Source organism: Azospirillum sp. B510 (genome assembly GCF_000010725.1).
GTDB classification, from domain to species: Bacteria; Pseudomonadota; Alphaproteobacteria; order Azospirillales; family Azospirillaceae; genus Azospirillum; species Azospirillum lipoferum_B.
In genome coordinates, this window is sequence record NC_013854.1 from 2,789,495 (window position 1) to 3,015,422 (window position 225,928).

Annotated in this window: 212 protein-coding genes, 3 tRNA genes, 1 other RNA gene and 1 pseudogene; 84 read left to right on the forward strand and 133 right to left on the reverse strand. The window is 67.8% G+C overall.

Annotated features, from left to right (window positions below; genetic code table 11):
• Window positions 1-106 precede the first annotated feature (106 nt).
• A complete protein-coding gene (locus AZL_RS13035) occupies window positions 107-748 on the reverse strand; it encodes a DedA family protein (RefSeq protein ID WP_012975011.1) in 642 nt (213 codons plus the stop codon).
• 164 nt (window positions 749-912) lie between these two features.
• On the opposite strand from AZL_RS13035, the gene AZL_RS13040 reads away from it, so the two are divergent.
• Window positions 913-1,584, forward strand: coding sequence for an NnrU family protein (locus AZL_RS13040; RefSeq protein ID WP_012975012.1), 672 nt, complete (start codon window positions 913-915; stop codon window positions 1,582-1,584).
• A 92-nt stretch (window positions 1,585-1,676) separates the two neighbouring features.
• Window positions 1,677-2,114, forward strand: a complete 438-nt coding sequence (locus tag AZL_RS13045) for a CBS domain-containing protein (protein WP_042443121.1) — start codon at window positions 1,677-1,679, stop codon at window positions 2,112-2,114.
• 57 nt (window positions 2,115-2,171) lie between these two features.
• Here AZL_RS13045 and AZL_RS13050 read toward each other — a convergent pair whose 3' ends face one another.
• The 3 genes from AZL_RS13050 to AZL_RS13060 form a co-directional block, all read right to left on the reverse strand.
• On the reverse strand, window positions 2,172-2,909 hold the full coding sequence (locus tag AZL_RS13050; RefSeq protein ID WP_012975014.1) for a cold-shock protein: 738 nt from the start codon (window positions 2,907-2,909) through the stop codon (window positions 2,172-2,174).
• A 161-nt stretch (window positions 2,910-3,070) separates the two neighbouring features.
• Entirely contained in the window at window positions 3,071-3,256 is a 186-nt protein-coding gene (locus AZL_RS13055) for a hypothetical protein (RefSeq protein ID WP_042443122.1), read from the reverse strand.
• Window positions 3,257-3,329: 73 nt separating this feature from the next.
• On the reverse strand, window positions 3,330-3,971 hold the full coding sequence (locus AZL_RS13060; RefSeq protein ID WP_012975015.1) for a hypothetical protein: 642 nt from the start codon (window positions 3,969-3,971) through the stop codon (window positions 3,330-3,332).
• A gap of 195 nt (window positions 3,972-4,166) precedes the next feature.
• On the opposite strand from AZL_RS13060, the gene AZL_RS13065 reads away from it, so the two are divergent.
• Window positions 4,167-5,090: a solute carrier family 35 transporter gene (locus AZL_RS13065; protein WP_052293667.1), complete on the forward strand. Its 924-nt coding sequence runs from the start codon at window positions 4,167-4,169 to the stop codon at window positions 5,088-5,090.
• Between the two features lie 51 nt (window positions 5,091-5,141).
• On the opposite strand, the gene AZL_RS13070 is transcribed toward AZL_RS13065, so the two are convergent.
• From AZL_RS13070 to AZL_RS13100, 7 genes are all read right to left on the reverse strand, one after another.
• Window positions 5,142-7,793: a hybrid sensor histidine kinase/response regulator gene (locus AZL_RS13070; protein ID WP_247894215.1), complete on the reverse strand. Its 2,652-nt coding sequence runs from the start codon at window positions 7,791-7,793 to the stop codon at window positions 5,142-5,144.
• Window positions 7,794-7,978: 185 nt separating this feature from the next.
• The gene (gene maiA, locus AZL_RS13075) at window positions 7,979-8,629 is read right to left on the reverse strand and encodes a maleylacetoacetate isomerase (protein ID WP_012975018.1); all 651 of its coding nucleotides are present in this window, start codon (window positions 8,627-8,629) and stop codon (window positions 7,979-7,981) included.
• 29 nt (window positions 8,630-8,658) lie between these two features.
• Window positions 8,659-9,363, reverse strand: coding sequence for an ABC transporter ATP-binding protein (locus tag AZL_RS13080; RefSeq protein WP_012975019.1), 705 nt, complete (start codon window positions 9,361-9,363; stop codon window positions 8,659-8,661).
• A gap of 12 nt (window positions 9,364-9,375) precedes the next feature.
• Complete coding sequence (locus tag AZL_RS13085) at window positions 9,376-10,200, reverse strand: ABC transporter ATP-binding protein (RefSeq protein WP_012975020.1); 825 nt, start codon at window positions 10,198-10,200, stop codon at window positions 9,376-9,378.
• Window positions 10,197-11,144, reverse strand: a complete 948-nt coding sequence (locus AZL_RS13090) for a branched-chain amino acid ABC transporter permease (protein ID WP_012975021.1) — start codon at window positions 11,142-11,144, stop codon at window positions 10,197-10,199. Before AZL_RS13090 ends, AZL_RS13085 begins: the two co-directional genes overlap by 4 nt.
• Before the next feature lie 14 nt (window positions 11,145-11,158).
• Entirely contained in the window at window positions 11,159-12,034 is an 876-nt protein-coding gene (locus tag AZL_RS13095; protein ID WP_012975022.1) for a branched-chain amino acid ABC transporter permease, read from the reverse strand.
• 77 nt (window positions 12,035-12,111) lie between these two features.
• Complete coding sequence (locus AZL_RS13100) at window positions 12,112-13,278, reverse strand: ABC transporter substrate-binding protein (protein WP_012975023.1); 1,167 nt, start codon at window positions 13,276-13,278, stop codon at window positions 12,112-12,114.
• 450 nt (window positions 13,279-13,728) lie between these two features.
• Here AZL_RS13100 and paaX point away from each other — a divergent pair, with 450 nt between their 5' ends.
• From paaX to AZL_RS13115, 3 genes are all read left to right on the forward strand, one after another.
• Window positions 13,729-14,673, forward strand: a complete 945-nt coding sequence (gene paaX / locus AZL_RS13105; protein ID WP_012975024.1) for a phenylacetic acid degradation operon negative regulatory protein PaaX — start codon at window positions 13,729-13,731, stop codon at window positions 14,671-14,673.
• 253 nt (window positions 14,674-14,926) lie between these two features.
• On the forward strand, window positions 14,927-15,955 hold the full coding sequence (locus tag AZL_RS13110) for a hypothetical protein (protein WP_012975025.1): 1,029 nt from the start codon (window positions 14,927-14,929) through the stop codon (window positions 15,953-15,955).
• A gap of 105 nt (window positions 15,956-16,060) precedes the next feature.
• Window positions 16,061-17,113, forward strand: coding sequence for a 2Fe-2S iron-sulfur cluster-binding protein (locus tag AZL_RS13115; RefSeq protein ID WP_012975026.1), 1,053 nt, complete (start codon window positions 16,061-16,063; stop codon window positions 17,111-17,113).
• 28 nt (window positions 17,114-17,141) lie between these two features.
• Here the strand turns inward: AZL_RS13115 and AZL_RS13120 are convergent, their stop codons facing one another.
• The 3 genes from AZL_RS13120 to AZL_RS13130 form a co-directional block, all read right to left on the reverse strand.
• On the reverse strand, window positions 17,142-19,226 hold the full coding sequence (locus AZL_RS13120) for a methyl-accepting chemotaxis protein (protein WP_012975027.1): 2,085 nt from the start codon (window positions 19,224-19,226) through the stop codon (window positions 17,142-17,144).
• A 247-nt stretch (window positions 19,227-19,473) separates the two neighbouring features.
• Window positions 19,474-20,490 carry a fumarylacetoacetate hydrolase family protein gene (locus tag AZL_RS13125; protein ID WP_012975028.1) on the reverse strand — a complete coding sequence of 339 codons (1,017 nt, stop codon included), beginning with the start codon at window positions 20,488-20,490 and terminating at the stop codon, window positions 19,474-19,476.
• A 65-nt stretch (window positions 20,491-20,555) separates the two neighbouring features.
• On the reverse strand, window positions 20,556-21,680 hold the full coding sequence (locus tag AZL_RS13130) for a homogentisate 1,2-dioxygenase (RefSeq protein WP_012975029.1): 1,125 nt from the start codon (window positions 21,678-21,680) through the stop codon (window positions 20,556-20,558).
• 186 nt (window positions 21,681-21,866) lie between these two features.
• Between AZL_RS13130 and AZL_RS13135 the strand changes: the two genes are divergently transcribed.
• On the forward strand, window positions 21,867-22,412 hold the full coding sequence (locus tag AZL_RS13135; protein WP_012975030.1) for a MarR family winged helix-turn-helix transcriptional regulator: 546 nt from the start codon (window positions 21,867-21,869) through the stop codon (window positions 22,410-22,412).
• Between the two features lie 7 nt (window positions 22,413-22,419).
• Here AZL_RS13135 and AZL_RS13140 read toward each other — a convergent pair whose 3' ends face one another.
• Complete coding sequence (locus AZL_RS13140; protein ID WP_042443123.1) at window positions 22,420-23,058, reverse strand: transferase hexapeptide repeat family protein; 639 nt, start codon at window positions 23,056-23,058, stop codon at window positions 22,420-22,422.
• 263 nt (window positions 23,059-23,321) lie between these two features.
• Here AZL_RS13140 and AZL_RS13145 point away from each other — a divergent pair, with 263 nt between their 5' ends.
• The 3 genes from AZL_RS13145 to AZL_RS13155 all read left to right on the forward strand — a co-directional run bounded on the left by AZL_RS13145 (window position 23,322) and on the right by AZL_RS13155 (window position 26,743).
• A complete protein-coding gene (locus AZL_RS13145; RefSeq protein WP_012975032.1) occupies window positions 23,322-24,977 on the forward strand; it encodes an FAD-dependent oxidoreductase in 1,656 nt (551 codons plus the stop codon).
• A 23-nt stretch (window positions 24,978-25,000) separates the two neighbouring features.
• Window positions 25,001-25,204 carry a DUF2783 domain-containing protein gene (locus AZL_RS13150; protein ID WP_012975033.1) on the forward strand — a complete coding sequence of 68 codons (204 nt, stop codon included), beginning with the start codon at window positions 25,001-25,003 and terminating at the stop codon, window positions 25,202-25,204.
• A 90-nt stretch (window positions 25,205-25,294) separates the two neighbouring features.
• Window positions 25,295-26,743 carry a CocE/NonD family hydrolase gene (locus AZL_RS13155; RefSeq protein ID WP_012975034.1) on the forward strand — a complete coding sequence of 483 codons (1,449 nt, stop codon included), beginning with the start codon at window positions 25,295-25,297 and terminating at the stop codon, window positions 26,741-26,743.
• An 84-nt stretch (window positions 26,744-26,827) separates the two neighbouring features.
• On the opposite strand, the gene infC is transcribed toward AZL_RS13155, so the two are convergent.
• From infC to AZL_RS13180, 5 genes are all read right to left on the reverse strand, one after another.
• A complete protein-coding gene (gene infC, locus AZL_RS13160) occupies window positions 26,828-27,391 on the reverse strand; it encodes a translation initiation factor IF-3 (RefSeq protein WP_012975035.1) in 564 nt (187 codons plus the stop codon).
• Window positions 27,392-27,439: 48 nt separating this feature from the next.
• Entirely contained in the window at window positions 27,440-29,404 is a 1,965-nt protein-coding gene (gene thrS / locus AZL_RS13165) for a threonine--tRNA ligase (protein WP_042443124.1), read from the reverse strand.
• A gap of 133 nt (window positions 29,405-29,537) precedes the next feature.
• Entirely contained in the window at window positions 29,538-30,851 is a 1,314-nt protein-coding gene (locus tag AZL_RS13170) for an EAL domain-containing protein (RefSeq protein WP_148219315.1), read from the reverse strand.
• Between the two features lie 143 nt (window positions 30,852-30,994).
• Window positions 30,995-32,068, reverse strand: a complete 1,074-nt coding sequence (locus AZL_RS13175; RefSeq protein WP_012975038.1) for a quinone-dependent dihydroorotate dehydrogenase — start codon at window positions 32,066-32,068, stop codon at window positions 30,995-30,997.
• Window positions 32,065-32,439 (reverse strand): DUF952 domain-containing protein, encoded by a 375-nt coding sequence (locus AZL_RS13180; RefSeq protein ID WP_012975039.1) that lies wholly within the window; start codon window positions 32,437-32,439, stop codon window positions 32,065-32,067. Before AZL_RS13180 ends, AZL_RS13175 begins: the two co-directional genes overlap by 4 nt.
• Before the next feature lie 342 nt (window positions 32,440-32,781).
• Between AZL_RS13180 and AZL_RS13185 the strand changes: the two genes are divergently transcribed.
• A complete protein-coding gene (locus AZL_RS13185) occupies window positions 32,782-33,000 on the forward strand; it encodes a hypothetical protein (protein ID WP_042443126.1) in 219 nt (72 codons plus the stop codon).
• 32 nt (window positions 33,001-33,032) lie between these two features.
• Here AZL_RS13185 and AZL_RS13190 read toward each other — a convergent pair whose 3' ends face one another.
• The 10 genes from AZL_RS13190 to AZL_RS13235 form a co-directional block, all read right to left on the reverse strand.
• A complete protein-coding gene (locus AZL_RS13190; RefSeq protein ID WP_012975040.1) occupies window positions 33,033-33,353 on the reverse strand; it encodes a hypothetical protein in 321 nt (106 codons plus the stop codon).
• Between the two features lie 85 nt (window positions 33,354-33,438).
• A complete protein-coding gene (terL, locus tag AZL_RS13195) occupies window positions 33,439-34,953 on the reverse strand; it encodes a phage terminase large subunit (protein ID WP_012975041.1) in 1,515 nt (504 codons plus the stop codon).
• Window positions 34,953-36,944, reverse strand: a complete 1,992-nt coding sequence (locus AZL_RS13200) for a glycosyl hydrolase family 28-related protein (RefSeq protein WP_247894216.1) — start codon at window positions 36,942-36,944, stop codon at window positions 34,953-34,955. Before AZL_RS13200 ends, terL begins: the two co-directional genes overlap by 1 nt.
• A 134-nt stretch (window positions 36,945-37,078) precedes the next feature.
• A complete protein-coding gene (locus AZL_RS33410) occupies window positions 37,079-38,086 on the reverse strand; it encodes a hypothetical protein (protein WP_052293668.1) in 1,008 nt (335 codons plus the stop codon).
• Window positions 38,086-39,981, reverse strand: coding sequence for a hypothetical protein (locus tag AZL_RS13210; RefSeq protein ID WP_042443130.1), 1,896 nt, complete (start codon window positions 39,979-39,981; stop codon window positions 38,086-38,088). The genes AZL_RS33410 and AZL_RS13210 overlap by 1 nt, the downstream gene beginning before the upstream one ends.
• A 13-nt stretch (window positions 39,982-39,994) precedes the next feature.
• Complete coding sequence (locus tag AZL_RS13215) at window positions 39,995-40,564, reverse strand: hypothetical protein (protein WP_012975045.1); 570 nt, start codon at window positions 40,562-40,564, stop codon at window positions 39,995-39,997.
• Window positions 40,565-40,593: 29 nt separating this feature from the next.
• Complete coding sequence (locus tag AZL_RS13220) at window positions 40,594-40,866, reverse strand: hypothetical protein (RefSeq protein ID WP_012975046.1); 273 nt, start codon at window positions 40,864-40,866, stop codon at window positions 40,594-40,596.
• A 114-nt stretch (window positions 40,867-40,980) separates the two neighbouring features.
• Window positions 40,981-41,799: a phage capsid protein gene (locus tag AZL_RS13225; protein ID WP_012975047.1), complete on the reverse strand. Its 819-nt coding sequence runs from the start codon at window positions 41,797-41,799 to the stop codon at window positions 40,981-40,983.
• A gap of 319 nt (window positions 41,800-42,118) precedes the next feature.
• On the reverse strand, window positions 42,119-42,343 hold the full coding sequence (locus AZL_RS13230; RefSeq protein WP_042443132.1) for a hypothetical protein: 225 nt from the start codon (window positions 42,341-42,343) through the stop codon (window positions 42,119-42,121).
• Window positions 42,340-42,786: a Fur family transcriptional regulator gene (locus AZL_RS13235; protein WP_012975048.1), complete on the reverse strand. Its 447-nt coding sequence runs from the start codon at window positions 42,784-42,786 to the stop codon at window positions 42,340-42,342. The genes AZL_RS13230 and AZL_RS13235 overlap by 4 nt, the downstream gene beginning before the upstream one ends.
• 143 nt (window positions 42,787-42,929) lie before the next feature.
• Here AZL_RS13235 and AZL_RS13240 point away from each other — a divergent pair, with 143 nt between their 5' ends.
• Complete coding sequence (locus tag AZL_RS13240; protein WP_012975049.1) at window positions 42,930-43,472, forward strand: superoxide dismutase family protein; 543 nt, start codon at window positions 42,930-42,932, stop codon at window positions 43,470-43,472.
• Window positions 43,473-43,792: 320 nt separating this feature from the next.
• On the forward strand, window positions 43,793-45,310 hold the full coding sequence (locus AZL_RS13245) for a DEAD/DEAH box helicase (protein WP_042443134.1): 1,518 nt from the start codon (window positions 43,793-43,795) through the stop codon (window positions 45,308-45,310).
• 94 nt (window positions 45,311-45,404) lie between these two features.
• Here the strand turns inward: AZL_RS13245 and gstA are convergent, their stop codons facing one another.
• From gstA to AZL_RS13280, 7 genes are all read right to left on the reverse strand, one after another.
• Window positions 45,405-46,019 (reverse strand): glutathione transferase GstA, encoded by a 615-nt coding sequence (gstA, locus tag AZL_RS13250; RefSeq protein WP_012975051.1) that lies wholly within the window; start codon window positions 46,017-46,019, stop codon window positions 45,405-45,407.
• A gap of 81 nt (window positions 46,020-46,100) precedes the next feature.
• Window positions 46,101-46,925, reverse strand: a complete 825-nt coding sequence (locus AZL_RS13255) for an acyl-ACP desaturase (protein ID WP_012975052.1) — start codon at window positions 46,923-46,925, stop codon at window positions 46,101-46,103.
• Window positions 46,926-47,198: 273 nt separating this feature from the next.
• On the reverse strand, window positions 47,199-47,615 hold the full coding sequence (locus AZL_RS13260) for a F0F1 ATP synthase subunit epsilon (RefSeq protein WP_012975053.1): 417 nt from the start codon (window positions 47,613-47,615) through the stop codon (window positions 47,199-47,201).
• A 146-nt stretch (window positions 47,616-47,761) separates the two neighbouring features.
• Window positions 47,762-49,183 carry a F0F1 ATP synthase subunit beta gene (atpD, locus tag AZL_RS13265; RefSeq protein ID WP_012975054.1) on the reverse strand — a complete coding sequence of 474 codons (1,422 nt, stop codon included), beginning with the start codon at window positions 49,181-49,183 and terminating at the stop codon, window positions 47,762-47,764.
• 86 nt (window positions 49,184-49,269) lie between these two features.
• A complete protein-coding gene (locus AZL_RS13270; protein WP_012975055.1) occupies window positions 49,270-50,154 on the reverse strand; it encodes a F0F1 ATP synthase subunit gamma in 885 nt (294 codons plus the stop codon).
• A gap of 87 nt (window positions 50,155-50,241) precedes the next feature.
• Entirely contained in the window at window positions 50,242-51,771 is a 1,530-nt protein-coding gene (atpA, locus tag AZL_RS13275; protein ID WP_012975056.1) for a F0F1 ATP synthase subunit alpha, read from the reverse strand.
• Window positions 51,771-52,340, reverse strand: coding sequence for a F0F1 ATP synthase subunit delta (locus AZL_RS13280; protein ID WP_012975057.1), 570 nt, complete (start codon window positions 52,338-52,340; stop codon window positions 51,771-51,773). The genes atpA and AZL_RS13280 overlap by 1 nt, the downstream gene beginning before the upstream one ends.
• A 406-nt stretch (window positions 52,341-52,746) precedes the next feature.
• Here AZL_RS13280 and AZL_RS13285 point away from each other — a divergent pair, with 406 nt between their 5' ends.
• A complete protein-coding gene (locus AZL_RS13285; protein WP_042443137.1) occupies window positions 52,747-53,139 on the forward strand; it encodes a hypothetical protein in 393 nt (130 codons plus the stop codon).
• Between the two features lie 117 nt (window positions 53,140-53,256).
• Here the strand turns inward: AZL_RS13285 and AZL_RS13290 are convergent, their stop codons facing one another.
• Together AZL_RS13290 and AZL_RS13295 are read right to left on the reverse strand one after the other, a co-directional pair.
• A complete protein-coding gene (locus AZL_RS13290; RefSeq protein WP_148219316.1) occupies window positions 53,257-53,772 on the reverse strand; it encodes a cache domain-containing protein in 516 nt (171 codons plus the stop codon).
• A gap of 193 nt (window positions 53,773-53,965) precedes the next feature.
• On the reverse strand, window positions 53,966-56,284 hold the full coding sequence (locus tag AZL_RS13295; RefSeq protein ID WP_247894217.1) for a primosomal protein N': 2,319 nt from the start codon (window positions 56,282-56,284) through the stop codon (window positions 53,966-53,968).
• Between the two features lie 105 nt (window positions 56,285-56,389).
• Between AZL_RS13295 and fsa the strand changes: the two genes are divergently transcribed.
• Window positions 56,390-57,046, forward strand: a complete 657-nt coding sequence (gene fsa / locus AZL_RS13300; protein ID WP_012975060.1) for a fructose-6-phosphate aldolase — start codon at window positions 56,390-56,392, stop codon at window positions 57,044-57,046.
• A gap of 17 nt (window positions 57,047-57,063) precedes the next feature.
• Window positions 57,064-57,783, forward strand: a complete 720-nt coding sequence (locus tag AZL_RS13305; protein WP_012975061.1) for a DUF484 family protein — start codon at window positions 57,064-57,066, stop codon at window positions 57,781-57,783.
• Between the two features lie 22 nt (window positions 57,784-57,805).
• Here AZL_RS13305 and AZL_RS35490 read toward each other — a convergent pair whose 3' ends face one another.
• Window positions 57,806-58,471, reverse strand: coding sequence for a hypothetical protein (locus tag AZL_RS35490; RefSeq protein ID WP_148219317.1), 666 nt, complete (start codon window positions 58,469-58,471; stop codon window positions 57,806-57,808).
• A 63-nt stretch (window positions 58,472-58,534) separates the two neighbouring features.
• Here AZL_RS35490 and AZL_RS13310 point away from each other — a divergent pair, with 63 nt between their 5' ends.
• Window positions 58,535-59,500 carry a tyrosine recombinase XerC gene (locus tag AZL_RS13310; protein ID WP_012975062.1) on the forward strand — a complete coding sequence of 322 codons (966 nt, stop codon included), beginning with the start codon at window positions 58,535-58,537 and terminating at the stop codon, window positions 59,498-59,500.
• A gap of 298 nt (window positions 59,501-59,798) precedes the next feature.
• A complete protein-coding gene (locus AZL_RS13315) occupies window positions 59,799-61,979 on the forward strand; it encodes a methyl-accepting chemotaxis protein (protein WP_012975063.1) in 2,181 nt (726 codons plus the stop codon).
• An 86-nt stretch (window positions 61,980-62,065) separates the two neighbouring features.
• Here the strand turns inward: AZL_RS13315 and lpdA are convergent, their stop codons facing one another.
• Window positions 62,066-63,463 (reverse strand): dihydrolipoyl dehydrogenase, encoded by a 1,398-nt coding sequence (gene lpdA, locus AZL_RS13320; RefSeq protein ID WP_042443139.1) that lies wholly within the window; start codon window positions 63,461-63,463, stop codon window positions 62,066-62,068.
• Window positions 63,464-63,726: 263 nt separating this feature from the next.
• Here lpdA and AZL_RS13325 point away from each other — a divergent pair, with 263 nt between their 5' ends.
• Window positions 63,727-63,885, forward strand: coding sequence for an entericidin A/B family lipoprotein (locus AZL_RS13325; RefSeq protein ID WP_042443141.1), 159 nt, complete (start codon window positions 63,727-63,729; stop codon window positions 63,883-63,885).
• A gap of 151 nt (window positions 63,886-64,036) precedes the next feature.
• Here AZL_RS13325 and AZL_RS13330 read toward each other — a convergent pair whose 3' ends face one another.
• From AZL_RS13330 to rfaE1, 3 genes are all read right to left on the reverse strand, one after another.
• Window positions 64,037-64,804 (reverse strand): YkgJ family cysteine cluster protein, encoded by a 768-nt coding sequence (locus tag AZL_RS13330; RefSeq protein WP_012975065.1) that lies wholly within the window; start codon window positions 64,802-64,804, stop codon window positions 64,037-64,039.
• Window positions 64,805-64,814: 10 nt separating this feature from the next.
• Window positions 64,815-65,288 carry a YchJ family protein gene (locus AZL_RS13335; protein WP_012975066.1) on the reverse strand — a complete coding sequence of 158 codons (474 nt, stop codon included), beginning with the start codon at window positions 65,286-65,288 and terminating at the stop codon, window positions 64,815-64,817.
• 103 nt (window positions 65,289-65,391) lie between these two features.
• Entirely contained in the window at window positions 65,392-66,837 is a 1,446-nt protein-coding gene (rfaE1, locus tag AZL_RS13340; RefSeq protein WP_012975067.1) for a D-glycero-beta-D-manno-heptose-7-phosphate kinase, read from the reverse strand.
• A gap of 229 nt (window positions 66,838-67,066) precedes the next feature.
• Between rfaE1 and AZL_RS13345 the strand changes: the two genes are divergently transcribed.
• Both AZL_RS13345 and AZL_RS13350 read left to right on the forward strand, forming a co-directional pair.
• A complete protein-coding gene (locus AZL_RS13345; protein WP_042443143.1) occupies window positions 67,067-68,536 on the forward strand; it encodes a sensor histidine kinase in 1,470 nt (489 codons plus the stop codon).
• Window positions 68,537-68,689: 153 nt separating this feature from the next.
• Entirely contained in the window at window positions 68,690-68,878 is a 189-nt protein-coding gene (locus tag AZL_RS13350; protein ID WP_012975069.1) for a hypothetical protein, read from the forward strand.
• Window positions 68,879-68,994: 116 nt separating this feature from the next.
• Here AZL_RS13350 and AZL_RS13355 read toward each other — a convergent pair whose 3' ends face one another.
• Both AZL_RS13355 and AZL_RS13360 read right to left on the reverse strand, forming a co-directional pair.
• On the reverse strand, window positions 68,995-69,618 hold the full coding sequence (locus AZL_RS13355; RefSeq protein ID WP_012975070.1) for a ParA family protein: 624 nt from the start codon (window positions 69,616-69,618) through the stop codon (window positions 68,995-68,997).
• Window positions 69,619-69,629: 11 nt separating this feature from the next.
• The gene (locus tag AZL_RS13360) at window positions 69,630-71,231 is read right to left on the reverse strand and encodes a CYTH and CHAD domain-containing protein (RefSeq protein WP_042443145.1); all 1,602 of its coding nucleotides are present in this window, start codon (window positions 71,229-71,231) and stop codon (window positions 69,630-69,632) included.
• Window positions 71,232-71,533: 302 nt separating this feature from the next.
• Here AZL_RS13360 and pgk point away from each other — a divergent pair, with 302 nt between their 5' ends.
• Window positions 71,534-72,727, forward strand: coding sequence for a phosphoglycerate kinase (pgk, locus tag AZL_RS13365; protein WP_012975072.1), 1,194 nt, complete (start codon window positions 71,534-71,536; stop codon window positions 72,725-72,727).
• An 84-nt stretch (window positions 72,728-72,811) separates the two neighbouring features.
• On the opposite strand, the gene AZL_RS13370 is transcribed toward pgk, so the two are convergent.
• Complete coding sequence (locus AZL_RS13370) at window positions 72,812-73,990, reverse strand: AAA family ATPase (RefSeq protein WP_012975073.1); 1,179 nt, start codon at window positions 73,988-73,990, stop codon at window positions 72,812-72,814.
• Between the two features lie 150 nt (window positions 73,991-74,140).
• Here AZL_RS13370 and ffs point away from each other — a divergent pair.
• The 4 genes from ffs (at window position 74,141) to recR (ending at window position 77,360) form a co-directional block, all read left to right on the forward strand.
• An RNA gene (gene ffs / locus AZL_RS33470) (signal recognition particle sRNA small type) lies at window positions 74,141-74,238 on the forward strand.
• 104 nt (window positions 74,239-74,342) lie between these two features.
• On the forward strand, window positions 74,343-76,253 hold the full coding sequence (locus AZL_RS13375; protein ID WP_012975074.1) for a DNA polymerase III subunit gamma/tau: 1,911 nt from the start codon (window positions 74,343-74,345) through the stop codon (window positions 76,251-76,253).
• Between the two features lie 3 nt (window positions 76,254-76,256).
• Window positions 76,257-76,580 carry a YbaB/EbfC family nucleoid-associated protein gene (locus tag AZL_RS13380; protein ID WP_012975075.1) on the forward strand — a complete coding sequence of 108 codons (324 nt, stop codon included), beginning with the start codon at window positions 76,257-76,259 and terminating at the stop codon, window positions 76,578-76,580.
• 186 nt (window positions 76,581-76,766) lie between these two features.
• Entirely contained in the window at window positions 76,767-77,360 is a 594-nt protein-coding gene (recR, locus tag AZL_RS13385; RefSeq protein WP_012975076.1) for a recombination mediator RecR, read from the forward strand.
• Between the two features lie 18 nt (window positions 77,361-77,378).
• Here recR and gluQRS read toward each other — a convergent pair whose 3' ends face one another.
• Window positions 77,379-78,239, reverse strand: a complete 861-nt coding sequence (gluQRS, locus tag AZL_RS13390; RefSeq protein WP_012975077.1) for a tRNA glutamyl-Q(34) synthetase GluQRS — start codon at window positions 78,237-78,239, stop codon at window positions 77,379-77,381.
• A gap of 47 nt (window positions 78,240-78,286) precedes the next feature.
• A complete protein-coding gene (locus AZL_RS36590; RefSeq protein ID WP_014248815.1) occupies window positions 78,287-78,454 on the reverse strand; it encodes a hypothetical protein in 168 nt (55 codons plus the stop codon).
• A gap of 409 nt (window positions 78,455-78,863) precedes the next feature.
• Here AZL_RS36590 and AZL_RS13395 point away from each other — a divergent pair, with 409 nt between their 5' ends.
• Together AZL_RS13395 and AZL_RS33415 are read left to right on the forward strand one after the other, a co-directional pair.
• Window positions 78,864-79,427 carry an HNH endonuclease gene (locus AZL_RS13395; RefSeq protein ID WP_012975078.1) on the forward strand — a complete coding sequence of 188 codons (564 nt, stop codon included), beginning with the start codon at window positions 78,864-78,866 and terminating at the stop codon, window positions 79,425-79,427.
• Between the two features lie 285 nt (window positions 79,428-79,712).
• Complete coding sequence (locus tag AZL_RS33415; protein ID WP_012975079.1) at window positions 79,713-81,251, forward strand: metallophosphoesterase; 1,539 nt, start codon at window positions 79,713-79,715, stop codon at window positions 81,249-81,251.
• A 75-nt stretch (window positions 81,252-81,326) separates the two neighbouring features.
• Here AZL_RS33415 and AZL_RS13405 read toward each other — a convergent pair whose 3' ends face one another.
• Both AZL_RS13405 and AZL_RS13410 read right to left on the reverse strand, forming a co-directional pair.
• Window positions 81,327-81,911, reverse strand: a complete 585-nt coding sequence (locus AZL_RS13405) for a demethoxyubiquinone hydroxylase family protein (RefSeq protein WP_012975080.1) — start codon at window positions 81,909-81,911, stop codon at window positions 81,327-81,329.
• A complete protein-coding gene (locus tag AZL_RS13410; RefSeq protein WP_042443148.1) occupies window positions 81,908-82,444 on the reverse strand; it encodes a disulfide bond formation protein B in 537 nt (178 codons plus the stop codon). Before AZL_RS13410 ends, AZL_RS13405 begins: the two co-directional genes overlap by 4 nt.
• A 207-nt stretch (window positions 82,445-82,651) precedes the next feature.
• Between AZL_RS13410 and AZL_RS13415 the strand changes: the two genes are divergently transcribed.
• Window positions 82,652-82,736: transfer RNA gene (locus AZL_RS13415), tRNA-Leu, on the forward strand.
• Between the two features lie 32 nt (window positions 82,737-82,768).
• Here AZL_RS13415 and AZL_RS13420 read toward each other — a convergent pair.
• Window positions 82,769-83,122, reverse strand: coding sequence for a carboxymuconolactone decarboxylase family protein (locus AZL_RS13420; RefSeq protein ID WP_012975082.1), 354 nt, complete (start codon window positions 83,120-83,122; stop codon window positions 82,769-82,771).
• Window positions 83,123-83,940: 818 nt separating this feature from the next.
• Between AZL_RS13420 and AZL_RS13425 the strand changes: the two genes are divergently transcribed.
• The 5 genes from AZL_RS13425 to istB all read left to right on the forward strand — a co-directional run bounded on the left by AZL_RS13425 (window position 83,941) and on the right by istB (window position 88,665).
• Window positions 83,941-85,191, forward strand: coding sequence for a tyrosine-type recombinase/integrase (locus AZL_RS13425; protein WP_042443826.1), 1,251 nt, complete (start codon window positions 83,941-83,943; stop codon window positions 85,189-85,191).
• 106 nt (window positions 85,192-85,297) lie between these two features.
• On the forward strand, window positions 85,298-85,747 hold the full coding sequence (locus AZL_RS13430; protein WP_012975084.1) for a helix-turn-helix domain-containing protein: 450 nt from the start codon (window positions 85,298-85,300) through the stop codon (window positions 85,745-85,747).
• A gap of 70 nt (window positions 85,748-85,817) precedes the next feature.
• The gene (locus tag AZL_RS13435; protein ID WP_247894218.1) at window positions 85,818-86,291 is read left to right on the forward strand and encodes a PIN domain-containing protein; all 474 of its coding nucleotides are present in this window, start codon (window positions 85,818-85,820) and stop codon (window positions 86,289-86,291) included.
• Between the two features lie 93 nt (window positions 86,292-86,384).
• Window positions 86,385-87,899: an IS21-like element ISAzs2 family transposase gene (gene istA / locus AZL_RS13440; protein WP_012972683.1), complete on the forward strand. Its 1,515-nt coding sequence runs from the start codon at window positions 86,385-86,387 to the stop codon at window positions 87,897-87,899.
• 10 nt (window positions 87,900-87,909) lie between these two features.
• A complete protein-coding gene (istB, locus tag AZL_RS13445; RefSeq protein ID WP_012972684.1) occupies window positions 87,910-88,665 on the forward strand; it encodes an IS21-like element ISAzs2 family helper ATPase IstB in 756 nt (251 codons plus the stop codon).
• A 301-nt stretch (window positions 88,666-88,966) separates the two neighbouring features.
• On the opposite strand, the gene AZL_RS34235 is transcribed toward istB, so the two are convergent.
• Window positions 88,967-90,063, reverse strand: a protein-coding gene (locus AZL_RS34235; RefSeq protein ID WP_148219284.1) for an IS630-like element ISAzs14 family transposase whose coding sequence is annotated in 2 segments (ribosomal slippage) — window positions 88,967-89,547 and window positions 89,547-90,063 — 1,098 coding nt in all. Because the reading frame shifts where the segments join, the coding sequence is not laid out codon by codon here.
• 125 nt (window positions 90,064-90,188) lie between these two features.
• Here AZL_RS34235 and AZL_RS35500 point away from each other — a divergent pair.
• Complete coding sequence (locus AZL_RS35500; RefSeq protein ID WP_158305976.1) at window positions 90,189-90,542, forward strand: hypothetical protein; 354 nt, start codon at window positions 90,189-90,191, stop codon at window positions 90,540-90,542.
• Window positions 90,543-90,740: 198 nt separating this feature from the next.
• On the opposite strand, the gene AZL_RS13460 is transcribed toward AZL_RS35500, so the two are convergent.
• Window positions 90,741-90,825: transfer RNA gene (locus tag AZL_RS13460), tRNA-Leu, on the reverse strand.
• Between the two features lie 245 nt (window positions 90,826-91,070).
• Between AZL_RS13460 and AZL_RS36595 the strand changes: the two genes are divergently transcribed.
• Window positions 91,071-91,244 (forward strand): hypothetical protein, encoded by a 174-nt coding sequence (locus tag AZL_RS36595; protein WP_173380482.1) that lies wholly within the window; start codon window positions 91,071-91,073, stop codon window positions 91,242-91,244.
• A gap of 36 nt (window positions 91,245-91,280) precedes the next feature.
• On the opposite strand, the gene AZL_RS13465 is transcribed toward AZL_RS36595, so the two are convergent.
• Window positions 91,281-91,526: a hypothetical protein gene (locus AZL_RS13465; protein ID WP_012975088.1), complete on the reverse strand. Its 246-nt coding sequence runs from the start codon at window positions 91,524-91,526 to the stop codon at window positions 91,281-91,283.
• Between the two features lie 109 nt (window positions 91,527-91,635).
• A complete protein-coding gene (locus tag AZL_RS13470; RefSeq protein ID WP_012975089.1) occupies window positions 91,636-92,406 on the reverse strand; it encodes a competence/damage-inducible protein A in 771 nt (256 codons plus the stop codon).
• Window positions 92,407-92,472: 66 nt separating this feature from the next.
• Between AZL_RS13470 and sfsA the strand changes: the two genes are divergently transcribed.
• The gene (gene sfsA / locus AZL_RS13475; RefSeq protein WP_012975090.1) at window positions 92,473-93,231 is read left to right on the forward strand and encodes a DNA/RNA nuclease SfsA; all 759 of its coding nucleotides are present in this window, start codon (window positions 92,473-92,475) and stop codon (window positions 93,229-93,231) included.
• A gap of 56 nt (window positions 93,232-93,287) precedes the next feature.
• Entirely contained in the window at window positions 93,288-94,097 is an 810-nt protein-coding gene (map, locus tag AZL_RS13480; protein WP_012975091.1) for a type I methionyl aminopeptidase, read from the forward strand.
• 317 nt (window positions 94,098-94,414) lie between these two features.
• Here map and AZL_RS36315 read toward each other — a convergent pair whose 3' ends face one another.
• The 26 genes from AZL_RS36315 to AZL_RS13610 all read right to left on the reverse strand — a co-directional run bounded on the left by AZL_RS36315 (window position 94,415) and on the right by AZL_RS13610 (window position 123,393).
• Entirely contained in the window at window positions 94,415-94,579 is a 165-nt protein-coding gene (locus tag AZL_RS36315; protein WP_012975092.1) for a hypothetical protein, read from the reverse strand.
• Window positions 94,580-94,591: 12 nt separating this feature from the next.
• On the reverse strand, window positions 94,592-95,032 hold the full coding sequence (locus AZL_RS13485) for a cell wall hydrolase (RefSeq protein WP_012975093.1): 441 nt from the start codon (window positions 95,030-95,032) through the stop codon (window positions 94,592-94,594).
• Window positions 95,033-95,040: 8 nt separating this feature from the next.
• Window positions 95,041-95,334, reverse strand: coding sequence for a hypothetical protein (locus tag AZL_RS13490; protein WP_042443150.1), 294 nt, complete (start codon window positions 95,332-95,334; stop codon window positions 95,041-95,043).
• Between the two features lie 49 nt (window positions 95,335-95,383).
• The gene (locus AZL_RS13495; protein WP_158305977.1) at window positions 95,384-95,872 is read right to left on the reverse strand and encodes a DUF4376 domain-containing protein; all 489 of its coding nucleotides are present in this window, start codon (window positions 95,870-95,872) and stop codon (window positions 95,384-95,386) included.
• Between the two features lie 732 nt (window positions 95,873-96,604).
• Window positions 96,605-98,236, reverse strand: a complete 1,632-nt coding sequence (locus AZL_RS33420) for a hypothetical protein (RefSeq protein ID WP_012975095.1) — start codon at window positions 98,234-98,236, stop codon at window positions 96,605-96,607.
• Complete coding sequence (locus AZL_RS13505) at window positions 98,233-101,220, reverse strand: hypothetical protein (protein WP_012975096.1); 2,988 nt, start codon at window positions 101,218-101,220, stop codon at window positions 98,233-98,235. Before AZL_RS13505 ends, AZL_RS33420 begins: the two co-directional genes overlap by 4 nt.
• On the reverse strand, window positions 101,220-104,009 hold the full coding sequence (locus AZL_RS33425) for a hypothetical protein (protein ID WP_052293669.1): 2,790 nt from the start codon (window positions 104,007-104,009) through the stop codon (window positions 101,220-101,222). Before AZL_RS33425 ends, AZL_RS13505 begins: the two co-directional genes overlap by 1 nt.
• Window positions 104,010-104,011: 2 nt before the next feature.
• Window positions 104,012-106,159, reverse strand: a complete 2,148-nt coding sequence (locus AZL_RS13520) for a hypothetical protein (protein WP_012975098.1) — start codon at window positions 106,157-106,159, stop codon at window positions 104,012-104,014.
• The gene (locus AZL_RS13525; protein WP_012975099.1) at window positions 106,159-107,952 is read right to left on the reverse strand and encodes a hypothetical protein; all 1,794 of its coding nucleotides are present in this window, start codon (window positions 107,950-107,952) and stop codon (window positions 106,159-106,161) included. Before AZL_RS13525 ends, AZL_RS13520 begins: the two co-directional genes overlap by 1 nt.
• Window positions 107,943-108,419 carry a GNAT family N-acetyltransferase gene (locus AZL_RS36950; protein ID WP_052293670.1) on the reverse strand — a complete coding sequence of 159 codons (477 nt, stop codon included), beginning with the start codon at window positions 108,417-108,419 and terminating at the stop codon, window positions 107,943-107,945. Before AZL_RS36950 ends, AZL_RS13525 begins: the two co-directional genes overlap by 10 nt.
• Window position 108,420: 1 nt before the next feature.
• On the reverse strand, window positions 108,421-110,418 hold the full coding sequence (locus AZL_RS13535; RefSeq protein WP_012975100.1) for a hypothetical protein: 1,998 nt from the start codon (window positions 110,416-110,418) through the stop codon (window positions 108,421-108,423).
• A complete protein-coding gene (locus AZL_RS13540) occupies window positions 110,415-110,978 on the reverse strand; it encodes a hypothetical protein (protein WP_012975101.1) in 564 nt (187 codons plus the stop codon). The genes AZL_RS13535 and AZL_RS13540 overlap by 4 nt, the downstream gene beginning before the upstream one ends.
• A 7-nt stretch (window positions 110,979-110,985) precedes the next feature.
• Window positions 110,986-111,414 (reverse strand): hypothetical protein, encoded by a 429-nt coding sequence (locus AZL_RS13545; protein WP_012975102.1) that lies wholly within the window; start codon window positions 111,412-111,414, stop codon window positions 110,986-110,988.
• A gap of 15 nt (window positions 111,415-111,429) precedes the next feature.
• On the reverse strand, window positions 111,430-112,323 hold the full coding sequence (locus AZL_RS13550; RefSeq protein ID WP_012975103.1) for a phage capsid protein: 894 nt from the start codon (window positions 112,321-112,323) through the stop codon (window positions 111,430-111,432).
• Between the two features lie 158 nt (window positions 112,324-112,481).
• Entirely contained in the window at window positions 112,482-113,345 is an 864-nt protein-coding gene (locus AZL_RS13555; protein ID WP_012975104.1) for a hypothetical protein, read from the reverse strand.
• Complete coding sequence (locus tag AZL_RS13560; RefSeq protein WP_012975105.1) at window positions 113,332-113,634, reverse strand: hypothetical protein; 303 nt, start codon at window positions 113,632-113,634, stop codon at window positions 113,332-113,334. Before AZL_RS13560 ends, AZL_RS13555 begins: the two co-directional genes overlap by 14 nt.
• Window positions 113,634-115,241: a portal protein gene (locus AZL_RS13565; protein WP_012975106.1), complete on the reverse strand. Its 1,608-nt coding sequence runs from the start codon at window positions 115,239-115,241 to the stop codon at window positions 113,634-113,636. Before AZL_RS13565 ends, AZL_RS13560 begins: the two co-directional genes overlap by 1 nt.
• A 3-nt stretch (window positions 115,242-115,244) precedes the next feature.
• Entirely contained in the window at window positions 115,245-116,264 is a 1,020-nt protein-coding gene (locus tag AZL_RS33435; RefSeq protein WP_012975107.1) for a hypothetical protein, read from the reverse strand.
• Window positions 116,265-116,267: 3 nt separating this feature from the next.
• A complete protein-coding gene (locus AZL_RS13575; RefSeq protein ID WP_012975108.1) occupies window positions 116,268-117,704 on the reverse strand; it encodes a hypothetical protein in 1,437 nt (478 codons plus the stop codon).
• Window positions 117,701-118,348, reverse strand: coding sequence for a hypothetical protein (locus AZL_RS13580; RefSeq protein WP_148219319.1), 648 nt, complete (start codon window positions 118,346-118,348; stop codon window positions 117,701-117,703). The genes AZL_RS13575 and AZL_RS13580 overlap by 4 nt, the downstream gene beginning before the upstream one ends.
• Before the next feature lie 414 nt (window positions 118,349-118,762).
• On the reverse strand, window positions 118,763-120,679 hold the full coding sequence (locus tag AZL_RS13585) for a hypothetical protein (protein WP_042443161.1): 1,917 nt from the start codon (window positions 120,677-120,679) through the stop codon (window positions 118,763-118,765).
• Window positions 120,679-121,803 carry a DUF7146 domain-containing protein gene (locus tag AZL_RS33440; RefSeq protein WP_012975111.1) on the reverse strand — a complete coding sequence of 375 codons (1,125 nt, stop codon included), beginning with the start codon at window positions 121,801-121,803 and terminating at the stop codon, window positions 120,679-120,681. The genes AZL_RS13585 and AZL_RS33440 overlap by 1 nt, the downstream gene beginning before the upstream one ends.
• Before the next feature lie 100 nt (window positions 121,804-121,903).
• Window positions 121,904-122,347 (reverse strand): hypothetical protein, encoded by a 444-nt coding sequence (locus tag AZL_RS13595; protein WP_148219320.1) that lies wholly within the window; start codon window positions 122,345-122,347, stop codon window positions 121,904-121,906.
• On the reverse strand, window positions 122,344-122,658 hold the full coding sequence (locus AZL_RS13600) for a hypothetical protein (protein WP_042443165.1): 315 nt from the start codon (window positions 122,656-122,658) through the stop codon (window positions 122,344-122,346). The genes AZL_RS13595 and AZL_RS13600 overlap by 4 nt, the downstream gene beginning before the upstream one ends.
• Entirely contained in the window at window positions 122,655-123,152 is a 498-nt protein-coding gene (locus AZL_RS13605) for a hypothetical protein (RefSeq protein ID WP_012975112.1), read from the reverse strand. The genes AZL_RS13600 and AZL_RS13605 overlap by 4 nt, the downstream gene beginning before the upstream one ends.
• A complete protein-coding gene (locus tag AZL_RS13610; protein ID WP_042443167.1) occupies window positions 123,145-123,393 on the reverse strand; it encodes a hypothetical protein in 249 nt (82 codons plus the stop codon). The genes AZL_RS13605 and AZL_RS13610 overlap by 8 nt, the downstream gene beginning before the upstream one ends.
• A gap of 86 nt (window positions 123,394-123,479) precedes the next feature.
• Between AZL_RS13610 and AZL_RS13615 the strand changes: the two genes are divergently transcribed.
• On the forward strand, window positions 123,480-123,728 hold the full coding sequence (locus AZL_RS13615) for a hypothetical protein (protein ID WP_042443170.1): 249 nt from the start codon (window positions 123,480-123,482) through the stop codon (window positions 123,726-123,728).
• Here AZL_RS13615 and AZL_RS35510 read toward each other — a convergent pair.
• Together AZL_RS35510 and AZL_RS34240 are read right to left on the reverse strand one after the other, a co-directional pair.
• Window positions 123,715-123,924 (reverse strand): hypothetical protein, encoded by a 210-nt coding sequence (locus AZL_RS35510; RefSeq protein ID WP_148219321.1) that lies wholly within the window; start codon window positions 123,922-123,924, stop codon window positions 123,715-123,717. The two genes, AZL_RS13615 and AZL_RS35510, sit on opposite strands and share 14 nt — an antisense overlap.
• 22 nt (window positions 123,925-123,946) lie before the next feature.
• On the reverse strand, window positions 123,947-124,219 hold the full coding sequence (locus AZL_RS34240) for a helix-turn-helix domain-containing protein (protein WP_086935365.1): 273 nt from the start codon (window positions 124,217-124,219) through the stop codon (window positions 123,947-123,949).
• 93 nt (window positions 124,220-124,312) lie between these two features.
• On the opposite strand from AZL_RS34240, the gene AZL_RS13620 reads away from it, so the two are divergent.
• Window positions 124,313-124,720, forward strand: coding sequence for a helix-turn-helix domain-containing protein (locus AZL_RS13620; protein ID WP_012975113.1), 408 nt, complete (start codon window positions 124,313-124,315; stop codon window positions 124,718-124,720).
• 638 nt (window positions 124,721-125,358) lie between these two features.
• Here the strand turns inward: AZL_RS13620 and AZL_RS35515 are convergent.
• Window positions 125,359-125,640, reverse strand: a complete 282-nt coding sequence (locus AZL_RS35515; protein ID WP_148219322.1) for a hypothetical protein — start codon at window positions 125,638-125,640, stop codon at window positions 125,359-125,361.
• Window positions 125,641-125,878: 238 nt separating this feature from the next.
• Between AZL_RS35515 and AZL_RS13625 the strand changes: the two genes are divergently transcribed.
• From AZL_RS13625 to AZL_RS13645, 6 genes are read left to right on the forward strand one after another with little or no spacing between them, the layout of a single operon-like run.
• The gene (locus AZL_RS13625) at window positions 125,879-126,250 is read left to right on the forward strand and encodes a LexA family protein (RefSeq protein ID WP_042443172.1); all 372 of its coding nucleotides are present in this window, start codon (window positions 125,879-125,881) and stop codon (window positions 126,248-126,250) included.
• Window positions 126,244-126,375: a hypothetical protein gene (locus AZL_RS37410; RefSeq protein ID WP_256373223.1), complete on the forward strand. Its 132-nt coding sequence runs from the start codon at window positions 126,244-126,246 to the stop codon at window positions 126,373-126,375. Before AZL_RS13625 ends, AZL_RS37410 begins: the two co-directional genes overlap by 7 nt.
• Entirely contained in the window at window positions 126,363-126,656 is a 294-nt protein-coding gene (locus AZL_RS13630; protein ID WP_012975114.1) for a helix-turn-helix transcriptional regulator, read from the forward strand. Before AZL_RS37410 ends, AZL_RS13630 begins: the two co-directional genes overlap by 13 nt.
• A gap of 9 nt (window positions 126,657-126,665) precedes the next feature.
• Window positions 126,666-128,753, forward strand: a complete 2,088-nt coding sequence (locus AZL_RS33445) for a ParB/RepB/Spo0J family partition protein (protein ID WP_012975115.1) — start codon at window positions 126,666-126,668, stop codon at window positions 128,751-128,753.
• Window positions 128,754-128,774: 21 nt separating this feature from the next.
• Window positions 128,775-129,062, forward strand: coding sequence for a hypothetical protein (locus AZL_RS36320; protein WP_042443174.1), 288 nt, complete (start codon window positions 128,775-128,777; stop codon window positions 129,060-129,062).
• Between the two features lie 38 nt (window positions 129,063-129,100).
• Entirely contained in the window at window positions 129,101-130,279 is a 1,179-nt protein-coding gene (locus tag AZL_RS13645; RefSeq protein ID WP_158305978.1) for a tyrosine-type recombinase/integrase, read from the forward strand.
• 91 nt (window positions 130,280-130,370) lie between these two features.
• Here AZL_RS13645 and AZL_RS13650 read toward each other — a convergent pair.
• From AZL_RS13650 to AZL_RS13675, 6 genes are all read right to left on the reverse strand, one after another.
• Window positions 130,371-130,445: transfer RNA gene (locus AZL_RS13650), tRNA-Thr, on the reverse strand.
• A gap of 103 nt (window positions 130,446-130,548) precedes the next feature.
• Window positions 130,549-132,471 carry a DNA helicase RecQ gene (gene recQ / locus AZL_RS13655; protein ID WP_012975117.1) on the reverse strand — a complete coding sequence of 641 codons (1,923 nt, stop codon included), beginning with the start codon at window positions 132,469-132,471 and terminating at the stop codon, window positions 130,549-130,551.
• A gap of 401 nt (window positions 132,472-132,872) precedes the next feature.
• Window positions 132,873-133,316: a (deoxy)nucleoside triphosphate pyrophosphohydrolase gene (locus tag AZL_RS13660; protein WP_012975118.1), complete on the reverse strand. Its 444-nt coding sequence runs from the start codon at window positions 133,314-133,316 to the stop codon at window positions 132,873-132,875.
• Complete coding sequence (locus tag AZL_RS33450) at window positions 133,313-133,897, reverse strand: GNAT family N-acetyltransferase (protein WP_012975119.1); 585 nt, start codon at window positions 133,895-133,897, stop codon at window positions 133,313-133,315. Before AZL_RS33450 ends, AZL_RS13660 begins: the two co-directional genes overlap by 4 nt.
• 21 nt (window positions 133,898-133,918) lie before the next feature.
• The gene (gene argJ, locus AZL_RS13670; RefSeq protein WP_012975120.1) at window positions 133,919-135,157 is read right to left on the reverse strand and encodes a bifunctional glutamate N-acetyltransferase/amino-acid acetyltransferase ArgJ; all 1,239 of its coding nucleotides are present in this window, start codon (window positions 135,155-135,157) and stop codon (window positions 133,919-133,921) included.
• 139 nt (window positions 135,158-135,296) lie between these two features.
• A complete protein-coding gene (locus tag AZL_RS13675) occupies window positions 135,297-136,238 on the reverse strand; it encodes a peptidylprolyl isomerase (protein WP_042443176.1) in 942 nt (313 codons plus the stop codon).
• Window positions 136,239-136,643: 405 nt separating this feature from the next.
• Between AZL_RS13675 and secA the strand changes: the two genes are divergently transcribed.
• The 3 genes from secA (at window position 136,644) to AZL_RS33455 (ending at window position 143,033) form a co-directional block, all read left to right on the forward strand.
• A complete protein-coding gene (gene secA, locus AZL_RS13680) occupies window positions 136,644-139,379 on the forward strand; it encodes a preprotein translocase subunit SecA (RefSeq protein ID WP_012975122.1) in 2,736 nt (911 codons plus the stop codon).
• Window positions 139,380-139,464: 85 nt separating this feature from the next.
• Window positions 139,465-139,932: a large conductance mechanosensitive channel protein MscL gene (mscL, locus tag AZL_RS13685; RefSeq protein WP_012975123.1), complete on the forward strand. Its 468-nt coding sequence runs from the start codon at window positions 139,465-139,467 to the stop codon at window positions 139,930-139,932.
• 461 nt (window positions 139,933-140,393) lie between these two features.
• The gene (locus AZL_RS33455; protein ID WP_012975124.1) at window positions 140,394-143,033 is read left to right on the forward strand and encodes an EAL domain-containing protein; all 2,640 of its coding nucleotides are present in this window, start codon (window positions 140,394-140,396) and stop codon (window positions 143,031-143,033) included.
• A gap of 12 nt (window positions 143,034-143,045) precedes the next feature.
• Here AZL_RS33455 and AZL_RS13695 read toward each other — a convergent pair whose 3' ends face one another.
• The 3 genes from AZL_RS13695 to AZL_RS13705 all read right to left on the reverse strand — a co-directional run bounded on the left by AZL_RS13695 (window position 143,046) and on the right by AZL_RS13705 (window position 144,238).
• Window positions 143,046-143,528 (reverse strand): SRPBCC family protein, encoded by a 483-nt coding sequence (locus tag AZL_RS13695; protein WP_012975125.1) that lies wholly within the window; start codon window positions 143,526-143,528, stop codon window positions 143,046-143,048.
• The gene (locus tag AZL_RS13700; protein WP_247894219.1) at window positions 143,525-143,845 is read right to left on the reverse strand and encodes an ArsR/SmtB family transcription factor; all 321 of its coding nucleotides are present in this window, start codon (window positions 143,843-143,845) and stop codon (window positions 143,525-143,527) included. Before AZL_RS13700 ends, AZL_RS13695 begins: the two co-directional genes overlap by 4 nt.
• A 69-nt stretch (window positions 143,846-143,914) precedes the next feature.
• Window positions 143,915-144,238: a DMT family transporter gene (locus AZL_RS13705; RefSeq protein WP_012975127.1), complete on the reverse strand. Its 324-nt coding sequence runs from the start codon at window positions 144,236-144,238 to the stop codon at window positions 143,915-143,917.
• A 205-nt stretch (window positions 144,239-144,443) separates the two neighbouring features.
• On the opposite strand from AZL_RS13705, the gene AZL_RS13710 reads away from it, so the two are divergent.
• From AZL_RS13710 to AZL_RS13730, 5 genes are all read left to right on the forward strand, one after another.
• Complete coding sequence (locus AZL_RS13710) at window positions 144,444-146,012, forward strand: lysine--tRNA ligase (RefSeq protein ID WP_012975128.1); 1,569 nt, start codon at window positions 144,444-144,446, stop codon at window positions 146,010-146,012.
• Between the two features lie 170 nt (window positions 146,013-146,182).
• Window positions 146,183-146,434, forward strand: a complete 252-nt coding sequence (locus tag AZL_RS13715) for a type II toxin-antitoxin system ParD family antitoxin (protein ID WP_012975129.1) — start codon at window positions 146,183-146,185, stop codon at window positions 146,432-146,434.
• Between the two features lie 3 nt (window positions 146,435-146,437).
• Window positions 146,438-146,803, forward strand: a complete 366-nt coding sequence (locus AZL_RS13720; RefSeq protein ID WP_042443179.1) for a type II toxin-antitoxin system RelE/ParE family toxin — start codon at window positions 146,438-146,440, stop codon at window positions 146,801-146,803.
• A 564-nt stretch (window positions 146,804-147,367) separates the two neighbouring features.
• Entirely contained in the window at window positions 147,368-148,264 is an 897-nt protein-coding gene (locus tag AZL_RS13725) for a hypothetical protein (RefSeq protein ID WP_012975131.1), read from the forward strand.
• A 246-nt stretch (window positions 148,265-148,510) separates the two neighbouring features.
• Window positions 148,511-149,617, forward strand: coding sequence for a DUF2336 domain-containing protein (locus AZL_RS13730; RefSeq protein WP_247894220.1), 1,107 nt, complete (start codon window positions 148,511-148,513; stop codon window positions 149,615-149,617).
• 15 nt (window positions 149,618-149,632) lie between these two features.
• Here the strand turns inward: AZL_RS13730 and AZL_RS13735 are convergent, their stop codons facing one another.
• Complete coding sequence (locus tag AZL_RS13735; RefSeq protein ID WP_012975133.1) at window positions 149,633-150,121, reverse strand: hypothetical protein; 489 nt, start codon at window positions 150,119-150,121, stop codon at window positions 149,633-149,635.
• A gap of 294 nt (window positions 150,122-150,415) precedes the next feature.
• Here AZL_RS13735 and mdh point away from each other — a divergent pair, with 294 nt between their 5' ends.
• The 5 genes from mdh (at window position 150,416) to odhB (ending at window position 158,069) form a co-directional block, all read left to right on the forward strand.
• A complete protein-coding gene (gene mdh, locus AZL_RS13740; protein WP_012975134.1) occupies window positions 150,416-151,384 on the forward strand; it encodes a malate dehydrogenase in 969 nt (322 codons plus the stop codon).
• 131 nt (window positions 151,385-151,515) lie between these two features.
• Window positions 151,516-152,712, forward strand: a complete 1,197-nt coding sequence (gene sucC, locus AZL_RS13745; protein WP_012975135.1) for an ADP-forming succinate--CoA ligase subunit beta — start codon at window positions 151,516-151,518, stop codon at window positions 152,710-152,712.
• A 1-nt stretch (window position 152,713) separates the two neighbouring features.
• A complete protein-coding gene (sucD, locus tag AZL_RS13750; protein WP_012975136.1) occupies window positions 152,714-153,589 on the forward strand; it encodes a succinate--CoA ligase subunit alpha in 876 nt (291 codons plus the stop codon).
• 246 nt (window positions 153,590-153,835) lie between these two features.
• Window positions 153,836-156,787: a 2-oxoglutarate dehydrogenase E1 component gene (locus tag AZL_RS13755; protein WP_012975137.1), complete on the forward strand. Its 2,952-nt coding sequence runs from the start codon at window positions 153,836-153,838 to the stop codon at window positions 156,785-156,787.
• A 40-nt stretch (window positions 156,788-156,827) separates the two neighbouring features.
• On the forward strand, window positions 156,828-158,069 hold the full coding sequence (gene odhB / locus AZL_RS13760; protein WP_012975138.1) for a 2-oxoglutarate dehydrogenase complex dihydrolipoyllysine-residue succinyltransferase: 1,242 nt from the start codon (window positions 156,828-156,830) through the stop codon (window positions 158,067-158,069).
• Window positions 158,070-158,267: 198 nt separating this feature from the next.
• Here the strand turns inward: odhB and AZL_RS13765 are convergent, their stop codons facing one another.
• Window positions 158,268-158,939 carry a YopT-type cysteine protease domain-containing protein gene (locus tag AZL_RS13765; RefSeq protein WP_158305979.1) on the reverse strand — a complete coding sequence of 224 codons (672 nt, stop codon included), beginning with the start codon at window positions 158,937-158,939 and terminating at the stop codon, window positions 158,268-158,270.
• 214 nt (window positions 158,940-159,153) lie between these two features.
• Here AZL_RS13765 and AZL_RS34245 point away from each other — a divergent pair.
• The 3 genes and pseudogenes from AZL_RS34245 to frc all read left to right on the forward strand — a co-directional run bounded on the left by AZL_RS34245 (window position 159,154) and on the right by frc (window position 161,915).
• Window positions 159,154-159,842, forward strand: a pseudogene (locus AZL_RS34245) (IS5 family transposase).
• A gap of 236 nt (window positions 159,843-160,078) precedes the next feature.
• On the forward strand, window positions 160,079-160,534 hold the full coding sequence (locus AZL_RS13780) for a PAS domain-containing protein (RefSeq protein ID WP_012975140.1): 456 nt from the start codon (window positions 160,079-160,081) through the stop codon (window positions 160,532-160,534).
• Window positions 160,535-160,664: 130 nt separating this feature from the next.
• Window positions 160,665-161,915, forward strand: a complete 1,251-nt coding sequence (gene frc, locus AZL_RS13785; RefSeq protein ID WP_012975141.1) for a formyl-CoA transferase — start codon at window positions 160,665-160,667, stop codon at window positions 161,913-161,915.
• Window positions 161,916-162,031: 116 nt separating this feature from the next.
• Here the strand turns inward: frc and AZL_RS13790 are convergent, their stop codons facing one another.
• Window positions 162,032-162,256, reverse strand: coding sequence for a hypothetical protein (locus AZL_RS13790; protein WP_012975142.1), 225 nt, complete (start codon window positions 162,254-162,256; stop codon window positions 162,032-162,034).
• A 140-nt stretch (window positions 162,257-162,396) separates the two neighbouring features.
• Window positions 162,397-162,813 carry an HRDC domain-containing protein gene (locus tag AZL_RS13795; protein WP_012975143.1) on the reverse strand — a complete coding sequence of 139 codons (417 nt, stop codon included), beginning with the start codon at window positions 162,811-162,813 and terminating at the stop codon, window positions 162,397-162,399.
• Between the two features lie 159 nt (window positions 162,814-162,972).
• On the opposite strand from AZL_RS13795, the gene AZL_RS13800 reads away from it, so the two are divergent.
• Window positions 162,973-163,185, forward strand: coding sequence for a hypothetical protein (locus AZL_RS13800; protein WP_042443184.1), 213 nt, complete (start codon window positions 162,973-162,975; stop codon window positions 163,183-163,185).
• A gap of 74 nt (window positions 163,186-163,259) precedes the next feature.
• On the opposite strand, the gene AZL_RS13805 is transcribed toward AZL_RS13800, so the two are convergent.
• A complete protein-coding gene (locus AZL_RS13805) occupies window positions 163,260-163,733 on the reverse strand; it encodes a ferritin-like domain-containing protein (protein WP_042443185.1) in 474 nt (157 codons plus the stop codon).
• A gap of 177 nt (window positions 163,734-163,910) precedes the next feature.
• Here AZL_RS13805 and hrpB point away from each other — a divergent pair, with 177 nt between their 5' ends.
• Window positions 163,911-166,502 carry an ATP-dependent helicase HrpB gene (gene hrpB / locus AZL_RS13810; RefSeq protein ID WP_012975145.1) on the forward strand — a complete coding sequence of 864 codons (2,592 nt, stop codon included), beginning with the start codon at window positions 163,911-163,913 and terminating at the stop codon, window positions 166,500-166,502.
• 75 nt (window positions 166,503-166,577) lie between these two features.
• Here hrpB and AZL_RS13815 read toward each other — a convergent pair whose 3' ends face one another.
• Both AZL_RS13815 and AZL_RS13820 read right to left on the reverse strand, forming a co-directional pair.
• Window positions 166,578-167,879 (reverse strand): NAD(P)/FAD-dependent oxidoreductase, encoded by a 1,302-nt coding sequence (locus tag AZL_RS13815; protein WP_042443188.1) that lies wholly within the window; start codon window positions 167,877-167,879, stop codon window positions 166,578-166,580.
• Window positions 167,876-168,502: a TetR/AcrR family transcriptional regulator gene (locus AZL_RS13820; RefSeq protein WP_042443190.1), complete on the reverse strand. Its 627-nt coding sequence runs from the start codon at window positions 168,500-168,502 to the stop codon at window positions 167,876-167,878. Before AZL_RS13820 ends, AZL_RS13815 begins: the two co-directional genes overlap by 4 nt.
• Before the next feature lie 281 nt (window positions 168,503-168,783).
• Here AZL_RS13820 and lepA point away from each other — a divergent pair, with 281 nt between their 5' ends.
• From lepA to AZL_RS36690, 3 genes are all read left to right on the forward strand, one after another.
• Complete coding sequence (gene lepA, locus AZL_RS13825; protein ID WP_012975148.1) at window positions 168,784-170,586, forward strand: translation elongation factor 4; 1,803 nt, start codon at window positions 168,784-168,786, stop codon at window positions 170,584-170,586.
• Window positions 170,587-170,741: 155 nt separating this feature from the next.
• Complete coding sequence (locus tag AZL_RS13830; RefSeq protein ID WP_042443193.1) at window positions 170,742-171,080, forward strand: hypothetical protein; 339 nt, start codon at window positions 170,742-170,744, stop codon at window positions 171,078-171,080.
• Window positions 171,081-171,232: 152 nt separating this feature from the next.
• Window positions 171,233-171,781 carry a PRC-barrel domain-containing protein gene (locus tag AZL_RS36690; RefSeq protein ID WP_042443194.1) on the forward strand — a complete coding sequence of 183 codons (549 nt, stop codon included), beginning with the start codon at window positions 171,233-171,235 and terminating at the stop codon, window positions 171,779-171,781.
• A gap of 49 nt (window positions 171,782-171,830) precedes the next feature.
• On the opposite strand, the gene AZL_RS13840 is transcribed toward AZL_RS36690, so the two are convergent.
• Together AZL_RS13840 and AZL_RS13845 are read right to left on the reverse strand one after the other, a co-directional pair.
• Complete coding sequence (locus tag AZL_RS13840) at window positions 171,831-172,919, reverse strand: asparaginase (protein ID WP_012975150.1); 1,089 nt, start codon at window positions 172,917-172,919, stop codon at window positions 171,831-171,833.
• Window positions 172,920-172,970: 51 nt separating this feature from the next.
• Entirely contained in the window at window positions 172,971-173,219 is a 249-nt protein-coding gene (locus AZL_RS13845) for a hypothetical protein (protein ID WP_042443196.1), read from the reverse strand.
• Window positions 173,220-173,392: 173 nt separating this feature from the next.
• Here AZL_RS13845 and AZL_RS36955 point away from each other — a divergent pair, with 173 nt between their 5' ends.
• Window positions 173,393-175,252 carry a LysR substrate-binding domain-containing protein gene (locus AZL_RS36955; RefSeq protein ID WP_012975152.1) on the forward strand — a complete coding sequence of 620 codons (1,860 nt, stop codon included), beginning with the start codon at window positions 173,393-173,395 and terminating at the stop codon, window positions 175,250-175,252.
• Window positions 175,253-175,331: 79 nt separating this feature from the next.
• Window positions 175,332-177,125 (forward strand): DUF3369 domain-containing protein, encoded by a 1,794-nt coding sequence (locus tag AZL_RS13860; protein ID WP_012975153.1) that lies wholly within the window; start codon window positions 175,332-175,334, stop codon window positions 177,123-177,125.
• A gap of 42 nt (window positions 177,126-177,167) precedes the next feature.
• On the opposite strand, the gene AZL_RS13865 is transcribed toward AZL_RS13860, so the two are convergent.
• From AZL_RS13865 to rpmI, 5 genes are all read right to left on the reverse strand, one after another.
• The gene (locus tag AZL_RS13865; RefSeq protein WP_012975154.1) at window positions 177,168-177,581 is read right to left on the reverse strand and encodes a response regulator; all 414 of its coding nucleotides are present in this window, start codon (window positions 177,579-177,581) and stop codon (window positions 177,168-177,170) included.
• A gap of 360 nt (window positions 177,582-177,941) precedes the next feature.
• Window positions 177,942-180,353 carry a phenylalanine--tRNA ligase subunit beta gene (gene pheT / locus AZL_RS13870; protein ID WP_012975155.1) on the reverse strand — a complete coding sequence of 804 codons (2,412 nt, stop codon included), beginning with the start codon at window positions 180,351-180,353 and terminating at the stop codon, window positions 177,942-177,944.
• A gap of 113 nt (window positions 180,354-180,466) precedes the next feature.
• Complete coding sequence (gene pheS / locus AZL_RS13875) at window positions 180,467-181,534, reverse strand: phenylalanine--tRNA ligase subunit alpha (RefSeq protein WP_012975156.1); 1,068 nt, start codon at window positions 181,532-181,534, stop codon at window positions 180,467-180,469.
• Window positions 181,535-181,670: 136 nt separating this feature from the next.
• Window positions 181,671-182,042, reverse strand: coding sequence for a 50S ribosomal protein L20 (rplT, locus tag AZL_RS13880; protein WP_012975157.1), 372 nt, complete (start codon window positions 182,040-182,042; stop codon window positions 181,671-181,673).
• A gap of 35 nt (window positions 182,043-182,077) precedes the next feature.
• On the reverse strand, window positions 182,078-182,278 hold the full coding sequence (rpmI, locus tag AZL_RS13885; RefSeq protein WP_012975158.1) for a 50S ribosomal protein L35: 201 nt from the start codon (window positions 182,276-182,278) through the stop codon (window positions 182,078-182,080).
• 286 nt (window positions 182,279-182,564) lie between these two features.
• Between rpmI and AZL_RS13890 the strand changes: the two genes are divergently transcribed.
• Together AZL_RS13890 and ubiB are read left to right on the forward strand one after the other, a co-directional pair.
• Window positions 182,565-183,341, forward strand: coding sequence for a class I SAM-dependent methyltransferase (locus tag AZL_RS13890; protein WP_042443851.1), 777 nt, complete (start codon window positions 182,565-182,567; stop codon window positions 183,339-183,341).
• Between the two features lie 6 nt (window positions 183,342-183,347).
• Window positions 183,348-184,886 carry a 2-polyprenylphenol 6-hydroxylase gene (gene ubiB / locus AZL_RS13895; protein WP_012975160.1) on the forward strand — a complete coding sequence of 513 codons (1,539 nt, stop codon included), beginning with the start codon at window positions 183,348-183,350 and terminating at the stop codon, window positions 184,884-184,886.
• Between the two features lie 19 nt (window positions 184,887-184,905).
• Here ubiB and AZL_RS13900 read toward each other — a convergent pair whose 3' ends face one another.
• A complete protein-coding gene (locus AZL_RS13900) occupies window positions 184,906-185,832 on the reverse strand; it encodes a 2-hydroxyacid dehydrogenase (RefSeq protein ID WP_012975161.1) in 927 nt (308 codons plus the stop codon).
• An 87-nt stretch (window positions 185,833-185,919) separates the two neighbouring features.
• Here AZL_RS13900 and AZL_RS13905 point away from each other — a divergent pair, with 87 nt between their 5' ends.
• Entirely contained in the window at window positions 185,920-186,639 is a 720-nt protein-coding gene (locus AZL_RS13905) for a pseudouridine synthase (protein ID WP_042443854.1), read from the forward strand.
• Here AZL_RS13905 and AZL_RS13910 read toward each other — a convergent pair.
• The 7 genes from AZL_RS13910 to AZL_RS13940 form a co-directional block, all read right to left on the reverse strand.
• The gene (locus AZL_RS13910; RefSeq protein ID WP_012975163.1) at window positions 186,581-188,416 is read right to left on the reverse strand and encodes an acyl-CoA dehydrogenase family protein; all 1,836 of its coding nucleotides are present in this window, start codon (window positions 188,414-188,416) and stop codon (window positions 186,581-186,583) included. The two genes, AZL_RS13905 and AZL_RS13910, sit on opposite strands and share 59 nt — an antisense overlap.
• 37 nt (window positions 188,417-188,453) lie before the next feature.
• A complete protein-coding gene (locus tag AZL_RS13915) occupies window positions 188,454-189,395 on the reverse strand; it encodes an electron transfer flavoprotein subunit alpha/FixB family protein (RefSeq protein WP_012975164.1) in 942 nt (313 codons plus the stop codon).
• A gap of 57 nt (window positions 189,396-189,452) precedes the next feature.
• Window positions 189,453-190,202, reverse strand: a complete 750-nt coding sequence (locus AZL_RS13920; protein WP_012975165.1) for an electron transfer flavoprotein subunit beta/FixA family protein — start codon at window positions 190,200-190,202, stop codon at window positions 189,453-189,455.
• A gap of 176 nt (window positions 190,203-190,378) precedes the next feature.
• Window positions 190,379-192,034, reverse strand: a complete 1,656-nt coding sequence (locus AZL_RS13925; RefSeq protein WP_012975166.1) for an acyl-CoA synthetase — start codon at window positions 192,032-192,034, stop codon at window positions 190,379-190,381.
• A gap of 164 nt (window positions 192,035-192,198) precedes the next feature.
• The gene (locus AZL_RS13930) at window positions 192,199-192,921 is read right to left on the reverse strand and encodes a response regulator transcription factor (protein ID WP_012975167.1); all 723 of its coding nucleotides are present in this window, start codon (window positions 192,919-192,921) and stop codon (window positions 192,199-192,201) included.
• 64 nt (window positions 192,922-192,985) lie between these two features.
• On the reverse strand, window positions 192,986-195,775 hold the full coding sequence (locus AZL_RS37515) for a cache domain-containing protein (RefSeq protein ID WP_012975168.1): 2,790 nt from the start codon (window positions 195,773-195,775) through the stop codon (window positions 192,986-192,988).
• 135 nt (window positions 195,776-195,910) lie between these two features.
• Window positions 195,911-197,305 (reverse strand): inorganic phosphate transporter, encoded by a 1,395-nt coding sequence (locus AZL_RS13940; RefSeq protein WP_247894221.1) that lies wholly within the window; start codon window positions 197,303-197,305, stop codon window positions 195,911-195,913.
• 402 nt (window positions 197,306-197,707) lie between these two features.
• Between AZL_RS13940 and AZL_RS13945 the strand changes: the two genes are divergently transcribed.
• The gene (locus tag AZL_RS13945; RefSeq protein WP_012975170.1) at window positions 197,708-198,202 is read left to right on the forward strand and encodes a sodium:solute symporter family transporter; all 495 of its coding nucleotides are present in this window, start codon (window positions 197,708-197,710) and stop codon (window positions 198,200-198,202) included.
• Window positions 198,203-198,260: 58 nt separating this feature from the next.
• Here AZL_RS13945 and AZL_RS13950 read toward each other — a convergent pair whose 3' ends face one another.
• Window positions 198,261-198,482, reverse strand: coding sequence for a hypothetical protein (locus tag AZL_RS13950; RefSeq protein ID WP_012975171.1), 222 nt, complete (start codon window positions 198,480-198,482; stop codon window positions 198,261-198,263).
• A 36-nt stretch (window positions 198,483-198,518) separates the two neighbouring features.
• A complete protein-coding gene (locus tag AZL_RS13955; RefSeq protein ID WP_247894222.1) occupies window positions 198,519-200,588 on the reverse strand; it encodes a sensor histidine kinase in 2,070 nt (689 codons plus the stop codon).
• 337 nt (window positions 200,589-200,925) lie between these two features.
• On the opposite strand from AZL_RS13955, the gene AZL_RS13960 reads away from it, so the two are divergent.
• Entirely contained in the window at window positions 200,926-201,168 is a 243-nt protein-coding gene (locus tag AZL_RS13960) for a hypothetical protein (RefSeq protein ID WP_148219326.1), read from the forward strand.
• The gene (locus AZL_RS13965) at window positions 201,165-201,422 is read left to right on the forward strand and encodes a hypothetical protein (protein WP_052293674.1); all 258 of its coding nucleotides are present in this window, start codon (window positions 201,165-201,167) and stop codon (window positions 201,420-201,422) included. The genes AZL_RS13960 and AZL_RS13965 overlap by 4 nt, the downstream gene beginning before the upstream one ends.
• 13 nt (window positions 201,423-201,435) lie before the next feature.
• Here the strand turns inward: AZL_RS13965 and irrA are convergent, their stop codons facing one another.
• The 3 genes from irrA to AZL_RS13980 form a co-directional block, all read right to left on the reverse strand.
• Window positions 201,436-201,858 carry an iron response transcriptional regulator IrrA gene (gene irrA / locus AZL_RS13970; protein WP_042443859.1) on the reverse strand — a complete coding sequence of 141 codons (423 nt, stop codon included), beginning with the start codon at window positions 201,856-201,858 and terminating at the stop codon, window positions 201,436-201,438.
• A 232-nt stretch (window positions 201,859-202,090) separates the two neighbouring features.
• Window positions 202,091-203,488 (reverse strand): NAD(P)H-dependent flavin oxidoreductase, encoded by a 1,398-nt coding sequence (locus AZL_RS13975; protein ID WP_012975175.1) that lies wholly within the window; start codon window positions 203,486-203,488, stop codon window positions 202,091-202,093.
• A 253-nt stretch (window positions 203,489-203,741) separates the two neighbouring features.
• Window positions 203,742-204,485 carry a glycerophosphoryl diester phosphodiesterase gene (locus AZL_RS13980; RefSeq protein WP_012975176.1) on the reverse strand — a complete coding sequence of 248 codons (744 nt, stop codon included), beginning with the start codon at window positions 204,483-204,485 and terminating at the stop codon, window positions 203,742-203,744.
• A gap of 66 nt (window positions 204,486-204,551) precedes the next feature.
• On the opposite strand from AZL_RS13980, the gene AZL_RS13985 reads away from it, so the two are divergent.
• Window positions 204,552-205,589, forward strand: coding sequence for a lysine-2,3-aminomutase-like protein (locus AZL_RS13985; RefSeq protein ID WP_012975177.1), 1,038 nt, complete (start codon window positions 204,552-204,554; stop codon window positions 205,587-205,589).
• 10 nt (window positions 205,590-205,599) lie between these two features.
• Here the strand turns inward: AZL_RS13985 and AZL_RS13990 are convergent, their stop codons facing one another.
• From AZL_RS13990 to AZL_RS14010, 5 genes are all read right to left on the reverse strand, one after another.
• The gene (locus AZL_RS13990) at window positions 205,600-206,127 is read right to left on the reverse strand and encodes a tryptophan-rich sensory protein (RefSeq protein WP_012975178.1); all 528 of its coding nucleotides are present in this window, start codon (window positions 206,125-206,127) and stop codon (window positions 205,600-205,602) included.
• 49 nt (window positions 206,128-206,176) lie between these two features.
• Window positions 206,177-207,202: a DNA polymerase III subunit delta gene (gene holA, locus AZL_RS13995; RefSeq protein WP_012975179.1), complete on the reverse strand. Its 1,026-nt coding sequence runs from the start codon at window positions 207,200-207,202 to the stop codon at window positions 206,177-206,179.
• A gap of 18 nt (window positions 207,203-207,220) precedes the next feature.
• A complete protein-coding gene (lptE, locus tag AZL_RS14000; RefSeq protein WP_042443202.1) occupies window positions 207,221-207,727 on the reverse strand; it encodes an LPS assembly lipoprotein LptE in 507 nt (168 codons plus the stop codon).
• Window positions 207,728-207,809: 82 nt separating this feature from the next.
• Complete coding sequence (gene leuS, locus AZL_RS14005) at window positions 207,810-210,380, reverse strand: leucine--tRNA ligase (protein ID WP_012975181.1); 2,571 nt, start codon at window positions 210,378-210,380, stop codon at window positions 207,810-207,812.
• A 91-nt stretch (window positions 210,381-210,471) separates the two neighbouring features.
• Complete coding sequence (locus AZL_RS14010; RefSeq protein ID WP_012975182.1) at window positions 210,472-211,008, reverse strand: DUF3576 domain-containing protein; 537 nt, start codon at window positions 211,006-211,008, stop codon at window positions 210,472-210,474.
• 334 nt (window positions 211,009-211,342) lie between these two features.
• On the opposite strand from AZL_RS14010, the gene AZL_RS14015 reads away from it, so the two are divergent.
• Window positions 211,343-212,509 (forward strand): porin, encoded by a 1,167-nt coding sequence (locus AZL_RS14015; RefSeq protein WP_012975183.1) that lies wholly within the window; start codon window positions 211,343-211,345, stop codon window positions 212,507-212,509.
• Window positions 212,510-212,836: 327 nt separating this feature from the next.
• Entirely contained in the window at window positions 212,837-213,991 is a 1,155-nt protein-coding gene (locus tag AZL_RS14020) for a porin (protein WP_012975184.1), read from the forward strand.
• A 151-nt stretch (window positions 213,992-214,142) separates the two neighbouring features.
• Here the strand turns inward: AZL_RS14020 and AZL_RS14025 are convergent, their stop codons facing one another.
• Complete coding sequence (locus AZL_RS14025) at window positions 214,143-214,748, reverse strand: hypothetical protein (protein ID WP_012975185.1); 606 nt, start codon at window positions 214,746-214,748, stop codon at window positions 214,143-214,145.
• A 183-nt stretch (window positions 214,749-214,931) separates the two neighbouring features.
• Here AZL_RS14025 and AZL_RS14030 point away from each other — a divergent pair, with 183 nt between their 5' ends.
• Window positions 214,932-215,681: a YggS family pyridoxal phosphate-dependent enzyme gene (locus AZL_RS14030; RefSeq protein WP_148219327.1), complete on the forward strand. Its 750-nt coding sequence runs from the start codon at window positions 214,932-214,934 to the stop codon at window positions 215,679-215,681.
• A gap of 36 nt (window positions 215,682-215,717) precedes the next feature.
• Here the strand turns inward: AZL_RS14030 and AZL_RS14035 are convergent, their stop codons facing one another.
• The 3 genes from AZL_RS14035 to ribA form a co-directional block, all read right to left on the reverse strand.
• Window positions 215,718-216,260 (reverse strand): L,D-transpeptidase family protein, encoded by a 543-nt coding sequence (locus AZL_RS14035; protein ID WP_012975187.1) that lies wholly within the window; start codon window positions 216,258-216,260, stop codon window positions 215,718-215,720.
• Window positions 216,257-217,261 carry a hypothetical protein gene (locus tag AZL_RS14040; RefSeq protein ID WP_012975188.1) on the reverse strand — a complete coding sequence of 335 codons (1,005 nt, stop codon included), beginning with the start codon at window positions 217,259-217,261 and terminating at the stop codon, window positions 216,257-216,259. The genes AZL_RS14035 and AZL_RS14040 overlap by 4 nt, the downstream gene beginning before the upstream one ends.
• Window positions 217,262-217,472: 211 nt before the next feature.
• Window positions 217,473-218,732 carry a GTP cyclohydrolase II gene (gene ribA / locus AZL_RS14045; protein WP_371304216.1) on the reverse strand — a complete coding sequence of 420 codons (1,260 nt, stop codon included), beginning with the start codon at window positions 218,730-218,732 and terminating at the stop codon, window positions 217,473-217,475.
• A gap of 290 nt (window positions 218,733-219,022) precedes the next feature.
• On the opposite strand from ribA, the gene AZL_RS14050 reads away from it, so the two are divergent.
• A complete protein-coding gene (locus AZL_RS14050) occupies window positions 219,023-219,553 on the forward strand; it encodes a glycosyl transferase (RefSeq protein ID WP_247894223.1) in 531 nt (176 codons plus the stop codon).
• A 116-nt stretch (window positions 219,554-219,669) separates the two neighbouring features.
• Complete coding sequence (locus tag AZL_RS14055; protein ID WP_012975191.1) at window positions 219,670-220,404, forward strand: response regulator transcription factor; 735 nt, start codon at window positions 219,670-219,672, stop codon at window positions 220,402-220,404.
• Between the two features lie 9 nt (window positions 220,405-220,413).
• Here the strand turns inward: AZL_RS14055 and AZL_RS14060 are convergent, their stop codons facing one another.
• On the reverse strand, window positions 220,414-221,205 hold the full coding sequence (locus tag AZL_RS14060) for a hypothetical protein (RefSeq protein ID WP_012975192.1): 792 nt from the start codon (window positions 221,203-221,205) through the stop codon (window positions 220,414-220,416).
• A 249-nt stretch (window positions 221,206-221,454) separates the two neighbouring features.
• Between AZL_RS14060 and AZL_RS14065 the strand changes: the two genes are divergently transcribed.
• Both AZL_RS14065 and AZL_RS14070 read left to right on the forward strand, forming a co-directional pair.
• Complete coding sequence (locus AZL_RS14065) at window positions 221,455-222,342, forward strand: MBL fold metallo-hydrolase (protein ID WP_012975193.1); 888 nt, start codon at window positions 221,455-221,457, stop codon at window positions 222,340-222,342.
• A 205-nt stretch (window positions 222,343-222,547) separates the two neighbouring features.
• Entirely contained in the window at window positions 222,548-223,387 is an 840-nt protein-coding gene (locus tag AZL_RS14070; RefSeq protein ID WP_247894224.1) for a YcbK family protein, read from the forward strand.
• A 53-nt stretch (window positions 223,388-223,440) separates the two neighbouring features.
• Here AZL_RS14070 and xth read toward each other — a convergent pair whose 3' ends face one another.
• Together xth and AZL_RS14080 are read right to left on the reverse strand one after the other, a co-directional pair.
• Window positions 223,441-224,235, reverse strand: a complete 795-nt coding sequence (xth, locus tag AZL_RS14075; protein ID WP_012975195.1) for an exodeoxyribonuclease III — start codon at window positions 224,233-224,235, stop codon at window positions 223,441-223,443.
• 10 nt (window positions 224,236-224,245) lie between these two features.
• Entirely contained in the window at window positions 224,246-224,929 is a 684-nt protein-coding gene (locus AZL_RS14080) for a fumarylacetoacetate hydrolase family protein (protein ID WP_012975196.1), read from the reverse strand.
• A gap of 437 nt (window positions 224,930-225,366) precedes the next feature.
• Between AZL_RS14080 and AZL_RS14085 the strand changes: the two genes are divergently transcribed.
• On the forward strand, window positions 225,367-225,861 hold the full coding sequence (locus AZL_RS14085) for a MarR family winged helix-turn-helix transcriptional regulator (protein WP_247894225.1): 495 nt from the start codon (window positions 225,367-225,369) through the stop codon (window positions 225,859-225,861).
• Window positions 225,862-225,928: the final 67 nt, after the last annotated feature.

The window sequence follows — 225,928 nt, forward strand, 5'->3', positions numbered from 1 at the left end:
GCGCTTTTTTGCGGAAAACGGACGGCGCGTCAGCGCGTCTCCGCCACCCGGCCCCCGTCGGAGATGACGATCTCGACCCGGCGGTTCTGCTGGCGGCCGGCGTCGCTCAACCGCCCTCCGGCGAAACTCCCGCCCGGCGGTTGTCGCGGCGGTTGCCGCGGCGGTGGCGGGCCAGCCGCAGCGCATAGGCCGCCAGCAGGACGACGAACAGCGCCAGCGCCCCCGGCACCATCCAGTCGGCGATCCAGGGAAAGCCGACCCGCACCAGATAGCCGGCGCAGGCCAGCACCAGCGACCATAGCGAGGCCCCGATGGCGGCATAGACCAGGAACACCCCCATCGGCAGCCCGCAGGCCCCGGCGGGAACCGAGATCAGCGTGCGCAATCCCGGCAGCGGCTGGCACAGCAGCACGGCGACGCCACCACGCCGGGCGAACCAGCCGGTGGCGCGGTGGACCTGCTCCGGCTTCACCGTCAGCCAGTGGCCGTGGCGGCGCAAGGCGGACTCGAAGCGCTCGCGCCCCATCCAGCGGGCCGGGACATACCACGCCAGCTCTCCCACGGCGGAGCCGAGCCCGGCGGCAAGCGCCACCAGCAGCAGATTGAACTCCCCCGTCGCCGCCCCCATGCCGGCCAGCGGGACCACCGTCTCCGCCGGCACCGGCGGAGCCACGCGGGCGAGGATCAGCATCAGAAAGATGCCGAGATAGCCGAACTGCTGAACGATCTGGATGATCCACTCGGTCATCGCGGGCCATGAAGGTTGGGGGGAGGGTTGCGGGAGAGGCGGGCCTCCTCCCCGTGAACCGCCGGAGCCTCGCCGGCGTTCCCCGTCTCCCGTCTTCTTGACCGCGCCCGCTCTTGACCCCGATCAAGGCGCGGGTCGTTCGTCCACGGTTGACTGTATTCATCATGACCGCATCCCTAGCACTTGCCGCCGCCCTGCTGTTCCTCAGCCACGCCCTGCCATCCTGGCCGGGACTGCGGCCCGCGCTGATCGCCCGGCTCGGCCGCGGCGGCTTCGTGGCGATCCACTCCATCGGCTCGCTGGCGGCGCTGACCCTGTTCGTGCTGGCCTACCGCGCCGCCGACGGCGGGGAGGTGGTGTTCACCCCCGCCGGCTGGGCGGCTCCGCTGGTGGCGCTGGTGATGCCCGTCGTCTTCCTGCTGCTGGTCGCCCGCGTCACCACCCGCTTCGGCGGCCAGAGCGAGCCCAACCCGCCGCGCGGCATCTACCGCCTGACCCGCGCGCCGGGCAGTCTGGCGCTGCTGCTGTGGGCCCTGGCCCATCTCAACGCCACCGGCGACGGGCGCCGGGTCCTGCTGTTCGGCACCATGGCGGCCATCGCCCTGTTCGCGCTGGTGAAGAACGAGATCCTGCTTGGCCGCGGTTCAGCCGGGCGGGCCTTCCGGGCGGAGACCTCGCTGGTGCCGCTGGCCGGGCCGCAGGGTTGGCGCGGGGCCGGACGGGGGCTGGTGGAGATGGGACCGGCGCGTCTGGCCGGCGGGCTGGCCGCCTATGCCGGCATGCTGATGCTGCACCCCCTGCTGTTCGGGGTGGATCCCCTCTACTGGGTAGGTTGAGCGCGGCGGCGGAGCGGCGCATCTGTTGAAGACCGCAGGGGATGAGCATCCTTCGCCGCCGCCCCATCGCCACCGCTCCAGGAAGCCCCCGCATGAAAATCCGCGAGATCATGACCCGCGACGTGCAGACGGTCCGTCCCGACGACAGCATCCGCCGGGCGGCGCAACTGATGGACCAGTTGAATGTCGGCATCCTGCCCGTCTGCGACGGGCGCGATCTGGTCGGCGTGGTGACGGACCGCGACATCACCATCCGGGCGATTTCCGCCGGAAAGCAGCCCGACCGCTGCAAGGTGGCGGAGGTGATGACCGCCAACCCGCGCTATTGCTATGAGGATGATCCGGTCGGCAGCGTGACCGAACTGATGGCCGGTCAGCAGATCCGGCGGGTGCCGGTGGTGGACCGCAACGACCGGCTGACCGGCATCGTCTCGCTGGGCGACCTCGCCGGCAATGCCAAGAACGACCGCGCGGTGCAGGACGCGCTGGAGCGGATCTCCTCCCCCTCCCAGCCGGACCGGCCGGTCTGAACCGGCCGCCTGCACCCCCAACCGCCGCCCGCCCGTCAGGCGGCGGTTGGGGCGCGATCACTCGACCTTGAGGCTGACCGCCTCCATGCCCTTTTCGGTCTGGCGGACGGTCATGCGCACGCGCTGCCCGTCATCCAGGCCGCGCAAACCGGCGCTTTCCAGCGCACGGGCCGGAATGAAGACGTCGCGCCCGCCGTCATCGGGCTGCGCGAAGCCGTAGCCCTTGCCGCCGTTGAACCACTTCACCGTTCCGCCCATCTCGCTGGTCGGCCCGTCCGCCTGCGGCCGGCGAGGGCCGCGATCCTGGTAGCCGCCCCGATCCTGACCCCGGCCCTGGTCCCCCCGGCCCTGGCCCCGGTCCTGGAACCCCCGGCCCTGGAAGCCGCCACGGTCGCCGGCATTGCGGTCACGCGGACCGCCGAAGCCACGGTCGCCACCACGGTCGCCAAACCCCCGATCCCCCCCACGATCACCAAAGCCACGGTCACCAAAGCCACGGTCACGCGCCTGCGGGCGGGCCGGAACGGCGGTGGACAGATCGACGGAGTGCAGGACGCTGACCTGCTGGCCCTTGCGGTCCTCGACGATGTCGACGACGACGGTGGCGCCGTCCGGCAGGGTGGTATGACCGGCGGGCACGACGATCGAGGCCGGCAGAAGGGCGTCCTTGCCGCTGTCGCCGACCTTGACGAAGCCGTAGCCGCGTTCGGGATTGAACCATTTCACGGTGGCCGTCACCTGGGTGGCGACGACGTTGGGCTGGCGATAGACGTGGCTGCGGGGCTGATTGTGCATGGGAAACCCGAACTCCGGCAAACAGAAGCGGCGCCCATGCCGGTCCATCTGCGGACCGACGGACGCCAACCCCTGACTCATCGCCCGTCCGGACGCTCTTGGCAAGTCGGGACCGCTCCGAATAGGCCGGACGGGCGACGAATCCCGCCGATGGAGGCCGCTCACCCCATCAGACGGTCCATCAGACGGTCGGGCAGCGGCGGCGGTTCGCGCGGGGGAACGGGAATGGGGACGGGCGGTTCCCCCAGCGGCGGGCGCGACGGGTCGCCCGGCACCGGCAACGGCTCGTCGGGGATGGTCGGTTCGCGCGGCGGGGACGGCGGATAGGGACCAAGACTGAAAGCCATACAGTGCTCCTCGAATTCGCATTGCGTGCCGCAATCTTCCGGGCATGTCGAAACCGGTACGCACCCGCCGGCCTCAGCCGCCATGACCGCCGGGCGCCGTGCGTGACAGGCGCCGGGCATCGTCCAGGCTGGTCATGCAACGGGTCTCGTCACCGTCGCGGGCGGCGCCGCGGGCGGCGGTGACCAGCGATTCCAGCTGTGCGTTCCGCGCCGCCTGCCCCATCAGCCCGTCACCCCCGCCGGAACCGCCCGGTCCGCTGTCGGGCGCCGCCCGCGAACCGGCCTGCGGGCCGACCGCGGGGGCGGTGGGCATGGTGCTGCCGATGGAGGGCGGTGCGATCACCGACCGGTCATCGACGGCGGGCGGCGCCACCATGCCGCCGGACTGGGCCAGCCGCTCGCTGTCGGGACCCTGGGCGCCACGGCCGCCGCTGCCCGACCCCGGCTCGTCGCGTGGCGTGGAGCCGGACAGGCCGGGGGGGCCGGGAACGGCGACCGGCGGCGGCGCGGTCGACAGGCCGAGATCGGCGGCGAACCGCTCCACCATCGCGGCGCAGCCCTCCTGTGCCGCCTGGACCGTACCGGTTTGAGCCGCCCCGGTTTGAGCCGCCGCCGGCTGGCTGACGAAAAGTCCGGCGGCGAGGGCGAGCGCCGCCGGGCCGGGCCTTGGGAACCCGGATCTTGGGAACCCGGATCTTGGAACCTCCGTGCGCATCGGTCGCGTCCTCCTCGGATCGGCTGAGCCGTTGGATGGCGGGCTTCGACCACTTCAACGGCGGGGCATGGGGGACGGTTCCGGCGGACGGGCGGAAGATCGGCCCGGCCATGCATCTTGCTCATTTCGCAGGCAGCGGGCGGGGACTGTAGAGTGCGCCTCCCCCTCCTCGAACCGACGGTCCAAAGGTCCATCATGATCGCCAACATGGCCGCGCTGGGCGCGGCGCTGTGCTGGGCCGCCGGCGGCCTGATCGCCATCGGTCCGGTGCGGGCGCTCGGCTCCATCGCCTTCAACCGCGTGCGCCTGACCATCGTCGCCACCGCCCTGCTGATCGCCACCACGCTGATGGGGGGCTGGCAGACGCTGGATGCCGGCGCCGCGCTGACCCTGGCGCTGTCGGGACTGCTGGGGATCGTCGTCGGCGACATGGCGCTGTTCTGGTCGCTCAGCCGGCTGGGGCCGCGCCGCAACGTGGTGATCTACGCCGCCAACGCGCCGCTGACCGCCCTGCTCGCCTATGCCCTGCTGGGAGAGGCGCTGGGTCCTTGGACCGTGCTCGGCGTGGCGCTGGTCACGCTGGGGGTGATGCTGGCGGTGGCGCTGCGCTCGGGTTCCACCCACAGCTGGGAGGCGATCCAGGGCAACCTGCTGGCCGGCGTCTCGGTCTGCCTGCTGGCGGCGGTCGGACAGGCCACCGGGTCGATCATCGCCAAGCCGGTGATGGCGGCGGGAGCCGATCCCATCGCCTCGGCCGCCGTGCGGGTCACCACGGCGGCGCTGATGTTCACCGGCATCGGCGCTCTGTCGGCTCTGCGTGGCGGTGCCGCGACGGTGGAGGGCCGCAGCTTGCTGGGCGGGCTGCTGCCGCGCGGCCTGACGCCGAAGCTTGTCCTCCAGATCGCCGGCAACGGGCTGCTGGGCGTCGGGCTGGGGATGACGCTGCTGCTGATCGGGCTGGCCCATGGCAATGCCGGGGTGGTCGCCACCCTGTCGGCCCTCAGCCCGGTGCTGATCCTGCCGATGATGTGGCTGCTGACCGGCCAGCGCCCGGCCTTGGGCGCCTGGGCCGGCGCCGCGGTCGCGGTGGCCGGCGTCGCCCTGATCGTCAACCGGTGATCCCCGGCCGCTGATCCCCGGCTGGCGATCCCCGGCCGGCAAGGTGCCGCCTCAGCGCGCCGTCTCCACCACCACGCCCAGGGTGGGCAGCGCCGCCCGCACCGCGGCGGAGGCGCGGTTGACGGCCTCGCGCAGCTCGGCCTTCAGCATCGGCATGTCCGGCCGTTCCTGTTCGCAGGCATGCTGCACCTTGCGGGCGGTGCGCGACAGCTCCTGAAGGCCGAGATTGCCGGCCAGCGACACCATGGCATGGGCGTCGGTCGCGGCGGCCTGCGCCGAGCCCGCCTCGCTGATGCGGTCGACGCGCAGGGCCAGTTCGGTCAGCGTGCCATGGACGAAGCGGGGCAGAATATCGGCGCCCAGCGTGTCGGCCAGCGTGTCCAGCGCCGCGCGGTTCAGCACCGGCATGGCGTCCGGCTCGGCGGCCGGGCCGGCCGACACCACCGCCGCGTCACCGCCGTCGGGCCGGCCGCCATCGGGGCGCCCATCATCGGACTGCCCATCATTGGACCGCCCGGCATCGCCCTCGACGTCATTCCCAGCCCCGGCATCAAGCCAGCGCTCGACCGCGGACAGCAGCGTGTCGCGTTCGATCGGCTTGGTGACATGGTCGTTCATGCCGACATCCAGGCACAGTTGCAGCTGTTCGGTCAGCGCGTTGGCGGTCAGCGCGATGATCGGCACCGCCCCCTTGCGTCCGCCGAGCTGACGGATGGCCGCGGTCGCCTGCAAGCCGTCCATCCGCGGCATCTGCATGTCCATCAGGACGAGATCGAAGGCACCCTTGCGCATCGCCTCGACCGCCAGGACGCCGTCCTCCGCCACCTCGACCGTATGGCCGGCCTTGCAGAGGATGGAGGAGGTGACGATCTGGTTCATCGGCACATCCTCGGCCAGCAGGATGCGGGCGCCGCGCGCCGGGGCGGCCCGCCCGCGCTCGGCCCCCGCTCCCGAGGCCACCAGTCCGGGGGACGCGGCGACCGGCAGCGGCAGTTCGAACCAGAAGGTGCTGCCGACGCCCGGACTGCTCTGCACGCCGATATGCCCGCGCATCAGCTCGACAAGTTGCTTGGAGATGATGAGGCCGAGCCCGGTACCACCATAGCGCCGGGTGGTGGAGCGGTCGCCCTGGCTGAAACGCTGGAACAGATTGGCCTGATCGGCCGGCGGGATGCCGGGGCCGGTGTCGCTGACGGAGAAACGCAGCAGGACCGGCGCCCCCTCGCCTCCGCCCTCCCCCGGCCCCGTCAGCAGCCCGACCGACACCAGCACCGACCCGCGTTCGGTGAATTTCACCGCGTTGCCGACGAGGTTCAGCAGGATCTGGCGGATGCGGGCCTCGTCGCCATGGACGAAACGCGGCACGCTGCCGGCCAGCGACAGTTGCAGCAAAAGCCCCTTCTGCGAGGCGGCATTGCTCATCAGGTCGCGGCAGTCGCGGAGCAGCCGGTGCAGGTCGAAGGCGCGCTCCTCCAGTTCCAGCTTGCCGGCCTCGATCTTCGAGTAATCCAGGATGTCGCCAATGATCGCCAGCAGTCCGCGCCCGGCTTCGCGCTGGAGCGCCACATACTGGCGCTGCTCCGGCGTCAGCTCGGTCGCCAGCAGCAGGTCGGCGAAGCCGATGACGCCGTTCAGCGGCGTGCGGATCTCGTGGCTCATCGAGGCGAGGAATTCCGACTTCACCCGGGTGGCGGCCTCCGCCTCCGCCCGGGCGGCCGACAATTCCCCCTCATAGCGCTTGCGCTCGGTCACGTCGCGGACGACGCCGATCACCACGAAACCGCCGTCGGAGCCCACCGCCGGGCGCATGCTGGATTCGACCCATAGGTAATGGCCGTCGCGGTGCCGCAGCCGGTGGGTGAAGGTGACGGTGGGCGATCCCGATTTCAGCCCGGCGAAGGCCAGCGCGGCGGCGTCCAGGTCGTCCGGGTGCAGAAGATTGGCCGGGGAATGGCCGACAATCTCCGCCGGGTCGTGCCCCAGGATGTCGCGCACCGACGGCGACAGGTAGCGCACCGACCCGTCGGCCTTCAGTTCCAGGATCATGTCGGTGGCGTTGTCGGCCAGCAGGCGATAGCGCGCCTCGCTCTCCCCCAGCCGCCGCTCGGAATCATGGTGGCGCTGCTCGCGCAGCAGCAGGCCGCCCAGGAACAGGGTGCCGACCGGAATGATCGCCAGCAGAGCCGGCGCCGTGCGCTCGGCCACCTCCCGCGCCAGTTCCAGGGAGGGCAGCAGCAGCAGGGTGGACATCGACACCAGCGCCAGCAGCAGCCCGAAACACAGCAACGGCACCGCGCCCAGCGGCTGGCCGCGCCGCCGCGTCCAGATGGCGAAACCGATGCCGGTCAGAAAGGACAGCAGCGCGTTGGCGACCCCGGCCGCCGTCCCCGCTCCGCCGAGATGGAGCCGGTAGCCGGCGACCGCGACGGCGGTGATGGCGGCGGACAGCGGACCACCGAACAGGGCGCTCAGTCCGATCAGCGGCCCCCGCGCGTCGATGAAGATTCCCGGTCCGATATGGATCGGGTGGATCATCGAGAAGATGGCGGTCAGCGCCATCGTCACACCGAAGACGAGTTGCCGGGTCAGCAGGCCGAAACCGTCCGACCGGCGGATCAGGAAGGTGTAGGCGAGGACGACGAAGGCGCTCGCCGCGATGTTCTCGGCAAGGTCGTACGCGATCGAAGAGAAGTTGCCCCACATCGTCCGGCCGCCGTCCCCGCACCATCCCCCCATCTCTATACCACGGAAGGATGTCGCGAAACCGCTAACGCCGACGGAAATGATGTGACTTGCCCGCGATATTTTCACCAGAGATAAGCCGGCGGCAAGCCGGACAGGGTTTTGACGGGATAGCCGGTTCGTCCGCCGTCAGGGCTCGTCCGCCGTCAGGGTTCGGCATCCGGCTGGCGGTCCGGCTCGGCGGCGGCGAAGGCGGGCAGGTCGCGACAGGCCCCGTCGATTCGCCGCAGGGTGGGATAGCCCTCCAGCGGACAGCCCATCCGGCGGGCGTTGAACATCTGCGGAACCAGCAGGATGTCGGCCAGACCGGGGACATCGCCATGGCAGAAGCGCCCGGTGCGCCGATCACCGGCCAGCCGCGCCTCCAGCGCCGTCAGCCCGGCGGCGATCCAATGGCCGTACCAGCCATCCACCTCCCGCTGGCTGTGGCCCAGGGTCTTCAGATGGGCCAGCACCCGCAGATTGTTCAGCGGGTGGATGTCGCAGGCCACCGCCAGCGCCAGCGCCCGCACGCGCGCGCGGCCCGGCGCGTCGGCCGGCAGCAGCGGTGGCGTCGGATGGGTCTCGTCCAGATATTCGATGATGGCGAGCGACTGGGTCAACACCTGGTGCCCGTCCGGCCCGTCGATCTCCAGCGCCGGCACCAGATGTTCCGGGTTGAGGTCGGCATAGGGCGGCTTCGATTGCTCGCCCCGGCGCAGATGGACGAAGGCCTGCTCCGGCGCCAAGCCCTTCAGGTTGAGGGCGATGCGCACACGATAGGCGGCGGAGGAACGGAAGTAGGTATGAAGCTTCACGGGTGAACATCCGTCAGTTCGATGGCGCGTCAAAGCCCCAGATAAGCCTGCCGCACCCGTTCGTTGCTCAACAGCGCGGCGCCACTGTCGCTCAGCACGATCTCGCCGGTCTCAATCACATAGCCGCGGTCGGCGATGGCGAGTGCCGCATGGGCGTTCTGCTCCACCAGCAGGATGGTGGTGCCCTCACGCCTCAGCCGCTGCACCGCGTCGAAGATCTCCGCCACCAGCAGTGGCGCCAGCCCCATGCTGGGCTCGTCGAGCAGCAGCAGGCGCGGCTTCGCCATCAGGGCGCGGCCCAGTGCCACGATCTGCTGCTGGCCGCCCGACAGGGTGCCGGCGGGCTGGTCGCGCTTGATCCTCAGCACCGGGAACATCTCGTAAAGCCGCTCGATGTCGTCATCGGGCCTGCCGCTGCCCCGGCGGTAGGCGCCGAGGCGGAGATTGTCCTCCACGCTCTGCGGCCCGAACAGCTGCCGGCCCTCCGGCACCTGCACCACCCCCTCGGCGACGCGGCGCGACGCCTTCATCCGGGTGATGTCGCGGCCGTCGAAGGTGATGCGGCCGCTGCTGGCGGGGTGGACGCCCGACAGGGTGCGCAGAAGCGTTGTCTTGCCGGCGCCGTTGGCGCCGACCAGCGCCACCAGCTCGCCCTCCCGCACGGTCAGGCTGGCCGATCTCAGCGCGTGGATGCGGCCGTAATGGCTGTTGAGGCCCTCGATCTCCAGAAGCATGGGAGGCCCTCCTTACGGTGCGGCGCCGAGATAGGCGGCGATGACATCGGGATTGGCCGCCACCTCCTGCGGCGTGCCCTCGGCCAGCAGGCGGCCCTGGTTCAGCGCGGTGATCCGATGCGAGATGCCCATCACCATCTTCATGTCATGCTCCACCAGCACGATGGTGACGCCGGTCGCCGCCACGCTCTTGATCACCTCGTCGATCTCGCGGCTTTCGGTGGCGTTCAGCCCGGCGGCCGGCTCGTCGAGCAGGAGCAGTTTCGGCTCCGACGCCAGCGCGCGGGCGATCTCCAGCCGCTTCAGCGCGCCGTAGGGCATGGAGGCGGCGTCGGCATCGATGTATCTCGCCAGCCCGACCTGGCTCATCAGCAGCACCGCCCGGTCCTTCGCCTCGCGGTCCTTGCGCGCCAGCGAGGGGAAACGGAACAGCGCCGGCAGCAGCCGGGTGTCCAGGTGCAGATGCCGCCCGACCATGACGTTCTCCAGCGCCGTCATGTTGAAGAAGATCTGCAAATTCTGGAAGGTGCGCGACATGCCGCGCGCCGCCAGCCGGTAGGGCGCCATGCCCGACATGTCCGCCCCGTCGAACAGCACCCGGCCGCCCGACGGCTTGTAGACGCCGGTCACCAGGTTGAACAGGGTGGTCTTGCCCGCCCCGTTCGGCCCGATGATCGAATGGATGTCGCCGGCGGCGATGGTGAAGCTGAGGTCACCGATGGCGAGCACGCCGCCGAACTCGCGGCTGAGATGTTCCACCGTCAGGATCGGCGGGCCGACGCGGCGGGCCTGCGCCGTGATGTCGGGGGAAAGCTCAGTGGTCGCCAGCATCTTCATGCCCGCCTCCGCGCCGGGATCAGCGCCGCCAGGGTGGGAAGCAGGCCCTTGGGCATGAACACCATCGTCGCCATCAGGATGCCGCCCAGCACGATCTGCTGGTAGTCCTGGAACACGGTCAGCGCCTGCGGCAGCAGCGTCAGCACCACGGCCCCCACGACGGCGCCGAAGGTGGAGGCCATGCCGCCGAACACCACCATGGTCACCAGCTCGATCGACTTGAAGAAGTCGGCCTTGGCCGGGGTGATCAGGCCGGTGTAATGGGCGAACAGGCTGCCCGCCACGCTGGCGAACACCGCCGACAGCACGAAGACCAGCACCTTGAAGCGGGCGGTGTCGACGCCGACCACCTCGGCCGCCACCTCCGACCCATGGACGGCGCGCAAGGCCCGGCCCATCGGGCTGTCGATCAGGTTCAAGGACAGCCAGACCACGCCGACCAGCAGCAGGCCGACCACCCAGTACCAGACCTTTTCGCCATAGAGTTCGACGCCGAAGATCCTGAACGGCTCGACCATCATGCCGTCGGGACCGCCGGTCAGGCCGCTTTCGGTGCGCAGCACGATCGACACGATGATGCCGATGCCGAGCGTCGCCATGGCGAGGTAATGGCCCTTCAGCCGCAGGATCGGCTTGGCGACCAGGAAGGCCAGCAGCCCGACGAAGACCGCGCCGGCCAGCAGCGCCAGAACCGGCGGCCAGCCATAGCTGCCGACCAGCACGCCCGAGGCGTAAGCGCCGATGCCGAAGAAGCCGGCATGGCCCAGGCTGATCTGGCCGGCATAGCCGATCAGCAAATTCAGCCCGACGCAGACGACGGCGTTGAAGCCGGCGAGGATGGCGATGTCGAGATAGAAGTTGTTGGGCAGGAAGGCCGGCAGGACCGCGATCACCGCGGCCAGCGCCAACAGCCCGGTCAGCCGCCCGTGAAGGAGTGCGTTCATCGTCTTGAAGGTCCTTACACCCGTTCGGTGCCGCGCTTGCCGAACAGCCCGTTCGGCATGAAGAGAAGGACGGCCAGGATGATGACGAAGGCCACCGCGTCCTTGTAGGCCGAGGAGATGTAGCCGGCGCCCAGCGCCTCGGCGACGCCGACGATCAGCCCGCCGGCCACCGCACCCGGCCCATGGCCGAGCCCGCCCAGCACCGCGGCGGTGAAGCCCTTCAGCCCCAGCATGATGCCCATCTCGGTGTAGGAGAAGGTGATGGGGGCGACCACGGCACCACCGACCGCCCCCAGCGCCGCCGACAGCGCGAAGGAGGCCAGCACCACCCGCTTGACGTCGATGCCGACCAGCTGCGCCGCCAGCCGGTTGTGCGAGGTGGCGAGGATCGCCTTGCCGGTCAGCGTCTTCGCGAAGAACAGGCCGATGGCGACGATCAGCACGCCGGCGGTGCCCACCACCCACAGCGACTGCGGCTGCATCGAGGCGCCGAGGAATTGGATCGGCGTCTCGCCGGAAAAGGCGTCGAGCCGCTTGAAATCCTTGCCCCAGACCAGCTCGGCGACGCCGCGCAGGAAGATCGAGGCGCCGATGGTGATGATGATCAGGGTGACGGTCGAGGCGTCGCGGGCGCGCTCCACCGCGAATTTCGCCACGAGCACGCCGACCAGCATGGCGCCGCCGCAGCCGATCAGGATCGCCAGCGGCAGCGGCACGCCCGACGCCGTCAGGGTGGCCGAGGCCATGCCGCCGATCATGATGAACTCGCCCTGGGCGAAGTTGATGACGTGGCTGGCGTTGTAGATGATCGAGAAGCCGAGCCCGGCCAGCGCATAGATCGCGCCGATGGTCAGCCCCGACAGCAGATATTGCAGCAGTTCCGCGAACATCGTTGGGTTCCTGCGATCCTATCCCGCGCACAATTCCCCCTCTCCCCAGGGGTGAGAGGGAATCAGGGCTGCGCGCGTCACTTCACCAGCGACCAGTCGCCCTGGCGGACCTCCACCATGTGGAAGGCGTCCAGCGTCAGGCCCATATGGTCCTTGGCGGTCATGGTCACGGTGCCGCCGGTGCCGACATGGCCCGTGGTCTGTTCGATGGCGTCGCGCAGCTTGGCCTTGTCGGTGCCGCCGGCCCGCTTCACCGCGTCCAGCGCGATCATCAGCCCGTCATAGGCATGGCCGGCGAAGGTCGAGACCTCGCTGTTGAAGCTGTCCTCGTAGACCTTGGTGAACTCGGTCACGACCTTCTTCTGCGGATCGCCGTCCGGCAGCTGGGCGGCGACGACCAGACCGGCGGCCGGCAGGCGCACCCCCTCGGCGGCGCCACCGGCCAGCCGGATATACTCCTTCGACGCGACGCCATGCGACTGGTAGAGCGGCAGGGCGATGCCGAGCTGGCGGTAGTTCTTGGTCACCACCGCCGGCCCCTGCCCCAGCCCGAACACCAGCACCGCCTGCGCCGCGGCGTTGTTCCTGATCTTGGTCAGCTGCGGCGTGACGTCGGTGTCCTTGGCGCCATAGGTCTCGTCGGCCACCAGCTCGATCCCGCGCTCCTTGGCGACGGCCAGCGTCTGCTCGCGGCCCGACTTGCCGAAGCCGGAATCCTCCGACAGCAAAGCCAGCTTGGTGAAACCGCGCGTCTTCATGTCCTCCATCACCTTTTCCGCCGCCATGCGGTCGGTGTGCGGGGTCTTGAACACCCATTTCCTCACCGGCTCGACGATCACCACGGCGCCGGCCAGCGAGATGAAGGGCACGCCGGCCCGTTCCACCAGCGGCACCGCCGCCATGGTCGCCGCCGTCGTCGTGCCGCCGACGATCACGTCGACGCCGTCGCTCTCGATCAGCCGCTTGGTGAAGGAGGCGGCCTTGTCGGCGGCACCGCCATCGTCATAGATGGTCAGCCTTACGGCCCGTCCATCGACGCCGCCCGCCTTGTTGATGCGGTCGGCATAGAGCTCCAGCACCTTCTTCTCCGGATCGCCGAGGAAGGAGGCCGGGCCGGTGGCCGAAACGATGGCGCCGACCTTGATCGGATCGGCGGCCTGCGCGGCGCCGGACAGCGGCCCGGACAGCGCCGTCACGGCGGCGATGGCGGAAAAGGCGATGGTGGCGAGCAGGCGTCTGCGCATGATGTCCTCCCCAATGCCGCCCGCCTTGCCACCGGACCGGACGGTCGCCCGGTCCCGGTGCGGCGGGATGATTTGCCTCACATAATGTTTCAAACGAAATTATTTCGGAAGAAAAATTTCGGGCGGCCTGACCATAATTGAAGTCCGGATGGCGCCGTCCTCGTCTCCCGCACGCCGTCCTCCGCCCACAACGGCAAAACAGCCGCGATCTTATGGGGACCTTCTCCTTTTTGTGACACACATTTATCTATTTATAGGACGTTAGTGTATCACGTTATTGATTGTCAAACGGAATGTCCGGCCCTCCGCGCATCGGCCGGCGCCGGCGCGCGTCATGGCACTGGCCGAACCCGCCCGAGGTTTCGTATACAACTCCGTCGCGCCGCTCCGACCGACTCCGCCCGCATCGGAACCGTATCGAAACCATCTCGCCAAGGACGCCCCCGCCTCATGGCCCGCCCGCGCCGCCCCGAAGACCTTGCCGCCCACTTGACCGAGACGATCGCGCCGCGGGCGAAGTCGCTGATCATCACCGTCTATGGCGACGCGGTCCTGCCGCACGGCGGATCGCTGTGGCTGGGAAGCCTGATCGAGCTGACGGGCCTGTTCGGCATGAGCGAGCGGATCGTCCGCACCTCGGTCTTCCGGCTGTGCAAGGACGACTGGCTGACCAACACCCAGATCGGCCGGCGCAGCTTCTACCGCGTCACCGACAGCGGCAAGGAACGCTTCGCCACCGCCGAACGGCGGATCTACGCGCCCTTGGCCCGCGAATGGGACCGCGGCTGGGATCTGCTGATGCTGCCGCCCAACGCGCTGGATGCCGAGACGCGCGACGCCCTGCGGCGGGAGCTGACCTGGCAGGGTTTCGGCGCGGCGTCGGCCACCGTCTATGCCCACCCCAACTGCGACGAGGCGGCGATGCACCGCACGCTGGCGGAGTTGGGGGTGGCCGACCGGATCGTCCACATGAAGGCCAGCCTGGACCGCGCGGAGGGCTTCGGCGCGCTGCGCGATCTGGTGCGCGGCTGTTGGGACATCGATCAGTTGGAGCGGGATTACACGGCTTTCCTGGATCACTTCCGTCCGGTCTGGGCGACGGTCGACGGCGCCGACGCGCTTGATCCCGCCACTTGCTTCGTCCTGCGCACGCTGATGATCCATGATTTCCGCCGCATCCTGCTGCGCGACCCCATGCTGCCGCCCGACCTGCTGCCGGCCGACTGGCCGGGGCAGGAGGCCCGGATGTTGACCCGCAATCTCTACCGCCGCCTCGCCGGGGCGTCGGAATCCTTCCTGATGCGGGCGGCGACCACCGCCAACGGCCCGCTGCCCGACGCGCAGCCGGCCTTCCATGGCCGCTTCGGCGGGCTGGAGAGCGTCACCACCGGGTGAGCCCGGACACCGGCCGCGTAAATCCGATACGATTTCCACGCCGATTATCGATCAGACGAGCGAATTGATCTGGATCAATTCGACGTTTCCGCACGCCTTTCCTTCTGATTCAATCGGTTCCCGGCGCTTTTCCCACCGATTGATGTGATACAGATATGATTGATTGATATGATTTTTCGTGTCATATAAAGACCATAGGGCGCCGATGGAAATGTGAGCGCCCGCGGAATGCCCGCCCGGAGGAAACGCCCCCATGTCCAAGGACTACACCCCCATCGCCAACAGCATGGACCTGCCCCCCGCCACGCCGCAGCCGAACGTCTATCCGCTGTCCTGGGTGTCGCAGACCAGGAAGCTGGAGGAGGTCTATGCCGCCGCCCAGCGCGAGACCTGGGATCCGGCCAAGCTGCCCTGGGACAGCTTCGACGTGTCGCGCTACAGCTGGGAGGAGCGGGAGGCCATCGCCTATTGGTGGACCATCCTGTCGGTGTTCGACGCCTCCGCCCCGCCGGTCTTCGCCCATGCGCTGATCAAGACCTACGAGGTGCATGAGGAGGATCCGGTCCGCCGCTGCTTCTTCTCCGTCACCCGCGACGAACAGAATCACGAGCAGATGTGCGGGCTGGCCATCACCAAACTGCTGGAGGCCACCAGCCCGCTGACCCACGAGCCGCGGACCGACCTCGGCCGCCGGCTCCAGAGGAACGCCCACTGGCTCTATTACAATGGCGGGCGCTATTGGGACGGCTACAAGAAGGCGGTCCCGAAATATTCGCTGGCGGTGCTGTTCAGCTCCTTCCTGATGGGCGAGATCGCGGCGGCGACCATCTTCCACCAGATGGCGGCCGGCTGCACCGAGCCGGTGTTCAAGGAGGCCTTCCGCAACATCGGCCGCGACGAGGGCCGCCACATGGCGATCTGCATGTCGGTGATGGAGCGCGACTATCCCCATCTGGCGCTGGAGGACCGGTCGATCATCACCAAACAGATCCGCGCCGGCTACCTGTTCCTGTCGGCCGTGCTGTTCGAGCCGCCGCCCCAGTTCTGGGATCTGCCCGACGACTTCATCGCCACCCAGCGCGAGGCCGAGGCGATCGCCCGCGGCGCCGGTTTCCACATCCCCGATTACGAGGCGAAGAAGGAGAACTGGCGCAACGCCATGCTGAACCTGAAGGGCGTGCTCGACCGCTACGGCATCCCCTTCCCGGCGATCCCCGAGGTCGGCATCACCGGCGAGGAGGTGCGCGACGTCGACATGGACGAGATCATTCCGGTGTTCTGAGACGCCGGCCCGACCTCTCCCGCCTGCCCCTCCCTCCCCCTTTTCGAAGGTCAGGGAGGGGCCATCACGCCCCCACGTTCCCAATCCCGCCCAAGGATCCCCCCGGTGAGCCGCATCCGCCTCCATCCCTCCGGCCGCACGGTCGAGTGCCGTGACGGCGAGACCGTCCTGTCGGCGCTGGAACAGGCCGGCTACGCCCTGCCCAACAACTGCCGCGCCGGCGCCTGCGGCGAATGCAAGGTCAAGGTTCTCAACGGCCGGTTCGACCAGGGCATGGTTCTGGACATGGCGCTGTCCCAGGCGGAGCGGAAGGACGGCTATGGCCTGATGTGCATGGCCAAGCCGATCTCCGACGAGCTGGTGATCGAATACGGCACCGCCGACGCCCAGCCCAAGCTGTTCCCGCCGCGCGAGAATGTGCCGTTCATCGTCACCGACCGCATCCCGCGCACGCCCCGCATCGTCGAGCTGCGGCTGCGTCCGCTGGGCCAGCCGCTGCGCTACTGGCCCGGGCAGTATGTGATGCTGGGCGACACCGCCGCCGGCGCGCCGCCGCGCTGCTATTCCATCGCCCACGCGCCCCGCCCCGACGGCGAGATCGCGTTGCAGGTGACCCGCGTCGAGGGCGGCCCGACCAGTGGCTGGATCCACGAGCGGCTCGCCGTCGGCGACATGGTCAGGCTGTCCGGCCCCTACGGCACCTTCATCGGCGATCCGTCGGTCGACAGCCCGGTGCTGTGCATGGCGGCCGGCTCCGGCATCGCCCCCATCCTGGCGCTGACCGACGCGGCGCTGCGCCGGGGCTACCGCCCGCCGGTGACGCTGCTGGTCTCCGCCCGCACCCGGACCGACCTGTACGAGCTGGGCCTGCTCGGCTACTGGCAGGCCAAATACCGCAACTTCAAGGTCAAGGTGACCCTGACGCGGGAGGAGGCCGCAGGCCACCTGTCGGGCCGCATCCCGGCCATCCTGCCCGGCCTGTTCCCCGACCTGTCGGAGCATGCCGTCTTCACCGCCGGCAGCCCGGCCTTCGTCGAGGCCTGCGTCGCCGCGGCCCGCGCGCTCGGCGCCCGCGACGGGCGGATCCACAGCGAGGGCTATGTCTCGCAGCACATCCCGGAGACGCTGCCCGCCGACCGGCTGCTGGCGGTGGGGTGAGCGGCCGCGCTCCCCCCGGAACGCCGTTTTACGCCTTGCGGACCCCGGCGATGAAGCCGTCGATCTCGCGGGTGAGATCCTTCGACTGACCCGCCAGCGCGCCAGCGGCGGCCAGCAGCTGATCGGCCGCCGCGCCGGTTTCGCCGGCACCGGCCCGGATGTTGCCCATGGCGCCGCTGACCTCCTGCGCCCCGTTGGCCGCCTGGATCACGCTGCGGGCGATCTCCTGGGTCGCCGCCGTCTGCTGGTCCACCGCGGCGGCGATGCCCGAGGCGATGCGGCTGACCTGGGCGATGGTCTCGCTGATGCCATGGACGGCGGTCACCGCCTCCTGGGTGGCGTCGCGGATGCCCTTGATCTGGCCGACGATGTCCTCGGTCGCCTTGGCGGTCTGGTTGGCGAGCCCCTTCACCTCCGACGCCACGACGGCGAAGCCCTTGCCGGCCTCGCCCGCGCGGGCGGCTTCGATCGTGGCGTTCAGCGCCAGCAGATTGGTCTGGCCGGCGATGGAGTTGATCAACTCCACCACGGCGCCGATCCGCTCGGCGCTCTCCGCCAGCACGCCGACCGCCTCGTCGGCCCGCTTGACGTCGCCGACGGCGGCGTCGGCGATGCGGGCGGACTCCGCCACCTGCCGGCCGATGTCCTGGACCGAGGCGGACAGCTCCTCCGTCGCGGCGGCGGCTGTCTGCACATTGTCGGCGGCGGCGCTGGCGGAGGAGGCGACCTGCTCCGAGCGGCCAAGGCTCTGGTCGGCGATGCCGGTCAGGGCGCGGGCGGTCGATTCGAGCTGCTGCGCCGCCGACGCCAGCCCGCCGGTCAATCCACCGATCCGGCTCTCGAAACCGGCCTGCAAGTCGGCCAGGGCGGCGGCGCGGGCCTCCCTGGCCCGCCAATCGGCCTTCTGCTGGCGGTCCAGCTCGCGGGCGCGGACCAGCCCCTCCTTGAACACCTCGACCGCGCGGGCCATGCCGCCGGCCTCGTCGTCGCGGTCGGCCCCCGGCACCGCGGTCTCGAGATCGCCGGCGGCCAGCCGGTCCATGGCGCCGGTCAGCGCCGTCACCGGGCGGGCGATGCCGTCGCCGACCTTCCACGCCACCAGACAGCCAAGCGCGACACAGCCCAGGCTGACCAGCACCGTCAGCAGCGTCAGCCGGTTGGCGTCGGCCATCACGCTGGCTTCCGGCGCCGCCACCAGGAAGGCCCAGGGCCGGTTCCCGTCGGAGAAACGCACCGGCGCCAGCCGCAGATAATGGGGGGCGCCGGCCAAGGTCACGATGCCGTCATAGGGCCGCCCCTCGGCGACGGCGCGGCGGGCCGCCTCCGGCAGATCGTCGGCCGCCTTCGACAGCTTGCCGGCGTCGGGATGGGCGACATAGAGGCCGGACCCGGTCAGCACCGCGGCGAAGCCGTCGCCATAGGGCTTGACCGAACGGACCAGATCGGTCAGCCCGGTCAAGGCCATGTCGATTCCGGCGACGCCGATCACTGCCGCGCCCCCAGCCGCCCCATCCATCACCGGCGCCGCGGCGCTGGTCATCAGCCGCTTGGTGAAATCGTCGAGATAGGGTTCGGTCAGCACCGGCTTGCGCGCCGCGGCGGCGGCCTTGTAATAATCCTTCTCCTTCACCTCGGAGAAAGGCAGGCCGTCGCTGCCGTCGGCCTGCACCCCCTTGTCACCCGGCAGCCACAGCAGGCTCATCCGGCCGGTTCCGGGCAGGCCGAGGATCTCGGTGGCGCGGTCATGATCGATGAAGGCGGCGTCCCTGCCGTCGAACCCGTCGTCGGCCATGTCCACCCACACCCCGGCATAGAGCGGATTGGCTTCGGCGACGCGGCTCAGATAGCGGTTCACCGTTTCACGGCGCGGGCTTCCGGTGGAGCGCTCGACCTCCACCAGCGCCGCCGTGGCGCGGGCGGCATCCAGGGCGGCCGACAGGTCGGCGGCGACCTGCGCGCCATGGCGGTCCGCCATCTCGGCGGCCAGGGCCAGCGCGGCCTTGTGCCCGGCGTCGCGCGACAGGGTGAGCGAAACCGCCGTCACCGCGGCGGCCCCCGCCGCCAGAACCGCCGCCACGCCGATGATGATCTTCGTCCTGAACCGAGCCTTCATGCCGCACGCCTTCGTCCGGTCCGCCAAATCTCCGATGATGAGCGAAAAGGCGGCGCCAAATAGGGGTAAAGAGCGGCACCTTATAATCGATAATGATCGAAAGGCACGCCAATTCCGAGGACTGCGCGGCGGACGGCTCAACCGGGGAAGGGGGCCAGACCAAGGAACCGTATCGGCGCCCCCTGCCCGGTTATCTTACTGCATCCGCGAAAAACTTGGCGGCGACACCAAGACTCCGCCCCCTCGCCTATGCCCCCTCATGGCGCACCAGATTCTGGTCGATGGCGCCGAACACGCTGGCGCCGGCCTCGTCGAACAGCTCGATCCGCACGCGGTCGCCGAAGCGCAGGAAGGGGGTCCTCGGCGCGCCATGCTCGATGGTCTCGATCATCCGCAGCTCGGCGATGCAGGAGTAGCCGACGCCGCCGGCCGCCACCGGCTTGCCGGGACCGCCGTCCAGCTTGTTCGACACCGTGCCCGACCCGACGATGCTGCCGGCCGCCAGATGGCGGGTCCTGGCGGCATGGGCGATCAGCGTCGGGAAGTCGAAGGTCATGTCCACCCCGGCATCCGGACAGCCGAAGGGCTCGCCGTTCAGCGTCGTCACCAGCGGACGGTGCAGCCGGCCGCCGTCCCAGGCGCCGCCCAGCTCGTCCGGCGTCACCGCGACGGGGGAGAAGCTGGAGGCCGGCTTGGACTGGAAGAAGCCGAAGCCCTTGCCGAGTTCCGCCGGAATCAGATTGCGCAAGCTGACGTCGTTGACCAGCATCAGCAGCCGGATATGGCCGCGCGCCGCCTCGGCCGAGACGCCCATCGGCACGTCGCCGGTGACGACGGCGATCTCCGCCTCGAAATCGACGCCCCACTCCTCGGTCATCGCCGGGATCGGCTCCATCGGCGCCAGGAAGCCGTCGGAACAACCCTGATACATCAGCGGGTCGGTCCAGAAGCTGGGCGGCATCTCCGCCCCGCGCGCCTTGCGCACCAGCTCCACATGGTTGACGTAGGCCGAACCGTCCGCCCATTGGTAGGCGCGCGGCAGCGGCGAGGCCGCCGCAGCCGGGTCGAAGGGCTGGCCGCCGGCCGGATCGGCGTTCAGCGTGCGATAGGCCTCCTCCAGCCTCGGCGCCAGCGCCGTCCAGTCATCCAGCGCCGCTTGCAGGGTGCGCGCGATCTCCGGCACCGGGACGGCGCGGGTCAGATCGCGCGACACCACCACCAGGGTGCCGTCGCGCCCGCCCGCCTTCAAACTCGCCAGCTTCATCGGGTCTCTTTCCTTCCTGTGAGATCAGCCCTCGGCGGCCTTGCCCCCGCTTTCGGGGTGGCCGCTCATTTCGCCTTCCAGCTGTCGGCGTAGCCGCCCCATTCGACGCCCTCCATCGCGGGATAGACATCCAGCGGATCGCGGGTGTCGATCATCACCGCCACCTCGTCGGTCTCCTTGCGCTCGAACCTCTGCGCCACCTCGTAGGCCTTCGGGTGCGGCCCGTGCGGAAAGCCGGAGGGATGGTAGGTCACCATCCCCGGATGGATGTTGTCGCGCGAGAAGAACTGGCCGCGGTGGTAGAACAGCACCTCGTCGAAATCCTCGTTGGAGTGGTAGTAGGGCAGCTTCAGCGCCTCCGGATCCGACTCGATCGGCCGCGGCACGAAGGTGCAGACGATGAAGCGGCCGGCGATCCAGGTGCTGTGCGCCGAGGGCGGCAGATGGTAGCGGTGGCTCATCAGCGGCCGGATGTCGCGCCAGTTCAGCCGCACCGGCGCCAGATCGCCGTGCCAACCCACCGCGTCCAGCGGGTTGAACGGATAGGTCATGGCGCAGAGCCGCCCGCGCTTCCTCACCCGGACCAGGGTCTCGCGCTCGTGCTTCTGCGCCTGGAAGGCGTCGTCGAGAGCGGGGACGTCGAGCACCGCCGGGTCGAAGATGGCGTGGGTGCCGACGAGCCCCTTGTGCGGCAGCTTGTAGGCGTCGCCGGTGGCTTCCACCATCAGCACCGTCACCGGCTCGTCCGTCTCCAGCCGCCAGCAGCTGTTGCGCGGCAGCACGATATAGTCGCCCTCGCGCACCTCCAGATGGCCATAGTCGCAGAACAGGTGGCCGCCGCCCTGGTGGAAGAACAGCAGATCGTCGCCGTCGGCATTGCGGACGAGATGGTCCATTTTGCCGCTGAAGCGCCACAGACGGACCTGGGTCGCCGCATTGCCCATCAGGGCCGGCGCCTCCAAGGGGCAGTCCGGCATGGGGTCGAGGTGGTTCAGATCGAAGGCGCGCGGGCGCAGCGGACCGTCGAAGCTGGTCCAGCCGGTCGGCGGGTGGGCATGGTGCATCTGGGTCGCCGGGCCGAAAAAGCCCTCGCGTCCCAGTTCGCGCTCGTAGGTGCCGGCGGGAAGCCGGACATGGGCCTGGCGCGACGCCGTGCCCTCGATTTTCGGGAATGAAATCCAGTTCTTCATGGCGCTTCCCCCCTTTTCGCTTCCGCCGGTTGACCTTGCCGGCCGGTTTCATCGGTGGATTTCATCGGCTCCGCGGCCGGGCCGGTTCGTTGCCGCCATTTTAGTTTCGTTTGAAACTGTTGCAAGCCCCAAATTCCGGCGCAGGATGGAGCGATCCGCAGCCCTCGACACAGACGACCTCCGCCGATGCCGCCCGCCCGCCGTTCCCGCTCCGCCCCATCGAAATCCGCAGCCGCGCCGGAGGAGTTGCCGACGCTGCACCTGACGCGCTTCCTGCCCTACCGGCTGTCGGTTCTGGCCAACACGATCAGCCACACGCTGGCCAAGCTGTACGAGAAGCGGTTCGGCATCACGATCCCGGAATGGCGGATCATCGCCATCCTCGGCAGCGGCGAGACGATGAGCGCCGGCGAGATCGCGCAGCGCACCGCGATGGACAAGGTGCAGGTCAGCCGCGCCATCAGCCGCATGCTCGATTCGAGCCTGATCCTGCGCGAATCGGGCGACACCGACCGGCGCAAGGCCCTGCTGACCCTGACGCCCAAGGCGCTGGCGATCTACGCGGAGATCGTGCCGATGGCGCTGGCCTATGAATCCCAGGTGACCGACGCCCTGTCCATCGACGAGCGGGCGCAACTCGACGCGCTTCTGGCGAGGCTGCTGGCCCGCGCCGACCAGTTGGCCGCCCGCCCGGCGCCGGTCATGTCCAAAGTGGAAACGACCGAGGAATAGGAGGCGCTCAGCCTCCCTTCACCTTGTGCAGCGGCTGGCCGGTGCCGGCATCGACCCGGCCACGGCCGGGCTCCTCCGCCTCCAGGGCCGCGCAGGCGACCATGGTGGCGAGCGAACGGCGGGCGAGCCGCTGGTATTCCCCCGTCCCTTCCGTCTTCCAGGCGATCTCGTCGGGGCGCAGTTCGCGCAAGATTTTCCCCGGCAGGCCGGCGACCAGCATGCGCGGCGGCACGACGAAGCCCGCCTTGATGAAGGCCATGGCGGCGATGACCGACTCCTCGCCGATCTCCGCCCCGTCCATCACCACCACATTCATGCCGACCAGCGCGTTGCGGCGGACGACGCAGCCATGCAACACCGCGCCATGGCCGACATGCCCATCCTCCTCGATGACGGCGTCATGGCCGGGAAAGGCGTGGAGCGTGCAATTGTCCTGCACGTTGCTGCCGCGCCGCAGGATGATCCGGCCGAAATCGCCGCGCAGGCTGGCGCAGGGGCCGACATAGCAGCCCGGCCCGACCACCACGTCGCCAATCAGCACGGCAGAGGGATGGACGAAGGCGGTCGGGTCGATGACGGGGATCACCCCGTCGATGGCGTAGACGGTCGGGCGCGGCAAGGTCGGAGCGGTGACGGAAGCGGACATGGTCGGGCGGTCCTCGGAGTGTTCTTGGATGTTTCCGGTCGGATTTTCGCCGCAGGCTACACCGCGGCACCCTGTGCGCGACACTGATTTTCCGCGACAATGACCGTCCCGCCGCGCCGATCCGAACCGGATCGCCTGAGCGCTTGATTGGTATCAAATGAAACTATATGGTTGGCGACCATAATGGTTCAACGCAAACCGGTCCGCCACGCACCCCCGCTGCCAAGGCGTCCGATCAAGGTTTCCCGGGGAGGAAACGCTCAATGCACGCGACCTTCGACTATCCGAAATACCGCTTCGTCCCATCGCAGGAGCAGCGCACCGGCACCGTCCGGCGCCATCCGGTGGTGATCATCGGCGCCGGCCCGGTCGGGCTGACCGCGGCGCTCGACTTCGCGCGCAAGGGCGTGCCGGTGGTGGTGCTCGACGCCGAGGATACCGTCAGCGTCGGCAGCCGCGCCGTCTGCTATGCCAAGCGGGCGCTGGAGGTGTGGGACCGGCTGGGTGTCGGCCGGCGCATGATCGACAAGGGGGTCGTGTGGAAGATCGGCAAGGTCTTCAACGGCGACCGCATGGTGTACCAGTTCGACCTGCTGCCGGAACCGGACCACAAGATCCCGGCCTTCATCAACCTCCAGCAATATTACCTGGAGGATTTCCTGGTCACCGAAGCCTTGGACAGCGCGCTGATCGACCTGCGCTGGCTCTCCCGCGTCGTCTCCGCCCGGCGGGAGGACGACCATGTGGCGCTTCAGGTGGAGACGCCCGACGGCGTCCATGCGGTCGAGGCCGATTGGGTCATCGCCTGCGACGGCGCCAAATCGTCGGTGCGCAAGATGCTGGGGCTGGACTTCCAGGGCGAGGTGTTCAAGGATCGCTTCCTGATCGCCGACGTGGTGATGAAGGCCGATTTCCCGGCGGAGCGCTGGTTCTGGTTCGACCCGCCCTTCCACCGCCGGCAGTCGGCGCTGCTGCACATGCAGCCCGACAATGTCTGGCGCCTGGATTTCCAGCTCGGCTGGGACGCCGACCCCGAGGAGGAGAGGAAACCGGAGCGCGTCATCCCCCGCGTCCAGGCGATGCTGGGCGCCGACACGCCGTTCGAACTGGAATGGGTGTCGGTCTACACCTTCCAGTGCCGGCGGCTGGAGCGGTTCCGCCATGGCCGCATCCTGTTCGCCGGCGATTCGGCGCATCAGGTCTCGCCCTTCGGCGCCCGCGGCGCCAACAGCGGCGTGCCCGACGCCGACAATCTGGTGTGGAAGCTGGCGCTGGTGCTGGACGGCAAGGCGCCGGACTCGCTGCTGGACAGCTATGACGCGGAACGGGTGGCGGCGGCGAGGGAGAACATCCTGAACTCCACCCGCTCCACCGACTTCATCACGCCCAAGAGCGAGATGAGCCGCGTCTTCCGCGACGCCGTGCTGGAACTGGCGGCGGACCATCCCTTCGCCCGCTCGCTGGTCAATTCCGGCCGGCTGTCCACCCCGACCACCTACAATGACAGCCCGCTGAACACGCCGGACGGCGACGCCTTCGCCGGCGGGATGGTGCCGGGGGCGCCGGCCACCGACGCGCCGGTCGAACGTGACGGCCAGCCGGGCTGGCTGATGGAGGCGCTGGATGGGCGCTTCGTCGTGCTCTATGCCGCCGGGGACGGGCCGGTCCCGGCCGAGGTGGCGGACACGCTGGACCGCCTGGCCGCCGGACCGCTGCCGCTGGCCTGGCACGCCGTGACCACGCGACGCCGCGGCATCGCCGGCGCGCTGGTGGACAGCGCCGGCCGCTTGCGCGAACGCTACGACCTGACGCCCGGCAGCGTCTATCTGATCCGCCCCGACCAGCATGTCGCCGCGCGCTGGCGCCGCTTCGACGCCGCCGCCCTGTCCGCCGCGCTCGACCGCGCGACCGGTCGCTGACCCCCGATTTCCGGAGCCCCACCATGGCCGACCTGATCACCGCGCGGCGATTCGCCAACCCGGACGACGTCTACCAGCTTCTGATCGACAGCCACCGCGACCTGTCCCCCGACCAGAGCGCGCGCCTGAACGCCAAGCTGATCCTGCTGCTCGCCAACCATATCGGCGATGCGGCGGTCCTGGCCGAGGCGCTGCGGCTGGCGCGGCAGGGGGTGGAGCGGGAGTAGGGAACGCCCCCAATCCCTGCCCCGCTGACGCCAAGCCCGAGATGGCGTACAAAGGCGCATAACCCGTCCCTCGCGGAGACCGCGCCCGCCATGCCGCCTGCCCTGCCGTCCGCCCCAGCGTCCGTCGCGACTTTGCGCCGCCTGTTCCTCCCGCTGTTCATGCTGCTGTGCGGCGGCCCCGCCCTGGCGACCTCCGCCCTGGCCGAAGGCCTGACGCAGACGGCGCTGTCGATCCCGGCCCGCTTCCCCGACGGCAGCGCGGCGACGCTGGAGGCGACGCTGCTGCGGCCCGACGGTCCCGGCCGCTATCCCATCGCCATCCTCAGCCACGGCACGCCGCGCGATCCGGCGGACCGGGCGCAGATGACGCCGCTACGCTATCTGCCGGAAGCGCGCGAGTTCGCCCGGCGCGGCTGGGCGGTGGTGACGGTGATGCGGCGCGGCTATGGCGGGTCGGACGGCCCCTATAGCGAGACGACCGGCTCCTGCAACAATCCCGACTATCTGCGCTCCGCCCGCCAGAGCGCCGAGGACCTGCGCCAGGCCATCCGCTATGTGGCGGAACAGCCCTATGCCGACGCCAGCCGCATCCTGGCGGTCGGGGTGTCGGCCGGCGGGCTGGCCAGCGTCGCGCTCGGCGCCGATGCGCCGCCGGGCCTGAAGGCGGTCATCAGCTTCGCCGGCGGCCGCGGCTCCATCGCCGACAACGAGGTCTGCCAGGAGAACCGGCTGATCGCCGCCTTCGGCACGCTGGGCCGCAGCTCGCGCGTGCCCAGCCTGTGGATCTATGCCGAGAACGACCTGTTCTTCGGCCCCGCCCTCGCCAGGCGCCTGTGGGAGGCCTTCACCCAGGAGGGCGGACGGGCCGAGTTCATCGCCGCCCCGCCCAACGGCAAGGACGGCCATGGCTTCTTCAGCGCCGCCATCCCGCAATGGACGCCGATGGTGGACAGCTTCCTGGCGCAAAACGGGCTGGTCCTGCGCGGCACGCCGATCGCGCTGTCGCTGCCGGCGCTGCCGCCGCCGCCCGAACTGTCCGCCGCCAACCGGGCCAAGTTCCCCGCCTATGTCGAGGCCGGCGCCAACAAGGCCTTCGCCGTGTCGCCCGACGGCGCCTATGGCTGGAAGTCCGGCATGCGCAGCCTGGACGAGGCGCAGAAGGGCGCGCTGGAGAACTGCTCCTCCCACACCCAGAAGGGCTGCCGCATCGCCTATCTCAACGACCGCCCGGCCGGGGCCGCCGCGGATATGACCACCACAAGCGCGCCCGCCTTCGCCGCACCGGCGGAGGGGCCGCGCGGCAGCCGCGGCGGGCTGGAACCGCCGGCGGAACTGTCGGCATCCGGACGCGACAAGTTCGGCGCCTATGTGACCGCACCGGGGCGCAAGGCCTTCGCCGTGTCGCAGGACGGCGCCTTCGGCTGGAAATCCGGCATGTCCAGCGAGGATGCCGCCCGCCGCGGCGCGCTCGACAATTGCGCCAAATTCACCAGCCACACCTGCTATGTCGTGATCGTCGACGACCGGTCGCTGCGGTGAGGACGGACATCCGCTGAACGAAAAAGGCCCGTCCGCGATGCCGGACGGGCCTTTTTTTCCATACTCGCAGACCGGACCAGCGCGTCAGCGCGGGGCCAGCACCATGATCATCTGGCGGCCTTCGAGCTTCGGCATCTGCTCGACCTTCGCCAGCTCGTCCAACGCGTCGCGGACGCGGACCAGCACATTCATACCCAGATCCTGATGCGCCATCTCGCGGCCGCGGAAGCGCATGGTCACCTTGACCTTGTCACCTTCCTCAAGGAAACGGCGCGCCGCGCGCATCTTCACGTCATAGTCGTTGTCATCGATGTTCGGCCGGAGCTTGATCTCCTTGACCTCGATGATCTTCTGCTTCTTGCGGGCCTCGTTCGCCTTCTTCTGCGCCTCGTACTTGAACTTGCCATAGTCGAGGATTTTGCAGACGGGCGGTTCGGCCTGGGGAGCGACCTCGACAAGGTCGAGGCCGGCATCCTCGGCGGCCAGCAGAGCATCGCGCAACGACACCACCCCGATCATCTCGCCGTCGGCACCGACGAGACGAACGGAACGAGCCGAGATCTCCCGGTTAACCCGCGGTCCATCGCGGGTCGGGGCGGCTTCGGACGGGATCCTGGCTATGGACGCTTCTCCATGATCTGAAACCACGCGGAAACCGGCCGTCCAGAGGAGCGGCCGGCGGCGTCGCGCGGTCGGTTAAAACGGCGAATCGGCCACCAGACCGCCGGCCGGCGATTTGGCGTCCTCGATCAGTTTAGCCACGGCATCGTCAAGGGCAAGAATTTCCTGATCCTTGCCGCCCAGCACGCGCAGCGCGACCGTCCGCTCCTCCGCCTCGCGCTTTCCGACGACCAGCATCAACGGGACCTTCTGGAGGCTGTGCTCGCGCACCTTCAGATTGATCTTTTCGTTGCGGGTGTCGAGTTCGACGCGCAGACCCTTGCGCTTCAACAGCTTGGCGACCTCGACGGCATAATCGTCGGCCTCGCTGGTGATGGTGGCCACGGTCACCTGGACCGGCGACAGCCACAGCGGGAACTTGCCGGCGTAATGCTCGATCAGCATGCCGATGAAGCGTTCCATCGAGCCCAGGATCGCCCGGTGCAGCATGATCGGCCGGTGGCGCGCGCCATCCTCGCCGATATAGCTGGCATCGAGTCGTTCCGGCAGGTTGGGGTCATACTGCAAGGTGCCGCACTGCCAGGTGCGGCCGATGGCGTCGGTCAGGTGGAATTCCACCTTCGGGCCGTAGAAGGCGCCCTCGCCCGGCAGTTCCTCATACTCCAGCCCGGCGTCGCGCAGCGCCTGGGCCAGCGCGCCCTCGGCACGGTCCCACAGCTCGTCGGCACCGGTGCGGACATCCGGGCGCAGCGCCAGCTTCACCGAGATCTGGTCGAATCCCAGATCCTTGTAGACGCCGAGTTGCAGCTTGAAATACTCGGCCGCCTCGCTCTGCACCTGATCCTCGGTGCAGAAGATGTGGGCGTCGTCCTGGGTGAAGGCGCGCACGCGCATGATGCCGTGCAGCGCGCCCGACGGCTCGTTGCGGTGGCAGGCGCCGAACTCCGCCATGCGGATCGGCAGGTCGCGGTAGGAGCGCAGGCCGTTGCGGAAGATCTGGACATGGCCGGGGCAGTTCATCGGCTTGATGCCCAGCAGCTTCTCGCCGCCGTCGGCCTCCACCTTGAACATGTTGTCGCCATACATGTCCCAGTGGCCGGACGCCTTGAACAGCGAGCTGTCGATCAGCTGCGGCGTCTTCACCTCGACATAGTCGGCGGCCTTCAGCTTGGTGCGGATGTAGGTCTCCAGCGTCCGGTAGAGCGTCCAGCCTTTCGGATGCCAGAACACCGAGCCGACCGCCTCCTCCTGGACATGGAACAGGTCGAGTTCCTTGCCCAGCTTGCGGTGGTCGCGCTTCTCCGCCTCCTCGATCTGGTGCAGATAGGCCTTCAGCTCCTTCTCGTCGCGCCAGGCGGTGCCGTAGATGCGCTGGAGCATCGGGTTGCGGCTGTCGCCGCGCCAGTAGGCGCCGGCCACCTTCATCAGCTTGAAGCCCTGGCCGACCTTGCCGGTGGTCATGGCGTGCGGACCGCGGCACAGATCCAGCCAGTCGCCCTGGCGGTAGACCGACACCGGCTCGCCCTGCGGGATCGTCTCGATCAGCTCGGCCTTGTAATGCTCGCCGAGCTTCTTGAAATAGGCGATGGCCTCGTCGCGGTCCCAGACCTCGCGCAGGATCGGGATGTCGGCGGCGACCAGCTCGCGCATCTTCGCCTCGATCTTCTCCAGATCCTCGGGCGTGAACGGCTCGTCGCGCGCGAAGTCATAGTAGAAGCCGGTGGCGATCGACGGGCCGATCGTGACCTGCGTGCCGGGATAGAGCTTCTGCACCGCATCGGCCAGCACATGGGCGGCGTCGTGGCGGATGACCTCGAGAGCGTCGCCGTGGTTGCGCGTGACGATCTCGATCCTGGCGTTGGTGGTGACGGTGGTGGTGAGGTCCTTCACCGTGCCGTCGATCTTGACGGCAAGCGCATCTTTGGCCAGGCGCGAACCGATGGACTGGGCGATCTCAAGCCCGGTCACCGGCCGGTCGAACTCCCGCACGCTGCCGTCGGGCAGCGTGATGGCGATGTTGGACGTCACCGAAGTCACCATTTCACTAAGTGTTGGTCTCACCCGCATCGGGTGCCCGGACATCGCCGGGAACGCGAAATTTCCATCGCGGCATGGGGGAATGTCAAGCGCGGCTGCGGAAATCAAGGCACGCACGCCGCAAGCGTTTGCTCCCTCACTCCGGCTTGCGGCTCAGCCTCGGTTCGCCGAACAGGTAGCCCTGGCCGAAGTCGAAGCCGGTGTCGAGCACCTCGACCAGCTGGTTCTCGGTCTCGATCTTCTCGACGATCAGGTCGATTCCCTCGGCGACGCAGCGATGGCGCAGCTCGCGGACGCGCGCGGCGTTGGCGGAGTCGAGCACCAGGGCGCGGTCCAGCTTGATGCAGCGGAATTCGTGGCGCAGCAGCCGGTCGATGTCGATGGCGAGATCCGTCACCTGATCCATCGAGAAGCGGAAGCCCAGCCGCGCCAGCTGCGACAGGATGCCCATCGTCACCGCCCCGCCGGCGTTCAAGGCGTGCTGGCTCAGCTCGAACATCAGCTTGGGCACCAGGGCGTGGTTCTGCGCCATCATGTTCAGGAACTGGCGCATGAACTCCGCATCGGCCAGCGTCGCGGCGGAGATGTTGGCGAAGAAGCCGATGGCGTGCTGGCGCCGCTCCGTCTCGCGGATCAGCTGGACGCAGCGGACCAGCTGGAGATTGTCGATGGTGGCGATCAGCCCTTCGCGCGCGGCGATGTCGAGATAGCGGTCGGGCATGATCTGCTGCCCGTCGGCGGCCCGCACGCGGGAGAACACCTCGTAGAAGCGGTGTTTGCGCTGGGGCAGGCTGACGACGGGCTGGAGATAGACGTCGATGCGGTCGGCCTTCAGCGCGTCGCGCACCGCCTCCAGCACCGCGGCGTCATTCATCGGCATCGGCATGCGAGGCGGAGCGGGTGAAGCGGGTGAAGCGGAAGCGGGCGGCGGCACGGCCGGGTCGGGACGGCGCTCGGCGCTGGCGGCGGGCGGACGCGGGGCGCGACGCTCGGTCAGGCGGGCGACCAGCGATTGCAGCAGCTTCACCTCCTGCATCACCGCGTCATAGCGGGCGCCGCCATCGGCCCCGGCTCCCGGTTCGGCGGCAAGGCGCCGCTCCAGCAGATCGGCCAGTTCCTCCACCCGATCGTTCAGGCGGGCGACGCGGCGGGCCGCCTTGCGCTCGCGCTCCAGCCGCGTCGCCACCTCATGGACCAGCGCCCCGGCCAGCACCACCAGCGCGCCGGCCAGCCCGGCCACCAGCGGATCCCCCTCCGGACGCAGCGCCCACAGCGCCGCGGCGGTCGCCCCCCCGGCGATCAGGTAGGCCAGCGCATAGACGAGATGCGTCAGCAGGGTCATCGCGGAAACCGCGACGTCGTGGATGGGGCTGGCGGTGGAACGGGTGTTTCCAGGGCGGAGGCTTTCCGGACGAGGATCGGCGGTCAGGGCGTTCAGCGGGGCGTTCATGGGGATGCTGCCTCCGGCATCGGCATCACACGGAACCGGGCGGGCATCCCACAGCTTACCCCACTGTCGGGTCACCCGCTTGACGATCCGTTAATGCTACGTCCGCGCCCGCCCCATCCTGCGCAGCAGGGCTGCGCGGGGCGTCAGCGGTGATCCGCCCCCACCGCCTCGGCGACCGAGCGGAAGCCGTCGCGGCGCAGCAGCTCCGCCAGCTCGCGGCGGATGCGGTGGACCACCGCCGGCCCGGCATAGACCATCGCCGAATAGAGCTGGACCAGCGAGGCGCCGGCCCGGATCTTGGCATAGGCGTCGGCCCCCGTCGCCACGCCGCCGACCCCGACGATCGGCAGCTTGCCGCCGGTCAGCGCATAGATCTCGCGCAGGACGGAGGTGGAGGGCTCGAACAGCGGCGCGCCGGACAGGCCGCCGGCCTCGCCGCGCAGGGCCGCCGGGATGATGTCGGGCCGGGCGATGGTGGTGTTGGAGACGATCAGCCCGTCGATGCCGCTCTCCAGCGCCACCGCGGCGATGTCGCTCTTGTCCTCCACCGTCAGGTCGGGGGCGATCTTCAGCAGCAACGGCGGATCGCGGGTCAGGCCGCAGGACGCCCGCGCCTCCAGCACCCGCTCCAGCAGGGCGCGCAGCGGGTCGCGGCCCTGGAGCGCCCGAAGGCCCGGCGTGTTGGGGGAGGAGACGTTGACGACCAGGTAATCGGCCAGCGGCGCCAGCCGGCGCGCGCCGATCACGTAATCGTCGGCGGCGTCCGCCGTGTCCTTGTTCTTGCCCAGATTGGCGCCGACGATGCCCGGCGCCCGCCTGGCCTTTTCGCGGCGACGTTCCAGCCGGCGGGCGAAGGCCTCCAGCCCCTCGTTGTTGAAGCCCATGCGGTTGATGACCGCCCGCTGCTCGACCAGCCGGAACAGGCGGGGGCGCGGATTGCCGGGCTGGGGCCGCGGGGTGACGCTGCCGGGCTCGACGAAGCCGAACCCCAGATTCAGCGTGGCGTCGACCACCTCGGCGTTCTTGTCGAAGCCGGCGGCCAGCCCGACCGGGTTGGTGAAATCCAGCCCCCAGACGCGGCTGCGCAGCGCCGGCTCGTCCTTGCCGCGGGCCGGCGGGACCAGCCCGGTCTTCAGCGTCTTGATGGTCAGGCCATGGGCGGTCTCGGGGTCGAAACGGAACAGCAACGGCCCGGCAAGCGGATAGAGGTCGATCACGGAACGAGGTCCTGAAGGGTGAAGGGGAAGCCGGCGGGGAAGACATGGCGTCCGTCCGGCCCCAGCGGCAGCGGATCGGCGCGCAGCACGGCGGACAGCGGCAGCGGGCCATATTGGTGCGGGAACAGCTGCCCGCCGCGCGACGGCTCCCAGCGGAGCGCGGCACCCAGCCGGTCGGCATCGACCGTCAGCAGCAGCAGGCCGTCCTGCCCGGCGCGGTGCTTGGCGGCGCTCTCCACCACCTGCCCGGCGGTGGAGAAATGGATGAAGCCGTCCCGCGCATCCTGCGACGAACCGGGATAGCTGCCGGCCGGGCGGGCGGCGTCCCACTCGTCCGCGCGGCACATATGGTGGATGATGCGGTCGGTCATGATGGCCGGACACTAGCCCAAGGCACGGCCAGCGGCCAGACGCTTCGCCGCCGCAGGTCCCTGATGGAAGGTGTCCGGCATCGCGGAGCGCGGCGGAGACGATAACCCACAACGCAGGATCGACTCCCCGAATGCGAGTCCGCACGCGCAGCGCGTTGCATTTTGCAAAGCACACTCGAAATTATTCGGCATTTTGCGGGTATTTTTGAAGTTTGATCCCCCGTTCCGCCGCCGGAATCGGCACCTCGCCGGCGCAACCCCTGCGATTCCAAGGGCTCCGCCCACCATTGGAAATTGGCACCACTTTTGCTGTGACGGTCCCAAGTCAACGGAGGACCCGCCATGAACGCGATTTCCATGAGCCTGCTGAAGAAGAGCCAGCCCTGCGATGCGACCCTGGGCGCCTCGGTCACCGCCATGGGCGCGCTGTGCGAACCGGGCCAGACCGCGGTGCCGCTGAAGCCGAGCGCCACCATGCTGGCCGCCGGGGCGCGGGCCGGCGGCGTATCGGTCGAGGTCGCCTGGAAGATCTACCAGGCGATGATCCACCACGTCGACTGAACCGGCCCGCCCGTCACCATCGTCCTTCGCGGTCAGCGCCGTCCGCCCTCGAAGGGCATGAAGCCCGAATCGAGCTTGGTCTCGATCCGCAGCAGATGGTCGGTCAGGCGTTGTTCGACATCCTTGAGTGTCGCGAAGGAGACATAGGTCTTCGCGACCTCCAGCTTGTAGGCGGCAAGGCTCTCGCGCACCTGCGCCTGGGCCTCCTCCGCCCGGTCGCGCAACTCGTCCAGCGCGCTGTCGGCATCCCTGCGCACGCGCGCGATCAGCCAGAACAGCCCGCCCATCGCCGGCAGCTCGACGGCGGTGATCCACCAGGCGAGATCCAGCCCACTGCTCAGGGCGTCATGCATCGGGGTCTCCCGTTGTTGGGGTAAAAGGGGTATCGAAAAGAACGGGGTGCGGCGCGCAGAGGCGCCGTCCTTCCATGATGTCCACTCACGGCTCCCACTCCGCCGGGGCCACCACCATGCCCACCCCGCGCCAATCGGCGCGGCGCTCGGGTGCCGCGGCATCGCCCTCGAAGCGGAAGGGCTCGGCGGCGAGACAGCCGGCCACCGCGTCGAGCCCGTCATCGGGGCCGCGATAGCGGCCGTCCGGGCGCCAGTCACGCATCTCCCGGATGAAAGGCGTGTCCCACACCGAGCGGTGGGCCAGCAGACGGCGGTCGGCCAGCAGGGCGTTGAAGGCCTTGGCGATGCGCACCGCCTTCGGCGTGCGGCTGGCCGCGTCGATCACGCCGACATCCAGCCGGTCCTTCTTCAGCCGCTCGCGCAGCAGGCCGGGCAGGAAGCCGCCAAGGCCGTTGACCTCGACATGGATCGACGGCAGGTGATGGTCGGCCAGAAGGCGGGCGACCTGCCGGCATTGCTGGCCGGCCTCCGTCTCCTCCGCCTTGGGATCGACGGTCAGATACAGCACCCGGTGCAGATAGAGACGGTTGTCCGCCCCGCCGAACACCACGGCGACGACGCTGCCGTCGCCCTTGGCCCTGCCGTCCTCCGCCGGACGGGCGAAGGCCGGATCCCACCAGCAGCTGGCCGAGAGCAGCCGCACCCCGTCCAGCGTCAGCACCGCGCGGCCCCGCGCCTCGCGATACGCCAGTTCCGCGTCGTAGCGGACGAGCTTGCCGACATCGAGCACCATGTCGGTCGGGCTGACCGGACGCAGCAGCATCTGGCTGGTGAACTTGTTGGGTCCTGTCGATTTGCGGATGCGGGCGACATGCGCCTCGCCGAAGCGCTCCTTCCAGGCATAGCTGCGGTTGCCCCGCTCATCCTCGGTATAGACCGGCAGGACCAGCCGCTCGAAGCCGTCGAGGAAGGGCGGGCCGCCGTCGTCCGCCTCCTCGGCATAGAGGCTGTCCTGCGCGTGCGGGGTGCCGACATAGAGCTGCGCCCCGCCGGGGACCAGCACATAGTCCAGCTCCAGCAGACGCTCGCGCAATGCCGCGCGCTTCACCGCGGTGTCGGCGTTGCGCGGCACCTCGACATCGTCGCAGATCACCACGTCGGCGCGGCTGCCGGTGATGTTGCCGCCGATACCCGCCGCCGCCATCGACGGGTCGCGCAGCTCCATCGGCCGCAGCACGGTGAAGCGGTCGGCCGCCCACTGGTCGCGCTCTCTGGCCGGCGGCTTCAGGTCGCCGCAGCCGGGGTGGCGTTCGAGGATGCGCTTGACGTTGCGCACCATCTTCATCGCCAGCCGCATGTCGGCGGCCAGCACCAGCAGCCGGCGGTTGGGATCGCGCCGCAGCAGCCAGGCGGCGAACAGTCCGACCAGCGTCGATTTCCCCGACCCGCGGAAGGCCATCAGCAGCATGCGCCGGTTGTCGCCGGCCATGTGCCGCTCCAGCCAGCCGGCCATCCGCGCATGATGGGCCGGCGTCCTCAGCTCCACCATGTCGTTCCACCCCCTGACGAATCCGGTGAAGCTGTCATCCTCCCGGTCCATCATGGATTGCGCCCCAATATGTGCCAGCCGGCGCCGTTCGACATCGCCGTCACCGCGTGGCCCTGGCCGGTCAGCGGAATGGCCTCGCTGTCCGGGCCGCCGCCGCCCGGCTGGGTGACGGTGACGCGGTTGCCGCCGGTGTCGGACTTCTTGATGGTGACCGTCCGGCCGAGCGCATGCGGCGCCGAGGGGGCCGGCAGCCGCACCTCCACCGGTCCGCTCCAGGCGCTGACCAGATAGAGCTGCTGGTTCAGATCCGGCTCGAACAGGCCGGGGGTCTCGTGATAATGCGCGTTGCCCGGCGGGTTGTTGCCGGCGACGATCCACCAGCCCGCCCCGTTCGACAGCAGCGTGACGAAGTCGTAGCGGTTGCCGAGCGACAACGTCCGCCCGTCCGGCCCCGGCCCGCCGCCCTCGGTGATGGTGAGCCGGTTGGCCGAGGCGTCGGTCCGCTTGATCGTCACCGCATGGCCGTTGGCGTCCTCCGCCTTGGGCAGGCGCAGCTCCACCGCCCCGCCATAGGCGCTGGCCAGATAGACCGAACTGGTCAGGTCCAGCGCCATCACCCCGCCCTTGGCCGGTTCGACATATTCGGTGTCATAGCGCAGGGCCTCCACCACCAGTTCGGTGACGCGGCTGCGCTGAAGCCGGTTCTTCTCCGGATAGCCGGCATTGACCGCCGTGTATCGCCCGCCGGAACGGTCGAGGATCGCCGGCCCGGCGGCGGCGGAGAACAGGTTGACGATCGCCGTCTCGACCGACCCGGCATCGATCTGGAGATTCGGCAGGGCCCCCAGCGACTCGGCGTAGAAATTCACGATCAGCGTCTTGTCGGTGACGGCGCCGACGCGGAAACAGGCCTCCGCCTGCGGCCACAGGTTGGCCTCGCAGTCGAAGAAGGCGTTGTTGAAGCGACCCTGCTCGACGAAGAAGCCGCAGCCGGTCATCGGCGCCGACAGCGAATAGACCCGGACGGCATGGAAGCGGTTGGCGTTCGGCGTGTCGCCCGCCCCGCTCCGGGTCAGCCACACCCCGTGCCGCGACGGCCGCGCCACCAGCACGCGGGCGATGTTGTTCCAGTAGCAGGGCAGGTTCGGGTCGATGTAACCGTCGAAGACCAGCCCGACCTCCGGCTCCCACAGGGTCAGGTCGGTCAGGCTGTTCTGCACGCAGGGGCCGTCACGCCCGAACAGCCGCACCCCCGCCTTGCCCCGTTCCAGCCGCAGGCCCGACAGGGTGGCGTAGCCGTCCGGCAGATGGATCAGGTCGAAGCCGTTGGACACCCCCCGGATCACCGACCCCTGTCCCGCCCCATACAGCGTCCGCCCATGGCCGAGCGTCAGCGTGTTGGCGATGCGGTAGGTCCCCGGCGGCACGAACACCGCGCGGGCCGAGGTCAAGGCGGCTTGAAGGGCCAGCGTATCGTCGACCAGCCCGTCGCCGACCGCGCCGAAATCCCTGACGGAGACGAGGTCGGCCAGCTTGTCGCGCACCGGCCGGGCGGTGGCCCCGGCGCCCGGCGGCACATAGGTCGCCAGCGCCTCCTCGTCCACCGGCGGGCGGACGGTCGGGTTGCCGGCGCTGTCGAAGGCCAGCAGCTTGCCCCGGCGCAGCGCGCGGTCGGGCAACAGCGGCGAGGCCGGCAGGTCGCTGTCGGCATAGCGCAGCATCAGCTCCTGGTCGCCCGCCACCTGCTGGAGGGCGGCGGTCAGCCGGTCCAGCTCGCCATTGAGGGCGGCGGCCGGCAACGGGCCGCTGTCGCCGAAATCGCTGCGCCGCTCGATGGGCAGCCGGCGCCGCAGCAGGACGAGGGTTCCCTCCGCCGGCGCGGCGGCGAAGGTGACGGCCCCGCCGGCGCTGGCGCCGGCCCCGCTGACCGCATAGCCGGCGCTCTGAAGCGCCGCCCCCAGGAAGACCTGGAGATCCCCATCGGCGAAGATCGGGAACGGGTAGGTGAAGACCCGCTGCGCGCCGTCGGCAAGATATTGCACGCGCGGAGTTCCACGCGGGATGAGAAGCGACGAGGACATCGGGGGGCTCCAAAAGACAAGCGCCCTCTCCCGCCTCTCGCACGAACGCCGTCCGTGCTGACGGCTTCAGGCGGATCGGGCGGGGGAGCCATTCTTCAAAAGAATTTACTCATATATTCCAGCCGCTGGCGGTCGGCGAGTTGCGACAACTCCAGCAGGTTGCGGCGCCTGGCCTCGTCCAGCCCTTGCTGGATCGCGGCGCGCTTCAGCTGGTCGGTCGCCTGCGCGTCCTTGCGTTCGCTCTCGCTGGAATTGGTCAGCCCCAGCAGGATCGCCTCGCCGGAACCGTCCTGCGCCGTGACCCCACGCGCCCCCAACCCGGCGCGGGTCTTGCCGACCGCCTGGCGCAGAGCGGCCAGCCGGCGCTGCTCGGCGGCATCGGCGGCGGCGGTCAACTGGGCGAGCTGCGTCTGGGCGTCGCTCTCCCTGGCGCGGACGGCCTCGTCCTGGCTGGCGCGCAGCTGGGCCAGCGTCTGCTCCTGGGCGGAGCGGAAATCATCCATCTCCCTGGCCCGCGCCGCCGCCGCGGCGGCAGCGGCGGCCTCGTCCCTCTGACGCTGAAGCTCCTGCTCGCGTTGACGCAACTCGGCGTCATGCGCCCATTGGCGGGCCTGCGCCTCGGCCTCCAGCTGGGCCTGCTGCTGGCGGGCGGCGGCGGCGGCCTGGGCGTTTCGTTCGGCCGCGGTCGCCTCTTCACGGTACTTCTGCTCCAGCGCCGCCTGCTGCGCGGCGGCCTGGGCCGCGTCCTGCTGGCGCCTGTATTCCAGCTCGGCCGCCGCCCGCTCGGCGGCCTGCTGGGCGGCCGTCTGTTGCGCGGCCACCTGCGCCGCATCCTGCTGACGCCTGTACTCCAGTTCGGCCGCCGCCCGCTCGGCGGCCTGCTGGGCGGCGCTCTGTTGCGCGGCCACCTGCTCCGCGTCCCGCTGGCGCTTGTACTCCAGTTCGGCCGCCGCCTGTTGCGCCGCCTGCTGGGCGGCGGCCTGTTGGGCGGCGGCCTGTTGCGCCGCGGCGCCGGACTGGCCGGCATTGGCGTTGCGCACGGTGCCGATGACGGAGTTCGCCAGCGGCAGCGCCGTGCTCACGAGGGGAGTGATACCACCCATCAGTCGTTCACCTTCAATTCCATGGTTACGGACAGCAGCGTGAAAGGCAGCGGCGCGTCCTGCTCGATCCGCCACAGCGGCAGGTCGGTGTCATGACGCCAGCCGAGCGCCCGCAGCCGGCGGTCGCCGGACACACGCGGCGGCACCCCGCCGGGCGGTTGCGGTCCCAGCCGGTGAAGCGGAAGTTCCTGCAACCCGCGCCCCAGATCGACGCGCAGCGCCGCCGTCTCCTCCAGCCGGAAGGTGACGGCGACCAGCCGGACAAGGTCGGCGCCGGTCGCCTGCCCCAGCAGGTTGGGCGGCAGCGGCTCGATCCGGTGGCTGTAGGGTAGCCCGATCTCGACTTTGCGCGCCGGCGGGTCGAGCGTGACGCTGCCGGCCTGCACGGTGGCGGGCGGGCGGACCACCCCGTCGGCGACGATGGCGACGCTCCGCCCCTCCAGATGCGCCAACCCGCCCCAGACGGCGGTCGCGTCGACCCGTTCGGCGGTGATGGCGGCGTCGAGGTTCAGCCCGTCGTCGAAGCGCTCGATGGTCCAGAAGCCGCGCCGCTCCACCAGCGCATAGACCTCGTCCCCCACCGCGGCGACGGAGCGCACCGCCCCGTCGGTCTCCAGCAGGGTCCAGGCGGTGACATCCTCCGCCCGGTAGGCGGTGAGCGCCCCCAGCGTGCCGTCCTCCATCGCCACGAACAGCAGCCGGCGGTTCTGGTCGTAATCCTGGTCGCGCGGGCTCGCCACCAGATGGCGGGCCAGCAGGGCCAGATCGTTGGCCTGATAGGCGGCCTCGGTGTCGGTGAAGAGGAATTCGCGGATTTCGCGCCGGTTGCGCGGCACGAACAGCGTCGCCCCCTCCACGTCGCGCGGCGGGATGGCGCGGTCCATCGGCGAGCCGATCCGCGTCTGCCGCTTGACCTGCATGCTCTGTGGGGTCAGCGGGTCGCCGGTCACCATATATTCGGCGCCCGAGGTGAAGACCTGGAGATGCCGGCCGGAGAAGACGGCGCGCACCGCGTTCACCTGATCGGACAGGATGCCGAACTCGATGGCCTGATCGTCCAGCCCCTCGCCCAGGTCGAAGTTCCAGATCTGGGCCGAACGCGACAGCCACAGCCGGTTGGGCAGGTCGCGCGACCCGCCGATCACCAGCCGGTCCTGGTGGAAGGCCGCCGACACCGGCCAGCCGCGCAAGGCGGAGAAGGCCTGCTCCTCCCATTGGGGGGTCGGCTGGGTGTCGGCCAGCGTCTCCTTCACCGTGGCGTTGACCTGGGTGGCCGACACCACGCCGGTGACCAGCAGTTGCTTGCCCCTGATGCGGAGGCGGGTGCCGTCCTGGCGCGGATCGAACACCGGAGCCGACGCGGTGACGGTGATCGCCCCGCCCGTGCCGGACGGCGTCACCGTCACCGCCGGATCGCCGAAGCGGTGGAAGGGCGTGCGCACCAGCCCTCCCTCGACCGCGAAGGCCCACTCCGCCAGCGCCCATCCCCCGTCGTCGCCGCGCGTCAGCTTGCGCGGCGGCAGGTCGGGATGGCAGACCAGCAGCGTATCGGCGCTCTGCGTCCAGGTGATCTGCGCCAGTTGCGTCAACGTCCAGGGTGCGGCGACCGAGGCCAGCCGGCTCCCGCCTTGGAACACGTCGATCCGGCGGTCGGTGAAGACCAGCAGATAGGTCTGCTCGCTGTTGCGCTCGAACGCCACCAGCCGGCCGTCGCCGGGGGCCAGCGCGGTGAAGGCGAGGCCGGAGCGCCGCGTCACCCCGCCGGTCGGATCTATGAACAGGTTGCGCAGGGCCAGCGCGCCGTTGTCGTAGGCCTTGAGATCGCCGCGCCCGAGCAGACGGCGCGACACTTCGCCGGCGGTGAAGTTGGTCTTGACCTGATGCAGCCGCCCCATCACGCCCTCCCCTTCATGCTCTCGCGTCGATCAGGGTGAAGTCCTCGAAGCCGGGCTGGCTGTCCTGCTGGGCGTCGATCTGGCGGGCGCGGCGGAACTCGCTTTCGGCGAGCTGGGCCAGGAACTCCGCCCGCGTCGAGCTTTCCGTCAGCGGCAGGCAGAATTCGGCGGCGAGCCGGGCGATCAGCGCCTGATCGAAGAAGGCGGGGAACGCCTCCTCCGCCGGACGGCCGATGTAGGACAGGGTGACGGCGCCGGCATCGCAAAGCAGCCTGCGGCCGTCGATGCGGTAGGGCAGCCCCCGTCCCCGCCCGTTGCCGCCCGCCCCCAGCGCCCGCAGCAAATCGGCGGGAAGCTGGAAGGCGAAGGCGTAGTCGGCGACCGGCGGCTCGGCCAGCCGCGGCAGTGTCGCCTGGACGCTGGCGAAGCTCCAGGCGCTGGCCGACAGCAGGGCGTCGCGCGTCGGCCCATAGAGGGCGGCGGCCACCTCCGCCTCGGCCGATCCGTCGTCGAAGGAGGCGATGGCGGTGGCGCCGAGCTTGATCAGCGCCCGGCCGCACAGGCCGATGGCGGTCAGGGCCATGGAATGAATCTCCGATGCGGGGGGCCGGATCAGTCGCTGTTGGCGCCGCCGAACGGCGTCAGGTTGGCGACATCGACCGCCCCGCCGGCGCTGGCGGCGACCACCAGCATGCCGGCCTGCGGCGTGGCGCCGCCGACCGCGCAGTTCGCCAGCAGCATGTCGCCCACCCGCAGCAGGTCGGCGGCACCGTTGAAATAGCCGGCGGTGTCGACATCGGCCGCCGCATCGGCTGTGGTGTAATGCCAGAGCGTGAAGCCGTTCGCGTAGGCGAGCACGCTCAAATCCTTGGACGCATAGGCCATGGACGGGGAACTCCGGATTTTGTGGGGGTACCCCCTCTCCCCCCGGGGAGAGGGTCGGGGTGAGGGGGAGGCACAAGGAGGATTGGGTGGCGAGCAACGGCGTCGCGCGCCCGCTCAGCTCTCCAGGCAGCGCAGGGTCACGACGCCGCTGGTGTCGATCAGTGCCGCGCCCTGGCTCATCATGTTGTTGACGAAGTGGGCCGCGCGGTCGCCGTGCCACGTGATGTCGGTCTTCACATCGGCGCCGGCCGCATGGCCAACCGCGGTCTTGTGATACCAGTGGCAGAGCCGGACGCCACCGTTCAGCGTCAGGCCGGAATGCGGCAGCCACAGCGTGCCGAGCCAGCGCTTGGCCTGGGTGCCGCGCCAGGGCAGCTCGTCGGTGCCGACATAGTCGGATCTGGCGAACTCCTCGATGCCCAGCAGCTGGCTCCACTGCTTCCAGCCGACGACGGCATAGCGCTGGCCATCGTCCGGCACGTCGGCCTCGCCCATCATCTCGAAGGCGGTCAGGATCTTGGCCTTGGTCAGTCCGTCGGTGGCGGCGCCGGCATAGCTGACGGACTTGTCCAGCTCGGCGATCAGCAGCTCGTCGGTCTTGCGGCCCAGCGCGTAGGCGCCGGCATTGGCGATGATCTGGCGCTCGTCGATGTTGGTCTTCAGCTCGTCCAGCCGGTCGACCCAGTCGCCGGCATAGAAGTCGTACAGCGCGCATTCCACCGGCGTGTGGTCCAGGTTCATCACCGGAACCGCGCCGTGGCGCGACTTGGTGGAGGCGGCACCCTTGCCCACCTTCTGGAAGACGGTGGAGGCGCCCTGAACATTGTTCTTGCTGCGCACCGTGTTGCGCAGTTTGGAGCCCATGCGCTGATAGGCCTCGTGGACCTCGCGCTCGAACTGCTTGACGAAAGCCTGGGCGATGCTGGTCGACATGGGGAATTCTTCCTTTCGCGTTCCTGCGGAGTCCGCCGGAAGCCGGCGGGCGGGGTCGGTCCGCCACCCGGTTGTCGGGAGCGCGTGCATGACGCACGGCCGGCCGCGGGCGGAGCGCGAAAACGAAAAGGGCCGGCCGGACTTGGAAATGTCCGGCCGGCCCTTTCCGGACCGAAGCGAGGGGGAGACCCTGCTGCTGTCGGGCGCTGGGTCCGGGGGACGGACCTATCGCCTTGACAGGATTGGTTTTAGGATTTTATGCGGAACATATCAAGGATTATTTTCATAAATCATCCTTCGGACCACACCCCGCAGCCCTTCAGTGCCGAACCGGCCCCGCCACCCAATGGCTGACGATGGTCTCGGCCTGGGCCGGCGGGATTTCCGGATGGTGGTAGCGGTAGACGGTGACCGCCGCCTCCAGCGCATAGCGCTCGGGCTGGCCACAGCGGCACAGGCCGGAATAGCAGCGCCGCACCGCGTCGCGGCAGGCGATGGCCTCGCCGACCGGTTGGTCCGCCTCCGGGAACCGGGGATCGGTCATGCACGCTCCTCCTTGTCCCGGATGTCGTCACCGGCATCATCCAACGGCACGCCGTAGATCTCCAGCCGGTGGCCGACGATCTTGTAGCCGAGCTCGCGGGCGATCCGCTCCTTCATCGCCTCCAGCTCCGGGCTGGCGAATTCGATGATCCGGCCGGTGCGGGTGTCGATCAGGTGATGATGGTGATCGGCGGTCGCCTCCTCGTAGCGCGCGCGCCCGTCGCCCAGATCAACGCGCTCGATCACCTGCGCGTCCTCCAGCAGCCGCATGGTGCGGTAGACGGTGGCGATCGAGATGCGCGGGTCGATCCGCACGGCCCGGCGATGCACCTCCTCCACGTCGGGATGGTCATCCGCCTCCGACAACACCTGGGAAATGACGCGGCGCTGGCCGGTCATCTTCAGGCCCTTCTCCATGCACAACGCTTCCAGACGCGATGTCATAACCCCAACCCTGGTCTTTGCTTGCCGATGCCCCCATCATACTGAAAATCGTTCGCAATCCCAGAGCGGTTTCGCGGCGGCGCGAAGTCGCGACCCAACCGCCGGCGGACCATGCGCCGGCCATGACGGAGGACTGAACCGAGATGCCCCGTACGCTCCCCCTTCTGGTCGCCGGCCTCTGCCTGGCAAGCGCTCCCGCCATGGCCCAGCAGTCGCCCCCCACCCCGGCGCCAGCCCCGGCACCCGCAGCCCAGGCCGCCATCGCCGATGCGCAGGGCAAGCCGCTGGGCACGATCACCTTCACCAAATTCCCGCACGGCATCCTGGTGCATGGTCAGCTGGACGGGCTGCCGCCGGGCTGGCACGGCATCCACATCCATGAGAACGGCGCCTGCACCCCCGATTTCAAGGCGGCCGGCGGCCATTTCGGCGCCCAGGGCTCCCAGCACGGGCTGGAGGCGGCGCACATGCATTATGGCGAGCTTCCCAACATCTGGGCCAACGAGGCCGGCAAGGCCGGGTTCGAGGCGATCACCCACATGGTGACCCTGACCGACGGCGCCGATGGCCTGTTCAAGCCGGGCGGCACGGCGATCATCATCCATGCCCAGCCCGACGATTATCTGAGCCAGCCGGCCGGCAACTCCGGCGACCGCTTCGCCTGCGGCGTCATCAGGAAGCCGTAAGCTCCGGCGAACGGCACCGGGGCGCGGCCATATGCCGCGACCCCACGGCGGCGGCTCGCGCCCCCTTCTTTCCCGCCCGGCATCCGCTCCGTCAATGCGAATCGGGCGGCGCACCCCTGCCGCGCACCGAGTTTGCTTGCCAAATCAAGCCACCGGCCCTATCTGTCCGGGGTCGGACGGCGCCCGGCGCCGCGCAAGCCTGCGCAGGCACCTGATCGCCCGCCGCCCGACGGCTCCGCGCCAACCCGCCGCGGAGCGCGCAAGCCCGGCCGCTCCCTCCTGGCGCGGCCCCCATTCTGGTGACCAGGACCATCACTTCCATGACCGAATTTTCCGGCCTCGGCCTGATCGAGCCTCTGCTGCGCGCCGTCGCGGAAGAGGGCTACTCCACGGCCACGCCGATCCAGGCCGGCGCCATCCCGCTTCTGCTGGCCGGCCGCGACGTGCTCGGCCTCGCCCAGACCGGCACCGGCAAGACCGCCGCCTTCACCCTGCCGATCCTGCAACGGCTGTTCCAGAACAAGAAGCGCGTCGCCGCCAAGTCGCCCCGCGTGCTGATCCTGACGCCGACGCGCGAGCTGGCATTGCAGATCGGCGACAGCTTCACCACCTACGGCCGCCATCTGCCGATCCGCCGCACCGTCATCCATGGCGGCGTCGGCCAAAGCCCGCAGGTCGCCGCCATCGCCCGCGGCGTCGAGGTGCTGATCGCCACCCCCGGCCGCCTGCTCGACCTGATGGCGCAGAACCACGTCAACCTCGGCGCCATCGAGGTGTTCGTCCTCGACGAGGCCGACCGCATGCTCGACATGGGCTTCATCCGCGACGTGCGCAAGGTGGTGGCGGTGCTGCCGAAGGAGCGGCAGACCCTGCTGTTCTCCGCCACCATGCCCGACGCGGTGGTGGATCTCGCCAACAGCATCCTGACCGACGCCGAACGCATCGAGGTGACGCCGCAGTCGACCACGGTGGAGCGCATCAACCAGCGCGTCCTGTTCGTCGAGCGCGGCGACAAGCGCCGCCTGCTGGCCGATCTGCTCGAAGACGAGGCGATGGCCCGCACCATCGTCTTCGCCCGCACCAAGCATGGCGCCGACCGCATCGCCGACCATCTGAAGAAGGCCGGCATCACCGCCGACGCCATCCATGGCGACAAGTCGCAGTCGGCCCGCGTCCGCGCGCTGGAGAGCTTCCGCAACGGCGAGCTGCGGGCGCTGGTGGCGACCGACATCGCCGCGCGCGGCATCGACATCGACGGCATCAGCCACGTGATCAATTTCGACCTGCCGAACGAGCCGGAAAGCTACGTCCACCGCATCGGCCGCACCGCGCGGGCCGGCACCGACGGCAGCGCCGTGTCCTTCTGCGACCATGAAGAGGTTGGCTATCTGAAGGACATCGAGAAGACGATCCGCCAGCCGATCCCGGCCGACGCCAGCCACCCCTATCACGCGGCCGACGTGGCGCAAATCCACGCCTCGTCCAAGCCGCCGCCCCGTCCCAAGGCGCCGGGCAGCAACCGCAACCAGAACAACCGCAACCAGCAGCAGGGCCGCCCCGGAAACGCCGCCGGAAACGCCGCCCCGAAGGCGGCCGCTCCCAAGCCCGCTCCCGCCCAGACGAAGCCGGCGCAGACCGCCGCCAAGGCCCCGCAGAAGGCCGGCAAGCCGGCCGGTGGACAGCGCCCCGACGCCGCCCGCGGCGACCAGAACCGCCATGACCGCCGTCCGGCCCCGCATGCCGTATCGCACGGCAATGGCGGCGGCAAGCCGGCGCCGCGTGCCGCCGGCACCCCCGGCGGCAACACGCCGATGCGGCGCAAGCCCAGCGCCGCCTGATCCCGGCACAAGCGGGCAAAAGACGGTCTAAAAACGACAAGGCCCCGTCTCGCAAGGGACGGGGCCTTCTTTTCATCGGAACCGGCAGGCTTGTTCAGCCCTGGGCCTCCACGGCATGGGCCGCCTGAACCGCCGGACGGGCGGCGACGCGCTCGGCGAAGGCCACCAGATCAGGGAAGGGCGACAGATCGAAGCCGATGCGCGGCAGCCAGCTCAGCACCGTGTAGGCATAGGCGTCGGCGACGGTGAAGACATCGCCGGTCAGGTAGGGCTTGCCCTCCAGCTGCTGGTTGAGCACCGACAGCTTGCCCCCGAAAACCTTGGCGGCGAAGCCCTTGTAGGTCTCCGACACGACATCCTTCAGCATCGGGAACAGCGGGACGACGCCCTTGTGCAGCTCCGTGGCGATGAAGTTCAGCAGCTCCTGCATGCGGTAGCGCTCCATGCTTCCCGCTGCCGGAACAAGCCCGCTGCCCGGCGCCTTGTCGGCGACATACTGGACGATCACCGCCCCCTCGGTCAGGATACCGCCCTCATCAAGCGCCAGGGTCGGCACCTGCCCCTTCGGGTTCACCGCGCGGAAGTCGCTGCCGTCGGCCAGGGTCTTGGTGACGAGATCGACCTTGACCAGCTCGAACTCCAGACCGGCCTCGCGCAGCACGATGTGCGGCGCCAGCGAGCAGGCGCCCTGCTTGTAATAGAGCTTCATGTCTCCGAAACCCTCTTTGGTTGGTTGGCGACGCCATGGCTACCCCAAAAGGCGGTGGCGCCGCCAGCGTTCTGAAGGGCGTCAGACCGCCTGCGCCGCGAGCTTGCGGGCCTGGCGGTCCAGGAACCACCATGCCCCGCTCGACGCCATCTGGCAAAGCCGGCTGTGCGGCTTCAGGCCGCAGGCCTTGAACACCATGGCGATGGCGCGGTCGACATGCTTGCGGCGATAGCGACCGAAGGCCCGGCGCTTGTAGGCGGCGTTGTAGAGCTTGTGCTCGTAGACGGCGTCGGCCGGGGCATTGGCGGCGTAATAGGCATAGGCCAGCTCGTCATCCTCCGACTCGCCGATCCGCGACAGCGCCACCTTCAGGCGCTGGACCTTGCTCAGCCCCTCACGCTCCAGATATTTCTTGGTGTAGGTGTAGAAAATCTTGTAGTGGCGCAGTTCGTCGGCGGCGATGTTGCGGCAGATTTCCTTCAGCACCGGCTCCTCGGTCGAATCGCCGATCGCGGCGTAATAGGAGCTGGTGCCGGTCTCCACCATGCAGCGGGCGATCATCTCGCCGGTGCGCGAGCCGCGGACCGAGGCGTCCAGATCGATCGGCACCCGGTAGCCGGCGCGGAAGCGCTCCACCGCCGCCCGGAAATCGAAGGTCGGATCGACCAGCTCGGCCCAGCGCCCCAGCGCCTCGCCATGCTGGACCTCCTCGACCGCCCAGCCATGGGCGACCTCCTGGAACTCCGGATCGTCCTTGAAGATGTTGCACAGGTAGGCGGTGTAATCGTCGGCGTTGAACTCCACCAGAGCCGCCGCCTTGATCAGGGGTATCAGGTCGGGATCGACCCGGCCGGCATCAAAACGATCCCAGGGAAGCTCGTCGATCCGCCAATGCGCACGCGCCATGATCCGTTCCAACGCCTCTTCTTGGGCCGCCCCGTCGGCGGCCGTCTCAATTGATCGGGAAAGGGGTCCCGCCGGTCCTGTCCCCACCGGTGCCGTCGGGTACGGTGGGGTTCACGACCCAGGCCTTCGAATGTAGTCGCTCTTCGCCGCGATGCAACCAAGTCGCAACGCAAACGGGCGGCCTGGATGCCCAAGCCGCCCGTTTGACCGAAGGGATATATGCCGTCCGCCTGGGTTCCGGCAGTCGGCCGGGGGCCGCGCCGGCGCCCGCGCTCAATGAGCGGCGGTCTGGCTCAGCGCGTCCAGCTTGGCGCGCGCGACCGCCAGCTTGGACTCGGCGGCGGCGCGCTCGGCGTCCGACTTGCTGTCGTCCAGATCCTCGGACAGATCCTTGACTTGCTTCTCGACCGCGGCGCGGTCCAGGTCGGTCAGCGCCACCGCTTCCTCGGCCAGAACGGTGCAGCGGGCCTCGGTGACCTCGGCGAAGCCGCCGGCGACGAAGACGCGGTCGACCACGCGGTCGCCCTCATAGACGTCGATGACACCCGGACGCACGGTCGAGATCATCGGCGAATGGCCGGCGAGCACGCCGAAATCGCCTTCCGAACCCGGCACCACGACCATGTCCACGGGCTGCGACTTCAGCAGCTTTTCCGGCGAGACCAGCTCGAATTCGACTTTATCGGCCATGGGTTTCCTGGTGCCTCTTCATAGGAACCCCCTCCCCCGCTGACGGAGGGAGGGGGTGTGCTGATGTCGATTTCCGTCCGACCGTTCCGCGCGCCCTCTCGGGCGCGCTTGCGGCCGGGCCGGAAGGCCGCGATCCCCGGTGGGGATCAGGCGGCGGCCAGCTTCTTGGCCTTGGCGATCGCCTCGTCGATGGTGCCGACCATGTAGAAGGCGGCCTCCGGCAGGTGATCATAGTCGCCGTTCACGATGCCCTTGAAGCCCTTGATGGTCTCCTCCAGCGGGACCAGCACGCCCGGCGTGCCGGTGAACACCTCGGCGACGTGGAAGGGCTGCGACAGGAAGCGCTGGATCTTGCGGGCGCGGGCGACGACCAGCTTGTCCTCTTCCGACAGCTCGTCCATGCCCAGGATGGCGATGATGTCCTGCAGCGACTTGTAGGTCTGCAGAACCTTCTGGACCGAACGGGCGACCGAGTAATGCTCGTCACCGACGACGCGCGGGTCGAGGATGCGGCTGGTCGAGTCGAGCGGGTCGACGGCCGGGAAGATGGCCATTTCGGCGATCGAGCGCGACAGCACCGTGGTGGCGTCGAGGTGGGCGAAGGAGGCGGCCGGGGCCGGGTCGGTCAGATCGTCGGCGGGCACGTAGATGGCCTGCACCGAGGTGATCGAGCCCTTCTTGGTCGAGGTGATGCGCTCCTGGAGCGCGCCCATGTCGGTGCCCAGCGTCGGCTGGTAACCCACCGCCGACGGGATGCGGCCCAGCAGGGCCGACACTTCCGAACCGGCCTGGGTGAAGCGGAAGATGTTGTCGACGAAGAACAGCACGTCCTGGCCTTCCTCGTCGCGGAAATATTCCGCCAGCGTCAGGCCGCTCAGCGCGACGCGGGCGCGGGCGCCCGGCGGCTCGTTCATCTGGCCGTACACCAGGGCCACCTTGGAGCCCGGGCCGTCGAGCTTGATGACGCCCGACTCGATCATCTCGTGATAGAGGTCGTTGCCCTCGCGGGTACGCTCGCCCACGCCGGCGAACACCGACACGCCGCCGTGCGCCTTGGCGACGTTGTTGATCAGCTCCATGATCGTCACGGTCTTGCCGACGCCGGCGCCGCCGAACAGGCCGATCTTGCCGCCCTTGGCGTAGGGGGCCAGCAGGTCGATGACCTTGATGCCGGTGATCAGCACTTCGGCGTCCGTCGACTGGTCGACGAAGTCCGGGGCCTGGCGGTGGATCGGCAGCGAGCGGGCGGCGTTGACCGCGCCGCGCTCGTCGATCGGCTCGCCGATGACGTTGATGATGCGGCCCAGTGTCTCCGGGCCGACCGGCACGGCGATCGGGGCGCCGGTATCCGAGACTTCGGCGCCACGCACCAGACCGTCGGTGCTGTCCATGGCGATGGTGCGGACCGTGCTCTCGCCCAGGTGCTGCGCCACTTCCAGAACGAGGGTCTTGCCGTCGTTCTGGGTGTGCAGCGCGTTCAGGATCGCCGGCAGGTCGCCGTCGAACTGCACGTCCACGACGGCGCCCGTGACCTGCGTGATCTTGCCGACAGAATTGGTGGTGGCCATGGAGTAAAGCTCCCTAGGAACTCGGTAAGTGTCGGTATGCCGTCGCCGGCGCAAATGGGCTTGGCCCTACGGGTCGGATGCCGCCGTTACAGCGCCTCGGCACCGGAGATGATCTCGATCAGCTCCTTGGTGATGTAGGCCTGGCGTGTCCGGTTGTAGGTGATCGTCAGCTTGTTGATCATGTCGCCGGCGTTGCGCGTCGCGTTGTCCATCGCGGTCATCCGGGCGCCCTGTTCGGACGCGGCACTCTCCAGGAGGGCGCGGTAGATCTGGATGGACAGGTTGCGCGGCAGCAGTTCGGCGAGGATCTGCTCCTCGTCCGGCTCGAACTCATAGAGCGGCTTCACCTCGTCGGTGGCCGCGACCGCCTCGCCGGGGACGGCGAAGGGAATGAGCTGCTGAACCGTGACGATCTGCGAGATCGCCGACTTGAACTTGTTGAAGATGACCGAGCAGACGTCGAACTCGCCGGCGTCGAACATCGCCAGCACCTTCGTCGCCACCATGTCGGCGTCGCTGAAGCCGAGCCGGCGGCGGCCGACATCCTCGTAGCTCTCGACGATCAGCGAGGCGAACTCGCGGCGGAGCTGGTCGCGGCCCTTGCGGCCGACGGTCAGCAGCTTGACCGTCTTGCCCTCGCCCTGGAGGCGGGTGATCTGGCGCTTGGCCTCGCGGACGATGGAGCCGTTGAAGGCGCCGCACAGACCGCGGTCGGAGCTGATGACGACCAGCAGATGCACCTTGTCGGCGCCCGTCCCGGTCATCAGCTTCGGCCCGTTGCCGCTGTCCTGCACGTTGGCGGCCAGGGACGACAGCATCCGGCCCATACGCTCCGCGTAGGGACCGCTGGCTTCCGCCTGCTCCTGGGCGCGGCGCAGCTTGGAAGCCGCAACCATCTTCATGGCCGAGGTGATCTTGCGCGTCGACTGGACGCTCGCGATCCGGTTCTTTAGGTCCTTGAGGTTAGGCATGCCGGCCCTTCAATTCCGCTCGAGGTCGTTCCGTGACCGTCGTTTCAGGACGGTGGGGGGCGGTTTCCCGCCCCCGCGCGCGGTCGGTCAGGCGAAGACCTTGGCGAAGCCGTCGAGGAAAGCCTTCAGCTTCTCTTCGGTCGCCGAGGTGATCTGCTTGTCGGTGCGGATCGCCGCCAGGATATCGGCGCCCTTGGCGCGGATTTCCGACAGGAACTTGGCCTCGAAGCGGTTCACGTCCTCGACCTTGATGGCGTCCAGGTAGCCCTTCACGCCGGCGAAGATCGACACGACCTGCTCCTCGACCGGCAGCGGCTGGAACTGGCCCTGCTTCAGCAGCTCGGTCAGGCGGGCGCCGCGGGCCAGCAGGCGCTGGGTCGAGGCGTCGAGGTCCGAGGCGAACTGGGCGAAGGCGGCCATCTCACGGTACTGCGCGAGTTCCATCTTGATGGTGCCGGCGACCTGCTTCATCGCCTTGATCTGGGCGGCGGAGCCGACGCGGCTCACCGACAGGCCGACGTTGATGGCGGGGCGGATGCCCTTGTAGAACAGGCCGGTTTCCAGGAAGATCTGACCATCGGTGATCGAGATCACGTTGGTCGGGATGTAGGCGGACACGTCGCCGGCCTGGGTCTCGATGACCGGCAGGGCGGTCAGCGAGCCGTTGCCATGGGCGTCGCCCATCTTGGCGGCGCGTTCCAGCAGGCGGCTATGGAGATAGAACACGTCGCCCGGATAGGCTTCACGGCCCGGCGGACGGCGGAGCAGCAGCGACATCTGGCGGTAGGCGACGGCCTGCTTGGACAGATCGTCGTAAACGATCAGGGCGTGCATGCCGTTGTCGCGGAAGAACTCGCCCATCGTGCAGCCGGTGTACGGCGCCAGGAACTGGAGCGGAGCCGGCTCCGACGCGGTGGCGGCGACGACGATGGAGTATTCCATGGCGCCGGCGTCTTCCAGGGTCTTGACGATCTGGGCGACGGTGGAGCGCTTCTGGCCGACGGCGACATAGATGCAGTAGAGCTTCTTGCTCTCGTCGTCGCCCTGGTTGATCGGCTTCTGGTTCAGGAAGGTGTCGATGACGACGGCGGTCTTGCCGGTCTGGCGGTCACCGATGATCAGCTCGCGCTGGCCGCGCCCGATCGGAACCAGGCTGTCGACGGCCTTCAGGCCGGTCTGCATCGGCTCGTGCACCGACTTGCGCGGGATGATGCCGGGGGCCTTCACTTCCACGCGGGTGCGGGTCACGTCGACCAGCGGACCCTTGCCGTCGATCGGGTTGCCCAGGCCGTCCACGACGCGGCCCAGCAGGCCGCGGCCGACCGGAACGTCGACGATGGTGCCGGTGCGCTTGACGGTGTCGCCTTCCTTGATGCCGCGGTCGTCGCCGAAGATCACGATGCCGACATTGTCGGTCTCGAGGTTCAGCGCCATACCCTGCAGGCCACCCGGGAACTCGACCATCTCGCCGGCGCGGACGTTGTCCAGGCCGTGCACGCGGGCGACGCCGTCACCCACCGACAGGACCTGACCAACCTCGGCGACATCCGCCTCGGTCCCGAAATTCGCGATCTGCTGCTTGAGGATCGCAGAGATTTCTGCGGCGCGGATATCCATCAGACTGATCCCCCTGAGGCCTTCATGGCGAGTTGCAATTTGTTCAGCTTCGTTCGCACCGAGGTATCGACCATGCGCGAGCCGAACTTAACGATCATGCCGCCGATCAGCTCGGGATCGACGGAGGTGTTCACCAGCACCTTGGAACCGATGGACGCCTTCAGCGCGTCGATCACGGCGTCGCGCTGGGCATCGCTCAGCGGCTGGGCCGAGGTGACCTGGGCGGTGACCTCGCCGCGGCGCCGGGCCAGTTCGGCCAGGAAGCCCTCGATCATCCCGTCGATCGCGAACAGGCGGCGGTTGGCCGCCACCAGCCCGATGAAGCGCTTGGTCAGATCGGACGTGCCGGCGCTGTCCAGGACAGCGGCCATGGCCTTGCCCTGATCGGCGCGGCTGATGACGGGGCTGCGGACGAGGCGGCGGAGGTCGGCGCTCTCGGCCAGGATCTGCTTCAGCGTGGTCAGGTCGCTCGCGACCGTGTCCAACGCCTGGTTTTCGTCCGCAAGCTCGAACAGCGCGGTGGAGTAGCGCGCGGCGAGTTCGGATACGCCTGTTCCTTCGGATGCCACCTGATCCCTCGAATTGAGTTCGGTAGACGGTGAATTCGGCGACCTTATAGGGTGTCAACCCGAGGCACAAACACCCCGGCCGCGAAAGCGAGCGGTCCAATATCACAGGAATCGCGCCCACGCAACGGGGTCTGGACAATTTGGCTGCGGCGTTTTGAGCAACTGCGGAATCATTGGTCGCAACTGCGTTCGCCAATGACTCGGGAGCCGTTCGACTGGTCATACCGGCTGTGACTTCGATGTGGCCCTAATCCCCGTTTAATTCAAGGTTAACCAATCTGATCGCCAATCCGACCATGGGGCGGCCGGACCCGCGCCGGCGGCCGGTCAGCCCCTGATTTCCCGTCTTTTCTCCCGATCCTTCGCAAGCATCGAACCGGTCCGGACAACCAGGATTCCTTCCGCCATGACCATTCCGCCCACGACCGGCCCCCTTGCGACCGCCAGCGTGACCACCGGTGCCAAAGCCTCTCCCCAACCGGAAGAAGCCGCGCCGAACATCGTCCCGTTCTGCCGCGCCCGCCTGACGCCGGACGATCTCGACGCCTTCGCCGCGGTGGCCGAACCGAAGATTCGCGAGGGACATTGGGCCGGCGTGCTGCGCGAGTCGGGACGTACCCACGACCGGCTTCTGGTTCTGCTGCCCGAGGTCGACCGCCCGGTCTTCCGCTTCGAACGCGACGCCGGGGGCCGCTACAGCCTGTCCTTCCATGACCGCTCGGGCTGGTATGGCATCGGGACCGGCGACAGTGCCGCCGAATGCCTGTCGATCTGGCGTCCGCGCCGTCCGCGGAGGTAAGGATCGTCCTTGTGGCGGGCTCGGGCGCCCGGTCCCGCGCCTGATCGGTGGCGCTGGGAATTTCACCATGTGAAAAACTTCCGAACGGCACCCCGCCGCATCGGTCTTACAGGGTCCTCAACGATAGACCCCGACCGCCAGCATGTAGGGCTTGCCGTTCAGAACCAGACGGCGGGCATGCATCGTCTTGCGCGCGACTTGGCCCGTAAGCGGATCGATCCATTGATAGGTGACGTCGGTGCGGCCGTCGCGGGCCACCCCGTCCAGCGCCTCGCGGATGAAGGGCTTGCCGTCGACGTCGCGCAGGTCCGTGAGGTTCGACCCGTTCAGCGCCGTGCTCCAGCCATGGGCGATCATCACGCCCTTGTCGTCCAGCAGCATCGGGTAGAGGTCGCGATCGGTGAAAGCGCTATCATGGCCGGCAAAGGCTTCGACCGCCGCATCCGGACCGATCCGCTCCAGCAGCAGCTGGGCACGGTCGATCATCCCCATCGCCTCCGCATCGGTGCCACGGGTACGCGCCGGGGCACCGGCGGCGAAGGCGATGACCACCAGCAGCAGAAGGACCGGCAGCACGGTCAGCAGGGTTTGCCGCTGAACACGCAGACGGAGCTTTGAGATCATGCCGCTCATCAACCTGGACCTGTCCTCGAAAGTCCGGCTCCGGGACCGATGCTTCGATTCGGAACCAATCCAGCCGTGGTAGTACCATGCCCTCCCGCGCGCAATGGACCAAACGTCACAGGAGCCATGTCCAGCCGCGGCCCGGTCGTGGCAATTCGCCGCAGCCCCCCCGCCCACGCCGCGGCGGCCCGACGGCCGCCGGTTACAGGAAGCTGTAGGGATCGACGTCGATCTGCACGCGGACGGCCGGCGGGATCTCCACCCTGTCCAGCCATTCGGCGATCAGCGGCTGCACCTGGGTGCTGCGGGGCGCCTTCAGCAGCAGGCGGCGGCGGTGCCGTCCGCGCAGCAGGGCCAGCGGCGCCGGCGCCGGCCCCAGCACATGGACGGTCTCGCCGCGCGGGGCGGCGCGGCCCAGCGCCATCGCCACCCGCTCGACCAGAGTCGGATCCTCGCCCGACACGATCAGCGCCGCCAGCCGGCCGAAGGGCGGCATTCCGGCCTCCAGCCGCATCTCCGCCTCCAACTGGTAGAAGCCGTCGCGGTCGCCGGCGGCCAATGCCTGCATCACCGGATGTTCGGGCATGAAGGTCTGGAGCATCACCCGTCCCGGCCGCTCGCCGCGCCCGGCGCGGCCCGCCACCTGATGCAGCAGCTGGTAGGTGCGCTCCGCCGCCCGCAGGTCGCCGCCGTTCAGCCCGAGGTCGGCATCGACCACCCCGACCAGCGTCAGCATCGGGAAATGATGCCCCTTCGCCATCACCTGGGTGCCGATGATGATGTCCAGCTCATGCCGGCCGATGCTCTCCACCATCTCCTGGATGGCGCGCGGACCGTGCAGGGTGTCGGACGCCATGATGGCGGCGCGGGCGTCGGGGAACAGCTCCGCCACCTCCTCGGCGATGCGCTCGACGCCGGGACCGCAGGCGGCCATCGTGCCCTCCTCGCCGCACTCCGGGCAGGCCTGGGGCAAGGGCTGCTGCAAACCGCAATGGTGGCATTGCAGCTTGCGGGCGAGCCGGTGCTCGACCAGCCACGCCGTGCAGTTCGGGCATTGCATGCGGTGGCCGCAGGCGCGGCACAGCGTCAGCGGGGCATAGCCGCGGCGGTTCAGGAACAGCATCGCCTGCTCGCCGCCGGCCAGCGTGTCGGTCAGCGCCTTGCGCAGGCTGGGCGCAAGCCAGTGGCGGGCCGGGGGGCGGTCGCGCCGCAGGTCGACCAGTTCGACATCGGGCAGCACGGCGCCGCCATGGCGGGCCGGCAGTTCGATCCGGGCATAGCGCTGGCTGTCGGCGTTGACCTTGGTCTCCAGCGACGGGGTGGCGGAGACCAGCACGATCGGCAGCCCGCCCAGATGCGCCCGCGCCACCGCCATGTCGCGGGCGTGGTAGATCGCCCCCTCCTCCTGCTTGTAGGCGGAGTCGTGCTCCTCGTCGACGATGATGACGCCCAGGTCGGGATAGGGCAGGAACAGGGCGGAGCGCGCGCCCACCACCACCGGCACCTCGCCCTTCGACACCGCCCGCCAGGTGTCGCGGCGCTGCGCCCCGGTCAGCTCCGAATGCCATTCCGCCGGTGGCGCGCCGAAGCGGCGGGCGAAGCGGTCGAGCCATTGCGCCGACAGCGCGATCTCCGGCAGCAGGACCAGCGCCTGCTTGCCCTGCTCCAGCGCGGCGGAGATCGCCTCGTAATAGACCTCGGTCTTGCCCGAGCCGGTGACGCCGTCGAGCAGCACGGTGGAATAGCCCCCCGCCGCCACCCGCCCGCGCAGATCGCCGGCCGCCGCCCGCTGGTCGGGCGACAGGGCGGGTCCCGGCCGGCGGCAGTCCGGCCGGCCGAGCCGCGTCGGTTGCAGCATCACCGGCTCCAGCAGCCCGGCCTCCGCCAGCCCGCGCACCACGGTCACGCCGCAGCCGGCCTCGTCGGCCAGCTCGGCGGGCGTGCGGGGCGGGCCCCCGGAGAGGGTGTCTTCCAGCAGCGCCAGGACGCGCCTGCGCGGGTCGGTCATCTTGAATCCGGGCGGCGGCTCCGCATCATGCCGGCGCAGATAGGCCAGCATCGGCTTGGGCGGTTCCAGCGCCGCCGGCACGCTGACCGCCATGCGCAGGACGAAGCCCGGCGGCGTCATGGTGTAGGCGGCGACCCAATCGACGAAGCGGCGCCCCACCTCCGTCATCGCCGGCACGTCGAACCGGCGGACCACCGCCTTCAGCCGGCCGGCGTCCAGCATCCCGCCGCCCGGTCCCCAGACGACCCCGACCATCCGGCGCGGCCCCAGCGGCACTTCGACGAAGTCGCCGGGGACGAGATCCATCCCGTCCGGCACCCGGTAGTCGTAGGCCTCGCGCAGCGGCAGCGGCAGCAGCACGGCGACGCGGCGGTCGGCCCCGCCCTGCCGCGGCTTCGCCTGGACATCGACGGCGCCGGGCGCGGCGCCGCCATCGGGCCGCGCCGGATCATCGGTGTGCCCAAGAAGATCCCCCTGGAGACCCGGGGCGGAACTGGCGGAAATCGAACGCATCGGCTAGAGTGGCCTCATGTCCCGGGCACCGGGCGGGACGGCGCGGCGGGCAGCTTTCCGGCGCGGCCGGTTCCGGTCAACATCAGCAAGCATGGATCCTTCGTCATGAAGTTCTTCGTCGACACCGCCGACATCGCCGAGATCCGCGATCTGGCCGACACCGGCCTGCTGGACGGTGTTACCACCAACCCCTCCCTGATCGCCAAGTCCGGCCGCAAGTTCCTCGACCTCGTGGCCGAGATTTGCGACGTCGTCAACGGTCCGGTCAGCGCCGAGGTGGCGTCCACCGACTTCGAGACCATGCTCGCCGAGGCCCACAAGATCGCCAAGATCTCGCACCGCGTCGCGGTGAAGGTGCCGCTGACCCCGGCCGGCCTGAAGGTCTGCAAGATCATCTCGTCCGAAGGGACGATGGTCAACGTCACGCTGTGCTTCTCCCCCGCCCAGGCGATCCTGGCGGCCAAGGCCGGCGCCAGCTTCGTGTCGCCCTTCGTCGGCCGGCTGGACGACATCGGCCAGGACGGCATGGGCATCATCAAGGACATCTGCGAGATCTATAACAATTACGACGCCTTCAAGACCGAGGTGCTGGTCGCCTCGATCCGCAACCCGATGCACATCGTCAAGGCCGCCCGCCTGGGCGCCCATGTGGTGACCGCCCCGGCGTCGGTGCTGAAGCAGCTGTTCAACCACCCGCTGACCGACAAGGGTCTCGCCCAGTTCGTCGAGGACTGGAAGAAGACCGGCCAGTCGATCCTGTAAGGCGGGCCGACGCGATCATGGCCGACATGGGCCGCGAACCGGGCCAGACCCGCCAGAGGCCGGCGCTCTCTTCGGAGGATGTGCGCGCCTATCTGCGGAGCAACCCGGACTTCCTGGCCCAGAACGCCGATCTGGTCCACCATCTGACCCCGCCGTCGGTCGACCGCGGGCGCGGGGTGGTGGACCTCCAGGCCTTCATGGTCGACCGGCTGCGGGCCGAGGTCCGCAGCCTGAAGGACCAGCAGCGCGAGCTGATCGGCACCAGCCGCGCCAACCTGAACAGCCAGAACCGCATCCATGCCGCGGTGCTGTTCCTGCTCGACGCCCAGAGCTTCGAGCAGCTGATCCAGACCATCACCACCGACCTCGCGGTCCTGCTCGACCTCGACGTCGCCTGTCTGGTCATCGAATCCAACGGCGTCGACATCCCCCATGTCCACCGCTCCGGCGTGCGGGTGGTGGAGCCGGGCGCCATCGCCGAGCGGCTGGGCCGCGCCGACGTGGTGCTGAACACCGACATCCAGGGTGATCCCGAGATCTACGGCGCCGGCGCCGGCCTCGTCCGGTCGGAGGCGCTGATCCGCATCCAGGTCTCCAGCGAGACCCCCGACGGGCTGCTCGCCTTCGGCAGCCGCGAACCCGACACCTTCCACAACGGCCAGGGCACCGAACTGGTCGGCTTCCTCGCCCGCGTGATCGAGCGGGTGATCCGCGGCTGGCTGGAGCTGCCGGCGTGACTGAACAGAAAATTTCTTGAAATCACAAGGGAAACTTAAGAAATTTGTAAGTCACCACTCTTGGTTCGCTTCTTTCATTAGATCGGAGCGTGAGATAAGCGCTAGACTTTAGTTTTCTGTTGATTTCATTTCCATCTATCCCTCTTTTTTGACATTCCGCGAGCCAACGATTTAACACCGCCCATAAAGCGTCATCTAATCGCATATTACTCTCTTGATCGCATAAGCAGTAAGAACCAGGAAGTGATGGAATCCATGGATCAATATCCGATGACACAATACCCGTTGCGGTGGTCGAAATGACGTTATCACCAAGACGTCTCTGGCAGAATCTGTGCTTTAATCCATTGGATGAATTTTTAATAACTCGGAAACTTCTCCCAAACTCTGTATCTTCATCTAGGAACTGAGGTTCGTATTTTTCTTTAAAATTCTTCTCGCTAGGCATGTCTTCATCAGGCAATTCCAGAGTTTTCTCTATCCTCCTAATTTTCATTTTTAACCATGCATCGTAGTGATATAGCGTCTCAATAAAATGATAGCATGAGACACACGCATTGAATATTTTTCTAAAAGATTGATCCGCAAAGAAGTCCTCGCAATTCGGGATAACAACCTCGATTAACCAAACATCTGGAGTGACCATACGATCTGACGGGTAATCTGGAAGTTTCGGTGCTTTTGCCATCTTTCTACTCCTTAAACTCAGCACAAACCGACAATATCAACAATCTCTTAGCGGATCTTAGCCTTGCCGAACAAGAAAGATTCAGATATATATTTAGGCTTCTCCGCCAGGCCCGACGTCCAGGACGCGCTCGCCCACTGGCGGCGCTGGCTGGAGAGCGAGAAGGTGGTCTCCCGCCACACCCTGTCGGCCTACACCGCCGACGTGGCTGAGTTCCTGCGCTTCCTCACCGAATTCCACGGCGGTTCGCCGCCCTCGCTCAACGACCTGGGTGACCTGAAGGCGGCGGATTTCCGCGCCTGGATGTCCAGACTGGCGATGGACGGGCTGGTCGGGGCCAGCCGGGCGCGCAAGCTGGCGGCGGTGCGCAACCTGTTCCGCTGGATGGACCGCGGCGGCCGCCTGCACAATCCCGCCGTCGCCACCCTGGCGACGCCGAAGGTCAAGCGCCCGGCCCCGCGCCCGCTGACCGAGATCGACGCCGACCGCCTGCTGGAGGAGGCCGAGCGCGAACGCGAGGAACCCTGGATCGGCAAGCGCGACCGCGCCCTGTTCACCCTGCTCTATGGCTGCGGCCTGCGCATCTCCGAGGCGCTGGGGCTGGCGGCCAGGGACGCGCCGCTGGGCGACACGCTGCGCGTCACCGGCAAGGGACGCAAGGACCGCATGATCCCCATCCTGCCGGCGGTGACGGAGGCGGTGCGGGCCTATCTCGACTCCTGCCCCTTCACCCTGGCGCCCGACGGCCCGCTGTTCGTCGGCACCCGCGGCGGACGGCTGAACGCCAGCATCGCCCAGCACCAGATGCAGAAGCTGCGCGCCCTGATGGGAATGCCGGACAACGCAACCCCGCACGCCCTGCGGCATAGTTTCGCGACCCATCTTTTGGCGGACGGCGGCGACCTGCGCGCCATCCAGGATCTTCTCGGCCACGCCTCCCTCTCCACCACCCAGCGCTACACCGACGTGGAGAACGAGCAGCTGATGAACGTCTACCGCAACGCCCATCCCAGGGCGCGCAAGGGCTGACGCCAACCATTTGCGCACCCTGGGATAATCGGAACGGAACCCCGTCCATCGCCATCCGATGTCTCCCGGCAATTCGAGCCCAACCAGGAAAATGGCGATCATCGGATGACATAAAGTTATCTCTGTGATTTCCATTAATTCCCCCATGGGTCCGTTAGACCACCATCAAAAATTCGTCCGCTTAATACTTAAGACGCATATTCAGGTATGCGACCCTAATTTCTCGTTAAACACTCTTTAATTATGGAGATCGACAGTCTTCCCCAATGATACAGCCCAACGCTGGGGGGAATCCTTTATGCAAACAAAATCGATCCAATCGAAGATCGCCATGCTGTCGGGCTTGTGCCTGGCCGGGACCGTCGCCGTGCTCGTCGGCTTCGCGATCCTGTCGACGCGGTCGAGCAACGAGTTCGTCACCGGGAACGTCGAGCGGATCCTTGAGAGCAAGACGACGGAATCCCTACAGAACCTCGCGGCCACCCAGGCGGGCCTGCTGCGATCGGAGTTCGACACCGCCCTGAACGCCGCCCGGACGATGGCCGGCAGCTTCACCAGCCTCGCCGACGATTCAGCGCCCGGCCACATCCTGCCGGAACGGCGGCGCGAGGTGCTGAACGCCCTTCTTCTGTCGGTCCTGAAGCAGAACCCGCTGTTCAACGGCACCTATTCGGCCTGGGAGCCCGACGGGCTCGACGGCGCGGACACGGCGTTCCGCAACCGCCGGGAAACCGGCACCGACGCCACCGGCCGTTTCCTCCCCTATTGGAACCGGGACCAGAACGGCCGCATCGCCTTGCAGCCGCTGGTCGAGTATGACAGCCGCGACCGCCATCCCAACGGGGTGATGAAGGGCGGCTGGTACATCGGCCCGCAGGAGACCGGACGCGAAAGCGTGCTCGATCCGCTGCCCTACATCGTGCAGGGCAAGCAGGTCTATCTGGCGACCCTGTCGGTGCCGGTCGTCATCGGCGGCAAGTTCCGCGGCGTGGCCGGCGCCGACTTCAACCTCGATTTCGTTCAGCAGCTGTCGACCAAAGTCAGCGCCGCCGTCTTCAACGGCCGCAGCCAGGTCGTCATCGTCAGCAACATGGGCCTGATCGTCGCCCACAGCGCCCGGCCCGACCTGATCGGCCAGCCGATCTCCACCTTCGACAACGCCTGGCAGGCCGATCTGGCGAGCGTCCAGGCGGGCAAGCCGCATGTCGATGTCGACTCCTCCACCAACATGCTGCGCGCCTTCGCCCCCATCACGCTGGGCAACACCGAGAAGCCGTGGGCCGTGCTGGTCCAGGTGCCGAAGGACCTCGTGCTGGCCGACAGCCTGGCCCTGTCCACCGATCTGGGCGGGCGCGCCAACGCCAACATCCTGTGGCAGGTCGCCGTCGGCGCCCTGGTGGCGCTCGGCGCCGTCGCGGTGATGTGGATGGTCGCCGGCGGCATCGCCCGGCCGATCCGCGCCAGCGTCGCCTTCGCCGAAGGAATCGCCGCCGGCCGCTTCGACCAGACGCTCGACATCCGCCAGACCGACGAGGTCGGCGCCCTGGCCGAGGCCCTGCGCAAGATGATGGCCGACCTGAAGCGGATGATCGATCAGCGGGCGGAGGATCAGGCCAAGGCCGACGCCGAACGCCGCGCCGCCATGCTGCAACTGGCCGACAGCCTCGAAGCCCAGGTGATGAGCGTCGTCGACGGGGTCGACCGCGCCGCCCAGTCGATGACCGGCACCGCCCAGACCATGACCGCCACCGCGACCCAGACCAGCCAGCAGGCCGGCGTCGTCGCCAACGCCTCCCAGGACGCCAGCAGCAACGTGCAGACCGTCGCCAGCGCCACGGAGGAGCTGTCGGCCTCGATCCAGGAGATCGGCGAGCGCGTCAACCGTTCCGCCCAGATCGCCCGCGACGCGGTGGAGGCGGCGCAGCAGGCCAACGGGCAGGTTCTCAGCCTGACCGAGGCGGCGGAGAAGATCGGCACCGTGGTGCAGCTGATCCAGGACATCGCCAGCCAGACCAACCTGCTGGCGCTGAACGCGACCATCGAAGCCGCCCGCGCCGGCGAGGCCGGCAAGGGCTTCGCGGTGGTGGCACAGGAGGTGAAGAGCCTCGCCAGCCAGACCGCCCGCGCGACGGAGGACATCGCCGGCCATGTCGCCGGCATGCAGCGGGTCACCGGCGAGACCGCCAGCGCGATCAAGGACATCGGCGGCATCATCGCCCAGATCGACGAGATCTCCACCGCCATCGCCGCCGCGGTGGAGGAGCAGGGCTCGGCCACGGCGGAGATCGCCCGCAACGTGCAGCAGGCCGCCGGCGGCACCCAGGAGGTGACCAGGACCATCGCCGACGTCCGCAGCGCCGCCGTCGAAGCCGGTCACTCCGCAGAGAACGTCCTGTCGGTCTCCGGCCAGCTCGCCGGCGACGCCGGCCGCCTGCGCAGCGCGGTGAACGGCTTCCTGTCGACCATCCGCGCCGCCTGACCTTACGCACAGGCGCCGGAACGAAGAAGGCTCCCCCACCATCCGGTGGGGGAGCCTTCTTCCTTGGGATGCTTGCGGACCGTCGATCAGATGTGCAGCGCACGCCCATCCGCCGCCAGCGCCGCTTCCTTGACCGCTTCCGACAGGGTCGGGTGAGCGTGGCAGGTGCGGGCGACGTCTTCGGCCGACGCGCTGAACTCCATGGCCAGCACCAGCTCGCCGATCATCTCCGACACGTTCGGGCCGATCATGTGGACGCCCAGCACCTGGTCGGTGGCGGCATCCGACAGGATCTTGACGAAGCCATCGGTGTTGCCGCCGGCGCGGGCGCGGCCGTTGGCGGTGAAGGGGAACTTGCCGGTCTTGTAGGCGACGCCCGCGGCCTTCAGCTGCTCCTCGGTCTTGCCGACGGCGGCGACTTCCGGCCAAGTGTAGACGACGCCGGGGACGAGGTCGTGGTTGACGTGGCTCTTCTGGCCGGCGAGCTGCTCGGCCAGCGCCACGCCCTCCTCCTCGGCCTTGTGGGCCAGCATCGGGCCTTCGACCACGTCGCCGATGGCGTAGATGCCCGGCACGTTGGTCTGGAAATGGCCGTCGATCTTGACGCGGCCACGCTCCAGCTCGACGCCGACCGCCTCCAGGCCCAGCCCTTCGGTGTAGGGGCGGCGGCCGATGGCGACCAGCACGGTGTCGGCCTCGATGGTCTGCGCCTCGCCGCCGGCGGCGGGCTCGACCGTCAGGGTCACGCCGGCCTCGGTGACGGCGGCGCCGGTCACCTTGGTGCTCAGCTTGAAGTCCATGCCCTGCTTGGCGAAGATACGCTGGGCCTGCTTCGACAGTTCGCCGTCCATGGTCGGCAGCACGCGGTCGAGATACTCGACCACCGTCACCTTGGCGCCCAGGCGGCCCCAGACCGAGCCCAGCTCCAGACCGATCACGCCGCCGCCGATGACGACCAGATGCTTCGGCACCTCCGGCAGCGACAGCGCGCCGGTGGAGGACACCACGCGCGTCTCGTCGATGGCGATGCCCGGCAACGGGGCCACGTCGGAGCCGGTGGCGATGACGATCGCCTTCGACGCGGTGATGGCGCCGACGCCCTCGACTTCGACCGTGTTGGCGGCGGTGATTTTGCCGGCGCCCTTCAGCCAGGTGACCTTGTTCTTCTTGAACAGGAACTCGATGCCGGTGACGTTGTCCTTGACGACCTTGTCCTTGTGGGCCTGCATGCCCGGCAGGTCGAGTTCGACGCCGCCGACCTTGATGCCGAACTTGGCGAGGCCATGGGCCGCCTCCTCGAACTTCTCCGACGCCGCCAGCAGGGCCTTGGACGGGATGCAGCCGACATTCAGGCAGGTGCCGCCCAGCGTCCCCCGCTTCTCGACGCAGGCGACCTTGAAGCCGAGCTGCGCCGCGCGGATCGCGCAGACATACCCGCCGGGGCCACCGCCGATCACGACGACGTCAAAAGTGCTTTCAGCCATGAGAGGCTTTCCTTTCGCCATTCTTGCTCGTTGCCAAAAGCCGTCCCATCCAGCGGGGATGGCCAGCGGGAAGATCCGCGGGCCGATTTATGCCCGCGCTCACGCCCTGTGGCAACGGGACACTTCGTCTCCACGGTTCGCAAGCGCATCGCGGCGAAGGCCACCCCCTTTGCGCAAGGCCCCTCCCCTTCCGAGTCCGGAAACCTTCACGGCTCCGCTCGCGTTGCAGTCGGCATCACACAGCCACCGCAACGGAGACCACCATGACCACCGTCAAGAAGTTCGCCCTGCTCGCCGTCCTCGGCACGCTGCTCGGCACCACGCTGGCCGCCTGCAACACGGTGGAGGGCGCCGGCCAGGACGTGCAGGCCGGCGGCCGCGCCATCGAACGCGGCGCCGACAACGTCCAGAAGAAGATGTGATACCCGCGGCGGCCGATGACGCCGAAGCCGCTGATCCTGACGGGTCGGGATCGGGAGCCGCTGGTATGGGACCGCCGCTCGTCCCGGATTCTTCCCGCCCGCGCCGCCCACATCGAGCGGCGCGGGCGAAGCCGTCGCGTCGCGGCCCCGGTCAACCGGGATTGCGCCGGGCGAGGCTTTCCATCTCCACGGCCCATCCGCTGTAATTGCGGTGATACTCGCGCATCGCCGGGTCGTCGCGGGTCTTCTCGGCCATGGCCCGGAACAACGGCGCCTGGGCCGTCGCGATCTCCACGGCATCCGGCCGCCGGGTGGCCGTGAGGAAGGAGGACAGGCTGCTGACGATGTTCCCGCCGGTGGGCCTGGCCGCCATCTTCGCCAGTTCGTCGAGGATCCACGGCATGTATTTCAGCATATAGTCCGCATAACGCTGGATCACGGGCGACTGATCCAGCAGGTCGTTGCGCTCGCGGTCGAAATCGCTGCGGTCGATGATCTCATGGTTGCTGTAGACGACCGGCGCGGTCGCCGACACGTCGCACGCCCAGCCCTTGCGCGGGATGAGCAGGTCGGCCTGGTCGCGCTCCTCGCGATAAGGATAGAAGGGCATGGTGCGGCAACGCGACGGCTTGTCGTCATGGATGCCGCACAGCCCATCCTCGCGCAGTTCCGGGCAGGGATGGGACGTCGGCAGGTAGGCGGTCGGCACGATCAGCACCGCCACGGTCTTGCGGCTGGGCAGGCGTACCGTGGCGCCCAGCCGGGTCGCCAGCTGATAGAATCGGGCGTTCTGCCGCACAGGCGTCCACACCATGGCCAGCGGGAACCGCCCGGCATGGGCGATGGCATCCTTGAGCGTCAGCGGCAGCCAGCCATGGCAGCATTTGCCGCAGGCCGTGCAGGAAAAGCGCGGCTCCATCGCGAGGCTCCTATCGGCCGCAGCAGGCCTTGTACTTCTTGCCCGATCCGCAGGGACAGGGCTCGTTGCGCCCGACCTTGACGACGCGGCGCGGCTCCCCCTTCGGATTGATCTCCCCACTGACATAGAGCCACCGTCCGTCCTCCCGGCGGAAGCTCGCCCGTTCATGGTGGCGCAACTCCTGCCCGTCCCGGCGGAAATGGATCAGGAACTCGACCTGGCCGGCGTCGCCCTCCTCACTCGCACGGAGGATGTCGAGACGCTGCCACTCGGCCTCCGCCACCATCCGTTCGGCCTCGGCACGGTTGAAGTCCTCACGGATTTCCGGGGCGTGCGTGCGCTCGACATGGTCGAGATCGTGCCGGACGAAGGCGGTGTAGCGCGACCGCATCAGAGCTTCGGCGCTTGGCGCCGGCTCCCCGGCCAGGATCGGGCCACAGCACTCCTCGAAGGGACGGCTGGAGCCGCAGGGACAGGACGACATCGATCGGAGTCCTCGTTTCGGGCCAACTTGGAAGGGGCGCGGCGATCCTATCCGTGGGGCGCCCGGCGCGCGAGCCGGCCGCCCTCCCTCATCGCTCCCGCCCTCAGCCCTTCATGCGCTTGATGGTGTTGGTCGTGCTCTGGCCCTGGACCAGTTCGGCCAGCACCACGGTTCCGCCACAGCTCTGGACGAAATCCGCCCCGACCACCCTGTCGATCGTGTAGTCCGCCCCCTTGACCAGCACGTCGGGGCGCAGGACGCGGATCAGCGTCTCCGGCGTGTCCTCGCCGAAGATCACCACCAGATCGACGCAGCCCAGCGACGCCAGCACCGTGGCGCGCGCCGTCTCGTTCTGCACCGGCCGGCTTTCGCCCTTCAGCCGCTTCACCGACGCGTCGCTGTTCAGCCCGACCACCAGCACGTCGCAGGCGGCGCGGGCCTGCTTCAGCAGCGAGATATGGCCGGGATGCAGCAGGTCGAAACACCCGTTGGTGAAACCGACGCGCTTGCCGCGCAGCCGCCAGCGCTCCGCCCGATCCGCCGCGGCGTCGCGGGTCAGCACCTTCTCCTCGCCATGGCGCCACTGCTGCTCATGCAGGCCGGCGAGCATCTCGGCCGAGCGGACCACCGCGGTGCCGACCTTGCCCACCACAATGCCGGCCGCCAGATTGGCCAGCCGCGCCGAGTCGACCAGATCGATGCCGACCGACAGGGCGGCGGTCAGCGTCGCCACCACCGTGTCACCGGCGCCGGAGACGTCGAACACCTCGCGCGCCTCGGCCGGCAGATGCACCGCCTCGTCGGCGGTGACCACCGACATGCCCTGTTCGCTGCGGGTGGCGACGACGGCGCCGATGCCGCAGGTCTCGATCAGATGGCGGGCGGCGGCGATCACCTCCTCGTCGGTGCCGGCGGGCAGGCCGGTGGCCTCCATCAGTTCCTTGCGGTTGGGCGTGACAATGTCGGCTCCGCGATAGCGGCGGTAATCGCGTCCCTTCGGGTCGACCACCACGGTGCGCCCGACCTGCCGCGCGGCGGCGATCACCGCCACGACCAGCTCGTCGGTCAGCACGCCCTTGCCGTAATCGGACAGGATGACCGCCTGGACCTCGGACAACTCGCGACTCACCTGGGCCAGCACCTTGTCGGCGACGGCGATGGCGGCGACCGTTTCCCGATCGGCGCGCAGCAGCTGCTGCTGTCCGGCGATGAAGCGGGTCTTCGCGGTGGTTTGCCGGCCGGGCTCCACCACGACCGTATCATCGCCGATCCGCTCGCTGTTGAGGATCCCCCGCAACTGGCCACCGACCGCATCGTCTCCGACCACGGAGATGAAACGGCATTTGGCGTCCAGCGCCACGAGATTGGCGGCGACATTCCCCGCCCCGCCGAGCTTCAACACCTCATGCTGAATGCGCAGGACGGGGATGGGGGCCTCCGGCGAAACCCGGTCCACCAAACCATAGACGAAACGGTCGAGCATCACGTCGCCAAGGCACAGCACGTTGGCGCGCGACAGGGTGTCGATGTGACGGGCAAGGTCGCTCATGGCCCTTCTCTTACCAACGCCAAAGCGGTAACGCCAGAGGACAAGTTTACGCCGGGGGGACGCGGGCGTCGGGAAAAGGCGGGGGCATCCCGTCGCAGGTCGCCAGTCCCGCGGGTCACCAGTCCCGCGACATCCGGGCCGCATGGGCCCGCCTGCTGTGATAGATGGAGGAGCGCCGCGTGAGCGTCACGGCCTCGCGCGGCGGCACATCCGGCATTCGCGAGCCACCATGCCCCGTTCCACCGTCGCGGCCAGCCTGTCGGCCAAGCTGCTGCTGCTCACCATCCTGTTCGTGCTGCTGGCGGAGGTGCTGATCTACGCCCCCTCCATCGCCCGCTTCCGCATGAGCTATCTGGAGGAGCGGCTGGCCGCCGCCCACATCGCGGCATTGTCGGTGGAGGCCGCCCCCGACCTGATGGTGACGAGGGAGTTGCAGGCGAAGCTGCTGGCCTATACCGGAACCCACGTCATCGACCTGATCCAGCCGGGGGCGCGGGTCTACATGCTGTCCCGCCCGATGCCGCCGGTGGCCGACGCGGTATACGACCTGCGCGGCACCGGGATGGGCATGCAGTTCGTCGATGCCGGCCATGCCCTGTGGCTGGCGCTGGACGGGATTTTCGGACCAAGGCGCGACCGGGTGATCCGGGTGATCGACCGCTCCCCCAACGACCCGGCCCAGCGGGTCGAGGTCACCATGGACGAACGGCCGCTGATCGACGCCATGCTGGACTTCTCGCGCCGCATCCTGGCGGTGTCGGTCGCCATCTCGCTGATCGCCGCCATCCTGGTCTATGTCACGCTGCATGCCCTGATGGTGCGGCCGATGCGCCGGCTGACCGCCGGGGTCGTCGCCTTCCGCCGCGACCCCGACGGCGCGCCGCCGCTGATACCGGGCCGCCGCGGCGACGAGATCGGCGTGGCCGAGCGCGAGCTCGCCGCCATGCAGGACACCGTCCGCGCCGCCCTGCGCCAGCGCGAAAGGCTGGCCACGCTGGGCACCGCGGTGGCGAAGATCAACCACGACCTGCGCGGCATCCTGTCCACCGCCTCCCTCCTGTCGGAGCGGCTGACCGAAAGCGCCGACCCGGAGGTGCGGCGGGTGACGCCGCGGCTGGTCGCCTCGCTCGACCGGGCGGTGGAGCTGTGTGGCCAGACCCTGTCCTTCACCCGCGACGGCGTCCTGCCGCTCAGCCCGGCGCCGGTCGATCTGCGCCGGCTGGCGGCGGAGGCCGGGACCGAGGTGCTCGCCACCGTCCGCCCCGATGGCGGCCGGGTCGAGGCGGAGTGGGTCAACGACATCCCCGCCGGCCTGCCGGCCGCGGTCGATGCGGCCCAGTTCGGCCGCGCCCTGGTCAATCTCGGCCGCAACGCCGTGCAGGCCGGCGCCGGCCGGGTGCGGATCGCCGCCCAGGCGGAGCGGCCGGGCCTGCTGACCCTGACGATCGCCGATGACGGCCCCGGCCTCGCCCCCCGCGCGCGGCAGAACCTGTTCCAGCCCTTCGCCGGATCGGCGCGGGCCGGCGGCGTCGGCCTGGGGCTCGCCATCGCGCGCGAGGTGGTACGCGCCCATGGCGGCGACCTGCGGCTGGTGCGGAGCGATGCCGCCGGAACGGTCTTCGCCCTTGACATACCGCAATGCGACGCGGACACCGGTCCGCTAGCTGTTGCGGGACACGGGCCGACGGGCGACGAATGAGCCGACAGGCGACAAGTCGTTTGTGTCGCATTGATTCCGCGGGCTCCGTCCCGCAGAATTCCTTCAACGCTGAAGCGGTCGCGGGCAGCCCGGCGGGGCGGGAGGCGGGCGCTTCCACCCTGTCAACACCTTGTTCTGAAAGGACCGCGCGACGTGAAAGCCTTCTCCTACTGGGTCAACTCCATTCTCGCCGGCATCATGGCCTTCGTCGGCCTGCTCGCCTCCTCGCGCGCGGCGGACGATGCCTTCGCGGCCGGCGGCCTGATCGTCTTCCTCGGCTGCGTGCTCTTCATCTTCGCGTCGATCGGCCGCTATTTCGACCGTCTGGGCTCCGCCCACTGACCATCCCGGCGACGGGCCGGCGGTGCGAAGGCGGGGTCATCGAACGGTGATCCTCCGGGAGGGGCGGGGCGCTCTCCGCCCCGCCCGGCAACCCTGCCAAATCCCGTCAAACCCCGTCAAACCCCGTCGATGTAGCTCAGCAGCGGCTGCCAGTCGCCGCGATGCTCGGCGGCGCGCTTGCCCGGCATGTCGAACAGGCTGAGGCCGGTCGCCGCCGCATCGGCGTAGATCTGGCTGTCGCGCAGCCGCGTCACCACCTGATGCCCGATGCCGCCCAGGAACCGGTCCAGACGGTCGGCGGCCTTGGTGCGGGCGCGCATGCGGTTGCCGACCACCGCGACCGTGGTCTTCTTCTTCGCGATCCGCTTCAGCTCGTCCAGCTTGGTGAGGAAACGCTGGGTCGCCTGTTCGTCGAAGGCGCCCGGCAGGACCGGCAGCACGACGATGTCGGCCATCTTGACCAGATCCTCGATCTGCTTGGTCTTCAGCGCCGCCGGCGCGTCGATCACCAGCCTTTTGGTGCCGCGCGGCGCATCGGAGAAGTCCTTGGCCCAGTCGAGCCCGACCAGCGGCGGGGCCTTGTCCGGCCGCCGCTCCAGCCAGCCGAGCGAGGAGTGCTGACGGTCGACGTCGGCCAGCACGGTGGGCAGGCCGGCCGTGGCGGACGCGGCGGCGAGATGGGTGGCGACGGTCGTCTTGCCGCAGCCGCCCTTGATGTTGGCGACGAGGATCGTGAGCATGGCCGGGGAGTCTACACCGCTGGATCCGGTTTCGACCAGAAATGCTTGGTGTCGAGGAACTCGTGCCACAGGGCGACCAGCGCCGCCTCGGTGTCGGCCACCCCGCGGGCATGCCAGCCGATGACGATGCCGGCGGCGCGCGGCTCGCCGGGGGTGGAGCGGCTGCCGTCGTCATGCAGCTCGTGCAGCAGCCGGGTCGCCGTCGCCACGTCGTTCAGATGGCCCAGCGCGTCCTGGAAGGCGGCCATCTGCTGGATGTAACGGCGCACCGGCTTGTCGTCATAGAGGCTGCGGAAGAATTCCACGGCATAGCGCAGCTTCTTCAGCGCGATTCGCAGCTGGTGGCGCTGGGCGACCGGCAGATGGGCGAAGCCATGGCCGGCCCGCCGGGCCTTCTTGTGGCGCTTGTTCAGCAGATGGTCGGCCAGCCCGATCACCGGCTGGAACAGCCGCACCGATTCCTCGCTGACCGGCTGGTCGCGCCAGCCGCGCCGCTCCACCCAGCCGCCGACGCCGAGCAGGAAGGCGGTGTAGCGCTCCGAGCGGATCGCCTCGCGCACCCCCTCATAGGCGCGCAGCCGCCTGGCCTCGGCCGCCGCCGACAGCGCGTCCAGATCCTCCACCGCCGAACGGCCATGGCCGTCGGCGCGGTGGAAGGCGTCGCGCACCGGGGCCAGCAGCTCCTCGCCGAACACGTCCCAGTCGCGCGCCGGCCCCAGGCTGCCGGCCAGCCATTTGATCTCGCCGACCAGCCACAGATATTGCGTGGTCGGAATGAAGGGCCGGAACAGGGCGATGGCCGAACGCAGCCGGCGGAGCGCGACGCGCATCTGGTGCACGCCCTCCGGATCCTCGCCGGCCAGCGTCACCGCCTCGTTCGCCACCATGTGGGCGATGCAGGCGCGGACGATGCGGCCGACCGCCCCCTCCACCGTCGTCTCCGGCTCCAGCAGCAGCTTTTCGGCCTTCAGCGCGGTGTCGGCGGTGCCGTTCGCCAGCGCGTGGCCGCGTTCCGCCTTGGTCCGCATCTCCAGCCGCAGCGGCGCCGCCCTGGTCAGTTCCTGCGCCAGGTCATAGAGGGCGGCCGGCGTACCGGCCTTCAGCTCCAGCTCCACCTCGCACAGGTCGGTGGAGCGGCCGTCGGGCAGCGCGATCCGTCCGCGGTCGAAGGCGACCTCGATACGGGTGGCGGCGGCATCGCCCAGCGTCACCTCCTGGGTGGTCCGCTCGACGATCGAGGTGAAAACCGGCGTCAGCTCCGCGTCGGCGAGCGCCCCCAGCAGCTCAATGGCGGCGGGGTCGGCGACCAGCGTCAGGTCGGGGGCGGCGGAGGGCACCGCGCATTCCCACTCGCCCCGTCCCAGCCCATCCTCGTCGGGGGCCGACTTGACGGTCTGGACATAGCCCTCGCCGGTGTTGCGCACCCGCAAGGTCACCTTGCGCGCGGCGAGCCGGCGGTCCCCGGTGTCGTAATAGGTGCTTTCCAGGGTTCGTGTCGCCGCCGGGCCGGCCGCCCGGTCTGCGATGGCGGGAGCGGCGCGCAACCTGTCGAAGTCTTCCGGCTGCGCAGCCAGCTTCAGTTCCGTCTCGCGGTTGATCTCGGCCTCAGCCATCGCCTGCGCTTCAACCCCCGTTTTGCGGCCAGTTGGCCTATAATTGGGTGTTTGCACAGCGCATGAACAGGGTCAAGTTACCAAAATGTTGCATGTCGCTGTGGTTGCGCCACCTGTTGGCGACGCATCTTCCGCTGGGCGGAATGGCGCGGCCGGGGCCTTGGGACGGTGCCCGCAGGGTCATTATGCCCCATTCCGCCCCACCCCTGGGGCGTTGCAAAGCTCGCGGGGCTGTGGTTGGGTTTCGCCAAATCGAAACGGCCGGTCCCGATCGGGGCGGCCATAATCCGGGAACCGCGACGATGACCGATTTCAACACGATCGACGACCTTGAGGTGAGCGGCAAGACGGTGCTGGTGCGCGCCGACCTGAATGTTCCGATGCAGGACGGCAAGGTCTCCGACACCACCCGCATCGACCGCCTCGCCCCCACCCTGAAGGAGCTGTCCGCCAAGGGCGCCAAGGTCGTGGTCCTGTCGCATTTCGGCCGCCCGAAGAACGGTCCGGACGCCAAGAACTCGCTGCGCAACGTGCTGGACGCTCTCAGCGCCGCCGTCGGCCAGAAGGTCGCCTTCGCCGAGGATTGCGTCGGCGAGAAGGCCAGGGAGGCGATCGCCAAGGTGCATGAGGGCGCCATCGTGCTGCTGGAGAACACCCGCTTCCACGCCGAGGAGGAGAAGAACGATCCGGCTTTCGCCAAGGAGATGGCGGCGCTGGGCGACCTCTACGTCAACGACGCCTTCTCCGCCGCGCACCGCGCCCACGCCTCGACCGAGGGTGTCGCCCGCCTGCTGCCGAACGCCGCCGGCCGCCTGATGGAGGCCGAGCTGAAGGCCCTGACGCTGGCGCTGGAGAAGCCGGAGCGCCCGGTGGCCGCCGTCGTCGGCGGGGCGAAAATCTCCACCAAGCTGGAACTGCTCGGCAACATGGTCCGCAAGGTGGACCTGCTGGTGCTGGGCGGCGGCATGGCCAACACCTTCCTGTTCGCCCAGGGCATCGATGTCGGCGCCTCGCTGTGCGAAAAGGACATGGCCGACCAGGCCCGCGCCATCATGGCGACCGCCAAGGAAGCCAACTGCGAGATCCTGCTGCCGAAGGATTTCGTCGTCGCCAAGGAGTTCAAGGCCGGTGCCGCCAACCGCGTCGTCGCCTTCGACGCCATCGGGTCCGACGAGATGGCGCTGGACGTCGGCCCGGCCACCGTCGAATTCCTGGGCGTGAAGCTTCAGGGCGCCAAGACCATCGTCTGGAACGGCCCGCTCGGCGCTTTTGAAATTCAGCCCTTCGACGCCGGCACCAACGCGGTGGCCGGTCTGGTCGCCGCCCGCACCGAGGCCGGCGGCCTGCTGTCGGTCGCCGGCGGCGGCGACACCGTCGCGGCGCTGGCCCATGCCGGGGCCGAGGACAAGTTCACCTATGTGTCGGCCGCCGGCGGCGCCTTCCTGGAATGGCTGGAAGGCAAGGAACTGCCGGGTGTGGCGGCGCTGGCTAAGTAAGCGGTTCCACCGGATCGCGGATACGGGAGGCCTCGGGCTTCGGCCCGGGGCCTTTTTCGCTTGGTCACGCCTGACTTTGTTTGGTCACGCCTGAGCGGCCTTCCCCGCCCGCGCTTTCAGCCACTCCGCCATCCCCTGGTCGTCCAGCGCATATTGCCCGCGCGCCGATCGCCACAGGATGTTCCTCTGCCGCAGCGCCTCGATGGCCGCCTGCACCGCCGGCGGTTCCACCGTCTCGCCGACCGCGTCGGCATAGGCCTGCAACGCCGGGGCGGAGAAGGGGGCGGATTGCGGCCCCTCCACCGCCAGCCGTTCGACCACCGCCTGCTGCAACGGCGTCAGTCCCGACCATGCGGTCTCGTAATCGTCCCACACCCGCTGACGCAGCCCGGCCGCGCCATCCGCCAGCGCCCGCTTCAATTCGCCGGCATCGCCGACCAGCAGCGCCGCGTCCGACAGGATCCGCATCAGGGTTTCCGGCTGCCGCCCGACCGCGTCGAACGCGGCGAACACATCGTCGGCGTCGAAGCGGTTGCCCTCGGCCAGCCGGGCGTTGATCCAGGCGGTGTAGGCATCGGTATAGGCGCGGTCGAGCAGCGGAAAACTGCGCACGCTGGTGCCGAAGAAGGGCTGGTCACGGTTCAGCACCAGCCGGCTCAGCTTGTCGCGGTGGGATCCGGTCAGCACGATCATCAGGTTCGGCCCGTCGCGGGCGTCGTCCCTGGTGTTCAGCCGGTCGCGTGCCGCCTTCAGCGCGAACATGGCGGTCAGCCCGGCCTCGGTCGTCAGCGCGTGCTGGGCTTCATCCACCAGCAGGGCGATGCGCTTGTGCGTCCGCTCCAGCAGGGCCTCCAGCGCGTCGGCCAGCGTGGTCCCCTGCGCCTGCCCGACCCGGTCGATGTCGACCGAAACGCCGCCGACCCCCAGCCTGGCGAGCCCCACCGCCCGCGCCGCCTTCACCGGCAGGCTGTCGGCCCGGCGCAGTTCGGCCTTCAACGCCTCCGCGATCAGATGGGCGGGATCGGCCGCCATGTCCGACCACAGATCGGCATAGACCGCCAGGATGCCGCGGTTCTCCAGCTCCGGCCCCAGGTCGTGGCGCAGGAAGGTGCTTTTTCCCGTCCGCCGCGGTGCCGCCAGACACAGCGTGGGCTCCGCCCCGATCGGCGCATCCCCGGTCACGATGTCGGCCAGCGCCGCCGCCAGCTTCGGCCGGTGGAACAGGAACTTCTGCGCGGGCGTGGCGGCGGTTCGGGGCGGCATCGGCAGCCTCCTTATGGCCGATTATGGATCATTCCATAATTTATAGTCCGAAAAATAATCGTCAATAGTCCATTACGGACACCGAAACGACCCTCGCACGCCAACCGTTTCCCCTTGCATCCGCCCGCACAAGCCCCCATAACAGCGGCGGGAGACTGGCGTCGGACGAGTCCCTCGCCAACCCGGTCAGGTCCGGAAGGAAGCAGCCGCAACGAGTTACGGCTCGGGTCGTTCGTCCAGTCTCCCACCCTCTGCAAAAATTGCCAGCACGAAACAGACGGCGACAGCGCGGTGCCGGGACGCTATCCTGCGGCCCGAAATTCCCCTCCCGTCGTTTCGACAGGCCAGCCGCGTGACCGATACCACCGCCGTTTCCGCCGCCGACATCGCCGCCGCCTCCGCTCCTCCCGCCACCGGGCAGGCCTACCGGGTGCTGGCGCGCAAATACCGGCCGAAGACCTTCGACGAGTTGATCGGCCAGGACGCGCTGGTCCGCACCCTGACCAACGCCATCCAGTCCGGCCGCATCGCCCAGGCCTTCATGCTGACCGGCGTGCGCGGCGTCGGCAAGACCACCACCGCCCGCATCATCGCCCGCGCGCTGAACTGCACCGGGCCGGACGGCAACGGCGGGCCGACGGTCAGCCCCTGCGGCGTCTGCGACAATTGCCGCGCCATCGCCGAGGATCGCCACGTCGACGTGATGGAGATGGACGCCGCCAGCCACACCGGCGTCGACGACATCCGCGAGATCATCGACGGCGTGCGCTATTCCCCGGTCTCGGCCCGCTACAAGCTCTACATCATCGACGAGGTCCACATGCTGTCGAAGAGCGCGTTCAACGCGCTGCTGAAGACGCTGGAGGAACCGCCGAGCCATGTGAAGTTCGTCTTCGCCACCACCGAGATCCGCAAGGTGCCGGTGACGGTGCTGTCGCGCTGCCAGCGCTTCGACCTGCGCCGCGTCGACGCCCAGGTGCTGAAGGAGCATTTCACCCGCGTCACCGCCCTGGAAGGCGCCGACATCGAGGGAGACGCCGCCGCCCTGATCGCGCGCGCCGCCGACGGGTCGGTGCGCGACGGGCTGTCGCTGCTCGATCAGGCGATCGCGCTGGCCGCCGGCACCGTCACCGCGCAGCAGGTGCGCGACATGCTGGGTCTGGCCGACCGCACCCGCGTCATCGACCTGTTCGAGGCCGCCGTCTCCGCTCGTCCGGCCGAGGCGATGGACATACTGGCCGACCTGCACCGGGTCGGCGCCGATCCGGTGGTGATCCTCCAGGACCTGCTGGACCTCGTCCACAATCTGACCCGGCTGAAGGTGGTGCCCGACAGCGCAAACGACCCCTCCCTGCCGGAGGCGGAGCGCACGCGGGGATCCAGCCTGTCGGCCAGGCTCGGCATGCCGGCGCTGACCCGCGCCTGGCAATTGCTGCTGAAGGGGCTGAACGAGGTGCAGGCCGCCCCGGTGCCGCAGCAGGCGCTGGAGATGGTGATCGTCCGCCTGTCCTACGCCGCCGACCTGCCGACTCCGGGCGAGCTGATCCGCCAGTTCCAGGCCCAGCAGGCCAATGGCGGCGCCGGAGGGGGCGCCCCGATGGGCCGTGGCTCCGGTGGCGGCCCCGGCGGTGGCGGCGCTGGCCCGCTCGCGGTCGCGACAAGCCAGCCCGCGTCCATGGCCACCCAGGCCGTCGCCCGCTCAATCGCATCGGCCCAGCCGCAGAGCGCCCCCGTTGCGCAGACCGCCCCGGCTCCCACCCCGGCCCCAGCCGGGGAGGAGTTGTCGCCGATGCCGCGGGACTTCCGCGCGCTGGTGCAGCTCTTCTCCGACCGGCGCGAGGGCGCGCTCTACGGCTATCTGATGGAGACGGTTCAGCTGGTCCGCATGGAGCCGGGCCGGCTGGAGCTGAAGCTCCGCCCCGCCGCCCCGCCGACCCTGCCGGCCAAGGTCGGGCAGTTCCTGGGCGAATGGACCGGCCAGCGCTGGATCGTCGCCCTGTCCGACGGCCCGGCCCAGCCGACGCTGGCCGAGCAGGAGCAGGCGGAACGGAACCGCGCCTGGTCGGAGGCGGAGGCCAACCCGGTGGTGCGCGCCGTGCTCGACGCCTTCAGCGGGGCGAAGATCATCGATGTCCGCGACCTCGCCGCAGTCGCCGCGGCGGAGAGTGCTGCGGTTGCGGATGACGGCGAGACACCCGATTTCATGGTTCAGCAGCAGGACGACGGGGTCTATTACCCCCTCGACGACGAAGGAGAGTACTGACCGATGAAGAATATCGGCAACATGATGAAGCAGGCCCAGCAGATGCAGGCCAAGATGCAGGAGATGCAGGCCAGCCTGGAACAGGTCGAGATGACCGGCCAGAGCGCCGCCGGCATGGTCGTCGTGACCGTCAACGGCAAGAGCGAGATGAAGAAGGTCAAGCTCGACAAGTCCGTCGTCGATCCCGAGGACGTCGAGGTGCTGGAGGATCTGATCGTCGCCGCCTTCAACGACGCCAAGCGCAAGGTCGAGCAGCATGTCGCCGAGGAGACCTCGAAGATGATGGGCGGCCTGAAGCTGCCGCCGGGCATCAAGCTGCCGTTCTGATCTTGTCGACTTGCCCTCTCCCGCCCCGGGAGAGGGAGGGGGCCCGCCGAAGGCGGAGAGGGTGAGGGGCCGTCCGGAGACGGTCCCCCTTATCCTTGCACCCCCCTCACCCTTCCCAAGCTTTGCTTGGGCCCCTTCCCTCTCCCGGGGCGGGAGAGGGGAATATGTTGCGGCCGCCAATTCCCCATGATCGGACCTGAAATCGAACGCCTGATCCAGTTGCTGTCCAAACTGCCGGGGCTCGGCCCCCGGTCGGCGCGGCGGGCGGCTCTTCATCTGATGAAGCGCCGCGACAGCTTGCTGGTTCCCCTGTCGGAAGCGATGGCGGCGGCCGGCGAATCGATCCGCGCCTGCTCCGTCTGCGGCAATCTGGACAGCCGCGATCCCTGCACCGTCTGTGCCGACCCCGCCCGCGACCGCTCGGTCATCTGCGTGGTCGAGGATGCCGGCGATCTGTGGGCGCTGGAACGCACCCGCGCCTTCCGCGGCACCTATCATGTGCTGGGCGGGCTGCTGTCGGCCTTGCAGGGCGTCGGCCCCGACGATTTGAACCTTGCCGGCCTTGCCGAGCGCGCCAAGGATCCGGCGGTGCGCGAGATCATCCTGGCGCTGAACGCCACCGTCGACGGCCAGACCACCGCCCATGTGGTGACCGACCGCCTGACCGACTCCGACGTCTCGGTCTCCCGCCTCGCCCATGGCGTTCCGGTCGGCGGCGAGCTGGACTATCTCGACGATGGCACGCTCACCGCGGCGCTGAAGGCAAGACGGCCGCTGTAGCCCGGCGCCAGGCCGCCGCTATCCGGGAAACCCCGCCAGGGCGCGGACCTCGGCCGGGCCGCGCCCCTCCTCGCGCAGCGAACGCAGCGATTGGGCGCGGTCGCGCTTGGCCAGCCGCTCGCCCGCCGCGTTCCGCAACAGGCCGTGGTGATGGTAATCCGGCGGATCATAGCCCAGCAGGGCCTGCAACAGCCGGTGCAGATGGGTGGCGAAGAACAGATCCTCGCCACGGGTGACCAGCGTCACGCCTTGCAGATGGTCGTCGACGGTGACGCTGAGGTGATAGCTGGTCGGCGTGTCCTTGCGCGCCAGCACCACGTCGCCCAGCAGTTCCGGCGTCGCCTGCTGCCAGCCCCGCGCCCGGTCATGCCAGCGCAGCGGCCCGGTCAGCCGGCGCGCGGCCTCCACATCGAGCCGCAACGCCCATGATTCGCCATCGCCGATCCGCTCCGCGCGTTCCTGCGGCGAACGATGACGACAGGTGCCGGGATAGAGGGGACCATCGGAAGAAGTCGGGCCGGGCCCGTGCGGCGCGGCAGCGGCCCGCGCGATCTCGGCGGCGATGTCCTTGCGGGTGCAGAAGCAAGGATAGAGCACGCCGAGCGACTCGAGCCGGGCCAGGGCGGCGCGGTAATCGTCGAAATGATCGGATTGGCGCCGCACCGGGCCATCCCAGTCGAGGCCGAGCCAGCCCAGATCCTCGATCAGGTCGCGCTCGAACTCCGGGCGGCAGCGGTTGGGGTCGATATCCTCGATCCGCAACAGGAAGCGGCCGGCGGCGCCGCGGGCGGTGGTCCAGCCGAACAGCGCGGAATGGGCATGGCCCAGATGCAGATGCCCGGTGGGGCTGGGGGCGAAGCGGGTGACGAGGTCGCTCATCCCCGCCTTATAGCGGATCCCGTGGGCAACCCTCAAACATGGAGACCTTAGATATAGGGATTGTCGCGAATCGGCTCGACCGGGATCTCCTCGCCCTCCAGATACAGCGCCAGACGGCGGCGCAGCTCGCGGTCGAAGGCGTCGATGCGGATCTGGCGCTCACGCTCCTCGCGTTCACGGCGCTTCTGGGCAAGGTCGATGATGACGGCGGTCATGGCGGGCTATCCTCGAAGGTCGCGTCCGGCCGGCGCGACAGGCCGGGTCTGCTTGGATCGATGAGCCCACGATGGGTCCGTCATGGTTAACGAGGGGTAAGCGCGCAAGCGGAAGCGTGGGGCCCTCCGCCGATGTCACAGCCCCTGCGCGAATGTGCGGAACGATCGTTCCTCCGGCGGCGACATGCCCACAGCGCGAAAAAGGTTACACATCAGTGAAGAAATTGCACCGCAGCGGGCCAAGATGTTGAGTCCGGGCCGACGATCCACTATGTATCTGGTTGTCCCGGATGTCGATCCGGCTGCCGGGGCGCAGCAGATACGACCCCGCGCACAAAGCCGCTCCGCTGTCGCGTGCCGGGATCCTGATACGGTCTCAGACACACGGTTTCAGACAAGGGAGTGGCCATTGGCTCCACCACCCGATCATTGTCCGGCTCTGGTGCTGAACGCGGATTTCCGCCCGCTCAGTTACTTCCCCTTGTCGCTGTGGTCCTGGCAGGAAGCGGTCAAGGCGGTTTTTCTGGAACGGGTCAACATCGTCTCGCACTATGACCGGGTCGTCCGATCCCCAAGTTTCGAAGTCCGGTTACCAAGCGTCATCTCGCTGAAAGAGTTCATCCCGGCCACGCGCCGCCCGGCCTTCACCCGCTTCAACGTCTTCCTGCGCGACCGTTTCACCTGCCAATATTGCGGCCGCCCCTTTCCCACCCACGACCTGACCTTCGACCATGTGATCCCGCGCTCACGCGGCGGTCGGACGACCTGGGAAAACGTCATCACCTCCTGTTCGGCCTGCAATCTGGCGAAGGGCGACCGCCTTCCCCATGTCTGCGGCATGATCCCCCTCAGTCCGCCCTTCCAGCCCAGCGCCTATGAGCTGCAAGAGAATGGACGTGCCTTCCCGCCAAACTTCCTTCACGAAAGTTGGCGGGATTTTCTTTATTGGGACTCCGAACTCGATCCGCTGTGAGTCGTGCGCCCGCCAGGGCCATTTCCGATTTGGCGGGCACCCGAAGAAACGGCGTCGCGGGGCCGGGCACGGGGCTGTTTCCGCCCCACCGGATCACACGCCGAAATTTTCAAAAATCAACGCGCAAATTCTGATTAAGTGTATCTTATGAACCACAACAATTAGAAATATTACGCTTCTGGAGATTTTCTCCTTTTTTCCCAGAATCGCAGCGGCGCAACCGTCCAAGCCTCCGCATCGGACCGGAGATCGCGCCGCCCCCTGCATTCAGGCAAAGGAGCCTCCATGTCTGGCAACTCCTCCCCCCTTGCGCCTCTGGTCACCTTCGGCGTGGTCGGCGATTACGGTTCAGGCGGCATTGGCTCGACCAATGTCATCGCCCAGGCCGCTACCGGCGTGGCGACGGCCATGAAGAGCTTCGTCTCGCCCAGCATCCCCTCCAACTTCGTGGTGTCGCTGGGCGATCAGATTTACCCCCCTTGGTCTAAAGGATGCGAAAATGGCGCGGCAACCGCTGCCGAGTACATCGCGGCCATCGGCAATCTGTACGGTGGCTTTATCTTCTATCCCCCCGTCAACTACGACGATCCAAGCGCGCCGGTTTCTCCCAACCCATACGCCCCGGACACCCCCACATCCTCCACCATGCGTCTGTTCCCGGTGATCGGGGATCATGACTGGTGGAAACAAAACCAGACAATCCCGGCAAGAAGCTCGGGCGACTCCCCCGAAATCTATTTGATGAAGGGAAACGACAATTATCAGGTGAATTTCGCCGGGTTGAATTTGCCGTTGGATCCGCAGTTGGATCCGCAGTTGGGAACGCCCGACTACACTCCCTGCATTCGTTACTACACCGTGCAGCCGGCGGCTGATCCCGCGACGAACACACCGCTCATCCAACTGTTCGCGCTCAGCAATGACCAGAATGAAGTGGCGTTGGGCACTCTGTTCACAAAGGACAGCAGCTCTGACAATCTGCTATCCCCTCAAATCCAGTGGTTCACCGGCGCGCTGAGCGACTCGCAAGCGGTGTGGAACATCGTGTCCATGCACCAACCGCCCTACAGCTCGTCCAACGACCATGGCCCGACCACCTATTTCCAACTGGTCGATCTGGTCGCCAACACCGTCGGAAAAACCGTCGATCTGGTGCTGGCCGGTCATATCCACAGCTACGAGCGGTTCCAGAATGTCGACCAATCCAATGGTTTGACGACCTACATCGTCAACGGCACCGGCGGCACGCTGGAAGGCTTCGCCTCCTTTAAAAGCGTGACCGACACGTCACCGATCGGTCAGGTTCGGGTCACCGGCTATTACGGCTTTCAGGTCGCCACCGTCAGCTTGCAAACCCTGACCCTGGCATTCTACGGCTCCACCGATCCCGCCAACGCCAGCCAGGCCCCCTCGGGACCATCCTGGACGGCGTTCGACGTCTTCATGATCGTCAAACCCAACACGACCCTGACGTTGGGCGACATGGCCGGCTTGACCGGCTTGCTGATCCAGGGCGTCACGGACAGCAGCGGCGCAACATCCGGCTTGACCATCGACACCGGCGGACAGACCGCGACCCTGCCGCTCAACCTCTATGGGCCGGGGTCGCTCACCGTCACCGGCGGCGGCACGCTGACCGTCACCGCCGCACCGGTCCCCACGGGTTTCAAGCAGAACACCGACGGCTCCATCCCATCGGTCTATTACGAGCAGACGCAGACAGGCCCGACCGGTCCCATCGCCACGGATTCCCAAACCACGCTGGTACTCTACGGCACAAACTACCCGCCATCAGCGGAAAACCCGGCGGCACCCGCCGGATAACGCGGGCCTGACGGGACGCGCGGGCGTTTCCTGCCGGATGATGACCGCCATCGCCCGGCAGGCACGCGCCCCGCGTCACACGCGCTCGGCCACCCAGATCACCGCCCTGGTGCCGGCCTTGATGGCGGCGGACAGCACCGGGTAGGCCGGCGCCTGCTCCGCCTCGTTGAGGATGCCGATGTCGCGGTGCTCGACCTCCTCCGCCTGGAACTTGCGGATGCTGTTCGACAACTCCGCCTCATCGGGGCCCAGCTGTTGCAGCTGATCCTCGTAATGGCGTTCGATGACTTCTTCGACGGCGACCGTGCAGGCCATCGCCGCCCGCTCGCCCAGGATCGCGGTGCCGGCGCCCAGCAGGAAACCGGTGACATGCCACAGCGGCTGCAACAGGGTCGGCCGCACCCGGCGCCGGTTCAGCTGCTTTTCGAAATATTCGAGATGGATCAGCTCCTGGTCGGCCATGTGCCGCAGGGTCTTGCCGTGGCGGCCCTTGCCCATGACGGCGATCTGGCCCTCATAGATGCGCTTGGCGCCATATTCGCCGGCATGGTCGACGCGGACGATGCGGGCCAGCCGGTCGCGCCGCGGCAGGTCGCCGGGCAGCGCGCCGCGGGCTGAAGCCGTCCGCGGAACAGCGGCGGAAGAGGTCGTTTCACTCACAATGCGGTCCTCGACACCGGGGTGCGGGTGTAGGCGATGCGCGCCGCGATGAAGGCGTAGGCCGCCAGCGCCAGCGAGATCACCACATTGTAGCCCGCCATCGATATCCCGAACAGCGACCACGCCACCTCGTCACAGCGGGTGACCGGGGCGGCCAGCACCTGGGCGCGCAACGCCTCCAGCGAATTGGCCGGCGCCGAGCCGCCACAGGACGAGGTGCCGGCCCACCAATGCTGCTCCACCCCGACATGATAGGCGGCGATGCCGGCGCCGGCCAGCAGGGCCAGCCCGCTGACCACCAGCAGCGCATCGCCCACCCCCCTCCAGCGGCGAAACAGCCAGGTCACCAGCCCCAGCGCCATCACCGCCACATAGGGCCATCGCTGCATGATGCACAGCACGCAGGGTTGGTAGCCCAGCACGAACTGGAAGAACAGGGCCGACAGCAGCACCCCGGCACTGGCGAGGGCCAGAAGCGGGGCTGCGATGCGGGGATCGTCGAAGACGCGGGAAAGGAGGGTTTGGATCATCATGGCCGACAAATTAGCGCGTGCGGAGCCGTTCGGCCAGCCGTCCGCGACACCCACCCCACCCCTGCGACGGCATGACAGGGGCCGCGACGGGGAGGGGGAATAAGCGGCGGCGCGGCGGCGTCGCCAACGGAGAAACGGGGAGGATCGGAATGCCCCGTTCTTTTGCGCTTTCCGTTTGCGGAGCGTTGCGTTAGAAGAGGCGTCGCTGCGGGCGTGGTGAAATTGGTAGACGCGCCGGACTCAAAATCCGGTTCCGCAAGGAGTGTCGGTTCGAGTCCGACCGCCCGCACCACCACAATCTGTTTTCTGGGGCCGCGTTTCCGGTCAACTGGCCGCCTTCGCGGTGAACTGGTCGAACGCCTCGACCGCCTGGGCGGCATACATCACCGACGGCCCCGCCCCCATATAGACCGCCATCCCCATCGTCTCCATCACCTCGTCCCGGCTGGCTCCCTGCCTCATCGCCGCTTCGGCATGGAAGGCGACGCAGCCGTCGCAACGGATCGCAACGGCGATGCCGAGCGCGATCAGCTCCTTGGTCTTGGTGTCGAGCGCATCCGCCTTCAGCGCCGCCTGGGCCATTCCGGAAAAGGCCTTCATGACGTCGGGCGCGCCGCCGCGCAGTTCCCGGATGGCGGTGGACAGCTCGCCGGTCATCTGCGGCCAATTCTTGTGCATGGGTCGTCTCCTGTATTTGAAAGGCTCCCGGCGGATGATCCGAGCGCCGCGATCATGCCGGCTGGCGGACCGGCCGTTGACTGAAAATTAGAATATACTAATTTAAAGATCAAGGGGCTTTCGCGGAGATCACCCGCAGCCCTCGCCCTCGTCGCCAGTTCCCCACGGATCCGCCTGTGCCCCTGTGTTCGCCGTTCAGCTGCTTGATGCCCGCCGCTCCGTCGGATGGGCGGAGCGGTGCCGGCCACATTCCCGGCGCTCTTTTGAATCCACTGTCACGGTTCGATCCGCCACGAGTACCGACGGAAACGACCAAGCCTCTGATTTTCCACGGCCAGGGTGGCATGCGTTGCGGCCCCGCCGCCGAACGTATGAAGGCCGCCGGGCACGCCGGCACCATTTCCCCGCCTGGGTCATAGCGTCGTGCGTTAATTATGAAACGCAGGACGCCATAGCTTTATGTCTGACGATCGGATTCACGCTTCAAATCGAGTCCGATTTTACGCGATCCGATCTAATGCCGGCGGCGCGGTGGAACGCTGACCGAGCGGCCGTGGACCGCAAAGACCCTCATGAAGAGTTTCGGAAACATGGTGCGGGCGGCGGGACTCGAACCCGCATACCCAAGGGTGCGGGATTTTAAGTCTCTCTCCCTGCACCTTTCGCCAGTTTTCTGGAATCTTCCCATTCCTCATGATCGCGTGATTTCAAAGACTTACAGCCTACCCTTCTTCTCCATCCCCTCCCGGCATATGATCGGTTTTCCGACACCGTGGGTCCTGGGTGGGTCCTGGGATGTGGGTCCTGGGGGGATGGGGATGGAAGCCAAGATCACGAAAACGCTGGTGAACCAAGTCCAGGCCGGGGACAAGGACCTGATGATCTTCGACACGACGCTGAAGGGCTTCGTGCTGAAGGTGACGCCGTCCGGCGCTAAGACCTATCTGGTGGTCTACCGCATGGGCGGCCGGGACACGCCGAAGCAGAAGGTGACCATCGGTCGGCACGGATCCCCCTGGACGCCCGACAAAGCCCGCACCGAAGCAGAGAAGCTGTTGGCATCGGTAAAAAGGGGGACTGATCCGGCGGCCGAGAAGAAGGCCCGGACCAAGCGTGGCGCCACCGTCGCCGATCTGGCGGACGACTATCTGACACAGCACGTCGACGTGAAGAACAAGCCCAGCACCGCGACCGGGTTCCGCCGGCTGGTGGAGAAGGAAATCAAGCCGCCGCTGGGCAAGCTGCAGGTCGACAAGGTGACACGCGCCGACATCGCCAAGCTGCACCACGACATGCGGGACACGCCCCGACAGGCGAACCAGACGCTGGCCGTCCTGTCGAAGATGTTCAGCTTGGCCGAGGTGTGGGGACTCCGGCCGGACGGGACCAACCCCTGCAAGAAGATCGAGCGCTACCGGGAGAACAAGCGGGAGCGGTTCCTGTCGGTCCCCGAGGTGGAGCGGCTGGGCAAGGCGCTGGCCGAGCTTGGCGAGACGATGGAGGTGCATGAAACCATCCTGTCCGCCATTCGCCTGTTGCTGCTGACCGGCTGCCGCGTCGGGGAGGTGCTGGCGCTGCGCTGGGTCGATGTGGTCGACGGCGCGGTCCTCATCCGCGACGCCAAGGCCGGCGGGCGCGTCCATCCGATAGGTGCGCTGGCGCAAGCCTTCCTATCCGAGCTGCCGCGCGAGTCGGAATGGGTGTTGCCGGCACCGCGATCCCCCCGCAACCCGCTGCCGAACACCACCATCTCCCATGGCTGGGAGGTGGTGCGCAGCAAGGCCGGGCTGGAGGACGTGCGGCTCCATGATCTGCGGCATACCGTCGGGACCTATGCCGGCCAAGCCGGCGCGAACGCCTTCCTAGTGCGCGACAAGCTGGGGCACAAGACGCTGGCGATGACCGGTCGCTATGTTAACCGGGATGCCGATCCGATCCGCGAGCTGTCCGATAAGATCGAGGGGCGCATCATGGGCGCGCTGAAGGCCGGCGCCGCAGCGGCCGAGGGAGAGACGAGCGGGGCCGAGGTGGTGTCGCTGCCGACCGGGAGGAAGCGCGCCGACAGGTGAGGAAGGCAGGAGGGGCCGCGGAACACTCTCCCCACCTTGCCGTTTCGGATATTGCGTTTAAGCGCGAAGCACGCCATATAGACTCGGTAAAAACGGGAGAAAAACCATGAACGCCCTACTCGAAAAGCCGGACACCGTCGTTCCTTCCGAGGAAGACGCCGCGCTGGCGGCCGAGTCGAGCCGTATCCTGGCCTCCAGGCCTTCCGAAGGAGAGTTCCGGGTTCACCTGGACGACGGTCAGACGCTGGCCTTGCCGCGCGCTGTGAAGCAACTCCTTGCCCATCTGCTGACGGAGATGTCGCATGGCAACGCCGTCACGCTGATCCCGATCCATGCTGAGATGACCACCCAGGAAGCGGCCGACTATCTGAACGTCAGCCGGCCCCATTTGGTGAAGCTGTTGGAAGAGGGAACAATCCCCTTCCACAAGGTCGGTTCCCACCGCCGGGTGCGCTTCCGTGATCTGAAGAGCTATAAAGACCGGATCACGGCTGATCGCGCCAAGGCTCTGGACGAGTTGGCGGCCCAGGCCCAGGAACTCAACATGGGGTACTGATCGAGTGTCGCGCTTCACCGTTGTCTTCGATGCCTGTTGCCTCTACCCCGCCCCACTGCGGGATTTCCTCATGGAGTTGACGACGGCGGAGCTGTTCCGGGCGAAATGGACATGGGCGATCCATGAGGAATGGACGCGTAACCTGCTCCACAACCGCCCGGACCTGACGCGGGAGGCCGTGAAACGCACCTGTGCCTTGATGAACCGTGCCGCCCCGGATTGCCTCGTGGAAGGGTATGAGCACCTGATCCCCGTGGTCGAACTGCCGGACGCCGATGACCGGCACGTCCTGGCAGCCGCGATCCACGCCCGCGCCGATGCCATCGTGACCTTCAACCTGAAGGACTTTCCGGCCGCGGAACTGGGTAAGTTCAACGTCGAGGCCATCCACCCGGACGACTTCATCAGCTACCAGTTCGACCTGCACGAACCGGCCGTTGTGATCGCCGCGCAGAGGTGCCTGCATATTTCGGCGGAAAGCACCCAGCGGGAACGGCGGAAAGCGCCCGGGCAGAACGGTGAAAGCGCCCAGCCGTTTCGGTGAATTCGCCCACCCGTAGGAGTGGTGGTATCGGGGTCCGAACCAGCCTTTGGCATCCCCATGATCTTTCCACGGCACAGGCCAAGGAGGATCGGGATGCCCCGAGCGAGGTCGGACATGCGGCGGATCAGAGAAGTCCTTCGTCTGCGGGATGAGTTTGGCGCCAGCCAACGGCAGATTGCCGATGCCTGCCGGCTGCCGCGCAGCACCGTGCGCGATTACCTGGAGCGGCTACGGGCCTCCGGGCTGCAGTACGCGGATGTGCTGGGCTGGACGGACGTCGAGCTGGAGGAGCGGCTGTTCCCGCCTCCGGTCACGTCGGCGCGCCCGGTGCCCGACTGGCGGCACATCAGCCGGGAACTCGGCCGCCGTGGCGTAACGCTGCGGCTGCTGTGGGAGGAATACCTGGAGGTCCATCCCGGCGGCTATCGCTACACCCAATTCGTCCAGCATTTCCGGGCATGGCAGGGTGCTCATGCCGAGCCGCGTCTGCGCCGGGAACATCGGCCGGGGGCGGCGATCGAGGTTGATTACGCTGGGATGACGCTGACCGTCGGGCTCGGCGCTGAGGCGCGGCAGGCCCAGGTGTTTGTCGCCTGCCTGCCGTATTCGGGCTACGTCTATGCCGAGGCGACCTGGACCCAGCAGGCGGAGGAGTGGCTGGCCTCCCACACCCGGCTGTTCGAACATCTGGGCGGCGTGCCGGGCAAGCTGGTGCCGGATAACCTCAAGGTCGGCGTCAGCCACGCCTCCTTCTACGATCCGGCGATCAACCCGGCTTATCACGATCTCGCCCGGCACTACCGCACCGCCGTCCTGCCGGCCCGGGTGCGGCGCCCGCGCGACAAGCCCAGCGCCGAGAACGGCGTGCAGCAGGTCGAGCGGCGGGTGCTGGCCCCGCTGCGCGATACGCCCTTCGCCACGCTGGACGCCGCCAACGCGGCCTTGCGCGACAAGCTGGCCACCCTCAATGCCGCTCCCTTGAGCCGCCGGCCGCAGGACACGCGCGCCGGCCTGTTCGCCGCCGAGGAGCAGCCGACCCTGCGCCCCTTGCCGCCGGACCGCTTCGTGCCGGGCACCTGGGCGCGCCACAAGGTCCCGCCCGACTATCATCTCGCTCTCGACGGCGGCGTCTACTCGGTGCCCCACACGCTGATCGGCAAGACGGTCGACGTGCACAGCACCGCCGGCGTGATCAGCGTCTTCCTGCGCGGCAAGCGGATGGCCTGCCATGTCCGCCGGCAGGACGGCGCCACCGTGACGCTGGACGCCCATCGCCCCGCCAACCACCGGGCCGTCGCCCGCTTCACCCCCGATGCCATCCAGACCGAACTGGCCGCCATCGGCCCGGCCGCCGCGCTGCTGTTCGAACGCATCCTGGCCGGCGCCGATCACCCCGAACAGGCGGTGCGGGCCGGGATCGGCCTGATCCGCTTGGCGGCCACCCACGGCACCAGCCGGCTGGAGCAAGCCTGCCAGGCGGCGCTGGAGGCCAACGTCGGATCCTACCGCTACGTCCAGCGCTGGTTGACCGCTCCCCCGGCCACAACGGCGGACGCGGCCGGTGCCGGCGAGCACACCAATCTGCGCGGCCCTTCCTACTATCACTGACGGAGATACGATGATGAAGCACGTCAACCACGAGCGGCTGCGCCAGTTGCGGCTGTACGGCATGGCCAAGGGGTTGGAGGCGCTGGAACGCCTGCCCGATCGCGGCCAACTGGCCTTCGACGAGCAGTTGGGCACGCTGATCGAGCGGGAAGCGGCAGAGCGCGCCAACACCGCACTCGCCAGCCGACTGAAACGTGCCCGGCTGCGCCAGACGGCCTGCCTGGAGGACCTCGACCTGCGCACCCCGCGTGGGCTCGATCGCGGTGTTGTGCGCGAGCTGGCCACCGGGCGCTGGGTGAAGGAGAACCGGCCGGTTCTGATCACCGGCCCGACCGGGATCGGCAAGACCTGGCTGGCCTGTGCACTCGGCAACCAGGCGGCGCGGGAAGGCCACAGCGTACTCTACACCCGGCTGACCCGCCTGCTGGACGATCTGGCCACCGCCCGCCTGGACGGTTCGCTCGCCCGGCTGCTGCGACGGATCGCCCGGCTCGACCTGCTGATCCTGGATGACTGGGCGATGACCGAGCTGACCGCGCCTCAGCGCCTGGACCTGATGGAGGTGATCGATGACCGCCACGACCGGGCCGCAACCATGCTGGCCACCCAAGTTCCCGTGGCCAACTGGCATCGGCTCATCGGCGATGCCACCTACGCCGACGCCATCCTCGACCGCCTCGTGCATCGGGCCTACCGCATCGACCTGCATGGCGACTCCATGCGCCGCACCAAGGCCGATGCCGCCAGCGAAACCCCCGACACCTAAGGCCGGTGCTTGGCAACCAAACCCACAACCTTCATAACGTAAATCCAGGGTTCGGCCCCGGCTCCCACCAGCTTGCAATTCGGGTGGGCGCTTTCGCCGAAACGGTGGGCGCTTTCAACCGAAACGCCTGGGCGAATTCGCCGAAATACGCAGAGGTGCCTGAGGCGCCTGAAGAGCCCGCCGAAAACGGCGGATGACTACCTCGCCACGCTTCATGCGCAGTCGCTACCCAAGACCGTGGCGGCTCTGAGGCCTTACGCCGCTGTGCTGTGAGGGTGCTGGAGGAGTGATACCAAAGCCGTTAAATTTTGACCTGTAAGGCCCACGGGTAACCGCATGTGGAGCGGATGCGGCCGGGTTCGGCGAGGATGCGGTTCCAGACGCGACAGCAGACGTCGAGGATGGCGTTGAGGTCGGTGAAGAGCCGGTGGGACAGCAGGGTGTCGCGCATGACCTGCCAGAGCCTTTCGATGGCGTTGAGTTCCGGGCTGTAGGGCGGGAGCGGCACGAGGGTGATGTTGGCCGGCACGGCGAGATCGCCGCTGGTGTGCCATCCCGCCCCGTCGATCACCACGGCGGCATGGGCGCCGGGGGTGACGGTGCGGCTGATCTCCTCCAGCATGAGGTTCATCGCCTCGGTGTTGGCGCGCGTCATGACGATGGCGGCTCCGGTGTCGCGCTCAGGACAGACCGCGCCGAAGAGATAGGCCGACTTGAAACGATGATCGCGCACGGCGCGCGGCCGGCTGCCGCGCGGCGCCCAGCGCCGGGTCAGGGTGCCTTTCTGGCCGATGCGGGCCTCGTCCTGGAACCAGACCTCCACGGCGCTCGCCTCGGGGTGGTCCTCTCCGATGGCGGCGAGGCGTTCGGCGAAGTTTTTTTAAACGCCTCCTGGGCCGGTGCGTCGGCCTTGGGATGGATCGGGCGCGGCGTCAGGAAGGACAGCTTCATGCGGTGCAAGCGGTCCTGCATGCCGGTGCGGCTGTAGTCCGCCCCGAAATGCCGCAGGGCCAAGTCGCGGATGTGGCGAACCCGGTACTCGACGACGCCGTCCCGTTCGACCTCGGGGCCGGCGGCGATCAGGTCAGCCAATTCCGGCTCCAGGGCGTCGGCGAGCAGCGGCGGCCGGCCGCAGCGCGCCCGATCCCGCAAGCCGTCCACCCCTTCGGCGTTGTAGCGCACGACCCAGTCGCGCAGCGCTTGCCGGTCCATGCCGGCTTGCCGCGCCGCTTCCGCCCGGCTGACGCCGTCCAGCGCCATGGCGATCGCCAGCAGGCGCCGGCACACCCGCCCATCGCTCTCGCCGCGGGCGAGGCGGCGCAGGTCTTCCGAGCTCAGGTCGGGGCGGATCGGCAGGGCGGACATGGCTGTGCTTCGCTCAATGGTGAGACCTGGCACAGGGAATCACTACCGGCGCTGAACCGCAAGCCACAGACCCGGCGAGTCAGAAGTTTCCGGCTCTGGTATTAGATGCATGCCGCCGCTTTGCCGAAAGATATAAAGAAACAAGGAATAACGATGATTTGATTGCGGCTGTTCTTTTTGGAAATCACACACTTGATTGGCTGCACACAAGAGACCTTGGATTGAGCCAAAGTGACTTTGAAGCCGAAAAAACGAAGATGAAATCTGCTTGCCCTGAGTGGGATGAACTTAGGAGAATTGCCAATGGCACGAAGCACCCGAGGATCCAAAACATAAAACAAGCAATAGAAAGGGAACACGAATGGGAGGATGATGACTGGTGGAGTATGGGCGGAGTGGATGGCGAGAAATCTCTCTTTATAGACTTCAACGGTAAAGAGATATCTCTTCATGCTCTGATTATGAGTTTTCTAAGGAACGCAGATACCTACCTGAAAAGTCTAGGAATTTAGAGCCGATATTTCTACTTGCTATGCCTGAGTAGAGTCGATCAGAAAAACGCTTCTGCGTATGCCCCCGCTGGGTAAGGCTGCCCAGCCTACGTCCCGAGACGATTCCCGTGGGTCCTGGGTGGGTCCTGGAGGTCCTGGAGGCTCTTGACCTTCTCGACCCTCTCCGCAATCAGCGGGAAAAACCGTTTCTTTTCAAGATGGTGCGGGCGGTGGGACTCGAACCCACATACCAAGAGGTGAGGGATTTTAAGTCCCTTGCGTCTACCAATTTCGCCACGCCCGCGCACCCGCTCCCTACCATCGCGAAGCCGATTCCCGTGCCCGGATCGTGACGGCGAAGAGCATGTCACCGGAACAGCCCCGCGTCACCCGCAGAAATTGCATATGAAAATATGCAACGCACCGTTCCGTACCCATGACTTAGACAATAGCGAGGCTGCGGGTCAAGAGGCCTTCGCAATATCACAGGCATTCCCATATTGGGGCGGCGCAACCTGGAGACGGACGCTCCTCAAAGGAGGATACGGCATGAGCGAGACGGATTGGCTGTCGCTGGTGGCCCTGCTGATGGTCGCGATTCTGGTGGTGCCTGCGGCCTTGCGCCGGAACCGCGGAGTCATTCTGCGAAACGCCGCGCTCTGGCTGGCGCTGATCGTCGTGCTGGTGTGGATTTACGACCGCTTCGGCCCGTTCGGCGGCTGAGGGGCGGCTGAGGGGCCGGGCCGGCCGCGACCGGCCTTACGGCCGGGTGTCCTCGTTCATCGTCATGATGCCGATTCCCATCGACACGCTGCCGAAGGTCAGCATCAGCCCGGCATAGAGCATCACCGTGGCGGTGATGCCATAGTCGCTGTTGCCGATCAGCGTCGCCAGCTTGGCGACGTCAAACCACAGGAGACCGCTCGCCAGCACCACGGCGCCGGCGATGCCGGCGATCAGATGGCGGATGAGGAACAGCAGCGCGGCTTTCTCGAAGCTCTTCATGGCGGGACTCCCGCGACAGGTCCGATGCGGATGACGGCAAGATTGATGACAGAAAGTTAATGTAGGACCGGACCGGTCCGCGACAACCGATCCGTCGGCATATCCCGCATTACCCTTTGGTGCCGACCGTGACGGCGGGCATGCCGCCCAGGCGGCGGACGATCTCCGCCAGCTCGTCGGTCGCGGCGGTCAACTCCGCCTCGTCCGTGCCGCGCAGCACCAGACTGACACCGAAGGATCCGCTGCGGAAGTAAGGATAACTCCCGATCTCCAGCGCCGGATGGCGGTCCTGCAAGGCCGACAGTTCGGCGGCGATCACCCCTTCCGCCAGCTCGCAGGTCACCGTGCGGGCATGCAGCGCCGGCCCGCCGGCCAGACGCGGCAGAAGCCCGTCCAGCATCGCCCGCATGATGTTGGGCACGCCGGCCATGACGAAGACGTTGCCGATCTGGAATCCCGGCGCCTGGCTGATCGGGTTGTCGATCAGGATGCCGCCGGCCGGGACATTGGCCATGCGCAGCCGCGCCTCGTTCAGCTGGCCGGCGGCGTAATGGCGCTCCAGCCGGGCGACCGCCTCCGGATGGCGTTCCAGCGCCACGCCGAAGGCCTTGGCGACACAGGCGGCGGTGATGTCGTCGTGGGTCGGGCCGATGCCGCCGGTGGTGAAGACGTAGCTGTAGCGGGCGCGCAGCGCATTGACCGCGGCGACGATCTCCTCCTCCACATCCGGCACCACGCGGGCCTCGCGCAGCCGCACGCCGATCTCCGTCAGCTTCTCGGCGATGTGGCCCAGATTGGCGTCCTTGGTGCGGCCGGACAGGATCTCGTTGCCGATCACCAGCACGGCGGCGGTCGGGTTCGCGACGGTCTGGGGCGTCATGGCGGTGCGGGTCTCCGTGGAACACTCTTGTCGAGCGGGAAGGCCGGGGGTAGCGTCGCCGCCAAGATGCGCTTTCCAGCCCCCCTTCTTCAAGGCCGCCTGATCCGCCGCTACAAGCGGTTTCTTGCCGACGTCCTGCTGGACGGGACCGACTCCCTGCCGGACGGGGTGGAGGTGACGGCGCATGTCCCCAATTCCGGCAGCATGATCGGGCTGGACATCCCCGGCTCCACCGTCTGGCTGTCGCGCTCCGACAACCCGAAGCGCAAGCTGGCCCACACGCTGGAACTGGTGGAAGCCGCCGCCCCCTGGGGCGAGGGGCTGGTCGGCGTCAACACCGGCCATCCCAACGCGCTGGCCGCCGCCGCGGTCGCCGCCGGCACCATCCCGGAGCTGGCCGGCTACGACCGTTTGCGGCGCGAGGTGAGATACGGCCGCAACAGCCGAATCGACCTGCTGCTGGAGGATGATCCGGCCCGGCCGGACGCCCGGCCCCCCGCCTATGTCGAGGTGAAAAATGTTCACCTCCGCCGCCCCGGCGGCCCCCATGGCGACGCCGCCGAATTCCCCGACTGCGTCACCGCGCGCGGCGCCAAGCATCTGGAGGAGATGACGGCGATGGTGGCGCAGGGCTGCCGGGCGGTGATGCTCTATCTTGTCCAGCGCGCCGACTGCACCCATTTCCGCACGGCGGCCGATCTCGATCCGGCCTATCACGCCGGCTTGCGCCGCGCGCTGGATTCGGGGGTGGAGGCGCTGTGTTGGTCTTGCGCGATCACGCCCGAATCGATTGAATTGGAGCGGTCGCTGCCGATCCGCCTCTAGGGGGCCGGCGGGCGTCGGCATCGGGCTTTTGGTTACCTGGCATAGGGGCTTTCGTCTTGGAACAGGATCACGTCGATTCCAACCGCGTCCGTCTTCATGGTCCGGAGGGATTCGAAGGCATGCGCAAGGCCGGCCGGCTGGCCGCGCTGGCACTGGACTACATCGTCCCCTATGTGCAGCCGGGCGTCACCACCGGCGAGCTGGACCGCCTGCTGGAGCAGTTCATCCGCGACCATGGCGGCATCCCCGCCCCGCTGGGCTACCGCGGCTTCCCGCGCGCCAACTGCATCTCGGTCAACCATGTCGTCTGCCACGGCATCCCCGGCGACAAGCGGCTGGTCGACGGCGACATCCTGAACATCGACGTGACCCCGATCGTCGATGGCTGGTACGGCGACAGCAGCCGCATGTATCTGTGCGGCGATGTCGGGGTGAAGGCGCGCAAGCTGGTCGACGTCACCTATGACGCGCTGATGATCGGCATCGCCGCGGTGAAGCCGGGCGCCACGCTGGGCGACATCGGCCACGCCATCCAGAGCTTCGCCGAGTCCCACCGCTTCTCGGTGGTGCGCGATTTCTGCGGCCACGGCGTCGGCCGCACCTTCCACGAGCCGCCGTCGGTTCTGCATTACGGCAAGCCGGGCGAGGGGCTGGTGCTGAAGGAAGGGATGATCTTCACCATCGAGCCGATGATCAACACCGGCCGCGCCGACGTGAAGATCCTGAGCGACGGCTGGACCGCCGTGACCAAGGACAAGTCGCTGTCAGCCCAGTTCGAACATTCCATCGGCGTGACGGCGGAGGGGGCTGAGATCTTCACCCTGTCGCCAGCGGGCTTCACCAAGCCGCCCTACATGGTGGAGTGAGGGTAACGGTTATTATGGAGTGAATGGCGGGCGCCGCGTCGGAGGATGCGGCGCCCGAGTTGTTTTCGGCGGACGGCAAGCATTCGCTCGTCGAGCTCCGCTACAGGCGCCATCGAAGCATGGCCCAAAAGACCAAGGGCCCGGCAATCGCTTGCCGAGCCCTTGGAGAAACTGGTGCCGCAACAGGGATTTGAACCCCGGACCTACTGATTACGAATTGGCAATACATTGTTATTTTCCAATGGCTTAAATACCATAGAACCGTCAGAGTTCCGACTAAATATACTGAAACTCTGACGGATTTCTACTCTGACGACTCAGCCCTTAGTGAAGATGCTGATGAAGCTGGCGATGGCCACGCCAAGGGTGGCGATCACCTCCGCCTGGTCCGGCGTCACGGCGATGCCGGCGACGGTTGCCAGCCCTATAAGGCCATTCCAGGTGCCGCGCTCCTTGGCCTTAGTCAGCAGATAGTCCTTCATGGATGAAGCTCCTTACTTCTTGAGGACGCGAATCGGAGCCGTCAGCTCCAGGCGGAAGAAGCGGTGATCCCCGATCTCCGCCACCGGGGTTTTCCCCACGGACCACGTCGGCGAAACGCCGACGGTATGGTAATGGTCGGCATTGGCCGTCACATCGCGCAGGCGGCCAGCCAGCATCTCGTCCGCGATATCGAGCGCAGCGCGGAAGGTGCGGTCGCTGTCGGTGATGGCCAGCAGCTTGTCCCGATTCGGGTCTTGCTCCAGCCAGCATGAAAACTGATAGGGCTTGAGGCAGACGGCGGGCGCCGTCTTTCCCCACCAGCGAGGATTGCGAACCCGGTTCGCAATCACGCCAGCGACGGCGGCCATGCCGGCGATGCCCTCACCGCGCGCTTCTCCCCACAAGGTCCGAGCGACGACCTCACGGGCAGACAGGGTGGATGGATCAGTCATGCTTCACCTCAGCGATGCAGAAACAGCTTGATGATCTCCGACATGGCCGCCCCAATGCCGCCAGCCAGCAGCGTCAGCACCGCCATTGCGCCGGCAGCACGACGGCGCGCGTCCGAGTAATGCGCCACCTCTGGCTTCATCGCGGCGACGTCGCGCGCCAAGAGCGCCAATTCTTCTAACTGGCGCTGGATAGCGTCCAGCCGCAGGTGCGTGACCTCACGCGATCGGCGGGCATTCTCAATTTCTGCTTGTATCTGGCCAATCTGGAAGCTGATTTCGTGTAAGTCGCCGGCAGGGGGCATGGCTAGGCTCCTTGGTTATCCAGCCCCTCGGGGTTGGACTGTTGTCGCGTCAGGGCCAGCCAACCGTCTCGTCCACCGTGGTCGGATCGGCGGCGGTCAGGGCAGCATCCTTCAGGTCGCGCGCGTGCTGGACGATTGTGGAGTAAGAGACCGCCACCGCCCCGGCCAGGGCGATCCCATCGTCCGAGGTCGGCAGGGGAAGGCGGGTGTTGTCCAGCGCGATCCAGCCCTGCGCATAGCTGTCCGGCCAAGGCAGCGCGCCGGCCAGCACCAGTGCCGCCGTGGTCGCCATGTCGCCCAGATCGGTGCGACTGGTGCTGTCCATCGCGAACCGCTTCCCGGCATGCAGGGCGCCCAGCGCCATCCGGCGGTGCCGCTCGGCGCCGATGGCCTCCACCTTGCTGATACGGGCTGCGGTGAGGCCGGCCGCCACCTCCTCCGGCGTCAGATCGACCAGACGATAGGTGACGGTCACCGCGTCAGCGCCGACGATCCACTCGGCCTCTGGCCGGCGCTCGGCCCGCTTACCGGGCGCCACCGGCGGAGTGTCGACCAGCGGCAAAAGCCGCCATGACGGGCAATAGCGCGCCCAATCTGCCGTATTGTATAAGTCCCACGCCGTCGCTGGGTGCGCTATGCCGGCATGAACAAAAGGCTCGGCGTACCGCTGCACCTTAACAACTGCGTTGTTTTGAACGATGACGGCGGGAAGTGCAATGGTCATTTATTAGCACCATCTAGACAAATTTAGTAACGCCGGACAGCCCTGTACTAAAGCTCAGCGTGCTGTTTCCTGGCCAAGCTGCCCCTGGGTGCGGAACCGTCGTCATCATGTAAAACGTGCTTCCATCATCGGAACCGTACAGTGTGAACGGGCTCAATATGCGGCCCGCTTCCGCGGTGTCGTACGCGCCAGACGTGACAACTATCTGATCCGGGCAAATACGCAAATTTGGACCGCAATCGACTTGCAGCCACCCCTCGGCGTTCCATGGATATCCGTAACGCGTACTGAGATTGCCATCGAAAGCATGCCACACAAAGCTATGTTCAGGGTTGCCGAAAAGATCGGCGTAATATCTCTGCGCGGATACCACGTACGGAGCCGGCGCTGTCCAACTTGTCATCGGAGGCGGGTAGCTAACTCCGTTTACTACGAATTTTAATTCGTTCATAAATGTGTTGTTGCTTGTGCTGCCCGGCCAATACAGCCTGATATACCGATACGGTGTGGATGCGCCTTCGCCGCTGAAGTCGTCAAATCCAAGCATCACTTGAAATCCTTTGACAGAGACATTTGTACATGCGTGGTGGCGTGGACATAGTAATACAACACATCAACAGCATTGGCCGCCGTACTCAGCGAGCCGACAATTCCGCCGGCCCACTTGAAGCCAGCCGCATAATTCAGCGCGCGATTGCCGCTGCCGTCTTGTGCGACCACGATGCGACCGCTTTGGCCGACTGTGATGTTGCTCGGCAGCGCCAGCGTACGCGCAGCTCCCGCGCTGCCGAGCGTCACAGTGAAGTAATTGCCGGCGTTGGCATCCCAGGGGATGATCGCCGCGTCGGTCAGCGGCACCGGCGCCGAGCGCGCTGCTCGAAGGAAGGTGATGGCGCCGGACGCGGCGGTCCGAAACACCTCGACGGAGGCGGCCACGAACCCCACCACGCCCGCCCCCGAGCGGTAAAAGCCGCTCGCCGCCTCGCCGATCCGAAGGCCTAGGTTCGTCGCGTCCACACCGGCATAGGTCTGCAGCCAGCCGGTCAATGTGCCGCCGATCACTTTGAAGAAGGTCGCCGCCGCGCCCGCCGGGGTCACAGCCTTGTCGGTCGCTGTCCCGGTCGCGGTTTCGCCGGTGGTGGCTGCGACCAGCAGCGCGGGACCGACCATGAAACCCGAACCGTCTGGTTTGCCGACCAGCGGCTTGCCGTGATCCGCCGCCGTGATTGCCGGCAGGGCGACACCAGCGGCAGAGGCGGCCGCAGCCGCTGCGGAGGCGTCGGCCGCCAGCCGGTCGGTGTGCGTCGCCGTCTTGTCGGCCGCCACCGCCGTCCGATCCGCTCCGGTGGCGACGCGGTCCGCCGCGGTCGCGACGGCATCAGCATCGGCGGCCAGCCGATCGGCGTGCGCTGCGAGGGCGTCGGCGTGGACCGCTATGCGGTCGGCGGCCGTGGCCTGGGCGTCCACATCGGCCGCGAGGCGGTCGGCGTGGACGGCAGTCTTGTCCGTCGCGGTCGCCAGCCGGTCCGCCGCAGTAGCGACGGCGTCAGCGTCGGCCGCTAGGCGGTCGGCGTGGACCGCAGCCCGGTCCGCCGCGGTCGCGACGGCGTCCGCATCAGCCGCCAGACGATCGACGTGGACCGCCGCCCGGTCCGCTGCGGTTGCCGCAGTCTGGTCGATATAGTTGTCTGACGACACCGCGACGTTGCCGGCCGCGTCGAACACCAATGCCTTGCCGGCGCGAAGATGGGAAGCGGGCAGGATGACGCTGGTGCCCGTGCTGTCGCTCTCCGGAATACCGATCTTCCGAGACGCCTTGTCGTCGGCCTCCTGGCCGATCAGCACCGCGCGGTCAAAGCCATCCTCCAGCGCGGCGGCCGGCAACGCGTCGGCGTCCACGAAAGCCGTGGTCTGGGTCCGCGCAGTGCGGCGCACGATGGTCCAGCTTACGCCGGCCGGCGGAGCGGCGACGGCTGTCACCGTGCCGGTGCCGCCGGAACCACCCGAGACTGTGTAGTGCGCGGTCAGCGTCTTGACCGTCTCGGCGCCCGTGGTGGTGTTGCGCTCGATCACCACCAGGTCGGTGGCGGCGTAGAACTCCATGGTGACCGGGAACGCGGTGGAAACGCCGTTGCCGGCGTAGGGACCGCAACGGGTGTTGATGGTGCTGACCGTCATTCACGGACCCCTTCGAACAGGCGGTTGCCGCCGCCGTACGGGATGGCCCGCGACGGCGACAAAATGAAGCGCTGATTGTTGTCCTTGGCGACACGCTGTTCAAAGCGCCTGAGAAAGCCAGGATTCATGGCTTCCTGGACTTGGTAGAGGAACAGGTAATCCAGGGCCATGCGGGTGTAGAACAGGTTGACGAAAGGCGTGTTGGACAGCGTCCACCGGAGGGTCGCGGCCTTCTCATCGTTGCCCTCGCGTGCGCCGGCCCAGATGTTCAGCAGCTCACCCGCGCTCGACAGGGTCGGGCCGGCGGCGCTCTCCAGGAAGCGGTTGCCGAAGCGGCTGTACTGGCCCAAGAGGAAATCGCCATAGATGCCGGCGCCACCGCCCTGCAGGAAGGCTGCGCCCCAAGCACGCGGGTCGGTTGGATCGCGCGGCGCCCGTCCCTTCGACAGGTCCTTCAGCATGCCGGCGACATAGCCCATGACGGTGGTCGCCACCAGCGTGTGAACGATGCCGGCGGCGCGGCCCCATCCGCGCTCTCCGCCGTACAGGTCACGGCCCCAGACCTTGCTGATGACGGCGACAGGAAACGCCTTGAACTGGCCAACGAAGCGCAGCGCCTCGCCCTCAAGCGTACCGGCCTGGGTGCCACGGCGGAGCATGGCGCGCTCACGGGCGCCCGGGTTGATGACGGCATATTCGCCGCGGTCGCTGAAATAGCTGTGCAGCTTGAGCGCCAGATCGGCGCGGGCGCCATCACGGGCGCGGGACATCTGCTCGTCCAGCCGGACGGGCAGGCTGTCCAGCTCATCCAGATGGCGCAGCATGTCCTGGTGGATGCCCTCGATCGCGGCGGCTGCCTTATCCCTCGCCGCCTCGGCCGCCGGCACCCGATCCTTCAGGCGGGCCACGCGCCGCTCGGCCTTCACAGCCAACTCACGTTCGGCCCGCGCGAGATAGCCGATCTCGCGAACGAGGTGCTGATGCACCTCGTTCTGGGTCCGACTGCCCGCCACCATCTCCCGCATGTCCTGGCGGAGCTGCTGAATGCTGCGCTGGTAGCGCTGTACCCCCTCCACCGTGGCTTGCATCGTCGCCCGCTCCACATCGGCGCCGGTGGGACCGGCTTTGCCCATGGCGGCCTCATGCTTCGCCAGCCGGCTCTCCAGCCGATCGAGCGCATCCACCGCCTTTTCCATGCGGTCCAGGGCCGCCTGCCGAATTCCGTCCAGCTTGCCGCCGATCAGCCCATCAACCTGCTGGTCGGTCATCCGGCTGGCCGCGTCGGGCGTCAGGTGGGCGCGCCCATCAGCCTGAACCCATTCGCCGGCCCGGAGCGCATCCCATTCCTCCGGCTTGATGTCGAAGAGGGTGAGGACGCGTTGCGTCTGCCTGGGCAGGGCGGCGAACTCGGTTCGCTGCAGGCGGCCAAGATGGCGCGACATGATGAACTCCGCCCCGGCACGCTGGGCGTCGGTCCAATAATTCAGCCCGGACCAGCGGAAGAACACGTTGGTCAGCTTGGACAACGTGCCGGGAACGGTGTCCTGGGCATCGAACCGCCCCGCAATATGTCCGAGCATGCCTTCGGACCCGGCCCGCAACAGGTCAATGATCTCGCGCGTCCCGCTGTCCGATCGGCCACGCCCACGGATGAGCGACTGCACGCCATCGGCATAGCCCTCCAACAGGTTGATGCCCTGATAGCGCAGCTCGGATGCCTTGAAGGGGACGTCGGTGACGGCGGACAGGGTGGCGCCGCCCAACTTCGACATGCTTTCCCACGCGCGGACGGATGCGCCGATGCGGGCACCCAGACGATTGACCGGCATGCTGCTGGTGCCGTCCAGCTCGTCGAAGCGGTTGGCCAGCCACTTGCGCGCTTCCCCCAGCTTCACCACCGCGTCGGGGTCGCGGTCGCGCCACGACTCGGCGAGCGCCTGCATGTCGGCGTCGAACTCGCCGCGCGGGTTGGTGCCGAACTCCCGCATCAAGGCGGTGTTGCGGGCGGCCTGGTCGAGGCCGCGCAGCACGGCCTCGACCAGGTTGCCGTGACCGAACGCCGCCTGATAGTCCATCCAGGCATCGGCGTCGCGCCAGTGGAGCACCCGCCCTTGGCTGAGCCGCTTCGCGATATTGCCGCTGCCTTTGAAGGCGGGATCCTTGAAGCCCTGCATGCCGTCCGGCGTCAGATGCACCCCGGTCACCAGGGCATTGTAAACGCCCCGAAGGAAACGCTCCCTGTCGGCGATCCCCTCAAAGGTGCGCTCGTCCAGCAGTTTCACCACCTGGTCCCGCCAGCCCTCGAAGGTCGCGCGGCGGATCTTGTCCGGATCGTGGGCCGTCCGCGCGATATAGCCGTCATACTGACCGATCCAGGCACCTTCCCGGTTCAGCGCCTCGCGGGCCAAGGCCTGGTACTTGGCGATGATCCCCGCCGCTTCTGCCGCCGGCTTGCTGCCGGTCACCCCGGGCGCGCCGCCCTCCGCCCGAGACAGCTCGAACAGCTCCCGCGCGATCTGACGGTCGATGGCACCGGACCGAACGGTTTCATAAAGTCCGGCGCGGTCGAACTCGGTGGTCAGCCCCACCATGTAGTCCCGTCGCAGGGCGTTCTGCTGGGCCGCGACCGACAGGCGGGACCCGGAAAACGGAGTGTTCACCCCCACCAGCTTCGCCTCCAATCCGATGAGGATGCCCGGCCGGCTGCCAACGGCGGGCGCCGCCTCGTAGAATTCGCGGCGCGCGACCCGCTTGACCAAGTTCAGCTTGGCGTTCCGCGCCTCGATCCGGGCGGCCATCTCCGCTTCAGCGCCCGCCTCCCTGGCCGCCGCCCGGTATAGTTCGGCCTGCGAAAGGTCCACACGCTCCCGACGCATCCGATCGGCGCGGAGCTGGATATCCTCCAACATGACATGGATATCGTCGTCCGACAGGTCCCGTCCGGCGGCGCCACGGATTTCCCCCAAGCAGTCCTGCCAGCTCATCAAGTCCTCCGCGACAGACAAAACGCGCCGGCTTCCAGCGCGCGGCGATGGGAGTCCGCCTCCTCCACCAGGGCGGCGGCATGCGCAATCTCCGGCTCGTCACCGCGGACCAGGCCAAGGCCACGCAAGCGCTCAAGATCCGCATCCACCACATCCCCGGCGGCCTTCAGCGGGTTGGACGCGGAGTCGCCGGCCACCGGCGTCTCCTTCATCTGCGCCACCGAACGGTCAATGGCGGCCACCGTTTCCAAATCCTCGGCTGGCGGGGCTGACGGATCATGGCTCCGCAACGCGCGCAACACCTCCTCCCCGCTCGGCGGATCGGCGCCGAACAGGTCGGGACCTGGGCGGGACTTCATGGCCTCGTCCACATAGCGGGTCAGGGTGGCGGCCACCGCGTCACGGCTGGCGGTGCTCTTGCCGCGCAGCATGCCATCCAGAAACAGCTCGGTTGCCGGCGATGGCCGGCGGAACGCGTCGATCTGGTCGAGGATGTGATCCAGCGGCCGTCCGGCGGCACGGGCGTCGCGGATCATGCGCACCGCCTCCAGCAGGTCCATCGTCGCATCCATGCCGGGCGCGATCTCGCCGGCCGCCGACGCCGCGCGCATCCTGGCCCAAGCAGGCGACACGTCGAGCAACGCGCCGGCTATGGCGCGGCTGTTGTCGTCGTCAGTCTCGATCATGCGTCCCAGCAAATCCGAATCATCGAAGGCCCGCGCCAGCAGCGCGTTCTCCAGCCTGCGCTTGCCGTCGCGCGACAATCCGCCATCCGCCGCCAGGATGCCGCCTTGGTCGGACTGCGGCAGACGATCGATGAAGGCGCGGACGAAGCGGGCATTGCGCGCCAGCCCGACATCGCCGCCCTGATGCAGCGACAGGATGCCATCCAACCCGGGAGCGTCGGCCATCGCCCGCTCGGTGGCGGACAGGTCGAGGACGGCGGATTTCTGGGCGGCGACGGTGAACCGGGTTCGCTCCTCCGGCGTAAGGTCGGTCAGCCTGCGGCGGACCAGCACCGGCTCGCGAAAGCCGGACGGATTGAAGCCCAGGTCGGTCAGGAACGCCCGGTAACGGGTGGCGGCCTCCGGATGCTCGGCATAGGCCCGGCGCAGGGCCAGCACGCGGCCATTTCCGCTCTCCACCACATTGCCGCCGATCACCGGGGCGCCGGTGGCCGCATCCATCGAGACGCCAAGCCGTTCCGGCTCCAGTCCGGCGGCGATGCTGCGGATCTGTTCATGGCTGGCGACGCGGTCACGCTCCCGCGGTTGCAACTCCGCCGGAAAGGCGGAGTTCACCGACAGGTCGGCATTGTGCGAGGTCACCAACCCGCCGGCCTCGGCCAACTCGTACCGCACCATGATGCGGCGATTGTCGGCGTCGAACACCGGCATGGGCTTGCGGAACGGATTGCCACGGTCCATTCTATAGCCCTGCCGGCCCCCCAACGGCCGATCCGAAGGCCCTGGGGCGGTATCCCCGGCGACGCGGCTGACGTCGTCGGGGGAACCGGCATCACGGCGTGGCGACGGCGGTTCAAGCCGGCCCGGTCCGTTGACTCCCATCTTCACAATGTAATGCTCGCGGTCACCGCTGAACCGGCTGGCCACAATCTTGATCTGACGGCCGTCCTCGGCATTAAGAATCCAGATGCGATGATAGCGGTCCTTGTCCGCATCATCTTCGATTCGCGGCTCGTAGTTCCGCAGGATATCCGGCAGCTGCAACACGTCATCGCGCGTCACCTGCCGGTCGGGAGCCCGCTTCGACCCTTCACCATCCTTGAAAATGATCTTGACCAGCCCGTCGCCTCGGCCGGGGATGCGCACTTCGCCGTCACGCTCCTCCGCCGCGCCACGCCGAAGGTTGGTGGGCATGTCGGTGTCGCTGAGCAAGCGCACCAGCGGATCGTCAGCCGCGCCACCAGGGCGAGCACGCACCTCGTCATAAGCATCGGCGATGCGCCTCCGCTCCTGGAGCCGCAACGCCAGCTCCGCCTGTTCCGGGGCATGGCCCTCTGCCACATCGGCGATGGCGGAGCGCAGCGCCGTTTCCTGCGCCGGGAAGGGTGCGGCCTCCAGCCGCGCCTCCACCGGGTTGCGCCAAGCGTCCCAGCGATCCCGCACCGCGCCGCCGACAACATGGAGACCGCCCCCCAGCGCCGCACCGAAGGCGATGTTCAACAGGCTGTCCACCGCGCCGTAATCGGCCTGCTCCTGCTGCGCCACGCCGTAGACGATCGGCTCGACCACAGCGGCGCCGACCGCGCCGCCGACCGCGCCGGCACCCGCCCGCGCCGCCGCCCGGCCGGCGGTCCCAGCCGAAAGGCCGAGCATCGTCGCCATCCGCGCCTCACCCACCACCGGGATGAACGCCGATGCGATGTTCAGCGGGTCGAGCGCACCGGCGACGAAACCGATGCCAAGCCGCGCAGCACCCTGAAGAAGACCGCCCTCCACCCGCGACAGGGTGTCCTGCCGGCGCAATTCCGCCCGCTTCAGCTCGTACAGGTCGCGCGCATAGGGCTCCGGCGTGTCGCCGTCGAAGCGCAACGCGCCGTCCAGGCCGAATTCCCGGTTGGCGTCCTCGGCGGACAGGATGCGGGCGTCGGCTGGCTGGAAGAAGGCGCGCCCGGCCCAGCGGAACAAAGAGTTCGTGGGGTTGCGGGTCAGCGCGTCGTCCCAAGTCGCACCCAGCGCCTCGCCCGTCGTCGCGGGGATGGCGTTCGTGCCCAGCGCCTCCAGACGGCGATTGGGCTCGATGGGGTCGGTGAGGATGCCTACCATCGCTATTCCTCCTCGGCCGCGCGGCGCAACATGTTCTGACGGACCTGTTCCGGCGTCAGGCCGGTGCGGCGCGCCGTCGCATCGATCGCGTCGCCGGAGGGCATTCGATTGGCTGGGATGACCGGACCAGTGTCCTTCACCTCGGAAAAGCGGAATTCGATCCTGCTGCCGTCGGCGCGGGTGACGGGCTGGCGGCGAGCGTCGAGGAGCACCCACCCGTCGTCATGCTCGTTGTTCACCCAGACGCCGCGCCGCACGCTGGACAGCAGAATGTCGCGACGATCCTCGGGCGACAGCTTCGTGTTGCCACCGACGTCCGGCAGATCGGCCGGGGTCAGCGCGTTGAGGATCTGACGCCCGTAGGCGGCGGCGCGGTCGCCTTGGCCCTTGGGCGCCCGCACCTGCAAGCCGCCGTCCTGCGGGACGAAATCGTATTTGCCCAAGGCGATCTCGTCCGCCGCCTTCTTCGCCGCATCGGCCGGCGGCATGGTGAGGGCATAGCGGTAGGCCAGCAGCCGGGTCTGGTCCTCCCACAGCGCGATCTTGCCGGCGCCGCCGGGTTGCAGCGCAAGGCTCTGGATCAGCGGTTCCAGCGCCGCCCGCACGCCGTCGTCCACCAGCTTGGCGTTCTTGTCGACTGCCTTGCGCAGATCGTCGCGGCCGATCGCCTGCGCTTCGGCCAGCTCCTTGCGGGCCGTGGGATGCTGGACCGTGGCCAGCACCTCGTAACCGGTCGGAAGCTTCTGTGCCACCAGCTCGCGGAAGACGCGCGGCCAATGCTCGCCATAGGTGGCGGCCATGCCCTCCACCGCGTCGGCCCGCGCCTCGGGCGGCAGGGTGGCGAGCTGGCGGGCGGCGGTGTCCGCCATGCTGACGGGGAGAATGCGACGGTCCACCTCGGGAATGCCAGCGTCGGCCTGAAGGGTCAGCGACAGGGCGACCGCCGCCTGAGCCTTGGTCGGGTCGGTGCGGGCGCCGGCAACCAGGTCGCGGAGCTTCGACGAGTTCGACAGCACATAGGCTGCCGGATCCTCCCGGTTCTTGCGATCACGGGCAACGGCGCGGGCCAGTTCGCCGTAGCGCTCGCGTTCGCCAGCATAGCCGGCGCCGTCCGGCGCGTAGCTGGCCAACAGCCTGTCCTGCACGTCGGGCGGCACCATGGCCACCGTCTTCACATCCTGGCCAAGCTTGCGCGTCGCCTCCAGCTCGGCGAACATCTGCCGGCCGCGCTCCGGGCCATAGGCGTTGACCAAGCGGGCTTCCGGAATGGGCGTGAACGCCGCCCCGTCCTGGGCGGCGGCGAAGGCGTCGCGGTATTGCGGCTCCAGGATGCTGCGCGCTTCGGCCCGCGCCTCGGCCGCCGCAGCCCGCGCCTCGTTGCGGCGCCGACGATCCTCGGTGTTCGCGTGGTCGTACAGCCGCACCAAGCGATCCGGCTGGGTGTAGCCGTCCCACGCGCCGGATTTGATCGCGGTCATCGCCGCCGCCGGATCGCGGCTGGCCAAACCCATGAGCGCGGTTTCCGCGAAAGTTGCCCGGGTTGCCTCGATCTCCTGCGCTTGGACCGCCGGGGGCAATCCCAACGTGCGGATGCTGTTTTCCGTGTCGGCCAGCACGGTTGCGAAGTCGCGGTGGTCGCGGGCGAGCAAGCCGCCGTTCAAGCTGCGGATTTGCTCCACGTCGCCGCGCCGTTTGGCCAGCCGCGCGCCGGCCTCGAATTGCAACCCCTCCTCGGCCAACCGGCCGCGCAGGTCGATCAACCCCATTTCGACGTCGCGCCGCGCCAGCGGCGAGGGCGCCGCCGCCAACCGCTCGGCGGCGTAGGCGTCGAAGTCCTTGAGGAAGCCGGATGTGAAATCCGGCGCACCGATGTCCGCCTTTTCCTTCGCCTCGTTGAACTTTGTCGACCAGGTGGTGCGGTCCTCCGCCCGCATCCGCGCGACGGTCAACGCCTCGTCCTGCCGGTTGAGCTTCTCGAAGGCGTTGCCCACCGCGTCGACCGCGTCGCCGACTTGCCCGCCCGCGCGCAACAGCGCCGCGCCGCCGGCCGACTGTTGCGGCTCGGTGAAGCGCTGGTACGGCTGGGTCGGCGCGCTGAAATTGACGCGTAGACCGATGGGCCGGAGGATGCTGGACGGGTTCGTGACCATCAGGGGTCCACCACGACGGTTGGCGCGGACGTGCTGGCGCTGCTGGAACTGCTGCCGTTGAAGAAGGTCGGGAACTGCGTCGCCAACTTGCCGGCGGTGCCAAGGATGGAGGCCCCGGCGGACAGGTAGGACGCGGTCACGGCGGCGCTGCCGCTGTCACGGCGGGCGGCGGCCGAGGCGCGGAAGTCGGCGGCCTGGGCGAGTTGGGTCAGCCGGATGTTGCGGGCGTCGATCTCGCCCTTCTTCTTGATCTGCTCCGCTTCGCGGCGCAACGCGGCTTCCTGCTGCTCGCCCTGAATCTTCGTGGTGGCAATCTGCTCGTCATAGTTGGTCAACGTGTTGCCCCGTTCCGCCGCGAGGGCCAGCACCTTGTCCGCTCCCTCCCGCGCGGTCGTCGCCAGATCGGCGCGCAAACTGCCGAGCTGCTGCTTTCCCTCAATGTCGAGAGTGCGCACCTGGTCAACCAGCGCGTCGGCCTGCGCCCTGCCCTCGACATACAGCGTCTGTCGCGCCGCATCCAACGCCCCCAGCGATTCGCGACCCTCTACGGCCAGCGTGCGACGTGATGTCTCCAGCCCCGCAAGGCTTTCCTTGCCCTCGATGGCCAAGGTTTCCAGATCGGCGACCCGTCGACGCTCCAGAGTGCCAACGCTCTCGCTGGTGCGGCGACCGATCTCGGCGGCCTGCCCCGCCAACTCGGCCGCCTGATACTCCGCCGTCGCCATGGTATTCACGGCGTCGAGCGCCCCCAGAATCTGCATCTGGGTGCCCTGGGTTCGGAGTTGGACAGCCCGCACGCCCTTCGTACGGGCGTCCTCCACATAACTGTCGACCGTGATGTCGGCCTTGTACTTCGCGGCCAACCGCTCCATTTCGGCCTCACCGGCCTGATCGGCCATGACGTCGAGCGCTGATCCGGACAATGAGACGCCGGCCTTGCCTATCTGCGCCCGGGCGGCGCCGGCAATCCGCTCCCCCTGTGCCCGAAGCCGAAGCTGTTCCTGCGCTCCCAGCGCCTTTTCGATGCCGGCCCGGCGCAGACTGGCCTGCGACTGGGCGTCGAGGTCACTGGCCGATGCTTCCAAATTGGCCACCTCGAACCCGGTTCGCGTTTCGGCGGCCAGCACAGCCGCCGATGCCTCGGAGAGTGTTTGTGCCGCCTTTCGGCCCAGCGCGGCGCGCTCGAACCCCGATTGGCCCAGCAGCGCGGCGATTTCGTCTTCGGCGTCCCGCTGGATGGTGTCGCCGCGCAGGCCGATCAACGCGGCTTGCGTGGTCATCTGTCGCCGCAGCGCCTCATCCTTGATGCCCAGCAGTTCGGAGGTGTTGGCGGTCTGCCGGTCGATCCCGGCTTCCTTGATGGCGAACAGGTCAGCCGTCGTGCCGAGCTGGCGCGTTAGCGAGCCGCTTTTCACCCTCAACAGATCGGTTGTCGCGCCGATTTGGCGGGTGAGCGCATCGCTGCGCTCCGCCGTCTGCGCGTTCACCGTGCCGATCGCACGGTCGTAGGCATCGGCCTGATAGTTCTTCTGGCCGGAAAGGAACGCGAGGTCGCGCGCCGTCTTCTGCCGCGTGATGTCGGCGTCCAGCGTCGCCTCGGCGTAGTTGAACGCAGTTTGCTGTTCGTTCGCTTCGGCCCACGCCTTCGCGTTTTCCTCCGCCCGTCTGGCGTTCTCCTCCTCGGTCGCGGCGGCCTGGTCGGCCGCCTTCTTCTGGGCCTTGCCGCTTTGGACCGCGCCAGCAACGGCGGCACCCGCACCGACGACGGCGGCGATGGCACCGACTATGGGCATTGCATCAAGCCTTTCAGGACGTGCCGCTCAATCGGCCGGAAGCCGAATCGTCGCCGGTAGACTTCGGTTGCCCGTTCCCCGCCGATCGCCTCATTGCATGAGGAAGCCAGGAGCTTGGCCCCCTTGGCGATCGCCCATTCCTCCATTCCAGCCAATAGGCGCCGCCCGGCGCCGGTCCGACATGCCGGCTCCACCCACCACAGGAGCTGCTGCGCAATGGAGATCGATCCGTTCCACGGGTACGGCACCACCACGGCAACCAGCAACCCGACCAAGCCAGCCGCCTCGACCGCAACCAGCACGACCGCGTTTTCCGCAACGATCAGGCCCTTCAGTACGGCTTCACCAGACTGAGGGTCGTAGGGTGCCAAATCCGCATAGCCGGTCGCGGCGAAACCTGTCACCATCATTTTCTGTATGCCCGGCAGATCGTCGAACGTCGCGGGGCGGATCTCTGATGAGGTCATGTCAGGCGTCCATGGTCGAGATGCGGGGGACGATGGCGGACAGGGTAAGGGGGAGCGGGAGCGTCTGCTCGGCCACCACCTGCACGGCCCGGCTCCAGCCGCTTTCCACCTTGATGGCCATGTCTCCACTGAAAAGCGGCGATGGCGCGCCCATGACATCGCCTGAATGACGAACGGGCAGTTTCTCGGCAGGACCGCCCTTCAGCCCGACGGAACCGCCTTGACTGTTCAGCAGCCCTACCGTGACCTGGTCGATACGGCGAGGCTTGCCCCGGCTCGCCCCCTCCGCTACCGGCACACCCGGGTCCAGGCTCACGACGCGCGCCGCAGTGCCCAGTCCGACATGCACCTGTGACGCGGGAACCTGCAATGCCACCTGCCCGCCGGTCACGAGCCTGTCGGGATGCACCGCGCCATCAGCGAGAATCTGCACCGTCTCTCCCTCCAGATGCGCCAGTCCCGACAGGCTGGTGACCGGCGGCCCGGCGTAGGACAGCCCGGCGTCGACGAAATAGCAGCCGGCGCGGTCGGCGGCGGTCGCCGGCTCGAAAGGCGCTTCGAGAATCTCAACATGCCGACGGATGCCGCCGGCCACCACGCGCTCGACCACCAGCCACAGTTCATCCCGGTCGGCGGCGGGGATGCAGGCGACGGACAGCACCTTGACGGCCGTACCACCCAACGGGTGGCGGTGCCATGCCAGGATGTCGAGTTCCGGGACATAGGTGACGCCGGCCAGCGTGCCGTCATCCAGCACGAGCCACATCACCGACCACGGCTCTTGCTGGTAGGCCATCGCCTTGACGGCGTGGCGGGTGATGTGGCTGGCGACCAAGGCCAGATCGGGCGCCGAATAGCCGGCCGCCGCGAACTCGGCGTTCAGCAGATGCAGCCGCCGGCGCGAGCGGGAGGGGAACACCAGATTGGTGGCGACGCGCACCGGCTGCACGTCGGCGGCGCCCGCCACATGGACGCGCGGCATGGTGGCGTTGATCGGCGTCAGCGCCTCGCGCAAAGAACTCGCCTGGATGGCGAAGGGGCCGCCGCTGGTTCCGGCGATCAGCACGCCGAAGGCGGAGCGGAGCCAGCGGATCACGTTCACCTGATCGTCGGCCGCCGTCAGCGTGATGGCGTTGTCCGCCGCCACCGTGCCATTTTCGGTCGTCGGGCCGAAGTTGTCGAAATCACCCGAGCACGAGAGCCACACGGTTTGCAGCGCCGCGAAGGCCAAGCGGTTTTCATGGAAGGTAACCGCCGTCGGCCACGTCCCGGTGGTGGCGCCCCACGCTCCCAAGCGCCAGAACGCCGTGGCCGTGGTGCCGCCCCACGCCGCTTCGACCGTAGCGGTCACGGAGGTTACAGAGCCGAAGGCGGTGATGCGGCACCAGCCCCAGACGTTGGCGATGCGCAAGCGGACCAACCGACCGACATCGGTGGCGGCGAACAGCGCGGCGCTCGCCGTCAGCGTCACGCTGCCGCTGGTGCCCGACGGCGTCAGCGTGGTCGGGCCGCTGTTGAGGTCGAGATAGGGGCCGTCGCGCATCACCCACTCGGCCAAGTTCCAAGCGGTGTGGCCGGTGCGCGACAGGGTGCGTGGCGGATGCCCGGGGCAGACCAGGAACAGCACGTCGGCCGACTGGGTCCAGCGCAGAAACGGCAGATCGGCCGCGGAATAGGCGTGCGTCACCTCGTAGGGGCTGCTGCCGCTGACGATCTGGCCGCCATCGCGGTAGAAGCGGAAAGCCCCGGCCGTCGCCTCGATGATGTAGGCTTGCTGGGTCGAGAACTCGAAGGGGATGAGAACCGCGGAAGCATCGCCCTTCGTGCTGTTGGCGAACCGGGTTCCCGGGCGCCGCTCCGACGGTCCTTCGGGGACCGCGACCATGTTGGTCATCTCCTCCACGGCGTTGCGGATGCGCTCCAGGTCGGTGCGCCCCTTGATCCGGGGGGAAATCTCGCCGCCGGTGAAGGCGTATTGGGCGGGGGTGGCGCGGCTCATAGACGGGCATCCATCCAGCCGTAGGCGCCCGGCACCTCCGCCGGCACCCCTTCGGCCGCATCCACGGCCCGGGCTTCGCGGACGGCTGCCGCGAAACGCTCAAGGGACTTGTCCGTCACCGTGCTGCTCTCGGTCAGCCCCGGCGCGATGTCATAGGCCAGGCGCGCGGCAACCGCGTTGAACAGCAACGGGTCCATCCCGTCGGGCTCGATGCGCGCCGTGTACTTCAGACGCAGGGGGGCGGACAGGTTGGTGAGAAGGGACCGCCCCTCCACCACATAGTCCGCCTGCGGATCGTCCCAGAGCTGCCGCACCGCCAGACAATCGTCCGGCAGCCGGTACTGATGATCAAACTCGAATTCCGGCGCATCGACCAGCGCGGCCAGCACCGCCCGGCTGGCGGCGCTGTTCCACGGGTACGCCCGCAGGGTGGCGTCCCGGCTCGTCGCATAGAAGCGACGGCAGGCGCGGCCGGACACGGTGTCCTCTTCCAAGGTTACCATGGCCTGCGCCCGACACCAGCCGAGAGCCCGATTAAAGAGGTCGATCAGCGCCGGCATGGCCGGGTCACACGCGGCTGATGAACAGTTCGGTGCGGATGCCGATGCCAGCCGCGAGCGTGGCGCCGCCGACCTTCAGACACAGCGAGATCGCCGTATCAGTGTCATTGAGGAAGCCGGCGCCGGCCAGGGCGCGGGCATCCTTGTTGCCGGCCGCCGCGGTCGAGCCGGCCGCCATGTAGCGGTCATCGTCGCCGGCATCGCCGAGCTGCAGGGTGGTGCTGGCGCCGAGCGCACCAAAGACAACGATGCCGAACAGGAACCGTTCGCCGGGCTTCAGGTAGCCGACATAAATGCTATCCCCGACCGCTTCGGTGCCAAGGGTGGTGTAGCTGTCGGTGTAGACCCGCACCGAGCCGCCGAAGTCGCCGCCGTTGACCAGCGAACGCGGGGTGGCGACGGTCAGCGCGTGATTGGTGCCGTAGAAATCAGCCATGGTCCGTGCCCTCCGTTACGCCGATTCGAGGCAGTCGATCTCGACCACCTTCTCTTCATCCAGGCGCGTGGCGCCGAACATCCCGCAGGCCCAGACCTGGGTGCTGTAGTTCTTGGTCGCCAACTCGGTAACCTTGCTCTGCACCTCCAAGCCCTTCGCCAGCACGATGCCGGATTTCTTCCAGGCGACGCACTTGCGGGTGGTGCTGGCCTTCACCACCAGCTTCGGAGAGACCTTCTTGAACTTGAAGCCGAGAAAAGTGTCGATCTTACCGGCGACGAGTGCCTGTACCGAGTTGTAGTCGGCGCTGGTGACTTCGGTCGTCTTGAGGAGGTCGGTAATCTGCGTTTCGGTCAGCGCCAGATAGGTGTCCTCGTCCTCGTCGTTGTCTGCCAGCCCGAGGATTTCCCTGGCCTTGCGGAGCTTGCCGATCGTCATCCCCGAGTTGGCGGCGCTGCCGCCCTCGACGTAGTTCACCGCCACGATCTGGCTGGAGGGGAAGGCAACCGGCGTCGTCCCTTCCTTGCCGGTAAAGGCGGTGCCGATGGCGGCGGTCAGGATGTGGCGGTCCTTCCGACGGTTCAGCGCCGCAATCGCGTTCTGGGTGTAGGCGCTGGTCGGATCGGTGACGAGCTGCACCTTGTCGAACTTGTCGATCAGGTCCGACCAAGTGGCGGGAATGATCGTGCAGGCGCGGCGGTCATGCTTGGTGTTGGCATACTTGGTGTCGGCGTGACGCTCGGTCACATCCTCGGCCTCGGTCGGGCCGATCTTGTCGTAGAAGTCGCGCTCCGCCGACTGGTTCTCGGTACGGACGCAGCCTTCAAGCTTGGACGTCTTCTGCTGAAGACCCAGCTCCAGGTTCTTCTGATAAGTGTTCTGGTAATGCGTGGGGATCTGGCTGGACACGGTGGCCCCCTCCAAAAACGGTTGATCGGATGATCTGCCGCCTCAGAGGGTTGCCCGCCGAACTCACGGACCCGGTCGAAGACCAGGTTACCCGCCGATGTGTCACGGACCCTTTCGGACTGAATCGCCATAACACGACAACGGGTAACGGTCAACCGTCAGGTGTAAGCCTTCTGATGCAGCTCCTCCCATTCGCGCTTTGCTGCCGCATGTCCCGGTTGGTCGCGGTTCCACAACCGCTTCTGGAAAGCCTCATCATTCGACAAGGTCGCAATGCGCGACTGCGCCGCCTGGGGCGTCGCGACGCCTCCGCCAGCCGGCGCGCCACCACCGCCGGCAAGACTGTCCTCGCCCATCGCGCTGCCCACGCGATGGAAGAACTCCACCAGCCCCACCCCGCCCAGCTGCTTCTCAAGCATGTCCAGGACGCCATCCCCACCGAATGCCTTGGCGGCACGGCGGGCAACCTCCACGTTGCCGTCATAGGCGGCGCCCCATTTGCCGCGCAGCTCCGGCTCCACCTTGGCGTTGGCCTCGCGTGCCGCGTCGAACTGCGACTTCCCGCGGCCGGAGAACCAACCGAAAAGCGCCTGCGCCTGGCGATCGGACAGGCCGGCAGTATGGGCAGCCTGCCGGAAGCCGGAAAGGTCGTCGTCCGGCAGGAAATCGGCCGGCAGATCGGCCGGGCGAGCGACCCCGGTGTAGCCGTCGGGTGCCTGCGGCCGCCCCAGCTTGTCGTACACCGGCGCCCAATCTTCCGGCTTGGCGTCGGCGCCCGGCGGCACGATCGCGCGGCCGACGTGGGTTTCCAGGTTCTGGTACGCCGTCAGCGCATCCACCGGCGATTTCCAGCCCTTGGCCTGCAGCAACGGCTGGAAGGTCTGCGCCTGGTCACCGAGCGCGCCCGTCCAGTCGAAGCCCGACGAGGATGCAGGGGCGCCACCGGCGCCGCCGTCCGGAGCGCCGATCCCGCTGGCGGCCCCGCCGTCGGGGGCGAACACGGCACGGCTACGAATCAACATGGTTTTGCTCCATCAGCATTGAGGGGAAGTCAGAGGGGGAAAGGTCGAGCATCTCCAGGATGTGGAAGAACACATCCTGCTGCCCGGCGTTGAAGGCGGTCTGATAGGGGTCAGCCGCCATCGCGGAGCGGTTGGCGCCGCAATAGCGCATCAGGTCGGCGAGGATCAGCCGGCCATTCTCGCCCTGCGGGTCGATCTGCGACCGGTAGGCCCGCGCCACCGATTGCGCGCGGCGACGCCCGAATGCGTTGACCAGCCATTGCACGCCCGATTTGATCCGCGCCGCCATCAGGCTGCCCCCGCCGCGCTCATGTCCTTCAGCGCGCCGGCAGCAACCGCCGACTGTTCGAGCGCCACAGCCTGCTGTTGCTGCTGTGCACGGGCAGACCGCATCTGCTCCACCTGGCGCGGGTCCAGCATCATCTTGGCGGGCAGGCCGTAGGCGTCGGAGATCCCGCGTGCGATCTCGTCCGTATCGAAATTATCCATCACCTCCGGGCGGAGCTGCGCGATCGGACCCAGAGCCTCAAGGGTGCGGATCACCGCCGCCCCCTCGGCCGCCTTCGCAGCCCGGGCGAGCGGCGACACGTAATCCAGCCGGAGGCCCGGATACTGGCGCAGCACGTCCGGAGGCGGCGGCAACTGGCCGGTGCGGTTCAAGAGCGAGAACACACGGCCCAATGCCGGGTCCAGGAACTCGGCCTGGATGCGGCCAAGGTGCGGCGCCATGAGGCGAAGCTTCTCCTCCTGATGCTCCATCACCTCGGTTGCCGTGCGGCCGGGCTGCTGGACCATCAGGAGGAGCGACCAGTGGAACGCCTCGCGGATGGCGCCGCGCCGCTGCTCCTCCAGCTCCAAACCAAGGTCAACCCGTGCCCCTGTCTGCAGCGGCTTCAAGAGCTGGTTGCCGCCCATGTCGACGCCGCCGTAGGTGATGCCGCCGGGGGAGGTGCGCAGGCCGCGGACGGAGAACTCGTCCGGCGCCAACAGCGGCGGGTCCACCGCCTTTTGCGCCCCGACGATCGTGGTCTTGCCCATGGCATTGACCATCTTGATATCCGCGATCGCCAGCACGGCCGCGCTGTCGCCATAGGTGCCGGCATCGCTCGGCGCCCATCTCGGCACCTGGTAGGGCAACTCGTCGTAGCCGCCTTCGGCCACCACATGCCGGTCATCCACACCGACATAGACGGAGCGGAACGGCTTGAAGCGGGCGCCCAGCTTGCGCGGGTCGAAATCCGGATTCGGTTCGACGGCATGAAGCCAGCGGAAGGGGCGGTCCGGCTCGCCCTTCTCGATCGCCTTTGCCACCTCCCGCCCCGCGCGGTCGCCCCACCGCTGTTGTGCCTGACGCGCGGTCCATGTGAAGTCGCGATAGACGGTGTCGATCTCTTCCCTGTCATTTTCGGATACGAAGCACTCCGACAGCCGGCGATGGGAGTACCAGAGGCCGCGCCCGGGTTGCTCGTCGATGTAGAAGACCGCCGTGCCAAAGGCCGGAAGGTCCAAATACAGGCCGAACACCCGGCTGTAAAAGGCAAGCCCATTGGCCGCGAGCGCCTGGCGCATGGCGCGCTCGACCGTCGCCATCCACAGCTTGACCGCCTGCACTTCGTTCAGCTCGTCGATCTCGTGCTTGATGTTGAACCAGGAATTCGCCGGGTTCGTGATCATGCCGTAGAGGCCGGCGGCCAAGTTGTTGTTGGCCATGCCGGCCGTCGCGTCGAACAGGCGCGAACTGGGCTTGGCGCCCGACTGCGGGGGTCCTCCGGCGAACCCGGTTCGCAGCGGTCGGACATATTCACCCAGCTCGCTCCATACCCCCTCCCATGGGGACCGGAGCGCGGCCAAGCTCTCACGCCGCCTGATGATTTCCTCTGCGCGCGCGTCCGCCATGGCTCAGCCTCCGGTCAGCAGGCGGCGGGCGACGGACGCGGCGTCGCTTTGCAGCCCCGCCAGCCCCGTCAACAGCGTGGCCCCCCTTCCCCTCCGGCTCCTGACCCGCTCCTTGTCCGCCGCGGCATCGACCGCCGCCATCATGTCCTTGGTTGCTTGGTCGGAGGCGGACAGGCCGGTGGTAGCAGCGGTGCCGGCGGCGTTCTGCCGCTGCAATGCCGCGGACCCGGCATTCACCACCGCCGACAGGAATCCCGGGTTGATGGAACCGGCGTAGCGGATCGCCTCCGTGAACTCCTTCGCATCGGCCTTGGCCAGGATGCCGTCGCGGACCTTCACCAGCTCGTCCATGGCGCGCTGCCCGGCGTTCGCGTCGATCTTGCCGTCGCGGAGCTGCTGCAGGCTGGCGCGCCATGGGGTGATGACCTGGCGCGACAAGGTGTCGGCCAAGCCGCCGGCCGTCAGCCCGCTGTCCACGTGGTCGGCCTGCTGGGCAATGGCCTGCAGCACATCGTCGCGCAATGGCTTCGGCGGCGGGGCAGCCGGCGCGCTCGCGCTGCGCTTCTCCGCTTTTCCCGCCAGAATGTAGTGCTCTTCGGCCGTCGTCTCGCCCCGCTTGACCGCGGCCGCAACATCGGGGTTCGTCTTCAGGTAATAGGCCGCATCGAACGATGGATCGACAGCGTAGGCGCCCGTTCGCCCCTCCTTGCGCCCCGAGCTTTCCCAATGCCCGTATGCCGTGATCATGCCTTTCTGGACGGCGTCAGCGACATCCGGATTGGCCTTCAGGTAGGCCGCCTCGTTGAAGTCCTTCGGCGCGGGCGCGGCGGGCTTCGGGCCGGTCTGGTCGGCGATCAAGTCGGCCTGGACCGGCATGCCGGAACTGTCATAGGCGGCACGGCCCTCCTTCTGTCCGGCAGTACGGAAGTGTTCCCATGCCGTGATCAGGCCTTTCTGGACGGCGTCGGCAACGTCGGGGTTCTCGTCCAGGTACCGCTTCGCGTTGAAGTCTATTTGGGTCATGGCTCACCAGGTGAAGGGGTCGTAATCGTTCGGTGTGCCGGCCGCATGCGCGGCAGCCCGCGCCCGGTCCCGGCCGAGAAGTGCGCCGTACCCGCCGCCGCCAAGGCACATGTATTGGACGGCGTCGTGCGGGTGGCTGAACGCGTTCTTTTCCGGCTCGTCGGTGAAGTGGTCACCGCCCCCGGCCCGGATGCGCTTGAAGCGGTAGCCCGCGTTGAAGCCCTTGCGCACCACCTTGCACCGGGGGCTGAGAAGGAACCCGGGCTGACCGTCGATCAGGCGGGTAAGGGGAAGACGCACGGCCTCCAGCCGGGCGGACAGGGCGTTGGATGGGGCTTTCTCCCACCGCAGCTTGGTCCGGGCGCGGACGATGTCGAGCCATGACCGCTCATCCGTCGAGGCGCGCGCGGCGGCGGCGGGGTCGCACCACCCGACCGCGTCGAAGCCCGGGTAGCGGCTGCCCAGCAGCGCGTTCAGCCTGTCGCTGAAGCCGATGGCGCCACCCTCATGCACCAGCTCATCCAGGACGCGCCATTGGCCGGCTGCGGTCTGCTGGCCGATCGTGGCGGCGGGGGTCAAGCCGGCGTCGGCGCCGATCACCAGCGGGACGCCCGGGATTGGCTCCAGGTCGCGGGCGGAGACATGCAGCACGTCGTTCCACTCGGGGTAGACCGGCTTGCCCTCGCGGCTGTAGCCCCACTGGTTGAGGACGAAGCGGCGCACCCACCAATCTGGTTTTCCCGATGCCTCCACCCGATAGTACTCGGCTCCACCGGGCAGATTCTCGACGTTCTCAGCGTTCGCGCCCAAGCCTGACGGCTGAATGAAGAGGCGGTAACCGGGTTTCGGGGCCTCTACGAAGTCACGGTACAGGTGGCTCTCGGTGTCGGGCGCATTGAAGTCCAGCCACAAGCCGCGCCAGACACAGCCGCCCATGGTGTTGTCGGGATAGCGACCGCAGCGGCCCGGGAAGTGCACCAGCAGTTCCGGAGCCAGCAGATCGGCCTCATTCAGGTAGCCTCCTGTGACCTCGAAACCGCGGCAGAAATCTTCCACGTCCGCGTCTCCCACCGCCGAAAACATGACCTCACAGTCAACCGTACTGCGGTCGTTGATGAGGAACCGCAGGTGATGAATGCTCGGCGCATTCATTCCGCCGTCCGAAAACTTTCCAAAGTCGCGCGGCACCCGCTTGTGCCAGCTACGCAGTGTCGTGGCGCCCATCCGGCGGTAAGTGTCGCGAATAACGGCGAAGCGGCTGTAGCGTACGCCTCGATGCTCCGGCTGCTCCACCGCATGGGCCAGGATCTTCATCAGCGCCGTGGACGTCTTCGCGCTGCCGATCGGACCCATGATGCCAGCGATGTAGGAGCGGTCGGCCATGAAGGCGGCGGAGACCGGCCCCGGCGGGCTGAAGGAGAGGGAGAGGCCGCCGCTCACTTGACTGATCCTAAATCAGTTGGAGAAGAACCCGGTTCGCCAGCATTTCCAATGTCTCCAGCCGCCCCTTCAGAGTTCACCCATTCAGAGTGTTCCACCAGCGGTGCGCTAAGCCCTTGTTTTTCCATCACGTCGGTCATGACGATGCTGACCCCTTCCAAGGCCGCGTCAGCCGCCGGCAATGTCCCGGACGGATCGCCCATGTGCAGGTGCAGCACCGGCAGGTTGCCCGACACGTCGAGGTTCACGGCCTGGGGGAGACGCTGGTGGACGTACGGCGCAAGGTCCCGCGCCGCGGTGATCTGGAGCTTCGCCGCGTCGAGGAGGTCGCATTGCAGGCGCCGCGCCAGCTCCTCTACCGGCATGCTGTAGAAATCGGCCAGGACCAGCAGCGGCGAGCGGTGGGTGGACAGCACCAGGCGCGCCCAATCCTCCGTCCGGCGGTTCCTGGAACCGGCGGGGCGGCCCCGGCCCCGTCGCGGCTTGCTGAAGCCTTCCGCCATGCGGTCTAGCGCCGTATCCATCGGCGATGCGCCCGGCTCCTCGTCCGCGCCCTCGTCGGCATCGGACAGGAGGTCGAACTGCTGGCCCACGGTCTCGGCCGGCGCTGGCGCGCCAAGCGCCTCGTCCAGCACCGTCGCCAACCCTTGCTTCTCCCCCGAACCCGTCACGGCACTAAACCCCCATTATTCAATTCGATCCGGAGCGTTAGGCGTGCGTTAGGCCGCCCGTTAGCTGAAAAACCTTTTCTATTCAGTAGGTTAACAACCTTCCTAACGGTCTAACGAACTAACACCACACCAACCACACGCACACACACGCGCACGCACACACATAGAGAGACGCATCGTTAGCACGTTAGGACGTTAGGAATTTCAGTAACCATCTGATTTCACTGGCTTTTCTTCCTAACGCCTTGCCTAACGCTCTCCTAACGCCCCACCCCGCCCCCGGATCGGCCGCCCCCTTCTCGCGTTTCATCTGTCCGAACCGAACCGGGTCGGGGCGGACGGGCGGGGAGAGGGGGAGGGAATGGCCGGGGGCATCGGGGGGAGGGCCTAGAGGAGGCGATCGGAGGAAGCGGAAGCGCCGCCAGCCGGCGATGCGGGCGCGGAAGGCACTGCATGGTCAAGCGGATCGCCCGCCTCGCCGGCCGACGTCGGACCATTCGGTGGACGGCTTCCGCCGTCCGGCAGACAGAGGTAGATGGGGATGAGCGTGGCCCTTGCCGCAACGCCGAACCACATGGTCTTGTCATAGACCTTGTGCGGCAGTCTTCGCAGAGCCTGGACCCATCCGCCTTGTGCACCTGGTCGGCCAGCCCATTGGGTGCTGTCGTAGATCCGTGACAGCCCCCGATGCATGTTGGCCACTGCCAGCCATGCCTCTCCACCTTGCTCATGGATTTTGATGCCGGCTTCCATCAGCAGCTTGCGGGCGGTGTCCTCATTGGCATCGCCAGTGATCCGACCGACAGCCACGCCGACCCACCGGCCAAGCGTCATCCGCCGCCTATCGTGCGGCGCTTCCCAAACGGTCGACAGCAGGTGGTTCAGACACGCGGCTTCGTCCGTCACGTCCCCTTCCAACTCCGCCAGCGTTGCAGCCGACAGCTTGGCTGCCCATGCCTTCAGCCCGCCTTCGTCGGGCACGACGTCGTAGAGAAGCAGGTCGGAAACGGCCAGCAGAGTGCCGAAAACATCCTGCCCGCGGGCGCTGTGTCCACCTTCACGCATCGCCTGCCTGTAGGCGTCCAGCGTCGCGGCGAAACGTGGCCACTGGTCTACCAGCCGGCGCCGTAGCTTCCGGCCCAACTCCCCGATTTCCCGCTCCGTCATGGGTGGGGGCGTCGCTCCCTTGGGCAACTCGTCCAGCTCCAGGATGGCCATACGGCTGCGATCCTGGGGGAGGAGCGGCGGAATCAGGATGGAGCTGAACAGCAGACAGCTTCGCAAGGTGAACGTGTTCGCCTGGTGGTCGGCGCCGCCGCGATGGGCATTGCCACCACTGGCGGCGATGCGCGCCAGCTTTACCAGCCCGGCCATAGTCGCGTTGCTGTCGTCCCCCGGTTCGGCCTCGTCGATCGCCACCGGCAAGCTGTCGTACCTCAGCGTCTGCCGGATGCCGGCCGGCGTCGGGTCCGCGCTCTGCAACAACCCGGCGCTGCCCATCAACCACCGGATAACATCCTGCAACGACGATTTGCCGGTGCCTCGCCCGCCAGTGATCCAGGCCACCGGACGCCATTTCAGGGCGCCGCCCAACATGCCGGCGCCGATCCAGCCGAGCATCAGATGCGCGTCGACGTCGCCGCGCCGCCAGGACCAAGTCTCCAGATGATCCAGCAGCTTCTGCGCCGGCCCCCGTTCCGCTGCCGGCTGTGCCTCCGGGTGCGGGCGCGGGATGGCGGGTCCGGCCGGATAGACCAGCTCGCCCACCACGCCCGGCTCCTCAATCCGCATGCTGACCTTGCGGTCGGTCGGCATGATCAGCACCGCGGTGCCGCAGTGCCAGACCAGCTCCCCGTCCTGACCGATCCAGGCCCCGGCGCCGCGCACGCGGTCCTGGGGCGACCACACGCCCTTGTCGGCCGCCGCCGCCATCAGCGTCTCGGCCGCCAGCTCCGGGCGCCAGCCGGTGGTTTCCCATTCGCCCGTCGTCTTGTTCTGCGCCTTGCGGGGCCAGAACGCATAGAGCAAGTCGCTCTGCCGGCCGAACAGCATCTGCACGTTCAGCCGGCTGTGCTTCTCCGCCTTCAGGTCGCGGAGCTGCCGCAGTTCGTCCAGGTAAAAGATCATGTCGCCATGGACACCCAGCGGCACCACCGGACAGCCCGACGGCAACCGGCTCTCCGGCTCCGGCGTGCCGGCATCGCCGTCGCCCTCGCCGCTGGACCGATCGTCCACCAGCTCCTCACCCACTTCCTCGGCCTGGTCGCGCCAGCGGCGCAGACCGTCCATCCCATCGGCGGCCATCAACCTGCCTCCTGCTGGCGCTGGTTCATCGCCTGCACCCATTCATTGGCATCCTTGAAGCCCTCGGGCGGGCGGACCAGCCGCACGCGCTTCCCCTGGCTCCGGAAATTCTCGATGACCTTCCCGACCCCACGGGCGGCGGAGCTGTCGGGCGCGTCGTTCTGCTGCCAGATCGCCACCCCCTCGACCTGGGCGGGCAGGCGGATGGCCTGCATCCAGCTCACGCTGACCCCGACATGGACGCGCAGTTCCTCCATGGCGATGGCGACGGACAGCCCGTCCTCGATGCCCTCGGTCAGGTCGATCCACACGCCGGCTTTCTCATCCGCCAGCTTGCGCGCCTTCTTGATCTCGCCCGTTTGCGGGTCCACCCGCGTGCCGTTCCAAAGCCGGATCGTGCCGCCGCGCCCGCTGCCCAGCGCCTTCTTCGGCTCCTTCAGCCCGGGCACCTTCACCACCCGGCCATCCCGCTGAACCTCCAGCCACGTCCGATGCAGCGCGAGGAACCGCCCGTCTGCCGCGACCACCGGCGCGACCATGGCGGGGAAGTCCCGGCCGGCTTCGGTGCAGCGCAAGGCCGGATGGAAGCGGAGCGCGCGGAGCGTGAACGGCAGACGGCGCACGTCTAGGCCACGACCGCGCAGATAGGCGTCGACCGGGGTGTCGAGGATGGATTCGCACGCCTCCAGGTACCGGCGGTGGGCGACGGCCCTGTACCTGTCGCCCTGCCCGCCGTCGTCGTCCGGCTCGGCCGCCACCTGCTCGACCGCCACGCGCGTCTTGCGGAAGCTCTCCGGATCGGTGCCGTCCAGGCCAAGCCAGGCGCGGGCCCAGCGCAGGGCCTCGCTGTTGTCGCCCCGGAACAGCAGCGCGGCGGTGAAGGACAGCGGCGTCCAGGTCTCGCCGCTGGCGAAGTCCTTGACCATGCCCCGATACGGCCCGCGAACGGCGATGCGGAAGCTGCCGGCGTTCCGGTCGGCGCGAAGGGGGGAGCGGCAAACGAAGTCGTTGCGCTCGGCATGCCCGTCGCGCAATCCCCAGACTTCGCGCACCAGTTCGTCGATGCGCGCGCGCATCATGTCCACGATCTGGTCAACGCTGTGGAGCCTCTGCGGCGCGCTCATGATCCGCGAACCCGGTTCGTCCTGAAGAGCGGTGAACGTAAAAGGGACGGCGCCACGTCTTCGGCCGTGGCGCCGTCAGTCCAGGAGAGGAGTGGGCTGGTCATGCCGGCCGCCTGCGGTACGCGTCCGACATGATCGGCACATACCCGCTTGCGGTCGCATGGGTGACGGCGTCCGGATCCTTGGCCACACGCTGGCGCACCGGAGCCGCCGCAACGGCGTCACCCCCGACCGGCACGACAGGATCCGTTGGTGTGCTCGGCCGCGCCGCGCGGCCGCTGAGGTGGTCGGGTTCGGGGTCTGGTTCGGAATCGATGGAAAGCGCAAGGCGCACCTGCGCCTGGGTCAGCCGCATGATGGCGGCGACCATCTTGATCGACATGCCTTGCCGGCGGTGGCTGAAGCGGATCAGCTCCGCCTGTTCGGCGCTGACCGGCGGCGGGGCGGACGGCGGGACCGTGCGCGCCTGGTCAACCACTCTCCCAGCGCCGCGCAAGCCATCGCGAGCGTCAGCAGCAGATTGGTCAATCGTCGTCTCCGTCATTGCAGGTCCGCCCGCCCGGTCCATGCCGGCGCCTCCTCGGCAAGGGCGGCCAGGTCCAGCGCCGTCAGCCGGGTCCGGCGCGGCGCCTCCGCGTCGCAATACTCCGCCACCGCGTCGGCCAAGGCGCTGTACAGGGTCGGGTCCCCCGGAACGCGCAGCCATGCCCTGGCGGCGTCACGCAATCGCGCCACATGCGGCGGCACCATGAGACCGTCCAGCAGCGCCACGGCGGTGGCCAGCCGCTCGACGCTGGCACGGCTGGCGCCATGGGCCGCCAGCAGCAGCTCGGTTCCGGGGGTATGATCCTTCATGCTCGCAACTCCGCGATTGTCCGGCGCAGGCCGTCCAGCCGGGCCTCGACGGCGCGCAACTCGGCGTCCAGCCGGGCCTCCCGCTCCAGCGGCGTGCCCGGCAGCAGCACCTCCAGGACGATTCCATGACCGTGGACCAGCGCCGCGCGGCACAGGTGCTTGCACAGCGGCGGCTGCCCGCCGAGCCAGCTCTGGGCCGTGCGGGGCTCCACGCCGAAATCCTGGGCGATGCGCTTGGCTTGGTGGGCACCCGCATATCGGGCGCCAAGCGCCTCCGCCCATCGTAAGCCGACGCCCTCGGGGGCGACCTGCAATTCGGTTCGTATCTGCGACATCGCTTTGCGTGCCTCCTTCCACCAAGCTCGGGGACGGAAGGAGGGAGGAGCGAAGTCAGGATTTTGCTCGAAGATCGATATCTGCACCGTCGCGGTGGGGGCCGCGACGGCTGCGACCTGGTGGAACAGATGGAGCTGGCCGGTGGACCGCTTAGCCATGGGCCAGCTCCTTCCGCATGATCACGATGGCCACCCACTGGGGCTTCCGCTTCAGATCCTCGCGCGCCGCGTCGAGGATGAGCGCGGTCACCCAATCATGGACATCCGACCATGTCGGCTTCTGGCGGCGCGACGGCGGATGCCCGGACTGCTGGCGCAGGTCGGCCCACATCTGCCCGACGGTCTTGCCGGACATCTCCATGGCCACCAGCGCCAGCTTCTGAGCCTCCGCGCGCGTCATGGAAGCACGGGAATGCGCGCGGCCATGACAGCCGCGCGCACCCTCCCTATACTGTGGGTTGCCACACACCACAGCATGAGGAACCCATGGCTGAGTATCCGCAGACCCCGGAAGCCGTCGCGCTCGAACTCCTGCGCCACGTCGCGCAGGCGGAAAAGAAGGCGACCTTCTACCAAAATCAGGGCGACACGGTTTTCCACAGTGTCGACGAGGCATGGATTCTCGGTGCCTACAAGCGCTGCCTGGAGGTCGTGCGAGGGGTGCCCCAGGGAACGGACACCAAGAAGCTGCCCGTCTACGATATGGACACCGGAACCTGGACTACACCGGAGTGATATCGACGGCGGCCGGATGCGCCGCGCGCGCGTCGGCCACCTTCTTGGGAACGGCCAACACTCCCACGACGGCACCATGGTCCACGAAGTCGGCGTAGGCCGCCGCGATGATGATCTGTTCGTGCGGGTGGTGGTTGGGATAGCGCGCGATGGCCTCACGCAAGCACGCGAGGCGAATTTCCTGTTCCGGTGACATGCGTTCTCCATCGCGAAGGTGATCATGCCGCTCGCGCCTCCGTGAGGGGGGCGGGCGGACAGGAAGCGGTGGGGGTGATCCTGCCGACCGACATCAGATAGGCGACCCGCACGCGATGCAGATCTTCAGGCCCCACCGCGCCATGTGACAGCCGCCGCAATGCCTCGACCACTTCGGTCGAGGCTTGAGATGTGCCGCGCACGATACGGCTCATCTGCGCTCGGCTAACGCCAACCGCTTTGGCCACATCATCTTGGCTACGCCCTTCGGCGGTAATCCATTCTCGCAAAACCATACGAGAAGAAATCTCATTAAATGAGAGTTATGGTCAATCGAAATCTCTCTAGCGCGCATGGCGTAGGTTGCACCGCAAGCGCAAAACGGATGCATGACCAATCGCATCCGTGAATTCCGCAAGCGCGACAACCTGACGCTGGAAGAGCTGGCGGCACGGATCGGCATGACCGATGGCAACCTCTCAAAACTGGAGAGGGGACAGATTGGCTACACCCAGTACCATCTGGAGACCTTGGCGCGGGTGTTCGGGTGTCGCCCCGTCGATCTCATTGCCGATGCCGCAGCAGGCACCGTCGATGAGAAACTGTTGGGCGTTGTCCTAGCCGCTGTGTTCGAGCGCGTCCGAGATCTGCGACTCCAACTGGAACCTGAAGCGCTCGCGACCATATGCGCGCATGTCTATCAAGAGGCCGCCGAAACTGATCCAGCAGCCCGAAGCCGCACAGCCCTGGAGCGAGCGGATACCGTGCTCCGCTATGAGGCGCGACGCGCCGGGTAATGCATATACCCGGATATGGTTACAATTGGATGCATTGACAGTATAAAATTTCGCGGTGAATAGTTGCAGCGCCCTTCGGCGGCCAGACCGGCGGGGGGTGTCGGGAGTTGGCGCTCCCTATCCGTGGCAATGAGGGCCACCGTCTGCAATCGTACGCTCGCTGTCAGCCCCGCCGGGCCGGCAGGCGGCTACCGCAACGGTTATGCCATGTTAGACCAAAGGGAACGCGTTCGTTCGCTCGTTAACGATGTTCTTGCAGCCCCCGCCAGTCAGAGGCGCGCACTCCCAGTCTCCGTCATCGTGACAGTCGCCTTCTGCATTCTGTTGTTGTTGGCGGCGCTCTACACTGTTCGGGGTGACAGGCACTGTCCTGAAACAGACAAACTGGTGATGGAAGGACTCATTATCTATATCGCCGAAAAAGAAGGTGTGCCGCGTAGGCGCGTTCGAGCGGAATTAACCAGTGAGCTGCGCTCCATGAATTTGGAAGGTCCGGATTCCTGCAATTTGCATATCGCCATACTCATTTTGAAACGCAGAGCCCAATAAGCTACTGAGGCTCGGGTAGGATGGTCTGACGCATCTCAAGCTGAAGATCCGTGCGTCAGACGCAAGCCCTCAGTGGGGCCCGAGTGTCTTCAGCTTGCCCCTTTGGTAGAGCTACCACAAATCAATCGCGCAATGAAAACAACAATTATAGACGCAATAATTTGAGAAATTACCAGATTTTGCGAATAAACAGATCTCTCATGAAGCGCAATAAACCTAATTACTAACTGTATAACGAAGAAATACGCAACCCAAGCAGCCACTAAATAGTTGAATTTTCTCACAAAAATTCCAATTATTGCGTTCCCGATTAAAATCATCGGGTCAAAAATTGCAGCCACGACCGATACAATAAATTGAAGCATAATCATTTTTCTTTTCTTCTCCTTTCAGCACATCGGTGCTTGTGGAATAAAGGCGGTAGATAGCACCGCACATTCCCGTTCGCTCCTAAAAATTGAATTTTGCATAATATCTTCTCCATTTTCTGCGTTGCAACCCGCCCCAGCGCAACAGAAGGCAGCTCATGTTTTCTTAATAAGAAATCCGTATTGTCAAAACTCTCATTTAATGCAACATGAGCAGCCTACCCCACCAACGAGGCATGCCATGTCCCTGCCGAACACTCCTCCACCGAACGAACCCGGTTCGCCCGCCCATCAAGCCGCCCTTGCCGCCGTCGTCGCCTTCGCCGCGCAGGTGATGAACGCGCGCCCCTTGCTGCCGGCGCAGCTCGATTGCTTGCGCGTGCTGTCTGAGTGGATCAACGACCACGGCATCGCCCCGACGCTGACCCAGCTCGCCACCGAACTGGACATGTCCAAGGGCCAGGCCCGCGCCCAGCTCCGCGGCCTGGTCCGCAAGGGCTGGATCACCCGCGGTTGGGGTCGGGCCCGCTCGATCGCCATCCTGCGCGACCCGCCGATGCCGGATTTCACCGATCCGGTCTTCCTCCTCTCCGACGAAACCACCCGGTGCTGAACCGGCTGGCCGTCGGCGAGACCATCACCGCCGCGCGGCCGTCCCGGCGTCGCGGCGCGTATCTGCCGCTGTCGGCCGGCTTCACCATCCTCGTCCTGGTCCTGGTGCTGTCATGGCTCACTTGATCCGAACCCCCGAAGTCGCCGCGAAGCTCGGCCTCTCCGTCGAGCGCTTCTATCGCGCGCGGAAGGACCTCGACCGCAACGGCTTCCCATCTCCCTGCGCCCCCTTCTCAAACCGCTGGTCGGCCGCCGCCGTCGACGCCTGGATTGACCGCCAATCCACCGGCGGCGCTGTCGCCGCGCGCCCCCCGGCGGACAGGGAGGAGGAGGCATTGCCCGAAGATGACGACATGACGGCCTGGCGCCGCAAACTCAGCGAGCGCGCCCGCGCCGCCAACCTGTGAGGTCGCGACATGACCGAACCATCCACGCTGGGCCTCGCGCTGAAGCGCCTGCGCACCGCGAAGGGAATCACGCAACGCGAGCTGGCAACCGCCTCCAAGGTGCCGCAAGCCACCATCGGCGCGCTGGAAAGCGGTGCGCAGCAGTTCGCCGATATCGTCAAGCTCCGCCAGCTGGCCGCCGCGCTGGGGTGCCAGCTGGCGGAGCTGGCCGGGGAGGAGGAGGCGCCGTCCGCCGCCGCGCCGGTCGGCGCCGTCGGACTCAGGCTCTTCCGCCTGATGGACATCAAGCCGTCCCCGCTGAACCCGCGCAAGACCTGCGATCCGGAAGGCATCGCCAGCCTCGCCGCGTCGATCGAGGCGCAGGGCCTGATGCAGAACCTGGTTCTCCGCCGCTCCGATGAAGCTGGCGTCGCCTACCAGATCGTCGCGGGCGAACGCCGCTTCCGCGCCCTCCGCCTGCTGGCGGAACAGGGCAAGTGGAACCCGGAAGAACCGAACATCCCGGGCAACCTCATTGATGCCGATGACGCGAAGCATCTGGCGATCGCGCTACTGGAGAATCTGCAACGCCACGACGTCAACGCGATGGAAGAGGCGGAAGGGTTCGCGCAGTTGATCGCGCTGGATCCGTCGCAGTGGTCGACCAAGTCCATCGCCGACAGCATCGGCTGCACCCAGCGCCACATCCAACAGCGGCTGGCCCTCCTCGACAAGCTGGGAGATGAGGCGCAAACAGCGCTTCGCGATGGGAAGATCACCTTCAGCCAGGCGCGCGTCTTGACCATGGCCGCGCCGGCCGAACAGGCGAAGCTGGTGAAGAACCCCGGCATCCTTCCGCCGGCACCGCAGCTCCGCGAGAAGCTGACTGGCGGCCTGGTGCCGATCAGCCGCGCCATCTTCGACCTGTCCGACTACCCGGCTGACAAGGTCGTGGAGAACCCGGACAACAACACCCGATATTTCAATGACCGGCCGCTGTTCCTGAAGCTCCAGGCTGCGGCAGCCGTGGCCAAGGTGGAAGAGCTGAAAGGCTCCTGGGCCTGGGCACGGCTCTATGAGGGCCACTATTTCCAGCCGGGTTACATGGATCTGGAGACGACGGACGACCCCGCCAGGGCTGGCGTTGTCGTTCATTACAACCCCTATGAGGGGCACGTCGTCATCCATGAGAATTTGACCACTCGCACCTCGGTGGAGGATGCGGATCGGGAGGCGCGGCGGGCCGCTGAACGGGAGGAACGCGAGGAGAAGGATCGGCAGGTAAAGGCGTTCCGGGACAAGCTGGTCAAGGCCATCACCTCCGACCCCGGCGCAGCCTTGATCCTGCTGCTGGTGGAGAAGATGCGGACCGACCGTCACGGTGCGGATTATGCCTCCTCCGTTCTTTATGGGGACCACACCGGGTTGAGCGCTGAACTCTTCCAAGGAGGCGGGCCACTCGAACGCATCTCCGATCTGATCGACGGCGGCAAGCTGAAGAACAACAAGTTGATGGCCGATGCGTGGTCACGGTTGCTCCGCCTGCCCGGCGTGAACATCCGTCAAGCCGTCGAGGCTTGGATTGCCGGGCGGATATCCGTCCATGTCTCATATTCCATGGGCCTCTCATCCGTGCTCGTGGCGCTCGCCCGCAAATACCGGATCGCGATCCCCGATTGCTTCAGCCTCGGCGATCAAGCCGATCTGGAAGACGCCGTGGCTGCCGCACCGGCTCCGGCCGATCTGGGCGACGAGGGCGGGGAGGATGAGGACGATGGGCCGCAGGACAATCATGCCGCGACCATTCGTTCCGCCGCCTTTCGGATCGCGCCGGCCTTGTTGACGGCCCTCGGCCGCGCACTGCGTCGGCATGAGGAATACGGCAGCCACGAAATCATCATCGAGGGTCCGTCCGATTCAGATGACGATGTGCTGCTGGACGCCTCCCGCAGCGACGATGATGAGTATTACATCATTGGCCTGACCGGCGATTTCTTCCTGCAAAAAGCGGTCGAAGCTGAACGCATCGCCGCGGTCCTCCGTCACTGGATCGGCACTGTCGCGCCGGAGCTTCTGCCGGCTGAAGATGCGAACCCGGTTCAGGGGGTGGCCGCATGACCAACTTCGGGCACCGGTGAGATGCCTTCGCCCGCCATCCGCACCGTCCACGCCGTCCTCGCCATGGCTACCGACATGGCGAGGACGGCGGATGATCTGAACGCCAGCCTGAAGGCGAATCGGGGCGTCATCGCCCTGCTGGAACGGGAAGCGCCCGACCTATGGGCGGAGCTGCGGGACCGCACCAGGGCGAAGCGGGCGGCCCTGATGGATCCATCCAGCGCGCCGCCACCGCCTCCCCCACCGCCGAAGGTGCAACCCAAGCCGCCGCCCCTTCCGCCATTGACGCAGTACCGGTTGCGCCTCTGAATAGGCCTGCGACCCTGGGGAACACGATGAAGATCAAGGTGCCATACCTCATTGAGAAGCGCGGCTCGGCTGGCCCCCTATGGTTCTGGCAGCCGTCGACGGAACTGCGGAAAGCCGGCTGGCGGTCGGAACGCCTGCGTCACTCCGATGGCCGTCCGGCCGCGACGCTGGATGAGGCGGTGGAACTGGCGAAGCTCCGCAACGCCGAGCTGGCCGCCTGGCGCAAGGGCGCGACGACGGGCACCGCGGCGCCGGCGGCACCGCCCATGCCTGATGAGGTCCGTCCCGGATCGGTCGCGCACATCATCCGCCTCTACAAGGCGTCCGCCCGTTTCACCACAAAGGCGGAGAAGACCCGGTACGAATATGGCCAGCTGCTGAAAGTGATCGAGGCGTGGTCCGGCGACGCGCCGGTCAAGGCGCTCTCCCGCGAGACGGTCCAGGACTACTATCAGTCGCTATGGGACACCGGCAAAAAGGCCAAGGCGAATGCCGTGCTTCGCGTGCTGCGCATCCTGCTGAAGTTCGCCTGGGACAATGGTCACGTCACCCACAACGCGGCGGAGAAGCCGGGCATGGTGTCGATCGCGCCACGCCTTCGCATCTGGTCGGATGAGGAGATTGACCGCTTCGTCGCGGCGGCCGATGCGGCCGGCTGGCCCTGCATCGCGGACGCCGTGGTGTATGGCGTCTACCTCGGTCAGCGACAGGGCGACCTCCTGGCCCTGCGCCAGCTCGCCGTCCAACCCGATGGCACCGGCTATTCGATCCACCTGAAGCAGGCCAAGCGCGGCGCCCGCGTGGCGATCCCGCTCCACCCGCGCGCCGCTGCCCGTCAGCGGGCCGCCCTGGCCCGGCGGACAGAGGGAGGGGTGAAGGCGGTCACCGCCCTCTGGAACGATTCGACCAAGGCGCCGTGGTCGGCCGACACCTTCCGGCACCAGTTCTCCGAGATCCGCGCGACGGTCGCGAAGGAGCTGCCCAGTATCGCCGATGTCTGGTTCATGGACACCCGCGATACCGCCGTGACGAAGCTGGCGGAAGCCGGCTGCACCGTCCCGGAAATCTGCGCCATCACCGGCCATGACGAACCGAGCGCCTATCAGATCCTCAAGCACTACCTGTCGCTGACGGGTGAGATGGCCGCCGCCGCCATCGCGAAGCTGGTGGCCCATGAGGAAGCAAAGAAGGCGAAGGCGGAACGAACCGCTAACTAATCTCTGAATTCAGAGTTAGCGGAACTCTGAATTCCTACTTGCCCCGGAAATGGAAAGGCCCCGAAAGCTGTTTGCTTTCAGGGCCTTAGAGTGGTGCCGCAACAGGGATTTGAACCCCGGACCTACTGATTACGAATCAGTTGCTCTACCCCTGAGCTACTGCGGCGTCGTTGTGGCGCGGAACATAGCGATGTGCTTGCCGGGATGCAAGCGGTGAATTTCGGAAAAATCCGGCGCTCCGCCTCAAGCCTGCCATGCACCCGAAAGCCTTACCCATGCTGCCGGATCACCTCCAGAAAGGCGTCGGCGTAGCGTTCCAGCTTGCGCCCGCCCACCCCCGGCAGATGGGCGAAGGCGGCGTGGTCCTGCGGGCGCTGGGCCACCATCTCCAGCAGCGTGCTGTCGTGGAAGATCACATAGGGCGGCACGCTCTGCGCCTTGGCCAGCGCCGTGCGGCAGTCCTTCAGCGCGTGCCACAGCGCGTCGTCCGCCGCCGACAGCGCGCCACGGGCACCGGAGCGCGACACGCCCTCCCCGTTCACGCCGCCAACCGAACCACCCCGCGCGGTGTGGCGACGCAGCGCGTCATGGACGCCGCGGCGGCGTTCCAGCACCGGATCCTTGCGCAGCCTGACCACCCGCTGCCCCTTGATCACGCAGACCCCGGCATCGGTCAGGCGGAAACCGCCATATTCCAGATCGACGGTCAAGAGACCGGTCGCCACCAGCTGGCGGTAGACCGACTGCCATTCGACCTTGGTCAGGTCCTTGCCGACACCGAAGGTCTTCAGCTGGTCATGGTTCTGCTGCACCACCTTCTCGGTGGCGTTGCCGACCAGCACATCGACCAGGTGCCCGGCGCCATAGCGCTGGCCGGTGCGGTAGACCGCCGACAGCGCCTTCTGCGCCGCGATGGTGCCGTCCCAGGTCTCGATCGGGTCCAGGCAGGTGTCGCAGTTGCCGCAGGGCTCCGGCAGCGTCTCGTTGAAATAGTTCAGCAGAACCTGACGGCGGCAGTCCGGCGTCTCGCAAAAGCCCAGCAGGGCCTCCAGCTTGCCGCGCTCCACCCGGCGGTGGCTGTCGCCGGCCTCCGACTGCTCCAGCATCTGGCGCAGCATCACCACGTCGGCCATGCCATAGGCCATCCAGGCGTTGGCGGGCAGCCCGTCGCGGCCGGCGCGGCCGGTCTCCTGGTAATAGGCCTCCAGGCTCTTCGGCGGGTCGAGGTGGCAGACGAAACGGACATTCGGCTTGTCGATGCCCATGCCGAAGGCCACCGTGGCGACCATCACCAGGCCCTCGCTCTTGATGAAGCGGTCCTGGTTGGCCTCGCGCACCTCGGCCGGCAGCCCGGCATGGTAGGGCAGAGCCTCGCGACCCTGCTGGTTCAGCCAGGCCGCGACCTCCTCCACCTTGTTGCGCGACATGCAATAGATGATGCCGGCGTCTTCCGGATGGTTGTCGCGCAGGAAGGCCAGCATCTGCTGGCGCTCGCTCTTCTTCGGCACCACCCGGTAGGTGATGTTGGGCCGATCGAAACTGGACAGGAAGACACGGGCCTCGGACAGGCCCAGCTTGTCCTTGATCTCGGCGCGGGTCTGCACGTCGGCGGTGGCGGTCAGCGCGATGCGCGGCACCATCGGGTGGCGCTCATGCAGGATCGACAGCTGGAGATATTCGGGGCGGAAATCGTGGCCCCACTGCGACACGCAATGCGCCTCATCCAGCGCGAACAGCGCCAGCCGGGTGCGGTCGAGCAGGTCGAGGAAGCGCGGCGTCACCAGCCGTTCGGGGGCGACATAGACGAGATCGATCTCGCCCTGCACCATCGCCCGCTCCACCTCCCGCGCCTCCGCCGGACCGAGGGAGGAGTTGAGGAAGGCGGCGCGCACGCCCAGTTCCCGCAAGGCCGTCACCTGATCGCGCATCAGGGCGATCAACGGTGAGACCACCACCGTCACGCCGTCGCGCACCAGGGCCGGGATCTGGTAGCACAGCGACTTGCCGCCACCGGTCGGCATCAACACCAGCGCGTCGCCACCCCGAACCACATGGTCGATGATGTCGGCCTGCTGGCCGCGGAAGGAGTCGTAGCCGAACACCGTCCGCAACGCGTCGAGCGCCGTGGCCGGCCTTTGACCGGAGGCATCGTCCGACGCACCCGGGTTGCTGTAGGAAAACAACGAATCCACGCCGATGCGTTTCAGGAAAGTGGGGCCGGAGATCCGGCTTGTCGTCTCAACGGCCCATCATGTGGCACAGATCGCCCGCAACGCAAAGCCGCAAAGGGTCACGCCCGGAAACAAAGGTCGGACGCGCACCGGCGCCACCACACATTGGTGTGAAACGGTCGCGTCCGCTCATCGTCCGCGTGTAAACTGAAAACGGCGGACGGGTGGTCCATCCGCCGTTTCAGAAGGAGGAAGGTGGCATGAAGAAGATGCCGTTCCTCCTGGTGCTCCAGTGGCGGAGATGGCGGATCGAGATCCGCCTGATCCGTCGTTAACACCGGGAGCGTGCCGGCGGGTGTAGCAGCACCCGCCGGCCACCTCCATACACCATAGTCTTGTTTGGACTATTTTTCAACGCAGGGTCACAGCAGGTCCCGCAGCATCGCCACCAGCGGCATGTCGGCCGGCGGCATCGGGTAGTCGCCCATCCGGTTCGGGTAGACCCAGGCGAGTTTCTGCCCTTCCCGCGGCATGACGTCGCCCTCCCACACCCGGCAGACATAGAGCGGCATCAGCAGATGGAAGCGCTCGTAGCTGTGGGAGGCGAAGGTGAAGGGCGCGAGACAGCTGGCCGCGGTGTCGATGCCCAGTTCCTCCTTCAACTCACGCACCAGGGCCGCCTCCGGCGTCTCCCCGGCATCGACCTTGCCGCCGGGGAATTCCCACAGCCCCGCCAGCGACTTGCCGGGCGGGCGCTGGGCCAGCAGCACGCGCCCGTCGGCATCGACGAGCGCCACCGCGACGACCAGCAGCACCGGCAGCGAACCGGGCTTGGGCGTGGAGCTGGGATCGAAACAGGCGGTCATGCGGAACCCTCTCGGCGGGCCGGCCACTCGGCGGCGGTGATTTCGAAATATGGTGCCGGCACGCTTCCGCCACGGGCTGGAAATTCGTGCCGGCGCTCGCCCAGTTGCCGCAAACCGGCTCTGAGCAGCAGGGACCGGGAGGGCCGGTTGTCGGGATCGGTCACCGCCCAGATCCGGGACAGGCCGAGCGGACCGAAGCCGGCCGTCAGCATGGCGGTCATCATCTCCAGCCCGTAGCCGGCACGGTGGTAGGGGGTGCCGACCCAATAGCCGATCTCGGCGCTGTCGGGCCGGTCCCCATCCAGTTGCAGCCCGATGCCGCCAAGCGCGGCGCCATCGGCGGTCCGCACCGCCAGCAGGTTGAAGGCGGTGCCGTCGTTCCGGCCCCGCGCCGCCAATTCGACCCACTCATGACCATCGGCCGGCGAGTAGGGGTGCGGCACCCGGGCAAGCCAGCGCGCGACCTCCCGGTCACCGATCAGCGGCACGAGAGCCGCCACATCCTGGTGCCGGAAGGGGCGGAGCAGCAGCCGTGGCGTCGCCACGCTGTCGGGCCAGGGCTCCGCTCCGCCGCCTGTCAAAGCGTCAGCTCCGCCAAAGCGTCAGCTCCGATAGTTGCCGTTGATGTCGATGTAGCCGTGCGTCAGGTCGCAGGTCCACACCTTCGCCGTCCCCTTGCCCAAGCCGAGGTCGATGTCGATGTCGACCTCCTTGCCCTTCATGTGGGCGGCGACCGGCGTCTCGTCGTAACCGGGGACCTCCATCCCTTCGGCGCAGATCAGGGTTCCGCCGACGGTGATCTTGATCAGATCGCGGTCGGCGCGCTCGCCGGCCCGGCCGATGGCGGCGACGATGCGGCCCCAGTTGGCGTCCTCGCCGGCGACGGCGGTCTTGACCAGCGGCGAGTTCGCCACCGTCATGCCGATCCGCTTGGCGGCGGCGTCGCTGTCGGCGCCGCGCACGGTGATGGCGATGAACTTGGTCGCCCCCTCGCCGTCACGCACCACCTGGAGCGCCAGATCGAGCAGCAGATCCTCCAGCGCGGCGCGGAACTCCGCCAACTCGGCGGCATCGGCGCTCGACACCGGGGCGTTGCCGGCCTTCCCCGTCGCGAACAGCAGCAGCGTGTCGCTGGTCGAGGTGTCGCCGTCCACCGTGATGGCGTTGAAGGTGCGCTCGGTGAATTCCGACAGCATGTCCTGCAAGGCGGTGGCGGCGATGGCGGCGTCGGTGAAGACGAAGCCCAGCATCGTCGCCATGTCCGGCGCGATCATGCCGGACCCCTTGGCGAAGCCGGCGATGGTCACCGTCGTCCCGCCGATCTTGGCGGTGCGCACCGATCCCTTCGGGAAGGTGTCGGTGGTCATGATGGCGCGGGCGGCATTCTCCCACGCGGCCGAATCGGCTTTGAGGCTCGGGGCCATCGGCGCCAGGCACTTGCCGATGGCGTCGGCCGCCAGCGGGATGCCGATCACGCCGGTCGACGCGATATAGACCTCGTCCGGCGCGCAGCCGGCCACGGCGGCGGCGGCGGCGACGGTCGCCTGGACGGTGGCGTCGCCCGCCTTGCCGGTGAAGGCGTTGGCGTTGCCGGCATTCACCACCACGGCGCGGGCCGAGCCCTTCGGCAGGCTGTCGCGGCACCAGATCACCGGCGCCGAGCAGGTCAGCGACCGGGTCAGCACGCCCGCCACGCTGGTGCCGGGATCCAGCACGGCCAGCAGCAGATCGTCGCGGCCCTTGTATCGGATGCCGCTGTTCGCCGTGGCGATGCGCACGCCGGCGATGGGCGGCAGCGTCGGGAAGCTGGCGGGAGCCAAGGGGGAGAGGGTCGTGGCCATGGAGGGAATTCCCGTGGTGGGGGAGTGGTGGTGGCGTGGTGGTGTGGGGGGTTGGATGCTGGCGCATTGCCCCCACCCTAACCCTCTCCCGCCCGGCGGGGGAGGGCCGGGGTGGGGGCAATACGGCGCCCCCATCCCCTTACTTCTTCGCCGGCTCCGCCGGAGCGGCAGGGGTGGCCGGAGCGGCGGCCGGCTCTTCCTTCGGCATCGGCGAGCCGTCGAGCTGGAAGGTTTCGACCTTCGCCTTGCCGCGCAGCTCCTCGACCAGCGCGGTGACGATGTCCTTCGACAGCGTCTGCTCCAGCTGCGGCTTCACCTCGTCAAGCGTCGGCTGCGGCTGGGTGCGGCGATCCTCGACCTTGATGATGTGATAGCCGAACTGGGTCTTGACCGGCTCCTTGCTGACCTCGCCCGGCTTCATCGAGAATGCGGCGTTGGCGAAGGGCTCGACCATCGCGTCCTTCGTGAAGTAGCCGAGGTCGCCGCCCTGGGCCGCGGCGGCGGCATCCTTGGACTTCTCCTTGGCCAGCTTGGCGAAATCGCCGCCCTTCTTCAGCTGGGCGATGATGGCCTTGGCCTCCTCCTCCTTCTCGACCAGGATATGGGCGGCCTTGACCTCCTCCTGCGCCGGATTCTCCTTCAGGTAATCCTGATAGGCCTTCTGCAGGGCTTCCGGAGTGACGCGGGCCTTGATCTCCTTCTGGATGAAGGCGCGCTGGACCCCGCGCTCCTCGGCGCGCTTGATCTCGTCCTTCACCTCGGGAGAATCGGCCAGACCGGCCTTGTAGCCGGCCGAGGAGACCAGCTTGCCGCTGACCAGCTGGTCGATCACCGCCGGATAGATCATCTCGATCGGCATCTGCTGCACCTGCGGCGGCAGCTGCGAGACCATGCGGGTGACGTCCGACTTGTGCAGCTCCTCGCCGTTGACGCGGGCGACCACCGGATCGGCCGGGGCGGCCGGAGCGGCGGCGGCGGCCGGAGCGGGAGTGGCGGGAGCCGGCGTCTGGGCATGGGCGGCCAGCGCGATGCCGCAGGCGGCAACCGACAGGAGCGCGGTGCGGAACACTCGTTGAACCATGGCGTGTCTGTTTCCTTCCGGCGGATGCTTCGCAACAAGTGGGACGGCGCGGGGAACGCCGTCCGTTTCGCATGGTCTGCGGCCTCGGAGCCATCCGCCGCTCCGCGCCCGATTCCGCAGGGGATTAAGCATGGCTGAGCCGCGCGGGGCAAGGCCCCCCGTGGCGACCGCCCTATAGCTCATGCGCCTGCGCAGGGGATACCAGCCCCCACCGGCGCCAGCCAACCGCCACGGCGCATTCTGGACGCGAATTCATCAAACGGTCATGGCGCCCCGCCCGGACGCCTGCGCAAATGCCGCAACGGGCGCCCGGCCGGACCGGTCTCGTTGACAGCGCCTTGCCATAGTCCTATGTGAGACCCGTCGATAGGCTGGCCCACATTCCGCTTTACTCCCGAGGTTTTCATGTTCGGCGCTCTCGCCCGCAAGATTTTCGGCACCGCCAACACGCGCGCGGTCAAGGCGCTGCACAAGACCGTGGCTCAGATCAACGCGCTGGAGCCGTCGGTCGCCGCGCTGTCGGACGACCAGCTGAAGGGTCGCACCGACTGGCTGCGCGAGCGGCTGGCCAAGGGCGAGACGCTGGATGACATCCTGCCCGACGCCTTCGCCACCGTGCGCGAAGCGGCCAAGCGCGTGCTGGGCCAGCGCCATTTCGACGTGCAGCTGATGGGCGGCATGGTGCTGCACGGCGGCAAGATCGCCGAGATGCGCACCGGCGAAGGCAAGACGCTGGTCGCCACCCTGGCCGTCTACCTCAACGCGCTGGAAGGCAAGGGTGTCCATGTCGTCACCGTGAACGACTATCTCGCCTCGCGCGACAGCGGCTGGATGGCGCGGGTCTATGGCTTCCTCGGGCTCACCACCGGCTGCATCGTCCATGGGCTGGACGACGATGAACGCCGCGCCGCCTATGCCGCCGACATCACCTACGGCACGAACAACGAGTTCGGCTTCGACTATCTGCGCGACAACATGAAGTTCCGGCTGGAGGAGCTGGTCCAGCGGCCCTTCAACTACGCCATCGTCGACGAGGTCGACTCGATCCTGATCGACGAGGCGCGCACGCCGCTGATCATCTCCGGCCCCTCGACCGATTCTTCGGAGATGTATGTCCAGGTCGACCGGCTGATCCCGCTGCTGGTGGCCGAGGATTACGAGAAGGACGAGAAGCACCGCACCGTCAGCTTCACCGAGGCCGGCCAGGAGCATATGGAACAGCTGCTCGGCCAGGCCGGGCTGCTGAAGTCGGGCGGGCTCTACGACATCCAGAACGTGGCGCTGGTCCACCATGCCCAGCAGGCGCTGCGCGCCCACATGCTGTTCCAGCGCGACAAGGATTACATCGTCAAGGATGACAAGGTCGTCATCATCGACGAGTTCACCGGCCGCATGATGGAAGGCCGCCGCTTCTCCGAAGGGCTGCATCAGGCGCTGGAGGCCAAGGAGAAGGTGACGATCCAGCGCGAGAACCAGACGCTGGCCTCCATCACCTTCCAGAATTATTTCCGCATCTATCCGAAGCTGGCCGGCATGACCGGCACCGCGCTGACCGAGGCGGCGGAGTTCGGCGAGATCTACGGGCTGGAGGTGGTCGACATGCCGACCAACCTGCCGGTCAAGCGCATCGACCATGACGACGAGGTCTATCGCACCGCGGCGGAGAAGTACCACGCGATGACCGACCTGATCGAGGACGCGCGCAAGCGCGGCCAGCCGGTGCTGGTCGGCACCACCTCGATCGAGAAGTCGGAGCTGCTGTCGGATCTGCTGAACAAGCGCGGCATCCCGCACAATGTCCTGAACGCCCGCCACCACGAGCAGGAAGCCTACATCGTCGCCCAGGCGGGCCGCGCCGGCGCCGTGACGGTCGCCACCAACATGGCCGGCCGCGGCACCGACATCCAGCTCGGCGGCAATCTCCAGATGCGCATCGAGGTCGAACTGGCCGACCTGCCCGAAGGCCCCGAGCGCGACGCCCGCATCAAGCGGATCGAGGCCGAGATCGCCGAGGCGCGCGAAACGGTTAAGGCGGCCGGCGGCCTCTACGTCATCGGCACCGAGCGTCACGAGAGCCGCCGCATCGACAACCAGCTGCGCGGCCGTTCCGGCCGTCAGGGCGACCCCGGCACCTCCAAATTCTTCCTGTCGCTGGAAGACGACCTGATGCGCATCTTCGGGTCGGAGCGGATGGACAGCATGCTCCAGCGCCTCGGCCTGAAGGAGGGCGAGGCGATCATCCATCCCTGGATCAACAAGGCGCTGGAGAAGGCGCAGCAGAAGGTCGAGGCGCACCATTTCGAGGTCCGCAAGAACCTGCTGAAGTTCGACAACGTCATGAACGACCAGCGCAAGGTCGTCTATGAGCAGCGCCACGAGGTGATGGAGAGCGAGGACATCGCGGAGGAAATCCGCGAGATGCGCCATCAGATCATCGCCAACATGGTGTCGACCGCGATTCCTGCCAACAGCTACTCCGAACAGTGGGACATCGACGGGCTGCACGAGGCGGTCAACCGCGTGCTCGGCATGGATCTGCCGGTCCATGACTGGGCCAAGGAAGAGGGCATCGCCGAGCCGGAGATCGAGGAGCGCGTGCGCGAGGCCGCCGACCGCAAATATGCGGAGAAGGAGGAGGCCTACGGCGCCCAGACGATGCGGCATGTCGAGAAGAGCATCCTGCTCCAGATCCTGGACCAGGAATGGAAGGACCACCTCCTCCAGCTCGACCATCTGCGCCAGGGCATCAACCTGCGCGCCTACGCCCAGAAGGACCCGCTGAACGAGTACAAGCGCGAGGCCTTCGAGCTGTTCGACAGCATGCTGATGGCGCTGCGCGAACAGGTCACCACCATCCTGATGCATGTCGAAATCCGCATGGCCCCGTCGGCGGAGGAACTCTTCGCCCGCCAGATGCAGGAGATGCACGAGGGCCGCATGGACCCGGCGCTGGCTCTCGCCGCCCTGGGAGACGAGGGCGGCGAGCCGCTGCCCGCCGGCATGGTGCGCGCGCCGTCGCCGGCCGGCACACCGGAAGACCAGCCGCTGCCGCCCGAGGTGATGGCCAACACCCCGCGCAACGCCGCCTGCCCCTGCGGCTCCGGCAAGAAGTTCAAGCACTGCCACGGGCGCATGGCGTAGGGACGGATCGGGGGGCGCCGGGAAGCGCCCCCAGCCCCCCTTCCCGGCCCGTTTTCCTTCCAGAAACACGGAGAAACGGGACGCCATGTTGGAAGAATTCAAGACATTCATCAGCCGCGGCAATGTTGTGGAGCTGGCTGTCGGCATCATCATCGGTGCCGCCTTCACCGGGATCGTCAATTCCCTGGTCAAGGACATCCTGATGCCGCCGATCGGCTGGATCATGGGCGGCATCGATTTCTCGAACTATTTCCTCAGCCTGTCCGGCGACCATTACGAGTCGTTGCCAGCGGCCGAGGCGGCGGGTGCCGCCACCATCAACTATGGCCGCTTCATCAACGCCTGCATCAATTTCCTGATCGTGTCGGCCACGCTGTTTCTCGTCGTTCGCCAGGTCAACCGCCTGCACCTCCTGCGCAAGGAGGCCCCGAAGATGCCGCCGCGTCAGGAGCTGCTGCTGGAGGAGATCCGCGACGCCCTGCGCGCCCAATCCGGCGCCCGGCCCGACACCCGGCCCGGTGCCCTGCCGCCGTCCACCGACCGCGGCCCCTGACCTTTCCCTTTCCGCGAGAGCTTGTCACAGGAGTGGAATCAGGGTTATCGCATTTGACAAGAATTGCCCTCTCCCGTCCCGGGAGAGGGAGGGGACCCGCCAAAGGCGGGGAGGGTGAGGGGTAGACCAAGAGGCCCGAACCGCATGGTTCCTTGGATCACCCCTCACCCTTCCCAAGCTGCGCTTGGGCCCCTTCCCTCTCCCGTCCCGGGAGAGGGTGTCAAATGCGATCACCATGGGAATGGAATTCCCTTCCGTTGCCGTGGGATACCAGACGGGTTACCCTGTTGGGCGAGCTGGCGACGGCGGTGGGAGGGCGATGACCTCACGCGGCCGCGCTATCCCCCACGCTGTCCCCCGCTTTCTCCCATGACCTCGGCAAGGGCCATGTCCATACCCGCCAAGCGCTGTCCGCCCTCCGTCTCCGCCGGGACGGCCGCCATCCCCGTCGGGGCGTCGCCATGATCCGCCGGGCGGTGCGGGTCTCCCTCCTGCGCGGATTTGTCCTGCTGCTGGCCGTGCTGCCCGGTCTTCCGGCAGCGGCGATCAACATGGCGCCGGCCGGGGCGGGGGTTGAGACCGGTCCGCTCCCGTCGGAAATCCGGGTGACGCTGGACGACAATTACCCGCCCTACAGCTTTCTCACTCCGGACGGGGACCATGTCGGCATCGTGAAGGATCTGTGGGCGCTGTGGTCGGAGAAGACCGGCGTCCCGGTCCGCATGATCCCCCTCGACTGGGGTCTCGCCCGCAAGGCCATGGACAGCGGCGGGGCCGACGTCATCGAGACCATCTTCCGCAACAGCGCGCGCGATCTGCTCTATGATTTCCCCAAGCCCTATGCCCGCGTCGACGTGCCGATCTGGTTCAGCGCCGACCTCAGCGGCATCACCGGGGTGGAGTCGCTGCGCGCCTTCACCGTCGGGGTGAAGGATGGTGATTTCTGCATCGAATGGCTGACCGAGCACGGCATCACCGCCTTCCAGCGCTATTCCGGCTTCGAGGCGATGGTCGATGCCGCGGCAAGGCAGGAAACCCGGGTCTTCTGCATGGATGACCCGTCGGCCCGCTATTACATGACCAAGCGCGGCGTGCAGGGGCGTTTCCGCTACACCGAGCCGCTTTACACCGGCGAGCTGCATTGGGCAGTGCACAAGGGCGACGCGGCTCTGTTCCGCCTGATCGCCGACGGCTTCGCCCGCATCACCGCGGATGAACGCCGGACGATCGAGGAGCGCTGGGTCGGCCGCCGCATCAGCGGCATGGTCAGCCCCCAATTGATGGATCTGCTGCTCAAGCTGCTGGCCGGTCTGGTCGTGCTCGGCATCGGCGCGCTGGTCTGGGGCCTGCTGCTGCGCCGGCAGGTGGAACACAAGACCGAGAGCCTGCGCGCCGCGGTCACCGCCCTGACCGCCAGCGAGGAGCGCGTCCGCACCATCTTCGACAGCGTCAACGACGCCATCGTCATCCATGATCTGGACAGCGGCGCCATCCTGGAGGTGAACCGCCGGATGAGGGAGATGTACCGGGTGGGCGAGGTGCCGCTGTCGGACCTCGACGTCGGAATGCTCAGTTCCGGCGAACCGGCCTTCACGGCGGAGGTGGCGTCGGAGTGGCGCGACAAGGCGGCCAACGGCGAGCCGCAGCTGATCGAATGGCATGCCCGGCGGCTGGACGGCACGCTGTTCTGGGCGGAGGTCAGCATGCGCCGCGCCGTCATCGACGGCAACGACCGCCGGGTGCTCGTTCTCATCCGCGACATCACCGAACGCAAGGCGGCGCAGGAACGCATGGAGTATCTGTCGCGCCACGACGCGCTGACGCTGCTGCCCAACCGCGTCCTGGTGCAGGACCGCACCGAACAGGCGCTGGCCCGCTCGGAACGCAACGGCCGGCTGGTGGCGCTGGTCGCCTGCGGGCTCGACCGCTTCAAGACGGTGAATGACAGCCTCGGCCACGCCGTCGGCGACGCCCTGCTGCGCGCGGTGGCGGAGCGGCTGAAGGCGGTGGTGCGCGACACCGACACGATCAGCCGCGGCGGCGGCGACGAATTCATCCTGCTGCTGTCGGGCCGGCCCGACATCGACGCCGTGGTCGAGACCGTCGCCTCCCTGCATGAGGCGATGGCCAAACCCTTCCTGGTGGACGGCCACGAGCTGACCGTCACGCTGTCGTCCGGCGTGGCGCTGGCCCCGGCCGACGGCAGGGACTTCGCCACCCTGCTGAAGAACGCCGACACCGCCCTTCACCACGCCAAGGCCGCCGGCCGCGACACCCACCGCTTCTATGCCGAGGCGATGAACGCCGAGGCGGTGGCCCATCTGTCCACCCGCAGCGGCCTGCGCCGCGCGCTGGAACGGGGGGAGTTCCTGATCCATTACCAGCCGCAGGTCTGCCTGGAGACCGGAGCGGTGACGGGGGCGGAGGCGCTCCTGCGCTGGAACGATCCCGAACGGGGCATGGTCCCGCCCGGCGCCTTCATCCCCATCGCCGAGGACAGCGGCCTGATCGTGCCGATCGGCGCCTGGGTGCTGGCGGAGGCCTGCCGGCAGGCGGCGGCATGGCGGGCCGGCGGCCTGTCGCTGTCGGTGGCGGTCAACCTGTCGGCCTTGCAGCTTCAGCGCGGCGACCTTGTCCGCACGGTGACCCAGGCGCTGTCCGGCAGCGGCCTCGACCCGCTGCTGCTGGAGCTGGAACTGACCGAATCGATGCTGATCCAGAACACCGACGTGGTGATGGACAATCTGAAGCGGATCAAGGCGATGGGGGTGCAGGTGTCGATCGACGATTTCGGCACCGGCTACTCCAACCTGTCCTACATCGGCCGTCTGGCGGTGGACAAGCTGAAGATCGACCGCAGCTTCGTCGCCGATCTCACCCACGACCATGACAGCGCCAAGATCACCGCCGCCGTCATCCAGATGGCCCACAGCCTGAACCTGACCGCCGTGGCCGAAGGGGTGGAGGATGCCGCGACGCTGGCGGCGCTGCGCGGCCTGAACTGCGACATCGCCCAGGGCTATTTCCTCGGCCGCCCCGGCCCCGCCGAGGCGGTGGAACGCGCCGCCCGGCAAGTGAACCCGTTCAAGGTCGGGGCTTAGGCCCGCCCTTCCCTAAAGTCCCTTCGCCAGGGCGACGAGCTGGTCGAGCGCGGCGCCCCAGCCATGGTGGAAGCCCATCTCCTCATGCCGCGTCCTCGCCGCCTCGTCCTTATGAAAGGCGACGGCGGTGTAGAGCGTGCCGCCGGCCGTCGGTTCGATGGTGACGGACGCCGTCATGAATCCGCCGCCGGTGGGGCGGTAGTCCGGCCCCAGCGCGTCGGTGAAGAGCAGCAGCCTTTCGGGCTCCACCGCCAGGAAGCAACCGGTGTTGTCGTTGCTCTCGCCGCCCGGCCCCTCCATCACCGTGCGGAACTTGCCACCGGGCCGCAGATCGATCTCGCACGCGGTGGTCCGCCAAGGAGCCGGCGTGAACCACTTCATCAGAAGTTCCGGCTCGGTCCAGGCCCGCCAGACGAGATGCGGAGGAACCGCGACCTCGCGCTTCAGTTCAAGGTCGAGCCGCGGATTGAAGGCCGTTGCGCGGTAAGCGGTCATGGTGTCCCATCCTCCCGTTTGTCCAGGTCCAGCACAAGGCTGTCCAGTTGGTCGAGCCGCCTGGTCCAGAGGCTCCGCTGGGCGTCCAGCCAGCTTTCAGCGGCCGCCAGCGCTTCCGGCTTCAGCGTGCAGGTACGCACCCGTCCGACCTTCCGCGTTTCAACGAGTCCGCTCTCCTCCAGCATCTTCAAATGCTGAAGAAAGCTGGGCAGAGCCATGTCGAAGGGTTTCGCAAGATCGCCGACCGACGCCGGACCACGCCCGAGCGCCTGGACGACCGCCCGGCGCGTGGCATCCGCCAGCGCACGGAACGTCAAATCGAGTGCCGCATCCATGACGGCACCCTACCGGGGGAAAATACTTAGGTCAATGCCTAACTATCAAGGTCACGTCGTCCCGCTCGCGATATGCAGGCTGACCACCCCGGCGACGATCAGGGCAATACCGACCATTTTCATCACCGTCAGCGATTCGCCGAACACGAACACGCCGATGGCGGCGATGGCGGCCGTGCCCGTCGCCGACCAGATGGCATAGGCGATGCCGACCTCCATGCCGCGCAGAGCCTTGGCGAGCAGCAGGAAGGCGACGCCATAGCACACCACCACGACCGCCGCCGGGGCGAGCCGCGTCATCCCGTCCGACATCTTCATCGCCGAGGTGCCGACCACCTCGAACAGGATCGCCACCCCCAGATACAGCCAGCTCATCGCCCCCAATCCCACCGACCCCCGCAAGGCCATTCCCACGGGCCGCGCAGGATGGACCGGCCGACCGGGTGCCGCAAGTGGCCCGGAACACCTACCCCGCCGGGCATCCACACCGGACGCCCATGGTTGACGCCACGCCCGCCCGGCCCTAGGGTCTTGGCCCTCATTCCCAACTTTATCCTTGTGGTTTCGAAAGGGTCCGACGATGACCGGCGAACGGGATCTGGCGTTGCAGGCGAAGGCATGGCCGTTCGAGGAGGCGCGCAAACTGGTGGCGCGCTTCGCGAAAGCGCCGCCCGCCAAAGGCTATGTCCTGTTCGAGACCGGCTATGGTCCGTCGGGCCTGCCGCATCTCGGCACCTTCGGCGAGGTGGCGCGCACCAGCATGGTGCGTCACGCCTTCCAGACCATGAGCGACATTCCGACCAAGCTGTTCTGCTTCTCGGACGACATGGATGGGCTGCGCAAGGTCCCCGACAACATCCCCAACAAGGAGATGGTGGCGGCCAGTCTCGGCAAGCCGCTGACCCAGGTGCCCGACCCCTTCGGCACCCATGACAGCTTCGGCGCCCACAACAACGCCCGGCTGCGCGCCTTCCTCGACAGCTTCGGCTTCGAGTACGAGTTCCAGTCCTCGACCGACTGGTACAAGTCCGGCCGCTTCGACCAGGCGCTGCTCGGCATCCTCCGCCATTACGACGAGGTGATGGCGGTGATGCTGCCGACGCTGGGTGCCGAGCGTCAGGCCACATACAGCCCCTTCCTGCCGGTCTCCCCCTCGACCGGCCGGGTGCTCCAGGTGCCGATGCTGGAGCGCGACGCCGACGCCGGCACCATCGTCTTCGAGGATGAGGACGGCAGACATGTCGAACTGCCGGTCACCGGCGGCCATGTGAAGCTGCAATGGAAGCCCGACTGGGGCATGCGCTGGTTCGGCCTCGGCGTCGATTACGAGATGTACGGCAAGGACCTGATCCCGTCGGCCGATCTCGCCGGCAAGATCTGCAAGATCCTCGGCGGCACCCCGCCGGAGGGCTTCAATTACGAGCTGTTCCTCGACGACAAGGGCCAGAAGATCTCCAAGTCGAAGGGCAACGGCCTGACGATGGAGGAATGGCTGGCCTACGCGCCGCAGGAAAGCCTCGCCCTCTACATGTTCCAGAAGCCGAAGTCGGCCAAGCGCCTCTATTTCGACGTCATCCCGCGCGCCGTCGACGAGTATCTGACCTTCGTCGACAAGGTCCATGGCGAGGAGCCGGCCAGGAAACTGGAGAATCCGGCCTGGCACATTCATAACGGCAAGCCGCCGGCCGTGCGCTCCGACGTGTCGTTCAACCTGCTGCTCAATCTGGCCGGTGCGGCGAATGCCGAGACCAAGGACGCCATGTGGGGCTTCATCCGCCGCTACGCGCCGGACGCCACGCCGGAGAACAGCCCCTTCCTGGACAGCCTCGTCGGTTATGCCGTGCGCTACTACCAGGATCAGGTGAAGCCGACCAAGCGGTTCCGCGCCCCCAGCGACGCCGAACGCGCGGCGTTGCGGGACCTGCTGGTCAAGCTGGACAGCCTGCCGGGCGACGCCCGCGCCGACACCATCCAGAACGAGGTGTTCGAGGTGGGCAAGGCCCATGGCTTCACCGAGCTGCGCGCCTGGTTCCAGGCGCTGTACGAAGTGCTGCTGGGCCAGACCACCGGCCCGCGCATGGGGTCCTTCATCCAGCTCTACGGCGTCGAGGAGACCAAGGCGCTGATCCGCGGGAAGCTGACGGCCTGATCGCCGCCCGCTTCCGGAAAAGAGGGGGTGGCGCGTTTGGCCCACCCCCTCCACAAAGCCGTTGCATCCCCGGCTGTTTGGCAGGCCATGTCTGGCAAAGACCGCGTTCTCTTGACAAATTTTGCCATAGCTCCAGTCTTCGGGTGAGGATGATCGCGAGGAGGGGTGAGATGCCGACGCTGAACATCAGCCTGCCCGAGAAGCTGGCCTCCTTCGTCGAGCAGCAAGTCGCGAGCGGCGGCTACTCATCGCAAAGCGAGGTGGTGCGTGATGCGCTTCGCCTGCTCCACCGGGAACGGGCAGCTGAGCACGAGCGACAGGAGATGCTTCGGCACGCCGTTCTGGTCGGACTCGATGATTGGAAGGCCGGTCGTCTCGACGACCGTCCCATTGACGAGATACTCGATGAAATCGAGGGCTGAGCTTTGGGTGCTTATCGCGTCACCGACGCGGCGAAACAGGACTTCCGGGTGGTCCTGAAGGAAACCGGTGAGCGGTTCGGAACACACCAGCGACAGATCTACAAAGGGCTGATCGCCACCGCGGTCAAGATGGTCGCGACCGACCCCGGCCGTGGCGCTTCCTGGGACAGAAGCGCTATTTTGCCCGGCCTCCGGGCATTCCACCTGGAGAACGCTGCTGGCAGGTGCGGAGCGGCCGCGCACACGCTGTATTATGCGGTGGAGCATTCAGCCGGAGGTTCCCCGCGTGTCGTCATCCTGCGTTTGCTGCACGAGAGCATGGAGCCAAAGCTGCACATCGCCCGGACCAGCCATCCCAAGTCCCCCTGAACAAGGGATCGCCCCGAAGCCAAGCAATCAAGGGGCGCGGATAACATCCAAGCGTTTGGGCCGACAGCTTTGAGTGATGGCCGGCGCGTTCGGTGCCCCCCTTTTTTTTCGTTCACGAACTTTTTCGCGCATCACGGTTTTCGCATTCGATCGTTCATCCACCCCGCAATCTGGACTTTGCCCGAAAAAAGGGCGGAAATCTGCCTTTCCGCGCGCCTAATAGGCAAACCAAACAAAATTCCATACCGCGCTATGCGCATGTCGCACCGCACCAATTCGAAATCCGTGGTACCGCTAACACGGCCGTGGCCATACACTCCGCCGCGTTACTGCATTTTGCAGTGCGTTTCCTCCCTAGACTAAAGGCCGCACCCAATTGGGTTGCGGCCCTTTTTTTGTTCCGATGCTCCAGTCCCCGTCTATCGCCATGGGATGGCCCCTTTAATCCCCCCTGTGATGGCCGTCACAGCCATGATCAATAAAATACCAGATAAATTGCTACAGTATGGGCGGCGGGCCTGGGCGGCCGGCCGATCGGGATGACTTGAGGAGGGAGGGCGTGGGATGACCGCCGATCCGCCGCCGTTCGAACGCCATCATCGTGCGGCTCGAGCTCTGGTCAGCACCTTCCAGGAGGCGCTGGAACCGCAATTCACCGCCAAGGGCGTGCTGTCGCGCGAGGAGTTCACCCGCGCGATGGGGCTGATGATGGCGCATTGGCCGTCGGTGCTGCCGCTGTTCGCGTCGATCTGCCACGCCTGCACGGCCGGTTCCTGCGGCGGCTGCGCGACGGCGGAGGACAGCCACGGGCGGCTCCAGCCCGATGAACGCCGCCGCGATTTCGTCACGCGCCTGATGGTGTCGGCCCTGCGCAGCAGACTGCCCGACAGCATGGACCCGGTCACCGGCGCCAGTTTTCCCGAGGTGATCGTTCCCGGTCTGCAATCCACCCTGACCGCGCTGTTCTATGAAAAGGAATGGCAGGCGATGAATGCCAGCGCGCTGGCCCTGTTCAACCGGCTGGGGACCGACCGCGATGCCGAGGTCTGGCAACGGCTGGCGCATGAGGAGGCGCTGGCGGTTCTGGCCGACACGCCCTTCATCCGGGTGATGCTGCGCTTCCGCCAATTCCATCAACAGCGCCAAACCTTCATCAAACGGATGACCGGCCAGTTGCGCGACCGGCATTTCGTCTTCGCCGAGGAGCATTTCCAGATGCTGTTCGACGGCCTGTTCGGCCATTTGCGCGACGGGTTGCGCACCGAGCTGGACCGCGCCCGCACCGACATCCATTACGGCGAGGGCACGGCGGAGGCGCTGATGCGCATCTTCGACCAGTTCGACAAGCACCGGCAGGACCAGGCCGCCCCCGTCCACGTGCTGGGCGGCCGGCAGATGCCACGTCCGATGCTGGCCCAGCGCAGCATGCTGGGGGCCACCCCGGCGGCCAGGCGGCGCTGACCCCCGACAGGGAATTAGGGGGCCGTTAACCAGGGGAGGGCTTGGATGGAGTTCATGAGTCCGCAACACCCGCCGTTCACCCGGCGCAACCACAAGGCTTGAGGTCCGGTGACCGCCCGGCGCTCCCCCTCCACCCCGGCCCGCCATGCCCCGGCCACTCGGCCGGCGGACAGGGAATGCGGCGTGGCCCCCGAGCTGATGGACTATTTGTTCGCCGAACAGCCTCGATCCGGGCCGATACCGGAGGTGGCTGTCCCGGTAACGGCTCCCCCGCCCGGCCACGGCATCGCCCGCCAACTGGGTGACGCGCTGGTCGAATCGCGGCTGGCCGGCATGGGGGATGCCGATGTGCGGTCCACCCTGGCGCGCAAGCTGTGCAGGTTGCTGCCCGACCTGCCGCCGGGCGGCGCCGACACCGTCAGCGCCGTCGCCGTGCGCGCCCTGGAACAGTTGGCCCGCGACCACATCGTCCGTGTGCGCGAGGCGCTGGCGACGGCGATCAAGGACATCGCCTGCGCGCCGCCATCGGTGGTGACGGCGCTGGCGCGCGACGTCGAGCGGTCGGTGGCGGAGCCGGTGCTGCGCTGCTGCGCGGCACTCGGCGACGAGGATCTGCTGGACATCGTCGCCGCCGCCCCCGCCGGCTGGGCGCTGTCGGCCATCGCCCGCCGCCACAGCATCGGCGCCGCCCTGTCCGACGCCATCGCCGGCAGCGGCCATGCCGAGGCGACCGGCCTCCTGCTCGACAACAGCGGGGCGGTGATCGCCGAACCGACGCTCGACCGGCTGGTCGACGAGGCCGTCCATCATCCCGACTGGCGGGAGAAGCTGGCGCGCCGTCCCGCCCTGCCCCGCCGGCTGGCTCTGCGGCTGGCCGATTTCGTCGATCTGGCGGTGATGGACGCGCTGCGCCGCCGCGCCGATCTCGATGACGCCACGGTGGCGGAGATCGCCGCCACGACCCGCCGCCGCATCGATTGGGCCGAAGCCCCCGATCAGGCCAAGTCGCCGGAACGCCGCGCCGTCCGCCTGCACCGGCTCGGCAAGTTGGACGAGACCGCGCTGGGCGATGCGATGTCATGGAACGAGACGGGATTCTTGCGGGCGGCGCTCACGCTCCGCGCCCGCGTGGCGCCGGAGGTGGTGGAGTTGATCCTGGATGCCCACGACCCGCAGGCCGTCACGGCGCTGGTCTGGCGCGCCGGCCTGTCGATGCGCTGCGCCATGCAGGTCCAGGCCCGCGCCGCCGGCATCCACCCGCGCGCCATGCTGAACGCCCGGCGGGGCAGCGGCTTCCCGCTGTCCCCCGCCGAAATGGCCCGCCATCTGGAACGCTACGGCATCGGGCCTTGAGCACTCAGCGCCCTTTTACTGCACGCCGCCGCGCGGCATCGGCTGGCGCGGGGTGGCGCGGCCGGTGTGCGGGACCGGGGTGTCGGGCAAGACCTCCTTGTAATAGGGACCGCGGTCGGTCGGGCCTTCCATCGCCTCGGCCGGGGTGACGATCTGCTCGCCGGTGCCGGCGTCGAAGGCGATCAGCGCCTGCTGGCGCACCTTCAGGCAGGCGTCGCGCTTGGCCGCCATCTCCGGCGTCAGCGAGCCGTCCAGCGTCACCAGCGGCAGCACCCAGTCCGCCCGCTGGTTCTCGGGGATGGAGGTGTAGACGTAGTTGGTCAGCGTCTGGCAATGGGCGACGCTGCCCGCCGCCGCCGCGTCGGTGATCGGCGCCGCGGCGATGGCGGCGGTATAGTCGCCGACCGTCTGCGCCCGGGCCTCGGCCGAGACGGCGGCGACGCCGGCCGCCAGGGCCAGCGACAGGGTCAGACCGGGAATGATACGGGCCGTGAGTTTGGCCATTGACGCTCTCCTTCGACCATCTTGGTACGAGTTGGGAACCGGACCTGAACCATACGTATAAGGCCGAACGGGCCCGGCGTTGGAAGGGATTGTTGGAAAGGATCATCGGGGGTGCGACGCAACGCTGCAATGCCCGATTATGGTCGGGTTCGCGGTCGGGCTTGCCCTCCGCGACAAAACGCGCTACCTACGCTTCCGAAATCTCGGGGCGCTGGATCCCTAAGACGTTAGAATGACCGACGGTTCTAGTCTCCCGCTGAATGGGGGACGCTCAAACGTTTTAGGAAACGCTCCATGGCTCGCAAGAAGATTGCGCTCGTCGGTGCCGGCCAGATCGGCGGCACGCTGGCTCTGCTCGCTGCACAGAAGGAACTGGGCGACGTCGTCCTGTTCGACATCGCCGAAGGCATGCCGGCCGGCAAGGCGCTGGATCTCGCCGAAACCTCCCCGGTCGAAGGCTTCAACGCCAGCCTGACCGGCGGCAACGACTACTCGATCATCGAGGGCGCCGACGTCGTCATCGTCACCGCCGGCATCCCGCGCAAGCCGGGCATGAGCCGCGACGACCTGATCGGCATCAACAGCGGCGTCTGCAAGACCGTCGGCGAGGCCATCGGCAAATACGCCCCGAACGCCTTCGTCATCGTCATCACCAACCCGCTCGACGTGATGGTGTGGGTGTTGCAGCAGGCCTCCGGCCTGCCGCCGGAGCGCGTGGTCGGCATGGCCGGCGTGCTCGACTCGGCCCGCTTCCGCTATTTCCTGGCCGAAGAGTTCAACGTCTCGGTCGAGGACGTCACCGCCTTCGTGCTGGGCGGCCACGGAGACACCATGGTCCCGCTGGTGCGCTACTCCACCGTCGCCGGCATCCCGCTGCCCGATCTGGTCAAGATGGGCTGGACCACGCAGGAGAAGCTGGACGCCATCGTTCAGCGCACCCGTGACGGCGGTGCGGAGATCGTCAAGCTGCTGAAGACCGGCTCGGCCTTCTACGCCCCGGCCGCTTCCGCCATCCAGATGGCCGAGTCCTACCTGAAGGACCAGAAGCGCGTCCTGCCGGTCGCCGCCCATCTGAGCGGCCAGTATGGCCAGGACGACCTCTACGTCGGCGTCCCGACGATCATCGGCGCCGGCGGCGTCGAGAAGATCATCGAGATCGAGCTGAACGACGAAGAGAAGGCGATGTTCCAGAACTCCGTCGACGCGGTGAAGACGCTGGTCGACGTCGTCAAGAAGCTGGACGCCGAGAAGGCCGCTTCCTAAAGGACGAACCGCGCGGTCTCCGGCGCTCTCCCCACCCATTTCCGGGGCCGGGAGAGCGCCGGTGGTGCGCCCGTCTCGTCTTTCAGTCGATCCGGTCTTGTAAGCCGAACCAAAAAACAGATGGACGCCCGATGAACATCCATGAGTACCAGGCGAAAAGCCTGCTGAAGAAGTACGGCGTCGCGGTTCCCCGCGGCGGCGTCGCCTACACCCCGCAGGAGGCCGAGACGGTCGCCCGCGAGCTGGGCGGTCCGGTCTGGGTGGTGAAGTCCCAGATCCACGCCGGCGGCCGCGGCGCCGGCCGCTTCAAGGACAACCCCGAAGGCAAGGGCGGCGTCCGCGTCGTCAAGTCGATCGAGGATGTCGGCAAGAACGCCGCCGAGATGCTGAACCACGTTCTCGTGACCAAGCAGACCGGCGCCGAAGGCCGCGAGGTCAAGCGCCTCTATGTCGAGGAAGGCGCCGACATCAAGCGCGAGCTGTATCTCGGCATGCTGATCGACCGCGCCACCGGCCGCGTGACGATCATGGCCTCGACCGAAGGCGGCATGGAGATCGAGGAGGTCGCCCACAACACGCCGGAGAAGATCATCAAGGTCGCGGTCGACCCGGCCACCGGCATCCAGGGCTACCACACCCGCAAGGTCGCCTTCGCGCTCGGCCTGGAAGGCAAGCAGGTCGGTGCGGCCGCCAAGTTCATCCAGGCCGCCTATCAGGCCTTCATCGACCTCGACTGCGCCATCGTCGAGATCAACCCGCTGATCGTCACCGGGTCGGGCGACATCCTGGCGCTCGACGCCAAGATGAACTTCGACGACAACGCGCTGTTCCGTCACAAGGACGTTGAAGAGCTGCGCGACGAGGCCGAAGAGGACCCGGCGGAGATCGAGGCGGCCAAGCACAGCCTCAACTACGTCAAGCTCGATGGCAACATCGGCTGCATGGTCAACGGCGCCGGCCTGGCGATGGCCACCATGGACATCATCAAGCTCTATGGCGGCGAGCCGGCCAACTTCCTCGACGTCGGCGGCGGCGCCACCAAGGAGCGCGTCACCGCGGCCTTCAAGCTGATCCTGTCCGACAGCAACGTCGAAGGCATCCTGGTCAACATCTTCGGCGGCATCATGCGCTGCGACGTGATCGCCGAGGGCGTGGTCGCCGCGGCGCGCGAAGTGCATCTGCATGTTCCGCTGGTGGTGCGCCTGGAAGGCACCAACGTCGATCTGGGCAAGAAGATCCTGGCCGAATCCGGCCTGCCGATCCTCTCGGCCGACAACCTCGCCGACGCCGCCGAGAAGGTGGTCAAGGCCGTGAAGGAGGCCGCGTGAAATGGCTGTTCTCGTCGATAAGAACACGAAGGTGATCTGCCAGGGCTTCACCGGAGCCCAGGGCACCTTCCACTCCGAGCAGGCCATCGCCTACGGCACCAAGATGGTCGGCGGCGTGACCCCCGGCAAGGGCGGCGCCAAGCATCTTGACCTGCCGATCTTCGACACCGTCGCCGAGGCGGTCGAGAAGACCGGGGCCAACGCCTCGGTGATCTATGTGCCGCCGCCCTTCGCGGCCGACGCGATCCTGGAGGCGATCGACGCCGAGATCCCGCTGGTGGTCTGCATCACCGAAGGCATCCCGGTGCTCGACATGGTCCGCGTCAAGCGCGCCCTCAACGGCTCCGCCACGCGCCTGATCGGCCCGAACTGCCCCGGCGTCATCACGCCGGACGAGTGCAAGATCGGCATCATGCCGGGCCACATCCACAAGCGTGGCAAGATCGGCATCGTCTCGCGCTCCGGCACGCTGACCTATGAGGCCGTCGCGCAGACCACGGCGGCCGGTCTCGGCCAGACCACCTGCATCGGCATCGGCGGCGACCCGGTCAACGGCACCAACTTCGTCGACAGCCTGGAGCTGTTCGTGAAGGACCCGGAGACCGAGGGCATCATCATGATCGGCGAGATCGGCGGTGACGCCGAGGTCAAGGGCGCGGAGTTCATCAAGGCGTCGGGCACGAGGAAGCCGGTCGTCGGCTTCATCGCCGGCCGCACGGCGCCTCCGGGCCGCCGCATGGGCCATGCCGGTGCCGTCATCTCCGGCGGCAACGACACCGCCGACTTCAAGATCGACTTCATGAAGTCGGTCGGCATCGCCGTCGCCGACAGCCCCGCCAGCCTGGGCTCCACCATGCTGAAGGTGTTCAAGGGCTGATCGCTGGCGGGCGTCGCGTCACCCGTGACGCCCGCGGCCGGCTGCCTTTGAGAAAAGAGGAGAACGGGCGGGACGCGGCCGCGCCCCGCCCGCCGCCCCTCTGGACGGACGGTCCTGGAGACCCATATGCAAGCGTCGGCGCCCATCCTGCCGGCGTTGGCACATGGGGAGCCAACGATCCCCCGTTCCCTTCCGCCTCAAAACCATCTCCCACAGGGACCCGGGCGTACGGCCCGAGGTGAAACCATGTCGGCAAATCTGGAACAGACCTCGTTCCTCTTCGGCTCGAACGCCGGTTACGTCGCCGAACTCTACGCCAGCTACCTGTCCAACCCGGCCGCTGTCGATTCCAGCTGGAACAGTTTCTTCCAGGATCTGGACGAGGATTCGCGCGCCGTCCTGGACGAGCTGCGCGGCGCGTCCTGGACCGTGTCCGATCTGGAGGACCCCAAGGCCAAGCGCGATCCCGTCGCCGAGAGCTTCATCGTCGGCGCCGCCAACGGCGCCGGCAACGGTGCCGCCGCCGCGCTGAACGGCCCCGGCAACGGCGCCATGCTGGCCCACACCCAGCAGGTCTATGGCGGCATCAGCCACCAGCAGCTCCGCGCCGCCACGCTGGACAGCATCCGCGCCCTGATGCTGATCCGCGTCTACCGCGTGCGCGGCCACATGAACGCGCATTTCGACCCGCTGAAACTGGAAAAGCGCGAGCCGCACCCGGAACTGGATCCGGCGACCTACGGCTTCGGCCCGGACGATCTCGACCGTCCGATCTTCCTGAACTATTCGCTCGGCCTGGAGACGGCGACGCTGCGCCAGATCCTCGACATCCTGGTCAAGACCTATTGCGGGACGATCGGCGTCGAGTTCATGCATATCCAGGACCCGGAAGAGAAGGCCTGGATCCAGGAGCGCATCGAGGGCGGCCGCAACCACACCGACTTCACGGTGAACGGCAAGCGCGCCATCCTGGAGCGCCTGACCGCGGCCGAGGGTTTCGAGAAGTTCCTCCAGCTGAAATACACCGGCACCAAGCGCTTCGGCCTTGAGGGCGGCGAGACGATGATCCCGGCGCTGGAGCAGATCCTGAAGCGCGGCGGCCAGCTCGGTCTCAAGGAAGTGGTGGTCGGCATGGCCCACCGCGGCCGTCTGAACGTGCTGACCAACTTCATGGGCAAGCCCTTCTCCGCCGTCTTCTCGGAATTCCAGGGCAACCCGTCGAGCCCCGAGGACGTCCAGGGCTCCGGCGACGTGAAGTACCATCTCGGCACCTCGTCCGACCGCGACTTCAACGGCAACATCGTCCACCTGTCGCTGACCGCCAACCCGTCCCACCTGGAATGGGTCAACCCGGTCGTGCTGGGCAAGGTGCGCGCCAAGCAGCAGCAGCGCCGCGACCTGGATCGCGAGCAGGTGATGGGCCTGCTGATCCATGGCGACGCCGCCTTCGCCGGCCAGGGCATCGTCGCCGAGACGCTCGGCCTGTCGGAGCTGCGCGGCTACCGCACCGGCGGCACCATGCACTTCATCATCAACAACCAGATCGGCTTCACCACCAACCCGACCTATTCGCGGTCGGGCGTGTATTGCTCCGACATGGCCAAGATGGTGCAGGCGCCGATCTTCCACGTGAACGGCGACGATCCCGAAGCCGTCGTCCATGTCAGCCGCATCGCCATCGAGTTCCGCCAGAAGTTCAAGCGGGACGTCGTGATCGACATGGTGTGCTACCGCCGCCACGGCCACAACGAGGGCGACGAGCCGGGCTTCACCCAGCCGCTGATGTACAAGAAGATCCGCGCCCACGCGACCACGCGCGAGCTGTATGCCAGGCAGCTGGTCGAGGAGAATGTGATCACCCAGTCCGAGGGCGACCAGATCACCCAGGACTTCATGAAGAAGCTGGAGGCCGAGTTCGAGGCGTCCAGCACCTACAAGCCGAACAAGGCCGACTGGCTGGAAGGCAAATGGGCCGGCCTACAGGCGCAGGGCGCCGATTCGCCCCACCGCGGCGAGACCGGCGTCGACATCGACAAGCTGAAGGAAATCGGCTTCAAGCTTTGCGACTATCCGAAGGACTTCGCGATCAATTCCAAGATCGCGCGCCAGTTGGAAGCCAAGAAGAAGACGCTGGAGACCGGCGAGGGCATCGACTGGGCGACCGCCGAGGCGCTGGCCTATGGCACGCTGGTCGCCGAGGGCACGGGCGTCCGCCTGTCGGGCCAGGATTCCGGCCGCGGCACCTTCTCGCACCGCCATGCGGTGATGTATGACCAGAACACCGAAGAGAAGTACGTCCCGCTGACCCGCGTCAGCGCGGATCAGGCGACCTTCGAGGTGCATGACAGCCCGCTGTCGGAAGCCGCCGTCGTCGGCTACGAATACGGCTATTCACTGGCCGAGCCGCACAATCTGGTGCTGTGGGAAGCGCAGTTCGGCGACTTCGCCAACACCGCGCAGACCATCATCGACCAGTTCATCTCGTCGGGCGAGTCGAAGTGGCTGCGCATGTCCGGCCTGGTGCTGCTGCTGCCGCACGGCTATGAGGGCCAGGGTCCGGAACATTCGTCGGCCCGTCCGGAACGCTTCCTGCAGATGTGCGCCGAGGACAACTGGCAGATCTGCAACGTGACGACGCCGGCCAACCTGTTCCACGTCTTCCGCCGCCAGATCCGCCGCAGCTTCCGCAAGCCGCTGGTCCTGTTCACGCCGAAGTCGCTGCTGCGCCACAAGCTGTGCATCTCCGACCTGTCGGAGATGGGTCCGGGCAGCACCTTCCACCGCGTGCTGGGCGAGACCGCCAACGATCTGGCCGCCAACGACAAGATCCGCCGCATCGTGGTGTGCACCGGCAAGGTCTATTACGACCTGCTGCAGGAGCGCATGAGCCGCGGCGTCAAGGACGTGGTCATCCTGCGCCTGGAACAGCTCTATCCGTTCCCCAAGGATGCCCTGGCGGCCGAATTCGCCAAATATCCGAACGCCGAGCTGGTGTGGTGCCAGGAGGAGCCGGAGAACCAGGGTGCCTGGCACTTCGCCGACCGCCGCCTGGAAGCCGTGCTGAAGGATGTCGGCCACAAGGCCGGCCGCCCGGCCTATGTCGGCCGCCCGGCCACCGCCTCGCCGGCGACCGGCCTGCTGAAGCGCCACAACCAGGAGCAGGCCAAGCTCCTGGACCAAGCCCTGACGGTCCGCTGACCATCACCCAAGCGAACAAGAAGACGAACGAGGATAAGAAATGGCTACCGACATCAAGGTCCCCACGCTGGGTGAGTCCGTCTCCGAAGCGACGGTCGCCCGCTGGCTGAAGAAGGCCGGCGAGGCCGTCGCCATGGACGAGGCGCTGGTCGAGCTGGAGACCGACAAGGTCACGCTGGAGGTGAACGCCTCGGCCGCCGGCGTGCTGGCCGAGATCGTCGCTCCGGAAGGGGCCAACGTCGAGGTCGGCGCCCTGCTGGGCGTCATCGCTGAAGGCGCCAGCGCCGGTGCCGTGCCGGCGGCCCCCGCTCCCGCCGCCGCCCCGGCGGCGGCGGCTCCGGCCCCGGCCGCCGCGCCCGCCGCGCCCGGCAACATCGCCGCCTCCGGCCCGGCCGCCCGCAAGCTGGCCGACGAGAAGGGCGTCGACACGTCCGCCATCGCCGGTTCGGGCAAGGATGGCCGCATCACCAAGGGCGACGTCCTCGCCGCCCCGGCCGCCGCTCCCGCCGCCAAGCCGGCCGCTCCGGCCCCGGCGCCGAAGGTCCAGTGGGCCGCCGGCACCCAGGGCGACCGTCCCCGCGCCGCGCAGGAGGAGCGCGTCCGCATGACCCGCCTGCGCCAGCGCATCGCCGAGCGTCTGAAGGAGGCGCAGAACAGCGCCGCCATGCTGACCACCTTCAACGAGGTGGACATGTCGGCGGCGATCGCGCTGCGCGCCGAGTACAAGGACTATTTCGAGAAGCGCCACAAGGTGCGGCTCGGCTTCATGTCCTTCTTCGTCAAGGCCGCCGTCCAGGCGCTGAAGGAGATCCCGGCGGTCAACGCCGAGATCGACGGCACCGACATCGTCTACAAGAACTACTATGACATCGGCGTCGCCGTCGGCACGCCGCAGGGTCTGGTCGTTCCGGTCGTCCGCGACGCCGACAAGCTCGATTTCGCCGGCGTGGAAGGCACCATCGCCGCGCTCGGCAAGAAGGGCCGCGACGGCAAGCTGTCGATGGACGAGCTGACGGGGGGCACCTTCACCATCTCCAACGGTGGTGTCTACGGCTCGCTGATGTCGACCCCGATCATCAACCCGCCGCAGTCGGCCATCCTCGGCATGCACAAGACGATGGACCGCGCGGTCGTCGTCGGCGGCAAGATCGAGGTCCGCCCGATGATGTATCTGGCGCTGTCCTACGATCACCGCATCATCGACGGCAAGGAGGCGGTCACCTTCCTCGTCCGCATCAAGGAGCTGATCGAGGACCCGCGCCGCCTGTTGCTGGACGTCTGATCCTTACAATGCCAGCGGTCATCCATGATGACCGCTGGCATCCGCGCCGACTGGCGCGGATGCGGCCAAAGCCGCTGCCATAAGGGAGCGTGGCGGGGCCCGCCGCCGCGCCTCATCAGCCAGGGACCGCAAAACGGCCCCCAGGCACCTCCGGAAGGACGCCGCAAGGCGTCCTTTTTTCGTTCCGGCGTCTTTTCCTCAGGCGAAGGAGATGCTCTGAACGACGAACTCCTTGACCCGGTAATCGATGGTCGACCCGTCCCGCGCCTCGTAATGGCGGTATCGGTCGACCAGTCCGGCGAACAGGTCGGCGGCGCTTCCGGCGGAGACTTTGAACTCGCCGTAATTGGGATCGAAGAAATACAGGTGCGATCCCAGCCCGAACGCCTTGCCGCCGGACTTGTAGCAGCAGGTCGCATGCGCCGCCCCGCGTTGCGTGAAGTGCAGGCTGACGAGGTGATAGGTGTGCGTACCGGCCGTTGCGGTGGCGATGGCTTTCGTCACCTCCTTGACGCTGTCGGGATCGGACGCGCTCATCCATTCCGTCCGCGACGACGCCACCTTGAAGCCGGCCTGGCCCATGGCCTGGTTACGGGCGCCGAGCTGCTCCGAGGCCAAATCCAGGTCGAAGTGCAGTTCGGCACGGTAAAGGCGCTGCTTGATGCTGGCATGCAGGATCGTACTGTCCTGATCGATGTATGCGATGCGGGTCTGGGGTGTCTCACCCTTGTTCGCGCGATGGCGCTTGATCCACTCCAGGCAAAGCCCGAAGCAGATTCCTTTCGTCGCCTCATGATCGTCTGGAAACAGCCGTTGAATCGGTTGGCGTTGCTTGAACGGCGCCACACAATAGCTGTCGAACGCAGCCATCCCCATCCCCTTTTCTTTCGGATCGAGCCGGCAACGGCATCGGCCTCCCGACACAACGCATACGATGCTAGGGCCTGTTGACATTCGCGTTGAGAAGAGGCTTCCGGTGGTCGTAGAAATTTGATTCAAGGCTACCAAAAGGGAGGTGGCCTTGGATCGGATTGTATTGCGAGATGATCAGTGGGAGCGGATAGCGCCGCTTCTTCCCGGCAAAGTGGGCGACCCTGGCCGCTCGGCAGCGGACAATCGCCTGTTTTTGGAGGCGGTCCTGTGGATCGTCCGCGTTGGAGCGCCCTGGCGGGACTTGCCTGCAGCGTTCGGCAATTGGAACTCGGTGTTCCAGCGCTATCGCCGATGGGCCAAGGCCGGTGTCTTCGACGAGGTCTTCGCCGCTTTATCGAGCGACGCGGACTTCGAGTACGCGATCATTGATGGCACGATTGTCCGGGTGCATCAGCACGGTACCGGCGCAAGGGGGGGACTCAGGCTCAGGCCATCGGTCGCTCTCGTGGCGGGCTGACGACCAAGATCCTGGCCGTCGTCGATGCGTTGGGGAACCTTGGGCGCTTCATCCTGCTGCCGGGCCAGCGACATGACAGCGTCGGCGTCGAACCGGTGCTGGACGGTATCGAATTCTCCGCCTTGCTGGCTGACAAAGCCTTCGACAGCAACGCCATCCGTATCTTGATCGCCGAGCGAGGCGCGGTCGCCGTCATTCCGTCCAAGGCCAACCGATCTCCCCCGATTCCCCACGACGCCGAGATGTACAAATGGCGCCATCTGGTCGAGAACTTCTTCTGCAAAATCAAAGAATTCCGACGCATCGCCACACGATACGACAAAACTGATACAAGCTTCGCCGCTGCCATTAACCTCGTCGCTACCGTCTTGGTAACACGATGAATGTCAACAGGCCCTAGGGCGGATAATCGCGGCCGCACAACCGTCCGGCGCCGCCGTCCGGCAGCCGAATCTGTTGGAGACCACGACAATTCATGACGCTCGCAAATCCTCTTGCTTCGATAATGGTATCTGGTATACCGTATCGATAATGTCAGTGCGGCACAGCCTGCGGGCGACCACCGCACCGGCTCCCCCGGCGTCCAATCCAAGAGGGGGCGGGCGCCAAGGAGATCGACATGGACCAGAAGGCAGCGGCGGGCACGCCCGCGGTTGTGGATTGCGAGCAGCTGGTGGCGGTGATCGGCGATGCCGTCATCGTGTCCGACCCGGCCGGCGCCATCACCCTGTGGAACGCGGCGGCCGAACGGATGTTCGGCCACACCGCCGCCGAGGCGATGGGCAGGTCGCTCGACATCATCATTCCGGAACGCCAGCGCCAGCGTCATTGGGACGGCTACGAAAAGACCATGGCCACCGGCGAGACACGCTACGGCCATGACCTGCTGCGGGTTCCGGCGGTCCACAAGGACGGGCACAGCCTGTCCATCGCCTTCACCGTCGCGCTGTTGCGCGGGACCGACGGTGCGGTGAGCGGGATCGTCGCCGTGGTGCGGGACGAAACCGCCCGCTGGACCGAAGAGCGAAAATTACGCCGGCGCCTCGCCGAACTCGAAGCGGCCATACCCGGCTGACGGCGGCACGCGGCGAATCCCGGCCGGTCACCGCCCCCGACGTCCCATTCTTCGGGCGGTGACAGGCCGGACCACAGAGCAAGTCAAAGAGACAAACGGAAACAACGGGAAATAAGGGAGTCTTGCAGTCATGACCAAGCCGCTCGAAGGCATCAAGATCATCGACTTCACCCATGTGCAGGCCGGCCCCGCCTGCACCCAGCTTCTGGCCTGGTACGGCGCGGACGTGATCAAGGTCGAGCGTCCGGGCGCCGGCGACGTCACCCGCAGCCAGCTGCGCGACATCCCGGGTGCCGACGCGCTCTATTTCACCATGCTGAACAGCAACAAGCGCTCCCTGACGCTGGACACCAAGACGGCCGAGGGCAAGGAAGTCCTGACCCGCCTGATCAAGGAATCCGACGTTCTCGTCGAGAATTTCGGCCCCGGCGCGCTCGACCGCATGGGCTTCAGCTGGGACAAGATCCGCGAGCTGAACCCCGGCATGATCGTCGCCTCTGTCAAGGGCTTCAGCGACGGCCACCATTACCAGGACCTGAAGGTCTATGAGAACGTCGCCCAGTGCGCCGGCGGCGCGGCGTCGACCACCGGCTTCTGGGACGGCCCGCCGACCGTGTCGGCCGCGGCGCTCGGCGACAGCAACACCGGCATGCATCTGGCCATCGGCATCCTGACCGCCCTGATGGCCCGCACCAAGACCGGCAAGGGCCAGAAGGTCGCCGTGTCGATGCAGGACAGCGTGCTGAACCTCTGCCGCGTCAAGCTGCGCGACCAGCAGCGCCTGGACCGTGTCGGCTATCTGGAGGAATACCCGCAGTACCCGCACGGCAAGTTCTCCGACGTGGTTCCGCGCGGCGGCAATGCCGGCGGCGGCGGCCAGCCGGGCTGGGTGCTGAAGTGCAAGGGCTGGGAGACCGATCCCAACGCCTACATCTACTTCACCATCCAGGGCCATGCCTGGGCGCCGATCTGCAAGGCGCTGGGCCGCGAGGAGTGGATCGACGATCCCGCCTACAACACCGCCGAGGCGCGCCAGGACAAGATCTTCGACATCTTCGCGATCATCGAGGATTGGCTGAAGGACAAGACCAAGTTCGAGGCCGTCGACATCCTGCGCAAGTACGACATCCCGTGCTCGCCGGTTCTGTCGATGAAGGAGATCGCCAACGACCCGTCGCTGCGCGCCAGCGGCACGGTGGTGGAGGTCGACCACAAGGTGCGCGGCAAGTACCTGACGGTCGGCAGCCCGATCAAGTTCTCGGACATGACGGTGGAGGTCACCGGTTCGCCGCTGCTCGGCGAGCACACCGACGAGGTGCTGGCCCAGCTCGGCTACAACAAGGACCAGATCGCCGCCATGCATGACGCCAAGGTGGTCTGACAGCGGAGAGGGGGAGGCGACTCCCCCCTCAAGAAACGGCCCCCATGAAACGGAAACGGCGCCCCATCCGGGCGCCGTTTTCTTTTGCGGATTTCGCGGGCGGGCCGTCCCGCCGCCTATCCGGCTTTTCCAGCCCGGTCGAGATCATTCAGAATCTCTCCCGCCCGGTCGGTCAGGGTATGCGCCAGCCGGTCATACCGGCGGTTTCCGGTCATCTGGGCGCGCTGTGCAGCTTCCGCCCCCAACCGCGCCAGTTCATGGGCCATCTTCCGATAGTCGGGGGCGGTGATCCACACCGCGTCCACCGCGACATGCCCACCGGGAGGATCCTTTGACGCCACGACCGCCTCACCCGCCAATTCCAGTGATTCGCCGTGATCCTGACATGGCGAGGGATTGGAACCAACCGACGCTTAGGTCAGCCGCCGCACGGTCTTTGGCTGTGGAGGGCCCCGCCGAACCGGATAGAGTCGGCGGCGGATCAGTCGATCAGCAGGTCGAGCGTCGAGCGGACGACCTGGACGATCTCCCCGCCATAGGACGAGTTGGCCAGGCCGCGGGCGTTGACGATGATCGCCAGCTCATGCTCCGTCGTCGGGGCGAAGCGGGCGATTTCCTGCACCACCTCGTCGGGCAGGATGGCCTCGCGCGGCACGCTGGCCTGAAGGGCGACCTTGTCGCGCCAGCTGTTCAGCGCGGCGGCGATCGCCGCCTCGATCTGCTGCGATTCCTCCTTGCGGCGAAGGTCGGTGAACAGCACCAGCACCCGCCACGCGCCATCGGCATAGGCGGTTTCGATGCGCTGGACCTCGACCGTCCGCAGAAAGGAGGAAAGCTGCGCCTGAGCCTCTTCGGCGGCGGCGTCGGGAATGCTGAAGGTGCGGATCTCGGTGCTCATCGCCCAACCCTGCTGTGAGGCTGTTCAGTCGGGATGGGAGCCTACACAGAAATGGCGCCCACGGCAAATCGGGACCTACCCCGTTCTTTCCGCCTTCCGATTAAACCACTTTTTGATTATGGTTTTGGCGTCGGGCTAGGCGCAACAGGAGACGGATGCATGGCTTCCATCATGATCAAGAAGGCCGGCGAGGGGCTGGTCTCGCAGGCTCACCGCAACGCCGACGTCGGCCCGACCAGCGGCAGCTCGGTCGTCTACGAAATCCAGAATGTGCCGGGCGGCGTCAGCGTCGACGACGTGATCGCCGCCTTCAAGACCTACCAGCCGGCCGACAAGGTGTACGAGATCGACTGGTCCGCCCTGGCGAAATAAGCGACTGGCCCGCCTGGAAGATCCCCTCTCCCCAAGGGGGAGAGGGGGATTCCGGCGATTGAGGGGCAAGTATTTCACCCCTGCAAGGCCGGATAACGCTTGGCCCACACCTCCAGCTGGGCGACATGCTCGGCCTCCTCGGCGGCGAATTCCTCGGCCATCATGCGGACCTCGGCGTCGGTGGTGGTCTTCGCCACCTCGGCATAGAAGGCCTGCCCGCGCCGCTCGCTGTCGAGCGCCAGCTCCAGCGCGTATTCCACCGTCATCAGATAGTGCGAGCCCTCCATCGAGGTCGCTTCCGGGCTGTCGCCGTCCGGCCATTGGAACTCTTCCGGCGCCAGATCGGGGATCTTGCGGAAGCCCGACCGTTCCCGCGCCTCGGCCAGATGCAGGCGCGAGAATTTCGCCATCTGGGCGAAGAAGGCCGCGACCTCCTGGTTGCCATAGGTCTTCATCGCCTCCGACAGGTCGGAGAAGCGGGTGGCGGCGTCCTCCTCCAGCGCGCAGGCATGGGCGAGGAACAAGGCGGCGTCGTGGATATCGGTCATGGGTCCCTTTGAGGTGCGAATAAGCCAGACGACGACAAAACCATACATTTTCTGCGGTCATCGGTCGTGTCCCGCCGCATCCCACCCCGCCCCTGCGACCTTTTGGCGCGCGCTTTATCCTCCCCTGCCCGAAAACCATTGCCTTTCGCCCCGGTTCGCGGCAGCAGACTTCCCCTCATGAGCAAGCCCGCCTTCCCCGCCCTGCCAATCGATCCCGTCCTGCCCGCCCTGCTGGAGGCGCTGGACCGCCGCGGCACCGCCGTGCTGCAAGCCCCGCCCGGCGCCGGCAAGACGACACGGGTGCCGCTGGCCCTGCTCGACGCCGGCTGGCTGAAGGGCCGCAAGATCCTGGTGCTGGAGCCCCGGCGGCTCGCCGCCCGCGCCGCCGCCCGCCGGATGGCGGCGATGCTGGGGGAGGCGGTGGGCGAGACCGTCGGCTACCGCGTCCGCCTCGACACCAAGGTCGGCCCGAGGACCCGGATCGAGGTGGTGACCGACGGCCTGTTCCTGCGCCAGCTTCAAGAGGATCCGGAGCTTCCCGCCGTCGGCGCCGTCCTGTTCGACGAGTTCCACGAACGCGGCATCGACAGCGACCTCGCCCTTGCCCTGGTGCAGGAGGCGCGCGGGGCGCTGCGCGATGATTTGCGCCTTGTCGTGATGTCGGCGACGCTGGACGCCGCCCCGGTCGCCACTCTTCTCGCGGACATGCAAGGGCCCGCCGCGATGGTGACCAGCAAGGGCCGCGCCTACCCGGTCGAGACCCGCCACCTCGACGCGCCAACGCCCACAGGAAGACTGGATGGCGCCCGCATCGAGGACGCGGTGGCCGCCGCCGTCCGCCGCGCGCTCCGCGAGGAGCCCGGCAACGCCCTGGTCTTCCTGCCCGGCGTCGGCGAGATCCGCCGCGTCCAGTCCCTGCTGGAACAGTCCGAGCTGGGACCGGACGTCATCCTCGCCCCGCTCTATGGCGACCTGTCGGCCGAGGCGCAGGACCGCGCCATCGCTCCGACCCCACCCGGCCAGCGCAAGATCGTGCTGGCGACCTCGATCGCCGAGACCAGCCTGACCATCGAGGGCATCCGCATCGTGGTCGACAGCGGGCTGATGCGGGTTCCGCGTTTCGACCCGCGCGGCGGCATGACCCGGCTCGCGACGGTGAAGGTCAGCCAGGCCTCGGCCGAACAGCGCCGCGGCCGCGCCGGCCGTCTGGAGCCCGGCGTCTGCTACCGCCTGTGGCCGGAGGCGACGCACAAGGCGCTGGCCCCCTTCACCACGCCGGAGATCGCCGACGCCGACCTCGCCCCGCTGGCGCTGGAGCTTGCGGTGTGGGGTGTCCGCGACCCCGCCGGCCTGTCCTGGCTCGACCAGCCGCCGGCCGCGGCGATGGCCCAGGCGCGCGAGCTGCTGACCGGCCTCGGCGGTCTCGACAAGTCCGGCGCCATCACCCCGCACGGCCGCCGCATGGCCGGCTTCGGCGTGCATCCGCGTCTGGCCCACATGATGCTGGCCGGCAAGGCGATGGGCCAGGGCGCGCTCGCCTGTCTGGTCGCCGCCCTGCTGGGCGAGCGCGACATCGTCCGCTCCCAACCGGGCTTCCGCGATGCCGACCTGCGCCTGCGCGTCGATCTGCTGCGCGGCGAGGAGCGCGGCGGCTTTGGCGCGGCGCGCGGCCTCGGCGTCGACCGCGGCGGCGCCCAGCAGGCGGTCAAGCAGGCGCGGCAGTGGCGCCGCCAGCTCGGCGTGCGCGACGATGACGCGATGGACTCGCAGGCCGTCGGCCTTCTGGTGGCGCTGGCCTATCCCGACCGCATCGGCCAACGCCGCCCCGGCGGCCAGGGCGGCGGCCAACCGGGCGGTGTGGCGGCGCAATATCGCCTGTCGGGCGGGCGCGGCGCCTATTTCCAGCAAGCCGAGCCGCTGTCGGCCGAGGAGTGGCTCGCCATCGCCGACCTCGACGGCGCCGCCCGCGAGTCGCGCATCTTCCTGGCCGCCCCGGTGACGCTGGCCGATCTGGAGGAGAGCTTCGCCGACGACATCCGCAGCGAGACCATCGTCGCCTGGGACGCGCGCGAGCAGATGGTGCTGGCGCGGCGGCGGCGCATGCTGTTCGCGCTGATCCTGAAGGACGAGAAGCTGGCCAAGCCGCCGGCCGAGGCGATGACCGCCGCGATGATCGAGGGCATCCGCGCGCTGGGCCCGGCCTGCCTGCCCTGGACCGACGAGCTGCGCAAATGGCGCACCCGCGTGATGTTCCTGCGCGGCCGCGAAGGCGACGCTTACGACTGGCCCGACCTGTCCGACGACGCCCTGATGGACGGTCTGGAGGCGTGGCTGGCCCCCTTCCTCGACGGCGTGTCGCGCCGCGCCCATCTGGAGCGCATCGACCTGTCGAGCGCGCTCCGCGCCCTGCTGCCCTGGGAGTTGCGGACCCGCCTGGACGCCGAGGCCCCGACCCATGTCGAGGTGCCGAGCGGCTCCCGCATCCCCATCGACTATGACGGCGAGGAGCCGGTGCTGGCGGTGCGGTTGCAGGAGATGTTCGGCCTGGCCGAGACCCCGCGCATCGCCGGCGGCCGGGTGCCCTTGCTGCTGCACCTGCTGTCCCCCGCCCGCCGCCCGGTCCAGGTCACCCGCGACCTCGCGAGCTTCTGGGCCAACGCCTACAAGGCGGTGAAGGCGGATTTGAAGGGCCAGTACCCGAAACATTACTGGCCCGACAACCCGCTGGAGGCCGAGCCGACCGCCAGGGCGAAGCCGCGGGGACGGTGACTTCGCCCCCCTTCATCCCCACGTACCCCCTCCCGTCACCCTCCATCCCCCCTCTCCCAACCGGTCTTCTTCCCCTCAGGTGATGCGGATCGAGGGTTGGGTGAGGGCATTGAGGCGTTCGGCCAACCACAGCAGCCCCGCATGCGCGGGACCATGCAGGGCCAGTTGATGCCGTCGGTACAGGGCTGCGTGGCTCAGCTGCGCGAAGCGCCCTTCAACGAACCCACCGGGGAAGAGGCCGAAGCGTCCCAAAGTGCCGAAGGCATTGTATTCGCCGAGCGACACCAGGGCGCCCAGATCCCGGAAGACGAAGGGGGGAACCGGCCGGCGCTCACTCACCCACGACGGCAGATGCGCGACGAGATGCAGCGCCTGCTGATTGGCGACCTGCGCCGTCGATGGCAAGGGACGCTCGGCACCCTCCGGGATGAGGCTGCTGCAATCCCCGACGGCGAATATGGCGTCGTCGTTCCGGGCCTGGAGGTTGGGCGCCACCACGATCTGGCGTGCCCGGTTGAGTTCGAGGCCGCAATTTCCGACCGCCTCGGACGCACGGATGCCGGCGGCCCAGACCTTCAAATCCGCCTCGATCCTTTCCCCGCTTTCCAGGCGATAGCCGCCGGCGTCGGCACCGACGATCTTGACCCCGACACGGACATCGACGCCAAGCCCGCGCAGTTGCTCGGTGGCGGAAGCGGCAACCCGCTCGGGAAATGCCGCGAGGATGCGCGGTCCGCTTTCTAGCAGGGTGATGCGCAGGCGGCTCCGGATGTCCACCTCGCCATACCCTCCGGCCAGTTCGACCATCCTGGTCAGTTCCGCCGCCAGTTCGACGCCGGTCGCCCCGCCGCCGCCGATGGCGATGCGGATCCCGTCGCCATGGAGGAAGCTGCGGCCGACATGGGTGCGCAGTTTGTCGTTGAAGGCGTCGGCTTCCCTTTGGCTGTCGATGAAATGGCAATGCTCGGCGACGCCGGGAATGGCGAAATCATTGGCGCGGCTGCCCGTCGCGAGGATCAGAAGGTCGTAATCGAGGTCCCGCGCATCGGCGATCGTCTCGCCGTTCGCCCGCAGCGGCGCCAACCGGAGTCGTCGCCCCTCGCGATCGAGGCCCGCCATCTCTCCGGGGATATATTTGAAGTGATGCGAACCGGCATGGACGAGGAACTGGACCTGCTGCTGGTAGATGTTCCAGGTGCCGGCCGCGAAGGTGTGCAGCATCGGCTTCCAGACATGGGTCGGGCTGCGGTCGATCAGGCTGATCTGTGCGGTTCCCCGACTGCCCATGACATGGCCGAGGCGCGTCGCCAGGATCAGCCCGGCGACGCCCCCGCCGACGATGCGGATGTGGGGAATGGCGGAAGACGACGGCTTCATGCGGTGGGTCTCCACAGGATGGTAAGGACCGCCTTGATGGATCGTGCGATCCGCGGCCGATCGATCGCCGGGCTGTAGACCGAACGCAGGGTCAGGCCGGAGAGCAGCAGGGCGAAGATTTCCAGGCGCACGCGACTCTCCGGGTCGTCGACGTCCGCAATCGCCGTTTCCCCCCGTGCCTTGGCCAGGGCGGCGAACTGCTGGGCCAGCCGGCGGTCGCTCTCCTGCAACATCGCCGCGACCCGCGGGTTTCTTGCACCTTCCGAGGCGATCTCAAGCATCAGCGCGACACGTTGAGGGTCGAGGATACGATTCAGGAGCTCATCCATGAGCCGATGCATCGTATCCAGGAAGTCCCCTTCCGCCTCATCCTGCTTAAGCAACTGCGTAAGCTCGGAGAAGTTGCCCTCCTCCTGCTTGACGATCGCCTCGACGATCGTCTCCTTGCTGTCGAAATAGTGATAGATATGGCCTGAACTCATACCGGCCGCCTGCGAGATGCGGGCGATGCTCGTGCCATGGAACCCTTCCCGACGGAAACACTCGGCTGCCGCATCGATAACTTGGCGGCGGCGCGTGTCGGCCTTGGGTTCGGTCCTCGGTTCGGCTTTCTGCGGCCTCATCACGATGCCTTTCCTGACGTCGTCCGTTGCCCGGCAAAGTTAGAATGCTCACTCTATAAAATTAGAGTGGTCATTCTAGAATGAATGGTCAACCTATTCTTCCGGAGTATCGGGAGATTGAACACCCCGCCGAAAAACGTTCCATCCCGTTCCACCCGCCCAGCGTCCCGCCACCCCGCGACCGCCCATACGCCCTCCGCCGCGCCCGCCGACACACCGTCATTGCGCCCATCCCCCGTCCGCCCTATGTTCCCGGCAAACTCTCGCTTGTCCGGGCCCCGATGACTGACCTCTCGCACATCCGCAATTTCTCGATCATCGCCCACATCGACCATGGCAAGTCGACCCTTGCCGACCGGTTGATCCAGCAGTGCGGCGGCCTCGACGCGCGCGAGATGCGCGAACAGGTGCTCGACAGCATGGACATCGAGCGCGAGCGCGGCATCACCATCAAGGCCCAGACCGTCCGCCTGCTCTACAAGGCCGAGGACGGCAAGCAATACACCCTCAACCTGATGGACACCCCCGGCCACGTCGACTTCGCCTATGAGGTCAGCCGGTCCTTGTCCGCCTGCGAGGGCTCGATCCTGGTGGTCGACGCCTCGCAGGGTGTGGAGGCGCAGACGCTCGCCAACGTCTATCAGGCGATCGACAACAACCACGAGATCATCCCGGTCCTCAACAAGATCGACCTGCCCGCCGCCGAGCCCGACCGGGTCAAGCAGCAGATCGAGGACGTGATCGGGCTCGACGCGTCGGACGCGGTGGAGATCTCGGCCAAGTCCGGCCTCAACATCGGCGCCGTGCTGGAGGCGGTGGTCAAGCGCCTGCCGCCGCCCAAGGGCGACGCCGACGCCGCCCTGAAGGCCCTGCTGGTCGACAGCTGGTACGACCCCTATCTCGGCGTCGTCATCCTGGTGCGCGTCGTCGACGGCGTGCTGAAGGTCGGGCAGAAGGTGCGCTTCATGGCCGCCGGCTCGGCCCATGACGTCGACCGCGTCGGCGTCTTCACGCCGAAGGCGCTGCTGACCGGAGAGCTGCGGCCGGGCGAGATGGGCTTCATCACCGCCGCGATCAAGGACATCACCCTGACCAAGGTCGGCGACACCATCACCGACGAGCGCAAGCCGGCGACCGAGGCGCTCGCCGGCTTCAAGCCGTCGGTGCCGGTGGTGTGGTGCGGCCTGTTCCCGGTCGATGCCGCCGATTTCGAACGGCTGCGCGACAGCCTCGGCAAGCTGAAGCTGAACGACGCCAGCTTCCATTACGAGGCGGAGACGTCGGCGGCGCTGGGCTTCGGCTTCCGCTGCGGCTTCCTCGGCCTCTTGCATCTGGAGATCATACAGGAGCGGCTGGAGCGCGAGTTCAACCTCGACCTGATCACCACCGCGCCGTCGGTGGTCTACAAGCTCCACATGACCGACGGGTCGGTGCAGGACCTGCACAACCCGGCCGACATGCCCGACGTGGTCAAGATCGACCGCATCGAGGAGCCGTGGATCAAGGCCACCATCATGCTGCCCGACGAGTATCTCGGCGGCATCCTCCAGCTCTGCACCGACCGGCGCGGCCAGCAGATCGAGCTGACCTATGCCGGCAACCGCGCCATGCTGATCTACCGCCTGCCGCTGAACGAGGTGGTGTTCGATTTCTACGACCGGCTGAAGTCGATCAGCCGCGGCTATGCCAGCTTCGACTACCAGATGGACGGCTATGAGGAGGGCGACCTCGTCAAGATGGCGATCCTCGTCAATGCCGAGCCGGTCGATGCCCTGTCGATGATCGTCCATCGCGGTCAGGCCGAGCGCCGTGGCCGCCAGCTCTGCGAGCGGCTGAAGGAGCTGATCCCGCGCCAGCTGTTCAAGATCGCCGTCCAGGCCGCCATCGGCGGCCGCGTCATCGCCCGCGAGACGATCAGCGCCATGCGCAAGGACGTGCTGGCCAAATGCTATGGCGGCGACATCAGCCGCAAGCGCAAGCTGCTGGACAAGCAGAAGGAAGGCAAGAAGCGCATGCGCCAGTTCGGCCAGGTCGAAATCCCGCAGAGCGCCTTCATCGCCGCGCTCAAGATGGGCGACGAGTAAGGAATACGGAAAGGCGGGCTTCGGCCCGCCTTTTATGTGCCGCTTTCTTGCCAAAAAGTTGACGTTTATAGGCGCCGATCAACCCTGGAACGCAAAAACGCCGCATTCTCCGGCCAAGACTGCGCCGCATAAAAGCAGCGCAAGGGGTAACCGCGATGAGGCTGGTGGTTGCGTTCGGCGTCCTGTCGGTGGCGATGGCGCTTTCCGGCTGCGCCTCGACGACGAACGGCAAGGTCCAGGCCTTCGGCAACGGGACCGGCAGCGAAAACGGCAATTACGTCCAGCGGGCGGCTGGCGAGACGCGCGGCCCGGCGGGGGAGCGTTGCACCGTCTTCACCTGGGACCGCCCCGTGTCCAAGGATTTTGCCGTCCGCCTGACATCAGAGTCCTGCGACTCCCGGGCACATCCCTTCTGGATGGACAGCAGGGAACTGTCCAGAACCGTCATCCCGCTGTCGCAGAGCAATGTCGAAAGCGGCGTGACCGATCCTTGAAAACAGGATGGCCGAGGCCGCCCAGGACCGGGACCGGCCGGTTTCTTCAGCTTCGCCGGAAACAAATCCGGCGCTTGCGTGTCCTCTCTCATGGGGACGGCGCAACGCCTGCGCGGCGCCTCCCCCTTTGTGGTTCACTCCGGGAGGATGACATGCGCAAGTTTCTCGCCGCCGCGGTTCCGGCCCTGCTGCTGATGGCCGCCGCCGCGCCCGGCCATGCCCAGACCGGCCACGCCCAGGGCAGCAGCGCCTCGGCCAGGGCCAACGCGGCCGCCACCGGTGCGATGGACGGCGGCGCCCGCGACGTCCAGGCCAGCCGCGACATGATCGGCAAGCGGGTGGTCCATCGCCATGGCGGCCCGGTCGCCGGCACCATCCAGAACATCACCGCCGACGCCCAGGGCCAAACCATGGTCGAGTTGAAGCTCGCGAAGTCCGGTCAGACGGTCCTGCTTCCCCCGGCCTCCTTCGAGCGGCGCGGCCGGCAGATCATCGTCATGCAGGACCAGACCGAGCTCCAGCAGCTCGCCCAGTACAGCAGCCAAGCCACCACCGGCTATGGCGGCTCGATGGGCGGGACCATGGGAGGCCAAATGGGCAGCGGCTCCATGGGCGGCTCCATGGGCGGCTCGATGGGTACGCCGATGGACGGCACTCCGGATCGCATGATGACGCCGACCCAGCCCCCCATGGGCCAGTAAGGATACCGGACGGGGGAGGCCGCCCCGGCCTCCCGCCGCCCGATGGAGGTCACGCCCCGATCACCGTCAGTTCCCCCGCCCGGGGCACCAGCATCGCCGCCTTGACCGCCGTCGCGTCCAGACCGTCGGCGAACAGGCAGACCAGCTTGGCGTAGCTGGCTTCCGGCGTCATGTCATAGGCGCCGATGGCCCCGATGGCACCCAGACCGGTGGCGTAGGCGCCGGGCAGCACCGCGCCGCGCCGCACCTGGGTGTTGTCCATCAGCACGACTCCGGCCGCGACACCAGCGGACAGCGCGCCGAGGAAGTCCGGATCGGTCGGGCCGTTGCCCTCGCCGAAGGCCAGCAGCACCGCCCCCTTCGCCGCCGGGCTGGTGCCGGTCAGCATCGCCGACACCGTGCTGGCGCGGATGCCGGGATGGAGCCACAGCATGACCACCGAGAATTCCGCCAACGCCGCCGGCAGGAGGGCCAGCGCCGCCAGCCGCTTCGCCCGGTTCTCCGCTTCGGCCAGCGAGACGTCCGCGCCCGGCATCGGCAGCCAGTAAGGCTCGTTGCGGGCGACCACGCTGCCGATGGTGGCGAGCGGCGGGAAATTCGGCGAATCGAAGCCGGCGAAACGGTTGGCGTCGATTTTGGACGAGCGGTTGCCGCGCAGCAGCCTGGTATTGAAATAGACGCTGACTTCCGGCACCGGCAGGGTGCCCGCCGCGACAATAGCGCCGACCAGATTGGCCGGCGCGTCGCTCAGCGTGAAGGACAGCGGCACCTGCGACCCGCTGAACACCACCGGCTTCGACAGGCCGGGCAGCAGGAAGGACAGGGCCGAGGCGCTGTAGGCCATGCTGTCGGTTCCGTGCAGCACGACGAAACCGTCATACTGATCGTAGATGGACAGCAGCCGTTCGGCGATGGCGACCCAATCCGCCGGGGTCATGTTGGAACTGTCCAGCGTGCGGTCGAACCAGCCCATCGTCCAACCGAGCCCGTCATAGCCCCGCACGCCGTGATCCGACAGGCCCGGCATCGCCAGGACGAGCCGTTCGAACTCGGCCCCCGGCACCGGGGCGAGCGCGCCCTCCGCGTTGGCCACGCACCCGATGGTGCCCCCGGTGTACAGAACATAGACCCGCGCCATCGCTCCCCCCTTCCCTGTCCGGTATCGGCGGCAGGATAGGCGGAGGCCGCCCTACTTCTCAAGGCACAGCCGGGCCGGCAACACAGGCGGCCTGCGGGTCGAGACCGGCGCCGGCGCCGCCACCGGGACGGGGCGGGACGCCGGGGCGGTGGACGGGATGATGGCCGGGATGGCGACCGGAACCGGATTATGGGCGAGGCGGAAGCGCCGCGGCTCCGGCACCTCCGGCGCGGCGGCGGCGGGTGGGTCGATGCGGGCGGCCCCGAGAACCACGCTGGTCCAGGCGGCGAACAGCGGCATGATCGGACACTCCGGAAGGTTCGGGCAAAAGCTCCTGGGACCGACAATGGGCCGCGCCGCACTCCCCTGGAAACGAATAGGCATTATGCCGTCATCACGATCCGTGATGACCCCGACGTTGCGAACGGGCGGGCGCTCTGTTTGAATGGGAGGCAATCCTTCCGGTCGACCCCATGCCCGCCAATCTCGATACAGACCTGCTGCGCGCCTTCGTCGCCGTCGCCGACAGCGCCAGCTTCACCCGCGCCGGTGAAAGGCTGGGCCGCACCCAGGCGGCGGTCAGCCAGCAGGTGCGCCGGCTGGAGGACATGGTGGGAAAGCGCGTCTTCGAACGCGACACCCACGGCGTGCGCATGACCCGTGACGGCGAGGTGCTGCTGGCCTATGCCCGGCGCATGCTGACCCTGAATGACGAGGTGATGGCGCTGATGCGGCGCGGCCCGACGGTGGCCAGCGTCCGCATCGGCACCCCCGACGATTACGCCACCATGCTGCTGCCCGAGGTCCTGGCCCGCTTCAACGCCGCCTATCCCGAGGTGATGGTGGAGGTGGTCTGCGACAACAGCCCCGATCTGGTGGCGGAGATCGAAAAGGGCCGCTACGACCTGGCACTGGTCACCCGCAAGGCCGGCGAGGACGGCGGCGAGCTGGTGCGGCGGGAACCGGTGTCCTGGGTCGCCCCGCCGCTGGATGCCGCCCCACCGCAGGACTCACCGTCGGGGCACCGTCCGGTGGAAAGCCTCGACCCGCTGCCGCTGGCGCTGTTCCCCAAGGGCTGCGTCGTGCGCGACCTCGCCGTCGCCGCGCTGGACGGGATGGGGCGCGACTGGCGCGTCGCCTTCACCAGCAAGAGCGTCGTCGCCGTCCATGGCGCGGTGATGGGCGGGCTGGGGGTGACGGCGATGGAAGCCTGCACCGTCCCGCCGACCCTGCGCCGCATCGGCCCGGCGGAGGGCTTCCCCGACCTGCCCGACGTCGATATCGCCCTGCACCGCGCCCGCGGCACGGCGCCGAAGCCGGTACGGCTGCTGGCCGACGCCATCCACGACCTTGTCGGCGGACAGAGGCTGGGACACCGGAAGCCGGGCCCGCGAAGGCCGGGCGGCCTGCCGGCGGCTCTGGCCATCCTCCTCGCCTGTGCCGGGACCCTGCCGACCACCCCGCCGGCACGGGCGCAGAGCCCCGTCGCCATCGGCGCCCCCTTGACCGGCGAGGTGGTGCTGAACCGTGACATCGAGGTGCGGATCGGCCCCAGCGAGGATGCCCGCATCGTCATGACGCTGAAGCAGGGCAAGGCGCTGAACGCGCTGGGCACCCCGCGCGGCACCTTCTGGACGGAGGTCGCCATCGGCGGCCAACCCATCGGCTATGTCCCCGCCGATTCGCTGGACCCGGCGCTGATGGTCACCGGCCGCCCGGCGGTCGGCGGCGAAGGGCCGCGACCGCCCAAGCCCGGCTCCCCCGCCCAGCCGGCGGACACCGCCCCATCCCACCGCAGCGCCGCCGTGGTGCCGCGCGCCGCCTGGGACAAGGCGGCCCAGACCCCGGCGGAGGGCTATGTCGTCGCCGCCGGCCCGATCGCCGCCACCGAATTGCTGACCAACCGCAAGCGGCGCGGCTTCACCCTGCGCAAGGGCGACGTGGTGGCGCTGATCGGGGCGGCGAATGGCGAGGCGACGCTGGCCCTGCCCGCCGGCACCCGCGCGCTGGCGCCGGTCCAGGGGCTGGTCGGGGTGGTGGCGCCCTATCCGCTGCCCGGCATGCCGCCGGTGGAACCCGGCATGCTCTATGGCATCAAGCTCGGTGAATATGTCAGCTACGCCGAGGGTTCCCGCGCCTGGAAGGAGTTCACCGCCGGGCCGGGCACCGCCTATCGCGACCTGCCGCCGATGGTGTGGCCGGTGTTCCGTAAGGGGAAGCTTCTCTACGAGGTCGGGGTGGCTCCCTTCACCCGCTTGCAGGTCGACACCGCCTGCGGCACGCTGGCTCAACGCGGACTCGATTGTACGGTGATCGAACTGGATACGTTTTGATGACCGTCCCGCATCCTATGGCTTTGCGCAGCCGGGCCGCTTGCCCGCTTTCTCATGACCCTTTCACGACCGAAGAGCCATGACCGATCCCGACCCGCAAGCCACCGCCCGGCACGGCGCCCAGCACGGCACCCAGCACGGCGGCCCGACCGATCCGGCGCCGGATCGCCTGCCGGCATCCGCCGACGAGGATCTGGTGTTCCTCGACGACGCCGCCCCGCAGGACGGCGCCCCGGCGGAGGAACCGCCCGGCAGCCGCTGGACCATGCTGATCGTCGATGACGAGCCGGAGGTCCATTCGATCACCAAGCTCGTCCTGTCCGACTTCGCCTACAAGGGACGCAAGGCGCGTTTCCTCTCCGCCCATTCGGCGGCGGAGGCGCGGCGGATCCTGGCGCGGGAAAGCGACATCGCGCTGATCCTGCTGGATGTGGTGATGGAGACCGAGGATGCCGGCCTGCGGCTGGTCCACCACATCCGCGAGGAGCTGCGCAACCGCAATGTCCGCATCATCCTGCGCACCGGCCAGCCGGGACAGGCGCCGGAACGGGCGGTGATCCTCGATTACGACATCAACGACTACAAGGCGAAGACCCAGCTGACCGCCCAGCAGCTGTTCACAACCACGGTCGCGGCTCTGCGCTCCTACGAGGACATCGTGGCGATCGACGCCAATCGCCGCGGTCTGGAAAAGATCATCGAGGCGTCGTCGTCGCTGTTCCGCGCCCGCTCGATGAAGCTGTTCGCGGCCGGCGTGCTGACCCAACTGTCGGGCCTGCTGGGGGTGGGACCGGACGCCATCCTGTGCGTGCAGCGCGGCGGGACCGGCGGCGGGACGGGAACCGGGAACGGGAGCGGCCGCGACGGGCTGTATGTGCTGGCCGGATCGGGCCGGTTCGAGGCGCTGATCAACGAACCCGCCGCCGGCCATGTCGATCCGGCGGTGCTGGACGCGGTGACCGGCTGCCTGGAAAGGCGCGCCCACATCTATGCCGGCGACCATTGCACGCTCTACATCCGCACGCCGAACGACCGCGAGACGGTGGTCTATCTGCGCTCCAACCGGCCGCTGTCGGAGCTGGACCGCCGGCTGATCGAGGTGTTCTGCGGCAAGATCTCGGTCGGCTTCGACAATCTGCACCATTACGAACAGCTCTATCATGCCCAGCGGGGCACGCTGGCCGCACTGGCCGACCTGACGGAACGCGGCCGCGCCACGCTGACCGCCGATGGCCTGACCGGGAACGGCCTGCCGGTGGAGCCATCGGAAGCCGGGCGCTTCAGCCGGTCGCTGCGCATCGCCACGATCACCGAACGGATCGCCCGCCGCCTGCATGCCCAGGGGCTTTTTCCCGAGTCGCTGGACGATTCGACGCTGGAGATCATCGGACTGGCGGCCATCCTGCACGACATCGGCAACGCGGCGGTCGATCCCCGGATCCTGGCCAAGCCGGGACCGCTCGACCCGGAGGAGCGCGGCGCCATGCAGATCCACACGGTGGCCGGTGCCGCCCTGTTGAACCAGGCCAGCCATCTGGCGGACAGCCCGACCCATCTGCATCTGGGGGCCGCGGTGGCGCGGTGGCATCACGAGAACTGGGATGGCACCGGCTATCCCGACGGGCAAAGCGGGGCGACGATTCCGCTGTGCGCCCGCATCGTCGCCGTGGCGGACGCCTATGACGCGATGACCCGTGACCGGCCCTATCGCCGGGCTCTGGACCGCGCCGACGCGGTGGAGGAGATCCGCCGGCTGTCCGGGCTGCGCTTCGATCCGGCGGTGGTCGAGGCCTTCCTGGCGGCTCTGCCGGAGATCGATCCACCCGATACCGGGGCCGGGGCCGGTATCGGGATAGGGCGACCGGCCGAATAGAGGGGGCGCCACCCCCTGCGCGTCATTCGGTCACTGGTCCGCCTAATGATTGCACAACGCCTCGACCGCTTCGCGCAGCGGGCCGACCTGAACCGGCTTCAGCAACAGATGGCAGCCCATCAGTTCAGCCTCGTCCCGGCGTTCGGGCGTGCTGTCGCCGGTCAGGATGATGGCGGGGATGTGCCGCCCGGTCTCGCGCCGGACCCGCTCCACCACCTCGCGCCCGGTGCGGCCGGCCGGCAGGAAATGGTCGGCGATGATCAGGTTCGGCACCCGCGCCAGCCCGCCGAGCTGCGCCTCCAGGGCGGCGGCGCTGAGCGCCTTCACCACCTCATAGCCCCAGCCATCCAACAGGATCGCCAGCCCCTCCACGATCGAGCGGTCATCGTCCACCACAAGGATGAGCGGCTTTGCGGACTCCGGTTTGGTTGCTTGAGCGTTTTCCGGCTCAGCCATGGATTTTCCCCGTTCGGTCGCTTGCAGTGTGATGCACCAGGGACATGCCAAGGCAATGCAAGCGCTGCCTGTGCCGTAACCGTGACATCGATCGCATCATGGGCCTACCCGGGATAAACAAGCCGCACCGGCCGATCTTCCCACAGATCAATGCGACACCGTCAAACACTGAATTGCAACAAACGGTATCGTGTCTTTCTCTTAGCGAATGCACTCCAGAGTTATCAATCAGCGATTCATCATATGATGAGGTGACCGCCGCCGAGGCGGAACGCTTTTCACAATTCCTTCAACAAAAAAGCCCTCGCCGAAGCGAGGGCTTTTTGCTTGGATATCAGCAATATTACCTTTCGATGGAACTCAGGCGCGGAGCGCTCCACCGGTCGCCTTGACCACCGCCGCGACGATCTTCTGCCCGACCGCTTCGATCGCATCGTCGGTCAGGGTCGCGGTGGTCGGCTGGTAGGTGACCGACACCGCGATGGACTTGCGTCCCTCGCCGACGCCAGGACCCTCATAGAGGTCGAACACCGCGACTTCCTTGACCAGCGCCTTGTCGGCGCCCTTCACCGCGCGCAGCACCTTGTCGGCCTCGACCTTGCGGTCGACGACGAAGGCGAAATCGCGCTCCACCGGCTGGAAGGAGGAGAGCTGGACCATCGGCTTGGCGGTAGCGCCTTTCTTCTTCGGCAGCGGCACGGCGTCCAGCATCACCTCGAAGCCGACGACCGATCCCTTGACCCCCAGCGTCTCCAGCACCGACGGGTGGATCTCGCCGAAACGGGCCATCACGGTGGGACCGAGCCGCAGCACGCCGGAACGGCCGGGGTGATACCAGCCCGGCGCGTCGGTGGTGACCTGCAGGTTGGCCGCCGGGGCGCCGACCGCCTCCAGCACCGCCAACGCATCGGCCTTGGCGTCGAACACGTCGACGTTGCGGGCCTTCTCCGCCCAATGGCGCGGCACCGCCGCGCCGGCGCGGATGCCGGCGGCGACCGTATCCTGCCCATCCGGCGCCGGGTTGCGGAAGGCCGCCCCAACCTCGAACAGACGGACGTCGGCATAGCCGCGGTCGGCGTTGCGGCCGGCGGCCTGGATCAGGTTGGGCAGGACCGACGGACGCATGACGTCGAGATCGCTGCTGATCGGATTGACCAGCCGCAGGCCCGGCTCACCGCCACCGAACAGCTCGGCCACCGGGCCGGACAGGAAGGACCAGGTCACCGCCTCCGACAGGCCGCGCGCGGCCAGGGTCCGCTTGGCCAGCGCGACGCGGCGCTGCTTCAGCGTCAGGGCCGGGCGGGTCAGCACCGTCTCGCGCGGCAGCGGCGTCGCCGGGATGGCGTCGAATCCGTGGACGCGCAGCACCTCCTCGACCAGATCGGCCTCGCCATGGACGTCGGCGCGCCAGGACGGAACACCGACGACCAGCCGGCCCTCGGCATCCTCACCGTCGATGGTGAAGCCGAGATCGGTCAGGATCCGCTCCTGCCGCTCGCGCGGCAGATCGACGCCGCCCAGCGCGGCGACGCGGCCCGGACGCAGGGTCAGGCTGCGCTTCCAGTTCGGCTCGGCCCCGGCGACCACCAGTTCCGACGGCTCGCCGCCGCACAGCTCGAGGATCAGGCGGGTGGCGCGTTCCATGCCGGCGAAGACGGCGGCCGGATCGACACCGCGCTCGAAACGGTAGCGCGCGTCGGAGTCGATGCCCAGCCGGCGGCCGGTCTGCGCCGTGCGCACCGGGTCGAACAGCGCCGCCTCGACGAAGACGTTGACGGTCTTCTCGGTGCAGCCGGTCGGCTCGCCGCCGACGATGCCGGCCAGAGCCTCGGCCCGCTCGTCGTCGGCGACCACCGTCATGGCGCCGTCCAGCGCGTAGTCCTTGCCGTTCAGCGCCGCCAGCGTCTCGCCCTCGCGGCCCATGCGGACGGTGATGTCGCCCTTCACCGTGTCGGCGTCGAAGACGTGCAGCGGACGGGCGGCGTCGAAGGTCAGGTAGTTGGTGATATCGACCAGCGCCGAGATCGGGCGCAGGCCGATGGAGACCAGCTTGTCCTGCAACCATTTCGGCGACGGGCCGTTCCTGACGCCGCGGATGTGGCGGCCGACGAACAGCGGGCAGGCCTCGGGTGCCGCGATGCTCACGCCGATCGGGCTGGCGAAGCGGCCCTCGACCGGCGCGGCGTCGAGATGACCCTCGGTCAGCGGCTTCAGCCTGCCCATGCCGGCCGCCGCCAGATCGCGGGCGATGCCGCGCACCCCGGCGCAATCGGCGCGGTCGGGCGTCAGGTTGATGTCGATGACCGGATCGTTCAGCCCGGCATAATCGGCGAAGGCGGCGCCCACGGGAGCGTCGTCCGGCAGCTCGATGATGCCCTCATGCTCGTCCGACAGCTTCAGCTCGCGCTTGGAGCACATCATGCCGTTCGACTCGACGCCGCGGATGACGCCCTTCTTCAGCGTGATGTCGGAGCCGGGAACATAGGTCCCCTCCGGCGCGAAGACGCCCTTCATGCCGGCGCGGGCGTTCGGCGCGCCGCAGACGACCTGGAGGGTGCCGGCGCCGGTATCGACCATCAGCACGCGCAGCTTGTCGGCGTCCGGGTGCTTCTCGGCGGAAACGACATGGGCGACGCGGAAGGGCGCCAGTTCCTTCGACCGGTCATGGACGCCTTCGACCTCGAGCCCGAGGGCGGTCAGCTTCTCCGTGATCTGGTCGAGCGAGGCGTCGGTCTCCAGATGGTCCTTCAGCCAGGACAGCGTGAACTTCATGGGGCCGGTTCCTTAGATCGGATCGCGTGAAATCGGATTCGATTTGAAGCGTGAATCCGATCGCCAAACAGAGGGATGGAGCTTCAGGCGTTTCACGGGAAACGCATGAAGCTCTAGCGCGTCAGGCCGTGGGCGATGTTGGGAATGTCGAGGGAGGCGAAGCCGTAATGCTTCAGCCAGCGCAGGTCCGCTTCGAAGAAGGTGCGCAGGTCGGGGATGCCGTATTTCAGCATGGCCACGCGCTCCACCCCCATGCCGAAGGCGAAGCCCTGATACCTGGTGCTGTCGATGCCGCAGGCTTCCAGCACGTTCGGATGGACCATGCCGCAGCCGAGGATCTCCAGCCAATCGCCGTAATTGCCCAGCTTCAGCTCGCCGCCCTTGCGCGAGCAGCCGATATCGACCTCCGCCGACGGTTCGGTGAAGGGGAAGAAGCTGGGGCGGAAGCGCAGCGGCAGGTCGTCCACGTCGAAGAAGGCGCGGCAGAACTCGATGAGGCAGCCCTTCAGGTGCCCCATGTTGGTCGCCTCGTCGATGACCAGCCCCTCGATCTGGTGGAACATCGGGGTGTGGGTCATGTCGTAGTCGGAGCGGTAGGTCCGCCCCGGCGCCACGATGCGGATCGGCGGCTTGTTGTTCAGCATGGTGCGGACCTGCACCGGGCTGGTGTGGGTGCGCAGCAGCATCTTCTTCTCATCCGAATCGGGCAGATAGAAGGTGTCGTGCATGTCGCGCGCCGGGTGGCCGGGCGGGAAGTTCAGGGCGGTGAAATTGTGGAAATCATCCTCGATGTCCGGCCCTTCGGCGACCGAGAAGCCCATCTCGGCGAAGATGGCGATCATCTCGTCCATCGTCTGGCTGATCGGATGGATGCGCCCCTCGGTCTCGGGGCGGACCGGCAGGGTGACGTCGACCCGTTCGGCCTCCAGCCGCGCCTTCAGATGGGCGGCGGCGAGGTCGGCCTTGCGCGCGTCGATGGCGGCGGCGATCTCGTCCTTCAGCGCGTTGAGCTGCTGGCCGCGCTCCTTGCGCTCGTCGGGGGTGAGGCTCCCCAGCTCCTTCATGAAGCCGGTGATGCGCCCCTTCTTGCCGAGCGCGGAGACCCGCACCTCGTCCAGCGCCGAGAGGTCGGCGGCGGCGTTGACCTGCGACAGAAGTTCGTCTTTCAGCGCGTCGAGCATGGCGGTTCCCGGCAAGCGTGGGGAAGAAAACGGTGCGAAAAGAAAAAGGGAGCCGGCCCAGCGGCCCGGCTCCCTTCTCTTACAACTGACGCCGTTACGGCAAGCGTTCCCTTCTGATCGGGGAGCGCGAGGCGCGTTACGCGGCGGCCTTGGAGGCGAGCGCGGCCTGGGCCTTGTCCACCAGGGTCTTGAAGGCCTCCGGCTCGCGCGCGGCCAGATCGGACAGGACCTTGCGGTCGATCTCGATGCCGGCCAGCTTGATGCCGTTGATGAAGCGCGAGTAGGTCAGGCCATACTGACGGACACCGGCGTTGATGCGCTGGATCCACAGGCCGCGGAAATCGCGCTTCTTGTTGCGGCGGTCGCGGTAGGCGTAACGAAGCGCCTTTTCGACCTTCTCGATCGCGATGCGGAAATTCTTGGAATTGCGACCCCGGTAGCCCTTGGCGAGCTTCAGGATCTTGCGGTGACGGGCGTGCGTCGTGACGCCGCGCTTAACACGAGCCATGGTTCAGTCCTTCCGAATTCTATGATGTGCCGAGATCAGGCGTTGCGCAGCCAATTCTTCAGCACCGTGCGGGCGTTGGAGTCGCACAGGGTCATCATGCCGCGCGCGTTGCGCTTCATGTTCGGGGACTTCTGTTCCAGGCAGTGGCGCTTGTAGGCGGCCTGAGCGCGGACCTTACCCGTGGCGGTCACCTTGAAGCGCTTCTTGGCGCCGCTCTTCGTCTTCAGCTTGGGCATTTTCGTTTCCTAGATGGAAATGAGGCGGAATTTCCAGCGGACGGGTGGGCATGCCCTGAGCCTTGCGGCCCGGCCTCGCCGCCCGTGGAAGGATGCGCTTATACGCGCGGGGACGGCGGGATGCAAGGGGGATGTCGAGGAGCGAGGCCGGGCGATCACGCTCGGGGGAGGAGACCGGCCCACCTCCCGGCCTTGCCCCTCTCCGCCCTACGCCATTCGCCGCAGCGCCTTCCGCAGCGCAACCCCCCGCTGGCGCACGGCCCCCGCTCGCGCTATGTTCCCGGCCATGAGCGACCGCATCCCCGACCCGCAAAAGCCCGTGTCCGGTGCCGAAGGCAACTGGTTCGGCTTCACCCCCGTCGATCCGTCCGCCAAGTCCGGGCTGGTCCGCACCCTCTTCGACAGCGTGGCGACCAACTACGACCTGATGAACGACCTGATGTCGGGCGGCATCCATCGGCTGTGGAAGGACACGCTGATGGAGTTGGTGGCGCCCAGGCCGGACATGACCCTGCTCGACGTGGCGGGCGGCACCGGCGACGTCGCCTTCCGCTTCCTCAAGAAGGGCGGCGGGGCGGCGGTGGTCTGCGACATCACCGAGGCGATGGTCCGGGTCGGCCGCGACCGCGCCATCGACCGCAACATCCTGTCCGGCGTGCAATGGACGGTGGGCGACGCGGAAAAGCTGCCCATCACCTCGCGCTCGGTCGACGCCTACACCATCGCCTTCGGCCTGCGCAACGTCACCCGCATCGACGAGGCGATCAGGGAGGCCCACCGCGTCCTGAAGCCGGGCGGCAAGTTCTATTGCCTGGAGTTCAGCCACGTCGTGCTGCCGGTGCTGCGCGAGCTGTACGACGTCTATTCCTTCCAGGTGCTGCCCTTCATGGGCCGCGTGGTGGCGAAGGACGAGGCGAGCTACCGCTATCTGGTCGAGAGCATCCGCCGCTTCCCGCAGCAGGCCGATCTGGCGAAACGGATCGAGGCGGCGGGATTCGGCGCCGTGCGCGTGCGCAACCTGTCGGGCGGGATCGCCGCCATCCATTCCGGCTGGCGGATCTAGGCTGCCGTGTTCCGTATCCTGCGCAACCTGATCCGGATGGCCGTCATCGGCCGGACGGTCGCCCGTCACGACGCCCTCCCCACCAGCCTGCTCGGCACCGCCCCCGGCCTGCTCTGGCTGTGGCGCCTCGTCGCCCGTAAGGGCGTGCCCGGCCGCGAGGGCGAGCGTCTGGCCCGCGCGCTGGCCGAACTCGGGCCCACCTACATCAAGCTGGGCCAGCTGCTCTCCACCCGCTCCGATCTGGTCGGCGAACGGATGGCCGTCGATCTGGCCGAGTTGCAGGACAAGCTGCCGCCTTTCCCCGGCGATCAGGCCCGCGCCATCATCGAGGCGGAGTTCGGCCAGCCGGTCCAGGCGCTGTTCCGGAGCTTCGACGACAAGCCGATCGCCGCCGCCTCGATCGCCCAGGTCCATTTCGCCGTCACCGCCGACGGGCGGGAGGTGGCGGTCAAGGTGCTGCGCCCCGGCATCGAAGCGGCGTTCGAGCGCGACATCGACCTGTTCTACCGGCTGGCCGGGCTTGCCGAATGGCTGCTGCCCAGGCTGAAGCGGCTGCGGCTGGTCGAGGTGGTCGACACCTTCGCCCGCACCTCGCGGCTGGAGATGGATCTGCGGATGGAGGCCGCCGCCGCGTCGGAGCTGGCGTCGAACTTCAAGGACGATCCCACCTTCAACGTGCCGCAGGTCGATTGGGAGCGCACCGCCGGCCGGGTGCTGACGCTGGAGCGCATCCGCGGCTTCAAGGTGGACGAGCCCGCCCGCATCTCCGCCGCCGGGTTCGACCGCGACGAGATCCTGGCGATGGCGTCGGCCAGCTTCTTCAACCAGGTCTTCCGCGACGGCTTCTTCCATGCCGACCTGCATCCCGGCAACCTGTTCATCAACGAACAGGGCACCATCACCGCCGTCGATTTCGGCATCATGGGCCGGCTGGACCGCGAGACGCGCTATTACCTCGCCGACATGCTGATCGGCTTCCTGACCGGCGACTACCGCCGGGTCGCCATCGTGCATTTCGAGGCCGGCTATGTCCCGCGCCATCAGTCGATCGAGATCTTCACCCAGGCCTGCCGCGCCATCGGCGAGCCGTTGCAGAACAAGCCGCTGGCCGAGATCTCGGTCGGCCGGCTGCTGGCCCAGCTGTTCGCCGTCACCGAACAGTTCGAGATGGAGACCCAGCCGCAGCTGCTGCTTCTGCAAAAGAGCATGCTGACCGCCGAGGGCGTCGGCCGGCTGCTGAACCCCAACATCAACATGTGGGAGCTGGCCCGGCCGCTGATCGAGGAGTGGATGCGCGAGAATCGCGGGCCGGAGGCGCAGTTCATCGACGATGCCGGCGCCCTGCTGTCCACCGTCCGCCGCATCCCCGCCCTGGTCGGCGAGGCGGAGCGGGTGACGCGCGACATCGCCGAGGGCGGTCTGCGGCTGCATCCCCAGACCGTCCGCCAGATGCTGAACGGCTGGGAAAGCCGCCGCCGCTCGGACCGCGCCGCCCTGTGGGTGATCGCGGCCCTGCTGGCGGTGATCGCCGTCCAGATGCTGTAGAACCAGATGCCGTAAAAACTCAGTACCCCCGGCCGCGGTCCACCAGATTGGGCAGCGGCCGGCCTTCGCGGAGCGCCGTCACCGCCGCCGCCACCTGATCGACGCAGCGCGACGGGTGGGTCACCCCGGCGACATGGGGGGTGACGCGGACCTTCGGATGGCGCCAGAGCGGATGGTCGGCCGGCAGTGGCTCCGTCGCGAAGACGTCCAGGCTGGCGCCGCGCAGATGGCCGCCGTCCAGCGCGTCGATCAGATCCGGCTCGACCAGATGGCCGCCGCGTGCCGCGTTGATCACCACCGCTCCCTTGGGCAATGCCGCGAACAGCGTCGCATTCAGGATGCCGCGGGTCTCGTCGGTCAGCGGCAGCAGGCAGACCAGCAGGTCGCACCGCGGCAGCATCGCCGCCAGCCCGTCGGGACCGGAGAAGCTCTCCACCCCCTCGACGCTCTTGGGGCTGCGGCTCCAGCCCATCAGGCGGTAGTCCAGGGTCCGCAGCGTGCGGGCCGACGCCACGCCCAACTCACCCATCCCCAGGAAGCCGACCGTCACCTCGGAGGCCGGGCGATGGTCCAGCTGCTCCCACCGCGCCCCGGCCTGGAGGGCGGCGTATTCGTCCATCAGCCGGTGCCAGTACAGCACCTGGAAGACCACATAGCCGGCCATGTCGACCGTCAGGCCCTCCGCCACCATCCGCACCAGCGGCAGGTCGGGCAGGGCCGGATCCTCCAGGATCGGCTCCACCCCGGCGCCCAGCGACACGATCAGCTTCAGGTTGGGCAGGGTCGCCAGCATGCCGGCCGGCGGCTTCCACACCACCGCGACCTCGATGTCGGCGATGTCGCCGGTCTCGGGCCAGACGCGCATCTCCAGATCGGGAAGGTGGCGGGCAATTTCCCGGCGCCAATCCTCGGCGCTGTCGCTGGCGGAGCAGAACAGAAGCGTCACGGCCGAACCCCTGCTATGTAGGTGTGTGTTTGGGGCGCGAACGATAGCGCCTTTCCAGATCTCCGCAATCCGCAAGGACGCATGCCCGTGCCGCGCCTGATCCTGCTGAACAAGCCCTATGGCGTGCTGCCGCAATTCACCGACGACCAGGGCCGCCCGACCCTGGCGGAGCTGGTGCCGGTGAAAGGCGTCTATGCCGCCGGCCGGCTCGACCGCGACAGCGAGGGGCTGCTGGCGCTCAGCGACGACGGCCCGCTGATCGCCCGCATCGCCGCTCCCGCCAGCAAGATGCCCAAGACCTATTGGGTGCAGGTGGAAGGTGTCCCGACCGACGAGGCGCTGGAGGCGCTGCGCCGGGGCGTGACGCTGAAGGACGGCCCCACCCTGCCGGCAGAGGTGCGGCGGATGGAGGAGCCGGACCCTCTGTGGCCGCGCGATCCGCCGGTGCGCTACCGCGCCGCCATCCCCACCAGCTGGATCGCGCTGACCCTGCGCGAGGGACGCAACCGGCAGGTCCGCCGCATGACGGCGGCGGTCGGTTTCCCAACCCTGCGGCTGATCCGCTGGTCGATCGGCGACTGGACGCTGGATGGGCTGGCGCCGGGGCAGTGGCGGGAGGTCCCCCAACCGCCGGCCACTCCCTCGTCCAGGCAAAAGTCGTCCGGGCAAAAGTCGACCGGGCAAAAGTTGACCGGGCAAAAGTTGACCGGGCCAAAGGCCCCGGCACCAACCGGCAAGCGTGGTCCCATCAAGCCACGCCGAACAGTTGCTCCTCGCTCAGCGCCATCACGCCCTCGGAACCGTTGACCACGGTCGCCCGCAGCGCCGCCGCCTTCGGCAGCAGATGGGTGGCGTAGAAACAGGCGGTCAGCGGCTTGGCAGACAGGAAGGCGGTGTCGGCGTCGCCCTCCGCCAGCCGCTCCACCGCCACCTTGGCGGCGCGGGCCAGCTGCCAGCCGCCGACCACCACTCCCATCAGCTCCAGCAACGTCACCGAGGCGGCGGCCGCCAGACGCGCATCCTGCTTCGCCGCGCTCAGCACCCAGGCCACCGCCTGCCTGGCCTCATGGGCAGCACTGACCAGCTCCGCCCCGGTGACGCACAGCGCCTCGCCCAAGGGACCGGAGGCGGCATGGCCGGAGAGCTCGCCGCCCAGCGCCGCGATCTCGTCCAGCAGGCCGTTGGCCGCCGCCCCGCCATCGCGCAGGATCTTGCGGTTGATCAGGTCGTTGGCCTGGATGGCGGTGGTGCCCTCATAGATGGTGGTGATGCGGGCGTCGCGCAGATGCTGGGCGGCACCGGTCTCCTCGATGAAGCCCATGCCGCCATGGACCTGCACGCCGTCCGACGCCAGCGCCTGCCCGGTCTCGGTGCACCAGCCCTTGGCGATGGGGGTCAGCAGGTCGACCAGCAGGGCAGCGCGGCCGCGGGCATCCTCGTCGGCGTGATGGTGCGCCACGTCCACCGCGGCGGCGGCGGTGTAGAGGAGGCCGCGCATCGCCTCGATCCGCGCCTTCATGCCCATCAGCAGGCGGCGGACGTCGGGATGGTTGACGATGCCCTTCGGCCGCCCCTCGGTCCAGCCCAGCGGCTTGCCCTGCACGCGGTCGCGGGCATAGGCCAAGGCCTGCTGATAGGCGCGCTCGGCGATCGACAGGCCCTGCATCGCCACCGCCAGCCGGGCATGGTTCATCATGGTGAACATATATTCCAGGCCACGGTTCGGCTCGCCCACCAGGAAGCCGGTCGCCCCGCCCTCGTCGCCGAAGGACAGCACGGCGGTCGGGCTGCCATGGATGCCCAGCTTGTGCTCCAGCGACACGCATTTCACCTGATTGCGGGCGCCCAGGCCGCCATCGGCATTGACCAGGAATTTCGGCACCACGAACAGGCTGATGCCCTTCACGCCGGAAGGCGCATCGGGCAGGCGGGCCAGCACCAGATGGATGATGTTCTCCGTCAGGTCATGGTCGCCGTAGGTGATGAAGATCTTCTGTCCGGTGACGAGGTGATGGTCGCCGTTCGGCACCGCGCGCGACCGCGTGGCGGCGAGGTCGGACCCCGCCTGCGGCTCGGTGATGTTCATGGTGCCGGTCCACGCGCCCGAGATCATCTTGGGCAAATAGAGGTCCTTCAGCGCGTCGGAGCCATAGAGCTGGACCGCGTTCACCGCCCCCTGCGTCAGCATCGGGCAGAGCGCGAAGGCCATGTTGGCGGAATGCCACATCTCCTGCACCGCGCTGTTCAGCAGGTTGGGCAACCCCATGCCACCGCGCGCCGGATCGAAGGGCAGGCCGTTCCACCCCCCCTCGACCAGCGTCCGCCACGCCTCGCCCCAGCCCTCCGCCGTGCGGGCGATGCCGTCGGCGTCGAGCCGGGCGCCCTGGACATCGCCGACGCGGTTCAGCGGCGCCAGGATGTTTTCGGCGATCTTCGCCGCCTCGCCCAGGATGCTGTCCACCATGTCGGGGCTGGCATCCTCGAAGCCCGGCAAGGCCGCCACGTCGGCCATGCCGGCGAGATGGTCGAGGACGAAGCGGATCTCTTTCAGCGGCGGGGTGTAGGGGATCGCGGCGGCGGTCATGGGGGACCTCTTGGGATGACGGAGGGGAGCGGGGGGGTCAGACGGCCTGCTGGAGGTCCGGCACGGCCTTGAACAGGTCGGCGACGAGGCCGTAATCGGCGACCTGGAAGATCGGCGCCTCCTCGTCCTTGTTGATGGCGACGATGATTTTGCTGTCCTTCATGCCGGCAAGATGCTGGATGGCGCCGGAGATGCCGACCGCGATGTAGAGGTCGGGCGCCACGATCTTGCCGGTCTGGCCGACCTGATAATCGTTCGGCACGAAACCGGCATCGACGGCGGCGCGGCTGGCCCCCACCGCGGCGCCCAGCTTGTCGGCGATGCCCTCCAGCAGGTGGAAATTGTCGCCCGACTGCATGCCGCGCCCGCCGGAGATGACGATGCGGGCGGCGGTCAGCTCCGGCCGCTCCGACTTGGTCAGCTCGGCCGAGACGAAGCTGGACAGGGCCGGGTCGGCGACGGCGGCGACGGTCTCGATGGGGGCGGCCTCGATGGGGGCGGCGGTGCCGGTGGCGGTGGCCTCGAAGGCGGTGGTGCGGACGGTGACGACCTTCACCGGGTCGGCGGATTGCACGGTGGCGATGGCGTTGCCGGCATAGATCGGCCGCTCGAAGATGTCGGCGGCGACCACGGCGGTGATGTCGGAGATCATCGCCACGTCGAGCAGCGCCGCGACGCGCGGCAGCACATTCTTGCCGGCCGAGGTGGCGGCGGCCAGCACATGGCTGTAGCCGGGGGCGAGCGAGACCAGCAATGCGGCGACCGGCTCGGCCAGGGCATGCTCATAGGCGGCATCGTCGGCGAGCAGCACCTTGGCGACGCCGGAGAGTGTGGCGGCCTGTGCGGCGGCGGGAGCGGCGGCGCGGCCGGCGACCAGGACATGGATGTCGCCGCCGAGCCTGGTCGCGGCGGTCACCGCATGGGCGGTGGCGGGCTTGAGGCTGGCGTTGTCGTGGTCGGCGAGGATCAGGATGGGCATGGGGGGTTCCTCTTGCGGGCGGGGTGTGGGACGGGCTGGCACGGGGCCGGCGCGCCCTCAGATCACCCGCGCCTCGGTCTTCAGCTTGGTCACCAGGGTGGCGACGTCGGGCACCTTGATGCCGGCCTGGCGCTTGGCCGGTTCGGCAACCTTCAGCGTCTTCAGGCGCGGCGTCACATCGACACCCAGCGCGTCCGGCGTGACGGTCTCCAGCGGCTTCTTCTTGGCCTTCATGATGTTGGGCAGGCTGGCATAGCGCGGCTCGTTCAGGCGCAGATCGGCGGTCACCACCGCCGGCAGCTTCAACTCGACCGTCTCCAGCCCGCCGTCGATCTCGCGGGTGACGGCGACCGTGCCGTCTCCGGCGGCGACCTTCGAGGCGAAGGTGCCCTGGCCCCAGCCGAGCAGGGCGGCCAGCATCTGGCCGGTCTGGTTGCAATCGTCGTCGATCGCCTGCTTGCCGAGGATCACCATCCCCGGCGCCTCCCTTTCGACCAGGGCCTTCAGGACCTTGGCGACGACCAGCGGTTGGGTCTCGGCATCGGTCTGCACCAGGATGGCGCGGTCAGCGCCCATGGCCAGCGCGGTGCGCAGCGTTTCCTGCGCCTGGGCCGGGCCGACCGAGACGACGACGATCTCGCTCGCGGCGCCGGCTTCCTTGCACCGCACGGCTTCCTCGACGGCGATCTCGTCGAAGGGGTTCATCGAGAACTTCACGTTGGAGGTCTCGACGCCGGACTGATCGGTCTTGACCCGGATTTTGACGTTGTAGTCGACGACGCGCTTCACGGCGCAGAGGATCTTCATGGCGCGGGTCCCTTTGAAAATGGGCGGCTTGCGGGCATGGCGAGGCGTTGCCCCCACCCCATCCCTCCCCCGGCCGCCGAAGGCCGGTCCGATCAAGGGAAAGGGGGCGGGACGCTTGGCAAGGGTCAGCAAAGGAACGGGGGAGGGTTAGGAAGGGGGCGAAACGCCCCCGCCCCTTACAGCTCCTCGGTCTGCTTGCGCAGGACGTATTTCTGGATCTTGCCGGTGGAGGTCTTCGGCAACGGGCCGAACACCACCGTGCGCGGGCACTTGAAGTGGGCCATGTGCGACCGGCAGAAGGCGATGATGTCGGCCTCGGTCGCGCTGGCGCCGTCCTTCAGGGTGACGAAGGCACAGGGCGTCTCGCCCCACTTCTCGTCATGGCGGGCGACGACGGCGGCCTCCAACACGTCGGGATGCTTGTAGAGCACATCCTCCACCTCGATCGACGAGATGTTCTCGCCGCCGGAGATGATGATGTCCTTCGAGCGGTCCTTGATCTCGACATAGCCGTCCTCATGCCAGACGGCGAGGTCGCCGGTGTGGAACCAGCCGCCGGCGAAGGCCTCCTCGGTCGCTTTGGGATTCTTCAGATAACCCTTCATGACGTTGTTGCCGCGCATCATGATCTCGCCCATGCTGCGGCCGTCCTTCGGCACCGGCTCCAGCGTGAAGGGATCGGCGACGATCACCGCCTCCAGCATCGGGCCGCGTACGCCCTGACGCGCCTTGATCGCCGCCTTCCCGTCGAGCGACAGGCCGTCCCAGCGGTCATGCCAGACGCAGACGACGGTCGGGCCATAGCATTCGGTCAGGCCGTAGACATGGGTGACCTCCCAGCCCATGCGCTCCATGCCGGCGATGACGGCGGCCGGCGGGGCGGCGCCGGCCACCATCACCTTGACCTTGTGCCCGATGCCCTGCTTCAGCTCCGCCGGCGCGTTGTTCAGCATGTTGAGGACGATGGGGGCGCCGCAGAAGTTGGTCACCCGCTCCTCGCGGATCAGCGTCAGGACGGCGTCGGGGCGGACCTGACGCAGGCAGACGGCGGTTCCGGCGGTGACCGCGATGGTCCAGGGGAAGCACCAGCCGTTGCAATGGAACATCGGCAGCGTCCACAGATAGACGGGCGCGTCGCCCATGTTCCAGGACAACGCGTTCGACACCGCGTTCAGATAGGCGCCACGATGGTGGTAGACGACGCCCTTGGGGTTGCCGGTGGTGCCGGAGGTGTAGTTCAGCGCGATCGCCTGCCATTCGTCGGCCGGCGGGGTCCAGGGATGTTCGGTGCCGACGTCGCTGATGAAGGCCTCATAGTCGCGGTCGCCGATCAGTTCGCCGCCGCTATAGGCCGGGTCGTCGATGTCGACCACCGGGATCGGCGCGTCGAGCAGGGCCAGCGCCTTCTTCGCGACGCCGGAAAATTCGCGGTCGACGATCAGGATCTTCGCCTCGCCATGCTTCAGGATGAAGGCGATGGCTTCGGCGTCCAGGCGGGTGTTGATGGCGTTCAGCACGGCGCCGGCCAGCGGCACGCCGAAATGCGCCTCGAACAGCTCCGGCGTGTTGGCGGCCAGCATGGCGACGGTGTCGCCGGTGCCGATGCCGCCATTCACCAGCGCCGCCGCCAGACGGCGCACGCGGCCGAAGGTCTCGGCCCAGGTCCGGCGCACCGGGCCATGGACCACGGCGGGCCGGTCGGGCCAGACGGACGCGGCGCGCTCCAGGAAGGTCAGCGGCGTCAGGGCGACGAAATTGGCGGCGTTGCGGTCGAGGTCGCGCTCGTAAGGATTGGCGCTGGCATCGGCTGCGGCGGCGGCAGGTGCACTCATCGGACCGTTCTCCCCAGAGGTTCTTTGTTGCATACCGGCATTTGGGCGCGGCGGCGTTGGAAACAGCCTGTAGCAGATCAGCTTTGCGCAACTTTCTCAGGATTATGACCAATTGTTATTGGCGGTACGGCACCCATCGCCACAACCCGGTCACCGCGCCCCCATCACCGCAACCACGTCACATCGGCGGCGAACAGATAGCCGGCGCCATAGACCGTCTTGATCAGCCGCGGCGTGCGCGGATCCTCCTCGATCTTCTTGCGGATGCGCGATACCCGGACATCGATGCTGCGGTCATAGGGAAGATCGTCGCGATCCTGGTCGGGGCCTTGCAGATGCTCGCGCGACAGCACCCGCTTGGGCGCCTTCAGCAGGGTCAGCAACAGCGACGCCTCCGCCGCGGTCAGGCTGTCCTGCCGGCCGTCGTCGGCGGTCAGCGTCAGGTCGCCGAGATCGAACACCCAGCGGCCGAAGCGCGCCCGCGCGGTCTCCGTCGCGGCGGTCGCACCGGCAAGCTGTTCGCGGCGGCGGATGGCGCTGTTGACGCGGGCGACCAGTTCGCGCGGCTCGAAGGGCTTCACGACATAATCGTCCGCCCCCAGCTCCAGCCCCAGCACGCGGTCGGAGGTGCCGCCGCGCCCCGACAGGATGATGACGCCGAAGCGGACATCCTCCCAAAGCTCGCGCACCAGGGTCAGCCCGTCCATGTCCGGCAGGCCGAGATCGACCAGGCACAGGTCGGGGGCCTGGCGCCGGATCGCCGCCAGCGCCTCCCGCCCGCTGGCCCAGCCGCTCACCTCATAGCCGTAGCCTTCCAGGATGTCGGCCACCAGCCGGCGGATGTCGGCCTCGTCCTCGATCACATAGATGCGCTTCTTCCGTCCCACGCGCGTTTCCCCTCGGCACTGGCCGCCCCGCTTATTCCGGGTGCGTTCCGTCGGCCCGATCCTATCAGACCGGGGCGGAGTCCGCGGCGTGGCCGATGGCCGCCACCAGATCCCGCTTGTCCCATGGCTTGGTCAGTATGACGGCATCGGCCGGAAGGTCGCCATAGCCGACGGTGAATCCGCTGACCAGAACCACCCGCATGGCGGGCCGCAGCCGCCGGGCGCGCCGGGCCAGCTCCACCCCCGACAGGCCGGGCATGACGATGTCGGAGACCAGCAGCGACAGCCCGTCGATCTGCCCGACCAGTTCCGCCGCCTCGTCGCCGCTCGCCGCCTCGACGACCGAGAAGCCGAGATCGACCAGCTGCCGGCGCATCACCTGCCGGACATCGTCATTGTCCTCCGCCACCAGCGCCAGCTGGCCGGACCATCCGCCGGACTGCGGTTCAGCCGCCACCGGCTCGGACTCCGGCATCCGCGGCACCGGCTCGGCGCGCGGCAGCAGCAGGGTGACGGCGGTCCCCGCCCCCGACCGGCTATCGATGCGCAGATAGCCGCGCGACTGCTTGACGAAGCCGTAGACCATCGACAGCCCCAGCCCCGACCCCAGCGCCTTGGTGGTGAAGAAGGGCTCCACCGCGCGGGCCAGCGCCTCCGCCGTGAAACCGCTGCCGGTGTCGGCGACGCGGATTTCCAGATAATCGTCGGGCCGGACCGGCTCGTCGAAGGACTGGTCGCCCTCCAGGCGGCGGACACCGACCGCGATGTCGAGCCGGCCGCCGGCGGGCATGGCGTCGCGGGCATTGATGGCGAGATTGACCAGCGCGTTCTCCAGCTGGGTCTGGTCGGCGATGGTCCAGCAGTCCAGCCCCTCCTCCGGCACGCCGATGGCGATGGAGCTGGGAAAGGACCGGCGCAGCAGGACCGCCATGTCGCGCAGCAGGCCGCACAGCTCGACCGGCTCCGGCTTCAGCGGCTGCTGGCGGGAGAAGGCGAGCAGCCGGGCGGTGATGTCGGCGCCGCGGCGGCCGGCGCGCTGGGCCGGCTCCAGATAGGAGTCCAGCCCCTCGACGGCGGCGTAGCGGTCGCGCGCCGCCGACAGGTTGCCGATGATGATCGACAGCAGGTTGTTGAAGTCGTGGGCCAGCCCGCCGGAAAGCTGGCCGACCGCCTTCAGCCGCTGCGCCTCCACCAGCTGGCGTTCGGTCTGCTTCTCGTCGGTGATGTCCAAGGTCAGCACGAACAGGCCGGTGACGGCCCCCTCCTCCGTTCCGCCCTCGCCATGATGGGGGATCAGGGTGGTCTTGGTGACGATGTCGCGGCCCTTGCGCGGGAAGGCGTATTCGAAGGTCGCCACCTCGCCCGCCAGGCAGCGGTCGAGATGGGGCGCCAGCGCCACCATGGCGCGCCGGCCGACCACCTCGGCAAGGTCGCGGCCGATCACCTCGGCCTTGTCGCGGCCGACCAGTTCGGCCCAGCGCAGGTTTGCGAAGGTCAGCCGGCCATCGCGGTCGAGCCCGGCGATGCAGGCGGGAATCGCGTCGAGGATCACGCGCTGCCGCGTCTCCACCTCCGCCAGCGCGGCGGTTCGGTCGCGCACCCGGCTGTCGAGGGTGGCGACGGTGTCGCGCAGCTGCCGGACCATGCCGTCGAAGGCCGACGCCAGCAGCCCGATCTCGTCGCCGCGGCGGATGCCGCTCTGGGCATCGAGGTCGCCGGAACGGACCTGCGCCGCGGTGGCGGCCAGCCGGCGCAGGGGCCGGACCAGCCGGCCGACCGCGACATAGCCCAGCAGGCTGCCCGCCGCCATCAGCGCCATGCCGATGGCGAGGATACGGTTGCCCAGCACCACCGACGACCGCCGCAGCTCGTCGACATAGACCGAAGAGGCGATGTACCAGCCGAACCCCTCGAAATGCCGGACCCAGCTGATCTTCTCATAGGCGTAGTTGCCGGGATCGTCGGGCTTGTCCCACAGGTAGGTCAACGGCTCCCCCCTCGTCGCCGCGAGCTTCAGATCCTCGGCGATCGGATGGCCGGTGGCGGAATTCAGCCGGTCGCCGAAGGCCGTGCCCTCGATGTTCCCATTCGGGTGGATGATCATCCGGTTCGCCGAATCGAAGATGTAGAGATATCCCGTCCGGGCGATGCGCAGCTTGCGCAGGGCCTGGCGCAGATCCTCGATGGCGTCGGCCTTGCGGCGCTCGACCTCGGCGTCGACGTCGGCCAGATAGGCGCCGGTGCCGACGATGAGGCCGCGCCGGGGCAGATCCTTGAAGAAGCTGAGCTTCGGCGCCCGCTCGTCGCCATTGGGCCGCCACCACGGATAGGTCTGGAAGCCCTCCCCCTCCCGTTTGGCGGTGGCGACGATGGTGGGCAGGATGTGGCGGCCGAGCGTGTCGCGCAGATCGTCGGCCTTGCGCCCCTGATAGTCCGGCGAGGGGTGCGACAGAATCACGGAATCATAGCCGATGGCCCAGACATAATCGCCATTGCCGTAGCGCAGGGCGCGCAAACCCGCCATCGCCTCGCGCCGCGCCTCGTCCATCGTGATCTCGCCGCGGTCGGCGCGGGCATAGACATGCTCGATCGAGCCGACCGCCAGCTCCACCACGTCGCGCAGCCGGGCCTTGTAGGACTCCACCGTGGCGGTCCGCTGTTCCTCCAGCCCGACGCGGATGCGGCTGACCAGCTCGAACACGTTGTCGAGGATGGTGCGGCTGGCGTCGCGCTCGATCTCGTAGGCCTTCTCCTCGATGAAGGGGACGGAGAAGACGTAGGCCGCCGCCGAGAACAGCCCGAGCGAAATCAGGATCGCCGAGAACAGCCGGAGGAACAGGGGCGAGCGGATCATGGGGCGGCGTGACCAGCGGCGGGAGAGCGGGTTGCGCTCCCCAGTCTTTCAGCTTGCCAACCCCGGCTCAATCGCAAAGGGCACTCCCTGCCCTGCGGCAAGACGCGCCCTTTGGAAGATGCGGCCGATAGACGGCTAAAGACCGATGCTGACCACCAGATAGAGGCCGGCAGAGAACAGGGTCGCGCCCAGCAGCACGCAAACCGGCAGGGTCAACACCCAGGCCAGCAGCAGGTTGCGCAAGGTCCCCATCTGAAGGCCCGACTGGTTGGCCGCCATCGTGCCGGCTACGCCGGAGGAGAGGACGTGGGTGGTGCTGACCGGCAGGCCGAGAATGTCAGCGGCGCCGATTGTGGCCATCGCCACCAACTCGGCCGACGCGCCTTGGGCGTAGGTCAGGTGGGTCTTGCCGATCTTTTCGCCAACGGTGACGACAATGCGCTTCCAGCCGATCATCGTGCCGAAACCAAGAGCCACGGCGACCGCAACCTTGACCCAAGTCGGGATGAACTGGGTGGTCGCCTTCAACTCGTCACGGTAATTCGCCAGAGTCTTCTTGTCGTCCGCCGAGAATGGGTTCGGCGCCTTCAGAACCTTGCCGAACGCTTCGGTGACCAGATAGATGTCGGTGCGCAGCGTGCCGCGCGTGGCCGGGGCTATGTCGTTGAAGCTCCTGGCACCGTTCAGGCCAACGCGGATCGCCTTATTCTTCACCGCCAGCGCGGCATAGGTCTCTTCCACGACCTGGCCGGTGCGCAAGGTGGCCGACAAAGTGCTGTCGGGGTCGGCAACCGGGGTGGAGGTCTTGCCGGTCTGCTCCAGGATCACCGCCGCCTTGTCGGACAGGGCGGTCAGGCTCGCCAACTCATTCGCGCTGGTTCCCGGATTCAGGGCGTAGGTCGCCGGGACGATGCCGATCAGGATCAGCATGATCAGCCCCATGCCCTTTTGCCCGTCGTTGGAACCGTGGGCGAAGCTGACGCCGGTGCAGGTCAGGATCAGCAGGCCACGGATCCACAGCGGCGGCGGGGTGTCGCCCTTGGGCGCACTATACAGCTCCGGCTTGTGGATCAGCGCCTTGGCCAGCAGCAGCAGGACGGCGGCGCAGAAGAAGCCGACCAGCGGCGAAATCGCCAGCGCCATGCCGACCTCTTGCACCTTGCCCCAACTGACGCCCTCGCCAAAGGCCCGACCGCCGGCCAGGGCGGAGTTGGCCAGACCGACGCCGACAATCGAGCCGATCAGGGTGTGCGAGCTGGAGGCGGGCAGGCCGAGATACCAAGTGCCGAGATTCCAGATGATCGCAGACGCCAGCAGCGCCAGAACCATCGCGAACCCGGCGCCGGAGCCGACATTGACGATAAGTTCCACCGGCAGCAGGGCGATGATGCCGAACGCTACCGCCCCGGTGGACGTCAGCACACCCAGGAAATTCCAGAATCCCGACCAGACGACGGCGACGTTGGGTCGCAACGTGTTGGTGTAGATCACCGTGGCCACCGCGTTCGCGGTGTCATGGAAACCGTTCACAAACTCAAAGCCAAGCGCCAGAGTCAATGCAACAGCCAGCAGAACGATGCCCATTCCCGACAATGAGCCATCGAAAAACATATCCATCCCACCCCCCGAACAATTCATGAAACCCGGCGTGACACGGCTTCCGGCGATTGGTGGATGGCCTAATGATTGTCCGTGACGGCCAGGCTGTTCAGGACATGAAGTTTTCGTGAAAACGGGGATCACCGTACGAAACGCCGGCGTCGCCGGCGATCAGAACCGTGCGGGAACAACGCAAACAATTGTTGCCGAAAGCGGGCGCCACAATTCGTCATATTTCCGGGAAATTTGGGAAAAGCTGCTGGGGCAGACGATTGCCCAGGCTCCCCTGCGGGGCCAAGCAACGGGAAAAGACAGCCATCGTCTGGAGGAAGCATGCCAAACCCCTTCTGCGCACGGATTCGCCAGAACCCCAAATTCCATCAGTTGGTAACGAAGCGGAGCCGCCTGGTGCTGGGCGTGCTGGCCGTCGTGCTGGGGATCGCCTTCGAGAAGCCGAATGTCGCCTTCCTGGTCGGGCTGACCTTCGGCGTCGCCGCGTCGGTGAATTTCCCGGTGCTGATCCTGTCGATGTACTGGAAGGGGCTGACCACCCGCGGCGCGCTGGCCGGCGGCATCGCCGGCCTGATCTCGGCGGTCACGCTGGTGATCCTGTCGAACGCCGTCTGGGTCGTGGTGCTGAACAACCCGGCGCCGATCTTCCCCTACGAGCAGCCGGCCCTGTTCTCGATGACGCTGGCCTTCCTCGTCACCATCATCGTGTCGAAGCTGGACCGTAGCGCCTCGGCCAGCGCCGAGCGCGAGGCCTTCGCCGACCAGTTCGTCCGCTCCCAGACCGGCATCGGCGCCGCCGCGGCGGCCAAGCACTAACGGCCGGAGTCGAAACGGAAGGCGCCCTCCCCCATCGGGGACGGGCGCCTTCCCCCGATCACCCCGCCGAGACGCTGTTGTCCTTGCGGCGCGACAACTGCACCTGACCATCCTGGCATTTGACGTAACCGGTCTTGCCCGGCTTCAACCCGTCGAGGATGGTCACCAGCGCGCGCGGGATCGCCGCGAACTCCTTGGAGCCGCGCGACTGGCCGTTGTAGCTGGCGATGTGCTTGCGCAGTTCCTCCTTGGATACCGGCTTTCCATCATTCCCGATCATCCCGTCCGCCTTTCGCAGCATTGACCGCGGAGAGGCTTACGCCGGCATCCCGTCGGTCGCAACCGGCGGGGCGACCCGGCAGACGGGAAAACGGATGGTGGCGGCGGTACCGCAACCCGGCTCGCTGTCGAGCGACAGGCCGCCGCCATGCAGGGCCATCAGGTCGCGGCAGATCGACAGGCCCAGACCGGTCCCGCCGAACCGCGCGGGAATGCTGCTGTCGGCCTGTTGGAAGGGTTCGAGAATGCGGGCCAGCGCGTCGGCCGGGATGCCGATGCCGGTGTCGCGCACGGTGATGGCGATCCCGCCATCCTCCTCCCGCAGGGCGCTCACCGTCACCCGCCCGCCGCGGGGAGTGAACTTCACCGCGTTCGACAGCAGGTTCAACAGGACCTGCCGCAACGCCCGCTCGTCCGCCAGCAGCTTGGGCAGGCAGGGGGGACAATCGACCTCCAGCGTCACCCCGCCGGCATCGGCGGGAATGGCGGCCAGCGCCCGGCAGGTCTCGATGGCGTCCGCCGGCTCCAGCCAGCTTTCATCCAGCGTGTAGCGCCCCGCCTCCAGCTTCGACATGTCCAGCACGTCGTTGATGAGATCGAGCAGATGGCGCCCGCTGTTCTGCACATGGCGGACATAGTCGCGATAGCGCGGGCTGCCCAGCGGACCGAACAGCTCGTGCAGCATGATGTCGGAAAAGCCGATGATGGCGTTCAGCGGCGTGCGCAGCTCGTGGCTCATGGTCGCCAGGAAGGCGCTCTTGGCCCGGTTCGCCGCCTCCGCCTGATCGAGCGCCGCGGCGAGCCGTTCGGCCGCCTCGACCCGTTCGGTGATGTCGCGCGCCTCGACCACCAGCACCGTCACCGTCCCCTTCTCATCGAACACCGGCTTGATCGTCACATCCATCACGCGGGTGGCGCCATCGGTGACCACATCGGTCTCATAACGGACGAAGCGTCCCGAGGCCGCCTTTTCGATGGAATGGCGGAAGGCCGTCGCCAGTTCGTCCGTGCGGGCCCATCCGCGGATCTCCCAGGCGCGGTTCCCCACCAGCGCATCGGCCGGCAATCCGGCCAGGGCGCAGGCGGGCCGGTTCAGCCCCAACACCTGGCCATCGGGCGATAACAACCCCATGACCTGGAAACTGCTGTCGAACAGGGCCTGCGACCGCCGCTCGCTGGCCCGCAAGGCCTGGGTCGTCGTCTCCAGCCGCCCGAGTTGCCGCAACGCCAGCAGGGCCAGCAACGTCACCACAACCGACACCGCGGCGGTTTCCAGGATGCGCTTCAGTCGATCATTGTACCAGCCGGCGAGCACGTCGTCGGTTCTGATGCGGACATAGACGTAAAGCGGCCAGCCCGCGACGCGGCGGACGGTGCCGATGCGCTCGCGCCCCTCCGTGGGATCGAACCCCGACAAAGTCCGCGTGACCTCTCCGGCCGGCAGTCGGGGCAGGACGGACGCGAAGAAAGCCCGATTCTCGTCGAGAAAAGGCATGCTGCCCCGCGAATGGGCCAGCACCGTGCCATCCTCACGATAGAACAGGATGATGCTGAGCGGCCCGATATTCTGGGTCGCGTAGAGCCGGGTGAAGCGATCGAGGTCGATCACCGCCACCGCCATGGCGCTGCCGTTCGTCAGAGGCCGGACCACGGCGGCCCGCCAGCCGCCGTCCGCCTGGCGATAAGGTCCGATAAAGGCGGCCGATTCGCCGTGCACCGCCTCGGCCAGCGGACCATCGGCGATCCGGGCGACCTCGTCCAGGCCGGCGGACTGCCGCACCCGCCCATCCCGCTCAACGATCAGCAGGCTCCGCATCGCCGCTCCGGGACCGGCGGCGGCGCCCGGCACCCCCGCCGTTTCACCCAGCAGATAGGCGGGAATCGTTCCCTCGGCCGCTACGGCCCGAAGGGTATAGCCCGCCACCACCATGGCCCGGCGGGCATCCTCCTCCAGCAGGATCGACAGGTTCGCCGTCTGGCGCAGACCATCCTGGATCGCCCGGTCGCGCGTACGTTCGAGATCGGCATAGGCGACCAGCCAGAAGCCGGCGATCACCGCCACCAGCAGGCCGATGCGCATCGCGGCGACGGGCGGAAGGGAGGACAAGCGCCAACGCCTTCTCCGGGGGCCGCCGTCCGGTTCGGAGAGATCCATCAAAGGAAATGGTCCGCCGTATCTGAGGTCTGGAGAAGCGCCCGGCCAGAACGGCCAAACACGGCGGACTGTAGCATGCCGGAGTGGACATTTTCACCTTCGCATACCCCTGATTGCCGCCGGAGCGGGGATAGGGTGGCCGGATCGCACGGAAAATCAAAAAGCGGGAGTCCGCCTGATGCCTATCGAAGCATCAGGCGGACTCCAGGGACGGAAAAAGTTTGGCTCGACAAAGCCGTTTGCCCGCGCTTCTCTGCCCGGCACCGATGTGGAGGAGGACCCGGCCGGCATGCCGCAGGATTTCGTCGACAGCCTGTTTCAGGGGCCGCTCCTGGGGCTGATGCTGTTCCAGATCGCCATCGTCTGGCCGATGTCGCGCATCCTGCGACGGGCCGGCTTCTCGCCGCTGTGGGCCCTGTTCTCGCTGGTGCCCCTGGGGCATGTGGTGCCCATCGGCGTGATGGCGCACAGCCGCTGGCCGGTTCTGCCGGCACGTCAGACGCGCAAGGTCAAGGCACGGAGGACGGCATGACGGAAACCGTGATCCATCTCGGCTTCTGGGAGCTGCTGATCGGCTCCATCGTCACGATGTACATGCTGATCGCCGGCGGCTGGGTGCTGGCCAAGGCCGGGCGCAGCCCGCTGTGGATCCTGCTGCTGCTGTTCCCCTACCTCAACATCCTGGCGGTCTGGACCTTCGCCTTCATGCGCTGGCCCTTCGTCGACCGCAAACCCGCCCCGGCCGAAACGGCCCCAACCGAAACGCTTCCAGCCGACGAGGGGTGAAAGCCGCACGGGATCAGGCGTCCTCCTCGGTCAGGCGGACGATGATGTCGACCCGGGCGACGCGGGTGCCGGCGGGAGCGGGCGGCAGGTTCGGCACCATCAACCGGTCGGCGGGAATGTCCTCCAGCCGACCGGTCGATTCGACGAAGAAATGATGGTGCTCGCTGGTGTTGGTATCGAAGTAGGATTTACCCGCCTCGACCACCACCTCGCGCATCAGCCCGGCCGCGGTGAACTGGTTCAAAGTGTTGTAGACGGTGGCCAGCGACACCGGCAAATCGGCCGCCATCGCTTCGCCATGCAGTTGCTCCGCGGTGACATGCCGGTCGCAGCCCTCGAAAAGCAACCGGGCGAGGCCGAGACGCTGACGGGTCGGACGCAGTCCGGCACCGGTCAGCCGATCCAGGGCTCGCTTGAAAGGGCGTTCGGCGGTCATCATCGGCACGGCACCCGTACGGTCGGCGGAGATCAGGACTGGCGATCCGCGGCACTAGGCCGCACTTGGTTCAACTGTAGAACCTTTCGGAAAGGCGGCGCAAGCCATTGCCGCACCGGCGTCATCCGGGGCATCCCCAGGACGTCGTTCAACCAACGGTCCATGGTCACATGCGAAGGCCGCCGGCGGTTTCCCGCCGACGGCCCTGTACCTCGCACGATGCGGGGCCCGCTCAGTAACCGGTGGCGATCCGCTCCACCAGCTGCTTCACCGTCGGGATGAAGCCTTCCTTGTAGTAAGGGTCGCTGGAGAACCGATAGGCGTTGTGTCCGGCGAACATCAGCTGGTTTTCGCAGTCGTCGGTATGGCTGACCGCCTGAAGCGTCTTCTGGATGCAGAAGGAACGCGGATCGGCGCGCTTGCCGGTCGTCCCCTCCTCGTTCTGCATCCAGTTGGAGAAGCCGCAGGCCGACAGGCAGCCCATGCAATCGACCTGATCGCGCAGGATCCGCTCCGACTGCTGCGGCGTCACGAACACCAGCGTGCTGTCCGGCGTCTTCAGCGCGGTGGTGAAGCCCTGGGACAGCCAGCCTTCGGCGCGCTGCTTGTCGCTTTCCGTGACATAGACCGGACGGCCGCGCGGCCCGACCGGGAATTCGGCCGAATGCTCGCCGACCGGCTTGGACAGATAGGCGATCTGGCGCTCCGACCGGGCCATCAGGTCCAGGAGGAACGGATTCTTCACCGCCGACGAATAGAAGCCGGTGGGGGAGAAGCGGTTCAGAAAGACGTCGCCCGGCTGAAGCGCCACCAGCTTGCGCTTCCACGCCATGGAGATCGGGCTCTCCTGGGTCAGCAGCGGGCGGGTGCCGAACTGGAAGGCGACCGGCCCCAGGTCGGGGTTGTCGATCCAGTCCTCCCACTCCGACAGCCACCAGACGCCGCCCGCCATCACGATGGGGGTGTCGTTCAGCCCGAAGCTGTTCATCATCTGGCGCAGGGCGAGGACGCGGGGGAACGGATCCTCCGGCTTCTGCGGGTCCTCGGAGTTGGACAGGCCGTTGTGCCCGCCGGCCAGCCACGGATCCTCGTAGACCACGCCGCCCAGATTGTCGCGGAACTTGTGGTAGGCGCGCAGCCACAGAGCACGGAAGGCACGGGCCGACGACACGATCGGGTAGTAATGGACACCGTAGCGCACCGCGATCTCGGCGACCTTGTAGGGCATGCCGGCACCACAGGTGACGCCGTGGATCAGGCCCTGGGCGCCTTCCAGCACGCCATGCAGGATATGCTCGGCGCCGCCCATCTCCCACAGGACGTTCATGTGGATGCGGCCCTGGCCGTTCGACGCCTCATGCGCCATGCGCGCCTGGGCGATGCCGCCCTGGATGCCGAAGGCGATCAGCTCGTCATGGCGCTCGCGCCGGGTCTTGCCCTTGTAGATCTGCGGCAGAAGGTTGCCGTTCTCATCGTAGCTGTCGGCGTTGACACCGGAAAAGGTGCCAATCCCGCCGGCTGCCGCCCAGGCGCCGGAGCTTTCGCCGTTCGAAACGGCAATACCCTTGCCACCCTCGACGAGCGGCAAAACCTCCCGGCCGGACATCTGCAACGGCTTCAACGCCTTCAACGAACCCTCCAAAGACCGAACGTGGCGCCCCGCGGGGAGCCGGATCAAAAGCGGCGGACAACCAGACGACGAAAAGCTGCGCCGGAATCCGCATGGGTTCCGGCGGGATCGCCATTGCGGTTCTATATATGAGGAATCGGCGCGGCCTACGAGCGGATTCATCCCCCCGCGCAAAAAACGTTCATGAATTGCCGCAGTCGCGAACGGAAGCGTCAGCCTGTCAACCGATCTCCCGACGGCGGGCGCCCTCCCGTCAGGCGACGGGCTCCAACTCCCTCCCCAGCCGTCCGGGCGCGTCGGTGAAGACGGCCGAGACGCCCCAGCCGAACAGGGTCCTGGCGCGCTCCGCGTCGTTGACGGTATAGGCCAGGACCGGCCGGCCGGTGGCGCGGTATTCCGCCACGCTGTCGGCGGTTTGGCGGTCCTGGTGGACGTTGAGCGTCGCCGCCCCGACGCGGTCAGCGATGGCCGCCCAATCGGCCGGCGGATCCCACAGCAGATAGCCGCGCGGGATTTCCGGCCACAGCCGACGCGCGACCTCCAGACAGGGCGCCTCGAAACTGGAGAGCAGCAGCGGCCGCTCTGACGGCCAGAGCGGCCGCAGCGCGTTCAGCGCCACCTCGGCGGTGACCTCCTCCTGCCCCGGATAGGGCTTGATCTCCAGGTTCAGCCCCAAGCCAAGCTGGTGGACCAGCGCCACCGCCTCCTCCAGCATCGGAACCCGCTCGCCGACGAAGGCGGCATCGAACCAACGGCCGGCATCAAGTTGCCGCAACTCGGCCAGATCGAGCAGCGGGACCGGACCGGTTCCGGTGGTGGTGCGGTCCAGCGTATCGTCATGGATCAGCACCGGGCGCTGATCGCGCGTCAACATGACATCCACCTCCACCCAGCGGGCGCCCTGGCGGGCGGCCTCGCGGATCGAGGCGAGCGTGTTTTCCGGGGCGCTTTCCTTGGCGCCGCGATGGCCGATCAGGCGGGGAAGAGTCGACAGCATGGGTCTCGCAGGAGTAAGAGCGGTCGCTTTCCTACATGACCCATTCCGTCGAGGCGGGAAAGAGCGATGAAGGCCCTGCACAGCGTTTCCGATCTGGTGGCCGCCGGGCTGATGACGGCCGAGGCGGGCGACGCCGTGCGTACGGTCGCCGACCGCTATGCCGTGGCGCTGACCCCGTACCTGCGCGAGGCCCTTGCCGGGCGTACCGACCCGCAGGACCCGCTCTATGCCCAGTATGTCCCCTCCCCCGCCGAGGCGCACAGCACGCCGGAGGAGCGCGAGGACCCCATCGGCGACGTGGCGCGCAGCCCGGTCAAGGGCATCGTCCACCGCTATCCCGACCGGGTGCTGCTGAAGCCGCTGCATGCCTGCGCCGTCTATTGCCGCTTCTGCTTCCGCCGCGAGATGGTCGGTCCGGGCGGCGAGGCGCTGACCGCGGAGGAGCTGGACGCCGCCCTGGCCTACATCCGCGACCATGAGCAGGTGTGGGAGGTGGTGATCACCGGCGGTGATCCGCTGCTGCTGTCACCGCGCCGGCTGCGGGGGATCGTCCAGGCGCTGTCGGCGATGCCGCATGTCGGCGTCGTCCGACTGCACAGCCGCATTCCCGCCGCCGATCCCGACCGCCTCACGCCGGAGCTGGTGGAGGCGCTGACCGCCCCCGACCTCGCCACCTGGATCGCCGTCCACATCAACCATGCCGACGAACTGACGGCGCCGGTGCGGGCGGCCCTCGCCCGGCTGGTCGGGGCCGGCATCCCGCTGGTCGGCCAGACCGTGCTGCTGAAAGGCATCAACGACAGCCATGCCGCGCTGGAGGCCCTGTTCCGCGGCATGGTCCGCAACCGGGTGAAACCCTATTACCTGCACCATCCCGACCTCGCCGCCGGCACCAGCCATTTCCGCCCGACCCTGGCGGAGGGGCGGGCGCTGGTGACCGGCCTGCGCGGGAAGCTATCCGGCCTGTGCCAGCCCACCTACGTCCTCGACATTCCCGGCGGCCACGGCAAGGCGCCGGCCGCCCCGGCCTGGATCGAGGAAGAGGGCGAGGAGCGCTATCGCGTCACCGACTTCACCGGCCGGGTCCACGATTACCGGGGGTGAGATACACGCCTCACCACAAGGCCGGCGTGCCGAACAGCCGATCGGGATTGATCAGCGCATTGTGGATGCCGACCACCGAGGCAAAGCCGGTCCACAGGATCAGCGGCGTCCAGATCAGCGCGATGCCGCGGTCGTCCCGCGCCACCAGCGCGATACAGGCCGAGGTGATGATGAGGAAGGAGATCGTCCAGACGGCGGCAAGGATCGGGCTGCCCCAGGTGAAATAGACCAGGCTGAAGGTGGCGTAGATCACCCAGGTCACCGCCTGGAGCGTGATCAGAAGCCCGCGCCGGCCAATTCGCCGCGCCGGATCGAGCAGGCGGATGTCGCCCCAGATCTGGAAGACGTTCAGCGAGAACCACATCACCGGGAAGACCCAGCCCGGCGGCTGGAGCGGCGAGGGCTGGTGCCCGGCGAAGGGCTGCCCGCCGCGTTCGACGAAGCCCCAGCCATTGACGATGATCCAGAACAGCAGGGGTTGCCACCAGCGCACCCGGAAGGGGGCGGGCGGTGGCGCGGTGTGGATGGCGTCGCTCATGCCCCGCCAGATAGCGCATCGGCGGGACTGGTCAAGCCGGCGCCTTCCGTCAGCGCCGGGCCCCCAGTGAGGCGAGCTGGAACAGCACGCGGGCGCACAACGTCTCGTCCGGCATGTTGGTGCGCTTGCAATCGGCCTCGGCATCGACCAGCCGCTCCAACGCCTGACGGACATGGTTGGACGACCAGTGGCGGGCCTGTTTGACCAGCCGGGTCTTCAGCTTGAAGAACACCGGCGGACGCAGCGACTCGACGGCGGCCTCCGGCGACTTGCCGGCGGCGACCTGGACGCAGAGCAGTTGCAGCCGCTGGAAATGGCGCTGGGCGCCGCGCAGGATCGGCACGGGAGAGGTGCCCTCGGCGAACAGCCGGGCCAGCGAGCGGTCGAGCGTGGCGAAATCGCCCTCCGCCGCCGCCCAGACCGGCTCGTCCATCGACAGGGCGGCGCTGTCGCCGATGCAGGCCTGGGCATCCTCCAGCCGCACCCGCTTGTCCTTGCCCATGTAGAGCGCCAGCTTCTCGACCTCGCCGCGCGCGACCATGCGGTCGCCGACCAGATTGGCGGCCAGGAAACCCAGCACGTCGGGATCGGCGGTCAACCCGTGGCCCTGAAGGATGTCGGCGATGACCCGGCCGAGCGACGCCTCCTCCTCGACATAGCAGGGGATGGCGGCGGCGGCATCATCCCCCTCGAACAGGAGCCGCAGCTTCGAGCGGGCCGACAGGTCGCCCGCCTCGACCACCACGAGGCTGTCACCCGGCGGCAGACTTTCAAGGAAGGCGGTGAAGGCGGCGGCGCAATTGTCCTCGGCGTCGCGGACCCGGATCAGGCGCCGGCCGCCGGTGAAGGAGATCGCCGCCGCCTCGTCGGCCAGCCGGGCCGGATCGTCAGCCAGCGCGCGGCCAAGGAATTCGGCGACGCGGAAGGGATCGGACAGGTCCGGCACCACCGTCTTGCCCAGCGTCTGGGCGCGGTCGCGGACAAGGCCCGAATCGGGGCCATAAAGCAGCACCGCCCGGACCTTGCGGTCCGGGCTGCGCAGAAAACCGTCGATCGCCTTGGGCTGGAGCTTCACCCGCGCATCCCCGGCCGGTCAGGACCCGCGGCCGAGAAACATGGCGACGCGGGTGGTGATGTCGTTGGAAATATCGTCGAGCGCCCGGTCATAGGCGTTCTGAACCGTCACGATGGCGGCGTAATGCTGCTCCAGCGTGTTGTAGCTGATCATCGAGCGCGAGCTGGACTGGAACACCACCCGTCCCGTCTGGGTGTCGGTCAGGCGGTAGGGGGCGTTGACCAGCAGCTGGGCGCGCACCGCGGTGGCGTCCTTCTGCAAAGCCAGTTTCTGTTCCGACGCCGACAGCGCCACATCCAGCCGATAGCGCGGATTGCTCGGCCGCTCCGACGGATAGAAGCGGTCGATCAGCAGGTTGCGGAGCTTCTGCCCTTCCCGGTCGGGGATCGACGCGATGTCGACCTCCATCAGCCGGTCCGACGCGGCGGCCCCGACTCCCTGGCCGCCATAGAGCGGCTGGAAACCGCAGCCCGACAGGGAGGCCGCCGACAGGCCGAGCGCGAGGGCGAACAGCCCCCGCGCCATGGCCTTACGGAGTAGGGCCTGCCGGAGGGAAGCCTTAGGGAGCGGGCTCCGGCTGACCAAGCCCTGGCGGAACGATCTGGGATCAGATGACGACATTGATCACCCGGTTCGGGACGACGATGACCTTGCGGGCCGGCTTGCCGTCCATGGCGCGCTGGACGTTGGCGTCGGCAAGCGCCGCCCGCTCCGCCGCATCCTTGTCCATGTCGCGCGGCAATTCCAGCGTGGCGCGCAGCTTGCCGTTGACCTGCACCGCGACCTTGACGCTGTCCTCCACCACCAGGGCGGGGTCGGCCTCCGGCCAGGGCTGGTCGGCCAGCAGGCCGCCATTGCCAAGCCGCGCCCACAGCTCCTCACCCAGATGCGGCATCATCGGGCCGACGAGGCGGACCAGCGACTCGAACCCCTCGCGCAGCACCCAGGCCTCGCCCTCGCCCGCGCCGTCCAGTTCGCCCAGCGCGTTGGACAGTTCGCGGACGCGGGCGACCGCCTTGTTGAAGCGGAATTTGTCGAGATCCTCCGACACGCCGGCGATGGTCTTATGGACCAGGCGGCGGGCGGCATCGGCCTTGGGGCCGAACGACCCAGGGATCGGCGTGCCGGCGGCGGGCAGCTCCACCGGCGCCTCGGTCACCATCCGCCACAGGCGGTTGATGTAGCGCCAGGCGCCGTCGATGCCGGACTCGGTCCATTCCAGGTCACGCTCCGGCGGGCTGTCCGACAGCATGAACAGGCGGGCGGCGTCGGCGCCATAGGTGCCGATGATGTGCGCCGGGTCCACCACGTTCTTCTTGGACTTCGACATCTTCTCGACGCGGCCGACAGTGACCGGCGCGCCGCTGTCGGCCCGCACCCACTCGCCCTTGTCGTTCCTGGTCAGGTCGGTCGGAGCCAGCCAGGCGCCGGTGCCGGCGTCCTTGTAGGTCTCGTGGTTGACCATGCCCTGGGTGAACAGGCCGGTGAAGGGCTCGTCCAGGTTCAGATAGCCGCAGGTCTTCAGCGCCCGCGTCCAGAAACGGCTGTAGAGCAGATGCAGGACCGCATGCTCGATGCCGCCGATATACTGGTCGACGCCCAGCCAGTAATCGACCGCAGAGCGGGTGAAGGCCGCATCCTCGCTCTTCGGCGAGCAGAAGCGGGCGAAATACCAGGACGACTCGATGAAGGTGTCGAAGGTGTCGGTCTCGCGCAGCGCCGGCTTGCCGCAGCTCGGGCAGCTGGTGTGCTTCCAGGTCGGATGGTGATCCAGCGGGTTGCCGGGCTTGTCGAAGGTCACATCCTCCGGCAGCACCACCGGCAGCTGGTCGGCCGGAACCGGAACGATGCCGCAGGACTCGCAATGGATGACCGGGATCGGGCAGCCCCAATAGCGCTGGCGGGAGACGCCCCAGTCGCGCAGGCGGTACTGGGTGGTGCGCTCGCCCCGGCCCGCCGCCTCCAGCCGCTTGCCGGCCTCCTCCTTCGCCGACTCGGTGTCGAGCCCGTCGAGGAAGGCGGAGTTCCGCAGCACGCCGGGACCGGTATAGGCCTCGGTCCCGACCGCGAAGGCCGCCGGATCGGCGTCGGCGGGGATCACCACCGGACGGACCGGCAGGCCATATTTGCGGGCGAAATCCAGGTCGCGCTGGTCATGGGCCGGGCAGGCGAAGATCGCGCCCGTGCCATAGTCCATCAGCACGAAATTGGCGACATAGACCGGCAGCTCCCAGGACGGGTCGAAGGGATGCACGACCTTCAGCCCGGTGTCGAAGCCGCGCTTCTCCGCCGTCTCGATCGCCTCCTCGCTGGTGCCCAGCCGGTTGCACTCGGCGATGAACTCGGCGAGATCCGGGCGGGTCGCCGCCAGCTCGGCCGCCAGCGGGTGATTCGGGGAGATCGCGGCGAAGGACGCGCCGAACAGCGTGTCGGGCCGGGTGGTGAAGACCTCCAGCTCCTCCTCGCGCCCCTTGATGGCGAAGCGGAAGCGGACGCCGGTGGACTTGCCGATCCAGTTCTCCTGCATGATGCGGACGCGCTCGGGCCAGCGGTCCAGCGTCTCCAACCCTTGCAGCAGCTCTTCGGCATAGGCGGTGATCTTCAGGAACCACTGCGACAGCTTGCGCTTCTCGACAAGCGCGCCGGTGCGCCAGCCGCGGCCGTCGATCACCTGCTCGTTGGCGAGAACGGTGTTGTCCACCGGGTCCCAGTTCACCCAGGATTCCTTGCGGTAGGCCAGACCGGCCTTCAGGAAATCCAGGAACATCCTCTGCTCGTGGCGGTAATACTCCACGTCGCAGGTGGCGACCTCGCGGTCCCAGTCGATGGACAGGCCCATCGTCTTCAGCTGCCCGCGCATGGTCGCGATGTTCTCGCGCGTCCAGGCGGCGGGGTGGACCTTCTTCTCCAGCGCGGCGTTCTCCGCCGGCAGGCCGAAGGCGTCCCAGCCCATCGGGTGCAGGACGTTGAAGCCCTTGGCGCGCTTGAAGCGCGCGATCACATCGCCGATGGTGTAGTTGCGGACATGGCCCATATGGATGCGCCCCGACGGATAGGGGAACATCTCCAGCACGTAGTATTTGGGCCGGGAGGCGTCCTCGCGCGCGGTGAAACAGCCCTTGCCGTCCCACACGCCCTGCCACTTCGCCTCGGTTTCCTTGACATTGTAACGCGACATGAACGCGACGCCGTTTTCCGTTGTACCAGATGAACCGGATGCTTGCCTGATCTGACCCCGCCGGTCCCGGCCCCGGCGGGCGCCATCCCCGTCAGCGGACGGCGGCGTTCTGCGCGACGCGGAGCTGGCGGGCGCGGGTCAGCACCGCGTCCTCCAGCTGCCCGGCGGTCTCCGGCCCGACGGAGAGGTCGCGCCAGTCGTTGCCGGTCCGCTGCTGCTTGAACACCGACACCCGGACGCCGTCGGCGCGCAGCTGGCGGTCCATGATATAGAGATTGACCTTGAACCGCTCGTTCGGCGAATCGGGCGGGGTGTACCAGTCGGTCAGGATCACGCCGCCGAACGGATCGGCCGAGGCGATCGGCATGAAGGAGAGCGTGTCGAGCGAGGCGCGCCACAGGAAGCTGTTGACGCCGATGCCGCCGGCCGCGTCCTGCTCGCCGCGCTTGTTCTTGCCGAACAGGTTGATGCCGCCCTCCGTGCCGAGCAGGCTGCCGAACTTGTAGTCCTTGTTCTTCATCTGCTCTTCGACGGTTTCGGTCTTGCCGCCCCAGCTTGCGCAGCCGGCGATCGAGACGGAGGCCGCGAGCAGTACAGGGACAAGGCGAAGGGCGGTCGAACGGCGCATGGTCGGGAACCCGGTTCAGAAAAGGGGTTGCCGCGCGCGAGTCACGCGCGGAATGCCGCTGAACAGACCATAAGTGGACGGCCCCACGCAACAGCGGAAGCATCTTGGCGCCATCCCGCGATGACATCGTGACGACAGTCGGGACCCGCCGGCTTCGGCTGTGGCGGCCACGCAATGCCATCATTCCTGGTGTGCCCCGTGTGACACACTGTCCCCTCAATGCAGCAATTTCGGAGATTTGCCGCTTGCTGGCGCGGGCGGGGGTGCGTACGAAAGTCTCAGCCAGGACGTCAACCAGGCTGAAACATCTGCTGCCAGGATGGAGGCAAAAATCATGAACCGTTATCTGCTGGCCGGCGCCGCCGCCGCCGCTCTCGCCCTCGGCGCTGGTGCCGCCAACGCCCAGGCCAAGTTCGAAGTCAAGATCGGCGGCGACGCCTACTTCGAAGGCGGCTATGTTGGCCAGGATCTCGATTCCGGCACGCGCTCGACCGAATTCCGCAACCGCATGCGCATCAACATCATCCCGTCCGCCAAGGCCGACAACGGCCTGGAGTATGGTGCCCGCCTGCGTCTGCGCGCCAACGGCAACGACCGCAACACCGACGCTGACCGCGCCTACATGTTCGCGCAGGGCTCGTTCGGTCAGGTCCGCCTGGGTGTGACCGACTCGTTCAACGACGACACCTACGTCACCGCCCCGATGGATTACCTGGCGCTGGGCATCTATGACGGTCTGCCGGCCTGGATCAACACCACCGGCACCAACGGCAACAACATCAACTCGGGCGTTGCCAACACCGTCACGAAGTCGGGCAACATCATCAGCCCGTCGGTCGTTGTCGACGGTAATGCCACGAAGATCGTCTACTACAGCCCGCGCTTCGCCGGCATCCAGTTCGGCGCCAGCTACACGCCGCGCAACGACAGCTCGAACACCGACATCAACCGCACCAAGCCGGTTGCGTCGGCCACCACCGGGAACGCCTCGGGCACCTTCACCGACATCGTCGAAGTCGGCGCCAACTACAACAACACCTTCAGCGGCGTGACCCTGAAGGCGTCTGCCGGCTACTTCTGGGGCCAGGCGATCGGCAACTCCGCCGGTTCCAACTACAAGGACCTGAACGCCTGGCAGGCCGGCGCGCAGATCGGCTATGCCGGCTTCGCCCTGGGCGGCGGCTATGTCGATTACGGCAAGTCGGGCCAGAACAAGATCCGTTCGGTCTTCACCGAGCCGACCCGCAACTGGAACGTCGGCGCCCAGTACACCACCGGCCCGATCGTCGTCGGCCTGAACTACAAGAACGGCCGCGATGCCGGTTCGCAGACCACCGCTGGCGAGCGCGAGCTGCAGGTCTACGAAATCGGTGTTGGCTACACCGTCGCTCCGGGCCTGACCGTCCAGGCCCAGTACGACTACTTCAAGGTCAACAACGACGCTTCGGCCCAGGACGACAAGGGCAACGTCGTCATCCTGCGCTCGGTCCTGGCGTTCTAATCGGTCCTCCGATCGAACGTCCGGCAACGGACAGGAAGAGCGGTGGCTTCGGCCACCGCTTTTTTTGTTTTGAGCCAAGCGGCAAGCCCGTTGTTTGGGCATTGCGCATCGTTCGTGGGCGTAGAATGGAGCGGAATTGGGGCAAACGCCCTTTTCTCAATATTTTCAACCATTTAGCTGTGTGGTTTTGCTGCAACTATGTTGCGAATGCGTGAAGACACCACAGTTTGCCTCTTGTCCGCAGACCGTCCGCGCGGTTAAGTCATCTTCATAAGACAACCGCGCGCTCCCGGATAAACGGGGCGTCCGCACAAGGATGGATAATCCATGAAGCGCTCTCTCGTCATCGGCTGCGCAGCCGTTGCCCTCGCCGCCGGCTGCGGCACCGCCTCGGCCCAGTCCAAGTCGAAGTTCGACATCCTGCTGGGCGGCGACGCCTTCTTCCAGGGCGCCTATGTCGGCCAGGATCACGACAGCGATCTGCGCAAGGTCGATTTTGCCAACCGCTTCCGTCTGACCGTCACCCCGACGGCCAAGGCCGACAACGGCCTGGAATACGGCGCCCGTCTGCGTCTGCGCGCCTCCGGCGGCAACAACAATAACCGCCAGACCGACGCCGACCGCGCCTACATCTTCGTGAACGGCGCCTTCGGTTCGGTTCTGGCCGGTGTGGTCAACGGCCCGTCGGACGACTCGGGCGTCATCGGCCCGAACGTCGATGGCATCTCCGGCAGCCCGGACGGCTGGGCGTTCAACTATTATGACCCCGGTAACACGGGGACTGCTTCGGGCAGGCTCCGTGGCGCCCTCCCCAACGTCGCGTTCAACCTGCGCAACCTCGAGTCGGGCGACGCCAGCACCAAGATCGTCTACAACACCCCGAGCTTCGCCGGCTTCAAGCTGAGCGCTTCCTACACCCCGACCTACGGCAGCGGCAACACCGACATCTATCGTCGCAAGAACGTCGCTGGCGACACCGCCCACCCGTACCGTGACATCGGCGAAGTCCAGGCCTACTACAAGGGCGCCTTCAGCGGCGTCGGCCTGGAAGGCAGCGTCGCCTACCAGTTCGGCGAAGCCAACATCCCGGGCATCGAGAAGCTGTCGTCGGTCCATGCCGGCGCCACCGTCACCTACGGCGCCTTCGCCCTGGGCGGCAGCTACGCCTTCAGCGGCGACAGCGGCTTCGCCAAGGTCCATCGCGGCGTGAAGGACAACCAGGTTTGGCTGGTCGGCGCCCAGTACACCGTTGGTCCGGTGATCCTGGCCGCCACCTACACCAACGCCCAGGGGGCGGTCAACCAGACCGGCGCCGCCAGCGCCGCCGACTCCGCCCGCGCCAACATCTACCAGGGCGGCATCACCTATGCCGTGGCGCCGGGCCTGACCACGGGTCTGGAATACAGCTTCGTCGACAACAAGACCGGCGGCCGCAAGAACGACGCCAACATCGTTCTGTGGGACACCCGCTTCTCCTTCTAAGGAGCGGTTTCCTGGCAGCAAACGTGAGGGCGGCGGAGAAATCCGCCGCCTCTTTTTTTGTCCGCGCCGTCATCCAAGGGACCGGCTTCGCGGGATGGACATGAAAAAGGCGACGGGAACTTCCGTCGCCTTTTTCATGTCCGGGGTCGGCTTATTTCTTCGGGGCGGCTTTGGGCGGATCGGCCTTCGGCTGGTCGGCCTTGGCGTCCTTGGCCGCCGTGTCGCACATCATGAACAGCACCGACGACTCCAGCGGGGTCCAGACCAGCAGATAGCGTTCCTTGTCCTGATCCGCGAGGAAGACGATGGTTTCCGGATCGGTGACCGACTTCGGATGGATCTCGCCGAGCAGATAGCCGGTGCGGCCATAATTGGCCATCGTCCCCTGGAAGATATAGTCCAGCCGCTCCTGGTCGTCCTTCGCGACCTCCCAGCCGAACTGCTCCTGGCGCACGCAACGGCGGCCATATTCGTCCAGGATCTTGTCCATGAAGCCGCGGTAGGTGCCGTCGTCACCCAGCGGAAAGGCGGGTTCGCTGAAGCGGACCTTGGTCATCGGCGACCCGAGCATGACCTTGGGCTTGGCCTGCTTGGCGTCGGGCTTGGCCTGGGCGGCGGCCTTGGGGGCAGGCTGTGCCGGCTTCGCGGCCTCCTCGGCCCGGACGGGAGGAGCGACGAGGCCGACGGCGACCGCGAGCAGGGCGGCGGAGGCGGCCGGCATCAGGGTGGGGAGCAGGGAACGAAACGGACTCCGCATGCGGAGGTCTCCTCGATATGCGAAACGGTGACGATGCCAGCGCCGGCGATCAACCGCCCGATCCGGAATGCCCGGAAGGACATCATCGGGTCTGATCGCTTGGGGCGCTTGCGTTTCCGCGGACCGTCCGCTAACACGCCGCGCAAGCGCTGTACACCCGCAGCGACCGGATTGAGGGCGGCCATGACAACGACGCAGGGCACTGGCAAAGATACGCGGACCGTCGCCGAACCCGGCGCCTCCGCCGACGGCGTGACGGCGCGACTCGACGGGGTGCGGCGCGCCATCGTGGAAACCGCTACGGCCTGCGGACGCGGTGACGGCGCCGTGACCCTGGTGGCGGTGTCGAAGACCCATCCCGCCGAAGCGGTGGAGGAGGCGCTCGCCGCCGGCCAGCGCGTGTTCGGCGAGAACCGCGTGCAGGAAGCCAAGGCCAAGTTCCCGGCGCTGAAGGAGCGCTTCGCCGATCTGGAGCTGCACCTGATCGGTCCGCTGCAAACCAACAAGGTCAAGGACGCCGTCGCCCTGTTCGACGTGATCCAGACGCTGGACCGGCCCAAGCTGGCCGAGGCGCTGGCGGCCGAGATGGCGAAGGAGATGGCCAAGACCGGCCGTCGGCCGCGCTGCCTGATCGAGGTCAACACCGGCGAGGAGCCGCAGAAGGCCGGCATCGCCCCGGCGGAGGTCGAGGCCTTCCTGGCCGATTGCCGCGACCGGCTGGGTCTGCCGGTCACCGGACTGATGTGCATCCCGCCGGTGGACGAGGAGCCGGCGATGCATTTCGCCCTGCTGGCGGAGATGGCGCGCCGGCTGGACCTGCCGGAGATCAGCATGGGCATGAGCGGCGATTACGAGACCGCGGTCCGCTTCGGCGCCACCCATGTGCGGGTCGGCACCGCCATCTTCGGCTCGCGGCCCTACCCGGCCCCATAGCCGCCGCGCGGCCATCCGCCGCATCGGGTTGCGCCATCAGGGGGTGGGGCCGCCGGCGACGCTCAAGGCGCTGCCCGGCCCGCAAGCCTTCAGCAGCCGGAGCATGTCGTCGGGCGCCAGCGCGACGCAGCCGGCCGTCGGCGCCCGGTCGGGACGGACGAGGTGCAGGAACACGGCGCTGCCCAGCCCCGGCACCACGGGGTCGTCATTGTGCCCCATCACCACCACGATGTCATAGACATGGTCATCCCGCCACATCTCCTCATGGCTGGCGGGATAGGGAAGGCTGACCGGCCGGTTGTAGGCCGCATCCCCCGGCGCATCGCACCAGCCATCATGTTCGGCGATGGGAAGCAGCGGCAGCCCGGTCTCCGGTGGCGGCAGACGGTCGGCGCGCCAGAGCACGCGGCGCAGCGGAAAGCGGCCGATGGGGGTGGCGCCATCCCCCTCGCGCTTGTCAAGGCGGACACCCCCCCGGCCCAGCACGCAAGGCGCCTCCCCGCCCGGCCAGCGCAGGCGGCCGGTGGTGACCAAACCGGCTCCGCCGCCCTCCGGCGTCACGGTGATTTCGATGCTCATCCCGAGACCCGCGTGGTGCTGCCGGCGGTCTGCGCCGCTCTGCGCGTCTGCTCATATTTGGCCAGATTGCGCATCATCGTCTCCGACAGCATGTCCGGCGAGACCGGAGCCGCGCCGGCCGGCTGGGCAGCTGGCTGGTCAGCACCCGGCTGAGCCTGACCGCCATTGGCCATCCCACCGTTGGCCGCCCCGCCATTGACGGGCGCCGCGCCGGCGCCGCGCGCGGCCGCCGTCACCGCCCCCGGAACCGGGGCGGCGAAGCGGGGCACGCTGTGCTTGGCCAGCGCGGAACCGGCCAGCGGCGTATCGCGCGCCGGCATCTTGCTGGGGTGGGGAACAGCCCCCCCGGCCGCGAGCTGCGCCGTCAGGGACGGTGAGGACTCGGCTGACTTGGCGGCCGGGGCGGCGGCCACAAGCCGGATCGGCTGTCCGGTGGCCGTCGGATTTTGCCCAGGCGCCGCCGAAAGCTCGGCCGGTCTGGCGGCGGCGAGCGCCGCGGCAAGCCCGCCGGCGGGCGCCTGCTGCGGGCTTCGCGGCGGTGCGGACTCTCCCTTGGCGGAGTCCTTGGCCGGCTCCGCGGGGGAGCCGGACGACGCCGGCCCCCCCGCGGCGTCCGCGACGGCCGTGGGGGCGGAGGGATGGTCACCGTCCCCAAAGCCGAGCGAGGCCATGACGTGATCGCCGACATCCTTGCCCGTCGCCTGTTCGACCACCGCGTTGGCGATGGAGGCCATGCCGCCGATCACCCCGCCATAGAGGATGTCGCCCATGATGCGCATGGAGGGCTGAATGGTGTCGCCGGTGATCTCGCGATAGATGGTGCTGACGATCGGAATGTGTTGCAGGGGGTTGATGACGTCCAGGAAATCCCAGAAGGACATCTCGCCCTGGATTTCCACCGGGCCGCCATTGTGGCCGTCGCTGATGACCGGCGACGCCTTTTCGCGCGGCGCCGGATGCTGGACGGCGCTGCTGTCGATGGTGGTGGCGTCGATGGCCATGGGCGGTCTCCCGGCTCGGTGGTCACGCTAGAATAAAGCAACTATCGTGCCAGCCCTGTGGCGCCCCTTCCGCGTGGATTCCGGGGTTCGGAAGCGGTCCGGAGGGGCCGCGCCCGGAATCCGATTCCCAGCGCCGCCGCCGACGACGGCCGGGACCGCCGGAGGCGGCAAGAACTGCCGGTCCCGGAGGGCGATTCCTGCCCTCGGAGGTTCAGAACATGTGGCCGCTGCGCTCCGCCTTGGTGCGGAGATAGGCCTCGTTGTGGCCGTTGGCGGGGAAGATATGCGCCACACGCTCCACCACCGCGATGCCGCAGCGGGCGAGCTGGCGCAGCTTCTCGGGGTTGTTGGTCATCAGCCGCACCGCTTCGAAACCAAGCTGCCGCAGCATCTCGGCCGCCGGCAGATAGACGCGCTCGTCGGCTTCGAAGCCGAGAATCTCGTTGGCGTCCACCGTATCGAAGCCGCGATCCTGGATGCGGTAGGCGCGCAGCTTGTTGACCAGCCCGATGCCGCGCCCCTCCTGCGCCAGATACAGCAGCACGCCGCTGCCCTGCCGGGCGATCTCGGCGATCGCGCCGCGCAGCTGGTCGCCGCAGTCGCAGCGCAGGGAGCCGAGCAGGTCGCCGGTGAAGCATTCCGAATGCAGCCGGGCCAGCACGGGCTGCGCCGGATCGGGATCGCCGATGACGATGGCCAGATGCTCCGGCCCGCCGTCGGCCGGGCGGAAGGCGTAGATCCGCGTGTCCTCCGACCCCACCAGCGGCACCCGGGCGTCGGCGACGCGGCGCAGGGTCCGCACCACATGGACACGGTAATCGGCGACGTCCGACGCCCGCACCAGCAGCAGGTCATGGGCCGCCGCCCAATCCGCCGCGCTGCCGGCGATCGAAGGCGGCAGGTCGGCGGTGATGGCGGCCGGCAGCAGACGGGCGAGACGGGCGAGATCCACCGCCGCGGCCTCGCGGCTGCCCGGACGGGCCTCGCTGGCGCTCAGGCCGGCCGGCAGCGCATCCTGCGCCCGGGGATGCTGTTCGGGATCGGCCAGCGCATGGGCCTGATCGGCGGTCAGTCCGCCGGGCCGGTCGAGCGCCATGGCGCCGAACCCCTCCGCCTCGGCGCCGGGCGCTTGGTCGTCGGCGATGTCGCCCACCAGCCGCGCGGCGGCGGCCAGCCCCAGCACCACGGCGCGGCGGCGGGTGACCACCAGCCGGGGGCTGCCGCCGGTCAGCGCTTTCAGCCGCTCCACCGCGTCGAGCGCCACCGACTCCACCGACACCGCGGCACCGACGGTGCCGTCGGCGGTCTCGATCGCCACCACCTCGCCCCGGCGCAGGGCGGCCAGGGCCCGGTCGACGGCGCGCACGGCCGCCTCGTCGATCGGTGCCGCCTCGGCAACCGGGGCGGGGGCAACCGGGGCGGGGCTCGGCGGGGAGGCCATGGTGGCGGCGGAGGTGCGTTCGGCTTGCATCGTCAGCGGCTTTGCGTAGCGGGGGCGCCGGATCCGGCGCGAAAACGGGACATGGTGTGTTCGGCCGACGAAGCAAAGCGCAGGTGGCGCGCCCCTGTCCAGCGATTCCCGCGCGCCACACCGTTGCCGAAGGCGCAACGATCCCGCTAGCCTGTCGGTCCCGGCCACCCTGCCGGGCCGGAGTCTGGCCGATATGACGCCGGAGTCGGCACCTCCAACGGGCCGCTCCGCCGCCGGAACCCCCGGCGCTAGGATGACAACCCGCAGCCCTTCACCCGGGAGCTTTCCCCTTGTCCACTCCTCCGACCATGTCCGCGACGAACCAGGATTCGACCGCCTCCCTCCATCTGGTGATGCCGGCCGATCTGCCGGCCGACTCCTACGGCCGTCGCATGGTCGAGGCGCTGCGTGCCGCCGGGACCGGCATCACGATCCACGCCCTGCCCGGTCCGCATCCGCAGGTGGACCCGTCGGCGATCCTGGCCGCCGATGTGGCGCTGGCGCGGTTGCCCGACGGCGCCGTGGTCCTGCTGGAGGGCAACACCCTGCCCAATCTCGCCGCGAGCCTGCCGGCCGACAGCCGCCGCCTGCGTTTCACCGCGCTCGTCGACCGCCTGCGCTGGACCGAGCCAGGATTGCCCGACGAGGAGGCCGCCGCACGCCGCAACCTGGAACAGGGGGCGTTGGCCCTGATGCGCCGCGTCGCCGTCCCCGACGATGCCGTCGCCGCCACCTTGCGGAGCCTGGGCGTGCAGCCCGGCCGCATCGTCCATGCCCCCGCGGATACGGCCGGCGCGGCGGCTCTGCTGGCCGCTCTGTAGGGTGGCCGGCCCCATCACGACAAGCCACCACGACAAGCCCTTGGCGCCATGCTACTAAGGCGCGGCCCCGGTCCCGCCACCGGAGGTCTCCGTCTCCCGACCTCGTGCCGAAGCCCATGACCATCGCAAAACGCATCCTCCTGGTCGACGACGACACCGCCCTGCGCCAGTCGCTGGCGGAACAGCTTCGGCTGCTGGAGGAGGTGGAGACGGTGGAGGCCGGCGACGGTGCCGGGGCCCTGACCGCGGTGAAGGCGGCCAGTGGGGGAACCGGCGGGGAAGTCCCCAGCGGCACGGCGGGAGCCGCCTTCTCCGCCATCCTGCTCGATGTCGGCCTGCCGGATATGGACGGACGCGACGTGTGCAAGCTGCTGCGGCGCGAGGGCGTGCGCTGCCCGATCATCATGCTGACCGCGTCGGCCAGCGATGCCGACACCATCCTGGGGCTGGACTCCGGCGCCAGCGACTATGTGACCAAGCCCTTCCGTCTGGGGGTGCTGATCGCACGCCTGCGCGCCCAGCTGCGCCAGTTCGAGCAGACCGAGGACGCGGTCTTCGCCATCGGCCCCTACAGTTTCCGCCCCGGCGCCAAGATGCTGGTGGACGAGGCCGCCAACCGCAAGATCCGCCTGACCGAGAAGGAAACGGCGATCTTGAAATATCTGTATCGGGCGGGCGATCTGGTGGTCGGACGCGAAACCCTGCTGGGGGAGGTCTGGGGCTATAATGCCGCGGTCACCACCCACACGCTGGAAACCCACGTCTACCGCTTGCGCCAGAAGATCGAGGCCGATCCGTCCAACGCCCGCATCCTGGTGACGGAGCCCGGCGGCTATCGTCTGGTGCCCTGACGGCCGGGATCAACGCGGGCCGACCGCGGTCAAGCCACGCCGGCTTCCCCGTTCGGCGATCGTGACCTCGCCGGCGAAACCCAGCCAGCGTTGGCGTTCGCCAGGTTGAGGTTTGGCCGCCTGGGGTTTCGAGGCGTGCTTGCCCAGCCGGGCCGTCCCCAGACCGCAGGCGGAGGGACCGCCCCACAGCCCGCGCCCGCGCGAAACCACCGGCAGAAGCCGCAGCTTGCGTCCGACAATCGCCATCCGGCGGCGCCAGTGGGCGACATCATGGGGCGATACGCCGACACGCCGCGCGATCTCGCGGTCGGACAGCAGCGCGCTGCCGGGATCCTGCAACAGTTCCAAGACCGCGCGGCGCTTGTCGGTGTCGGCATGGCGGGAATGCTTGCGCTCCAGCGCCTTGCCCATGTCCCACAGCTTCTCCGCCGTCTCCCGCGCCAGGGTGCGCCAGCGGTCGGCCTCCTCGCGCTGCCGCTCGGCATCCCCCGCCGCCTTGTCGAACTGGCGGCGCAGGGTGGCGAGTTCCAGCTCGAGATCCCTCACCTGCCGGCGCAGGCCACGGACCAGCTCGTCCGGCGGCGGCGGCGGGGCGGGCGCCCCGGCAGGCTCGCAGGGCTGGGCAGCGGGGGGCGGTTCGGGAGCGGGCGGCACCGGCGTGCGCGCACGCTCCGCCAGATCGCGGAAGGACAGGCCGGCGCGGGACAGCATGATGCGGGCGGCACGCAGCGCGGACAACGCCTCGCCCTGGTGCTCCGACTCGGCCATGGCGAGGACTTTGGCGAGCTTGTCAGGATCCATCCGCGTCGGGTTCCGCCGGAGCCGGTCCCCGCCCGCGCGGGGACCCGTGGAAAATCATGCCGCTCAATGCGCGACGGGGCTCAACCTACCACATCTTATTGGTTTGGACAGATGCACTTCGCAGGGAACCGGCTGGGGGCGGCCCCTATTCGAAAGCCGTGGAGGGAGGCGGGAATCCTGCCCGGACGGGACCGGGCGGGAAGAGATTCTCTAGACTTGGACAAGAAGTGCCGCCACGATGGCGCCGTCATGACTGTCCGCTCCACGACCAATTCCGCACAATCACCCGCTCCGGACAAGTCCAGCGGCGAAGCGCCCTTTGCCGTACGATTCTGGGGCGTGCGCGGCAGCATCGCATCGCCCGGCCCGGCGACCGTGCGCTATGGCGGCAACACCGCCTGCATCGAACTGCGCTGCCCGGGCGCCCACATCGTCTTCGATTGCGGCACCGGCATCAGGCCGCTGGGCGAATCGCTGGCCCATGACGGCGGACCGGTGGACATCGACCTGCTGCTGACCCACAGCCATCTCGACCACATCAGCGGCCTGCCCTTCTTCGCGCCGGCCTTCGATCCCGCCAGCCGGCTGCGGCTGTGGGCCGGGCACCTGCCGCCGGAACGCCCCTTCCGCACCGTGCTGGCCGACATGATGACCGCACCGCTCTTCCCGGTGCCGGTCGAGATTTTCCGCGCCGATTGCCAGTTCCGCGACTTCCAGGCCGGACAGACGCTGGATCTGGCGCCGGGGGTGGTGGTGCGCACCTGCCGTCTGAACCATCCCGACGGCGCCACCGGCTACCGGGTGGAACAGGGCGGCCGCAGCCTGTGCATCCTGACCGACACCGAGCATCCCGCCGAAGGGCGCGATCCGGTGATCCTGGATCTGCTGCGGGGCGCCGACGTCATGGTCTATGACTGCACCTACACCGACGCCGAATATCCGTCGCGCGTCGGCTGGGGACATTCGACCTGGCAGGAATGCCTCCGGCTCGCCGAGGCCGCCGGGGTCGGCCGCGCGGTGATCTTCCACCATGATCCGGCCCGGACCGACGACATGCTCGACGTCATCGCCGCCGAGGCGGAGGCGATGCGACCGGGGTCGCTGGTCGCCCGGGAGGGGATGGAGCTGTCCCTGTAGGCCCGTCGCCACGCCCTCCGGTTGCCGCCACAGCAGTCAGCCCTACTGATGAAAAGCGCTTGCGCGTGTTCGATGCGCCACAGGTTGCTTTGTCACACTGGCCTCCTGTGACAATCCTGGTATTAGATCCGGCTGTGCGATCCCGCCGTGAACGGGGTGGCGGGTTCGTCGAGGCGTGCAAAGCTTGGGGGGGAAAGCGATGCGCATGACCGGCCGTGCCTGGGGATGTCTTGCCGTCCTGACCGTCGCGACCCAGCTTGGCGGCTGCGCCACCCAGTCGCTTGACAACACCAAGCTCGACAGCGGGCCGCGCAGCGTGGTGCTCCAGCATCCCGCAAGCGGCGAGACGGCCTCCGTCACCTACTGGCGTCCCGGCGACGGCTATGACCCGGCCGCGATGCGCGAGATCGCCGCCCTGTTCCGCGACCGCCGCAGCGACGAGACGATTCCGATCGATCCCGCCCTGATCGACATGCTGGTCGAATTGCGCCAGCGCGTCGGAGCGCCGCCCGACTCGCCGATCCGCATCACCTCCGGCTACCGGTCGAGCGCCACCAATGCCAGCCTCGCCCGGACGAACCCGAACGTCGCCGAGAATTCCTATCACCTGCGCGGTCAGGCGGCGGACTTCTCCATCGCCGGCATCCCGCCGTCCCGTCTGGCGGAGGAGGCGGCGGCGATGCAGCGCGGCGGCTACGCGATGTACGCCCACACCGGCCATGTCCATGTCGACACCGGCCCCTTCCGCACCTGGACGCCGAAGACCGGCGAACCGCGCGCCCCGCAAATCCTGGAGGCGCAGGCCCGCGCCCGTGCCAGAGCCCCAACCCTGGCGATCGCCCGGAACACCACCCACGGCAAAAGCCGTGTCCAGGTGGCGGAGACGGCGACCAAAGACACCACGGCCAAGGCGGGCAAACCGCCGGCAAAGCCGGGCAAGGCTCCGGCGAAATCCGCCGAGCTGTCGCCACCCGAACTGGCGCGCGTCCGGCTGGCTCTGGCCCAGGTGAAGGACATGCCGGAGCAGAAGGCGGCGAAGCGGTAATCCCCGCACGCCTTCTTCCCGTCAGATATTCAACGCTTCAGGCTTCCCGCGCCTCAGACATCCAGATCCACGATCACCGGCACATGGTCCGACGGCTTGGGGTCCCAGCCGCGGGCGTCGCGCAGCACCTTGATGCCGGCCAGCGCGCCTTCCAGCGGCGGCGTGACCCAGATATGGTCCAGGCGCCGGCCCCGGTTGGAGGCGGCCCAATCCTTCGCCCGGTAGCTCCACCAGGTATAGAGCTTCTCCTCCGGCGGGACGAAGCGGCGCATCGCGTCGATCCAGCCGGCCGAGGCCTGCATCGCCGCCAGCCTCTCGACCTCGACCGGCGTATGCGAGACCACCGACAACAGCTCCTTGTGGCTCCAGACATCCTGCTCCAGCGGCGCGATGTTCAGGTCGCCGACCAGCACCATCGGCCGGTCGGGCGTCCGCTCCGTGCCGAGCCAGCGGGTCATCTCGTCGAGGAACTGGAGCTTGTGGGCGAACTTGTCGTTCACCGCCGGGTCGGGGATGTCGCCGCCGGCGGGGATGTAGACGCAATGCAGCTCGATCCCGCCCGGCAGGCGGGCGAGCGCGTGGCGGCAATCCTGCTTGCCGCACCAATGCTGGACGTCGTGCGAAGAGAAGGGCAGGCGCGACAGGATGGCGACGCCGTTATAGCTCTTCATCCCGTGGATGTGGGCATGGACATAGCCACGCTCCGCCAGGGGGGCGAGCGGGAAGTCGGCGTCCACCACCTTGGTTTCCTGCAGGCAGATCACGTCCGGCCGCTCCTCCTCCATCAGGCGGAGGAGGAGGTCCAGACGCATGCGGACCGAATTGATGTTCCAGGTCGCGATGCGCATGACCGGCGGCTCAGGCGATGGTCAGGGTCAGGGTGCCGACGCCCTCGACCTCACCGGTCAGCACGTCGCCGGCCACCACCGGACCGACGCCCTCCGGCGTGCCGGTGTAGATCAGGTCGCCCGGTTGCAACTCGACCAGCCCGGACAGGTAGGAGATCGTCTCCGCCACCGACCAGATCAGGTCGGAGAGGTCGCCCGCCTGCCGCACTTCGCCATTCACCCGCAGGGTGACGGCGCCCCTGGCCGGATGGCCGATGTCGGCGACGGTGCGGAGGGCGGAGCAGGGGGCCGACTGGTCGAAGCCCTTGCCCATGTCCCAGGGCTTGCCTTCCTTCTTGGCGGCGTTCTGGAGATCGCGGCGGGTCATGTCGAGCCCAACGGCATAGCCGAACACGTGCTCCAGAGCGCGGTCGACCGGAATGTCGCGCCCGCCTGCGCTGATCGCCGCCACCAGTTCGATCTCATGGTGCAGGTTGGCGGTCTTGGGCGGATAGGGGATGGTGGCGCCATCGGCGACGATGGCGTCGGCCGGCTTCATGAAGAAGAAGGGCGGCTCGCGGTCGGGGTCGGCGCCCATCTCGCGCGCATGGGCGGCATAGTTGCGGCCGACGCAATAGATGCGGCGCACCGGAAACGGATCGCCGCCCACGACGGGGATGGCAGGCTGGGACCACAGGGGAATGGCGAAGGCCATGGCATCGGATCTCTGGTTGGGATACTGCCGAACAGCTAACCCGAAAGCCGGCGCCGAACCAAGCACGGAACCAAACTCATGGCCATCCGCCCCGCCCCGCGAAGCGATGGCGGATGCGCGGACGGAAGAGACTCGACTCCGCCACCCGACGGAGGCGTAAAACGAAGACGCCCGGTCTGGGGGGGACCGGGCGTCGGAAGCTCCGATTCGGAAACCCGCGCGCGGCAGGGGAGACCGCGGAGCGGGCGATCGGCGTCGAATCGGCGTCGATCACTTCTTGACTCTTGAAGATGGAATTTGTGGAGGTTCCCACCAATACGTCACACGCATATCTGATATGCATAGCCTATCAACTGTATAGTTCTTGCTGACAAACGAACGCCTTGTCCGCATTTTATGCCTTCATCCGATAATTCATCCAAAATATGGCATCCACGGTGACTGACAACGAGCGTTCCACACCCGCCGACCGGCGGTCGCGTCTGCGGCCCGGCAAGAACGGCAAGCTTGCTCTCGGCCCCCTTCCGAACCTTGTGGGCTACAACCTGCGCAAGGCCCAGGTCGCGGTGTTCCAGAGCTTCCAGAACGCGGTCGCTCCGCACGACATCACGCCCGGCCAGTTCGGCGTGCTGATCATGATCCGGGAGAATGAGGGGCTGTCGCAGTCCGACCTGGGCACGGCGGTCGGCATCGACCGCTCGACCATGGTCGCGGTGATCGACCGGCTCGAGTCGCGCGGCCTCGTCGTGCGCGCTCCCTCGCCCAACGACCGCCGCTCCTACGCGCTGCGCCTGTCGCCGGAAGGCCAGGCCCTGATGGACGACCTGATCCCGCGCGTCCAGGCCCATGACCAGGGCATGGTCAAGGACCTGTCGCCGGAGGAGCAGGTGCAGTTCATCGAATTCCTGCGCCGCGTTTCGCGGTCGAAGTAAGGATCGGCCGACCGCCCAGTTCCAGACAGCGAGTTCCAGACACCGGAAACAAACTGGTGGCCCGCCC

What these genes read in the sequence shown, in the direction of transcription:
- AZL_RS13315 (WP_012975063.1), top strand. Translation starts at nt 59,799, where the DNA reads ATGCAAACAAAATCGATCCAATCGAAGATCGCCATGCTGTCGGGCTTG.
- AZL_RS13335 (WP_012975066.1), bottom strand. Translation starts at nt 65,288, where the DNA reads ATGTCGTCCTGTCCCTGCGGCTCCAGCCGTCCCTTCGAGGAGTGCTGT.
- AZL_RS36955 (WP_012975152.1), top strand. Translation starts at nt 173,393, where the DNA reads ATGCCCGCCAATCTCGATACAGACCTGCTGCGCGCCTTCGTCGCCGTC.
- AZL_RS13735 (WP_012975133.1), bottom strand. Translation starts at nt 150,121, where the DNA reads ATGGCCAAACTCACGGCCCGTATCATTCCCGGTCTGACCCTGTCGCTG.
- frc (WP_012975141.1), top strand. Translation starts at nt 160,665, where the DNA reads ATGACCAAGCCGCTCGAAGGCATCAAGATCATCGACTTCACCCATGTG.
- AZL_RS13100 (WP_012975023.1), bottom strand. Translation starts at nt 13,278, where the DNA reads ATGCGCAGACGCCTGCTCGCCACCATCGCCTTTTCCGCCATCGCCGCC.
- AZL_RS13080 (WP_012975019.1), bottom strand. Translation starts at nt 9,363, where the DNA reads ATGCTTCTGGAGATCGAGGGCCTCAACAGCCATTACGGCCGCATCCAC.
- AZL_RS13110 (WP_012975025.1), top strand. Translation starts at nt 14,927, where the DNA reads ATGTCCAAGGACTACACCCCCATCGCCAACAGCATGGACCTGCCCCCC.
- AZL_RS13420 (WP_012975082.1), bottom strand. Translation starts at nt 83,122, where the DNA reads ATGCACAAGAATTGGCCGCAGATGACCGGCGAGCTGTCCACCGCCATC.
- AZL_RS13555 (WP_012975104.1), bottom strand. Translation starts at nt 113,345, where the DNA reads ATGTTGATTCGTAGCCGTGCCGTGTTCGCCCCCGACGGCGGGGCCGCC.
- AZL_RS35515 (WP_148219322.1), bottom strand. Translation starts at nt 125,640, where the DNA reads ATGATTATGCTTCAATTTATTGTATCGGTCGTGGCTGCAATTTTTGAC.
- AZL_RS14060 (WP_012975192.1), bottom strand. Translation starts at nt 221,205, where the DNA reads ATGGATCCTGACAAGCTCGCCAAAGTCCTCGCCATGGCCGAGTCGGAG.
- AZL_RS13230 (WP_042443132.1), bottom strand. Translation starts at nt 42,343, where the DNA reads ATGACCGATCCCCGGTTCCCGGAGGCGGACCAACCGGTCGGCGAGGCC.
- AZL_RS13795 (WP_012975143.1), bottom strand. Translation starts at nt 162,813, where the DNA reads ATGAGCACCGAGATCCGCACCTTCAGCATTCCCGACGCCGCCGCCGAA.
- AZL_RS13370 (WP_012975073.1), bottom strand. Translation starts at nt 73,990, where the DNA reads ATGCCGCCCCGAACCGCCGCCACGCCCGCGCAGAAGTTCCTGTTCCAC.
- AZL_RS13355 (WP_012975070.1), bottom strand. Translation starts at nt 69,618, where the DNA reads ATGCTCACGATCCTCGTCGCCAACATCAAGGGCGGCTGCGGCAAGACG.
- AZL_RS13360 (WP_042443145.1), bottom strand. Translation starts at nt 71,231, where the DNA reads ATGGCTGAGGCCGAGATCAACCGCGAGACGGAACTGAAGCTGGCTGCG.
- AZL_RS13210 (WP_042443130.1), bottom strand. Translation starts at nt 39,981, where the DNA reads ATGGGGCGGCTGCATCAGGTCAAGACCAACTTCACCGCCGGCGAAGTG.
- AZL_RS13130 (WP_012975029.1), bottom strand. Translation starts at nt 21,680, where the DNA reads ATGAAGAACTGGATTTCATTCCCGAAAATCGAGGGCACGGCGTCGCGC.
- AZL_RS13535 (WP_012975100.1), bottom strand. Translation starts at nt 110,418, where the DNA reads ATGAGCCGCGCCACCCCCGCCCAATACGCCTTCACCGGCGGCGAGATT.
- AZL_RS13630 (WP_012975114.1), top strand. Translation starts at nt 126,363, where the DNA reads ATGGCTCACTTGATCCGAACCCCCGAAGTCGCCGCGAAGCTCGGCCTC.
- AZL_RS14055 (WP_012975191.1), top strand. Translation starts at nt 219,670, where the DNA reads ATGACCATCGCAAAACGCATCCTCCTGGTCGACGACGACACCGCCCTG.
- AZL_RS13800 (WP_042443184.1), top strand. Translation starts at nt 162,973, where the DNA reads ATGGCTTCCATCATGATCAAGAAGGCCGGCGAGGGGCTGGTCTCGCAG.
- AZL_RS33455 (WP_012975124.1), top strand. Translation starts at nt 140,394, where the DNA reads ATGATCCGCCGGGCGGTGCGGGTCTCCCTCCTGCGCGGATTTGTCCTG.
- AZL_RS13990 (WP_012975178.1), bottom strand. Translation starts at nt 206,127, where the DNA reads ATGAGCGACGCCATCCACACCGCGCCACCGCCCGCCCCCTTCCGGGTG.
- thrS (WP_042443124.1), bottom strand. Translation starts at nt 29,404, where the DNA reads ATGGTGACTTCGGTGACGTCCAACATCGCCATCACGCTGCCCGACGGC.
- AZL_RS13040 (WP_012975012.1), top strand. Translation starts at nt 913, where the DNA reads ATGACCGCATCCCTAGCACTTGCCGCCGCCCTGCTGTTCCTCAGCCAC.
- AZL_RS13965 (WP_052293674.1), top strand. Translation starts at nt 201,165, where the DNA reads ATGACGGAAACCGTGATCCATCTCGGCTTCTGGGAGCTGCTGATCGGC.
- AZL_RS36315 (WP_012975092.1), bottom strand. Translation starts at nt 94,579, where the DNA reads ATGAAGGACTATCTGCTGACTAAGGCCAAGGAGCGCGGCACCTGGAAT.
- AZL_RS35490 (WP_148219317.1), bottom strand. Translation starts at nt 58,471, where the DNA reads ATGGCAAAAGCACCGAAACTTCCAGATTACCCGTCAGATCGTATGGTC.
- AZL_RS13985 (WP_012975177.1), top strand. Translation starts at nt 204,552, where the DNA reads ATGAAGGCCCTGCACAGCGTTTCCGATCTGGTGGCCGCCGGGCTGATG.
- AZL_RS13485 (WP_012975093.1), bottom strand. Translation starts at nt 95,032, where the DNA reads ATGACTGATCCATCCACCCTGTCTGCCCGTGAGGTCGTCGCTCGGACC.
- AZL_RS13765 (WP_158305979.1), bottom strand. Translation starts at nt 158,939, where the DNA reads ATGGCTGCGTTCGACAGCTATTGTGTGGCGCCGTTCAAGCAACGCCAA.
- AZL_RS33445 (WP_012975115.1), top strand. Translation starts at nt 126,666, where the DNA reads ATGACCGAACCATCCACGCTGGGCCTCGCGCTGAAGCGCCTGCGCACC.
- AZL_RS13540 (WP_012975101.1), bottom strand. Translation starts at nt 110,978, where the DNA reads ATGCCGGCGCTGATCGACCTCTTTAATCGGGCTCTCGGCTGGTGTCGG.
- gstA (WP_012975051.1), bottom strand. Translation starts at nt 46,019, where the DNA reads ATGAAGCTCTATTACAAGCAGGGCGCCTGCTCGCTGGCGCCGCACATC.
- AZL_RS13425 (WP_042443826.1), top strand. Translation starts at nt 83,941, where the DNA reads ATGGAAGCCAAGATCACGAAAACGCTGGTGAACCAAGTCCAGGCCGGG.
- sucD (WP_012975136.1), top strand. Translation starts at nt 152,714, where the DNA reads ATGGCTGTTCTCGTCGATAAGAACACGAAGGTGATCTGCCAGGGCTTC.
- xth (WP_012975195.1), bottom strand. Translation starts at nt 224,235, where the DNA reads ATGCGCATCGCGACCTGGAACATCAATTCGGTCCGCATGCGTCTGGAC.
- AZL_RS35510 (WP_148219321.1), bottom strand. Translation starts at nt 123,924, where the DNA reads ATGTCACCGGAACAGGAAATTCGCCTCGCGTGCTTGCGTGAGGCCATC.
- AZL_RS13705 (WP_012975127.1), bottom strand. Translation starts at nt 144,238, where the DNA reads ATGAGCTGGCTGTATCTGGGGGTGGCGATCCTGTTCGAGGTGGTCGGC.
- AZL_RS13290 (WP_148219316.1), bottom strand. Translation starts at nt 53,772, where the DNA reads ATGAGCGGCATGATCTCAAAGCTCCGTCTGCGTGTTCAGCGGCAAACC.
- lptE (WP_042443202.1), bottom strand. Translation starts at nt 207,727, where the DNA reads ATGGCGCGGGGGCTGTTCGCCCTCGCGCTCGGCCTGTCGGCGGCCTCC.
- AZL_RS36590 (WP_014248815.1), bottom strand. Translation starts at nt 78,454, where the DNA reads ATGACCGCCGTCATCATCGACCTTGCCCAGAAGCGCCGTGAACGCGAG.
- AZL_RS13155 (WP_012975034.1), top strand. Translation starts at nt 25,295, where the DNA reads ATGCCGCCTGCCCTGCCGTCCGCCCCAGCGTCCGTCGCGACTTTGCGC.
- AZL_RS13145 (WP_012975032.1), top strand. Translation starts at nt 23,322, where the DNA reads ATGCACGCGACCTTCGACTATCCGAAATACCGCTTCGTCCCATCGCAG.
- AZL_RS13725 (WP_012975131.1), top strand. Translation starts at nt 147,368, where the DNA reads ATGACCGCCGATCCGCCGCCGTTCGAACGCCATCATCGTGCGGCTCGA.
- AZL_RS13490 (WP_042443150.1), bottom strand. Translation starts at nt 95,334, where the DNA reads ATGCCCCCTGCCGGCGACTTACACGAAATCAGCTTCCAGATTGGCCAG.
- AZL_RS13220 (WP_012975046.1), bottom strand. Translation starts at nt 40,866, where the DNA reads ATGGCCTATGCGTCCAAGGATTTGAGCGTGCTCGCCTACGCGAACGGC.
- atpA (WP_012975056.1), bottom strand. Translation starts at nt 51,771, where the DNA reads ATGGATATCCGCGCCGCAGAAATCTCTGCGATCCTCAAGCAGCAGATC.
- AZL_RS13915 (WP_012975164.1), bottom strand. Translation starts at nt 189,395, where the DNA reads ATGCCCATCCTGATCCTCGCCGACCACGACAACGCCAGCCTCAAGCCC.
- AZL_RS33410 (WP_052293668.1), bottom strand. Translation starts at nt 38,086, where the DNA reads ATGGGTGGTATCACTCCCCTCGTGAGCACGGCGCTGCCGCTGGCGAAC.
- istB (WP_012972684.1), top strand. Translation starts at nt 87,910, where the DNA reads ATGATGAAGCACGTCAACCACGAGCGGCTGCGCCAGTTGCGGCTGTAC.
- AZL_RS14070 (WP_247894224.1), top strand. Translation starts at nt 222,548, where the DNA reads ATGACCGGCCGTGCCTGGGGATGTCTTGCCGTCCTGACCGTCGCGACC.
- argJ (WP_012975120.1), bottom strand. Translation starts at nt 135,157, where the DNA reads ATGGCCACGACCCTCTCCCCCTTGGCTCCCGCCAGCTTCCCGACGCTG.
- AZL_RS13190 (WP_012975040.1), bottom strand. Translation starts at nt 33,353, where the DNA reads ATGCATGACGCCCTGAGCAGTGGGCTGGATCTCGCCTGGTGGATCACC.
- AZL_RS13560 (WP_012975105.1), bottom strand. Translation starts at nt 113,634, where the DNA reads ATGGCGGCGCGGATCAAATCGGGCGTGCAATGGCTGGTCAACGCATTC.
- AZL_RS36595 (WP_173380482.1), top strand. Translation starts at nt 91,071, where the DNA reads ATGAGCGAGACGGATTGGCTGTCGCTGGTGGCCCTGCTGATGGTCGCG.
- AZL_RS13035 (WP_012975011.1), bottom strand. Translation starts at nt 748, where the DNA reads ATGACCGAGTGGATCATCCAGATCGTTCAGCAGTTCGGCTATCTCGGC.
- AZL_RS14080 (WP_012975196.1), bottom strand. Translation starts at nt 224,929, where the DNA reads ATGGCCTTCGCCATTCCCCTGTGGTCCCAGCCTGCCATCCCCGTCGTG.
- AZL_RS36690 (WP_042443194.1), top strand. Translation starts at nt 171,233, where the DNA reads ATGCGCAAGTTTCTCGCCGCCGCGGTTCCGGCCCTGCTGCTGATGGCC.
- AZL_RS13585 (WP_042443161.1), bottom strand. Translation starts at nt 120,679, where the DNA reads ATGGCCGCCGATGGGATGGACGGTCTGCGCCGCTGGCGCGACCAGGCC.
- AZL_RS33440 (WP_012975111.1), bottom strand. Translation starts at nt 121,803, where the DNA reads ATGAGCGCGCCGCAGAGGCTCCACAGCGTTGACCAGATCGTGGACATG.
- hrpB (WP_012975145.1), top strand. Translation starts at nt 163,911, where the DNA reads ATGAGCAAGCCCGCCTTCCCCGCCCTGCCAATCGATCCCGTCCTGCCC.
- AZL_RS13910 (WP_012975163.1), bottom strand. Translation starts at nt 188,416, where the DNA reads ATGACCGCCGCCGCGATCCCCTACACCCCGCCGCTGAAAGAGATCCGC.
- AZL_RS13960 (WP_148219326.1), top strand. Translation starts at nt 200,926, where the DNA reads ATGCCGCAGGATTTCGTCGACAGCCTGTTTCAGGGGCCGCTCCTGGGG.
- AZL_RS14030 (WP_148219327.1), top strand. Translation starts at nt 214,932, where the DNA reads ATGACAACGACGCAGGGCACTGGCAAAGATACGCGGACCGTCGCCGAA.
- AZL_RS13615 (WP_042443170.1), top strand. Translation starts at nt 123,480, where the DNA reads ATGGCTGAGTATCCGCAGACCCCGGAAGCCGTCGCGCTCGAACTCCTG.
- AZL_RS13660 (WP_012975118.1), bottom strand. Translation starts at nt 133,316, where the DNA reads ATGACCGCCTGTTTCGATCCCAGCTCCACGCCCAAGCCCGGTTCGCTG.
- AZL_RS13150 (WP_012975033.1), top strand. Translation starts at nt 25,001, where the DNA reads ATGGCCGACCTGATCACCGCGCGGCGATTCGCCAACCCGGACGACGTC.
- AZL_RS13330 (WP_012975065.1), bottom strand. Translation starts at nt 64,804, where the DNA reads ATGGAGCCGCGCTTTTCCTGCACGGCCTGCGGCAAATGCTGCCATGGC.
- leuS (WP_012975181.1), bottom strand. Translation starts at nt 210,380, where the DNA reads ATGTCGCGTTACAATGTCAAGGAAACCGAGGCGAAGTGGCAGGGCGTG.
- AZL_RS13380 (WP_012975075.1), top strand. Translation starts at nt 76,257, where the DNA reads ATGAAGAATATCGGCAACATGATGAAGCAGGCCCAGCAGATGCAGGCC.
- paaX (WP_012975024.1), top strand. Translation starts at nt 13,729, where the DNA reads ATGGCCCGCCCGCGCCGCCCCGAAGACCTTGCCGCCCACTTGACCGAG.
- irrA (WP_042443859.1), bottom strand. Translation starts at nt 201,858, where the DNA reads ATGACCGCCGAACGCCCTTTCAAGCGAGCCCTGGATCGGCTGACCGGT.
- AZL_RS36320 (WP_042443174.1), top strand. Translation starts at nt 128,775, where the DNA reads ATGCCTTCGCCCGCCATCCGCACCGTCCACGCCGTCCTCGCCATGGCT.
- atpD (WP_012975054.1), bottom strand. Translation starts at nt 49,183, where the DNA reads ATGGCCACCACCAATTCTGTCGGCAAGATCACGCAGGTCACGGGCGCC.
- AZL_RS13085 (WP_012975020.1), bottom strand. Translation starts at nt 10,200, where the DNA reads ATGAAGATGCTGGCGACCACTGAGCTTTCCCCCGACATCACGGCGCAG.
- AZL_RS13920 (WP_012975165.1), bottom strand. Translation starts at nt 190,202, where the DNA reads ATGAAGATCCTCTGCGCCGTGAAGCGCGTCGTCGACTACAACGTCAAA.
- AZL_RS34240 (WP_086935365.1), bottom strand. Translation starts at nt 124,219, where the DNA reads ATGGTTTTGCGAGAATGGATTACCGCCGAAGGGCGTAGCCAAGATGAT.
- AZL_RS13840 (WP_012975150.1), bottom strand. Translation starts at nt 172,919, where the DNA reads ATGGCGCGGGTCTATGTTCTGTACACCGGGGGCACCATCGGGTGCGTG.
- AZL_RS13140 (WP_042443123.1), bottom strand. Translation starts at nt 23,058, where the DNA reads ATGTCCGCTTCCGTCACCGCTCCGACCTTGCCGCGCCCGACCGTCTAC.
- AZL_RS13435 (WP_247894218.1), top strand. Translation starts at nt 85,818, where the DNA reads ATGGAGTTGACGACGGCGGAGCTGTTCCGGGCGAAATGGACATGGGCG.
- AZL_RS13065 (WP_052293667.1), top strand. Translation starts at nt 4,167, where the DNA reads ATGATCGCCAACATGGCCGCGCTGGGCGCGGCGCTGTGCTGGGCCGCC.
- AZL_RS13135 (WP_012975030.1), top strand. Translation starts at nt 21,867, where the DNA reads ATGCCGCCCGCCCGCCGTTCCCGCTCCGCCCCATCGAAATCCGCAGCC.
- AZL_RS14010 (WP_012975182.1), bottom strand. Translation starts at nt 211,008, where the DNA reads ATGCGCCGTTCGACCGCCCTTCGCCTTGTCCCTGTACTGCTCGCGGCC.
- AZL_RS13090 (WP_012975021.1), bottom strand. Translation starts at nt 11,144, where the DNA reads ATGAACGCACTCCTTCACGGGCGGCTGACCGGGCTGTTGGCGCTGGCC.
- AZL_RS13505 (WP_012975096.1), bottom strand. Translation starts at nt 101,220, where the DNA reads ATGAGCTGGCAGGACTGCTTGGGGGAAATCCGTGGCGCCGCCGGACGG.
- AZL_RS13620 (WP_012975113.1), top strand. Translation starts at nt 124,313, where the DNA reads ATGACCAATCGCATCCGTGAATTCCGCAAGCGCGACAACCTGACGCTG.
- AZL_RS13170 (WP_148219315.1), bottom strand. Translation starts at nt 30,851, where the DNA reads ATGAACGCCCCGCTGAACGCCCTGACCGCCGATCCTCGTCCGGAAAGC.
- AZL_RS13525 (WP_012975099.1), bottom strand. Translation starts at nt 107,952, where the DNA reads ATGCCCATAGTCGGTGCCATCGCCGCCGTCGTCGGTGCGGGTGCCGCC.
- AZL_RS14035 (WP_012975187.1), bottom strand. Translation starts at nt 216,260, where the DNA reads ATGAGCATCGAAATCACCGTGACGCCGGAGGGCGGCGGAGCCGGTTTG.
- AZL_RS13695 (WP_012975125.1), bottom strand. Translation starts at nt 143,528, where the DNA reads ATGACCGCTTACCGCGCAACGGCCTTCAATCCGCGGCTCGACCTTGAA.
- AZL_RS13285 (WP_042443137.1), top strand. Translation starts at nt 52,747, where the DNA reads ATGACCATTCCGCCCACGACCGGCCCCCTTGCGACCGCCAGCGTGACC.
- AZL_RS36950 (WP_052293670.1), bottom strand. Translation starts at nt 108,419, where the DNA reads ATGACCTCATCAGAGATCCGCCCCGCGACGTTCGACGATCTGCCGGGC.
- AZL_RS37515 (WP_012975168.1), bottom strand. Translation starts at nt 195,775, where the DNA reads ATGATCCGCTCGCCCCTGTTCCTCCGGCTGTTCTCGGCGATCCTGATT.
- AZL_RS13325 (WP_042443141.1), top strand. Translation starts at nt 63,727, where the DNA reads ATGACCACCGTCAAGAAGTTCGCCCTGCTCGCCGTCCTCGGCACGCTG.
- AZL_RS13270 (WP_012975055.1), bottom strand. Translation starts at nt 50,154, where the DNA reads ATGCCTAACCTCAAGGACCTAAAGAACCGGATCGCGAGCGTCCAGTCG.
- AZL_RS13120 (WP_012975027.1), bottom strand. Translation starts at nt 19,226, where the DNA reads ATGAAGGCTCGGTTCAGGACGAAGATCATCATCGGCGTGGCGGCGGTT.
- AZL_RS13520 (WP_012975098.1), bottom strand. Translation starts at nt 106,159, where the DNA reads ATGGTCACGAACCCGTCCAGCATCCTCCGGCCCATCGGTCTACGCGTC.
- secA (WP_012975122.1), top strand. Translation starts at nt 136,644, where the DNA reads ATGTTCGGCGCTCTCGCCCGCAAGATTTTCGGCACCGCCAACACGCGC.
- pheS (WP_012975156.1), bottom strand. Translation starts at nt 181,534, where the DNA reads ATGCTCGACGCGCTGAAAGACGAACTTCTGTCGCAGGTCAACGCCGCC.
- AZL_RS13865 (WP_012975154.1), bottom strand. Translation starts at nt 177,581, where the DNA reads ATGGCTGAGCCGGAAAACGCTCAAGCAACCAAACCGGAGTCCGCAAAG.
- AZL_RS33425 (WP_052293669.1), bottom strand. Translation starts at nt 104,009, where the DNA reads ATGGTAGGCATCCTCACCGACCCCATCGAGCCCAATCGCCGTCTGGAG.
- AZL_RS33435 (WP_012975107.1), bottom strand. Translation starts at nt 116,264, where the DNA reads ATGACCCAAATAGACTTCAACGCGAAGCGGTACCTGGACGAGAACCCC.
- mdh (WP_012975134.1), top strand. Translation starts at nt 150,416, where the DNA reads ATGGCTCGCAAGAAGATTGCGCTCGTCGGTGCCGGCCAGATCGGCGGC.
- AZL_RS13815 (WP_042443188.1), bottom strand. Translation starts at nt 167,879, where the DNA reads ATGAAGCCGTCGTCTTCCGCCATTCCCCACATCCGCATCGTCGGCGGG.
- lepA (WP_012975148.1), top strand. Translation starts at nt 168,784, where the DNA reads ATGACTGACCTCTCGCACATCCGCAATTTCTCGATCATCGCCCACATC.
- AZL_RS13055 (WP_042443122.1), bottom strand. Translation starts at nt 3,256, where the DNA reads ATGGCTTTCAGTCTTGGTCCCTATCCGCCGTCCCCGCCGCGCGAACCG.
- AZL_RS13945 (WP_012975170.1), top strand. Translation starts at nt 197,708, where the DNA reads ATGCCAAACCCCTTCTGCGCACGGATTCGCCAGAACCCCAAATTCCAT.
- AZL_RS13045 (WP_042443121.1), top strand. Translation starts at nt 1,677, where the DNA reads ATGAAAATCCGCGAGATCATGACCCGCGACGTGCAGACGGTCCGTCCC.
- AZL_RS13305 (WP_012975061.1), top strand. Translation starts at nt 57,064, where the DNA reads ATGGCCGACATGGGCCGCGAACCGGGCCAGACCCGCCAGAGGCCGGCG.
- istA (WP_012972683.1), top strand. Translation starts at nt 86,385, where the DNA reads ATGCCCCGAGCGAGGTCGGACATGCGGCGGATCAGAGAAGTCCTTCGT.
- AZL_RS13060 (WP_012975015.1), bottom strand. Translation starts at nt 3,971, where the DNA reads ATGCGCACGGAGGTTCCAAGATCCGGGTTCCCAAGATCCGGGTTCCCA.
- AZL_RS13225 (WP_012975047.1), bottom strand. Translation starts at nt 41,799, where the DNA reads ATGTCGACCAGCATCGCCCAGGCTTTCGTCAAGCAGTTCGAGCGCGAG.
- AZL_RS13235 (WP_012975048.1), bottom strand. Translation starts at nt 42,786, where the DNA reads ATGACATCGCGTCTGGAAGCGTTGTGCATGGAGAAGGGCCTGAAGATG.
- AZL_RS13245 (WP_042443134.1), top strand. Translation starts at nt 43,793, where the DNA reads ATGACCGAATTTTCCGGCCTCGGCCTGATCGAGCCTCTGCTGCGCGCC.
- AZL_RS13780 (WP_012975140.1), top strand. Translation starts at nt 160,079, where the DNA reads ATGGACCAGAAGGCAGCGGCGGGCACGCCCGCGGTTGTGGATTGCGAG.
- AZL_RS13890 (WP_042443851.1), top strand. Translation starts at nt 182,565, where the DNA reads ATGAGCGACCGCATCCCCGACCCGCAAAAGCCCGTGTCCGGTGCCGAA.
- AZL_RS13625 (WP_042443172.1), top strand. Translation starts at nt 125,879, where the DNA reads ATGTCCCTGCCGAACACTCCTCCACCGAACGAACCCGGTTCGCCCGCC.
- AZL_RS13295 (WP_247894217.1), bottom strand. Translation starts at nt 56,284, where the DNA reads ATGCGTTCGATTTCCGCCAGTTCCGCCCCGGGTCTCCAGGGGGATCTT.
- AZL_RS13710 (WP_012975128.1), top strand. Translation starts at nt 144,444, where the DNA reads ATGACCGGCGAACGGGATCTGGCGTTGCAGGCGAAGGCATGGCCGTTC.
- AZL_RS13470 (WP_012975089.1), bottom strand. Translation starts at nt 92,406, where the DNA reads ATGACGCCCCAGACCGTCGCGAACCCGACCGCCGCCGTGCTGGTGATC.
- AZL_RS13820 (WP_042443190.1), bottom strand. Translation starts at nt 168,502, where the DNA reads ATGAGGCCGCAGAAAGCCGAACCGAGGACCGAACCCAAGGCCGACACG.
- AZL_RS13605 (WP_012975112.1), bottom strand. Translation starts at nt 123,152, where the DNA reads ATGGCTAAGCGGTCCACCGGCCAGCTCCATCTGTTCCACCAGGTCGCA.
- pgk (WP_012975072.1), top strand. Translation starts at nt 71,534, where the DNA reads ATGACCGATTTCAACACGATCGACGACCTTGAGGTGAGCGGCAAGACG.
- sfsA (WP_012975090.1), top strand. Translation starts at nt 92,473, where the DNA reads ATGCGCTTTCCAGCCCCCCTTCTTCAAGGCCGCCTGATCCGCCGCTAC.
- AZL_RS13430 (WP_012975084.1), top strand. Translation starts at nt 85,298, where the DNA reads ATGAACGCCCTACTCGAAAAGCCGGACACCGTCGTTCCTTCCGAGGAA.
- rfaE1 (WP_012975067.1), bottom strand. Translation starts at nt 66,837, where the DNA reads ATGAGCGACCTTGCCCGTCACATCGACACCCTGTCGCGCGCCAACGTG.
- terL (WP_012975041.1), bottom strand. Translation starts at nt 34,953, where the DNA reads ATGGACCGGGAGGATGACAGCTTCACCGGATTCGTCAGGGGGTGGAAC.
- odhB (WP_012975138.1), top strand. Translation starts at nt 156,828, where the DNA reads ATGGCTACCGACATCAAGGTCCCCACGCTGGGTGAGTCCGTCTCCGAA.
- AZL_RS13950 (WP_012975171.1), bottom strand. Translation starts at nt 198,482, where the DNA reads ATGATCGGGAATGATGGAAAGCCGGTATCCAAGGAGGAACTGCGCAAG.
- AZL_RS13980 (WP_012975176.1), bottom strand. Translation starts at nt 204,485, where the DNA reads ATGCTGTCGACTCTTCCCCGCCTGATCGGCCATCGCGGCGCCAAGGAA.
- gluQRS (WP_012975077.1), bottom strand. Translation starts at nt 78,239, where the DNA reads ATGAGCGACCTCGTCACCCGCTTCGCCCCCAGCCCCACCGGGCATCTG.
- recR (WP_012975076.1), top strand. Translation starts at nt 76,767, where the DNA reads ATGATCGGACCTGAAATCGAACGCCTGATCCAGTTGCTGTCCAAACTG.
- AZL_RS13860 (WP_012975153.1), top strand. Translation starts at nt 175,332, where the DNA reads ATGACCGATCCCGACCCGCAAGCCACCGCCCGGCACGGCGCCCAGCAC.
- AZL_RS13845 (WP_042443196.1), bottom strand. Translation starts at nt 173,219, where the DNA reads ATGCCGCTGTTCGCCGCCTGGACCAGCGTGGTTCTCGGGGCCGCCCGC.
- AZL_RS13240 (WP_012975049.1), top strand. Translation starts at nt 42,930, where the DNA reads ATGCCCCGTACGCTCCCCCTTCTGGTCGCCGGCCTCTGCCTGGCAAGC.
- AZL_RS14065 (WP_012975193.1), top strand. Translation starts at nt 221,455, where the DNA reads ATGACTGTCCGCTCCACGACCAATTCCGCACAATCACCCGCTCCGGAC.
- AZL_RS13185 (WP_042443126.1), top strand. Translation starts at nt 32,782, where the DNA reads ATGAACGCGATTTCCATGAGCCTGCTGAAGAAGAGCCAGCCCTGCGAT.
- rpmI (WP_012975158.1), bottom strand. Translation starts at nt 182,278, where the DNA reads ATGCCCAAGCTGAAGACGAAGAGCGGCGCCAAGAAGCGCTTCAAGGTG.
- lpdA (WP_042443139.1), bottom strand. Translation starts at nt 63,463, where the DNA reads ATGGCTGAAAGCACTTTTGACGTCGTCGTGATCGGCGGTGGCCCCGGC.
- AZL_RS14020 (WP_012975184.1), top strand. Translation starts at nt 212,837, where the DNA reads ATGAAGCGCTCTCTCGTCATCGGCTGCGCAGCCGTTGCCCTCGCCGCC.
- AZL_RS13410 (WP_042443148.1), bottom strand. Translation starts at nt 82,444, where the DNA reads ATGATGATCCAAACCCTCCTTTCCCGCGTCTTCGACGATCCCCGCATC.
- AZL_RS14025 (WP_012975185.1), bottom strand. Translation starts at nt 214,748, where the DNA reads ATGCGGAGTCCGTTTCGTTCCCTGCTCCCCACCCTGATGCCGGCCGCC.
- AZL_RS14040 (WP_012975188.1), bottom strand. Translation starts at nt 217,261, where the DNA reads ATGGCCATCGACGCCACCACCATCGACAGCAGCGCCGTCCAGCATCCG.
- AZL_RS13675 (WP_042443176.1), bottom strand. Translation starts at nt 136,238, where the DNA reads ATGGTTCAACGAGTGTTCCGCACCGCGCTCCTGTCGGTTGCCGCCTGC.
- AZL_RS13125 (WP_012975028.1), bottom strand. Translation starts at nt 20,490, where the DNA reads ATGAAGCTGGCGAGTTTGAAGGCGGGCGGGCGCGACGGCACCCTGGTG.
- AZL_RS13095 (WP_012975022.1), bottom strand. Translation starts at nt 12,034, where the DNA reads ATGTTCGCGGAACTGCTGCAATATCTGCTGTCGGGGCTGACCATCGGC.
- AZL_RS13830 (WP_042443193.1), top strand. Translation starts at nt 170,742, where the DNA reads ATGAGGCTGGTGGTTGCGTTCGGCGTCCTGTCGGTGGCGATGGCGCTT.
- AZL_RS13600 (WP_042443165.1), bottom strand. Translation starts at nt 122,658, where the DNA reads ATGAAGGATCATACCCCCGGAACCGAGCTGCTGCTGGCGGCCCATGGC.
- pheT (WP_012975155.1), bottom strand. Translation starts at nt 180,353, where the DNA reads ATGAAGTTCACGCTGTCCTGGCTGAAGGACCATCTGGAGACCGACGCC.
- AZL_RS13755 (WP_012975137.1), top strand. Translation starts at nt 153,836, where the DNA reads ATGTCGGCAAATCTGGAACAGACCTCGTTCCTCTTCGGCTCGAACGCC.
- AZL_RS14015 (WP_012975183.1), top strand. Translation starts at nt 211,343, where the DNA reads ATGAACCGTTATCTGCTGGCCGGCGCCGCCGCCGCCGCTCTCGCCCTC.
- AZL_RS13925 (WP_012975166.1), bottom strand. Translation starts at nt 192,034, where the DNA reads ATGAGTGCACCTGCCGCCGCCGCAGCCGATGCCAGCGCCAATCCTTAC.
- AZL_RS13545 (WP_012975102.1), bottom strand. Translation starts at nt 111,414, where the DNA reads ATGGCTGATTTCTACGGCACCAATCACGCGCTGACCGTCGCCACCCCG.
- AZL_RS13595 (WP_148219320.1), bottom strand. Translation starts at nt 122,347, where the DNA reads ATGACGGAGACGACGATTGACCAATCTGCTGCTGACGCTCGCGATGGC.
- AZL_RS13050 (WP_012975014.1), bottom strand. Translation starts at nt 2,909, where the DNA reads ATGCACAATCAGCCCCGCAGCCACGTCTATCGCCAGCCCAACGTCGTC.
- AZL_RS13070 (WP_247894215.1), bottom strand. Translation starts at nt 7,793, where the DNA reads ATGTGGGGCAACTTCTCTTCGATCGCGTACGACCTTGCCGAGAACATC.
- AZL_RS13465 (WP_012975088.1), bottom strand. Translation starts at nt 91,526, where the DNA reads ATGAAGAGCTTCGAGAAAGCCGCGCTGCTGTTCCTCATCCGCCATCTG.
- AZL_RS13345 (WP_042443143.1), top strand. Translation starts at nt 67,067, where the DNA reads ATGCCCCGTTCCACCGTCGCGGCCAGCCTGTCGGCCAAGCTGCTGCTG.
- AZL_RS13255 (WP_012975052.1), bottom strand. Translation starts at nt 46,925, where the DNA reads ATGGCGCGTGCGCATTGGCGGATCGACGAGCTTCCCTGGGATCGTTTT.
- AZL_RS13610 (WP_042443167.1), bottom strand. Translation starts at nt 123,393, where the DNA reads ATGACGCGCGCGGAGGCTCAGAAGCTGGCGCTGGTGGCCATGGAGATG.
- AZL_RS13805 (WP_042443185.1), bottom strand. Translation starts at nt 163,733, where the DNA reads ATGACCGATATCCACGACGCCGCCTTGTTCCTCGCCCATGCCTGCGCG.
- AZL_RS13180 (WP_012975039.1), bottom strand. Translation starts at nt 32,439, where the DNA reads ATGACCGACCGCATCATCCACCATATGTGCCGCGCGGACGAGTGGGAC.
- sucC (WP_012975135.1), top strand. Translation starts at nt 151,516, where the DNA reads ATGAACATCCATGAGTACCAGGCGAAAAGCCTGCTGAAGAAGTACGGC.
- AZL_RS13715 (WP_012975129.1), top strand. Translation starts at nt 146,183, where the DNA reads ATGCCGACGCTGAACATCAGCCTGCCCGAGAAGCTGGCCTCCTTCGTC.
- AZL_RS13565 (WP_012975106.1), bottom strand. Translation starts at nt 115,241, where the DNA reads ATGGCGGACGCGCGCGCAGAGGAAATCATCAGGCGGCGTGAGAGCTTG.
- AZL_RS13260 (WP_012975053.1), bottom strand. Translation starts at nt 47,615, where the DNA reads ATGGCCGATAAAGTCGAATTCGAGCTGGTCTCGCCGGAAAAGCTGCTG.
- AZL_RS33415 (WP_012975079.1), top strand. Translation starts at nt 79,713, where the DNA reads ATGTCTGGCAACTCCTCCCCCCTTGCGCCTCTGGTCACCTTCGGCGTG.
- mscL (WP_012975123.1), top strand. Translation starts at nt 139,465, where the DNA reads ATGTTGGAAGAATTCAAGACATTCATCAGCCGCGGCAATGTTGTGGAG.
- ribA (WP_371304216.1), bottom strand. Translation starts at nt 218,732, where the DNA reads ATGCAAGCCGAACGCACCTCCGCCGCCACCATGGCCTCCCCGCCGAGC.
- rplT (WP_012975157.1), bottom strand. Translation starts at nt 182,042, where the DNA reads ATGGCTCGTGTTAAGCGCGGCGTCACGACGCACGCCCGTCACCGCAAG.
- AZL_RS33420 (WP_012975095.1), bottom strand. Translation starts at nt 98,236, where the DNA reads ATGACGGTCAGCACCATCAACACCCGTTGCGGTCCCTACGCCGGCAAC.
- AZL_RS13215 (WP_012975045.1), bottom strand. Translation starts at nt 40,564, where the DNA reads ATGGCCCTGACCGCCATCGGCCTGTGCGGCCGGGCGCTGATCAAGCTC.
- fsa (WP_012975060.1), top strand. Translation starts at nt 56,390, where the DNA reads ATGAAGTTCTTCGTCGACACCGCCGACATCGCCGAGATCCGCGATCTG.